The organism is Georgenia sunbinii, from assembly GCF_036421875.1.
Taxonomy (GTDB): domain Bacteria; phylum Actinomycetota; class Actinomycetes; order Actinomycetales; family Actinomycetaceae; genus Georgenia_B; species Georgenia_B sunbinii.
Genome location: NZ_JAZGOL010000002.1, coordinates 400344 through 627617 on the forward strand (window position 1 = coordinate 400344; position 227274 = coordinate 627617).

Here is a 227274-nt window from a genome sequence, read left to right on the forward strand (position 1 = left end):
TCAGCGACGTCGACCGGCAGCCCGCCCTGCTGCAGCGAGCTCGCCCGCCGCGCGACCTGCCGGGGGACCGGCGGGATCTTCGCGGTCATGTCGGTCTCGATGAACCCCGGCGCGACGGCGTTCGCGGTGCCTCCGACCGCCGCCATCACCGGCGCCAGGGCCCGTGACATCCCGATGATGCCGGCCTTGGCGGTGGCATAGTTCGTCTGGCCGCGGTTGCCGGCGATGCCGGACGTCGAGGCCAGCGAGATGATCCGCGACCCGGCGCCGAGCTCGGCGGCGAAGGTCTCGTTCATCCGCAGCGGAGCGAGGATGTTGACCGCGAGGAGGTCGTCCCACCGGTCCGGGGTCATGTTCGCGAGCAGCTTGTCACGCAGGATCCCGGCGTTGTGGACGACGACGTCGAGCCCGCCGTGGCGAGACCGGGCGTGCGCGAGGATCCGGGCGGCGGCGTCGTCAGCCGTGATGTCGAGCTGTAGCGCGGTGCCACGGACCTCGTTCATCACCCGGCTCAACGCCTGGCCGGCCGCCGGGACGTCCACCCCGACGACGGTGGCGCCGTCGCGGGCGAGCACCCGGCTGACCGCCGCACCGATGCCGCGGGCGGCGCCGGTGACGACCGCGACCTGCCCGGCCAGCGGCCGGGTCCAGTCCGTCGGCAGCCGGCCGTCGCCGGTGGCGACGTGGAGCAGTTGCCCGTCGACGAAGGCGGACCGCGCGGAGAGCAGGAACCGCAGCGCGCCCTGCGCCGACGGCGCCTGGACCGACACCTCGTCGGCAAGCACGACGCCGTTGCCCGTGGCGCCGGCCCGCAGCTCCTTGGCCAGCGACCGCAGGAAGCCGTCGACACCGTGGCGGGCGGCCGCGACGGTCGGGTCGGTCGCGCCGTCGGCATCACGGGAGACCGTCACGACGCGGCCGCTGGGCGCCAGACGCCGCAGCACGGCACCGAGCGCCAGCGCGGGGGCGCCGAGACCGGCGGGTGAGGTGAGATCGGTGAGGACGACGACGACGGCGCCCCAGCGCTTGTCCTTGGCCAGCTCCGGGGCACGACGGACGTCGAGGTCCCAGCCGAGCAGGCCACGGGCGACGTCGTCGGCCGCTGACCGGGAGCCGGCGTCGCTGAGCACGAGGACCGGGCCGGCCAGCAGCGGGTCGTCGACCGCCGTCGGGTCGGTACGGCGCAGTCGTGCCGGCTGCGGCAGGCCGAGCTTCTTGGCCGCCGACCGGCCCCAGCCGCGCGAGACGAGGTCGAGGTAGTTGTCGCTCATCGCGCCTCCAGAATCATCGCGGTGGCCTGGCCACCGGCGGCGCAGACCGAGATGAGGCCGCGCGCCGGGCTGCCGGTCGTCTCACGCTTCTGGGCGAGCAACTTGGCCAGCGTGGCGACGATCCGGCCGCCGGTGGCCCCGAACGGGTGGCCGGCAGCGAGGGACGAGCCGGTGACGTTGAGCCGGTCGGGGTCTACCGCGCCGAGCGGCTCACGGTCGAGGCGCTCGCGGCAGAACTCGACGTCCTGCCACGCCGCGAGCGTGGTGAGCACGGTGCTGGCGAAGGCCTCGTGGATCTCGACGAGGTCGAAGTCCGCCAGCGTGAGCCCGTGGCGGTCGAGCAGGCGGGGGACGGCGTAGCAGCCGCCCATGAGCAGCCCCTCGGCGCCCTGGGTGAAGTCCACCGCCGCGGTCTGCACGTCGACGACATGCGCGAGCACCGGCAGTCCGCGCTCGGCCGCCCACTCGTCGCTGGCGAGCAGCACGGTGGACGCGCCGTCGGACAGCGGGGTGGAGTTGCCGGCAGTCATCGTGGCGTCCTCGCTGCCCGGTGCCCGGAACACGGTCTTGAGCTTGCCGAGCTTGTCCATCGAGGTGTCGGCCCGCAGCGACTCGTCACGGGTGACGCCCCGGTAGGGGGTGAGGAGGTCGTCGAAGAAGTGCCGGTCGTAGGCGGCCGCGAGGCGGTGGTGGGACCGCAGCGCGAGCTCGTCCTGCGCCTCGCGCGAGACGTCCCAGCGGGCGGTGGTGATGGCCTGGTGCTGGCCCATGCTCAGCCCGGTCCGCGGCTCGGCGGTGTCCGGGGCGACCGGCTTGAGGTCCGCCGGCCGGACCGCGGCCAGCGCCTTGAGCCGGTCCGGCAGCGTCTTCGCGCGCGACGCCTTGAGGATGGCCGCACGCAGCCGTTCGGAGACGACGATGGGGGCGTCGGACGCCGAGTCCACGCCGCCACCGATGCCGACCTCGGCCTGCCCGAGGGCGATCTTGTTGGCGATCCCGGTGATCGCCTCGAGGCCGGTTGCGCAGGCACGCTGGACGTCGTAGGCCGGGGTGTGAGGGTCGAGCGAGGAACCGAGCACCACCTCGCGGGTGAGGTTGAAGTCCTTGGAGTGCTTGAGCACAGCGCCGGCACTGACGTCGTCGAGACGCTCACCGGCCAGCCCGAAGCGGGCGACGAGCCCCTCGAGCGCGGCGGTGAGGAGATCGATGTTCGACGAGGCCGAGTAGCTGCCGCCGGCTCGGGCGAACGGGATCCGGTTGCCGCCGATGACGGCGGCAGCGCGAACGGGTGGCGTGGTGGGTTCGGTCACGAATCGTCCTTCGGTCGTCCCGGGGGACCTGCGTCCCTGGCATCGTGAGACCGACAGTACCTGATACTGTCAGTTCTGTGATGCCGAGCACGTCTGCCGCGGGGACGAACCCGCCCGTCGCCCCGCCGCCGGAGGATGCCACCGTCGACCCGGACGCCCGGGTCGACGGCCGCCATGCCCGCTGGGATGCCCACCGCAGCTCGCGGCGTGCCGAGCTGGTCAGGGCCGCCCGGCGGGCGGTCCACCACCTCGGCCCCGAGCTGTCGATGGACGAGCTCGCCGCCGAGATGGGGACCTCGAAGTCGATCATCTACCGCTACTTCACCGACAAGTCCGGCCTCCAGGCCGCGGTCGGCGGCGCGGTGATCGACGGCCTGCGGTCGGCCATCGCCGAAGCCACCGCCGGGCTCACCCGGCCGCGTGAGCAGATCGCCGCGATGATCGAGGTCTACCTCGGCGTCGTGGAGACCTCCGCGCACGTCTACGCCTTCGTCACCCAGCCCGAGGCCACAGCCACCGCGGGCGCGCTGCGCGGCTTCATCGCCGAGACCGAGGACATCGTGGCCGACGCGCTGCTCCCGGTCCTCGGCCCGACCGGCCTCGACGACGGCGACCGTGCCCTCGCCGCGCTGTGGGCCTCCGGCGTCGTCGGGCTGGCCCGGGCGAGCGTCGAGCGGTGGATCGCCGCCCGGGTCGACGCGGCGCCGACCGACCACGCCGCTGACGGCCCGCCGGAGACCGACGCCGGCCACGGCATCGAGGACGTCATCGCCGGCCTCGACCGGGCCGAGCTCGCCGCCCACCTCACCGACTGGGCGTGGGAGGGCGCTGCTGGGATCGCCCGCCGGGTACGTACCGGCCGGGAGAGCAGCGTCGCGCCGGCCCCGCACCAGTCCCCGCCCCCCGCGCCCGACACCGAGCACCGATCGGAGCACCTCGCATGACCACGACCACCGCCCCCGTACCGCAGCACGACGACGACGCCGCGTCCCTCGACCGTGACCGCAGCGCCCGTTCGGTCCCGCCCGAGATCGGCGCGGCCGACGGCACGCTGCCCCAGCTCGCGGTCCGCACCGCGGTCTCCGCGATGAGCCCGGCCTCGGCGGCCGCCACGCGCCGCGACGACGTCGAAAGGATCGACGGCGGGACGGTCGGTGACCTGCTCGACGGCCGGTGGCGCGAGCAGCGCCGCGCCGCCCGCGACCTCGCCCTCGACCCCGAGCTGCGGCAGGTGCTCGACCAGACGGTCGACGAGCACCGCGAGACAGTCTTCCAGCAGCTCAGCACGCTCGTCGAGAAGGGTGACGTGCTGCGCGGCTTCCCGAGCGAGGTCGGCGGCGGCGGTGACCCGGGCGGGAACCTCGCCGGCTTCGAGGAGCTCTTCCTCATCGACCCGTCGCTGCAGATCAAGGGCGGCGTGCAGTGGGGGCTGTTCGGCTCCGCGGTGCTGCAGCTCGGCACCCCCGAGCAGCACCGGCGGTGGCTGCCGGACATCATGAACCTCGTCGTGCCCGGATGCTTCGCGATGACCGAGACCGGCCACGGCTCCGACGTCTCGTCCATCGGCACGACGGCGACCTACGACGCGGCGACCGACGAGTTCGTCATCCACACCCCGGTGGCGTCGGCGCGCAAGGAGTACATCGGCAACGCCGCCGTCCACGGCATGGCCGCCGTCGTCTTCGCCCAGCTCGTCACCGATGCCGGCCGCCACGGCGTCCACGCCCTCTACGTGCCGATCCGCCGGGTGGCCGGCGACGGCACGCGCGAGTTCCTGCCCGGGGTGTCGGGCCACGACGACGGGCCCAAGGGGGGTCTCAACGGCGTCGACAACGGGCAGCTGTGGTTCAACCACGTCCGGGTGCCGCGGACCAGCCTGCTCGGCCGCTACGGCAGCGTCGCGCCGGACGGCACCTACACCTCGCCGATCGCCAGCCCCGGCCGCCGGTTCTTCACGATGCTCGGCACCCTCGTCCAGGGCCGGGTCTCGCTCGGGGGTGCCGCCGTCGGCGTGAGCAAGGCGGCACTGTCGGTCGCGGTGCGCTACGGCGACCAACGACGCCAGTTCACCGGTGCAGACGAGCACGAAGAGGTCGTGCTGCTGGACTACCAGCGCCACCAGCGCCGGCTGCTGCCGCTGCTCGCGCGCACCTACGCCGCCGGTTTCGCCCAGCAGCAGCTGCTCGAGCGCTACCACGAGGTGTTCTCCGGGGAGCACGACGACGACGCTTCCCGCCAGGACCTCGAGACGATGGCGGCCGCCCTCAAGCCGACGACCACCTGGCTCGCGCTCGACGCCCTCCAGGAGAGCCGCGAGGCGTGCGGCGGGGCCGGGTACATGACCGAGAACCGGCTGGTGTCCTGGCGCCGGGACTTCGACGTCTACGTCACCTTCGAGGGTGACAACAACGTCCTGCTCCAGCTCGTCGGCAAGCGGCTGCTCACCGACTACGGCAAGGCGATGGCGAAGATCGACGTCGCCGGCGCCGCGCGCTACGTCGCCGCCCGTGCGGCGGACATGACCTTGCACCGCACGCCGCTGCGCCGCGCCGCCCAGTCCATCCACGACTCCGGCTCGATGGCACGCTCCGCCGGTCAGCTGCGCGACGCCGACACCCAGCGCGAGCTGCTCGAGGACCGCGTCGAGACGATGGTCGCGGAGATCGCCGGCGAGCTCCGCGGCGTCAAGGACGCCCCGGCGGCCCAGGCCGCGGTGGTGTTCAACGCTCACCAGAACGACCTCATCGGGGCGGCCCAGGCCCATGCCGAGCTGCTCCAGTGGGAGGCGTTCACCGCGGCTCTCGCCACCCTCCCCGAGGGCCGTACCCGCACCGTCCTCACCTGGCTGCGGGACCTGTACGGGCTGGAGCGGATCGAGCACAACCTCGCGTGGTACCTCACCAACGGCCGGATCACCGCGCAGCGTGCCCGGGCGGTCACTGGCTACATCAACCGGCTCCTCGACCGTCTGCGGCCGCACGCCGTCGATCTCGTCGACGCCTTCGGCTACACCGACGAGCACCTGCGCGCGCCGATCGCCAGCGGAGCCGAGGCTGTCCGGCAGCGCGACGCCGCCGAGCACGCCCGCCAGGAGCGCGCCGTCCCCACCCGCTGACCACCCTCCCCCGCGACCGCGACCGCGACCGCGACCGCGCCCGCGCCCGCACCCACCCCACCGACAGCAGACTTGTCCCCGACAGCAGACTTGTCTGCGACAGCAGAGTTGTCTGCGACAGCCGACTTATCCCCGAACGATGCCCAGCAGCTAGCTGCGGACAATCCTGCTCCCGGCGTTGGGAGTGGGCGTGGACAATCCCGCTCTCGGCGTGGGGTGGGCGTTGGGTGGGCGTGGACAATCCTGCTCTCGGCGTGTTGGGCGGGTGGTGGGAGTGGGACGCGATAGGCCGTGCGGCGCACCGGCGGTACCCTGAACGCCGTGCTGCCTTCTGCTTCCCGCCCCGGGGGTCCCATGTCCGACGCTCATCAGCCCGACACCGTCGCGAACGCGGCCGCCACCCCCGAGGTGGCGCTGCCCTACCGCGAGCTCGGGCTCCAGGAGAACGAGTACGACCAGATCGTCGCTCTCCTCGGCCGGCGTCCCACCGCCGCCGAGCTCGCGATGTACTCGGTCATGTGGTCCGAGCACTGCTCTTACAAGTCCTCCAAGAACCACCTGCGCCAGTTCGGCGAGAAGACCACCGAGGCGATGAAGCGCCACCTGCTCGTCGGGATCGGCGAGAACGCCGGCGTGGTCGACATCGGTGACGGCTGGGCGGTGACCTTCAAGGTCGAGTCGCACAACAGCCCGAGCTTCGTCGAGCCCTACCAGGGGGCGGCCACCGGCGTCGGCGGCATCGTGCGCGACATCATCTCGATGGGCGCCCGACCCGTGGCCGTCATGGATCAGCTGCGCTTCGGCGCCATCGACCACCCCGACACCGCGCGCGTCGTCCACGGCGTGGTCGCCGGGATCGCCGGGTACGGCAACAGCCTCGGGCTGCCGAACATCGGCGGCGAGGTCGACTTCGACTCCTCCTTCCAGGGCAACCCGCTCGTCAACGCCCTTGCCGTCGGCGTGCTGCGTCATGAGGACATCCACCTCGCCAACGCCTCCGGCGTCGGGAACAAGGTCGTGCTGTTCGGTGCCCGCACCGGCGGCGACGGTATCGGCGGTGCCTCGATCCTCTCCAGCCAGACCTTCGAGGAGGGCGGGGTCACCAAGCGGCCCGCCGTCCAGGTCGGCGACCCCTTCATGGAGAAGCTGCTCATCGAGTGCTGCCTCGAGCTGTACGCCGCCGAGGTCGTCGAGGGCATCCAGGACCTCGGTGCGGCGGGCATCTCCTGCGCCACCTCCGAGCTGGCCTCCAACGGCGACGGCGGCATGTACGTCGAGCTCGACAAGGTGCTGCTGCGCGAGGAGCTCAATGCCGGCGAGATCCTCATGTCGGAGTCGCAGGAGCGGATGATGGCCGTGGTCCGGCCCGACCAGCTCGACACCTTCCTCGAGATCGCCCGCAAGTGGGACGTCGAGAGCTCGGTCATCGGTGAGGTCACCGAGACCGGTCGGCTGGTCATCGACCACTTCGGCGAGCGGATCGTCGACGTCGACCCGCGCACCGTCGCCCACGACGGCCCGGTCTACGACCGCCCGTACGCGCGGCCCACCTGGCAGGACGCGCTCAACGCCGACACCGCCGAGCAGCTGGCGCGGCCGAGCACGCCGGATGACCTGCGGGCCCAGCTCCTCGCGCTCGTGTCCGCCCCCAGCCAGGCCAGCAAGTCCTGGATCACCGACCAGTACGACCGCTACGTCCAGGGCAACACCGCGCTCGCGCAGCCCGACGACGCCGGCGTGGTCCGCGTCGACGAGGCCACCGGCCTCGGGGTGGCGATCAGCACCGACGCCAACCACCGCTTCACCAAGCTCGACCCGGCGACCGGGGCCAAGCAGGCGCTCGCCGAGGCCTACCGCAACGTCGCCACCGTCGGCGCGCGGCCGCGGGCGGTGACCGACTGCCTGAACTTCGGCTCGCCGGAGGACCCGGACGCGATGTGGCAGCTCGTCGAGGCGATCACCGGGCTGGCCGACGCCTGCCAGGTGCTGGAGATCCCGGTCACCGGTGGCAATGTCTCGCTGTACAACGGCACCGGCGAGCCGGGCCGGATCGACTCGTCGATCAACCCGACGCCCGTCGTCGGCGTGCTCGGCGTGATGGACGACGTCACGCTCGCGACGCCGTCGGGCTGGCTCGCGGCCGGCCACTCGATCTTCCTGCTCGGCACGACGGCCACCGAGCTGTCCGGTTCCGCGTGGGCCGACGTCGTGCACGACCACCTCGGGGGGATGCCGCCGGCGGTCGATCTTGCCGCCGAGCGCCAGCTCGCCGAGGTGCTCATCCATGGTGCCCGCGACGAGATCGTCGAGTCCGCGCACGACCTCTCCACCGGTGGGCTCGCCCAGTCGCTGGTCGACAGCTGCCTGCGGTTCGGGATCGGCGCCACCGTCGACCTCGCGGCGCTGTGCGAGCGCGACGGCGTCGACCTCGCCACCGCGCTGTTCTCCGAGTCGGGTGCCCGTGCGCTCGTCGCGGTCCCGCGCAGCCAGGAGGTGCGCCTGCAGGACCTGTGCACCGCGCGCGGTGTCCCGGCGCTGAAGATCGGCACCACCGACGACGCCGGGACGACGCTCGACATCGCCGGTGTCGGTGCGCTGCCGCTGCCCGAGCTGCGCCACGTCGTGGACACGACGCTGCCGCAGCGCTTCGCGTGAATTACGCTGTCCCGCCGCATCCGTCGGCGGTGGTCACCACCGACGAGCGGGCACGCGATTTCGTCCCTCGACTGTCAAGGAGTGGCCACCAGGTGGAAGACCAGCTCGAGCACGCATATGAGGAGATCCTGCGCCGGAACCCGGGGGAGGGGGAGTTCCACCAGGCCGTCCAGGAGGTCTTCGAGTCGCTCGGTCCGGTGCTGCGCAAGCACCCGCGGTACGTCGACGCCGCGGTGCTCGAGCGGCTCTGCGAGCCGGAGCGCCAGATCATCTTCCGGGTGCCGTGGGTCGACGACGCCGGCCGGGTGCGCATCAACCGTGGCTTCCGGGTGGAGTTCAACTCTGCGCTCGGCCCCTTCAAGGGTGGGCTGCGTTTCCACCCGTCGGTCTACCTGGGGATCGTCAAGTTCCTCGGCTTCGAGCAGATCTTCAAGAACTCGCTCAGCGGGCTGCCGATCGGTGGCGGCAAGGGCGGCTCGGACTTCGACCCCCGGGGCCGCAGCGCCCAGGAGGTCATGCGGTTCTGCCAGTCCTTCATGACCGAGCTCTACCGCCACCTCGGTGAGTACACCGACGTCCCCGCCGGTGACATCGGCGTCGGGCAGCGCGAGATCGGCTACATGTTCGGCCAGTACAAGCGGATCACCAACCGCTACGAGTCCGGCACGTTCACCGGTAAGGGCGTGAGCTGGGGCGGCTCCCTCGTGCGCACCGAGGCCACCGGCTACGGCACCGTGATGTTCGCCGAGGAGATGCTCGCCACCCGCGGGCAGAGCTTCGACGGTCGTACGGTCACGGTCTCCGGCTCCGGGAACGTCGCGATCTACGCCATCGAGAAGATCAACCAGTTCGGCGGCAAGGTCATCGCCTTCTCCGACTCCTCGGGCTACGTCATTGATGAGGCCGGGGTGGACCTCGAGCTGGTCAAGGACGTCAAGCTGAACCACCGTGGTCGCGCCAATGACTATGTCGAGCGCCGTCCGGGGTCGCGGCTGGTGACCGACTCGTCGATCTGGCAGGTCCCGACCGACGTCGCGCTGCCCTGCGCGACCCAGAACGAGCTCAACGTGGACGACGCCCGTGCGCTGCTGAAGAACGATGTCATCGCCGTCGCCGAGGGCGCGAACATGCCGACGACGCCGGAGGCGGTGCGGCTCTTCCAGGACGCCGGCACGCTGTTCGCCCCCGGCAAGGCGGCCAACGCCGGCGGGGTGGCGACGTCCGCGCTGGAGATGCAGCAGAACGCCAGCCGGGACTCGTGGAGCTTCGAGTACACCGAGGAGCGGCTCGCCAGCATCATGAGCGACATCCACGCCCGCTGCGCCGCCACGGCGGAGGAGTACGGCCGCCCGGGGGACTACGTCATCGGCGCGAACATCGCCGGCTTCACCAAGGTGGCGGACGCGATGCTCGCTCAGGGGATCATCTGATCGACCCGTTCGCAGGGCCGTGCTGGTGACCGACGTGTGGCCGGATCCGGAAGGGCGGGCAGGGATGTGACGACGACGGTGCCCACCCTCGAGGTCGCGGTGCAGGACGACGCCGGGGCCGCCGTCGCGCTCGCCGCCGGCGCGGACCGGGTCGAGCTGTGCGCGGCACTCGAGCTCGGCGGGCTCACCCCGAGCATCGCGATGGTTGAGGCCGTGGTCGCCACCGGCATCCCGGTGCACGTGCTCGTGCGGCCCAGGACCGGTGGCTTCCGCTACTCGGCCACCGAGGTGACGCTGATGGTGCGGGACATCGAGGCGATCGTGGACACCGGCGCCGCGGGCGTCGTCGTCGGTGCGCTCACCGCCGAGGACCTGCTCGACCGGCACGCGCTCGCGGCGCTGCGTGACGCCGCCGAGGGACGCGAGGTCACCGTGCACCGCTGCGTCGACGTGCTGGCGGACCCGGCTGCCGGCGTCGAGACGCTCGCCAGGCTGCGGGTGTCACGCGTCCTCAGCTCCGGCGGCGCCCGGACCGCACCGGCCGGTACCGCCATGCTGCGGCGCATGGTCGAGGCAGCTGACGGCCGGCTCGAGGTCATGGCCGGTGGCGGGGTGCGGGCCGAGCACATCCCCGACCTCGTCGCCACCGGCGTGGCCGCGCTCCACCTCTCGGCGCGGACCCCGGTCGATGACGCCGGCCCGGCTGGTCCCGGCGGTGGGCGTGGGGGTTATGACGTCACGTCCCCGGAGCTGGTCGCCGCGGCTGTCGCCGCGCTCCGCGCCGGCTGACGCCGAGCGGGCCGCCGGACGTCGCCGGCGAAGCCTTCCGCTTGTCGGGCCTGGCCGCTAGTGTGACGGGTCCCACACGCGTCGCCTGCTCCGAGGACCCACCATGCGCCCTGATCCCGCCTTCCGGAGCCGGCGAGCCGCCCGCCGCTCCGTCGCCGCTGCCGCCTCGCTCGGGCTGGTGCTTGTCGGTCTGGCTGCGGTGCCAGCCGGCGCCGACGTCGATGACGACGGCAACGTCGTCGTGGACCTTGTCGGCATCAACGACTTCCACGGCCGGATCTCGACCCGCGACAGCAACGGCGCGGTCGCGCTGGCCTCCGCGGTCGAGGACGCACGCGCGGCGAACGAGGACACCCTGTTCGTCTCCGCGGGCGACAATTTTGGCGCCTCGACCTTCGTCTCGATGATCAACGACGAGGTGCCCACGATCCAGGCGCTGGCCGCGATGGGGCTGGACGCCTCGGCTCTCGGCAACCACGAGTTCGACCAGGGCACCGACATCCTCCACCAGCGCATCGACGGCCGGCCCGGGGAGCCGGACGCCGACCCGCCGGTCCCCGGGTGGCAGCCGGCCGGCTTCCCCTACCTGGCCGCGAACGTCACCCGCGACGGTGTCCAGGAGTTCGACGCGACCACCGTCGTGGAGACCGTCAACGGGGTGGCGGTCGGCTTCATCGGGGCGCTGACGCCGACGATGCCCTCGCTGGTGACGCCCTCGGGGATCGAGGGGCTCGACTTCGGCAACATGGCCGACGCCGTCGAGGAGGCGGCAGCGGACCTCGAGGGCGAGGCGGACCTCGTCGTCGTCCTCGCGCACGACGGCGCGCCCACCGCCGCCATCGAGGACATCACCGGCCCGACGACGCCGTTCGGTGAGCTCGTCAACGGCGCCGTCGCCAACCCGGACATCGACGCGGTGTTCTCCGGACACACGCACGTCGCCTACGAGGCGCTCATCGACCGGGACAGCGCCGCACCGCTGCCGGTGATCCAGACCGGGTCGTTCAGCGAGGCGCTCGGGAGCATCACGCTCACCTGGGACCCGGACGCCAGCAGCGTGATCGCTGCGGCGACCGACCTCATCAGCCTGGAGGAGTACCCGGTGCTCGAGGACAACGAGGTGGTCGACGCCGTCGCCGCGATCGTCGCGGAGGCCGAGGAGGCCGCCGACGTGCTGGGACAGGTGCCGGTCGGCACCATCTCCCGTGACCTCAACCGGGCGCAGCAGTCCGACGGCAGCGAGAACCGCGGCGGGGAGTCGACGATCGGCAACCTCATCGCCGACGCCCAGCTGTGGGCGCTGGAGCAGCAGTTCCCTGACGACCCGGCGCAGATCGCGTTCATGAACCCGGGCGGGATCCGCGCGGACGTCACGGGCGACGACGACGGCGTGGTCACCTTCCAGCAGGTCGCTACCGCCCAGCCCTTCGGCAACACGCTGGTGACGCTGGACCTCACCGGCGCGCAGGTGGTGCAGATCCTCGAGGAGCAGTGGCAGCCGGAGGGCTCCAGCCGCCCGTTCCTCAAGCTCGGTGTCAGCGAGGGACTGTTCTACCTGTACGACCCAGAAGCGCCAGCCGGCGAGCGGATCAGCCAGGTGAGCCTCGACGGCGCCCCGCTCGACGCGGGAGCGACCTACCGGGTCGTCACCAACTCGTTCCTCGCCGCCGGCGGCGACAGCTTCACCACCTTCACCGAGGGGCAGAACGTCGCCGACAGCGGGCTCGTGGACCTCGTGGCGTTCGTCGACTACTTCGCCGCCCACGAGCCCGTCGAGGCACCCGCCGTGCAGCGGGCGATCGGCGTGCACTGGGTCTCGGCCCAGGAGACGGCCTACAGCCCGGGCGACGAGATCGCCGTCGACCTGTCGTCGCTGTCCTTCAGCACCGACGAGCCGAAGCCGGCAGAGCTGACGCTCGCGCTGATCAACCCGGGCAGCGACGAGGTCATCGACCTCGGCGCCGTCGACGTGGACAACGCCATCGTGGACACCACCGACGAGGTGGGGCGGGCCCAGCTGAGGGTCACCGTCCCGCAGGTGGAGGGGCTCGGTGACCCAGCGGTGTGGCAGCTGCAGGCGACCGACGAGGTCAACGGCTACTACGTGTGGTTCGACGTCTACCTGGCCGCTGAGGCCGCACCCACCCCGACCCCCACCCCGGAACCGACGACGCCCGCGCCCACCACACCGCCCGCCCCGACCCCGGCGCCGACGGCGGCCGACGACCTGCCGTCGACCGGCGCCGAGACCAACGCCCCCCTCCTCGGCGGCGCGCTGCTCGTCGCGCTCGGTGCGGCGCTCGTCACCGCCACGCGGCGACGCCGGGTCCTGGCCGAGTAGCCGCCGCGCACCCCGCCGCGGCTACGGTGGCGGGGTGGCACGACGACGGATCGACCCCGGTGAGGGCATCGCCGCACTGCGGCAGTGGTTGACGGCGCAGGACGGGGACGGCGACCAGCCCTGCCCGGTGCCGGTGGTGCGGACCGCGGTGCGCTTCACCCTCGAGGAGCTCGCGGTGGGCTCGCCGGGCAACAGCGTCGAGGTCCGGGTGCCGCCCCACGGCGCCACCCAGGCGATCGCCGGGCCACGGCACACCCGCGGGACGCCGCCGAACGTCGTCGAGACCGACCCGGTCACCTGGCTCCGGCTGGCCACCGGCCGGCTCGGCTGGGACGACGCCGTCAGCGAGGGACGGGTCAGTGCCTCCGGTATCCGGGCCGACCTGTCGAGCGTGCTCCCGCTCATCACCCGGTGACGGCGCCCGCGGCGACGCGCCAGGGGCTCGCGGCGCCCGGGTTAGGTTAAGACGGTGAGCAGCACCAGCCCGGACCCCGCCGCCGACCAGGCGCCCCAGCCCGACCACAATCTTGACCAGCCCGCCCCCGCGGCGGACGAGCCGACGACCGCCGAGCCGGAAGGGTCCGCCTCGGACGAGCCGGTCCGTCGGGTCGTCGACGTCGCTGACCCGACCCGGCGCCGCCGTGCCCCGCGCTACGGACGGTTCGCCGTCGTCGGGTTTCTCCTCGGGGCGGTGGCCTCGCTCGTCCTCACGCTGGTCAGCGTCTCCGACGACGGCATCACCGGCCGGAACCTGTTCTTCCTGCTGCTGCTCAGCCTCGGCAGCGCGGGTATCGTGCTCGGGCTCGTCACCGCACTGTGGGCCGACCGGCGCTCGCTGCGCAAGCGCCGCTGACGACCACCCGCTGGTGCGGGTGAACGACAGACGGTGCGGTGTGGGACGATATGGGACGTGGTACGCGCAGACGGACGGCTCAGCCATGACCTTCTCCCAGGGGAGAGGGGCCCGCAGGACGAGTGCGGCGTGTTCGGGGTCTGGGCCCCCGGCGAGGACGTCGCGCGACTGACGTACTTCGGGATCTACGCCCTGCAGCACCGCGGCCAGGAGTCAGCCGGGATCGCGGTCAGCAACCGCGAGCAGATCCTCGTCTACAAGGACATGGGGCTGGTGTCCCAGGTGTTCGACGACCGCACCTTGTCGATGCTCACGGGCGAGATCGCGGTCGGCCACACTCGCTACGCGACCACCGGCGCCAGCTCCTGGGAGAACGCCCAGCCCACCCTCGGGCCGGCTGGCTCCGGCACCGTCGCGCTCGCCCACAACGGCAACCTCACCAACACCCGCCAGCTCATGGCGCAGGTCCGCGAGAGGTCCGGCACCGACCTCACCGGCGAGCTCGGCCGGGGCAGCTCGACCGACACCGCCGTGATCACCGCGCTGCTCGCCAGCCTTCCCGACGCACCCGCAAACTCGCTCGAGCAGGCCGCGCTGGAGGTGCTCCCGACCTTGGAGGGGGCGTTCTCGCTGGTCTTCATGGACGAGGACACCCTGTACGCGGCGCGAGACGAGCGCGGCTTCCGGCCGCTGGTGCTCGGCCGGCTGCCGCGCGGCTGGGCAGTGGCCTCGGAGACCGCGGCGCTGGACATCGTCGGCGCGACCTTCGTGCGGGAGGTCGAGCCCGGGGAGCTCGTCGTCATCGACGCCGACGGGCTGCGCTCCCACCGGTTCGCCGCAGCCAAGCCGCGCGGCTGCGTGTTCGAGTACGTCTACCTCGCCCGGCCCGACACCACCATCGCCGGCCGGTCGGTCAACGCCGCCCGCACCGAGATGGGGCGCGCCCTCGCCCGCGAGCACCCGGTCGACGCGGACCTCGTCATCCCCACCCCGGAGTCCGGCACCCCGGCGGCGATCGGCTACGCCCAGGAGTCCGGGCTGCCCTTCGCGCAAGGACTGGTGAAGAACTCCTACGTGGGCCGCACCTTCATCCAGCCCACCGACACCATCCGCCAGCTCGGCATCCGGCTCAAGCTCAACCCGCTGCGCGAGGTCATCGCCGGCAAGCGCCTCGTCGTCGTCGACGACTCGATCGTGCGCGGCAACACCCAGCGGGCGCTGGTGCGGATGCTGCGCGAGGCCGGCGCGGCCGAGATCCACGTCCGGATCTCCTCCCCGCCGGTGAAGTGGCCCTGCTTCTTCGGCATCGACTTCGCCACCCGGGCCGAGCTCATCGCCAACGGGCTGACCATCGACGAGATCCGCGACCACCTCGGTGCGGACTCCCTCGGCTACATCTCCACCGAGGGCATGGTCGAGGCCACCGCGATCCCGGCCGAGCGGCTGTGCACCGCCTGCTTCACCGGCGACTACCCCATCGACGTCGGCGCCGAGCGGCTGCACGCCGGCGATCGCGCCGCCGGGGACCACACCTACAACATCCTGCCCCCGCGCAGGGCCAGCAGCCCCTCGACGACCGGAGCGCCGTGAGCAACGACAGCCGTACCCCCATCGACTACGCCGCCGCGGGAGTCGACACCGCCGCCGGCGACCTCGCCGTCGAGCTCATGAAGGGCGCGCTGAAGGCGACCCAGGGCGGGGACGTCGTCGGCGGCGCCGGCGGCTTCGCCGGGCTGTACGACGTCTCCGCGCTGCGCGACTACCGCCGGCCGCTGCTCGCGACCTCCACCGACGGCGTGGGCACCAAGGTCGCGATCGCCCAGGCGATGGACGTGCACGACACCATCGGCCACGACCTCGTCGGGATGGTCGTCGACGACATCGTCGTCGTTGGCGCCCGGCCGCTGTTCATGACCGACTACATCGCCTGCGGACAGGTCGTGCCCGAGCGGATCGCGGCGATCGTCCGCGGCATCGCCGAGGCGTGCGCGCTCACCGGCACCGCACTCATCGGCGGGGAGACCGCCGAGCACCCCGGGCTGCTGGGGCCGCAGGACTACGACGTCGCGGGCGCCGTCACCGGGGTCGTCGAGGCCGATCGTGTCCTGGGCCCCGAGCGTGTGCGGCAGGGCGACGTCCTCGTGGCGATGGCCTCCTCGGGCTTGCACGCCAACGGCTACTCGCTGGTACGGCGGGTGCTGGAGGTCAGCGGGTGGCAGCTCGACCGGGAGGTGCCCGAGCTCGGCCGCACTCTTGGTGAGGAGCTCCTCGAGCCCACCCGCCTGTACACGCGGCCGTGCCTCGACCTCATCGAGACGGTTGACGTCCACGCGCTCAGCCACGTCACCGGCGGCGGGCTGGCCGCGAACCTTGCCCGAGTGCTGCCGGCCGGCCTGGTAGCCGACATCGAGCGTGGCTCGTGGCAGGTGCCGCCGATCTTCGACCTCATCGGTCGCCTCGGGCCGGTCGAGTGGGCCGACCTCGAGCAGACGCTCAACCTCGGCGTGGGGATGGTCGCCGTCGTCGCCCCGGACGACGCCGCCGCGCTGGTGGCAGGCAGCATCGCCGCCGGGATCCCGGCGTGGGAGCTCGGCTCGGTCCGGGCAGCGGCGGACGACGCCGTTGCCGACCTGGTGACCGGGACGAAGGGGATGCGTGGCGGCGCCGTGCGCATGCACGGGAGCTACCGCAGCTGAGCCGGCGACGGCGGGAGCCGTGGGGCTCCTGCCGGGCTGCCCCGCGGTCGGGACCTCGCCGAGTGCCACCGGGGCCTCGAGGGCCCGGCCGGGCGGGTGCGCAAGAACCCGCGACGGGCCTGGTAGCCCGCCGCGAGAACTGCGGTCAGCTGTGCCGACTCAGCGCGAGTCCGATCCCCACCCGTCGTCGGGTTCGGCGGAGGGGATCTCATACTCACGACCCTCGCGGTCGCGTTCGTGAGACGTGAGCTCCTTTTCCAGGGCTCGGTAGTCGGTCTCCGGGCTGTAGTACTTCAGCTGGCGAGCGACCTTCGTCTGCTTGGCCTTCTGACGGCCGCGCCCCATGGCGTCGACCCCCTCCAACGTAGAAGCGGGGCGGGCACTGTGTTACCAGTGCGGCCCCGTGCATATGGTCATGGTTCGTACCCTCAACGTTACATGGTCGAGGGCCTTCGGAGCCATCTGGTGGCGGCGACGCAGGTCACTCCGGGTGTCGGCAGCGGTCCGTTGGCCGTTCAGGGCGCTCCCCGGTGGGGTGAGACGGAGGCGCGAGGCGCCGTCGGCGGGCGAGGACCGACTGGGACTATCGTCCGTATTTCACCCGGTTCGCCATGGTTACGGTGAGATCTCACGGGCAGGCCACGAGATACCTCGAGGCCGCGCCGACCGCTTCCGCGGGGCAGGCTGCCCCGACGTCAGGGACTGAGGTTTGAGATGGGCACCACGCAACATGACGACACGCTGCTGACGCCGGGTGAGGTGGCGGCGAAGTTCCGCGTGGACCCCAAGACGGTCACCCGCTGGGCGAACTCCGGCAAGCTCACCGCGCTGCGGACGCTGGGCGGGCACCGGCGCTACCGCAGCTCAGAGGTCGAGGCGCTGCTCGGTGGCGTGCCCCGACCGGCCGGCCGCGACGCCTGAGTCGGCGGCCGCGGCCAGGTCCGGGCGGACGTTCCGGCTCAGCGAGCGCGGCGCGCGAGGATGGTGACGGCGGCCGCGACGATGGCGAGGCCTGCCCCGACCGTCCCGATCGCCTTCGGGTCACCCTGCTTGACCTCCTCGAGCAGCGACCTGGCCTTGGCGCCGGCGCCTTCGGCCGCGTGCTGCGCTGAGTCCTTGCTGCGGTCGAGGGCGGCCTTGAGGTTGTCCTTGGCCCCCTGGATCTGCACGCGCGGGTCGATCATCGTGCTCAGCTGGTCGACGGACCTGGCCAGCTCCTCGCGGGTACGTTCGAGGTCGGTCTCGATCTGCTGCGTGCTGCGCTTGTCGTCGGCGGTCATGAGCGGAGCCCTTCCTTCACGGCGTTGAGGTCGGCCTTGAGGTTCGCCTTGGCGGCCTCTGCCGACGGCGCTTCACCTGCCTGCAGTCGATTCTTGCCGATGAGGGCGAGGATCCCGGCTACCAGGAGCAGGGCGACCCCGACGATGATCGCCGAGAGCCATGCTGGCAGCGCGACGGCCAAGCCGAGGACGGCGGCGGCGATGAGCGTGCCGAGCGCGAAGAAGGCAAGCAGTCCAGCGCCGGCGAAGAGGCCGGCACCGACGCCGACGTTCTTCAGCTTCTCGGTGAGCTGGAGCTGGACGAGCTGGATCTCGCCACGCAGGATCCGTGAGAACTGGTCGGAGATCCGCGCCACGAGCTCACCGACGGTCGCCTTGGGCTCCTCTCGATTGCTGCGGTCCTGTGATGCCTGGGGGCTCACGCGATTCCTCTTCTCCGCGCGTGACGCGCTGTTGACCTACTGCTGTACGGCCCATGATTGCCGTCATCGTCCGCGGGTGCACGTTTTTCCTGCTCGGACGCCCAGTGCCGGCGGCGAACCCGAGGTAACGATTCGGTGAATTCTCGATGTCTCGCAATGTGAGACGTTGACGGAGGGTGACGTAGGCCTCATCATGAGAGGCGCTGTTCCCTCCGCCCCCATTCGGCGTTCTGCCCGACAGATTCCGGCTCTCTCCAGCCGGCGAAGGAGTACATGTGAGTAGCCACGTTCCCCCGGGACGACGTCGAGGGAGGGTGGCTGGGCTCGCTGTCGCGAGCCTCGTTCTCTCTCCCCTCGTTGCCCTCGCTCCCGCCGCCTCGGCAGTCACGACCGACGGCGACGTCTTCATCAGTGAGATTCACTACGACAACGACGGCACGGATATCGGTGAGTCCATCGAGGTCCAGGCGCCGGTCGGTACTGACCTCAGCGGCTGGCAGATCGTCCTCTACAACGGCAACAACGGGTCGCCGTACGACACCAAGACCCTCAGTGGGGTCGTCGACGACACCGGCGTCGTCGTGCAGGTGTACCCCGAGAACGGGATCCAGAACGGGTCTCCCGACGGCGTCGCTCTCGTCGACGCCGAAGGATCCGTCGTCGAGTACCTCTCCTACGAGGGCACCTTCGCAGCGGTCGGCGGTCCCGCGGCCGGGCTGACCAGTACGGACATCGGCGTCGAGCAGTCCAGCTCCACCCCGGTCGGCCAGTCGCTCCAGCGCATCGATGGCAGCTGGGTTGGTCCGGTCGCGAGCTCGTTCGGGACGATCAACACCGGCGGCGACCCGGGCCCCGACCCGGACCCGGACCCGGACCCCGAGCCGGGTGAGGTGGTCCCGATCGCCGAGATCCAGGGGAGCGGCGACACCACCCCCCTGAACAACCAGACGGTGACCACGCGCGGCGTCGTCACCGGCGCCTACGCCGAGGGCGGCTTCAACGGCGCCTTCATCCAGACCGAGGGCACCGGGGGTGACCTCGAGGGCCATGACGCCTCGCACGGCATCTTCGTCTTCGGTGGCGGCACGCAGCTCGCCGCCGATGTCGCGGTCGGGGACTTCGTCGAGGTGACCGGTACCGCTGGTGAGTACTTCGGCCTCACCCAGATCGCCGCGGCGTCCTTCACCGTGCTCGACGAGGAGCACGACGACGTCGTCCCGGCCCAGATCGAGCTTCCGGCGGTCGACGAGCGCGAGGCCTTCGAGTCCATGCTGCTCGCCCCGCAGGGCGACTTCACGGTCACCGACACCTACCACACCAACAGGTTCGGCTGGGTCGGCCTGGCCGCCGGGGACACCCCGCTCGTCCAGCCGACCGACGTCGTGCGTCCCGGCACCGCGGAGTACACCGAGCTCGTCGCGGCGAACGCCGACCGCGAGATCCGGATGGACGACGGCTCCAGCCACGACTGGACGAACTTCGACTTCGACGACCACACCACCCCGGTCGCCTACCTCGACCCGGCCGACCCCGTGCGGGTCGACGCGCCGGTCGAGTTCACCGGCCCGGTGATCCTCGACTTCCGTCGCACCATCGCCAACCAGGACTCCACCTGGAACCTCCAGCCGCAGAGCCGCCTCACCGGCGCGAACGCGGCCGAGGTCCAGCCGATCAGCTGGGACAGCACCCGGCCGGCGGCAGCGGCCGACGTCGGCGGGGACGTCACGCTGGCCACCTTCAACGTGCTCAACTACTTCACTAGCCTCGGCACCGAGGAGGCCGGTTGCCAGTTCTACGGTGACCGCGAGGGGGACCCGACGACGGCGCGCAACTGCGACGTCCGCGGCGCCTTCGACACCGAAAATCTCGAGCGGCAGACCGAGAAGATCGTCTCGGCGATCACCGCCCTGGACGCCGACGTCGTCGCGCTCCAGGAGATCGAGAACTCGATCAGCTTCGTCGAGGGCAACGCGCCAGAGGACCGCGACCACGCCCTGGCCGGCCTCGTCGACGCGCTGAACACCGACGCCGGCGAGGGCACCTGGGCCTACGTCGAGTCGGCGCCGGACTTCCCGGCCGACGAGGACGTCATCCGCAACGCCTTCATCTACCAGACCGACGCCATCGCGCCGGTCGGGGACACCGAGATCCTTATCGGCAGCGACGCGTTCTCCAACGCCCGTGAGCCGATGGCCCAGGAGTTCGCCCCCGTCGACGAGTCCGGCGACGTGATCGTGGACGCCGACACCTTCGTCGCCATCAACAACCACTTCAAGTCCAAGGGCTCGGGCTCGGGCGAGAACGCCGACCAGGGCGACGGTCAGGGAGCCTCGAACCCCGACCGCATCCGGCAGGCGACCGCGCTCACCGAGTTCGCCGACGACGTCGCGGCCACCGCCGGCACCGAGCTGGTCTTCCTCGTGGGTGACTTCAACTCCTACACCCAGGAAGACCCGATGATGGTCTTCGACGAGGCGGACTACACCAACCTCGGTCAGACGTTGACCGAGAAGTCGACCTACTCCTTCGGCTCGATGGTCGGCTCCCTCGACCACGTCCTCGGCAGCGAGGCGGCCACCGCCGCGGTGACCGGGGCGGACATCTGGAACATCAACGCCTACGAGTCGATCGCCTTCGAGTACAGCCGGTACAACTACAACGTCACCGACTTCCACGACGACTCGCCGTACCGCTCCAGCGACCACGACCCGATCATCGTCGGGATCGACCTGCTGGCCGACGAGCCGGAGCCGACGACCGTCGACATCAACCTGCTGGGGATCAACGACTTCCACGGCCGGCTGTTCGACTACGACACCAACGAGGCCGGTGAGGTGACCGGCAACGACACGCTCGCCTTCGCCGGCACCATCGAGGAGCTGCGCGCCGAGGAGGGCGAGGAGAACACCATCTTCTTCTCCTCCGGCGACAACATCGGTGCTTCGCTGTTCACGTCCTCCCTCCAGGAGGACGAACCGACTGTCCGCATCCTCAACGCGCTGGACATGGCGGCCTCCACGGTCGGCAACCACGAGTTCGACGGCGGTTTCACCAACCTCACCGGCCAGGTGAGCGACTGGGCCGACTTCGAGCACCTCGGTGCCAACGTCTACCTCGAGAACGGTGAGCCGGCACTGCCGGAGTACGCCACGGTCGAGGTCGAGGGCCTGACGGTCGCCATCATCGGCGCCGTCACCCAGGAGACTCCGAGCCTCGTCAGGCCCGGCGGGATCGCGGAGCTGACCTTCGGCGACCCCGTCGAGGCGGTCAACCGTGTCGCGACTGAGCTGACTGACGGTGACCCGGAGAACGGTGAGGCCGACGTCATCGTCGCCAGCTACCACGAGGGCGCCGGCTTCGACGAGAACGCCTCCACGCTGGAGGAGGAGGTCGCCTCGAGCGAGACCTTCGCCGGCATCGTCAACGGCACCAGCAGCGCGGTCGACGCCATCTTCAACGGCCACACCCACAAGGTGTACGCCTGGGACGGCCCGATCCCGGGCAGCGACGGTGAGTTCCGGCCGGTCGTCCAGGGTGAGAGCTACGGGGAGTTCGTCTCCCAGGTGGTGCTCACCGTGGACGCCGAGACCGGTGACGTCATCGACTACGGCCGCCGCAACGTGGGCGTGTCGCAGACGCCGATGACCGAGCTGGTCGAGACCTACCCGCGCGTCGCCGAGGTCAAGACGATCCTCGACGCGGCGCTCGAGCAGGCCGAGATCGAGGGCGGCGTCGTCGTCGGCGAGATCACCGCCGACATCACGACGGCGTTCAGCGCGGCCGATGCCCGCGACGACCGCGGCAGCGAGTCGACGCTCGGCAACCTCGTCGGAAACGCGCTGCGCGACACGCTGAGCGAGGAGAGCCTGGGCAGCGCGCAGATCGGCGTCGTCAACCCCGGCGGGCTGCGGGCCGACCTGCTCTACGCGGCCGGCGGGGACGAGGAGGACGGTGAGGTGACCTTCGCGGAGGCCAACGCCGTGCTGCCGTTCCTCAACGACCTGTGGACGGTGACCCTCACCGGTGCGCAGTTCACCGAGATGCTCGAGCAGCAGTGGCAGCCCGAGACCTCCTCGCGGACCTTCCTGCACCTGGGACTGTCGGACAACGTGTCCTACACCTACGACCCGGACGCTGAGCGCGGCTCCCACATCACCTCGGTGATGATCGACGGCGCCCCGCTCGACCCGGCGGCCGAGTACCGGATCGGGACGTTCTCCTTCCTCGCCGAGGGCGGGGACAACTTCACGGTGTTCCAGAGCGCGACCGACGTGCAGCCGACCGGTCTCATCGACCGCGACGCCTGGATGACGTACATCGAGGAGAGCTCGCCGCTGTCGCCGGACTTCGCCCGTCGTGCCGCGATCGTGGACCCGCTGCCGAGCGAGCTGGTCGCCGGCGAGGAGATCTCCTTCGAGGTCAGCAAGCTCGACCTCACCTCGCTGGGGAGCCCCGACAACACCGAGCTTGCCATCTACCTCACGTCCGGTGAGCGTGGCGAGGCGGTGCACACCGCACCGGTGTCCGACGGCTCGGCGACGGTGACCTTCACCGTCCCGGCCGACCTCGAAGGGGAGTACAGCCTCGAGCTGGTGGCCGCACCCAGCGGCACGACGATCGAGCTCCCGGTCTCCATCGAGGCCGGCGAGCCGGCCCCGCCCGCCCAGCGGTACGGGTTCTTCCTGTCCGACGACTGGTCCGGGAGGGCGCACCACGCCTTCCAGTACGGGCGGGCCGCGGACGAGGTGCTCATCGGTGACTGGAACGGCGACGGGACCGACTCGATCACGGTGCGCCGTGGAGACCGGTTCTTCGTCAGCAACGCCCCGCAGGGCGGCCCGGCGGAGCAGGTCTTCACCTACGGCCGGCCCGACGACGTCGTGCTGGTCGGTGACTGGGACGGCGACGGCGTGGACACGCTGGCGGTCCGTCGTGGCGACACCTACCACGTGAAGAACTCGCTGCGCGGCGGGGACGCCGACGTGGTCTTCACGTACGGCCGGCCTGGCGACGACGTGATGGTCGGTGACTGGGACGGCAACGGGACCGACACCTTCGCGGTGCGCCGTAGCGCGACCTACCACGTGAAGAACTCGCTACGTGGCGGGGACGCCGACAGCGTCTTCACCTACGGCCGCCCGGACGACGTCACCCTCGCCGGTGACTGGGACAGCAACGGCAGCGACACCTTCGCTGTCCGTCGGGGCCGGGAGTACCACGTGAGGAACTCGCTGGCCGGTGGGCCGGCGGACTTCGGGCTGCTCTTCGGCCACGCGACCGACGAGGTCTACGTCGGTGACTGGAACGGCGACGGCAAGGACACGCTGGGAGTGCGTCGCACCCCGCAGAACGCGTCCTGACCCGCTCCACCTGAGGGGCCGAGCTCCGCACCATCCCTGGTGCGGAGCTCGGCCCGTGAGTGGGTAGCCTTGCTGCGGGGTGCAACCGCGCGCCGCAGCAAGGGGCGAGGAGACCGGTGAACCACACGCGTCGAGTACGGCGAGCAGAGCAACGACACCGTGGCGACGTCGGTGCGGTGCTGCACGCGTACGGCGACATCCCGGGTACCGGGACGCGAGTGGGATTCGTCGTCTCGTGGGCGGTGATGTCGGCGATCACTTTCATCAATCCGGGGGAGACCGCTGCCCTCGCGGTGGCCCCGACGATCGCGTTCGCGCTGATCGGACTGGTGATCTGGCTGCTGCTGAGCAGCGAGCGGCTGCTCGTCTGCGAGCGCGGTCTGGTCGTCGGGTCGGTGGGGGTGGGGCTGCGGCCCTACGTCATCCGCTACGAGCAGATCGCTCCCGGAACCTTGGTCCCGCTGACCGGGGCTCACCGGTACAGCAAGCAGACCGGCACCGCCGGCGACGTGAGCCGCACCAAGCGGGCGTACTGGTGGACGCGAAGCGCGATCCACTTCATGGGCCCTCTGCACTTCTTGTCGCGCAGCGGCCAAGCGGCCGCTGCTGCGAGGCCGGTGGGCGCCTACGCCGCGGGCAGCGTGGGGCCGTGGCTTGTCGGCACCGGACGGACGCCTCCGCAGGACGTGGTGGCGCAGATCGCGCGCGCCGCGAGCGGGGTAGGCGTCGGAGCGCTTGCGGTCGCGGCGAGCGAGCCGGTCCGGGAGCTGAGCGGCAACCCGGCCGACGTGTCGAGGCAGCTGCCCGGTCACCGGGGATAAGAAAACCCCCGCCGTAGCGGGGGCTTCTCGTGGTGGCTCCGACCGGCGTCGATCCGGTGACCTTTCGATTTTCAGTCGAACGCTCTACCAACTGAGCTACAGAGCCTGGTAAGAGAAGGCCCGGTCATTTCTGACCGGGCCTTCCGCTCGCGACCCCGACGGGACTTGAACCCGCGACCTCCGCCGTGACAGGGCGGCGCGCTAACCAACTGCGCTACGGGGCCTCGTGGTGAGGCTTCCTGCTTGCCATACTATCCGTACCCCCAACGGGATTCGAACCCGTGCTACCGCCGTGAAAGGGCGGGGTCCTAGGCCGCTAGACGATGGGGGCCCGTTCTGCTGGACGCCCGTGACGCCGAGACGCCCCAAGACCTGGATCAGCATACGGTGAAAGACGGCGCAGTAGCAAAACGGCTGGGTGTGGCGTGCGGCACGTCGGGTGGGCGCCGGCGCGAGGTTGCCTCGGTGGCGACTCACGGCACGACCAGCACGCTGGAGGAGGCGAGGTCGACGCCGACGTCGAGCAGGCCCGGCAGCAGGCTGAGGGCCAGCGCGCGGACCGTCGCGGAGCCCTCGCCCAGGTCGCCGACCTCCGGCTGCTCGTTGATGGTGATCGTCACGAGCTGGCTCAGTACGCCGTCGAGCACCGGCTCGAGCGGCTCCAGCACCACGTCGACGACGCCGGTGAGCGCGTTCGCCAGGACGTCGGCCTGGGTGGTCAGTGCGGTGTCGAGGACCGGCCCGAGGGCGGCGGTCACCGAGGCGAGCAGCGGCTCGACGACGAGGTTGATCAGGTCGCCGGCCGGGACCGTGACACCAACGAGAGTGATATCGGCGATGGTGCCGTAACTAGGCGCGGGGGCACCCTCCAGACCGGCGAAGCCGGCCAAGGTCCCATGCAGGCTGATGTCCAGATCGGTGCCGGCGAGCCCCAGGAGCAGCCGGAGCCGGCCACCTGCGCTCACGGTCAACTCGGTCTCGTGCAGCGTGGTCAGCACCGTCTCGTTGATCGAGTCGAGCAGGGCGCCGAGCGCGGCGGCGACGCCCGTGACGATGGCCTCGATCGTCTCGTCGGTGAGCACCGACGTGTTCGGGTCCAGCCCGTTGAGGTCCTCCCCCTCGGTGCCCTTGAGCAGCTTGGCGATGTCGACACCGATCGTGCCCTGCGAGAGGTCGATGGTGACTAGCTCGCCCGGCGAGGAGATCGGCGTGGTGGGCACATCGCCCAGCGGCGGCAGTGTCACGTCGAGCGTGGCGGTCGGCCGGTCCAGCTCTACCGTCGCGAGCAGCGGGATGGTGACCGCCGGCAGGTCGATGAGACCCAGCGCGTCGTCCACCAGGCCACCGCTACCGACGAGCCCCCTGAGGGACTCCTCGACCAGCGTGCCGGTCGCCTCGTAGGTGGTGGCGAGCGTGTCGGACAGCGTGCCCAGCAGCGGGCTGGAGACGTTGAGCTCCGCGCCGGCCAGGAGGTACTGGAGGTCGAGGTCCTCGCCGTCGGCGTCGGCACGGGAGGCGAGGGCGCCGACCTCGAGGGAGACGGCGCGGACGACCTCGTTGGTCAGGCCTTCGACCTGCAGCTGGCTCAGGAGCGCGCCGAGGTCGAGACGGGCGAAGTCGGTGCTCGAGCCGGCGTCGAGGCCGATGGAGCCGTCGGAGTCGTCCACGGTGCCGGACGCAGCTGTCGAGGTCGTCTGGGCAGGGGACGTGGCGTATCCCTTGAGGAGGCCCGCGCCCGCAGCGTTGCCGAGGTTGAGGAGTCCCTCGACGTTGTCATCACCGATGAGCGGCAGCTCGATGCCCGGCAGGTCGAGGCCGACCAGCTGCTGGAGCACGTCGGCGTCGATCTCGGCGGTGTTCGCGCCCGGGGAGTCGATGCTGTTGGAGTCGGTGCGGATGGCGTCGGCGACGTCGAGGCTGAGGCCGTCGACGTCGATGAGCTGGGCCCGGGCCAGGGACTGCACCCACTGCCCCGTCGTGACCGTCCCCTCGGCGTACGCCTGGTCGGTCCACTGGGCGTCGGTGGGGGCGGTGGCCTGGCCCAGGCCGACCGCGGCCACGAGCGTGGCGGCGAGCAGGGCCGCCGGGCGGCGGCGCGCGGTGAGGCGGCGGCGCCAGCCGGTGGTGCGGCGTCGGGCACCGCTCTGCTGGTGACGGGCGGATGCGTCGGGCCTGCTCATGAGCTGCTCCCCATCTCTTCCTGCCGCCGGCGCGAGAGACGCCGTGCGCCGGCCAGGCCGGCACCGACGAGCACCGAAGCGGCCGCCAGGAGTGCGGGCGCGAGCAGGGGAGCACCCGAGGTGGTCAGCCGGCCCGGCGGCTCCACGGCGTCCGGTGCGGATGTGCTCGCAGGCGGAGTGTCGGCAGGGGCCGATGGCTCGTCGTCCGGCGCCGGAGCGTCGCTCCCCTGGGCGTGAGCGTCGACGGCGACGCGGAGCTCACGCCCCTGCGCGGAACGCAGGGCGTCCTCCGGGACCGTCGCCGTCACCAGCAGCCAGCCGCTGGAAAGACCATCGACCTGCAGCGGAGCGTCCGGCAGGTTTGCTGCCGGCGTCGCTGGCAGCAGCGCCGTGCCGCCCTCGCACCGAGCGTCGGGTGCGTCGCACCAGCTCATGCTCAAGGTCATCCCGCCCTCGACGTCCGTCAGTGACCCGTCGGCGTCGATGCGCAGGGCGATGTCGCCCGGGGTGGGGGGATCGACCAGGTCCACGCCCACGCGCCACTGTGCGCTGTCGCCCGGGGACAGCAGGAGCTGCCCAGGGTCGGCGTCAAGCCGCAGGTAGTCGCCCTGCTCGGGCGCCGGTGGACCAGTGGGGACCGTCTCCGCGTGGGCGACGGTCGGTACGAGCGACAGCCCCCCGAGCACCGTGATCGCCCACAGGGTGCGGCGGTGCGTGCCCCCTGGCCGTGTCAAGCGTCCCCCCGTCATGCGGTCTCCTTATTCCTCTCGCGCCCGTGGCCAGAGCCACCAGGTGACGCACCCGGCCACGACGACCGCCGTCGCGCCGAGCGCGTAGGGGTGCTGAAGCTTGGCGACGATCCGGCCGAGCTCCGGCACCGACCACATCATCTGCCGGACCGTCTCGACCTGGTACGTCTCGGCGTCCGGGGCCGGGTTGGCGTCACCCTGCAGGGTGAGCGTCGCCGGCGTGGTGGCCTCGATGCCGACGACTCGGTGCGTCACTGGCAGGCGGCCGGTGCGGTCAACCGTGACGACGTCGCCGACCGCGATCTCGTCGGTCGGTACCTCACGGACCACCGCGAGGCTGCCGGTCGGGATCGTCGGTTGCATCGAACCGGTGCGGAACATGATCAGGGTGATGCCGCCCGCCCAGGCCAGCGCCACGAGCAGGAGGCAGGCCGCCCCGGCGACCGCCGCCAGTGTGAGGAGGCGGTCGCCGAGGGTCGGTCTGGCCGGCCGCACCGACGTGCGGTGACGCCGCTGGCCGGGTGCGGCGGCAGTCATCGCGCTCAGGCGTTGTCGACCGACTCGGCGGCGAGGCGCCACAGGGCGGTCGTGGTCAGACCCTGCAGGTCGGGGCTGTCGGCACTCTCGGGGAGGGTGACGGCAAAGCACAGGTTCGACGGGTCGACACCCTCAGCGCCGAGGCTGATGGCCCCGGTCTCTGAGCCAGTGGCGAGGCCGGCGTTCGTCACCAGCGCCGTGCCGGCGGCGTCGGCGTCGCAGGTGGCGTCCGCGGCAAGCTCGGTGACCGTGTAGGTGAGCGCGTCGAACAGGCCCCCGGTGCCCGCGTCGTCAGCCGACGCGGGCTCGAGGGTCACAGTGCCCGCCACGGAGGTCTCGTCGGTCTGGAGGTCGAGCGGTGCGTAGACGGTGTCACCGGGCTGCAGAGCGTCGGCGAAGTCGACGGTGAACGCGAGGGTGCTGGCGTCTGCCCCGGCGTCCTGGTCGGCCTCGACCCAGCCGGCCTCCTCGGTGGTCTGCACCTGGATGTTGAACTCGCTGGTCCCGAACTGGGCGTCGACGTACGCCTGGTCGGTCCAGGAGGCCAGCGTGACCGCGGCACCGATGCCGAGCACCAGTCCTCCGGCGAGAGCGGCCTTGACCTTCTTGGAGCGGGCGGTGGTTGCCGTGGTCGTGCTCATGTCGTCCCCCAGTAGCAAGTGATCGATCGAACGTTGTCGATTCAATTGTCTCATCAACTGTTGGCAGAAGGTAGGGGTCGGAGGGGTGACGACCAACACCTGACGACCAACACCTGACGACGTGGCCTCTCGGATGAGGGACGATGGCCCTATGGTGGAGATGTCCCGTGAGGAGTTCGAGGATGCGGTCAGCGACGGGCTGGACCTCGTGCCCACCGAGCTCACCGACAAGATGGACAACGTCGTCGTCCTCGTTGAGGACGAGCCGCCTGCCGACGCGGGCGACCCTGACCTTCTCGGCCTCTACGAGGGTACCCCCCTGACCGAGCGTGACTCCTGGTGGGCGGCCGGCTCGCTGCCCGACCGCATCACGATCTTCCGCGGGCCCACGCTGCGGATGTGCGAGGACCGGGAGGAGGTCGTCGACGAGGTCGCGGTGACCGTCATCCACGAGATCGCCCACCACTTCGGCATCGACGACGAGCGGCTGCACGAGCTCGGCTGGGCGTAGAACGCGGGACGCGCCGGCGCGAGCCTTGCGAGGCCGGCACCTCCTCGATGTCAATGACTCTTGACATGAATGTCAAGGATTCCTAACATTGCCCTCGTGAGTTCCCGACAGGTGTCAGACGCGACGCATCCCGTGCGGCTGCGCCGGCGCGAGCGGCGGCTGACGCAGGCCGAGCTCGCGCAGGCGGTGGGCGTCAGCCGGCAGACGGTGATCGCCGTCGAGCGGGGCGACTATGCGCCGTCGGTGTACCTCGCGCTGCGCATCGCCAAGGTGCTCGGCGCCACCGTGGAGGACCTCTTCGCCGAGGCCGACGAATCTCAGGAGGCAGGACGATGAATCCCAAGTATGGACGACGGGCCACCAGCACGGCCGGCCGGTTCATGGACCTGGACGGCCCCGCTTACGGCGACGAGCGTGAGAGGGCGGTGTTCACCGAGGCGGCGACCTTCGGCTTCACGCTCGGCATCTACGCGAACCTCGTCGTCGCTCTCGTCTCGGCGGTGCTGGGGTCGCTCGTAGTCCCGACCGTCGTCCTTGCGCTCCTGGCGGTCCCCACCTGGGCCGCGCTCTGGTACGCGCGACGTCATGACGTCGAGGTCGACGAGATCGCGGACCGGGCGGGGCTCAAGGATCGGGTCATGACGTTCGCGGTGGTCTTCGGCGGGTTGATCGTCACCGTCGGGGCCATGGCGTTCACGGTCTTCACCGGCCACGGCCTGGTCCGGTTGCCGTCGCTCGACGTCGTCGGGCCCGATGCCACCGGGTTCATGGCAAGCCTGGTCGAAGGTGCTGTCATCGGTGGCCTGGGGGGCAGCGTCGTGTGCCTCGTCGTGCTGCTCGTCTCCGCGAGGAAGCGCACGCGCCGGGCCACCGCCGGCTCCGGTGCCGACGACGAGGACTGAGAGGACGAGGATGTCAGGCGACCGTGAGGACGAAGCCGTGGGGTGGGAGTGGAGCGCCACGGCCAAGCCACCGCCGCCCGTGCGCCTGCCCGGGGACGAGCGCGAGCAGGCGGTGCTCTTGGAGGCGACAGCGCGGGGCAACCGCGTGCTGCTCGACGCGATGCTGTGCCTGGCCATCGTCGCGGCGTGGTTCGGCGGCTGGCTGGTGCCCGCTGCGCTGCTCGCGATCATCTCGATCGCCGGCCGGGTGATCGAGGACTATGCGCAGTCGAACGACGTCGACTATCGCCGGCTGACCGAGCAGCCTCGGCCAGAGACCTGGTCTGTGCGCCGCGTGCTCCGGTTCTTCGCCGTGGTGCTCGTGCTGGCGGGGATGTCCTACACCGGGTACTCGGGCCACGGCCTGCTGCCTGACATCCAGGTCGTCGGTACCGGCCCGGAGGCATCGTCATTGGTCCGTAGCGCTGCCGGGGGCCTGCCGTTGGGGGCTGGCGCCTGGATCATCGGGATGGAGGTGGTGATGGCCATCAAGCGCCGCCGCCGCTCGCGGTCGAGGCCGGACGGCGGCGGTCGCGACACCTGATCTGTGCGTGGGCCGATCGCCACAGCGGTCGATCGCTACGCGGGCCGGGCCTCCCTCGGTCTCAGCCGGGCTGCTCGTCGGGAATCTCGCCGCTGGGGCGGTCGTCACCCGAGCTCATCACCGTCCCTGAGCTGACGTCGACGCTCACCGGGCCGTGCTTGCCGCGCCCCTCGAAGCTCGGCAGGACGGTGTCGCCCGCGTCGTCGTACGGCGAGGTGAGCAGCGTGGCGGTGGCCCAGCCGCGGGTGAGGAGATCGTGGTCCGAGCCGGGCTCGTCGCGAGCGGTGACGCTCGAGTAGGTGAGTGAGACGTAGCCCTGGCCCTTCTCCTTCACCCGGGCTTGGACCGCACCGAAGCTCGCCAGGTGCGCAGCCCGGAGCCCGCGAAGCTGACCCGCCGGGACATCGGGCACGTTGACGTTGAGGACACGCTCGTCGTCGTCGGGCTGCTCGACGAGCCACTCGAAGGCGGTAGCGGTGACGAGCTTGGCGGTGGCCCAGTGCTGCGGGTTCGCCGCAGCGATGGACACTGCCATCGCGCCGATGCCCTGGGTGGCTGCCGACAGTGCCGCCCCGACCGTGCCGGAGTGGAGCGTCGCCCGCCCGGTGTTGGCACCGAGGTTGACCCCGGAGAGCACGAGGTCGGGCCGCTGCCCGAACGCGCCGTAGGCGGCGAGGAAGGTGATGAGCGCGGGGGCGGCCTTGACGCCGACGGCGCTGGCGGCCGCGGGCAGGCCCGGCGGTCGCTCGTCGACCAGCGCGAGCCGCCCGTCGACCTCCTGGGAGGTCAGCGCTGCACTGGCGCCCGAGTACTGCCGGTGGGGTGCGACCACGGCGACCTCGTGGCCGGCCTCCAGCGCGACCTCGGCCAGCACGGTCAGTCCGGCGGACGCGATGCCGTCGTCGTTCGTGATGAGCACCCGCATCTCACACCTCCTGCTTCGTGCCGGCTGCCGGTGGTGGGGTGGTTGCCGCGGCGCGGTCGTCGTTGCTGAGCTCCGTGACGGTGATCTGGTCTGCGAAGCGTTCGATCTGCTCGCGCCGCCCCGTGCCCAGACCGCGGCGCGTGACGTTGAGCGCACCGGCGGCCGCGCCGAGCCGGGCGGCGTCGGCGACGCTCGAACCGCGCGCCAGCGCGACCGCGACGCCAGCCGTGAGCGAGTCCCCGGCGCCGCGGTGGTCCAGCGGCGTCACCACCGGGCCTCGCAGGATGTGGGTGGCGCCCTCGGTGATGACGAGGGTGGGCTCCCCGGCACGGGAGATGATCGCCGCGCCGACGCTGCCGGACACCAGCCGGTTGCCGGCCGCCTCGAGCGCGGCGAGGGAGTCGTCGTCGGCCAGGCCGCTGGCCTGGATCTCCTCGTGGCTCATCTTCAGCACGGCCGGTCCCTCCGCCGCGGCGGCGAGGGCCGCCTCGCCGGACAGGTCGGCAACGATCAACTTGCCGGCACTGCGCACGTCGCGCACGATCCGTGAGAAGAAGCTCGCCGGGAGGACATCCGCGGGCTCCGCGCCGGTGATGACGACGACGTCGCTCTCCAGCGCCTCGACGAGCACCGTGCCGTAGAGGTCGTCGAGCTCGTGCCGGCTGAGCGGGCGCGGGGTCATGTAGGCGAGTGTCGCTCGGTCCCCGCCACGCTGGTCGTGGATGTAGGCGCCGTTGCCCGCGTTGTACGGCACCGACCGGACGGTGAACTGCTCCGACGCCAGCATCGGCAGCAGGACAGTGCCGACCTCGCCACCGAACGGGCCGCAGATCGTCACCTCGGCGCCGAGGGACTGCGCCATCCGGGCCACCCACAGCCCCTGCCCGCCGGGGTGGAGGTGGACCTCCGCGTCGGCGTCGCTGCCCTCGACCTCGACCATGAGGAGCGGCGTGGGGCCGAGCACGCACAGGCGGGGCCGGGACGGCGCGGAGGCTGGCGTTGCCATGCTCGGGAGCCTACGGCCGTGGAGGACAACGCGCAGCATCAGGTGCACACTTGAGCGATGGACGAAGCCAACGGCGTCGCAGCCGCCGACCGGCGCCGGCCGTCGCCCGCTCCGCCGGTGCGGATCCTCGAGGGGCAGTCGGGCAGCGAGGCTGCTGCCCGCGCGATGCGCGCCTACCTCGACGAGCTTGCCGACCGGCTGGAGTCCGCGGACGACCCGGAGCTCTCCCACGCCGCCGACCCGCTGGACGTCACGCCGCCCCGTGGCGACTTCATCCTCGCGCTCGAGGTGGCGACCGCCGAGCTGGCCGGGTTCGGGGCCGTCCACGTGCTCGCGCCCGGCGTCGTCGAGATCAAGCGGATGTGGCTGCGGCCCGACGTCCGCGGCCGTGGCCTCGGCAAGTTCCTGCTGAAGCAGCTGGAGAACCGTGCCCGGGCGCTGGGCGGGCACCGGGTGATCCTCGCCGTCAACGAGTCCCTCGTCGAGGCCCTCGGGCTCTACGTCGCGGCGGGCTACGAGCCGGTCGAGGCCTTCGAGGACAACCCCTACACGACCCACTTCTTCGGCAAGCAGCTCGTCTCGCAGAGAAAAGATGACGAAAGCGGTCGGTAAGGCGCACTATGGATCCATGACTGCGAACCAGCAGCCGATCGACCTCGGTCGCCCGGCAGCGTTGAGTGAGGACGAGTGGCGGGAGCGGTTGTCTCCCAAGGAATATCACGTGCTGCGGGAGGCCGGGACGGAACGCCCGGGAACCGGGGAGCTGCTGCACGAGGACCGCGAAGGCGTCTACCGGTGCCGCGGTTGCGGTGCCGAGCTGTTCCGCTCCAGCACCAAGTTCGACGCCCACTGCGGGTGGCCGAGCTTCTTCGCGCCGGAGAACTCCGACGCCGTGACGCTCATCGACGACCGGAGCCTGGGGATGGTCCGGACCGAGGTGCGCTGCGCCCGCTGCGACTCCCACCTCGGTCACGTCTTCCCCGACGCACCGCAGACCCCGACCGGCGACCGCTACTGCATGAACTCGGTCGCGCTCACCTTCGAGACCGGCTGAGCGCACCCCCGTGCGGGTGGTCACCGCCAACCTCCAGCACGGGCACCCCGTGGCCGGTGGTGCAGACTCGCACGGGCAGCTGGCGGCGGCGCTCGCACCGCTCGACGGCGACGTCGTCGCGCTGCAGGAGGTCGACGTCGGTCAGGCCCGTAGCGGCCGGATCGACCAGGCCGCGGTCGCCGCTGGTGCGCTCGGCACGCGGTGGTGGCGGTTCGCCGCCGAGTTCGCCGGGCAGGAGCGCGGCGTCCGACGGCGGGCAGTGCCCTCGCACGTCCCGGGGCGTCCCGGGTACGGCGTCGCGCTGCTGAGCCGGTGGCCGGTGGTGTCGTGGCACGTGCGTCCGCTGCGCCCGGGACCCACCCGGTGGCCCGCGTTGCGCGCGGCCGGCTGGCAGCAGCACCTGCGCTACCCGCGGCTCGACCCGCCACGGACCGTGCTCGCCGCCGTCGTCGACGGCCCCGCGGGAAGGGTGACGGTAGCGTGCACCCACCTGAGCGTCGACCGGCCCACCGCCCGCCGGCAGCTTGCCGAGGCGGCGTGGGCGTTGCGCACCCTGCCCGGACCGCACCTGCTCGTCGGCGACCTCAACCTCGAGGCCGACGACGTCGCCGCCGTCACCGGGATGACACCGCTGGCGCGGGTCGACACCTTCACGGCAGCACGGCCGCGCCGGCAGCTCGACCACGTCCTCAGCGGTCCGGGTCTGCGCGCATCGGGGCCGCCGGTGACGACGCGGCTGGCGATCTCCGACCACCTCGCGCTCGCCGTCGACGTCGTCGGTCAGGAGTCGCACGGCGGCCCGCGCCGTCGGTGACAGCGCGGGCCGGTGCGTACGTGGCGTTACCGGCGGTTGGTGGTCTTCCCGCGGGTGAGCCCCAGGTAGATGCTGATGAGGATGACCGCCATGACGATCGAGATGATCCAGCGGAGCCAGTCGACGCCGCCGGTGTCGTCGACACCGAGCAGGCCGGCGATCCAGTAGCCGAGGGCGGCGCCGCCGGCTCCCAGGATGATCGTCCAGAGGATGCCGAGGTTCTGGTCACCCTTCATGAACAGCCGCGCCAAAGCGCCGATGATGGCGCCGAAGATGATGAGACCGATGAGCTCGCCCATGGTGGGTCCTCTCGTCAATGGCACCGGGCGGTGCCGGGGAAGTAACGGACCGCATCGTGGCACGGCCGCCACCCGGCCGCACCCGGAAGCGGCTCAGCGACCGCCGCCCCCGCCACCGCCTCCGCCGCCGCCTGACGACCCACCGCCACCGCCGCTGGACCCCGATCCGCCGGAGGAACCCGGCGTCGAGCTGAGCGTGCTGCTGGCGGTCGAGGAGAACGACGACATTGCGGCGCCCATGTTGCTGAACGACCGGGAGTTGAAACCGTGGGTCCCGACGTACCATGTCGGTTCGGTGACCCGGTAGCCCTGCTGCCGGAGCTGTTCGAAGATGCCGGCCCACCGCTCGGCGACGTCGAAGACCATCGCGTAGGGCAGGTAGCGGGAGAAGATGTCCTCCCCCTCCTCAAAGCGCAGCTGGTGCCCCTCGGCGGTGCCGAGGTAGAGCTCGAAGCCTCGTCCCTGCTCGTACAGCGCGCGGCCGGCCGCGTTGCGCTGCCGGCGGGCCTTGCGGGTGAGTGCCGTGGCGAGACCGAATGCGACGGCGAGCCCTCCGACGGCGCCGATGACGATCCCCACCGACCCGGCGCCGATACTGATGACCACCCCCTGACCGACGAGCATCCAGACGAAGACGAGCAACACCACGCGGAACGGCCGGCTGGTGCGGCCATCGCGTTGGATCGGCTTGACGAAGAGACTGCGCGCGTCGATGTCGTCCGCCAGCTTGCCCTGGACCTGCTTGAGCGTGAGGGCGAAGCTGTTGCGCAGCGACGACAACCTCACGCGGCGGCGCCCCCGGAAGAGGCTCTGCAGCAGCAGCTCCTCGTAGATGCGCAGCGTATCGGTCGGTGCGGTCTCCGGCGTGGCGACGAGGTCCCAGTCGGTGCGCTTGAGTAGCCCGGCCGCGGGGGTCTCCTCGATGCGGAGGTAGCCGCGGGCCGCGAGGTCGATGATCGTCGCCGACATCTGCTGCGCGTTGGTGTGCTTGTCGTGGATCGCCCCCACCTCGGCAGGCCGGAGGCCGTCGGGCGGAGTGAAGCGCACCGCGACCGGCGGCTCGCTCGACAGCTGGGCCACCTCGGGGGTGGCGCCGGCCGGCGGGAGCAGCCCGGGTGGCAACCCGACGAAGTGGAGGTCGCGGCCCTTGCGCCGGCGCCAGTAGCCGAAGCCGATCGGTGCGGCGATTCCGAGCGGGAGCAGCCAGGGAGTGTTGCCGAGCAAGAAGTCCGCGATCGGGTCGGTGACCCGGCCGAGGGCGGTGTCGCCGAACGGACCGCTGGACGCTGGTTCGAGGATCGGTGTGATCTCACCGAAGGTCCCGACCGGGAAGGCGGCCATGATCGTCATGCCCTCGCCCGGGTCGAGCCGGCCGGTGCTCGCGGTCACCTGGGTGCCGGTGGCGCTGAGGGTGTCGCACTCGTTGTCGGTGCCGCGCGGGCCCTGGTAGCAGGCGTGGTCACCGATGGTCGCCGGGCCGGTGACGGTGACGGTGGCGGCCTCGATGGGGATGTCCCAGTCCAGCCCGGTGGCGTTCCAGTAGAGCTCTTCCTGGTCCTCGACGCCGTCCTGGTCCCGGATCGCGTTGAGCGAGCCCTCGACGGTGTAGTGAAGGACGTAGGTCTGGCGTCCGCTGCGCCGGTCGGACGAGCCGTCCGCCGCGCCGACGTCGGCGCGGACCCGGGCGCCCTCGGTGCGGGGCCAGACCCCGGCGGGCGCCCCGCTGGGGCTGCTCGCCCGGAAGTCGTCGTAGCGGTAGACGCGGTCCATGTCCGGCTCGGGGTCGTACTCGAAGCGCGAGTCGAGGACCCGGGTGAAGCCCAGGCCCTCCCGGCTGCCGAAGTCCCACTCGTAGGTCTCGACGACGTCGAGCATGCCGTCGGGCCGGACGGTGATCTCGATGTCGAGGTCACGGATGACGTCGTTGCTCGCTGCGTTGGCTCCCGACGGTACGAGCACGAGGAGGGCGGTCACGGCGAGCGCTGTGATGATGCGCGATCCACGGTTCACGGTTCGCACCGTACCGCGAGGGCTGGGGCACGCCGGCCTCGGCGGCCGGGGACCGGTCCCCATCCCTCGCGGCACGGAGGCTCAGGCGCTCACGGTGCTCAGCAGCCGGCGGACCTCCTCGGGGGTCGTCGCGGCACGGAGCCGGTCGACCTGCTCGGCGTCGAGGAACACTTCGGCGATCTTGGCGAGCACCTGCAGGTGGTCGTCGCCGGCGCCGGCGATGCCGATGACGAACTCGGTCGGGTTGCCGTTCCAGTCCACCCCGCCGGGGTAGCGGACGAAGGAGATCGCGGTGCGCCGGATCGCGCCCTTGGCCTCGTTCGTGCCGTGGGGGATGGCCAGACCGCTGCCCATGTGGGTGGAGACCGACGTCTCGCGCTCGTGCATCGACGCCACGTAGGCGTCGGTCACCGCGCCGACGGCGACGAGCAGCCGGCCGGCCTCGTCGATGGCCTGGTCGCGGCCGGTGGCGGTGCCCGCCAGCACGATCGACTCCGGCGCGAGCAGGTCCGGGCCCGGTTCCGCCGGCGGCGGCGCGGCCACCGGCGCGGTCGTCGTGGGCCCGGCCGTCCCGGCCGCCGGCTGCCCGCCGTCGGCGGTCTGCTGGAGCAGCTCGACCACCTCGTCATACCGCGGACTGCCCATGAAGTCGTCCACCGACACGTGGATCGCGGAGGGCGTGCGCTGCCGCGCCCGCTCGGTGAGGTCCTCGTGGGTGACGACGAGGTCGACGTCGTCGGTGAGGTTGGTGATCGCCTTGTTCACCACGGTGACGTCGGCGAACCCGGCGGCACGGATCTTGCGGCGCAGCACCGAGGCGCCCATCGCCGAGGACCCCATGCCGGCGTCGCAGGCGAACACGATGGCGTCGATGGTGCCGGTGCGAGTGGCGACGCCACCGTCGCCGGTGAGCGCACCGGCGACGCTCGAGCGCTTGCCCTTCATCTGCTCCATGCTCGCGGTGGCCCCGGCGAGGTCGCCGTCGTCGGACTTGCCCAGCTTGAGCAGCGGCGCGGCCATCGCGAAGGTCACCGCGGTGGCGAGCACGACCGACAGGACGACACCGAGGAGGCTCTCGGGCGGGGCCTGGAGCAGCACCGCGATGATCGAGCCGGGGGCGGCCGGCGCCCGCAACCCGGAGTCGAAGACGAGGTTGGTGGCGACGCCGGTCATGCCGCCGGCGATGAGCGCGAGGATGAGCCGCGGCTTCATGAGGACGTAGGGGAAGTAGATCTCGTGGATGCCGCCGACGAAATGGATGACCGCCGCGCCGGAGGCGGAGGCTTTGGCCATCCCGCGGCCGAAGACCATGAAAGCGAGCAGCAGGCCGAGGCCCGGCCCGGGGTTGGCCTCGATGAGGAAGAGGATCGACTCGCCGTCGACGACCGCCTCGGTGGTGCCGAGCGGGGTGAAGACGCCGTGGTTGATCGCGTTGTTGAGGAACAGCACCTTCGCCGGCTCGACGAGGATCGAGGTCAACGGCAGCAGGCTGTTGTCGACGAGGAAGTCGACGACGCGCTCGGCCGCGGCGGAGAACGCCGAGACGAACGGGCCAGCGACGACGAACCCGACGATCGCCAGGATCATGCCCCAGATACCGGCGGAGAAGTTGTTGACCAGCATCTCGAAGCCGGGCCGGATGCGGTCCTGCCACAGCGCGTCCAGCCGCTTCATCGACCAGCCGCCGAGCGGTCCCATGACCATCGCGCCGAGGAACATCGGCACGTCCGCGCCGGTGATCGCGCCCATGGTGGCGATGGCGCCGACGACGCCGCCACGCAGGTTGTCGTCGTACATCATCCGGCCGCCGGAGTAGCCGATGAGGATGGGCAGCAGGTAGGTGATCATCGGGCCGACGATCCCGCCGCCCTCGGCGCCGACGCCCCAGCCGCCGAGGTGCTCGACGAATCCGTAGCCGCCCTCGTAGCCGAGGACCTTGTCGCCGATCAGGGTGATCCAGCCGACCTCGATGAACAGGGCGGTGATGAGACCCCAGGCGATGAACGCGCCGATGTTGGGCAGCACCATGGTGGACAGCGCTGTGCCGAACTTCTGGACGGCGACGCGCAGGCCTCCCCGAGGCGGCTTCTCACCTTCCTCTGCCGGCCTCGCGGTAGTGGGTGCGGACATCTCTCCTCCTTGAGATCAGTGACGTGCCTCACGACTGTGGCCCTAGTTAACCGCATGACCGGGTAAGAAGCCAAGCATTCCCAACCTTCCACCTGCCCGGGTCTGTGGCTATGATCGGGAGGGTGGCACCGGACCCGCCGGCGTCATGACGGTCGACGACTGGGAGGACCGATGAAGGCCCTGCGTTTCTACGCACCCGAGGACGTGCGTCTGGAGGATCGGCCGGAGCCGGAGTGCGGACCGGACGAGGTCAAGCTCCGGGTGCGCAACTGCTCCACCTGCGGCACCGACGTGAAGATCTTCCACAACGGCCACCAGAACCTCAGCCCGCCACGGACCATCGGCCACGAGATCGCCGGGGAAGTGGTCGAGGTCGGGGCCGACGTGGCGAGCGCCTACGGGCAGGACTGGCAGGTAGGGGATCGCGTGCAGGTGATCGCGGCCGTCCCGTGCGGCGAGTGCCACGAGTGCCGCAAGGGGTGGATGGCGGTGTGCCAGAACCAGACGTCGGTCGGCTACCAGTACGAGGGCGGCTTCGCCGAGTACATGATCGTCCCGCGTGAGGTGCTCCAGGTCGACGGCCTCAACCGTGTCCCGGACAACGTCGGGTTCGACGAGGCCTCGGCTGCCGAGCCGCTCGCCTGCGCGATCAACGCCCAAGACCTGCTCGGGATCGAGCCGGGGGACGTCGTCGTCGTCTTCGGTGCCGGTCCCATCGGCTGCATGCACATCCGCGTCGCGCGAGGCGTGCACCAGGCCGGCGAGATCTACCTCGTCGACGTCAACGCCGACCGGCTGCAGATGTCGGCCGCGGTCGCCGCACCGGACGAGGTCATCGACGGCTCGCAGGTGGACGTCGTCGAGCGGGTGATGGAGCTGACCGGTGGCCGCGGCGCCGACGTGATCATCACCGCGACGGCGGCCAAGGTCGCCCAGGAGCAGGCGGTCGCGATGGCGGCGCGCAACGGCCGGATCTCGTTCTTCGGCGGCCTGCCGAAGACCGACCCCGTCATCGCGCTGGACTCCAACGTCGTGCACTACCGCCAGCTGCACATCCACGGCGCCAACGGCTCGGCGCCGGAGCACAACAAGCGGGCGCTGGAGTACATCTCGAGCGGCCAGGTGCCGGTGAAGGACCTCATCACCCACCACGTCCCGCTAACGGATGTGCTGAGCGCCTTCGACCTGGTCCGCAGCGGCACCGCGATCAAGGTGACCGTCGAGCCCTGACCCACGGGGCGGCGGGGGACCGTACCATCGGCCGGTGGCGGTTCGGCGGGGGAGCCACCGCCGACGAGCGCAGACGGCGCCGGCCGGGCAGACCGAGGGGACCATGGTGTACGCGGAAGAACGCCAGCAGGCGGCGGCGCAGCTCGTGATGGCTCGCGGGCGGGTGTCGGTCACCGAGCTCGCCGAGGAGTTCGCCGTCACCACCGAGACGGTGCGCCGGGACCTCAACGCGCTCGAGCGGATGCGGCTGGTGCGCCGCGTCCACGGCGGGGCGGTGCCGGCGGCGTCGCTGTCGGCGATGGAGAGCGGCCTCGACGAGCGTGACCTCACCCGGTCCCGGGAGAAGGAGCGGATCGGGCTCGCCGCCAAGCGGCTGCTGCCCGGCGACGGCGGCACGGTCGCGATCGACGCCGGCAGCACCACCGCGCGGCTGGTCGGCTTCCTCGCGCCGGAGCTGCGCCTGACGGCATTCACCCACGGGGTGCCGATCGCGGCCATGCTCGCGGCGCTGCCGGCGATCGAGCTGCACCTGCTGCCCGGCCGGGTCCGCGCCCGGACGCAGGCGGCGGTCGGCTCCGTCACCACTGAGGCGCTGGAACGGCTGCGGGTCGACGTCGTCTTCCTCGGCACCAACGGGATGAGCGCCGAGCACGGCTTCTCCACCCCGGACCCCGAGGAGGCGGCCGTCAAGCGTGCCCTGGTGCGCGCCGCCCGCAAGGTCGTCGTGCTCGCCGACTCCTCGAAGTTCGGCCAGGACACCACGGTGAGCTTCGCGGCGCTCGAGGACGTGGATGTGCTGGTGACTGACGCGCAGAGCCCCTCGGTGCCGCTGAGCACGTTCACCCGGCGAGGTGTCGAGGTCGTGGTGGCGTGACGTGCGGTGGGCCCCGTGGGGCTCGAACCCACAACCCACGGATTAAAAGTCCGTTGCTCTACCCATTGAGCTAGAGGCCCTGGACGCCCGACCTCGGCCCGCTGGCCGGTCCGGGGTGTCCAGGGACCAGGGTACGGGCCGCGGGCCGGACCTCGGAACGGCTTCGGGTTGCGTGGTGACCGAGCGCGGGTGACGGTAGAGAGGCACCGGCAGCACGGCGTCCACCGCGACACCGAGCTGCCGCACCTAGCGAGGGAGAACTCATGCTGACCCTGACGAGTAGCGCCAAGGCCGCGATCACCGAGATCACCTCCGAGTCGGGCCTGCCCGAGAGTGGTGGCGTACGGATCTCGATGACCAGCGACAACGAGCAGATCGAGATGGCACTCTCGCCGAGACCGGAGTCCGGCGACGAGATCATCGACGACGACGGCGCTCGCGTGTTCGTTGACGGCGTCGCCTCACCGGTGCTCGCCCGGCACACGTTGGACGCCCAGAACGGGCCGGACGGCGTCGGTTTCGCGCTCCAACGCACGACGGCGTGACCGCCGACCCTCCACCAGGAACGCACTGCCCGGGCCGCCATGATCGGCCCGGGCAGTGCTCGTCCCGGCGGGGAACCCTGGCGCTACTCACTGCGCCGGCGGGACCGATGGGGAAGAATCGAGCCACGCGCCGTGATCGTCGATCGAGGGAGAGCGACCATGAATTACCGCAGCCGCCCGAGACGTCCGGCGAGCCTGGACGACAAGGACGCCGAGCTCATCTGGGGTGACTCGGACCCGGCGCTGACGTCGGAGGCCGCCCATGCCACCGCCAATGCGGTGCTGCTCGGCCCCAGCAGACTGTCGGAGGACGCGGAGCTCGCTGGCCGCGTCGTGGCGATCATCGACGCGGAGGGGCTGGACGAGATCGCCGCGCTGTGGGCGCGCAGCCCCGCCACCACGCTGCCCGGAGCCATGTGGCGCCTCTACCTCGTGCGCGCCTGGCTGCAGCGCGACCCCGAGACGATCACGATGCGCTTCCGGGAGGGGGCCGCGACCGTGGCGCCCGACGATGCCGCCGAGCTGCCGCAGCCGGCCACCGTCGATGAGCGGCTCGCCGCGCTGTTCAACGGCGAGTCCGAGGACGAGCTCGCTGTCCTCCTCGACGGTGCGGCCGACCTTCTCCGGGTCCTTGCCGCGGGAGCGGGCGGGCAAGCGGGGTGGCTCACCCACGACGACGACGCCGCACGGCCAGTGACCGGGCGCACGAGCGCGCTCTCGGTGACCGCCGACGAGCTCGCCCACGCGGCCGTCCTCGCGCGCGGCGGCCGGCTCGACTGACGCGTCCGGACCGCCGCGGCGGGTACCGCGAGCTCGGCCGCGGCGGTACCCGCCAGCTTTAGCAGTGGCGGTACCGCGGGGCTCCGCTGCGGCGCCGGCGCCGCAGCGCCCACGCCAGTGCCAGGACGGTGACCGCGCCGAGCGCCTGGCCGCCGAGGATCACCCGGGTGAGGTCCATCGCCGGCTGCCACGTCACCTGGCCGTCGCGGATCTGGTAGACGCCCACCGGCTTCGCGCGAACCCCGAAGCCGCCGCCACCGCCGGTACCGCCCTCCGGTTCGCCGCCGGCGCCGGTGGGGATCCCGGTGCCGTAACCCATCCCGCCGCCACCGATCACCTTGGCGACCGGGACGAGGAACGCGCCGTCGTGCTCGTACGCCTCGCCGAACACGCGCCGGACATGGAGCGCGTCGCCGGCGGCCTCGATCGGTCGCACGGCGTCGTTCTGGTTTGCTGCGGTCATCGCTGCCTCCTCGGTTGTGCTGGGGCCCCAGGAGAGCACGGCCGGCAGCCGCGCCGCATCAGCCTGGAGACCGAGAAACCTCGCGCCCAGCGGTCGAGATGCGGTGGACTGTCGTGGCATGGTGACCCCTGGGCCCGGTCCCGGGGAGGACGAGCCCGACGACGCAGCAAGGCAGGAGGACCCGTGGAACGACGTCCCAGGCGCCCGGCCATGCTCGACGCGCAGACCGCCGAGCGCATCGTCGGCGACATCGATCCGGCACTGCGCTCGCAGGCCGCCCACGCGACGGCCGACGTCATCGTGCGTCGCGGCCGGGACGGCAGCGACGACCCGGAGCTCGTCGCCCGTCTCGTCGGGCTGGTCGACGTCGAAGGTCTGGAGGCGGTGGCCGAGCTGTGGTCGCAGAGCCCGCCCCGGACGCTGCCCGGCTCACTGTGGCGCCTCTACCTCATCCGCGAGTGGGTGCGCGCGGACCCGGCGGTCGTCGCCGACCGGTTCCGGCTCGGGCGGTCGCACGCCGACGTCGCCGGCGTCATCGCCGGCGTGGTCGAGCCGCCCGGTCCGGCGGACGTGTCCCGGCTGGCCGACGCGGTCCTCGCCGGTGTCTACGAGGGCGAGCTCGACGTCGCCCTCGACCGGGCGGCCGCGTTCGTCCGGGTGGTGGCCACCGGAGCAGCGTTCGACGCCGACTGGATCGCCGAGTCCGACGACGCCCTCGCCGACCGCGTCACCCGACGCGCCAGCGCGCTGCTCGGCACCGCCGCCGACCTCGAGGGCGCCGCGGAGCTGTGGCGAGCGGGCAGGCTGGACTGATGACCACCGACCCCGCACCGATCGCCGGCCGCGACCTCGCCGGCCCCGCCATGCCCGACCGGGTGCTCGCGCTGCTCGACGCCGTCACGGCCGCCGACGGCGTCGCGCCCGTCGGCGAGGTCGGGCTCCTCGCGATCCGGCACCGCACCGCCGAAGCCCGGCACCGCTGGCTCGCCGTCGACGGTGAGCTCGTCGGCTACGCCCAGATCGACCCCACCGGCAGCGCCGAGCTGTGCGTCGCCCCTGACCACCGCCGTCGCGGCCTGGGGGGCGCGCTGCTCGACACCCTCCTCGACGAGGAGCCGCAGCTGAGCGTCTGGTCCCACGGCGACCTGCCGGCGGCACGGGCGCTCGCCGACCGCGTCGGGCTACGCATCACCCGCGAGCTGTGGCAGATGAGCCTGGCGCTGCCCGCCGCCGGCCGCCCGTCGCGGAGCACCCCGGCCGACGCGGCGGCGCGCACCTTCGTCGTCGGGCAGGACGAGGACCGGTGGGTGGCGCTGAACTCCCGGGCGTTCGCCGACCATCCCGAGCAGGGACGCCTGACCGCCGACGACGTCCGTCAGCGCGAGGCCGAGGACTGGTTCGACCCGACGCTGCTGTGGCTCGGGCACGAGGCGGGCCGGCCCGACGCGCTGCTCGCCTCGATGTGGGTCAAGGCCGTCCCCGGTGAGGACGACGGCGAGATCTACGCGCTCGGCGTCGACCCGGCCGCGCAGGGCCGCGGCCTCGGGGGGTGGCTCACCGACCTCGCGCTCGACGAGATGGCTCGCCGCGGCCTGACCCGGGCGACGCTGTACGTCGAGGGCGACAACACCGCGGCGATCCGCACCTACCGACGTGCCGGTTTCGACCGCTCCGCCGTGGACATTCACTATTCACGATGAGGTGACACGATAGATGGCATGGCCGACCCGAACGTCAGCACCACGGAGCCGCTGAGCGGCGCGATGGGGGAGGAAGACGTCCCCGCAGCCCTGAACGGCACGCCTGCGCTGCCGTCGAGCACGACCGACGGCGCGATGACCGATGGTGCCGTGGGGGACGACGCCGTCGAGCCGGATGCGACCGACGGTGCGCAGGCCGGGCTGCCGGAGCTGCCGGTCGACCGCTTCGCCGACCGGGAGATCAGCTGGCTCGACTTCAACCAGCGGGTGCTCGAGCAGGCGCAGGACACCGCGGTGCCGCTCCTCGAGCGTGCCTGGTTCCTCGCGATCTTCGCTTCGAACCTCGACGAGTTCTTCATGGTGCGGGTCGCCGGCCTCAAACGGCGGATCGCCACCGGCCTGGCGGTCACCGGCGTGTCCGGGGTCTCACCGCGCCGGGTGCTGGAGGCGATCAGCAGCCGCGCCCGTGAGCTGCAGCTCGAGCACGCCCGCACCTTCGCCGGAGATCTCCAGCCAGCGCTCGCCGCCGAGGGCATCCACATCCTGCACTGGGACCAGCTCGCCGAGAGCGAGCAGCAGCGGCTGCACAAGTTCTTCCGCAAGCAGATCTTCCCGGTGCTCACCCCCCTCGCGGTCGACCCGGCCCATCCCTTCCCGTACATCTCCGGGCTCTCGCTCAACCTCGCGGTCGTCGTGCGCAACCCGATCTCCGGCAAGGAGCACTTCGCCCGGGTCAAGGTGCCCCCGCTGCTGCCGCGGTTCATCGCCGTCGACGCCTCCGGCAAGCCGCACCGCCCCGAGAACGCCCCGGAGCACGCGGAGCGCACCTCCTTCGTGCCGCTCGAGGAGATCATCGGCGAGCACCTCGACTACCTGTTCCCCGGGATGGAGATCGTCGAGCACCACACCTTCCGGGTCACCCGTAACGAGGACCTCGAGGTGGAGGAGGACGACGCCGAGAACCTCCTCAAGGCGCTGGAGCGGGAGCTGCTGCGGCGCCGCTTCGGCCCGGCGGTCCGGCTCGAGCTCGCGCAGGGCATCAGCGCGCACGTGCGCGAGCTCCTCGTCCGGGAGCTCGGCGTGCACGAGAACGACGTGTTCGAGCTGCCCTCGCTGCTGGACCTCACCGGTCTCAACGTCATCCACGCGATGGACCGGGCGGAGCTGAAGTTCCCCCGGTTCGTCTCGGTGACCGCGCAGCAGCTCGCCGAGGTGGAGAGCGCCAACCCGACCGACTTCTTCGAGGCGATCCGGGACCGCGACGTCCTGCTCCACCACCCGTACGACTCCTTCTCGACCTCGGTGCAGCAGTTCCTCGCGCAGGCCGCGGCCGACCCGGACGTGCTAGCGATCAAGCAGACGCTCTACCGCACCTCCGGTGACTCGCCGATCGTCGACGCACTCATCGATGCCGCCGAGGCCGGCAAGCAGGTGCTGGCGATCGTCGAGATCAAGGCGCGGTTCGACGAGGAAGCCAACATCTCCTGGGCGCGCAAGCTCGAGCGTGCCGGGGTGCACGTCGTCTACGGGATCGTCGGCCTCAAGACCCACTGCAAGCTGTCCCTCGTGGTCCGCAAGGAGCAGGACGGGCTGCGGCGCTACTGCCACATCGGCACCGGCAACTACAACCCGAAGACCGCCCGGGGCTACGAGGACCTCGGGCTGCTCACCTGCGACCCCGAGGTCGGCCAGGACCTCACCCGGCTGTTCAACCAGCTCTCCGGGTACGCGCCGCGCTCCCGGTTCCGCCGGCTGCTCGTGGCGCCGCGCGCGCTCCGTTCGGGTCTGATCGACCGCATCGAGGGCGAGATCGCCCGCCACCGTGCCGGGGAGCCGGCATGGATCAAGTTCAAGGTGAACTCGATCGTCGACGAGGAGACCATCGACGCGCTCTACCGGGCCAGCCAGGCCGGCGTGCCGGTCGACCTCGTCGTGCGCGGCATCTGCGCGCTACGGGCCGGCGTGCCGGGGCTGAGCGAGAACATCCGCGTACGGTCCATCCTCGGCCGGTTCCTCGAGCACGCGCGGCTGTTCGCCTTCGCCGGCGGCGCGGACGGGCCGGACGTGTGGATCGGCAGCGCCGACCTCATGCACCGCAACCTCGACCGGCGCGTCGAGGTGCTGGTGAAGATCGTCGACCCCGGGCAGGTGGACGACCTCGTCACGTTGCTCGACCAGCTGATGTCGCCCACCGTGACGTCGTGGCACCTGCAGCCCGATGGCAGCTGGCTGCGGCACCTCGTGGACGAGGACGGCGAACGTCTCGACGACATCCAGGAGCTCCTCATCGCCCGTGCCCGCCGACGCGTGGCAGCGACGCGATGAGCGCCGCGACCCCGACATTGGCGGCGGGGGCACTGGTGTGGCGGATCAACAGCAAGAAGAAGCTCGAGGTGCTGCTCGTCCACCGGCCGGCCTATGACGACTGGTCCTGGCCCAAGGGCAAGGTCGACCCCGGTGAGAGCCTGGCCGCGTGCGCGATCCGGGAGATCGCCGAGGAGACCGGCGTCGAGGTCATCCTCGGGCAGCCGCTGTCGAAGGTCAGCTATCGCAACGGCGGCGGGCGACGCAAGGAAGCGCACTACTGGGCGGCCGTCCCGGCCCCCGAGGGGGACGCCTCGCTCGCCGCACGGTCCGCCGTCACCCCGGCCAGCACGCGGGAGATCGACGAGGTGCGCTGGGTCGAGGCCGGCGCCGCCAAGAAGTTGCTCACCTACCCGCACGACCGCGAGCCGCTCGGGATGCTCATCGATCAATGGCGCGACGAACGGCTCAAGACCTGGGCGATGATCGTCGTCCGGCACGCCCGGGCCCGCAAGCGCACGGTGTGGCGCGGTGGGGAGTCCACCCGACCGCTCACCGGTGGCGGTGGGGTGCAGGCCCGTGGCCTCGTCCCGCTGCTGGCCGCCTACGGTGTGACGCGGGTGGTCTCCAGCCCGTGGCAGCGGTGCATGGACACCGTCCGGCCCTATGCCGACGCGATCGGGACCACGATCGAGGAAGAGCCGGGGATCACCGAGGACGCGCACCGGGAGAAGCCCAAGCGTGCCCGCAACCTCGCCCGCGACGAGCTCAAGGAACGCGCGCCGGCGGTGGCGATCTGCACGCATCGGCCGGTGCTGCCGACCTTCATGGATGAGGTGGCCCGCAGCACGCCGCACCGGATCCTCAAGGCGGTCCCTGAACGTGACCCCTGGCTGCAGACCTCGGAGATCCTCGTCGTCCACGTCGGGAGACGGCCCGGTCGCGGTGCCGTCGTCGTGGCCATCGAGAAGCACCGGGCGCCGTCGCACGCCTCTGCGCAGCCCAAGGTCGACGCGCTTCTCAGCTGAGCCCCAGCGCAGCTGCGTCGCGACGTGATGCAACTGACAGCGGCTGTTCATCCAGCGTTCACCCGCTGCCCACCGCCAGGTCACTTCGACTTCCTACCGTCAGGGACGGCTACCGGGGATCCCGGGCCCTCCACACGAAGGATGGTATGAACGTGAAGCTTGCAGGAAGTCGCCGCATGGCGGGAGTCGCCGCTGTCAGCGTGCTCGCACTCACCCTCGCGGCCTGTGGTTCCGACAGCACCGAGACCGACGACGAGGCCACCAGCGCCGACGACGCCGGCGCACAGACCGAGGACGCCGCTGACGACGCGGGCGCCGAGCTCAGCGGCTCGCTCGCCGGATCCGGCGCGAGCTCGCAGGAGGCTGCTGTCCAGGGATGGATCGCCGGCTTCATGGAGCAGAACCCGGCCGTCACCGTCTCCTACGACCCGACCGGCTCGGGCACCGGTCGTGAGCAGTTCCTCAACGGCACCGTGCTGTTCGCGGGCTCGGACTCCGCGATGGACGAGGAGGAGCTGGCCGCCGGTGTCGACCGCTGCTTCGGCGGCGAGGTCATCGAGATGCCGCTGTACATCAGCCCCATCGCGGTGGTCTACAACCTGCCCGGTGTCGAGGCCGAGAACATCAACATGGACCCCGCGACCATCGCGGGCATCTTCATGGGCGAGGTCACCAGCTGGAACGACCCGGCCATCGCCGACGCCAACCCGGACGTCGAGCTGCCCGACCTGGACATCATCCCGGTCAACCGCTCCGACGACTCGGGCACCACCGAGAACTTCACCGAGTACCTCGACGCCGTCGCGGCGGACGTCTGGACCCACGGGCCGGTCGAGACCTGGCCGATCAGCGGCACCCAGTCCGGTGCCCAGACCTCCGGCATGATCGACGTCGTCAGCGGCGCCGAGGGTGCCATCGGTTACGCCGACGCCTCGCGCGCCGGTGACCTCGGCACCGTGGCAGTCGGTGTCGGCGACGACTACGTGCCGTTCTCCCCGGACGCCGCGGCCGCCATCATCGACGCGTCGCCCGACACGGCGGACGCCACCGACCTGCGTCTGACGATGGACCTGGCGCGCGACACGACCGAGGCGGGTACCTACCCGATCGTCCTCGTCTCCTACTCGATCGCCTGCTCCACCTACGACAACGAGGCCGACGCCGCGAACGTCGCCGGCTACTTCGAGTACGTCATCAGCCCCGAGGGCCAGGACCGGGCAGCCCAGCCCGACGTCGCCGGCTCCGCTCCGATCTCCGACACCCTGCGCGAGCGCGCGCAGGGCGCCATCGACCAGATCACGGTGGCCGGCTGACCGGCTAGCCTGACGGGCGGGTCGGTGTGCGCCGATGGCGCGTGCCGGCCCGCCCGCCCGCATGTGTAGAACCCGATCAGTTATCTGCCGGAGGTTTCGTGGCTAGCCACACATCACCGCCCGCTCGCCAACCACGTCCGGTGGTTCGCGCGGGACGCGCGCCCGGCCGGTTGGGAAACCGGGTCTTCGCGGGGCTCTCGACCGGTGCCGGCGTCGTGATCCTCATCACGCTCGCGGCCGTGGCGATCTTCCTGCTCATCCGGGCGTGGCCGGCGCTGGTCGCCCAGCACGAGGCGTTCGACGACATCGGGTTCATGCGCGGCGCCAACCTGTGGGAGTACGTCGCGCCGCTGCTGTTCGGCACCGTGCTCTCCTCGGTCATCGCACTGGTCGTGGCCGTGCCGCTGAGCATCGGCATCGCGCTGTTCATCTCGCACTACGCGCCCCGCCGGCTGGCCCAGGGGCTCGGGTACCTCGTCGACCTGCTCGCCGCGATCCCGTCGGTGATCTTCGGGCTGTGGGGGATCCAGTGGTTGCAGCCGGTCCTCCACCCGCTGTTCACCTGGCTGAGCGAGAACCTCGGCTGGATCCCGCTGTTCTCCGACTACCAGGCCCCGGCTCGAAACCTCATGACCGCCGGTCTCGTGCTCGCCATCATGATCCTGCCGATCATCACCGCCACGATCCGCGAAGTCTTCCTGCAGACCCCCCGGCTCCACGAGGAGGCGTCGCTCGCGCTCGGCGCGACCCGCTGGGAGATGATCCGCCAGGCGGTGCTGCCGTTCGGCCGCTCGGGCATCATCAGCGCCGCCATGCTCGGCATGGGACGTGCGCTCGGTGAGACGATGGCGGTGCTCATGGTTCTCTCACCCGGCTTCGCCATCAACTTCTTCGTGCTGCAGCCCGGCCAGCACCAGTCCATCGCCGCGAACATCGCCAACCAGTTCCCGGAGGCCAGCGGCCTGGGGGTCGACGTCCTCATCGCGACCGGCCTCATGCTGTTCGTGCTGACCTTCGGGGTCAACCTGGTCGCCCGCTGGGTCATCGCCCGCCGCGCCGAGTTCTCGGGAGCCAACTGATGTCCACGACCACGCCCGAGCGGTTCATCCGCTCCACCCAGCGACTGCCCAAGGGCACCTCCTGGGCGGTGCTCGCTGGTTCGCTGGTGCTGGCGGCCGCCGTCCAGCTCCTCGGTGACGGTCCGACCTTCGCCGGCGTCGGGTTCATCGGCGCGATCATCTACACCATCGCGATCACCGCGATCTCCTGGCAGGTCGAGGGGGCCCGCTGGGCCAAGGACCGGTTGGCGACGACGCTGGTCACCCTCGCCTTCGCGCTCGCCATGGTGCCGCTCGTCTCGCTCATCTGGACGGTGGTCGGCGACGGCATCGAGGCGATGAGCTGGGAGTTCCTCACCACCGACATGGTCGGCATCTTCGGCCAGATGACCGAGGGCGGCGCCTACCACGCGATCATCGGCACGCTCTACGTCACCGGGATCGCCTCGATCATCTCGATCCCGCTGGGCATCTTCACCGCCGTCTACCTCGTGGAGTACGGCTCGGGCCGGCTCAAGCGGGCGATCACCCTCCTCGTCGACGTCATGACGGGCATCCCGTCGATCGTCGCCGGGCTGTTCGCCTTCACGATGTTCCTCGTGATCTTCGGACCGGCCTACAAGTCCGCGCTCATCGGCGGTATCGCGCTCGCGGTCCTCATGACCCCGGTCGTCGTGCGGTCGGTGGAGGAGATGCTGCGCCTGGTGCCCAACGAGCTGCGGGAGGCCGCCTACGCGCTCGGCGTGCCGAAGTGGTTGACGATCGTCAAGGTCGTGCTCCGCACCGCGATCGCCGGCATCACGACCGGTGTGATGATCTCCATCGCCCGGGTGATCGGGGAGACGGCACCGCTGCTCGTCACCGTCGGTATCGTCAATGCCACCAACTACGACGCGTTCGACGGACGCATCGCCACGCTGCCGGTATACGTCTACCGCCAGTACGCGCAGGGCGGTGCCAGCGAGAACCGGGCGTGGGCCGGTGCGCTCACCCTCATCGCCATCGTCATGGTGCTCAACCTCGTCGCCCGGCTGGTGAGCCGGTACTTCTCACCGAAGGGCGCCCGCTGATGCGCCGACCGAACCCCCGCCCCGCACGGACCCGAAGGAGCGCGCATGTCTAAGCGCATCGACATCAAGGACCTCAACGTCTACTACGGCGACTTCAAAGCCGTCGAGGGCGTCGACATGGTCATCCAGCCGCGCAGCGTCACCGCGCTGATCGGCCCCTCGGGTTGCGGCAAGTCCACGTTCCTGCGGACGCTCAACCGGATGCACGAGGTCATCCCGGGTGCTTACGTCGAGGGCACGGCGCTGATGGACGGCCAGGACCTCTACGGCGAGGACGTCGACCCGGTCGAGGTCCGCCGTCAGGTCGGCATGGTGTTCCAGCGCCCGAACCCGTTCCCGACGATGTCCATCGCCGACAACGTCCTCGCCGGCGTCCGGCTGAACAACCGGCGGATGTCGAAGTCTGACCAGGAGTCGCTGATCGAGCGCGCGCTACGCGGCGCCAACCTCTGGGAGGAGGTCAAGGACCGCCTCGACCGTCCCGGCTCGTCGATCTCCGGCGGGCAGCAGCAGCGGCTGTGCATCGCCCGTGCGATCGCCGTCGAGCCGCAGGTCCTCCTCATGGACGAGCCCTGCTCGGCGCTCGACCCGATCTCCACCCTCGCCATCGAGGACCTCATCAGCGAGCTGAAGGAGTCCTACACGATCGTCATCGTCACCCACAACATGCAGCAGGCGGCGCGGGTGTCGGACACGACGGGCTTCTTCAACATCGCGGGCACCGGCAAGCCGGGCCGGCTCATCGAGATGGACACCACCGAGCGGATGTTCTCCGCGCCGTCCAACGAGGCGACCGAGGCCTACATCTCCGGCCGCTTCGGCTGACCGGTCGCGGCAGCCGAGCCGCACGTGAAACGGGTGAGGACCGCCAGGCTGGCGGTCCTCACCCGTTGGGTTGTCCTGGCCCGGCAGCAGCCGGGAGGGCGACGCAGGTCAGATGGCGGCGCCCTCGAGGGACTCGGTCATCGGCTCCTCGGCGAGGATGATGCACAGCGTGGTGCGGTCGTCCGCGCTGTCCCAGGTGTCCTCCGTCGGGTAGAGCGCGGAGAAGTACAGCGCCGACTCCTCGTAGGGGATGCCGACGAAGTCGCCGAAGGCGTCGCGGCACGCGACGTCGGACTCCTCCTGGACAGTCTCGAGGCCGGGGTACTCGTCGCCGCTGAAGGTGTGCTCGGCGAAGATCTCCGCGTCGTGCTCCGTGCTGCACTCCAGCGCCTCGACCGAGCTGACCTCGGTGCCCTCGAGGTCAGTGGTGTTGAGGCAGTCGCCGACCGCCAGGTCGAGGACGGAGTTGGCGGTGCAGCCGCTGAGGGCGAGCGCGGTGCCAGCGGCAACGGCGAGCAGGAGGGCAGAACGACGCATATTCGTGGGGCTCCAGTGCAGAGGTGGGACGTGGCCCGGGGGTGAGACCCGTCCGGGCGTTGAGCGACGCCGGGCCGCGAAGCGCCAGTCGGCGCGAAGGCCGCTCGTGGCGGCTTGTGTTGGAGCCCGGGGCTTCCACGACCCGACGTCGTGGCACCAGTCTAGAACATTGACGCCGTCCCCGTCGCGTCAGGTGGACGACGGATCGGCGGAGAACCGGTAGCCCACCCCGCGGACGGTGCCGATGAGGTGGTCGTGCTCCGGGCCGAGCTTGGCCCGCAACCGCCGGACGTGGACGTCGACGGTCCGGGTGCCGCCGTAGTACTCGTAGCCCCACACCTCCTGCAGCAGCTGGCCGCGGGTGAAGACCCGGTCGGGGTGGCGCACGAGGTGCTTGAGCAGCTCGAACTCCTTGAAGGTGAGGTCGAGCGCACGGCCGTGGACCCGTGCGATGTAGCCCCCGGTGTCGATGAGGATCTCGCCGGCCTCGACGAGCTCGGCACCGGCGTCGGAGTCGCTGCGGCCCGGCCCGGTGAGCAGTCGCAGCCGCGCCTCGACCTCGGCGGGGCCGGCGGTGTCGAGGATGAAGTCGTCCAGCCCCCAGGTGCCGGTGACGGCGGTGAGGCCACCCTCGGAGCACACCGCGAGCAACGGGACGGGCAGCGAGGTCGCTGCCGCCAGGCGGCACAGCGAGCGGGCGGTGGCCAGGTCCCGCCGCGCGTCGACGACGACGACGTCCGACTCCGCGGGGTCCACCAGCGAGGACGCCGCCAGCGGCGCCACCCGAGCCGGGTGGGACAGCAGGGCGAGCGCTGGTAGGACACCGACGGAACCCATGGGTTCCGCGGTCAGCACGAGCAGTCCGGCCATCGTCATGCCTTTCGTCGGTGGACACTGTATTGGCCACGGGGCTACCCGCCGAAGTTCCGAGGTGTGTCGTGATCTGGGAGACTCCTGCCATGCCGCTTCCCGCCTGCGCCGTTGCGCCCATCGGTGTCCCGTCGCCCCGGCGAGCGGCCTGATGGGCAGCTCGACGCGGGCAGTCATCACTGCAGCGGTCACCGGGATGCTCGCGCTGGCATCGGTCTGGTACTTGCCGATGGTCGTCGTGCTCGGTCTGTCGGTCCTTCTCTTCGCCGCCGGCTGGCCGCGGCTGGTCGGCCTGCCGGCCGTCAACGCGTCGCGAGTCGTCATCGCGCTGACCGCGGCGGCGTCGATCGCCGTCGTCACCCTGGGTGAGGTCGGGGACCTCGTCGTCGTCCTCGGCCTGTCGGTCGCCGCCGCCTTCGTCGCCGAGATGCTGCGCAGCGACGGGCGACCACGGCTGGTGGAGTCCGTCTCCGGAACGTTCACCGGCGGCGCGATCGTCGCCTCCGGCGCTGCCTGGCTCGGGCTGGGCGACGCCCGCGCGGCGCTCGCCGTGGTGCTCACCGCCGCTGCCGCGCTGGCCGCCGGCGCGGCGTGCACCGCGCTGCCGGTACGTCCCCAGCTCGTGGCGACCGCTGCGACCCTGGTCGCCGCGGGCGCCGGCGTCGTCGCCGGTCTGCTGCTGGCGAGCGTCGGCCCGCTCGCCGGCGCGCTCATCGGGCTCGCCGCCGGGATCCTCACCTCCGCGATCCACCTGCTGTTCGGGCGGCTGCCGTCCGTCGAGCGGCCACTACCCGCGCTGGCCGCGTCGATGGTCCCGCTGCTGCTCGCCGGCGCCCCGACGTTCATCGTCGGCAGCACCGTCTTCGGCTGACTGCCTGGCGGCGCTCAGCCCGTCGCGCCGACCGCGTAGCATCAAGACATGTCTGCCACCTTTGCGATTCCCGAGGGGCTGGCCCCCGAGATCTACCCGCTGGCTTGGCTGGTCGGGCCCTGGCGCGGCTACGGCGTGCTCGCCTACCCCGGCATCACCGAGCAGCCGGTCATCCACGAGGTCACCTTCGACCATGACGGTGGCCCCTACCTGCGATGCACGAGCACGATGTGGACCGTCGACGCCGAGCGCTCGAGCTCGGTGCCGAACGAGACCTCCGGCGCCGCCGGGGCCGCACTCCTGCACCCCGGTGGGGTGTGGGCGAGCGAGACCTCCTACTGGCGGGTCCCGCCTGATCAGGACGCGGCAGCGACCGACGGCGCCGCCGGCACCGGCGAGGACACCGGAGCGTCGGGGGACGCCTCCGCCGGGCGCCCGCCACGCTTCGACATCGAGGTTCTCGTCGCCCAGCCCTCCGGGCACGTCTCGGTCTACGTCGGGCAGGTCCGGGGGCCGCGCATCGACCTCGTCTCCGACGCCGTCGTGCGGACCGCCAGCGCGGCCGAGGTGACCGCCGGCAGCCGGATGTACGGGCTCGTCGGCGGGGAGCTCATGTGGGTGGAGTCGCTGGCCGCCTTCGGGCACGAGCTGCAGTCGTACTCCTCGGGCCGGCTCAGCCGGCAGGACCAGCCGTGAGCGCCGCGAGGAGCCCGCTGCTGGCACGCTCGGGCGCGGTGGAGGGCGGCGGGCCGGACGCCGGTGTCGCGCTCCACTACGGCAACCCGGTGGCCGAGCAGCGCGCCCTGCGGGCCGGTGAGGGCGTCGTCGACCTCTCTCAGCTCGGCGTCGTCACGGTGGCCGGACCGGACCGGATCAGCTGGCTCAACACGCTCAGCAGCCAGCTGCTGCTCGACCTGCAGCCGGGCGAGTCGAGCGAGCTGCTGCTCCTCGACCCCAACGGGCGCATCGAGCACGCCGCCGCCGTCGTCGACGACGGCGAGAAGGCCTGGCTGGTCACCGAGGCCGCGAGCGTCGCCGGCCTGGTGGCATGGCTGGAGAAGATGCGCTTCATGCTGCGGGTGGAGGTGGCGGACGAGACCGCGACGACCGCCGTCGTCGGCAGCCACGGCGAGGGCTGGCTGGCGGTCGCCGCGCAGCCCGGCCACCTCCTCACCTGGCGCGACGTGTGGCCCACCACCAAGCCAGGCGCCACCCGTTACGGACCGGCCGACGCCGACCACCCCGGCCGCGAGCTCCACGCCGTGCTCAGCCTCGTCGCGCGCGCCCGGCTCGGTGGCGTCATCGACGCCAGCGGTCACCGGCTCGCCGGGACCTGGGCGTGGGAGGCGCTGCGGGTGGAGGCCTGGCGCCCGAGGCTCGGGCGGGAGGTCGACGACCGCGCGATCCCGCACGAGCTCGACTGGCTGCGCACCGCCGTCCACCTGGACAAGGGCTGCTACCGGGGCCAGGAGACGGTCGCCCGGGTGTTCAACCTCGGCCGCCCGCCGCGGCGGCTCGTCATGCTCCACCTCGACGGCTCGGAGCACATCACGCCGGAGGTCGGTTCCCGGGTGATGCACGGCCAGAAGGACGTCGGCGTGCTCACCACGGTGGTGCGCCACGAGGAGCTCGGGCCGGTCGGGCTGGCGCTGGTGAAGCGGTCGCTGCCGGCCGAGGAGACCCTCGATGTCGACGGCGTCGCTGCCGCCCAGGAGGTCATCGTCCCGGTCGCCGGTGAGGCGCAGGGCCGACCGACGCAGCGGCCCGGGCAGGAGCTGCGCCGCCAGCCTCGGCGCTGAGCCGCGATCCGGTCATGGTGTCGCAGGGGGAGGGATGAGCGCCGAGGAGCGGTCCGAGCGCACCGACCTGCGCCGCTGGGGCGTGCGGATCCGGCTGCGCGCGCGCCAGGGAGCCCGGCGGGTGCAGGCATCCGCGTTCCCGGTGCTCACCGCCGCCATCGCGGCCGGGCTCGCCTGGGGCATCGCCCACTACTGGCTGGGCCACAGCCAGCCGTTCTTCGCGCCGGTCGCCACCTGGGTGTGTCTCGGGTTCAGCTCCGACCGGCAGGTCCGCAAGGTGGCCGAGCTGGCGATCGGCGTGGCGCTCGGCGTCGCCCTCGGTGAGCTGGTCGCCTACTTCACCGGTACCGGGATCCTGCAGATCGTCGTCGTCATCGTCGTGGGGGCGCTCATGGCGCGGTTCATCGACCGCGGCCAGATGCTCACCATCCAGGCCGGCGTGCAGGGCATCGTCATCGTCGCGCTGCCCGCGATCAGCATGACCGACGGCATCACCGGGCGGTGGACGGACGCGCTCATCGGCGGGGCCTGCGCGCTCGTCGTGGCCGTGGCGACGCCCGGCGATGCGCGCCGTCGCGCCCGGCAGCTCGCTGCTGCCAGCCAAGGTGATCTCGCCCGGATGCTCCGCACGCTGGCGTCCGGGCTGCGCCGGGGCGACGCGGAGCTCGTGCGCGACGCGCTTGCCCAGGGCCGTGGCACCCAAGGGGTGCTCGACGAGTGGGCCGAGGTCGTCCGCAACGCGCTGCAGTCCGCGCGGATCTCACCGACCGCCCGGATGTACGTCCCGGAGCTGGCGCGGATGCAGCGAGCGAGCATGCTCAGTGACCGGGCGATGCGCAACGCCCGGGTCATCGCCCGGCGCGGGCTGGTGGCCGTCCAGGACGGCAGTCAGGACGAGGAGATCGCGGCCGCGCTGGAGCGGCTCGCCAACGGCGCCACGATGCTCGGGGCGGCGCTGTCGACCGGTGGCGACGTCGGGTCGGCACGTGGCGAGCTGGTGGCGGCGGTGCCCGCGCTCGACCCCGCGGCGTTCAGCCGTGGTGGCTGGCAGCTGCAGACGCTGGTCATCCTCATGCGCTCGCTCACCGTCGACCTCCTCCAGGCCTCGGGGATGAGCGCGATGGAGGCGTCCCAGGTGCTGGCCGCCGACAGCTGAGCGCTCGACAGCTGCGGCAGCGCAGGCCAGCGACCCGTGGCACGCCGGGAGAACACGCCGTGGGGCGGCCGGTCGGGGCGGGCTTTGCCGCATGATCCAGGCGACACCTAGACTCACCTGGTGTCCGTCATCGGCAACCTTCAGCTCCTCCTCTTCCTCGTGCTGGCGCTCATCGCGTTCGCCGTCGAGGTGTGGGCGCTGGTTCACGCGCTGCGCCGCCCTCCGGCGGCCTTCCTGGCCGCCGGGAAGCGGACGAAGAACTTCTGGGCGATCGTGCTCGCTGCCAATGTCGCGCTCGGCTTCATCGCGATCCCGCTCCCAGGCTTGCCCAATCTGTTCGGCGGCTTCATGGCGATCATCCTCATCGTGCCCGCCGCGATCTACCTCACCGACGTCCGCCCCGCGGTCGGAGGTGCCGGCAGCTCACGGCGCCGAGGTGGCGGCGGCTGGTGAGGTCGGTCCTGCAGCGGGTCGACGGCGCCGCGGTCCACGTCGGCGGTGAGCAGGTCGGGGGCTTCGCCGGCGAGGGGCTCGTCGCGCTGGTCGGCGTCACCCATGACGACGGTTCGGCCGAGGTGGAACGCACGGCGCGCAAGATCGCCGAGCTGCGGATCCTGCGCGACGAGCGCTCGGTGCTCGAGGTTGGCGCACCGGTCCTCGTCATCTCCCAGTTCACCCTCTACGCCGACGTCCGCAAGGGCCGTCGCCCCTCGTGGCACGGCGCCGCGCCGGCTCCGGTCGCCGAGCCGCTGGTCGAGGACGTCGTCGCCGCGCTGCGGAGTCTCGGCGTCCACGTCGAGACCGGCCGCTTCGGTGCCGACATGCGCGTCGAGCTGGTCAACGACGGCCCGGTCACCATCGTCCTCGACGCCTGACCCTCCCTCGCGACAGCCGACTTGTCCTCGACAGCAGGCTTGTCCTCGACAGCAGGCTTGTCACCGACAGCAGGATCGTCCGCGACAGCAGACTTGGCCACGGCATCGGGCACGATGGACTGATGGACATCGAAGCCGTCGCCGGAGACATCACCACCCAGCAGGTGGACGCCGTCGTCAACGCCGCGAACTCCTCCCTGATGGGCGGCGGAGGGGTCGACGGTGCGATCCACCGCGCGGCCGGGCCCGGCCTCCTCGCCGAGTGCATGGAGCTGCGGCGCACCGAGCTGCCCGACGGACTGCCGGTGGGGCGCGCGGTACCGACCGCCGGCCACGACCTGCCCGCACCGTGGGTCATCCACACCGTGGGGCCCAACCGGCACCGCGGGCAGACCGACCCGGCCGAGCTGGCAGCATGCTTCACCTCCGCCCTGGAGGTCGCCGAGACCGTTGCGGCCAGGAGCGTCGCGTTCCCCGCCGTCGGCGCCGGTGTCTACGGCTGGGACGCCACCGAGGTCGCCGAGCTCGCGGTGGCGGCAGTGCGCGAGTTCGCCGAGCGACCCGACCACGGCATCGACCTCGTCCGGTTCGTGCTCTTCGACGAGCAGATCCTCGGCGCGTTCCAGGCCGAGCTCGGGCGCCGCTGAGCTCGCGAGCGCTGCTGCGCCGCGTCCCGGACCGCCTGAGAGACCGGCACCAGCCGCGCCAGCTGCGTCACCTGCTGCGGGCGAGCTCGTCGAGCGTCGCGACGCCCAGCAGCTTCATCGTGCGCACGATCTCGTCTCGCAGGATCGCGGTCATCGCGGCCGCGGCAGTGCGTCGATGGCCGTGCCGATGCTGAGCTGCGGCGGGATCGAGAACCAGCGTGCGGTCGAGCCGCCGCTTGCGAGCGTTGATCTCGGGACGCTTGAACCGCAGCATCGGCCGGAGGCCACGTACACGGTGTCGTTTTGTGTTACCTTCGGCCGAAGATGGTCGTCGTGCACTCGAGTTAATGGGTGCCGATTGCTGGAACTCGGTGGATCGCCGAGAGTGGGCGGGAGCAATGGTGCGAACGACGATAGTGGCGCTGGGGTTCGCGCTGGGTGCTGCAGGAGGTGCAGCGTCCGCGGTCTCGGCCCTCGACCAGTCCGACGAAGTCGAGATCGGCGTCCACATCTCGCCGTTGGACAACGTCACCCCGGCGCCTGCCGCGCCGGAGCCGACCACCGATCCGGCAGGGCTGCCGACCGAGCTGCCCTCGACGGGCGTCGAGCTCTCGCTGCTGCCGTACCTGGCGGGTGCGGCTGTCCTGGTCGGTGGCGCGGTGCTCCTCGTGAGCCGGCGCCGCACGTAACGAAATCAGGCCGCAGGAGCATCTGCCCCTGCGGCCCGGGCAATCAGACGAACGAAGGAGTTCCCGTGATCGATGTCCTTTCCGCGACACCTACCGGCGCAAGCCGGCTGCGCAGACGAGGAGCCACCAAGACCATGAGTGCGCTTGCCTGTGCGGCCCTCCTCAGTCTCGGCGCCACCGCGATCGTCGCCGCCCCCGCCGCGGCGGAGGTGGACGAGGAGGGCTACACGGTTCTTTTCGACGGCACCCAGGAGTCCTTCGAGAACTGGGAGTACGCCGGTGTCGGCGGCTTCCAGCTCGAGGACGATGGCTCGGTCTCCAGCATCGCCGGCGCGCAGGGCGGTTTCGGCACCCTGTGGTACCCCGAGGAGTTCGGGGACTTCTCGCTCAAGCTCGAGTTCCGGGACGACGCACCCGGCGACGCGAACGTCCGTGGCAACAGCGGCGTCCAGGTCCGCTTTCCCGCACTGGACGAGCTGGTCGATGGCTGCAACACCAACGACCTCGCGTGGATGGCCGTGACCTGTGGCCACGAGATTCAGATCAACGACTCCGCCGAGGCGGCAGGTAACGACCCGCGCAAGACCGGGTCGATCTACGGCTTCGCCGACATCGGACTGGACGAGGCCAACGCCACCGCCAAGGGCGAGTGGAACGAGTTCGAGGTCCGCGTCGTCGGCCAGCAGTACACCGTGATCCGCAACGGCGTGGTCATCAACGAGTTCGAGAACGTGCCAGGGCTGCCTTTCCCTGGCCGGCCGGATGACCCGGGCTCGAGCGCTCGTGGCCCCGTCGGGCACATCGGGCTGCAGGCGCACGGCGCGAACCAGGACGTGGTCTCCTTCCGTGACGTCCGTATCAAGGAGCTGCCGCGCAGTGCTGGGGACGTCGACGTGCACGTGGACATCGACGAGCTCGAGGGGCCCGGTCATCTCGCACTGAGCGTCGACGGCTCGACCATGCTGCTCGCTGAGGACGGCTCGGACCCGCTGGTCCGGCAGTTTGCCGGTGGGCTGCCGACGGTCACCGTCACCGATACCCGTTCGGTCGAGGATATTCCCGACGGGACGGCCTGGTACGTCCTGGGCAGTGCCACCGCCTTCCTCGGCAGTGACGGTGAGACCAGCATCGGCGTCGACCACCTGGGGTGGGTCCCGGAGCTCGTCGAGGCAGGCGAGTCGGGCCTCGTGACGGCCGGCGACCCGGTCGTGTCGGTCGTCGATGACCCGCAGAGCCCGGGCCTGGTGGACCAGGAGCTGCTGGGCACCTCGGCCTCGGCGGACGTCGTCGAGGAGGGTGAGTGGAGCGCGGACGCCGAGCTGCTGCTGCGCACGCCGTCGACGGTCGCGCCCGGAAGCTACACTTCGACGCTGACGCTGTCGTTGTTCGAGTAGGACGGAGCGACAGCCCATCGATGTCAGCGGCCGTGGCCGCGGGGAGCTCGTGCCCCGCGGCCACGGCTCTTCGGGAGTAGGCCGATGCACCACACCCCCCGCGCGTCACGGATGAGCCGTCCGGCACCGGCGCGTTGGCTGCCTGCTGCGCTCGCGGCACTCGCCGTCGTGGTCTTCGCTCAGGTGCCTGCCGCAGCCGAGACCGACCCGACGATCACCTGGGCGGTGAGCCCTGCCGCCTCCGACGGGCCGGACGACCGGGCCTGGATGGAGCTGACCCTCGATCCGGGCCAGAGCGTCACCGAGCACCTCGCGGTGACGAACCTCAGCGAGGTGGAGGCCACGTTCTCGCTCAGCGCCGCCGACGGGTACTTCACGTCCACGGGCCGCTTCAACATGCTGCCCTCCTCCGAGCCTTCGACCGCCGCCGGGACGTGGATCGACGTTGCCGAGAGCCTCACCGTCGAGGCGGGCGAGACGGAGGTCGTGCCCTTCACGATCGTCGTCCCCAGCAGCGCCACCCCCGGCGACCACGCGGCTGGTATTGCCGCCTCGGTCTTCACAGAGGGCGAGGACGAGGCGGGTGCCGCCGTCGGCGTCGAGAGCCGCGTGGGCTTCCGGGTCCTCACTCGGGTGACCGGCGACCTCGAGCCCTCGGTCGCCGTCGAGGATCTTGACGTCAGCTACCGGACATCGTGGAACCCGTTCGCCCCGGGCCGGGTGACGGTCGAGCACGAGGTGGTCAACGACGGCAACGCCCGGATACGGGTCGCGGGCGAGATCGTCGTCCAGGACTCCACCTCGCCGCTGCTCTGGGAGGCCGGCGCTGCCGAGCCGCCAGAGCTGCTTCCCGGGGACGCGCGGCCCGTCACCGCTGAGGTGCACGGCGTGTGGCCGCTCTTCCGGGTCGGCGTGGACGTCGTGCTGCGCCCGGAGATGCTCGGCGATGAGGACGGGCCACAGCCGGTCGCCGAGATACGCGAGCACGTCACCGTGTGGGCGGTGCCGTGGTCCCAGCTCGTCCTGCTGCTCGCGCTGGCGACAGCCGTCGTCGTCGTGCGCCGTAGCCGCAGGCAGCGCGAGGCGCGTCTTGCCGCGATGATCGAGGCGGCCAAGGCGGAGGTCCGCCGCGAGCTGGGCGCCGGCGGAACAGACCGGGAGGATCACGCCGCGCATGCCGCCGACGCCGACGCCGACGCTGCCGCCGAGCAGCCGGCCCGGAGCGAGGACGAGACGGTGTCGGACGAGAGGGTCACCGGCCCTCTGGGGTGAAGATCTCCTCGATCCGTGCGTCGAACACCTCGGCGAGGCGGAAGGCCAGTGGCAGGCTCGGGTCGAAGCGGCCCCGCTCGATGGAGATGACCGTCTGGCGGGAGACCCCGAGCAGCTCCGCCAGCCGGGCCTGGGACCAGCCGCGCTCGGCGCGCCGCTCCGCAAGGTCGTTGTCCATCAGGACTCACGCCGCTTGATGACGGTGTAGCGGACGGCGACGTCGATCATCCCGAGGACGACGACGGCGAGCAGCACGGTGGCCCCGGCGACCTCGAGCCCGCTGATGGACAGGGCGGCCAGCGCGACACCGCAGGTACCGAGGACGTCGAGGAAGGCGCCGAACGCCGCCCGCTGCGCCCAGCGAAGCTCGACGTTCTCCTCGACGTGCGGATCCTCCTCGACGACGAGGCTCGAGACGAGCAGCAGCCAGCTCAGCGCGTACAGCGGGCCCACCATCGCGGCGCTGAACACGACGCCGACGAGCCACGGGTCCTCGGCGCGGAACCGCGACGCGAGGAAGCCTGCGGCGGCCGCCAGGCCGATCGCGAGCAGGACGGCGAGGACGTAGCGTGACAGTGGTGCACGGCGAGTGCTCGCCGAGTCGTCCGGAGCGTTGCGGTCGGCGCTCATGAACAGCCTCCTGGTCAAGTGGGCTTTACGTTGCTAGTAAAGCTACCTTGACCAAGGGTGTCAAGTGGACTTGACGGCGGTGCTGAGGTCGTGGCGTCGCCCCGGGCGGGGAGTCACGCCCCTGGCGAACACGGGCAGGTCTGCGGCGGATTGGCCGTTAGCATCGTTGAACGCTGCCAGGCCGGGAGCACCCGGCCACGCTGCCCCGAAGGAGCCGTGATGTTCGAGAGATTTACCGACCGTGCCCGTCGGGTGGTCGTCCTTGCCCAGGAAGAGGCACGGATGCTCAACCACAACTACATCGGGACCGAGCACATCCTGCTCGGCCTCATCCACGAGGGCGAGGGCGTGGCAGCCAAGGCGCTGGAGTCCCTGGACATCTCGCTGGAGGCTGTGCGCCAGCAGGTCACCGAGATCATCGGTGAGGGCCAGCAGGCGCCCGGCGGCCACATCCCGTTCACCCCGCGTGCCAAGAAGGTGCTCGAGCTGTCCCTGCGCGAGGCGCTGCAGCTCGGCCACAACTACATCGGCACCGAGCACATCCTCCTCGGCCTCATCCGTGAGGGCGAGGGCGTCGCCGCCCAGGTGCTGAACAAGCTCGGCGCCGACCTCAACCGGGTCCGGCAGCAGGTCATCCAGCTGCTGTCCGGCTACCAGGGCAAGGAGGCGGTCGCCGCTGGCGGCCCCGCCGAGGGCACCCCGGCCGGCTCCGCCGTGCTCGACCAGTTCGGCCGCAACCTCACCCAGGCGGCCCGCGAGGGCAAGCTCGACCCGGTCATCGGGCGGGCGCTGTCCGTCGAGCGGGTCATGCAGGTCCTGTCGCGCCGCACCAAGAACAACCCGGTGCTCATCGGGGAGCCTGGCGTCGGCAAGACCGCCGTCGTCGAGGGCCTCGCGCAGGACATCGTCCGGGGCGACGTCCCCGAGACGCTGCGCGACAAGCAGCTGTACACGCTGGACCTCGGCTCCCTCGTCGCCGGCTCGCGTTACCGGGGTGACTTCGAGGAGCGGCTGAAGAAGGTACTCAAGGAGATCCGCACCCGCGGTGACATCGTGCTGTTCATCGACGAGATCCACACCCTCGTCGGCGCCGGCGCGGCCGAGGGTGCGATCGACGCCGCGAGCATCCTCAAGCCGATGCTCGCTCGCGGTGAGCTCCAGACCATCGGTGCGACCACCCTCGAGGAGTACCGCAAGCACATCGAGAAGGACGCCGCGCTCGAGCGCCGTTTCCAGCCGATCCTCGTCGACGAGCCCACCGTCGAGCACACCATCGAGATCCTCAAGGGACTGCGGGACCGGTACGAGGCTCACCACCGCGTCTCCATCAACGACGAGGCGCTCGTCGCCGCCGCGACGATGGCCGACCGCTACATCTCCGGCCGGTTCCTGCCGGACAAGGCGATCGACCTCATCGACGAGGCGGGCGCGCGGCTGCGCATCCGCCGGATGACCGCGCCGCCGGAGCTGCGTGAGCTCGACGAGCAGATCGCCGAGGTCCGCCGCGAGAAGGAGTCGGCGATCGACGACCAGGACTTCGAGAAGGCCGCCTCGCTGCGCGATGACGAGAAGAACCTCGCCAACCGCCGCGTCGAGCGCGAGAAGGCCTGGAAGGCCGGCGACCTTGACACCGTCGCCGAGGTCGACGAGGAGCTCATCGCCGAGGTGCTGGCGATGTCGACCGGCATCCCGGTCTTCAAGCTCAGCGAGGAGGAGTCGACCAAGCTGCTCCACATGGAGGACGAGCTGCACAAGCGGATCATCGGTCAGGACGAGGCCATCAAGGCGCTGTCCCAGGCGATCCGCCGCACCCGCGCGGGCCTCAAGGACCCCAAGCGGCCCGGTGGTTCGTTCATCTTCGCCGGCCCCACCGGCGTCGGGAAGACCGAGCTCGCCAAGGCGCTCGCGGAGTTCCTCTTCGGCGACGAGGACGCGCTCATCCAGCTCGACATGAGCGAGTTCTCCGAGAAGCACACCGTCTCGCGGCTGTTCGGGTCCCCGCCCGGGTACGTCGGTTACGAGGAGGGTGGCCAGCTGACCGAGAAGGTCCGCCGTCGGCCGTTCTCGGTGGTGCTCTTCGACGAGGTGGAGAAGGCGCACGCGGACATCTTCAACTCGCTGCTGCAGATCCTCGAGGACGGTCGACTGACCGACTCGCAGGGCCGCATCGTCGACTTCAAGAACACCGTCATCATCATGACGACGAACCTTGGTACCCGGGACATCGCCAAGGGCGTGCAGACCGGGTTCCAGGCCAGCGGTGAGCTGTCCAACGACTACGAGCGGATGAAGTCGAAGGTCAACGACGAGCTCAAGCAGCACTTCCGGCCGGAGTTCCTCAACCGGGTGGACGACACCATCGTCTTCCCGCAGCTCACGCAGGAGCAGATCGTCCAGATCGTCGACCTGATGATCGCCAAGCTCGACGAGCGCATGCGCGAGCAGGGCATGACGATCCGGCTCACCGACGCCGCCAAGCTGCTGCTCGCCGAGCGCGGCTACGACCCGGTGCTCGGTGCCCGGCCGCTGCGCCGCGCGATCCAGCGCGAGATCGAGGACCAGCTGTCGGAGAAGATCCTCTACAGCGAGATCCGCACCGGCCAGACCATCGAGGTCGACGCCGCGGGCGAGGGGCTGCTCGGCGTCTTCACCTTCAAGGGGCTGGACGAGGGCGAGATTACCGTTCCGGAGCCGGTTGCCGCCGGACGCGGCGCGACCATCGAGCAGCGCACCTTGCCGACGGCACCCGCCGGCGGCGGAGCGGGCGGTGGTGGTCAGCTCCAGCCCGGAGCCTGACTTCACCCCACGGCGCACGTGACGGAGCCCGGCAATCCCACCAGGGGTCGCCGGGCTCTGTCGTCCCCGGCGATCGGGGTGCAAAGCCTGCCAGTGCGCGGTTTGACGGCCCCAGGTGCCCGTGTGAGGGGCGGGTTCGGCGCCGGTTATGCGCAGGGCTGACGGCCCACGGCTTGGCGGGAAGGCTTTCGCGCGTTACGGTGGTCAAGAGTTCCGGCACCGGTCCGGAGACAGTTCGGCACGGTAGGGGTTCGGCAACATGGCAACAGGCACCGTTAAGTGGTTCAACGGCGAAAAGGGCTTCGGCTTCATCGCTCCCGACGGCGGAGGGGCGGACGTCTTCGTCCACTACTCCGCGATCGAGTCGAGCGGATACCGTTCGCTGGATGAGGACCAGAAGGTCGAGTTCGACACCACCCAGGGCCCGAAGGGCCCGCAGGCGGAGAACGTCCGCCCGCTCTGACCGCAGGTAGACCACGGTCTACCCGCAGTACGACGGTGATGTGACAGCCCGGCGATCCCCCAGGGGGTCGCCGGGCTTCGTCGTTCCCGGGAGCGTCAGCCGGCTGGCTGGTAGGCCACCATCCAGGTCGGGATCAGGCGGTACATCCGGATGTCTTCGCCCCAGGTGAGCGGCGAGGAGCCGTAGTGGGCGGTCCAGTGCTCGATGGTGGGCCCGAACCAGTGGTCGCCCGGCTGGAGCCGTTCGGCGGTGCCGTGGCTGAAGACCGCGAACGACTCACCATCGACGTGCGCCACGCTCACTGCCGGACGGCGCTCGAGGTGGCGAGCCTTGGCGGCGGCGCCGCTCGTGCCGAACGTCCAGCTGCCGTGCAGGAAGTGACCGTCCACCGCACTGATCCTGGGCTCGCCGCGCGCGGTCACGGTCGCCAGCGAGAGCACCTTCATCCCGGTGAGGCGCCGGACCACCACCGTGGCTGTCGGGGCCGTGGCGCCGTCGATGATCTCGCGCAGGTGGCTGGTGCCGCGGCGGCGCGAGGCGGTGAGCAGCTCGTCGAGCGCGGCCAGCTCCGCGGGCGTCTCGTCCATCCCGGGATCCTCTCTCAGTCCTGCTGGTACCGCTCGACGAAGTTGCGCAGCACCCGGTGCGACTCACTGACGTCGATCGCCCCGACCCGCGTGAGTACCGCGTCGAGCTCGTCGGGCGCGAAGTAGCCGGCGTGCTGGTAGGTCTCGCAGCGGGTGGTCAGCGCGGCGAGGTCCATCTCCGGGTGGAACTGGGTGACGTAGGCGTGCCGGCCCAGGCGATACATCTGCACCGGGCAGCTCCTCGAGGTGGCGAGGAGCGTCGCGCCCGGCGGCAGCACCGTGCAGGCCTCCTTGTGCCCGACGTAGGCGTGGAACGTCGGGGGCAGGCCGGCGAGCAGCGGGTCGTCGGCGCCGTCGGGGGTGATCGTCACCTCGACGCCGCCGGTCTCCTCGGCGTAGGTGCCGTCGACGACGCCGCCGGCGTGCCGGCCCACCACTCCGACGCCGTAGCAGAGGCCGAGGAACGGGACCTCCGCCTGCAGGACGTCGGCGAGCAGGCCGTCCAGCTCGGCCTCGATGCGCAGCTGGTCGTCACTCTTGTGCGCCCGCGGCGTGGAGGCCGTGAACGGGCTGCCACCGAGGATGACGCCGGAGTAGTCGGCGAGCGCCAGCGGGGTGAACTCCGCCGATTCCATCCGGACCCGGTGAAGGGCCGTCGAGGGGAGCCCGGCGAGCCGAAGTATCGAGGCGTACTCGTCGTCGGCGGCGATGTCCTCGCTGCGGGACGCGAGCAGCACGAACGGTTTCACCTGGTGATTCTCCTCGACGCGCGGACTGCCGACAGCGCCCCTACTGTAGTTGAGAGCGCGCCGGACAACGGCGCCACCTCGACGAAGGGAGACCGACCATGGGACTCGGCGACAAGATCAAGAACGCTGCTGAAGAGGCCAAGGGCAAGGCCAAGGAGGTCGTCGGCGACAAGACCGACAACAAGGACCTCGAGGCCGAGGGACACGTCGACCAGACCAAGGCCAACACGAAGCAGGCCGGTGAGCACGTGAAGGACGCGGGCAGTGACGTCAAGGACACCTTCCGCTGACGCACCCGCTCTCGTGACGCCCCGCAGGACGAGCCTGCGGGGCGTTGCTGCGCCCGGATCGCGGTCTCGTCGTGCAAGATCGTCCCCGGTGGCCACACAGACATGGTGGTGAGGCCCGCCCGAGTCAGGTCGGCGGCCGGTGACGAGAGGGACGCGTGCGCGACGAGGCGTGGTTCGACGAGCACTACCGGGCCCACTCCGTCGCCGTGTACCGCTACTTCGTCCGGCGGGCGCCGGGGGCCGACGCCGAGGACCTCGCCGCCGACGTCTTCGCCACCGCGTGGCGCCGCCGTGACGACGTCCCCGCCGAGGCGGTGCTGCCGTGGCTCTACCGCACGGCCGGCTTCGTGCTGGCCAACTACCGCCGCAAGCAGGTGCCGGTGCCGGTCGAGACGTTGCCGGACGTGACCGACGACGATGATCCCGCCCTCGCGGCTGTCGCCGACGACGACGTCCGGCGAGCGTTGCGCGGGCTGTCCGACCGCGACCGGACGATCCTCATGCTCCACGCCTGGGAGGGCCTGGTGGGGGAGTCGCTGGCCGCTGCCCTGGAGATCTCCCGCGGCGGCGCCGACGCCGCACTGTCCCGCGCCCGGTCACGCCTCGCCGCCCTCTGGCAGTCCTGACCCCCACCGCCGACAGCAGACTTGTCGCCGACAGCGGGATTGTCCGCGAGAGCAGACTTGTCCCCGAGAGCAGTCTTGTCGCCGACAGCGGGATTGTCCGCGAGAGCAGACTTGTCCCCGACAGCAGACTTATCGCCGACAGCGGGATTGTCCGCGAGAGCAGACTTGTCCCCGAGAGCAGACTTGTCCCCGACAGCAGACTTGTCGCCGACAGCGGGATTGTCCGCGCCGCAATGGCCGGTGGCTCAGCCCAGCCGCGCCAGCGCAAACTCGACGAGCTCGACCATGTCCGGCTGCGGGTCGGGCAGCTCCCGGGCCGGCCACCAGGCGACATCGAGCGACTCCACAGAGACCGCCGGGACGGCGCCGGCAGGTGCGACCGCGACGAAGCGCACGTCGAGGTGGCTCACCCCGCCGCGCGGGTCGCAGAACGGCACCGCGTGCTCGCTCAGCTGGACCGGCTGTGGATCGAGCACCAGCCCCGGCAGCCCGGACTCCTCGACCGCCTCGCGGAGCGCCGCGCCACCGATGCTGGTGTCCTGCGGCTCGCAGTGGCCGCCGAGCTGGAACCATTGGCGCGCCTTGCGGTGCAGCGTGAGCAGCACCTGGCTGCGGTCCGCCGAGACCACGAGGGTGCTGGCGGTGAGGTGGTCGGGGTAGCACCCGCGGGTCATGCCGTCCGGGCGCTGGAGGAGGTGCGCGACGTACCGGTCGCGGGCGGCGGCCTGCCGGGGTGTCGGCGGCTGCCACGCGGTCAGCAGCGCCAGCGTGGCGGCGTGGAGGGTGGTGTCGGTGGGCACCGCACCAGGGTGCCACTGCCATGGACAGCGCGGCGGATCCGCTCACGGTGGCGGGCCCGGTGCAAGGTCGGGCCGGACCGGGACACAGGAGGAGTAGGGACCAGGGACCGATCAGCTGGAGGCAGTGATGTCCGACGACGAGCGCAGCGACGACACCCGCGCGGACGAGGCCGTCGAGCGGCTGCGGGCGAGCGACCCCGCCGGTTCCGCCGAGCCCGACGCCGGACGGCTCGAGCAGCTGACCACGGAGCGGCGCGGTGACGAGCTCGCCGCCGGCCGCGACCGGCAGCCTCGACGGTGGGCCTCGGTGGCGGCGGTCGCGGCCGGCGCGCTGGTCGTCGGGGGGACCGGCTTCGGTATCGGTGCCGTCACCGCGGGGTCCGACGAGGACGACAGGGACGTCGTTGCCACCGCGGGCTACGAGGGTGCGGACTCCACCGGCCCGGGGGTGGCGCAGCCGGAGCCGTTCGCCGCGGACAACGAGGCGACGCGCTCGATGGCCTCCCCGATGATGCTCTCGATGGGGGCGGACCGGATGACCTTCACCGCCGTCGGGCTGTCCGACGACACCGGCACCGCCGGGGCGTGGGCCTTCGACGGCCCGGCCGCCTACAGGGCCGAGACGGCGGCGCGGGCCGCCGAGCTGCTCGGTGTGCCCGGCGAGCCGGCGGACCGCCACGGCAGCTGGCGCGTGGGCGAGGACGACGGCTCCGGGCCGAGCCTGGAGGTCGGCTCCGACGGTGCGGTCTCGATGCACTACACGGACCCCGACCTCTACCCGCTGATGGATGTCGGCCCGGTCGAGCCGATGCCGCTGCCCGCCCCGGAGGGGGCGGCGTCCAACGGCGCCCGCGGGACGGCCGAGGCGCCCGACGCGCCGGTCGACGACGGCGACGACGCCGCGGGTGCCGGCGCCGCTGACTCGCCGACAACGGTCGCTCCTGACATCGACGACGACACCGCGACGTCGGACGCGGACGCTCTCGCTGGCGTCGAGCCGGGCAGCCCCGGCATGGTGGCGCCGGCCGAGCCGGAGCCGGAGCCGGTGGCGCCAGCCGACCTGGCGGACGAGGCCGCGGTCCTCCATGGCGTGCTGGCCGAGCTCGGCGTCGACGCGGACAGCGCCGAGTACGTCTCCCGGCCGTTCGGCACCGGCGGGGACATAGTGTCGGTCAGCGCCTACCAGCTGCTCGACGGCCGGCGCACCGGGTACGAGTGGGACGCTGCGATCGTCGATGACCGGATCTACACCTTCAGCGGACCGCTGGCACCGCTCGCGGACCTCGGCGAGTACGACGTCGTCAGCCCCGTCGAGGCCGTCCAGCGGCTCGGTGACCCGAGGTTCGGCGGCGCCCCGGTGTGGACCGACGGGATGGAGATCATGCCGCACGTCGAGGAGCCGTCTGGTTGGACCTGGGGGGACCCGCCCGGGGCGCCCCCGGCCGCCGGCGCCGCGCTCCCGTGGGCGGTGACCGACGTCGACATCGTCGCGGCCCACCCGGCCCTCATCCAGCAGTCCACCGACACCGGCAGCATCCTGCTGCTGCCGGCCTACGAGCTGAGCGACGCCAACGGCCGCACCTGGAGCGTGCTCGCCGTGGCCGACCACGAGCTGGCGTTCTAGGGCGTCACACCGAAGTCGTCCCCGGGCGGGTGGAGGGCCCGCCCGGGGACGACGCCCGGCTCACGTCCGCGGCACTGCTCAGTAGACGTAGTCCTCGCCGCTGGCGCGGACCGTGATGTCGCTGATCGACACGCCCCACGGCTGGTTGATGACGTAGACGACGTTCTGGGCGAGCTGCTCGGGGGTGACCGCCCAGTACGCGATGTTGTCCGGGTCGAGCTGCTCCGCGGGCATCTCGCCGGCGTAGTACTTCTCGCTGTTGGCGGCGAACTCGGCCCCGCGGTGGGCCACCAGTCCGGCGGGCGCCTGCTCGTTGACGATGGCACTGGCGAGGTTGGTCCCCGGGATGCCGGTCGGCTTGACGGTGGTGACCTTGATCTTGCCCTTGGCCTCGGCCCGCAGCGAGTCGGAGATGACCTTCACCGCGGCCTTGGTGGCGCTGTAGACGCCGGAGCCCGGGATGCCGTAGTTACCGTAGATCGACGAGATGTTGACGACCTGGCCCTGGCCCTGCTCGATCATCTGGTCGTAGACGGCGGTGATGCCGTTGACGACGCCCTTGATGTTGATGTCGATCGACTTGTCCCAGGCCTGCCACGCGTCCTTGTGGTCCGCGAAGTAGGCAAGCGGCATGATGCCCGCGTTGTTGAGCATGACGTCGATGCGACCGAACTTCTCGACGGCGAACGCGGCGGCGGCGTCCATCTGGGCCTTGTCGGTGACGTCGGCGACCTGATACTCGGCGCTCTGCCCCTTGGCGCGGATCTCGTCGACGACGGCGCGCAGGCTCTCCTCGTTGACGTCGGTGCCGACGACCTTGGCGCCGAGCTCCGCCGTCATCTGTGCGACGAGCTTGCCGAAGCCGCTCCCGGCGCCGGTGATGACGATGACCTTGTCGGCAACATGGTTGGACATGGATTATCACTCCTCAGTGTTCATGCGTTCGTATGTTCTATACGAGACAACACGGTTGAGGCGCAGGTATTCCACAGGTGCCGACGAACGCGGCCGCGGCTAGTCCTCCGGCTGGTCGGCCACGAGGTCGGCGTAGTCGGGATGCCGCTCGATCCAGGCCGCCATGAAGCTGCACTGCGGCCGTGCCCGCAGGCCCTCGGCACGGACGGCATCGAGGGCGGTCCGCGCGAGGGCTGAACCGACGCCACGGTCCTCGGCCGCCGGCTCGACGACGGTGTGCGTGAGGACGACGACGTCCCCGCGGCGCTCGTACTCCGCCACCCCGGCGAGCTCGTCGCCCAGGTGCGCCTCGTACCGGTCTCTGGCAGGAACGTGGTCCACGCGTGGCTCTGTCATCTGCCCAGCCAAGCACAGGATGACGTCCGCGGCGCCGGGAGAGAACACCCGGGTGGGACGGCACGCACCTCGCTACGATGGGAAGGACGCCGCGCAGCGACAGCCGCGGGGCCGAGAGTTGGAGGCGAAGATGCCGACGTTCGTGTACCGGTTCAGCGAGGGTGACAGGGACCAGAAGGACCTGCTCGGTGGCAAGGGGGCGAACCTGGCGGAGATGAGCCGGCTGGGTCTTCCGGTGCCGCCCGGTTTCACCATCACGACCGACGCCTGCCGCGCCTACCTACGAGACGGCCGTGTGCCGCCGGAGCTGCGTGTCGAGGTGACACTGGCGCTGCGGGAGATCGAGGACGCGCTCGGCCGCGGGCTGGGGGACTTCCACGACCCGCTGCTCGTCTCCGTCCGGTCCGGCGCGAAGTTCTCGATGCCGGGGATGATGGACACCGTCCTCAACGTCGGCCTGAACGACGCCTCGGTGCAGGGGCTGACCGAGTTCTCCGGCGACGCGCGCTTCGCGTGGGACTCCTACCGGCGGCTCATCCAGATGTTCGGCAAGACCGTCCTGGACGTCGACGGCGACCTCTTCACCGTGGCCTTCGACGCGCTCAAGGCCGAGCGGGGCGTGCGTGACGATGTCGACCTCACCGCCGAGGACCTGCGCGGCCTGGTCGGGACCTTCAAGCAGATCGTGCGCGACGAGTCCGGCCGTGAGTTCCCCCAGCACCCGCGCGAGCAGCTTGACCTGGCGATCGAGGCGGTGTTCCGCTCGTGGAACACCGAGCGGGCGATCCTCTATCGGCGTCAGGAGGGCATCTCCGGCGCGCTCGGCACCGCGGTCAACGTGCAGACCATGGTGTTCGGCAACCTGGGGCCGACCTCGGGCACCGGGGTGTGCTTCACCCGGGACCCGTCCACCGGCCACTCCGGGGTCTACGGGGACTACCTGGCCAACGCCCAGGGCGAGGACGTCGTCGCTGGGATCCGCGACACCATGCCGCTCGCGGAGCTCGAGCAGCTCGACCCGACGTCCTACGCCGAGCTGCGGCAGGCGATGCGCCGGCTGGAGACCCACTACCGCGACCTGTGCGACATCGAGTTCACCATCGAGCACGGCAAGCTGTGGCTGCTGCAGACCCGGGTGGGCAAGCGGACCGCCGGGGCGGCGTTCCGGGTGGCGACCCAGCTCGTGGACGAGCACCTCATCACGATGGACGAGGCGATCGGCCGGGTCAGCGGCGCTCAGCTGGCCAAGCTGCTCTTCCCGCAGTTCGACGCCGGTGCCACCACGGAGCTGCTCACCACCGCGATGGCCGCGTCCCCGGGGGCGGCGGTCGGCGAGATCGTCTTCGACAACGCCCAGGCCGTCGAGCGCAGCGAGGCCGGCGCGGACGTCATCCTCGTGCGCCGGGAGACCAACCCCGACGACCTCCAGGGCATGATGGCCGCCGTCGGCATCCTCACCTGCCGGGGCGGCAAGACCTCCCACGCGGCCGTCGTCGCCCGCGGGATGGGGACTTGCGCCGTCGTCGGGGCGGGCGAGCTCGACGTCGACGTCGTGGCCCGGGAGGTCCGGGTGGGCGGACGGACGCTGCGGGCGGGCGACGTCATCGCGCTCGACGGCTCGAGCGGCGAGGTGTTCCTCGGTGACGTGCCGGTCGTCGACTCAGCGGTGATGACGTACATCGCCCGTGGGCTCGACGCGGGTGTCGCCGCGGCGCCGGACGAGCAGACCCGCGAGCTGGTCGAGGCGGTCCACCGCATCCTCAGCCACGCCGACGACGTCCGCCGGCTGCGGGTGCGGGCCAACGCCGACACCGTCGAGGACGCCCGCAACGCCCGGGACCGCGGCGCCGAGGGGATCGGGCTGTGCCGCACCGAGCACATGTTCCTCGGTGAGCGCCGCGAGCTCATCGAGCGGGTCGTCCTCGCCGCCGACGACGCCGAGCGAGACGCCGCACTGAGCTCGCTGCTGCCGCTGCAGCGGGCGGACTTTCTCGACCTGCTCCGTGCGATGGACGGCCTGCCGACGACGATCCGGCTCATCGACCCGCCGCTGCACGAGTTCCTGCCCGATCTCACCGAGCTGTCGGTGGAGGTGGCACTGGCGCAGGAGCGCGGCACGGTCGACGAGCACCGGCAGCGACTGCTCGCGGCGGTGCGGCGGATGCACGAGGTCAACCCGATGCTTGGGCTGCGCGGGGTGCGCCTCGGCCTGGTGGTGCCAGGCCTGTTCGCCCTGCAGGTACGAGCGATCGCCCAGGCCACCGCGCAGCTGCGCGCCGAGGGCGGCGATCCGCGGCCGGAGATCATGGTGCCGCTCGTCGGTTCGGTGCGTGAGCTGCACCTGGTCCGCCGGGAGGCGGAAGGCATCCTCGCTGAGGAGGCCGAGACCACCGGGGTGGCCCTTGACCTGCCGATCGGCTGCATGATCGAGCTGCCCCGCGCGGCGCTCACCGCCGACCGGATCGCCGAGGAAGCGGACTTCTTCTCCTTCGGCACCAACGACCTCACCCAGACGACGTGGGGCTTCTCCCGTGACGACGTCGAGGGCACGTTCTTCCGGCAGTACTTCGCCAACGGCGTGCTTCGCATCTCCCCGTTCGAGACCCTCGACCGCGAGGGCGTCGCCGCGCTCGTCCGGATCGGGGTCGACGGCGGGCGGTCGGCCAAGCCGCACCTGCACATCGGGGTGTGCGGCGAGCACGGCGGCGACCCGGAGTCGATCCAGATCTTCCACGAGGCCGGCCTGGACTACGTCTCATGCTCGCCCTACCGGGTGCCGGTCGCGCGGCTGGAGGCCGGTCGGGCGGCGGTGGCGGCGGGGCAGGACACGACGGCGTAGCGGGCGACGACCCGTCACCGGCGCACCGGAGCGGCTATCGTGCCGAGAACGTCTTGCGACGGCCCGAGGGCTCGCTGACCGCAGCCCGTCACGGCCCAGGACGAGCACCGTCCCAGTGTCAACGAGGAGAACACCAATGGCCAGGACCATCATCACCGGCGTCGACGGCAGCGAGTCCGCCGCCCGGGCGGCGCACCGCGCAGCCGAGCTCGCCGACGCCCTCGGCGCCGAGCTCCATGTGCTCTCCGCCTACGGCAAGCTCGAGGTCGAGAAGATCGACACCGGTGCCGAGCAGTTCATCATCGACTCCATGACCGACGCCGAGCGCGTCGCCAGGCGCGTCGTCGATGACCTGCAGGGCGCCTTCCCCGGCCTCGCCGTCACCGCGTCGCCCGCCGAGGGCAAGCCGGGTGACGCTCTGCTCGAGGCCGCGGACCGTCTGGGCGCGGAGCTGATCGTCGTGGGCAACAAGCGGGTGCAGGGGATCGGCCGGGTGCTCGGCAGCGTCGCCCGCGACGTGACCACTCGCGCGACCTGCGACGTGTACGTGGCCCACACGCATCAGCGCTGAGGGCGCCGCGCGGCCCCGGGCCGCAGGACGAGTGACGAGGAGACCACGATGACGAGTCCCGCGATGATCACCCACCACGTGCGGGTCCACCCGAGCAGCGAGGCGCTGCCCCGAGACGAGCAGCTCGCCTGGAAGATCGCGAAGGTCGCCGCCGACCCGGTCGAGGTGCCCGACGCCGTCGTCGACATGGTGGTCAACCGGGTCATCGACAACGCGGCGGTGGCGGCGGCCTCCCTCACCCGCGGGCCGGCGGTCGCCTCCCGGGCGCAGGCGCGAGCTCACCCGTACTCGCCCGGCGCCACGGTCTTCGGCCTCGAGCAGGCCGAGCGGGTGAGCCCGGAGTGGGCGGCGTGGGCCAACGGCGTCGCGGTGCGCGAGCTCGACTTCCACGACACCTTCCTTGCTGCGGACTACTCCCACCCGGCCGACAACATCCCGCCGGTGCTCGCCGTCACCCAACACCTCGCGGCCCGCCGAGGGCTGAGCGGCCGCGACGTCGTGCGGGCGCTGGCCACCGCGTACGAGGTCCAGGTCGACCTCGTGCGCGCCATCAGCCTGCACCAGCACAAGATCGACCACGTCGCGCACCTCGGCCCGTCGGCGGCGGCGGGGATCGGCACGCTGCTGGGGCTCGACGTCGAGACGATCTTCCAGGCGATCGGGCAGGCGCTGCACACCACGACGGCGACCCGGCAGTCCCGCAAGGGCGAGATCTCCACCTGGAAGGCCCACGCCCCGGCGTTCGCCGGGAAGGTCGCCGTCGAGGCGGTCGACCGGGCGATGCGCGGCCAGACCTCCCCGGTGCCGATCTACGAGGGGGAGGACGGCGTCATCGCCTGGCTGCTCGACGGCCCCGACGCCGGCTACGACGTCCCGCTGCCCGCCCCCGGGGCCCCGAAGCTGGCGATCCTCGACACCTACACCAAGGAGCACTCCGCGGAATACCAGTCGCAGGCGCTCATCGACCTCGCCCGCCGGCTGCACCGCGAGCACCCCGAGCTGCGCGACCCGCGCGCGGTGGCGCAGATCGTCATCCACACCTCGCACCACACGCACTACGTCATCGGCTCCGGCGCGAACGACCCGCAGAAGTACGAGCCGACCGCCTCGCGCGAGACGCTCGACCACTCCATCCCGTACATCTTCGCGGTCGCGCTGCAGGACGGGTCCTGGCACCACGTCGACTCCTACGCGCCGGAGCGGGCTGCCCGGCCAGGCACGGTCGAGCTCTGGCGCAAGATCAGCACCGCCGAGGACCCGGAATGGACCCGGCGTTACCACGCCACCGACCCGGCGGAGAAGGCGTTCGGCGGTCGGGTGGAGATCACGCTGACCGACGGGTCGCGCATCGTCGAGGAGATCGCGGTCGCCGACGCGCACCCGCTGGGCGCCCGGCCGTTCGGCCGTGAGCAGTACGTCGCCAAGTTCCGCACCCTCGCCGACGGCGTGCTCGAGCCGGCGGAGATCGAGCGCTTCCTCGACGTCGCGCAGCGGCTGCCCGAGCTCGACGGCGAGCAGCTCGCCGGCCTCACCGTCACCGCGCCCGCCGCGCTCATCGACTCCGTCACCGCGCCCGAGGGGATCTTCTGATGCTTCACGCCGCCACCCCGGCTCACGCGAAGCGGGCCGCGCTGCGTGACCGGCTCGCCGCTGGCGAGCTGCTGCGCTTCCCGGGCGCGTTCAACCCGTTGTCCGCCCGGCTGATCCAGGACAAGGGGTTCGAGGGTGTCTACATCTCCGGGGCGGTGCTCTCGGCGGACCTCGGGCTGCCCGACATCGGGCTGACCACGCTGACCGAGGTGGCGGGCCGCAGCCAGCAGATCGCCCGGATGACCGACCTGCCTGCCCTCGTCGACGCCGACACCGGCTTCGGCGAGCCGATGAACGTCGCGCGCACGGTGCAGGTGCTCGAGGACGCCGGCGTCGCCGGCCTGCACATCGAGGACCAGGTCAACCCCAAACGGTGCGGGCACCTCGACGGCAAGCAGGTGGTCGACACCTCTACGGCGGTGCAGCGGATCCGTGCCGCCGTCGACGCCCGGCGCGACCCGAACCTGCTGGTGATGGCGCGCACCGACATCCGCGCCATCGACGGCCTCGACGCCGCGACCGCCCGTGCCAAGGCGCTGGTCGACGCCGGCGCGGACGCGATCTTCCCCGAAGCGATGCGGGACCTGACCGAGTTCGAGGCGGTGCGCCGGGCCGTCGACGTGCCGGTCCTGGCCAACATGACCGAGTTCGGCAAGTCCGAGCTGCTGACCAGCGCCCAGCTGGCCGACGTCGGAGTCAACATCGTCATCTACCCCGTCTCGCTGCTGCGGCTGGCGATGGGGGCCGCAGAGCGTGGCCTGGACACGCTGCTCGCCGAGGGCACCCTGGCACCGGTGGTCGACCAGATGCAGCACCGGGCCCGGCTGTACGAGCTGCTCGACTACGAGGGGTACAACGCGTTCGACGCCGAGATTTTCACCTACCGCCCGTGACTACCGGCCGGTCCCGAACATCTCGGCGAACTCGGCGGTGAACAGGTCGGCGCCCTTGATCCGGCTCGTCTCCACCGGTCCGAGCAGTCGGCGACCGCCGTCGGGCGTGCCGACCTGCGACGCGCCACCGTTGGGGCCCAGCGGCAGGACGATCTGCTCCAGCGGCGGGACGTAGCTCGCGCTCGGCTCACGGCCGGCGGCCAGGTCGCGGATGTTCTGCACGACGACGGCGGCGTGCGCGCGGGCGGCCGACGCCCGCTTGGGCTCGGGGACGTCGGTGATGTCCCCGACGGCGAAGATGCGGTCGTATCCAACGACGCTCAGCTGGGCCGTCACCGGCAGCAGGCCGTCGTGGTGGAGCACGGCGGCGAGCTCCCGGTCGAGGTACTCCGTCATCGGGCGGGCGCCGTAGCACCGGAACCACATCTGCGCCGTCACGTGGTCCCCGGCCGCGGTGGCCACGGTGAAATCTTGGTACCGACCGACGTCGAACGGCGGGAGGTAACCCAGCGGGCTCCCCGTGACGAGCCGCACCCCGCGGGCGGTAAGTTGCTCACGCACGCTCGCCCGGACCTCGGGAAGGTAGTCGCCGGCCATGAGGATGTCCGGCTCCTGCTCCACGATCGTCACGCCGAGCCCTGGAAAGGCGCTGGTCAGCTCGCCGGCGAGCTCGACGCCCACCGGTCCGCCGCCGACGAGCAGCACGTTCTCGCAACGGGCGAGCTCGGCGCGCATCCGTTCCAGCCGAGCGGTCGCCACGGCAGTGTGGTTCTCGAGGAACTTCGCCGGAAATGGGTAACCGGTGCCGGTGGCCAGCACGAGGACGTCGGCCGTGATCTCCTCCGTCGCCGAGAGGCGCACCCGGCCCGGGGAGACGAGGCGCGCCCAGTCGTGGACGACCCGGCCGTGCTCGAGGAGCGACTCGTACGGGTAGAAGACCCGCTGCTGCCACGCCGGGTCGACGACAGCCCGCAGCGTCGCAGAGGCGTGCACGAACGCATCCTTGGGCTCGACGAGGACGACGTCGACCTCGCCGTCGAGCTCCTTGGCGACGGCGGTCCCGCCGTACCCGCCACCGACGACGACGACACGCATCTGGCTCCCCTTCCGCTACGGGCGACTCATCCGATTATCACCATCGTGGCCGAGAAAAATCGGACAGTGTGGTGAAGGCCGCAGTTTCTGCGCTGCATATTCGCGGTGCCCGACAGGTCGTATGTCTACGAACAATTAGATACGATCGGACGGCGCACCACCGCGCCGACGACCGTGGCAAAGGAGACTCAGTGTTGAGGTTCGGGTACAAGGCATCATCGGAGCAGTTCGGTCCGTCGGAGCTGGTCGACTACGTCGTCCTCGCCGAGCAGGCGGGGTTCGAGTCGGCGTTCATCTCCGACCACTTCCAGCCGTGGCGTCATGACGGTGGGCACGCGCCGGCGGCACTGCCGTGGCTCGGCGCGGTCGGCGCGCGCACCGAACGGATCGTGCTGGGCACCTCGGTGCTCACCCCGACGTTCCGCTACCACCCGGCGATGATCGCGCAGGCGTTCGCCACCCTCGGCTGCCTCTTCCCCGGGCGCGTCATCCTCGGCGTCGGCACCGGCGAGTCGCTCAACGAGAGCGCGCTGGGCCTCGAGTGGCCGGCCGGCAAGGAGCGCCTCGCCCGGCTGCGGGAGGCCGTCGCGCTCATCCGCCGGCTGTGGACCGAGGAGCGGGTGGACTTCGAGGGCACGTACTACCGCACCGAGAAGGCCACCATCTACGACCGGCCGGAGCAGCAGGTGCCGATCTACATCGGCGCCTCCGGCCCGATCGCCACCCGCTATGTCGGCAGCGAGGCGGACGGCTTCATCACCACGTCCGGCAAGGCCCCGGAGCTGTACACCGACAAGCTGTTGCCGGCGCTGCGCGAGGGCACCGAGCGGGCGGGACGTACGGTGGCCGACCTCGACCTCATGATGGAGGTCAAGGTGTCGTTCGACCCGGACCGGCAGCGGGCGCTGGAAGATTGCCGGCACTGGGCGGCGCTGGCGCTCTCGCCCGAGGAGAAGGTCGGTGTCGAGGACCCCATCGAGATGCAGCGGTTGTCCGACGCACTGCCGCTGGAGCGTGCCGCCTCGCGGTGGATCGTCTCGGACGACCCCGACGAGCACGTCGAGAAGATCCGCACCTACATCGACCTCGGCTTCAAGCACCTCGTCTTCCACGCCCCCGGGCCTGACCAGGCGCGCTTCATCGAGCTCTACGGCGAAGAGGTGCTGCCTCGGCTGCGTCGCCTCACCGCGGACCGGTGACCGCCACGGCGGCAGACCTGCTGCGGCTGGACGACGAGCTCAGCACCGCCGAGCTGGCGGTGCGTGCAGCGGTCCGGGAGTTCGTGGACCGGCGGATCCGGCCGAACATCGCCCGCTGGTACGAGGACGCCCGCTTCCCGCGCGAGCTCGTACCGGAGATGGCATCGCTCGGGCTCCTCGGGATGCACCTGGAGGGCCACGGCTGCGCCGGCCGGTCCGCCGTCGAGTACGGCCTGGCGATGCAGGAGCTCGAGGCCGGGGACTCCGGGATCCGGACCTTCGTCTCCGTCCAGGGATCGCTGGCGATGACGGCGATCGCCACCTGGGGGTCGGCCGAGCAGAAGCAGCGGTGGCTGCCGGGCATGGCCGCCGGTGAGCTCATCGGCTGCTTCGGGCTGACCGAGCCCGGGGCCGGCTCCGACCCGTCCCGGATGGCGACCACGGCCACCGTCGACGGCGACTCCTGGGTGCTCCGCGGCGCCAAGCGCTGGATCGGGCTGGCGTCGATCGCGGACGTCGCGGTCATCTGGGCGAGGGCGACGGGCGCCGACGGCGTCACCAGCGTGCGCGGCTTCCTCGTCCCGACCGGCACCCCGGGCTTCACCGCGACGGTGATCGAGCCCAAGCTCTCGATGCGCGCCTCGGTGCAGTGCGACATCGAGCTCGTCGACGTCCGCCTGCCGCTGGACGCGGTGCTGCCGCTGAGCGAGGGCCTGCGCGCGCCCTTCAGCTGCCTCAACGAGGCCCGCTACGGCATCGTCTGGGGCGTGCTCGGTGCCGCCCGCGACAGCTTCGACGCCGCGCTGGCCTATGCGCAGCAGCGGGTCCAGTTCGACAAGCCGCTGGCAGCGTTCCAGCTCACCCAGGACAAGCTGGTGCGGATGGCGCTGGGGATCGCCCAGGGCCAGTTGCTCGCGCTGCGCCTGGGGCGGCTCAAGGACGCCGGCACCCTCGAGCACCACATGATCTCGGTGGGCAAGCTCAACAACTGCCGGGTGGCGATCGACGTCGCACGGGAGGCCCGCACCATCCTCGGCGGCAACGGCATCACGCTCGACCACTCACCGCTGCGCCACGCCGCCAACCTGGAGTCGGTGCGCACCTACGAGGGCACCGACGAGGTCCACACCCTTGTCCTCGGCCAGCGCATCACCGGCCACGCCGCCTTCCGCTGACCCAGCGCCCGGGCCGCGTGGACGCCCGCGCGCCCGCCCCACCCGCACGTGCCTCCCCATGCGCGCGCCTCCCCCCTCCCGCGCGCCCCGCGCCCCGCGCGCCGCGCGCCGCGCCCGCGCGCCGCGCGCCCTGCGCCCCGCGCGTGAGGATCGGGGGTTGGGATCATGGATCGGGGGGTCCACCGCGGCCGGCTGAGCCGAACCCCCGGTCCACCGGCGGCCCGGGGGCGCGGGTGGTGTCTCAGCCGGTGTGGACCTGGGCCAGCAGCTCGTCGGGGCTGATCCCCAGTTCGGCGGCGGCCGCGTCGCGGGACGCGGCGCTCTGGCGGCCGTAGAGCTCGAACGGGTCGTTGAGCTCGCGCCCGATGGCACCGGACATCCAGTCGGCGTCGCGGGCCACGCCCTCTTGGCTGACGTCCTTGGCGCCGTCGTCGGTGAGGTTGGACTGGAAGATGCCCGCCGCCGAGCGCGGCAGGAAGTCCTCGTAGACGATCGGCTCGGGCACCGCGGTGCCGCCGGCGACGGCGTAGGTGAAGTAGCCCAGGCCGCGCGCGGCGAGCTCCGCCTCGGTGGTCGGGAAGTCGCGGCGCCACACCTCGCGGTTGATCTCCTGGCGCGCCGCGGCGTCCAGGCCTGCCGAGCGCTCGTCCACCTCGGCCACCGCCCGGTCGTAGATGGCGCGCCCCTCGCGGGTGAGCGCGATGCCGCGCGCCTCGACCTCACCGAACCGCACCCGCAGCGAGGACGTCTCCACCGTGCCGTCGGGCATCCGGAACGCCCGCGGCTCGGCCAGCGCCCGGAAGGACGTCTGGCGCAGCAGCACGTCGGGCCCCTCCCACCGCGGCGGGCCTTGGATGTCGTCGATCATGGTGATGCCGCGGTCCTCCATCCGGGTGTAGAGGTCGTCGATGTCCAGCACCCGGGGGGTGAGGTGGTTGATGTGGGTGCTCGGCACCCCACCGATGTCCGCGGCGACGGCGGACACCGCTTCGAGCTCGTCGTACCAGGCCCGGTCGACCGGCTCGCGGGACAGCTCGAACGCGGCGGTGGCCAGCTGTAGGAACCGTTCGGCGTCCGCGGCGGGCAGCCCGCCGTCGGCCTCGGCCCGCTCGGCGATCGCGATGAGCTCGGGCGGGAAGATCTCGCGGGCGTCGAGGAAGCTCTCCAGCCGTCGCTGGAGGTCGGCGGAGAAGAACCGCCGGTCCGAGGGCGTGAGCATGGAGGTGAAGACCCGGAACGGGTTGCGGGCCAGCTCATCGGCGTCGAGCGGCCGGAACGCGGTCGAGATGACCGGTATGGCGGCGCTGGTGGCTGCCTCGCGCAGGTCGTAGAAGCCCACCGGGAACATCCCCATCGCGCCGAAGATCTTGGCCACCTGGGCCATCTCGCGCGGGGTGCCGAGCCGGATCGCGCCGTGACGCTCGGCGGTGACCCGGTCGATGCTGCCGAGCCGCTCGGCGTCGGTGCCGATCCGGGCCACGACGTCGGCGTTGACCGCGTGGGACACCTCGAGGAGGCTCGTGTAGGCAGGCACCTCCGTGCCGTACATGTCGGAAAGGCTGCGCGCGAACGCAGCGCGGAGCTGCCAGGGGAGGACGTCGGTCATCGGTCGCCTTCTTTCGGTGTGTCGGACGGGTGTGCGGCTAGACGAGGGCGGGGGACAGTGCGCGCCAGGTGGCGGCCTGCCGGGGTGGCGGGGTCTGCTCGCTGCGGCCGTCGACGAGGGGCACCCCATCGACCATGACCGTCGCGATGCCGGGCAGGTCGCCCAGCGCGAAGCACTCGAGCGCGTCGGCGCCGTCGGACCCAGTGATGGGCCCGAGCAGCACGAGGTCCGCCGGGCGGCCGGGGGCCAGCACCCCGACGTCGAGGCCGTGCGCCCGGGCGGTGGAGCCGGTGGCCGCGGCGACGGCGTCGGCGGGGTCCACCCCGCACATCGAGGCAAGCATGCAGATGTTGCGCAGCATGCCGCGGGGGATGACGCCGGTCCCACCAGGGGTGTCGGTCCCCAGCGTGAGTCGGGAGAGTGCGTCGCGGGCGATCAGCTCCTCGGCGACGAGTGCGGTGGCCCGGTAGTTCATCGAGCTGCACACCTCGAGCGCGGTCTCCGGGAGGTGCTCGACGACCTGCCGGATGTCGGCGTCGGGCATCGGGATGGGACCGCCGGAGATGTGCCCGACGATGTCCGGGCCGATCGCGGCGACGATGTCGAAGCCGGCGACCCGGCTGGAGCCCGACCGTGACACCCCGCCGGAATGCATCTTGACCGTGATGCCCCGCTCGCGGCACCACTGCAGGTACTGCACGGCCTCGCCGGAGTCGAGCAGGTTCCAGTCGTAGAAGATGAACTTCGCCTGGGTGACCCCCTCGGCAGCGAGTCGGTCGAAGTGCTCCTCGGTCATCCCCGGGACGAGCAAGATCGTGCCGGCGACGGCCTTGACGCCCGACGGGCGCATCCGGGCGGTGGTGTGCCGCGACACGGTGGCGATCGCCATCACCAGCTCGGGGGTGAGGGCGGTGAAGTCGAGGCCGGGGATGTGCAGCTCGCCCGCCGAGACCATCGACGTCGTGCCGCCGTGGAGGTAGTTGTGGTACCAGCCGATGGCGTTCTGGGCGGGCGTCCACTCACCGAAGGTCGGGTGGACGTGGCCGTCGACGAGCCCGGGGATGGCGGTGAGGCCGCCGGCGTCGAGCACCCGGTCGGGAGAGGTGACGTCGACGCCGATGCCAGCGACCACCCCGTCCTCGATGAGCAGGTTGGTGTCCCGCACCGCCGGCGTGCCGAGCTCGCCGGTCACCAGGGTGCCGATGGATTCGATGAGGATCTTCATGTCTGGTCTCTTCCGTGATCGTTCATGGAGCGGTGCGGCCACATGACCGACCTGTCGGGTACGTGGTCACGCCGATCGGCGCAGGGACCGGCCGAGGGACCAGCCGAACATCACGCCGGCGAGCGCGACCGCGGCGATCGGCGCGACGGGACGCGACCACCGGCGGGTGCCGCCAGCAGGTGCGGCGGGGGTCGCCGGCCGCGCCGGTGCCCCGCCCGGTGCGGCGGTGCGCGACTCGACGAGAGCGCTCATCCGCTTGGCTACCTGCTTGACGATCCGGCCGGAGACCTGCGTGATCAGCCCCGAACCGAACTGGGCGACCTTGCCGCCGAGCTGCATGGTGGTGGCGATGGTGATCGTGGTGCCCACCGGTGAGGGGTCGGCCGAGACGACCATCGTCGCCTCCACGGTGCCCTGACCGGCGGCGTCCTCGGCGCGGATCTGCACCCGCATGCGATGGCTGACGTCGTCACGCTCGACGACGGTGGCGGTCCCACCCATCCCCATGGAGATCGGGCCGACCTTGATCGATACCCGGCCGTGGTAGCTGTCGCCGTCGCGGGACTCGATGACTGCACCGGGCAGGCAGCTGGCGACCTGTTCCATGTCGCCCACGGTCTGCCAGGCCGTCGCCGGCTCGGCCGCCACGTCGAACGTGTTGATGAGTTCCATGCTGCGCCTTCTGATATTCGTACGAACACGAATGAGTCGCGTGTCCGGCGTCTGCTCGACGTCGAGGGGTCCGGTGGAGCGGCGCGCGGCCGATCCGTGTCCGTCAAGGTACCGCAGGTCGCGGAATATGGGAACACCAGCGCGGTGCGTCGGCGGTTCCGTCACTCGGCACGTTGCATCCATCCGGGTGAGATGCCAGGGTGCTGGTTGTACGTGCACCGACAGGTTGCTCGGGCGGCTCGCCTCGGCTACCGTCCGGAGCCGGCCTAACAGACCACAAAGGGGTAGCGACTGTGCTGAGCAAGGGGATCGGGCTCTTTCCGACGGAGCCCATCGACGTCATGCGTTCGTACGTGCAGCTGTGCGAAGAGCTGGACTACGACAGTGTGTGGTTCGGCGACTCGCAGAACATCTGGCGGGAGTCCGGGCTCGCGATGGGCGCGGCCGCCGTCGGTACCGAGAAGATCCACTTCGGCACCGGGGTGACCAACGCATCCACCCGCCACCTGTCGGTGCTCGCCTCGTTCTGGGCGTCGCTGAACGAGTACACCGGCGGCCGGGCGCGGCTGGGCATCGGTACCGGCGACTCGTCGCTGCGCACCATGGGTCTCAAGCCGCAGAAGCTTGCCGAGCTGGAGAAGAGCGTCGCTGACCTCCGCACCCTCTTCCGGGGCGGCGAGGTCGCGGAGGAGACCAGCGGCGCCGCGTTCCGGCTCAGCTGGATGACCGAACCGCAGGAGGTGCCGATCTACATCGCCGCCTCCGCGCCGAAGATCCTCAAGATGTCCGGCCGGATCGCCGACGGCGTCGTCGTCCTCGTCGGGACCGCTCCGGAGTTCATCGAGGCGGCACTGAAGACGATCGAGTCCGGCGCCAAGGAGGCCGGCAAGTCGCTGTCCGACGTGCACATCGTGCTCTGGACGCCGACCGCCATCAACGAGGACAGCACCGAGGCCCGCGACCTCGTGCGCGCCCACGTCTCCCGGGTGGCGATCCGCCCCCTGCCGGCGCCGATCGACCCGTCGCTGCAGGCGGCGGTGGACCGGATCAAGGAGACCTACAACTACTACGAGCACATGGACACCGAGGCGGCCCACGCCGACCTCGTGCCGGACGAGCTCGTCGACCTCTTCGCCCTCGCCGGCACTCCCGACGAGTGCGCCGAGCGACTCCGGGCGATCAAGGGCCTCGGCGTCGACCAGGTCTCCATCGTGCCATTCGTGCGCCCTGGGCAGAGCAAGGAGCCCACGATCCGCACGTTCTCCGAGATCATGGACAGCCTCTGATGGCTGCCGCCGCGGAGTCGAGCTTTCCGCCGCCGGGCAGTGCGGTGGCCGGGGCGCCACCGCCGCTGCGGCGGCAGGCCGCCGTGCCGGCCGTTGACGCCCCGGCCCCGGGACCGCCCGCCAGGCCTGGTGGCGCGGCGGTGGCGGTCGCCCCGGCGCCGCCAAGCGGCCGTGACGAGCGCCTGCCGGCCGCGCTGGCGGCGGCCGGCCTGGTGGGCGCCGCGGTGGGCCTCTGGCTGGAGCGGCGGTGGTGGCGATGACCTCCGACCCGACGATCTCCGAGGCGGTCGCCACCGCCGGGGCCCCCACGCCGCGCGCCGCCTACTCCCAGGCGCTCCGGCGCGGACCGTTTCTCTTCCTCTCCGGGCAGGTGGGGACCGACCCGCGCACCGGGCAGCTGGTGAGCGCGGACGTCGGTGACCAGACCCGCCAGACCCTCGCCAACCTCGAGGCCGTCCTCACCGCTGCGGGCGGGTCGTGGTCCGACGTCGTCTCGATGCGGGTGTACCTCGTCGACCAGGCGGACTACCGGGCGATGAACGCGGTGTACGACGCCGTGGTGGTCGCCCCGTACCCGGCGCGGACGACGATCTACTGCGGCCTCAACCCGGGCAACCGGGTGGAGATTGACGCCGTCGCCATGCGACCCGAGCAGGGACGTTCGACGACCGACCAATAGTTGTTTGGAGGCGTACCATCTTCCTTCGGCGCTCGCTGCCATCCGCGGCCAGCCGTCAACCCGCGTCCGTCGCGGCGAATGCCAGAGTATAGATAGAGGATTCCGGCACCAAGGGCATCCTTGACAAACGCTCGAACATCCCCAAGTCTTCTCCGGAAGTACTTTCGACACATACAGTCTCGGACGCCCATCGACGGGCTGTTCACTGGAGGAAATCGCAATGACGCGCATGTCACGCTTGAAGTCTGTCGCCACCATCGGCGCGCTCGGCGCCCTCGTCGTCTCGCTGGCGGCCTGCTCGGCCGAGGACGCCGGTGCCGAGGAGACCGACACCCTGACCATCTCCGCTACCGGTGTCGACAGCCTGCCGTTCATGGCGATGCTCCAGGCGGGCATCGACAAGGGCTGGTTCGAGGAGGAGGGCGTGGAGGTCTCGCTCTACTCGGCCAGCGGTGGCGGCAACACGCTGCGGGTGGTCACCAGCGGCGACGCCGACATGGCGATCTCGGGCAACACCTCCATCGTGCTGGCCAGCCAGCAGGCGGACTCCAACCTCACGATCATCGCGCCGTGGTTCCAGGTCAACGACTTCTCGTGGATCGCGCCCGCGGGCACTGAGCTCACCGAGGGCTCGGTCCTCGGCTTCAGCTCGGCCGGCTCCTCCACCGAGCTCATCACCAAGAACATCGAGGCCGAGCTCGACGGCATCACGACACAGGCCGTCGGCGGCACCGGTGACAACTGGACCGCCGCCCGTGCCGGCCAGATCACCGCCGGCTGGGCGATGCAGCCGTTCATCGCCGACAAGGTGATGAACGACGGTGCCGAGGTCGTGCTCAACTCGCGCGACATCATCGGCGACATGCCGGCCGACCTGGTGGCCGTCAATGACGACTACGCCGAGACCAACCCGGAGAACCTTCGGGCATTCTTCCGCGCCGTCGAGCGGCTCAACGCGTGGATCGTCAGCGACCCGGGGGGGGGGGCCGCCCACCCGGCACCCCCGCTCCGTGTGTCCCGGCGGCCGCGGCCGCCGACCTGGCACCCCTGCTCAGTGTGTCCGAGGAGGTCATGGTCGAGGCCCTGGCGCAGACCCCGGACCTCGACCAGGCCTACTCCCTCACGGTCGACGCCGACACGCTGGACAACCTCTCCGAGCTCATGGTCACCGCCGGGCAGATCGGAGAGCCGATCGACTGGGCGACGGCGCTCGACCAGCAGTACCTCCCCGAGGGCGCCCAGACCGACCTGTAACGACCACTGAACGATCGGAAGGCCGACAAGACATGACTGATGCCGGAATCAAGATCACCGATGTTGGGGTGAAGTTCCCCTCCTCCCGCGGAACCGTCACCGCCGTCGAGAACGTCACGCAGGACATCCCGGAGTCGAGCTTCGTCTCGATCGTGGGGCCGAGCGGTTGCGGGAAGTCCACCCTGCTGTCGGTGATCGCCGGACTTCAGAAGCCCACGTCCGGCGGGGTGAGCATCCACGGCCGCCCGGTCACCGGGCCCGACCGCAACATCGGGTTCGTCTTCCAGGAGGACTCGACCCTGCCGTGGCGCGACGTCGCGGAGAACGTCAGCTTCGCCATGCAGATGGGTGGGGTGCGCCGCGAGGAGCAGAAGCGCCGGGCGCAGCAGGCGATCGACCTCGTCGGCCTCACCGGCTTCGAGCACGCCTACCCGGCGACGCTGTCGGGCGGCATGCGCCAGCGCGTCGCGCTGGCCCGGACGCTGGCGCTGGAGCCGAACGTCGTGCTCATGGACGAGCCATTCGCCGCGCTGGACCAGCAGACCCGCATCTTCCTCGGCGCCGAGGTCCGCCAGATCTGGGCCCGTACCCACCAGACCATCGTCTTCGTCACGCACGACATCAGCGAGGCCATCCTGCTGTCCCAGCAGGTCTGGGTGATGTCCTACCGGCCGGGCACCATCATCGACGTCATCGACGTCGACCTGCCCGCGGAGCGTGACGCCTCCATCGTCTCGACGCACGAGTTCAACGAGCTCCACAACCGGATCTGGTCCTCGCTGCAGGAAGAGTCGATGCGCGGCTTCCAGCAGGAGGAGAAGTCGGCATGAGTGCGAGCACCGCGGCGCCGCCGCGTCAACGCATCGATCCACGCAACCCCAAGGTCAGCGTGGTCGGCACGGCGGTCGTCGTCATCCTCGTCGGCCTCCTGCTCGAGGTCGGTGCACGCGCCGAGTGGTGGAGCGTCGTCCCGCCGGTGACGACGATGTTCGAGGGCGTCATCGGCCTCCTCGACGATCCGCAGTTCTGGGACGACGCCGCGCGGACCGGCCTGGAGGTCGCCGTCTCGCTGGTGTTCGGCGCGCTCTTCGGGCTGCTCGCGGGGATCCTGTTCTGGAAGGTGCCCGGCGTCGGGCGCGCCTTCGAGCCGTACCTGGTCGCGCTGTACGCGGTGCCGCTGGCGCTGTTCTACCCGTTCATGATCGTGCTCGTCGGCATCAATGTGTGGTCGGTGATCATCCTCGCCACCTTGATGGCAGCGATCCCGATGGCGCTGAACACCAATGTCGGCCTGTCGACGATGCGCCCCGTCTACACCAAGCTGGGCAAGTCGCTGGGCCTCAACCAGCGCCAGATGATGTTCTCCGTCGCGCTGCCGGCCGCGGGTCCCTACCTCGTCGCCGGCCTGCGGATGTCCCTCGTCTACGCCCTCATCGGCTGCGTGGCGATGGAGTTCGTCACCGCCCAGGCCGGCCTGGGGTACCGCATCCGGTACCTCTACGAGATCTTCGACGACAACGCCATGTACTCCTACATCGTCGTGGTCCTGCTGATCTCGACCGCCCTGACTGTCCTGCTCGGCGTGGTCGAGCGGCTGATCCTCCGAGGACGGATTAAGTGATGAGCACTCCTGACGTCGCCGTGACCCGCTCGCGCAGCTGGTCCTTCCCCCGACTCACCCTCCCCCGCAGCGGCATGCTTGGGCCGGCGGTGCTCGCCGTCGCCGTGGTGGCGGTGTGGCAGCTGTCCTCCGGGCTGGTGTTCGTCATCCCGTCGCCGGCCGACACCATCGCCGAGCTGGGCGCGAGCCTCTCCGACGCGGCCTACCGGATCGACCTCGCCAGGACGGCGGTGGCCACCCTCCAGGCCTTCGCCATGGGCGCCGGCATCGGGTTCGTGCTCGGGCTGGTCATCGGGTTCTCGGACTGGGCCAAGGCCCTGTTCGAGCCGCTGCTCATCGCCTTCAACGGCATCCCGAAGATCGTGCTCTACCCGGTGCTCCTGCAGCTGTTCAGCCTCAGCGGCGGCAAGGTCGCGATGGGGGTGCTGTTCGCGCTCTTCCCGGTGTTCGTCAACGTCGCCACCGGGGTGCGCGAGCTGCCGCGGGTGTACTGGAAGCTGGCGCTGTCCACGCAGGCCTCGCGCATGCAGCAGCTCATCCACATCGTTCTCCCGGGAATCCGCAAGCCGCTGCTCACCGGCGTGCGGCTGTCGGTGAGCCTGGCGATGTCCGGCGTGGTGCTGTCGGAGTTCTTCGCGACCGACCGCGGCCTCGGCCGCGTGGTCCTGCAGGCCTTCAGCCATGCGGAATACGCCACGATGGTCGCGACCCTGCTGCTGCTCGTCGCCACCTCGTTCATCATCTCCGTCGCGCTGTGGAACCTGGAGAAGAAGGTCCGGTGACCACAGACGGCTCCCCGCTCGTCGGCCGCTCCGTGCGCCGTCGGGAGGACCTGCGCTTCCTCACCGGCCAGGGCCGGTACCTCGCGGACGGGACGGCCGGCGCCCACCAGGTGGCGTTCGTCCGGTCCCGGGAGGCCGCGGCGCGCATCCACGGCATCGACGTGGCGGCGGCGCTGACCGTTCCCGGGGTCGTCGCGGTGCTCACCGTGGCGGACCTCGGGCTGGCGATGAACCGGATCGAGGTCCTCACCCGGCCCTCGCCGGAGTTCTCCGAGGCAGCGGGCTTCGAGATGTTCCCGCAGGAGATCCCGGTGCTCGCCGACGGGTACGTGACGTACGTCGGCCAGCCGATCGCGGTGGTCGTCGCGCGGGACCGCTACAGCGCCGAGGACGGCGTCGAGCGGGTGCGGGTGAGCTACGAGCCGGTGCCGGCGGTGGTCGACGCCGAGGAGGCGTTGCAGCCCGGCAGCCCCACGGTCCACTCCGGCATGTCGGACAACGAGGCCGGCCGGCTGGCGATCGAGTTCGGTCCTGGCGAGCTGCCGGCGGACGCCGTCACCGTCGAGGGCCGGTACCGGATGGGCCGGCACGGCGCGGTCCCGATGGAGACGCGGGGCGTCCACGCCCGGTACGACCCCCAGCGGGAGCGGATCGAGCTGCGGACCTCCACCCAGATCCCGCACATGGTGCGACAGGCGGTCTGCGGCGCGCTGGGCGTAGGTGTCGACGCGATCCACGTCGCCGTGCCCGACGTCGGCGGCGGCTTCGGCTCCAAGGCCAACGTGTACGCCGAGGAGGTCGCGCTCGCCGCGGTCGCCCGGCGCACCGGCACCGAGGTGGTGTGGGTCGAGGACCGGCAGGAGAACCTCACGGCTGCCGCCCAGGGCCGCGACCAGGTCCACGACACCCGGCTGAGCGTCGATCCCGAGGGCCGCATCCTGCGGTGGGAGGACGACTTCGTCGTCAACATCGGTTCCGGCAGCCTGTGGGTCGGCGGCATCGTGGCGAACACCGGGATCCACCTGCTCGGCCCCTACCGGGTGCCGGCGGCGCGGATCACCGGCCGGGCGGCGATGACCAACAAGTGCATCGTCGCGCAGTACCGCGGCGCCGGCCGGCCGGAGGCGGCCTTCGCGCTCGAGCGCAGCCTCGACGCCGCCGCCACCGCACTGGGGATCACGCCGGAGGAGATCCGGCGGCGCAACCTCCTCCGCGCCGAGGACATGCCCTACGAGCGCCCGCTGCCCTACCGTGACGGCGTCCCCGTCGCCTACGACGGCGGCGACTACCTCGCCTGCCTCGAGGCCGTCCTGGAGATGCTGCCCCGCTCGCGCACCGCGACCTACGCCGCTGCGCACCCCGAGCTCGAGATCGGCTACGGGGTGGGCAGCTACATCGAGGCCACCGGTCGTGGCCCCTGGGAGGCGGCGCGGATCCGGCTGGACCCCACCGGGCGGTTCGTCGTGGTCACCGGCGCCGCCTCGGCGGGGATGTCCCACGAGACCTCGTTCGCGCAGGTCGCGGCCGACTCCCTCGAGGTCGCGTTCGACCAGGTGAGCTACGCGCGGGCGGACACCGACCTCGTCGAGTTCGGTGTCGGCTCCTTCGCCAGCCGGTCGGCGGTCCTCGCCGGGTCCGCCGTGCACCTCGCCGGCCAGGAGCTCGTCGCCCGGGCGAGCGCCGTCGTGGCCGAGCTCGCCGGCGTGCCCGTCGACGACGTCGCCTACCGGGCGGGGACCTTCACCGCTGCCGCGGCGTCGATGACGTGGCCGGAGCTGGCGGCAGCACTTGCGCCCGGCGGCGCGGGGGAGAACCTCGCCGCCCGGCTGGACGTCATGCACGTCTACCGGCCGCGGACCGTCACCTGGACGATGGGCGTCCACGCGGCGATCGTCGGGGTCGAGCCGACGAGCGGCGTCGTGCGGGTGCTCGACTACGCCGTCGCCCACGAGGGCGGCGCGGAGATCAATCCGATCGTCGTCGCCGGCCAGATCGCCGGCGGTGTGGCGCAGGGCATCGGCGGCGCGCTGACCGAGGAGTTCGCCTACGCCGCCGACGGGCAGCCGCTGTCCACCACCTTCCTCTCGTACCAGGTCCCGGGCATCCACGCCGTGCCCCGCGTGCAGATCCGGCACCTCGCGGTCGACACCCCGGAGAACCCCATCGGCGTCCGAGGCGCGGGGGAGAGCGGCACCATCGCCGCCTACCCGACTCTCGCCGCCGCCGTGGACGACGCCGTCGGCGCCGGCTGCCACGTCCGGACCACGCCCGTGTCGGCGGCCGAGGTCCGCCGTGCCCTACGCGCGAGGAGCACGACATGAAGCCCGCCCCCTTCCGGTACCTGCGCGCGGACTCGGTCACGGCGGCGCTCGAGGCGCTGCGGGAGCCCGACGCCAAGGCGCTCGCCGGCGGACAGAACCTGCTGACGCTGATGAACATGCGCCTGGCCCGGCCGAGCCTCGTCGTCGACCTCGGCAACCTGCGTGAGCTCGCCCGGTCCTTCGACGACGACGGTCAGGTCCACCTGGGCGCCATGCTCACCCACCGTGAGCTCATCGAGCACCCGACGCTCGCCGAGCGTCACCCCGTCGTCGGGCAGATGGCCTCGCAGATCGGCCACGTGGCGATCCGCAACCGCGGCACCCTCGGTGGCGCGCTGGCCCACGCCGACCCGGCCGGTGAGCTGCCCGCCGCGATGGTGCTCCTCGGCGCGACCTTCCACGCCGAGTCCCACGAGCGCGGCCGGCGGACCATCGCCGCCGAGGAGTTCTTCGAGGGGCACTACGAGACGGCGCTCGAGCCCGACGAGCTGCTCACCTGGATCACGGTGCCCGACCGGGCGCCGCGGACCGGCTGGGGCTTCGTCGAGCACGCGGCCAGCCCCGGCGAGTACGCGATCGCCGGCGCCGGGGCGCACGTCACGGTGGCGGACGACGGCGCCGTGACGCAACTGCGCGCGGCGATGCTCAGCGTCGGCGAGACCCCGGTGCTCATCGAGCCGCCCGCCACCGAGCTGCCCCGGCTGCCCGAGACGGCCGGCTGGGAGCCCTGGGCCCGGGCGGCGACCGCCGATCTCGAGCCCGGTGCCGACGACGTCGACTACGTCCGGGACGTGGCGGCCGGAGTACTCGCGCAGGCGGTGGCACAGGCCCGTGCCCGGGCAACGGACGAGCTGAAGGAGTGGTCATGACCGAGCTGTCGAACGGTACCGAGGTCGAGGTCGTCACGACCGTCAACGGCGCGAAGGTCCAGCAGGCGGTGCCCGCGCGGCTCAGCCTCGCCGACTTCCTCCGCGACCGGCTCGGGCTCACTGGCACCCATCTCGGCTGCGAGCAGGGCGTCTGCGGCGCCTGCACGATCCTCGTGGACGGCAGCTCGGTGCGCTCGTGCCTCATGCTCGCCGCGCAGGCCGACGGCCGGGAGGTCACCACGATCGAGGGCCTCGACGACGACGAGCACGCGGTGCGGCTGCGTGAGTCGCTCAGCCGCCACCACGGCCTGCAGTGCGGGTTCTGCACTCCGGGCGTGGTCGTCGCGGCCTGCGAGCTGCTCGGCAGCTGCTCCCGGGCGCCATCGGAGGCGGACGTGCGCTCGGCGCTGTCGGGCAACCTGTGCCGCTGCACCGGGTACAGCGGCATCGTCGATGCCGTGATGGAAGCGGGACAGAGCACGGACCGTTGAGCGGTGTGGCAACGCCTCCGCAGCGGCCTGGCGCGGGCCGGGGCCGCGGCCGGGCGGCGCGCCCCGTTCCGGGCGGTGCAGGCGGACACCTGGACGATGAGTGCCGTCCTCGGTCTCGCGGTCGGCGGGGCGCTGCTCCTCGGGCTGCGGACCGGTGCGACCGACCCGGCCGGCCGGTTCGTGCTGGCGATGATCCTCGTGGCGCTGCCGAGCATCCCCACGGCACCGTCCGCGGCGGCCCGGACACTGCTCACCAGGACCGGCGCGGTGGTGGCTGCGTCGCTCCTCGCCTCGGCGACCGGGGGCGACGAGCGGGCGGTGGCGCTGGGCATCGTCGCGGCAGCGGCGGTGGGCTTCACGGTGCCGCTCATCGGGTCGACGGCGGCACTCGCGCTGCTCATGCTCGGCCTGCGGGTGGCCACCGTCCCCGGCTCGACGCCGGTCCCGGGCCTGTGGGAGCTGGCCGGTGCCGGCGTCGTCGCCGTGGCGACGGTACTCACCCGGCTCGGCCGGCCGGGGCCGATCGTGCCCGTGCTGCCGCCGTCGCCCGACGCGGAGCGTGCGTGGACGCTGCGCCGGGTGGTGGCCGTCGCCCTCGCCGTGCTGCTGGCTGCAGCGTCCCCGCTGGGCGTCTACGGCGGCCACTGGCTGATCACCGCGGTGCTGCTGTCGGTCCGGCCGACCCCGGCCGCGACCCGGCTGCGGCTCGCCCAGCGGCTGCTCGGCAACACCGTCGCGGCAGTGCTGGTCGCGGTCCTCATGGGGGTGGGGGCCGGCGCGGTGACGCTCGCCGGCGTCGTCGCGGTACTCACGGTGCTCGCGTTCGCGCTGCGCCCGGTGAGCTACCTGTGGTGGGCGGTGACCGCGCCGCCGGTGCTGCTCATCGTCGGGGACTTCCCGGCGACGCACAACTGGTACGAGGGGATGGTGCGGGTGGCCCTCAACGTCGTTGGTGCGGTCATCGTGCTGCTCGTCTGCCACCCGCCGCCGGCCCGGCCCCGGCGGGGGCTGTGATGTGACCGTGCCTATCGCCAGGTATATAGGCACCGACTGTGAAAAAGTGTTGTCCAGCGAACGAGAGAGCAAGCCATGACCGGCACCGAGATCCGCGAGGGGGGCGTCATCGCCGACGACGTCCGCGACTACGACCTGCAGTCGAACATCGGCTACCTGCTGCGGCGCGCCCACCAGGTGGGTTCGGCGGCGTTCCTGCACGCCGATGACACCGCGTTGTCGGTGATCCAGTTCGCCACCCTCGCCAGCCTCATCACGTCCGGGCCCGACTCGCAGAACAGCCTGGGCCGCAGTGTCGGCTCGGACGCCGCGACGATGACCGGGATCGTCCAGCGCCTCAGCCGCCGCGGCCTTGTCGAGATCCACGCGGACCCTCTTGACCGGCGGATGAAGACGATCTCGATCACCGCCGAGGGGCGCGCGGTCTACGAGCGTGGGGCGCGGGCCTCGCTCGCGTCGAGCGAGGAGCTCCTCGCGCCGTTCAGCCCCGGCGAGCGGATCATGCTCATCGAGATGCTGCAGCGGATCATCTCTGCCGAGGACCGCGCGCCTGCCAAGCCGTGACCGGCGCTGAGCGGGCCGTCAGGCGAGAGCCGTGCGGCCGGCCGCCGGTCCTCAGGCGACGACCGCGACCGGCTCGTCGCGGTGGATGGCGCCGTGCAGCGTGCTGAGCGGCAGCCCGCTGCCGCCCCACCGCTGCGCGACGATCTCCGCGACGATCGACAGCGCGGTCTCCTCGGGGGTGCGGCCACCGAGGTCGAGCCCGATCGGTGAGGACAGCCGGGCAAGGGCGGTGCCGGTGACGCCGCGCTCCCGCAGCCGGGCGTCGCGGTCGGCGTGCGCGCCGCGGCTACCCATGACGCCGATGTAGGCAGCGGGGGTCTGCAGCGCCGCCTCGATGAGGGGTACGTCGAACTTCGGGTCGTGGGTGAGGACGCACAGCACCGTCCGCTCGTCGACCGTCGTCTCCCGCAGGTACTCGTGCGGCCACCGCACGACCAGCTCGTCGACGTCGGGGAACCGCTGGCGGGTGGTGAAGACCGGCCGCGCGTCGCAGACCGTGACGTGGAAGCCGACGATGCTGCCCAGCCGGGCGAGTGCGGACGCGAAGTCGATCGCGCCGAAGATGATCATCCGGGCCGGCGGCGCGAACGACTCCACGAACACCGTGACGTCCTCCAGCCGCCCCTCGCCGTGCCGGCCGAGCCGCACGACCTGGTTGCGGCCATGCTCGAGCAGGCCCTCGGCGGCAGCGGCGACGGCGTCCTCCAGTGCTGGCGCGCCGATGCCGTGGGACCGCCTTCCGTCGCGCAGCAGCAGGTGCCGGCCGACGAGGCGGGGGTCGACCGATGCGACCACCGTCGCCACCGCCGCCGGCAAGCGGTTATCGATGGCCGTGGCGACCTGGGCGACATGCGCCGGGTCGACCAGCCGGACGAAGACCTCGATGGTGCCGCCGCAGGTGAGCCCCACCTCGAAGGCATCGTCGTCGCTCACCCCGTAGCGGGCGGTGCGGGGCGGGGCACCGGCCAGCACCTCCTGGCAGATCTCGTACACCGCTGCCTCGACGCAGCCGCCGGAGACGCTGCCCACCACGTCACCGTCGGCGGTGACCGCCATCGCGGCGCCGGGGCCGCGCGGGGCCGAGCGCCACGTCTCCACCACGGTGGCCAGCGCGAACGGCTCGCGCCACGAGCGGACAGCGTCGAGGATGTCCCGCACAGATAACTCCAGTGTCGTCCGAAGGTCGTTCGATGTGATGTGATACCCAGGTCTCGATCATCGCTGACACCTCACGAGATGTCGAGCGACGAACGGACCGATCGACGGCAAAGATGTTCGTGTACATATGACATGGCCGGCCCGTGGCTCGGGCGGTGCACCGCGGCAGCAGGAGGTGGCATGGTCGACGTCGACACCACGGGAGTCGTGCTCGCCGCCGGCGCCGGCACGCGGTACGGCATGCCGAAGATTCTCGTCCCGGCCTGGCTGGACCGCGCCGTCACCGCGCTGCGGGACGGCGGCTGCGCGCCGGTCGCGGTCGTCACCGGCGCCGCCCGGCCGCCGCTGCCCGACGACACCGAGGAGATCCACTGCCCCGACTGGGAGCGCGGCATCGGTGCCTCGCTGCGGGCGGCGCTCATCGCGCTGCAGCCGTGGCCGCAGCGGCTCGTGGTGCACGTCGTCGACTGCCCGGACATCGGCCGGGCCGTCGTGCGGCGGGTGCTCGACGACGTCGGCGAGGACCTCGGGCGGTCGGTGTTCGACGGACGGCCCGGCCACCCCGTCGTACTGCCACGGCGCCACCTCGCGCCACTGCTGGCCGAGCTGGCCGACGACGACGGCGCCGGCCGCTACCTGCGCGCGCACACCCACACCACCGTCGAGTGCGGCGACCTCGCGACCGGGGCCGACATCGACGTGGCACCGCCACCAACGACCGCGGCGACTCCGGCCGGAGATTTGATGGAAGGATCAGACCTGTGACGACGACCGACCCGCGCCCCGCACCGCTGCCCGCCGCCGACGAGCGGGCCGCCCGGCCCGAGCTCGTCGCCGCGCTGCGCTCCGCCGTCGACGGGGATGTCCACGACGACGACCTCAACCGCGGCCAGTACTCGACCGACGCCTCGAACTACCGGGTGGTGCCCGACGTCGTCGTCGTGCCGCGCGACGTCGACGGCGCGCGCGCCGCCATCGACACGGCACGAAGGCTCGGTGCCCCGCTGACCTCCCGCGGCGGCGGCACCTCGATCGCCGGGAACTCCGTCGGCACCGGTGTCATCGTCGACTTCTCCCGCCACGTCAACCGCATCCTGGAGATCGACCCGGAGGCTCGCACCGCGCGGGTAGAGCCCGGCGTCATCATGAGCGACCTGCAGCGGGCCGCTGCTCCGCACGGGCTGCGGTTCGGGCCCGACCCCTCCACCCTGAACCGGGCCACCTTCGGCGGGATGATCGGCAACAACGCCTGCGGGCCGCGCGCCGTCGCATTCGGACGTACCTCCGACAACGTCATCTCCCTCGACGTCGTCGACGGCCAGGGCCGCGAGTACACCGCTGGCGCCGGCAAGGGCGCGCTCGACGTCGTCCCCGGCCTCGGGGAGCTCGTCCGGGCCGACCTCGCCACCATCCGTACCGAGCTCGGGCGGTTCAAGCGGCAGGTCTCGGGCTACAGCCTCGAGCACCTGCTGCCGGAGAACGGCACCGACCTCGCCAAGATGCTCGTCGGCACCGAGGGCACGCTGGCCACCACCCTCGGGGCGACCGTCAACCTCGTGGAGATCCCCGGTGCGCCGGTGCTCGTCGCCCTGGGGTACCCGGACATGGCCAGCGCCGCCGACGTCGTCCCGGGGCTCCTTGCGCACCAGCCGATCGCCATCGAGGGCATCGACGCCCGGCTCGTCGACGTCGTCCGCCGCCACATCGGCCCCGCCGCGGTGCCCGAGCTGCCGGCGGGCAACGGCTGGCTGCTCGTCGAGGTCGGCGGCAGCGACGCGGCCGAGGCGCTGGCCCGGGCCGAGTCGCTGGCCAAGGACGCCGGCACCGACGCGGTGATGATCAGGTCCGCCGGCCCCGAGGCCAGCGCGCTGTGGCGGATCCGGGCCGACGGCGCCGGGCTCGGCGGGCGCACGCCGTCGGGCGCGCAGGGCTGGCCCGGGTGGGAGGACGCCGCGGTGCCGCCGGAGAAGCTCGGCGCCTACCTGCGCGACTTCGAGGCGCTGATGGCCGGCCACGGCGTCGACGGCCTGCTCTACGGCCACTTCGGCGACGGCTGCATGCACGTGCGCATCGACCTGCCGCTCGACACCCCCGCCGGGGTCCCCGCCGCCCGTCGCTTCCTCGAGGAGTCGGCGGACCTCGTGGCCTCCTACGGCGGCTCGCTCTCCGGCGAGCACGGTGACGGTCGCGCCCGCAGCGAGCTGCTCGACCGGATGTACACGCCTGCGGCGATCGACCTCTTCGGCAAGGTCAAGGGCCTGTTCGACCCGCAGGAGAGCCTCAACCCGGGCATCCTCGTCCGGCCGGTGTCGATGACCGACGACCTCCGCCGCCCGTACGCTAAGAAGCTGCTGCCGATCGCCGGCGGCTTCTCGTTCCACAAGGACGGCGGCGACTTCACCACCGCGGTCCACCGCTGCACCGGCGTCGGCAAGTGCCGCGCGGACAGCTCCGACTCCGGCGGCTTCATGTGCCCGTCCTACCAAGCCACCCGCGACGAGACGGACGTCACCCGTGGGCGCTCGCGGATCCTCCAGGAGTTGACCAACGGCTCGCTGATCCACGATGTCCGCAGCCCCGCCGTCCATGACTCCCTCGACCTGTGCCTCTCGTGCAAGGCCTGCGGGCGTGACTGCCCGGCGGGGGTGGACATGGCCACGCTCAAGGCCGAGGTCCTCCACCGCAGCTACAAGGGCCGGCTGCGCCCGATGAACCACTACGCGCTCGGCTGGCTGCCGCGCTGGGCGAACCTCATCACCCGGGTGCCGGCGATCACCCGGCTGGTCAATGCGGTGCTCGCGGTGCGGCCGGTCGCCAAGCTGGTGATGACCGGCGGCGGGATGGACACCCGCCGGCAGATGGTGCGGTTCAGCACCGAGCGGTTCTCCCGCTGGGTGCGCTCGCGCTCAGGGGTCACCGTCGGCGATGCGCCGGCGGCACCGGTCACCGACCGTACCGTGGTGCTGTGGGCCGACAGCTTCTCTGAGTCGCTCGACGGCAACGGCGCGCAGGCGATGGTGAGCGTGCTGCAGGAGGCCGGCTACGTCGTCGTCGTCCCGCAGGACCGTGCCTGCTGCGGCCTCACCTGGATCTCTACCGGCCAGCTCGACGGCGCGCGCCGCCAGCTCGAGCAGACGATGTCGGTGCTCGCCCCGTACGTCGAGGCCGGGATCCCGATCATCGGGGTGGAGCCCTCCTGCACCGGGGTGCTGCGCTCGGACCTCGTCGACCTGTTCCCCGACGACCCGCGCGCGACCGCGATCGCCGAGGGCACCTACACGCTGGCCGAGCTGCTCACCGCACCGGAGCCGCTGGGCCCGGGCGAGCGCTGGCAGCCGCCGTCGCTCGAGGGCGTCGAGGTGGTGGCGCAGCCGCACTGCCACCACTACTCCGTCATGGGCTGGGACGCCGACGCCGCGCTGCTCGCCAAGTCCGGGGCCACCGTCAACCAGCTGGCCGGCTGCTGCGGGCTCGCCGGGAACTTCGGGATGGAGAAGGGGCACTACGACGTCTCGGTGAAGGTCGCGGAGAACGCGCTGCTGCCGGCGCTGCGCGAGGCCGGTCCGCAGGCGGTCTACCTCGCCGACGGGTACTCCTGCCGCACCCAGGCGGAGCAGCTCGTGGGGCGCGGCGGTGTGCACCTCGCCCAGCTCCTCAGCGGGGACCGCTGACCCGCCGACGATCGTGAGAGAATGTGGCTTCCCCGCACGACAGGAAGTCAGGTCGGAGCCGAATGCCGCTTTTCGAGTTCGAGGCCGGTCGTCTGGTGCCCGCGCAGGCGGGGCACACCCTGGACGAGCCCGTCGAGCCGGCCGTGCTCGACGCCGTGCGCGGTCAGCTCCTCGAGCTCGTCGGTGCCCCGGTGTTCCCGGTCGCCTGGCGGCAGGAGGATGGTGCGTCGTGGCTGACCGCGGTCACCGCCGACGGCCGGCCGGTGACGCTGGAGGTCGTCGACCGGCTCGACGGCGTGACGCTGGTGGCGGCGCTGGCGCGGCTCGGCCGGGCCGCGGAGACGTCGTGGGCGGAGCTCGCCGAGATGTACCCGCGCGGGATGGCCGCGTTCCGGCGTGACTGGAACGGCTTCCGGGAGTCGCAGCCGCCGCACCGGCCCGAAGCTGCCCGGCTGCACGTCGTCGCCGCGACGATCGACGACGACGTCCGGTCCGCCGTCAGTGCCCTCGCCGGCTCCGGGGTGACCGTCCACGAGCTCGTCGCCCGGGTGATGTCGAGCGGCCGGCTGTTCCTCGACGTCACCGAGGTGCGGACGGCCCCTCCCCGGCTGCCGTGGCTGGAGCCCGGCCGCCGCGCCGCTGCGCTGCCCGCCGTTCCCCGCCCGCCGCAGCCGGACGTCGGGCCGGCTGCTGAGCCGGCGCCTCCCGTCGGACCGGCGCTTCCCGTCGGACCGGCGCTTCCCGTCGGACCGGAGCTTGCCGACGACGCTGCGCCGTCCGCTGAGCCGGCGCCCGCCGACCCCTCAGCGACGACCGACCTGCGGGCGATCGGCCGCAGCCTCGACGCTGCGGCGGTGATCGTCTGGGACCGCCACGGCGTGCGTCACGAGGCGACCCTCACCCCGGGCGGCCGCATCGAGCTGGCCGACGAGCGCAGCTTCGGCGACCCCGGGCAGGCCGCGGCCGCGCTCGGCGCTCCCGGCGACGGCGACGCCTGGGCGGGCTGGCGGTTCGGGGAGCACGGCCCCAGCCTCCACGAGGCACGGGTCGAGCTGCTGGCCCACCACGACCGGCGTCGGCGCGCGACCTCCCACCGCCCGGGGCTCAGGCGTCGGGCACGGCGTAGGCGCGAAGCCACCGACTGAGCTCGCGGTAGGCCTGGGACCGCACCGGAGCGGTCGACAGCGTGACGTCGTGAACGGCGTCGCGGACCCGCACGATCGTCACCAGCGGCCCGAGCCCCAGCGCCCGGCGGGCGGTGAGGTCGACGTCGATGACGGTGTCGGCGCGGCGCATCTCCGGCGACCACCGGGCCGCCAGCACGGACGCGTCGGACACCAGCACGAGCACCGGACAGGTGATCTCCAGGCCCTCGGCGACCTGGCGGTGGCCGTCGAGGATCGCCGCCAGCCAGCCGGGCCGGACCGCCCCGGACGTCACCCGCCACGCCCACTCGATCGGCCAGCCGGTGACCGCCGGGTCGGCCTCCTGCTCCGGTGACAGCCGGCCGACCTCGTCGACGGCGCCCCGCAGCGTACGGCTGTAGAACCCGAGGTCCCGCAGCGGCAGCACCGCCTTGGGCTGGAACCGGGCCAGGCCGTCGATCACCGGCTGCGACATGGTCCGCAACCAGGACCCCTGGATGTCCAGCCAGGGCGCGTTGAGGACGAGCGCGGAGAGCGCGCCGGGGTGCCGGTGCGCCCACACCGAGGCGACGAGCCCGCCGGTCGAGTGCCCCATGAGGACGACGTCGTGCAGCTCGGGATGGTCCTGCCGCATGAGGTCGCGGGCGCCGTGGATGTCCTCGTCGTAGGTCGACAGCGACTCGACGTAGCCGCGGAGGTTGCCCGGCCGCAGGCTGCGGCCGTAGCGGCGCAGGTCGAGGGCGTAGAACGCGCCGCCCAGCGCGCTCAGCTGTCGGGCGAGCTCGCGCTGGTGGAAGTAGTCGTTCCAGCCGTGCAGGTAGAGCACGGTGAACCGCGGCTCCGGCGAGCTGAGCGCGTCGGGGTCGTCACCCGGGAGGTGGCGTACGAGGGTGGCGACGACGGGGCCGTCGTCGTCGGGCAGCAGCTCGATCGTCCTCGCCTCGAAGCCGGCACCGAGGACGTCGGGCCCCCAGCGGTCGGTCGGCGCCGCGGCGAAGCCCGCCAGCGCGGCGTCCGGGTCGAACGGCTGCTCGCCGTCGACCGCTGCTGGTACGTCAGTGCCGTCGTCGGTCGGCGGGCCGGTCGTGGCATCGAGCGGTGAGATGGGGTCGGGCACCAGCCCATCGTGGCCGGTACGTCCTCGTGACGCCAGGCGTCCGGCGCCGGCGGCACGGTGGTCGGCGCGGCTCAGTGCCGGGAGACCTGCTTGAGGAAGCCGCCGAGGTGCCGGGTGACCTGGTCGTGCTCGATGAGGAAGCCGTCGTGGCCGTAGGGGGAGCGCAGGTAGCGCACAGGTCCGGCGCCGCTGACGCCGGCGGCGATCCGCTCGGACTCTGCGGGCAGGAACAGCCGGTCGGACTCCACCGCGATCACCAGCGTGTCCGCCCGGATCTCGGCGAGCGCCGCCTCCACCCCGCCGCGGTCGCGCCCGAGGTCGTGGGTGAGCATCGAGGAGGTGAGGGCGAGGTAGCTGTTGGCGTCGAACCGCAGCGCGAGCTTGTTGCCGTGGTGATCGAGGTAGGACTGCACGGCGAACCGGCCGCCGAGCATCGGGTCCTCGGCGTGCTGGTGGAGCCGGCCGAACCGGGCCTCGAGCTCCTCGGCGCTGCGGTAAGTGGTGTGCGCGATCTGGCGCGCGAGCGCGAGCCCGGCGTGCGGACCCTGCCCGTCGGGAGCGTCGTAGTAGTCCCCGCCGCGGAAGTTGGGGTCCAGCCGGATGGCCGCCTGCTGCGGGTGGGCCCAGGCGATCTGGTCGGCCGAGGTCTGCGCGTTGGAGGCGATGACGGCGATCGACCGCACCCGGTCGGGGGCCATCACTGCCCACTCGAGGACCCGGTGTCCCCCCATGGAGGCGCCGACGATGTGCGCCCAGCGGCCGATGCCGAGCCGGTCGCTCAGCTCGATCTCGGCGGCGACCTGGTCCCGGACGGTGACAGTGGGGAACCGGCTGCCCCACGGGGTGCCGTCGGGCGCGGGAGAGGACGGCCCGGTCGAGCCCTGGCAGCCGCCGAGCACGTTGACCGCGACGACGAACCAGCGGTCGGTGTCGACCGCCAGGCCGGGGCCGACGATCCTCGACCACCAGCCGGCGTCCGGGTGGCCGGGCCCGGCAGTGCCGGTGACGTGGGTGTCACCGGTGAGGGCGTGGCAGATGAGCAGCGCGTTGTCGCCGGCGGCGTTGAGCTCGCCCCAGGTCTCGTAGGCGAGCCGGACGTGCGGCAGCCGGCCGCCTGCCTCGAGCGGCAGTGCACCGAGGTCGACGAACCGGCGGTTGCCGGCGCCGCCCTCGGGGTGCCACGCTCCGCTCGTCGGGATCTGACCCGGGTCGACCCGCGCCCGGACGCGGTGCCCGACGCCGGGCACCGCGGTCCAGCTGCGCTGCTCAGGGCTCACGCTGCGGTCCCACCTCCGCCGGCCGTCACCGCGGCGGCGGCCGCGAGGCCGGTGGTGATGTCGGCGACGATGTCGTCGATGTGCTCGAGCCCGACGGCGAGCCGCACGAGGCCCGGGCTCACGCCCGCACCGGCGAGCGCGGCGTCGTCGAGCTGGGAGTGCGTCGTCGACGCCGGGTGGATGACCAGCGACCGCACGTCACCGATGTTGGCGACGTTCGAGTGCAGGGTGAGTGCGTCGACGAAGGCGATTCCGGCGTCGTAGCCGCCGGCGAGCTCGAAGGTGAGCACCGCGCCCGGGCCCTTGGGGGCGTACTTGCGGGCGCGCTCGTGCCACGGTGAGGAGGGCAGGCCCGGGTAGCCGACCGTCGTCACCTGGTCCTGGGACTCGAGGAACTCCGCGACCTGCTGCGCGTTGGCGATGTGGCGGTCCATCCGCAGCGACAGCGTCTCGACGCCCTGGCCGATGAGGAAGGCGTTGAACGGCGAGATCGCCGGACCCATGTCGCGCAGCAGCTGCACCCGCGCCTTGAGGATGTACGCCGGGGCGCCGAGGTCCTTGAACACCAGGCCGTTGTAGCTCGGGTCCGGGGTGTTGAAGCCCGGGAACTTCTCTGGGTCGGCAGACCAGTCGAAGCGGCCGCCGTCGACGATGATGCCCGCGATCGACGTCCCGTGGCCGCCGAGGTACTTCGTCGCGGAGTGGATGACGATGTCCGCGCCGTACTCGAAGGGGCGGATGAGGTAGGGCGTCGCCACGGTGTTGTCGATGACGAGCGGGACGCCGTTCTCGTGAGCGATCGCCGCCACGGTCTCGATGTCGAAGACGTTGAGCTTGGGGTTGGGGATCGACTCGCCGAAGAACAGCTTGGTGTTCGGCTGGACGGCGTCGCGCCAGGCCTGCGGCTCGTCGGCGTCGCTGACGAAGGTCGTCGTGATGCCGAACTTCGGCAGGGTGTGCCGCAGCAGGTTGTAGGTGCCGCCGTAGAGGTTGGGGCTGGCGACCACGTGGTCACCGGCCTCGGCGATGTTGAGGATCGCCAGCAGCTCGGCGGACTGGCCCGAGGCCAGCAGCAGACCGCCGACCCCGCCCTCGAGCTCGGCGATCCGCGTCTCGACCGCCTCCTGGGTGGGGTTGGTGATCCGGGTGTAGATCGGCCCCAGCTCAGCGAGCGCGAACCGGTCCGCGGCCTGCTTGGCGTCCTTGAACACGAAGGAGGTGGTCTGGTAGATCGGTAGCGCGCGGGCGCCGGTGTCGCCGTCGGGCTGCTGGCCCGCATGGATCTGCTTCGTCTCGAAGGACCAGCTGGTCTCGTTCGTCATCATCTACTCCTGCTCAGGCGAGAGGGCGAGCCGGCCTCAACCGTACCGACCTCGGGGGAGGGGGCGTGCGCATCGTGAGCCCGGTGCCCGGACCGGCCGACGGTGCTGGCGGCGGCTGAGGCGCGTGCGAGGGTGCGCAGGTCAGCGGCACATTCGCAGGATCATGCTTGGAGCGTAGGAAGCGGCCGGCGCGCTTAGAAGGGCCGTCTCGCCTGCCGGGACGCAACTTCTCGCGCCATCCACCATGCGGACGGGCGCCGGAGCGACTTGCCCCCGCACACCTGCTGTGGCAGATGGTTCTGCTGTGACTGGTGTGGCAGGTGTTTCCTTTGGGGACGTTCGGCGCTACCGTGTCCGTGGCTGGCCTGCGCTCCGCGCCGGACCCAGCGACCCGTGTTCGTGAGGTGAGGAGAGCTCGTGCGTCGGACCGATCGGCGACGCGCCCTCGCGCTCGCAGCCGTCCTGGCACTCTCCGGCGGGCTCGTCATCACCTCGGCCGCCGCGGACCCGGCGCCACCGGGCGAGGACGAGATCTCCCGGGCGCGTGACGCCGAGGACCGCACCACTGCCCGGATCGCCGAGCTGGAGATCGCGCTGGCCGAGCTCAGTGCCCGCCACCAGGACCTCGCGCTCGCCGCCCAGCAGGCCAACGAGCTCTACCTGCAGGCCGAGGAGGAGCTGGTCGCGTCGACCGCGGCCGCCGCCGAGGCGCGCGAGGCTGCCGCCACGGCCGCCGCCGAGGTCGAGACCCAGCGGGGCGAGCTCGGCCGGATCGCGATGGGCGCCTACCGCTCGAGCCCCGGTGCGCTCGGCCCGATCGAGCCGCTGCTCTCCGCCGACAGCTTCGAGGACGCGATGCGCCGCGCGACGATGGTCGACCGGCTCGGCAGCCGAGCCGACGACGCGCTGCAGCGGTTCCAGGCGGTGGAGCAGGTCTCGGCGACCTTCGAGAGCCGGGCGCGGGAGGCCGAGGCGGCCCAGCAGCGTGCTACGGATGAGGTCGCGGCCACCGCCCAGGCAGCGAGCTCCGCCGCAGACAGTGCCGCGGCGCAGGTCGCGCTGTCGGTCGACCGGCGCGAGTCGCTGGTCCAGCAGCTTGCCGACGAGCGCGGCACGACGGCAGCGCTCGAGCGTGAGCGGCAGGACGCGCTCGACGCCGAGCGTCAGCGCCGCGAGGAGCAGCTGGCGAGGGACGCCGCACGACGAGAGGTCCGGGCGCAGGTGACCGCCTCCCGGTCGGTCGAGCGGCCGGCGACGCCACCAGCTGACGCCCCGACCGTGGCAGCGCCGCCGCCGGCGCCCAGTGCCACGACGCCGCCGTCGGCGCCCGACAGGCCGGCCCCCGCGCCGAGCACACCGGCACCTCCCGCGCCGCCAGCGCCGGCTCCCGCTCCGGCACCGGCGCCCTCACAGCCGGCACCTGCGCCGGCTCCGGCGCCCGACCCCGCGCCGCCGTCCTCGTCCCAGGGCGCCCGCGCCGCGCTGGACTGGGCCCGGACGCAGCTCGGCAAGCCCTACATCTGGGCGGCCGCGGGTCCGAACGGCTACGACTGCTCCGGGCTCACCCAGACCGCCTTCGCCCAGGCCGGCGTGTCAATCCCGCGGACCACCAGGGCGCAATACCAGGCGACCACCCGGGTGCCGGTCGACGACCTGCAGCCGGGCGACCTCATCTTCTACTCCAGCAACGGCGCGGCGTCGGGCATCTACCACGTCGCCTTTTACGCGGGCAACGGCATGCGGCTGCATGCGCCGTCGCCGGGCAAGAGCGTGGAGCTGGTGCCGATGTACTGGGCCAACGTGCTGCCCTACGGCGGCCGGGTCTAGAGGGCGGCGAGGCCGTCCACGAGGGTCCACACGGCGCCCAGGGCCGCGATCGCCGTGATGGAGACTCCGACCACCCGGGCGGACACGCGCCGGGTGACGACGTCACCGAGCGCCACACCCGCCGCCATCACCAGCCCGATCGCCAGCCAGCCCCACCCCAGGTCCGGCCACGCCGTCGGGTTGGCGCCCACCCGGACGAGCACCGTCACGGTGGAGACGGCGATGAAGAACGGCTGCAGCGTCGCGGTGAAGGTCTGATGCTCCCAGCGGGTCAGGGTCCGCAGCACCGCCATCGCGGGGCCGCCGATGCTGGCGAGGGCAGACGTCGCGCCGGAGGCCGCGCTGGCCATCGCCGTGACCTTCGTGCTCCGCTCGACGTGGTGTACGCGCGCGACGATGGAGGAGACGGACAGGGCGAGGAGGATGAGTACCCCGATGAGCACCTGGGCCCATGCCGCTGGGAGCGTCTCAGCCAGGAGCGTGCCCGCCAGGACGCCGACGAGGGCGGAGGGCACCATCGTCCGCAGCATCCGCCACTCCACGTAGCGCCACACCCGCGAGAGCACCATGAGGCTCGCGACCACCCCGAGGATGTTGCCGACCACCACGCCCGCCGCCGGGCCGAGCGCGACGACGATAAACGGTGCGGAGACCAAGGTCAGCCCCATGCCGGTGGCTCGTTGTGCGAGGCCGCCAAGGAGGATCGCGAGGAGGAGCGGTGCGGTCATCGGGCAGGGCGGGGGCAGCAGGAGATGGTCACGCTGTCACCGTATCCACGGCCCTGCTCCACCCCGCCGGGGCAGGCTGTGAGAATGGCTACCTTCCGGCGCGCGCTCGCTTGTCGAGGCCTGATATCTGGTGCCGAGACCGTAGCTCTTGCCGCGCCCTTTCGCCGAGATACCCGATCTCGGAGAAGGCGGGGTTAGCTGAGGGGGCGGGCGGGGGTCGTGGGGGCTACCGGGCGCACGTGATAGTTCTGGTCGATCGCTCGCTGGTAGGAGCGCAGGATCTCCGCCTCGGCCTCCTCGCGGCCGACCCAGTGGGCGCCCTCGACGGACTTGCCGGGCTCGAGGTCCTTGTAGACCTCGAAGAAGTGCTGGATCTCCAGCCGGTGGAACTCGCTGACGTCGTCGATGTCGGTACGCCACGAGGCGCGCTGGTCACCGGTCGGCACGCACAGCACCTTGTCGTCGCCACCGGCCTCGTCGCGCATCCGGAACATGCCGAGCGCGCGGCACCGGATGAGGCAGCCAGGGAAGGTCGGCTCCTCGAGGAGCACGAGCGCGTCCAGGGGGTCACCGTCCTCGCCGAGGGTGTCCTCGATGAACCCGTAGTCGTCCGGGTACCGGGTGGAGGTGAACAGCATGCGGTCGAGCCGGATGCGCCCGGTCTCGTGGTCGAGCTCGTACTTGTTGCGCTGCCCCTTGGGGATCTCGATCGTGACGTCGAAGTCCACGCCATGCCCTTCCGTCGTCGCGGCACTGCCGGCCGCGGGTGCCATACCGTCCGATGGTGCCACGGTTGGACGCCACCTCGGATGCTGGGGACTATTGTGGCGCACGACCTGCCCGACCGTGGTCCGGCAGCCACGACGAGCCGAAGGAGCGAGCCCTGGCGCGCAGCCCCGCCCGTCACCGGCGCCTGGCGGCGACGGTGGCCTCGCTGCTCCTCCTGGCCGGCGGGTACGCCGTGGCGGACGCGCTCGACGTGGTCCCCGGGCCGGTGACGACCGCGCCGGCGGTCCCCGAGCCCGCCCCCTTCCCGGCGATCAGCGCGTCGCCGGCTGCCCGGCACCTGGCCACGCTCGACCCGGCCGTGCCGCAACCGTCGGCCGCGGCACTCACCGAGATCGCCGAGCGCCTCGTGTCGGACCCGCGCACCGGCGGCACGGTGGGCGTGGTCGTGGCGGACGCCCTCACCGGAGAGACGCTCGTCGACATCGACGGCACCACGCCACGGACCCCGGCGTCCTCCCTCAAGCTGCTCGTCGCGCTCGCGGCGCTCGACGCCTACGGCCCGGACCACGAGCTGCGGACCAGCGTCGTCGCCGGCGAGCCCGGGCAGGTCGTGCTCGTCGGAGGCGGGGACATCCTGCTCGCCGCCGGCGGGTCGGACGACGCGCCGGGCACCCTGCACCGGGCCTCGCTCGACGAGCTCGCCGAGCAGACCGCGGCCGCCCTCGAGGACGACGGCGCGGTGAGCGTGGTGGTCGACGACTCGTTGTTCAGCGGGCCGGGGTACGCACCCGGCTGGGGCGGCATCGACTTCGACTTCGTCATGCCCATCGGCCCCCTCGCGGTCGATGGCGGTCTCGCGGCGGCCGGCGGGTACGTCGGCGACCCGGCGCTCGCCGCTGGGCAGGCCTTCGCGCAGGCGCTGGCCGGCGCCGGGGTGGAGGTCACCGGTGAGGTCGGCCGGGGCGTCGCGCCGGCCGACGGGACCGAGCTGGCCGCGGTGACCTCGGCACCGCTGGCCGACGTCGTCGGTCACATGCTCGCGGTGTCGGACAATTCGGTGGCCGAGGTGCTCGGCCGGCTCGTCGCGCTCGCCGACGACGAGGAACCGAGCTTCGCCGGAGCGACCCGGGCGGTGGCAGACCGGCTCGCCGCGCTGGGCATCGAGACCGACGGGCTGGTCCTCGCCGACCTCTCCGGCCTGCTCATCGAGAACCAGGTGCCCGCGCAGACCCTCGCGCAGGTGGTGAGCACCGCGCTCGACCCCGAGCACCCCGAGCTTCACGGCGCGGTCGCCGGCCTGCCCGTCGCCGCCCTCGAGGGCACGCTGCGCGACCGGATGGCCGGGGCCGCCGCGGGCGTGCTGCGCGCCAAGACCGGGACCCTCACCACCGTCGCCAGCCTCACCGGGCTGGTGCTCGACGCCGACGGTCGGCTGCTGGTCTTCGCGGTGCTCGCCGACGAGCTCGAGCTCGGTGGCGTCGGCCCGGCCCGGGCCGCGATCGACGACTGGGCCGACGAGCTCGCCGCCTGCGGCTGCCGCTGACCGCGTGCCCGCCAGCGGGCGTCGCGTACCTTGAGGCCATGAGCGCACCGATCAACTGGCAGGCCGCCGAGCGACGAGCGGCGTCGTTGGCCCGGCCCGGGCCGCGGGCCGGGCGGGCCGAGCTCGACGGGCTGGTCCGGGTGCTGCGGCAGGCCGCCGGACAGGCGCCGGCGCACGTCGCCTCGATCACGGGTCTCGACGACGCCGCCGCCCGGGCCGCGCAGCGACCGGTCTACGTGGTCGACCGCGCCCGCTGGGCGGAGGCGAACATCGCGATGTTCGCCCACCTCACCGGCGGCCTGCTGCCCGAGGCGAAGCTGCCAGGTGCTGCCCGCCTCGGCGGGGAGGAGCTGGGCATCATGCTCTCCTTCCTCTCGAGCAAGGTCCTGGGCCAGTACGACCCCTTCACGCCGGCGGACGCGGTCCCAGGTCAGGGCGTCGACGACCCCGCCGGCCGGCTGCTGCTCGTGGCGCCCAACGTGCTCCACGTCGAGCGCGAGCTCGACCTCGACGCCCTCGACTTCCGCACCTGGGTGTGCCTCCACGAGCAGACCCACGCGGTGCAGTTCGCCGCCGCGCCGTGGCTCGCCGACCACCTCTCCTCGCGGATGCGGTCGATGATCACCACGGTGTCCGAGCCGGAGAGCGGTGCGCAGCGGATCAGCAGCACGCTGCGGGCCGTCGTCGAGGCGCTCTCCACCCGCGACGGGGCGACCTCCCTCGCCGGCCCGCTCGTCGACGGCTTCCTCTCCGAGGCGGAGCGGGAGCAGCTCGGCGAGATGGTCGCGGTGATGTCGCTGCTCGAGGGGCACGCCGACGTCGTCATGGACGCCGTCGGCCCCCGGGTGCTGCCCTCGGTCACCCGGATCCGGCGGCAGTTCGAGAAGCGCCGCGACGGCACCGGGCTGCTCGACATCATGCTGCGGCGCCTCTCGGGGATGGACGCCAAGATCGCGCAGTACCGCGACGGCGCCGGCTTCGTCCGCGGGGTGGTCGACCTCGTCGGGCACGACGGGCTCAACGCGGTCTGGACCGCTGCACCGCTGCTGCCCACCGCCGCGGAGATCGCCGACCCGGCCCGCTGGGTGCAGCGGGTCCACGGCTGAGCGGTGGCCGGCCCGGCACCGGCCGTCGCGGCCGCTCGGCAGGCGGTGCGGGTGGCGCTGGCGGACCTCCCGCCGGGCGCGCTGGTCCTCGTGGCGTGCTCCGGCGGCGCTGACTCCCTCGCGCTCGCCGCGGCGACGGCGTTCGTCGCGCCACGCTCCGGCCTGCGCGCCGGCGCGGTGAGCATCGACCACGACCTCCAGCAAGCCAGCGCCCGGACCGCCGAGCTGGCCGCCGAGAGCTGCCGCCGGCTGGGGCTCGCCCCCGCCGTGGTCCGCACCGTGCGGGTCCCCGCCACCGGCGCCGGCGGCCCCGAGGCGGCCGCGCGCACCGCCCGCTACGCCGAGCTGTCGGCCGCGGCGCAGGAGCACGGCGCTGACGCCGTGCTGCTCGGGCACACCCTCGACGACCAGGCCGAGACGGTCGTCCTCGGGCTCGCCCGCGGCTCCGGCGGGCGCTCGCTGGCGGGGATGGCACCGGTCACCGGGCGGTGGCGCCGGCCCCTCCTCGGGCTGCGTCGCGAGCAGACCGAGGCCTGCTGCCGCGCGCTGGGGCTCGACTGGGCCACCGACCCCACCAACCGGCCCGACGGGCCGTGGCGCCGCGCCGACGGCGGGCCGCTTCGCCGCTCCGCCGTGCGGCACGAGGTGCTGCCGGCGATGGCCCGCGCGCTGGGCCCCGGCGTCCCCGAGGCGCTGGCCCGCACCGCCGACCGGCTGCGGGAGGACGAGGACTACCTCGCCGCGGCCGCCGCCGAGCTCGGCGCCCGCGTCGGGCTCCCCCTCCCCGCGCCGAGAGCTGGATTAGCGCCGGGGACAATCCAGCTCTCGGCGGAGGGTGGTGGGGGTGCATCGGCATCCGGCACGGTCGACCTCGACGCCGTCGCGCTGGCAGCCGCTCACCGGGCGCTGCGCGGCCGGGTGCTGCACCGCGCCGCGGTGGTGGCCGGCTGCCCGCCCGGCGCGCTGGCCACATCGCACGTCGAGGCGCTCGACGCGCTCGTGGCGGACTACCGCGGCCAGGGGCCCGCGATGCTGCCGGGCGGTGTCAGGGCGCGCCGGGAGTGTGGCAGGCTGATCGTCGGCTGACGTCTGCGGGCGGTGGCCGGGACACCCAGGGGACCGAACGAGCAGGAGTGCTGGTGGACGCCAACGACATGGGAGCAGACCTCGAGAAGGTGCTGCTCACCACGGAGCAGATCCAGGACCGGCTCGACGAGCTCGCCACCGAGATCGACCGTGACTACGCCGGGCAGGAGATCCTCCTCGTGGGCGTGCTCCGCGGCGCCGTCATGGTGATGGCCGACCTCTCGCGCCGGCTGCACGCCTCGGTGGAGATGGACTGGATGGCGGTGTCCTCCTACGGCTCGGGCACCCGCTCGTCCGGTGTCGTGCGGATCCTCAAGGACCTGGACACCGACCTCCACGGCCGCCACGTGCTCATCGTCGAGGACATCGTCGACTCCGGCCTCACGCTCTCCTGGCTGCTGTCCAACCTGCGCAGCCGCGGCCCGGAGTCGGTGGAGATCGCCACGCTGCTGCGCAAGCCGGCAGCCGCCAAGGTCGAGGTCGACGTCAAGTACGTCGGTTTCGACATCCCGCCGGAGTTCGTCGTCGGCTACGGCCTGGACTTCGCCGAGAAGTACCGCCACCTGCCGTTCGTCGGCACGCTGGCCCCGCACGTCTACGGCAGCTGACCGCGCCGTCCGGCGGGCGCCCGAGCGATACCGCCCTGCGCGAACAGATGCCATTGATCCCAAGCGTGTTGTGTACCGTCGAACGATGACGGCTCGAGCAGGAGGGACCCGGCGGCTGCGCCGAATTCGATGAACGCCAAGAAGATTTTGCGCGGCCCGCTCGTGTGGGTGCTGGTTGTCCTGCTCCTCGCCTACCTCGGTGCCGGCCTGCTCGGCGGCGACAATCCCGAGGACATCGACACCTCCGACGGCCTCGCGCTGCTCGCCGGCGAGACCGTGGAGCAGGTCGAGGTCGACGACTCCACCCAGCGCGTCGAGCTGGTGCTCAGCGAGGACTTCGAGGAGGCCGGCGATCGCGTCGCCTTCTACTACGCCACGCCGCAGGGCGAGACGGTGATGCAGGCCATCGCCGACTCGGACCCGGCGGACGGCTACAACTCCGAGGTGCCCCAGCCGTCGGTGTTCGGCTCGCTGCTCGCCTTCCTGCTGCCGATGGTCATCATCCTCGGGCTGTTCTGGTTCCTCATGTCCCGCATGCAGGGCGGCGGCGGCATGATGAAGTTCGGCAAGTCCAAGGCCAAGATGGTCACCAAGGAGACCCCGCAGGTCACCTTCGTCGACGTCGCCGGCGCGGACGAGGCCGTCGAGGAGCTGCAGGAGATCAAGGAGTTCCTCGCCGGACCGGAGAAGTTCCTCGCCGTCGGCGCGAAGATCCCCAAGGGCGTCCTGCTCTACGGCCCCCCGGGCACTGGTAAGACGCTGCTCGCCCGCGCCGTCGCCGGTGAGGCCGGCGTGCCGTTCTACTCGATCTCCGGGTCGGACTTCGTCGAGATGTTCGTCGGCGTCGGCGCCTCCCGGGTGCGTGACCTGTTCGAGCAGGCCAAGACCAACTCGCCGGCGATCATCTTCGTCGACGAGATCGACGCCGTCGGCCGCCACCGCGGCGCCGGCATGGGGGGCGGGCACGACGAGCGCGAGCAGACGCTCAACCAGCTGCTCGTCGAGATGGACGGCTTCGACGCCACGACGAACGTCATCCTCATCGCCGCCACCAACCGGCCCGACATCCTCGACCCGGCGCTGCTGCGCCCGGGGCGGTTCGACCGGCAGATCACCGTCGACGCCCCCGACCTCGTCGGGCGTGCGGCAATTCTGCGGGTGCACGCCAAGGGCAAGCCGATGGTGCCGGAGATCGACCTCGACATGGTCGCCAAGCGCACTCCCGGCTTCACCGGTGCCGACCTCGCCAACGTGCTCAACGAGGCCGCGCTGCTCACCGCACGCTCCGACGCGCACCTCATCGACGACCGTGCGCTGGACGAGGCGATCGACCGCGTCATCGCCGGGCCGCAGAAGCGCACCCGGCTGATGAACGAGAAGGAAAAGAAGATCACCGCCTACCACGAGGGCGGGCACGCACTGACCGCGGCGGCGCTGCGGTACACCAGCCCGGTGACCAAGGTGACGATCCTGCCGCGCGGCCGCGCGCTGGGCTACACGATGGTCATGCCCTCCGAGGACAAGTACTCCACCAGCCGCAACGAGCTGCTCGACCAGCTCGTGTACGCCATCGGCGGCCGGGTCGCCGAGGAGATCATCTTCCACGACCCCACCACCGGCGCGTCCAGCGACATCGACAAGGCCAGCTCGCTGGCCCGCAAGATGGTCACCCAGTACGGCATGAGCGAGCGGATCGGCGCCGTCAAGCTCGGCACCGACGCCGGCGAGCCGTTCCTCGGCCGCGACATGGGTCACCAGCGCGACTACTCCGAGGACATCGCCCGGATCGTCGATGAGGAGGTCCGCACCCTCATCGACGCCGCTCACGACGAGGCGTGGGAGATCATCAACGAGTACCGCGACGTCCTCGACCACCTCGTGCTGGACCTGCTCGAGCACGAGACGCTCAACGAGAAGGAGCTGGCCCGGATATTCGAGCCGATCGTTAAGCGCGAGCCGCGCGACGTCTGGCTGTCCGCCGAGCGTCGCACCGTCTCCTACCGGCCGCCGGTCCGCACGCCCGCCGAGGTCGCCGCCGGCGCTCCGCAGGAGCCGCCGCAGGACGAGATCGCTTCGGTCGGCGAGGGCCCCGGTCTTGGCGAGATCCCGCCGTCCGGGCAGGTCGGCGGGCCCGCCGAGGGGATCTGACGATGACCGAGACGAGCGGCCTGCTCCCCGAGAAGTCCACCGCGCCGGCCGGCCGGTACGACGCCGACGGCGTCCGGCGAGCGGTGCGTGACTTCCTCGTCGCGGTCGGGGNGCCGACCCCGCCGAGGTGCTGCGCACCACCTTCGACCTCGACCACGACGAGCTCATCCTCGTGCGTGACATCGAGGTGTACTCCACCTGTGAGCACCACCTCGTGCCGTTCCACGGGGTCGCGCACGTCGCCTACATCCCCGGCGACAGCGGACGGGTCACCGGGCTGAGCAAGATCGCCCGGCTCGTGGAGGTGTTCGCCCGCCGCCCGCAGGTCCAGGAGCGGCTGACCACGCAGATCGCCGACGCGCTCGTCTCGGAGCTGGCGCCGCGCGGAGTCATGGTCGTCATCGAGTGCGAGCACCTGTGCATGTCGATGCGCGGAGTGCGCAAGACCGGCGCTCGCACGATCACCTCCGCGGTCCGCGGCCAGCTGCGTGACGCCGCGACCCGGGCAGAGGCGATGAGTCTCATCGCGCCCCAACGTTGACATGCCGGCCCCTCGTGAGGAGCTCGCGCCCCGCGCGGTGACCGATCGTGGCGCGGCGCTCGCACGGCTCGACTCGCAGCGCCGCTGCCTGGTCATGGGCGTCGTCAACGTCACGCCGGACTCCTTCTCCGACGGCGGCCGCTGGCTGTCCCCGGACGCCGCCGTCGCCCACGCCCACCGGCTCGTCGCCGAGGGCGCCGACATCCTCGACGTCGGCGGTGAGTCGACGCGGCCCGGGTCGCGCCGGGTGCCGGCCGACGTCGAGATCGACCGGGTGCTGCCCGTCGTGCGGGCGCTGGCGGGCAGCGGCACGCCGCTGAGCGTCGACACCGTGCACGCCGAGACCGCGCAGGCCTGCCTGGCGGCGGGCGCCGCCATCATCAACGACGTCTCCGGCGGGCTCGCCGACCCGGAGATGGCCACGGTGGTCGCCGCCCACGGCGCGCCCTACGTGCTCGGGCACTGGCGCGGGGACCCCGCCACCATGAACGACCTCGCCGTGTACGACGACGTCGCCGCGGAGGTGCGCGGCGAGCTCACCACCCGGATCGCCGCGATGACGACGGCGGGGCTCGACCCCGCGCTCGTCGTCGTCGACCCCGGGCTCGGCTTCGCCAAGGACCGGCAGGACGACTGGCAGGTGCTGGCCGCGCTCGACGACCTGCTGGCGATGGGCCACCGGGTGCTCGTCGGGGCGTCCCGCAAACGGTTCCTCGGTCGGCTGCTCGCCGGTCCCGACGGCAGTCCCGCCCCGCCGCCCGAGCGGGACCGGGCGACCGCCGCTGTCTCGGCGATCGTCGCGGCCGCCGGCGTCTGGGGCGTGCGGGTCCACGACGTCCCCGGCTCGGCCGACGCCGTCCGGGTCGCCGCAGCGGTGGCCGAGGCACGGAGGCAACGATGAGCGACGACCGCACCGGGCTCGACCGGATCACCGTCACCCGGATCAGCGCCTTCGGGTACCACGGCGTGCTCGCCGAGGAGCGTGAGGCAGGCCAGCAGTTCGGCGTCGACGTCACCCTCCACCTCGACGTCGCCGCGGCCGCGGCCGGCGACGACCTCACGAGGACCGTCAACTACGCCGACGTGGCGTCCGACGTCGTCGCGGTCATCACCGGGCCGCCGGTCGACCTCATCGAGACGGTGGCGGTGGCCATCGCCGACCGTGCCCTCGCGTACGACGGGGTCGTCGCCGTCGACGTCACGGTTCACAAGCCCTACGCGCCGATCCCGGTCCCGTTCGACGACGTCACGGTGCAGGTGCACCGGCGGGCCTGGCAGGACCGCACCCGTGAGGTCGTCGTCGCGCTCGGCGCCAACCTCGGCGACGCGCGGCAGACGCTGCACAGCGCCGTCACCGAGCTCGACCGCCACGCCCGGGTGGTGGTGACCGCGGTGTCGCCGCTGCTGCGCAGCACCGCGGTGGTGCTGCCCGGCAGCCCGCCGCAGCCGGACTACCTCAACGCGGTGGCCGCGCTCAGCACCGACCTGCCGCCGCGTGAGCTGCTCGCGCTGTGCCAGGGCATCGAGCTCGGTCACGGCCGGCGGCGCACCACCCGGTGGGCGCCGCGCACCCTCGACATCGACATCATCGCCAGCGGGGACCTGCGCCGCGACGACGACGACCTCGTCATCCCGCACCCGCGGGCGCACGAGCGGCCGTTCGTGCTCGCGCCCTGGCTGCGGCTGGACCCGGCAGCGGTGCTGCCCGGGCACGGCCCGGTGGCTGGGCTGCTGGCAGCCTCCGGGGAGGGCCTCGAGTGGCTGGCCGGGACCTGGTGGTCGCGGGAGGCCGAGGGCTGATGCAGCGGACGAGCTGGTCCACGCTGCCGATCGTCGCCGTCGGCGCCGGCGGCGCGTCCTACCTGCTGCTCGAGGCGCTGCGCTCGCGCGGCACCCTCGTGCCGGTGTCCGGGTACAGCTGGGCGGCGATCGCCGTCATCGCGGTGGGCGTGCTGCTGCTCGGCCGGTCGGTGCGACGGCTGACCGAGGGCAAGCGGACCCGTCTCGACGTCATCCGGGCCGCCCGGGTGGCGATGCTCGCCAAGGCGTGCGCGCTCGCCGGGTCGGCGCTCGTCGGGTACTTCGCGGCCCAGGCGCTCATCGCGCTGGCCAACATCACCGCACCGGCGCTGCGGGCCCACGCGCTCGCCGCCGGGGCGGCCGCGCTCGCCTGCGTGGTGCTGGTCGTCGTCGGCGTCGTCGTCGAGTCGTGGTGCCGGCTGCCCCCGGGTGACGACGCCGAGCCGGCCTGACCCGTCCCGACAATCGTCCGTCGAACGGGCTGGGGTTGGGTGGTGTGGCACCCTGAACCAATGACCGCACCACAACAACCCGCCCAGGCACGCTCGCCGTTCGAGCCGGTGGGCCTCGAGTTCACCCCGGTCTCCCGAGGACTGATCCGAGCCCGGCTGGTCCCGGCACTCTTCTGGCTGGTACTGCCGCTCGTGGCGGTCATCGTGCTCGCCGTCGTCGTCACCGGCTGGTGGTGGTGGCTCATCGCTGGGCTGTTCCTGGCGCTGATCGGCTGGACGTGCTGGCTCATCCCGCGGCAGGTGCGCGCCATGGGGTACGCCGAGCGCGAGGACGACCTGTTCATCCGCAAGGGCATCTTGTTCCGCGAGCTCACCGTGGTGCCGTACGGCCGGATGCAGTACGTCGACGTCAAGGCTGGCCCCATCGACCGCTGGGCCAAGGTCGCGACCGTGCAGCTCCACACCGCCTCGGCGTCCACCGACGCATCGATCGCCGGCCTGCCGACGCACGAGGCGTCGCGGCTGCGTGACCGCCTCACCGAGCGCGGCGAGGCCAGGCTGGCCGGCCTGTGAGCGAGCAGACCCCCGCGCCCGAGGAGAACGTCGAGTGGCGCCGGATGCACGTCATCACCCCGGTGCTCAACGCCTGGAAGGTGATCGTCGCGCTGTTCGCGGTGGTGCTCTTCCAGAACATCGATACCATCGCCGAGCTGCGGGACAGCGACGTCGACTGGACGCTCGTGCTGCTGTTCGGCGGCGGTGGGTTCCTGCTCCTGCTGCTGGTGCTCGCCGGCTACTCGGCGCTCTCCTGGCGGATGATGCGCTACGCCGTCGGGCGTGACGCGGTCTTCCTCCACAGCGGCATCCTCTTCCGGCAGCAGCGCCACGCCCGGCTCAACCGGATCCAGGCGATCGACGTCGTCCAGCCGCTGCTGGCGAGGCTGTTCGGGCTGGCCAAGCTGAAGATCGAGACCGCCGGCGGCGCCGGGTCCTCGGTTGACCTCGCATTCCTCAAGGAGGACACCGCGCACCAGCTGCGGCGCGAGGTCCTCGCCCGCGCGGCCGGGACCTACGTCGAGAGCACGACGAGCGGCGGCTCGCTGCCGGCCACCGGCAGTGCCACCCCCGGCGCGACCGAGCCGGCGGCGCCGAGCCCGGTGCTCACCGACAGCCCGGAACGTGAGCTGCTGACCGTCCCGCCGGGTCGCCTGGTGGCCTCGCTGCTGCTCTCCGGCTCGATGATCACCTTCCTCGTCGTCGTCCTCGGGCTGGCCGTCATCTCCATCGGGATCGGCTCCGGCGCGCCCATGATCGGTGGGCTGCCCGCCCTCCTCGGCTGGGGCACGGTGCTGTGGGCGCAGTTCTCCACCGGCTTCGGGTTCCGGGCGGCCATCTCCGCCGACGGCGTCCGGCTGCGGCACGGGCTGCTCGAGCAGCGCACCCAGACGGTGCCCCCGGGCCGGGTGCACGCGGTGGCACTCGAGCAGCCGCTGCTGTGGCGACGTCGCGGCTGGTGGCGCGTGCGCGTGAACATTGCCGGGTACGGCGAGACGACCGAGAGCGCGACCGGCAACGTCCTGCTGCCCGTCGGGCCTCGCGGCGATGCCCTCACCGCGCTGTGGCTGGTGCTGCCCGACCTCGGGGTCACCGATCCGCAGACGGTCATCGACGGGGCGCTCGAGGGCACCGGAGAGAGTGGCGGCTTCACCACCAGCCCGCGCCGGGCACGCTGGCTGGACCCGATCTCCTGGCGGCGCAACGGCATCCTGCTCACCGACCGGGCCACCCTCATCCGGCGTGGCCGGCTGTCGCGCTCGCTGGCCATCGTGCCGCACGAGCGGTCCCAGTCGCTGGCCATCAGCCAGGGGCCGGTCCAGCGCCAGGCCGTCCTCGCCAGCCTCACGCTCGCGCTCGTCTCCGGGCCGGTCGCGGCGCGGGCGGTGCACCTGGACCAGATGACCGCGCTGGCCAAGCTCGGCGACCAGTCCGAGCACTCCAAGGCCTCCCGGCAGCGGGAGTCGCCCGAGGAGTGGCTGCGCCGCGTCGGTCTCGAGCCGGCCCACGACGCCACCCCGGCGGCGCCGTCCGGTGCGCCGGCCGCTCCGGCCCCGCCGTCGGGTACGCCGGTGTCGCCTGGTGCGCCGGCGGGTGCTCCGGCCGCCCCGGCCCCGCCGTCGGGTGCGCCGGTGTCGCCTGGTGCGCCGACGGGTGCGCCGGCCGCTCCGGCCCCGCCGTCGGGTGCGCCGGTGGTATCGCCGCCGTCCGCTGCGCCTGCCCCGGACGCCCCGCCGCCACCGCCGTCCGCTGCGTCGGCGCAGCACGCACCGCCCCCGCCGTCGGGGCGACCGATGGTTACAGGTGACGTCGTCCCGCCGCCGCCAACCGCGCCTGCGCACCCGGCGCCGCCCCCGCCGACTACGTCACCGTCCGCCTCGCCGCCGCCCGCCCCGCCGGCGTCCGCGCCGGAGGAGGGGTGAGGCTGCCGGATAATGATCCGGTGACCACGCCTTCGGATCCTGTCACCCGGCCCGGCCGACTCGGGGTCGGGCTCATCGGCGCCGGCCGCGTGGGGGCGGTGCTCGCCAGCGCGCTGCGCGCCGCCGGTCACGCGATCGTCGGGGTCAGCGCGGTGTCGCAGGCCAGCCGGGACCGGGTGGAGGTCATGCTCCCCGGGGTGCCGGTGCTTGAGGTGCCGCAGATCGTCGAGCGCGCCGAGCTCGTCCTGCTCACCGTGCCCGACGACGTGCTGCCCGGTCTCGTCGCCGGGCTCGCGGAGACCGGTGCCTGGCAGCCGGGACAGATCGTCGTCCACACCGCCGGCCGGTTCGGCACCGCGGTGCTCGCCCCCGCGCAGCAGGCCGGCGCCATCCCGATCGCCCTGCACCCGGCGATGACCTTCACCGGCACCAGCGTCGACCTCTCGCGGCTGGTCGGCTGCCCGTTCGCGGTCACTGCGCCGGCGCCGGTGCTGCCGATCGGGCAGGCGCTCGTCGTCGAGATCGGTGGCGAGCCGGTCCCGCTCCACGAGGCCGACCGGCCTCGGTACCACGCGGCCCTCGCGCACGGCGCCAACCACCTCGTCACCCTCGTCGCGCAGGCCGCCCGGGTGCTGCGCACCGCCGGTATCGCCGAGCCCGGGCTCTACCTCGACCCGCTGCTGACCGCCGCGCTCGACGGCGCCGTCCGCGACGGCACCCTCAGCCTCACCGGACCGGTGGTCCGCGGCGACGTCGGCACCGTGCGCGACCACTTGGCCGAGCTCGACGCGCTGGCTGCCCGCGAGCCAGAGCACGTCGACGTCGCGGCCACCTACCGTGCGCTCGCGCGTGCGACGGCGCAACGAGCGCTGTTCGACGGTCGGATCAACGAGTCGGCGGCCCAGGCGCTGCTCGACGCGCTGGCCCCGGCCGCCGGCGCCGCGACGACGGCCGGCACGGCGGAGCAGAGCGCCGTCGACGACAACCCCGCTGTCGGTGACAATCCTGCTGTCGGTGACAATCCTGCTCTCGGTGACAATCCTGCTGTCGGCGAGGAGGGGGCCGGTGCCGGTGCCGGGGCTGGGGCTGGGCCGCTGCTGGTGCGCACCAGGGTCGAGCTCGGCGTCGCCCTTGGTGACCGGCCCGGGCGGCGCTCCGTCGTCATGACGATGGGTGCGCTGCACGAGGGGCACCTCGACCTCGTGCGGGAGGCCCGGCGCCGCGGCGACGTCGTCGTCGTGACGATCTTCGTCAACCCGCTGCAGTTCGCCGCCGGGGAGGACCTCGACGCCTACCCACGAGACCTCCAGGCCGACCTTGCGCGGCTGAGCGAGGTGGGGGCGGACATCGTGTTCGCGCCGGAACCAGCCACCGTCTACCCCGACGGCGAGCCGCAGGTGCGCGTCGACCCGGGCCCGGTCGGGTCCGTCCTCGAGGGGGCCACCCGTCCCGGCCACTTCGGCGGGGTGCTGACCGTGGTCGCCAAGCTGCTCCACCTCGTGGCACCGGACATCGCGGTCTTCGGGCAGAAGGACGCCCAGCAGCTGGCCCTCGTGCGGGCGATGGTGCGCGACCTGGACATCGCCGTCGAGATCGTCGGGGTGCCTACCCACCGGGAGACCGACGGCCTCGCGCTGAGCAGCCGCAACGCGTACCTGTCGCCGGCCGAGCGGGAGCAGGCGCTCGCGCTGTCCGCAGCGCTGCGCGCCGGCCGGGATGCTGCCTCCGACGGTCCCGACGGCGTGCTCGCCGCGGCCCGGGCCGTGCTCGACACGGCGCCAGGTGCCCGGGTGGACTACCTCACGCTCGTCGACCCGATGACCTTCTCGCCCGGCGTGGCCACCGGCAACGGTGAGATGCTCCTGGTTGTGGCCGCCCAGGTCGGGGCCACCCGCCTCATCGACAACATGCCCGTCCACCCGGCCCCGAAGGAGATCCGTCAGCCGTGACCACCCCCGCCTCGCTGCAGCGCCCGATGCTGGTCGGCAAGATCCACCGCGCCACCGTGACCGCGGCCGAGCTCCACTACGTGGGCTCGGTGACGATCGACGGTGACCTGCTCGACGCGGCGAACCTGCTGCCAGGCCAGCAGGTCGACATCGTCGACGTCACCAACGGGGCGCGCCTGACGACGTACGCGATCCCCGGCGAGCGCGGCGCGGGCGAGGTCTGCATCAACGGCGCGGCAGCACACCACGTGCATCCCGGTGACGTCGTCATCATCATCGGCTACGGCATGCTCAGCGACGCCGACGCCCGCCGCTACCGCCCCGCGGTGGTGTTCGTCGACGGCGAGAACCGGATGGTCGACCTCGGCGACGACCCCGGGCAGGTGCCCGACAGCGTCCCAGACCCGGTGCTGCGCAGCAGCGGTGTCACGCTGGCCGAGCACCGCAGCAGCGCCGAGCTGCTCTGACATGATCGGCGTCCTCCACGGCTTCAGCGCCGTTGCCGTGGTCATCGCCGTCGGGGCCGTCCTCGCCCACATCGGGTTCCTCAACTACGCGAGCCAGGCGATGCTCGCCAAGCTCGCGTTCTTCGTCGCGAGCCCGGCACTCATGCTCACCGTGCTCTCCGAGGCGGACGTCGGCGGGGTGTTCTCCGGCAACCTCATCGCCTCCGCCGGCGCGGTGGCGGTCGCGATCGCGGTCTACCTCCTGCTGTCGCGGTGGGTCGCGCGACGGCCGACGGCCGAGACCGTCATCGGTGCGTTGTGCTCCTCGTACGTCAACGCCGGCAACCTCGGCATCCCGATCGCCGCCTATGTCCTCGGCGACGCCGCCTACGTCGCGCCGATCATGCTGCTGCAGCTGGTGCTCATCCAGCCGGTGGCGCTGGCCGTCCTCGACCGGACGACGGCCGCCGCCGGCACCCCGACCGGCGCGCTGCTGCGACGCAGCGCGAGCAACCCGCTGCTCATCGGCGCGCTCGTCGGGCTGGTGCTCGCGCTCACCGGGTTCCGGCTGCCGACGATGGTCCAGGCGCCCATCGACCTGCTCGCCGCGATGGCGGTGCCCACGATGCTGCTCGCCTACGGCGTCTCGCTGAGGCTCGGTCCCAAGCTCGGCGGCGGCACGTCGGTGGGGGAGCTCGCGCTCATCGTCGGGCTCAAGATGGTGCTCCAGCCGGGTGTCGCGTACGTCCTCGGGCGGTTCGTGCTCGGCCTGGACGACGTCTCGCTGTTCGCCGTCACCGTCATGGCGGCGCTGCCGACCGCGCAGAACGTCTTCGTCTTCGCCAGCCGCTACGAGCGCGGCGTGACGCTGGCCCGGGACACCATCTTCGTCTCCACCATCGCCTCCGTGCCGGTGATCACCATCATCACCGCACTGCTGCACTGACGGTCGCCGGCGAGGCGCCGCCTCAGCGCCGGCGCAGCAGCTCGCGGATGCGCGACTCCGCCTCGTCGACGGTGACCTTGCGGGCACCGCGCTGCTCCAGGGCGGCGATCATCGCCGGCTCGTGGCGTGCCAGGCTCAGCCCACGGCGCAGCAGCGTCAGCGGTGGTTTGCGTGCCTCGCCGAGGTCGCGCAGCAGCCGGAACCAGAACGTCTGGATCCGCGGCCGCCACAGGCACAGCGCGTCAGCGAGGATGTCCTCCTCCCGGGCGGCGTCGATGAGCTCGGCAGCGAAGATGCCCTCGGCGAGCACGATCGGTGACCCGCCGGCGTCGAAGGCGGTCGTCGTCGTCCGGCGGTTGGTGGGGATGTCGTAGAGCGGGACGTCGGCGTGGCCGGTGCGGGCGATGTCGAGCAGGGCGGCCAGCGCGGCCTCCCGGTCCCAGCTGCGGGGGTCGTCCCAGTCGACGATGCCGTGGCGCCGGGGCAGCCCCGGGTGGTCGCCGTCGCGGTAGAAGTCGTCGAGCGCCACGACGGGCAGCCCCAGCCGGCCGGTGAGCGAGGTCTTGCCCGACCCCGACGGGCCGGTGAGCAGCACGATGCGCGTCGAGGCACGGCGGGCTCCCGCGGGGAGCTCGAACAGGCCACGGGTGCCGGCGCCCGGCACGGCGGCCGGGGCGCCGTGGTCATCGGCGGCTGCAGCTGCGGACATCGGCTCTCCTCATCGCACCGCCCGACCGGCAGCGCTCCGCACGAGGGTAGCCGCCGGAGCCGCCGAATCTCTCGGGCGGCACGAGGCTGGATAGGATCGGCGGGTGACTGAGACGACCCGCGACGCGACCGATCCCGACCGGCTGGACGAGCACGACCAGGAGCAGCCCGAACAGGTCCGGGTCCGTGCCGAGAAGCGGGAGCGGCTCATCGCCGCCGGCATCGACCCGTACCCGGTGACGCTGCCCATCACGGCCACGATCGCGGCGGTCCGCGCGGACCACGCCGAGCTTGCCGCCGGGGAGGAGACCGACGTCGTCGTCGGCGTCGCCGGCCGGGTGATGTACCTGCGCAACACCGGCAAGCTGTGCTTCGTCACCCTGCAGGACGGCGCCGGCAACCAGCTCCAGGCGATGCTCTCGCGTGCCGAGGTGGGCGAGGAGGCGCTCGCCGCCTTCAAGACCGACGTCGACCTCGGGGACCACCTGTTCGTCCACGGCCGCGTCATCGCCTCGCGGCGTGGCGAGCTGAGCGTGTTCGCCGACTCTTACCTGCTCGCCGCCAAGGCGCTGCGGCCGCTGCCGAAGACCTACGAGAACGAGGCCGGCGAGCAGGTGGCGCTGTCGGAGGAGGGCCGCGTGCGCCGTCGTCATCTCGACCTCATCATGCGCCCGGCGGCCCGCGAGATGGTGCGCACCAGGGCGGCGGTCGTGAGGTCGCTGCGCCGTCAGCTCGACGAGCGGAAGTTCATCGAGATCGAGACGCCGATGCTCCAGGTGCAGCCCGGCGGGGCGGCCGCCCGGCCGTTCGTCACCCACATGAACGCCTACGACACCGAGCTGTACCTGCGGATCGCGCCGGAGCTCTTCCTCAAGCGGGCCGTCGTCGGTGGCCTCGACCGGGTCTTCGAGATCAACCGTAACTTCCGCAACGAGGGCGCAGACTCCACGCACTCCCCGGAGTTCGCCATGCTCGAGGCCTACGAGGCCTACGGCTCCTACGACACTATGGCCGAGCTCACCCGGGCCCTCGTCCAGCGCGCCGCGCAGGATGCGTTCGGCTCGACCACCGTGCGGCTGGCCGACGGCAGCGACTACGACCTCGGCGGGCAGTGGGCCGAGCTCTCGCTGTTCGGCTCCCTCAGCGAGGCGCTCGGCGAGGAGATCAGCCCGCAGACGCCGATGGCGCGGCTGCTGGCGCACGCGGAGCGGCTGGAGATCGCCGTCGCACCGCACGACACCCACGGCAAGGTCGTCGAGGAGCTGTGGGAGCACCTCGTCGGCGACGACCTCTACGCGCCGACCTTCGTGCGTGACTTCCCGGTCGACACCTCACCGCTCACCCGCGCCCACCGCTCGGTGCCCGGCGTGGTGGAGAAGTGGGACCTCTATGTGCGCGGCTTCGAGCTGGCGACGGCGTACTCCGAGCTGGTCGACCCGGTCGTGCAGCGCGAGCGCTTCGAGGAGCAGGCGCGGATCGCCGCCGCGGGGGACCCGGAGGCGATGGTGCTCGACGAGGACTTCCTGCAGGCCATGGAGCAGGGCATGCCGCCCGCCGGTGGCATGGGGATGGGGCTCGACCGGCTGCTCATGGCCCTCACCGGGCTCGGCATCCGGGAGACGATCACCTTCCCGCTCGTCAAGCGGGCGTGACGTCCTCGCCGGCGGGCGTGGGCTGAGCGGCCGGCCGGCGCCGCGCACGCCGGACCAGCACGACGACGGCGAGCGGGACCCCCACGAGGACCAGCCACGGCAGCAGCGTGCCGACGACGACGAGCAGGCCGCTGGCGAACCCGACGAGCGCCCGCCAGCCGTCCTGCAGCCCGCCGAGGAACCCGTCGGTCTCCAGCTGGGCGGCCTCCTTCTCCTCCACGAGTGACACCTGCAGGGTGGACATCGCCACTTGGTCGGAGAGGGCGGAGCGCTGCGACTGCAGCGACTCGAGCTCGCCCTGGCGCTCGCTCAGCGCGCTCTCCGCGGCGAGCAGCGCCTCGCTGGTGTCGGCCTCGACCATCAGCCCCAGCAGCCGCTCGGTGGACGCCTGCAGCGCGGTGATCCGGGCGTCGAGGTCCTGGCCCTCGCGGGTGACGTCCTGCGCGCTGATCGACACGTCGCTGACCTCACCGACCTGCTCGAGGTCGGTGATGAGAGCGTTGAGCGCGCCGGACGGGACGCGCAGCGTGAGATGGGCGCTCGCCGGCCGCTGCTCGGTGGCTGTCCGCTGCGAGCGCTCCTCGACCCGGCCATCGGCGGCGGTGAGGAGCTCGACGACGTCGTCGACCGCGTCGACTGGGTCGGCGACGACCATGGTGAGCGACCCGGTGGTGATGACCTCGCGGTTGTCGGCGGCCGCCTGGGCGCCGGACTCCGCGGAGTCACCGTCCGCGCCCGCGTCCTCGGCCGAGGACATCTGCGGGTCGGCGCCCCCGGAGTCGCTCGCACCGCCCGAGCAGGCCACGAGACCCAGGGCGACGAGCACGAGCAGGAGGACCTGACGGAGGCTTCGCATGGCTGCACTGTAAGTCGCTGACCAGCGCGGACGAAACCGCGGTGCCCGAAATGAGACCCGACCGGGACTTGATCGAGACCTGGAGGATGCGCGCCGAGGTGGACGGCATAGTGTGGGCACGACGAATGAGGAGAAATGTCAGCAATTGTTGCCGCGTACGGACCCTTCGACGACGAGGTGGGACTGCGCATGCTGGACCGGATGGCGCATCGCGGTCCCGACGGGCTCGGGACCCGCCGGGTGGGTGAGGCCTGGCTGGGCACCCAGTACCTGGCGATCATCGACCCGCACACCGGCGCCCAGCCACTGGCGGGGAGCACGCAAGACATCTGGCTGGTCGGTGACGGCGAGATCTACAACCACCAGCGCATCCGCGAGCACCTCGGTCAGGACCGTTTCAGCACCGACTCCGACCTCGAGGCCGCCCTCCAGCTCTACAAGGACCGCGGCGTGGCCGCCTTCGAACGGCTCTGGGGAACGTTCGCACTGGTCATCGCCGCCGGCGACGGACGATTCGCCGCCGTGCGGGACGTCCTGGGTATCGCACCGCTGTACTGGGCCCGCCGAGGCGAGACGGTGCTGTTCGCCTCGGAGCTCAAGGCCTTCGACGAGGGCTGGCGGGACGCCGTCGAGCCGTTCCCGCCGGGCCACGCGTGGACGCCGCAGGACGGGCTCGTCGCCGGCCCGGCGTTCCCGGGCGCCTCACCGGTGCTGCTCAAGAGCCGCGCGCCGCACGAGGAACCGCCCATGTGGGTGTTCGACGCGCTGCGCGAGACCCTCGTGCGCGCCGTGGAACGGAGCCTGACGGCAACGGCCCCGGTGGGGATCCTGCTGTCCGGCGGGGTGGACTCCAGCATCATCACGGCCATCGCCGCACGGCTCGCCCGGGAGCGCGGGCAGCGGCTGCCGAGCTTCGCCGTCGGGATGGCCGGCAGCAGCGACCTTGCGGCCGCACGGCTCGTCGCCGAGTACGCCGGGACCGACCACCACGAGCTCGTCTACACCGCCGAGGACGCCATCGCGCTGGTGCCGCAGGTCGTCGCGGAGCTCGAGTCCTTCGACCCCACGCTGGTCCACAGCGCGGTGCCGCACCACCTCGTGGCGCGTCTCGCGAGCGAGCACGTCAAGGTCGTGCTCGCCGGTGAGGGGGCCGACGAGCTGTTCGCCGGCTACTCCCACTACGGCCGGCACGACGACGGCGAAGCGCTGCACGAGGACCTGATCGCCACCCTCGAGGGCATGCACATCGGCGGGCTGCAGCGTGTCGACCGGGTGGCCGGCGCCCACGGCATCGAGGCCCGGGTGCCGTTCCTCGACCTGGACTTCGTCGAGCTCGCGCTCGCGCTGCCCCCGGCCTGGAAGCTCACCGGTCCGGACAAGCCGGCCAAGTGGCTGCTGCGGCGTGCCTTCGACGGCTGGTTGCCCGATGAGGTGCTGTGGCGCCGCAAGGAGCAGTTCGGTGAGGGCACCGGCATGAACGACGTCCTGCGGGACCACTTCGAGGCCACCGTGACCGAGGCCGAGCTCGCCCGCGAGGCGGACGTGCTCGATCCGCCCCTGCGGACGCGGGAGGAGCTGGCCTACTTCCGGATGTTCGCCGCGGCGTTCCCGGGCATCGACGCCGCTCGGACCGTGGGGCGCTTCGCCGAGGCATGACGCTCGGGACGCTCCTAGCCGCTGACCGGACGCGTCCACTCCGCCAGCCGCCGAGCGACGTCGTCGTAGGACAGGGACCCGGTTGCGACGTCGATCACGAGGTCGTAGGCGGGATCTTCGGGGGCGTCGAGCTCGACCCCGTTGAGGCCGTAGAAGACCACCGTCGCAAGCCAGCCCAGCCGATTGTTGCCATCGACCGACGGAGGGTTGCCGGCGATCGACTCCAGCAGGACGGCGGCCTTCGTGTGCAGGTCGGGGTAGGCATCATCGCCGAAGAGGGCGCTGGCCGGGCGATGCGCAGCGGCGTCGAGCAGCCCGCGATCGCGCACGCAGAGCCCACCGATCTCCTCGCACAGGAAGAGAAGATCCTCCAGGCTCAGGTAGGTCGTCATTTCGCGAGGCGGTCGAGCAGCGGGCCGTAGCGTTCGACCGCCGCTCGGGCAAGGCCGCGCACCGCTGCTTCGTGGCCACGGCGTGCCCACGTCTCCTCGATAGCCCGCACCGCCGCCTCGTTCTTGCTCACACCCTGACTGCGCGCGAGCTCTGCGAGGCGACGGTCCTGCTCCTCGGTGATCCGCAAGTTCAGTGCCATGCCATCAACGGTACCACCGTGGTACTGCAACCTCCCTGGTGGCGCGCTTCCGGACCCCAGGCGGAGGTGGGGTGGGCGTCAGCCGATGAGGCCCTGCTCGGTCAGCCACTCCTCGGCGACGTCGCGCGGCACCTCGCCGTCGTTGTCCACACGGCCGTTGAGCTCGGTAATGACCTCGTCGGTCAGTGCCTCGCTGATCGGGGCGAGGATGTCGGCGATGGCCGGGTACTCGTCCAGCGTCTCCTGGCGGAGCGTCGCGGCACCCGCGTACTGCACGAAGAAGTCCTGGTCGTCCTCGAGGACGAGGAGGTCGTTCGACACGATCCGCGCGTCGGTGGAGAACACCTCGCCGAACTCGCACGACTCGCCGACCTGGGTGTAGATGAGGTTGAGGTCGAGCTCGACGATCTCGGTGAACTCGAAGCCGTAAGCCTCCTCGAGGCCGGGCAGGCCGTCGTCACGGTTGATGAACTCGCTCGCCGCGCAGATCGCTCCTTGGTCGGGGTTGGCGGTGACGAACTCTGCGACGTCGGAGGTCGTGACGAGGCCGTTCTCCTCGGCGAAGGAGTTCGACGTAGCGAGCCGGTAGGTGTTCTCGAAGTTCGCCGGCTCCAGCCAGGCGATCCCGTTCTCGGCATCAGCCTCGGCCACGGCCGCGTACAGGTCCTCGGGGATGTCCTCGGTGGTGTTGCCCAGGATGTTCACCCAGCCGGTGCCGGTGTAGTCCCAGTAGATGTCGATCTCCTCGGTCTCCAGCGCCTCGCGCACCGTGGCGCTGCCGGAGATGCCGGTCTGATCGACTGTCTCGGCGCCGGCGTCCTCCAGCGCGACCATGGTGATCTGCGCGAGGACGTCGGACTCGGTGAACTCCTTGGAGCCGACGATGATGGAGGCGCCGGCGAGCTCGCCGTCCCCGTCGCCGTTCCCGCCGCCGTCGTCGCTGCCGCAGCCGGCGACAGCGAGGAGCATCGCGAGGCCTCCGGCGGTCGCGATCGTCCGTGTGGTTCTCATCGTGGTTCTCCTTCGTTGTGGTGGGCCCGCCCGGAGGTAGCCCTCGATGCGTTCGGTTCGTGGGTCGGGGTGCGCCGCGTGAGCGGGACCGCTGCGGTGCGTCGCCTCCTCACAGGCCGCGGGGGCGCAGGAAGTCCTCGGCGATGCTCGCGAGGTAGTCGATGAACAGGGCGAGCACGGCGGTCAGCGCCGCGCCGACGAGCTGGACGGTGAAGCGGTTTGTCGACAGCCCGGCGACGATGATGTCGCCGAGCCCGCCGGCGTTGATGTAGGTGACCAGGGTGGCGGTGCCGACGTTGATGACCAGTGCGGTGCGGATGCCGGCGAGGATGACGGGCACCGCCAGCGGCAGCTCGAGGCGTCGCAGCACGGTGGCCTTCGACATCCCCATGCCCTTGCCGGCCTCGAGGACCGCCCGGTCGACCTGCTCCAGCCCCACCATGGTGTTGAGCAGCACCGGCACGATCGCGTACAGCACGAGCCCGACGATCGCGGCCTTGAACCCGAGGAAGAGGAACGCCACGGCCAGCAGCACGAGGATCGCGATGGTCGGCACCGCTTGGCCCAGGGTGAGCAGCGTGATGAGGTACGGCCGGATCCGGCGGGTGAACGGACGGGTGAGCATGATCCCGAGCGGCACCGCGATGACGAGCGTGACGACGGTGGAGACGGCGGCGAGCTGGATGTGCTGCCACGTCGCTGTCCACAGCCGGGCCGCGTTGAGCGACCGCGCCTCGATCGAGTCGAGCTCCTGGCTCGAGACGTACAGGTAGAGCGCGAGGCAGACGGCGGCGAGCACCGCCGGCATGGTGAGGTAGCCGCCCAGGGTGCGGTGCGCCGTCGTCGGGGCCGGGGCCGAGGGCGGCGCCGGGAAGACGGGACCCGGAGCCTGCACGCTCATGGGCTCTCACCCAGCCCGGCGCGTGCCTGGGTCACCGCGCTCGCCCGCATCGTCCGGATCGCGTCGGTGATCTGCTCGATGTCGACGACGCCCTGGAACACGCCGTCGTCGCCGACGACGATCGTCACGCTGTACCGGGCGGTGATGAGCTCGTTGAGCGCGTCGCTCAGCGTCGCGCGGGGCTCGACGGTCACGCCTGCGGGCAGGCCGATCCGGTCGAGCGGCCGGCCATCGGCCCGGCGCAGGTCGTCCGCGCCCACCCAACGCACCGGGCGGCCGCCGTCGTCGAGCACGAGCAGGGCGCTCTCTGTGGCGCCGCGCAGCACCTCGAGCGCGTCCACCGGGGTGGTGCCGACGGGGACCGTCGGCCAGGGGCGCAGCTCGATGTCGGCGACGTGGCTGAGGTTGAGTCGCTTGAGAGACGCCCCGCGGCCGATGAAGTCCGAGACGAAGTCGTCGGCCGGCGCGGTGAGGATCTGCTCCGGGGTGTCGTACTGGGCGACGTGCGAGCCGTCGCGCAGGATCGCGATGCGGTCGCCCATCTTGATCGCCTCGTCGATGTCGTGGGTGACGAACACGATGGTCTTCTTCACCTCGGCCTGCAGCCGGAGGAACTCGTTCTGCAGCCGGTCGCGGGTGATGGGGTCGATGGCCCCGAAGGGCTCGTCCATGAGGAGGACCGCGGGATCGGCGCCGAGCGCCCGGGCGACGCCGATGCGCTGCTGCTGACCGCCGGAGAGCTGCTTGGGGTAGCGGTCGCGGTACTCCTCGGGCGGCATGTTGACCAGGTTCAGCAGCTCGTCCACCCGCGCCGAGGTTCGCTTCGCGTCCCAGCCGAGCAGCTTGGGGACGGTCGCGACGTTCTCGCCGATCGTCATGTGCGGGAACAGGCCGACCTGCTGGATGACGTAACCGATGCGCCGTCGCAGCCGGTCCGCGTCCGTCGTCGTCACGTCCTCGCCGCCCAGGATGATGCGACCGGACGTGGGCTCGATGATCCGGTTGATCATCTTCATCGTCGTCGTCTTGCCGCACCCGGAGGGCCCGACGAGGACGACGATCTCGCCCCGCTGGATCTCGAGGGTGAGGTCGTCGACGGCGTTCTCACGCTGGCCGGGGTACCGCTTGGTGAGGTTCTCCAGCCGGATCATCGTGGCGTCGTCTGTCATCTGATCCCCTTGGACGTGGTGAGCCGGCGGACGGCGTGGAACAGCAGGTCGAAGATGATGGCCAGCACGATGACGCCGAGCGTGCCCGCGAGGACGAGGTTGACGGCCACCGGTGTCCCGACGCGCGCGAGCCCGGTGAAGATGAGCTCGCCGTACCCCGGGCCGTTGACGATGGAGCCGATCGCCGCGATGCCGAGGAGCACGAGCGTGGTGACCCGGATCCCGGTGATGACCACCGGCCAGGCCAGCGGCAGCTCGATGCGCAGGAGGCGCTGGCGGCGATTGAGTCCCATGCCCTTGGCCGCCTCGACGATCGCCGGGTCGACGCCGCGCAACCCGGTGATGGTGTTGCGCACCACGGGCAGCAGGCCGTACATCGTCAGCGCCACGACCACGGGCCGAGCACCGAGCCCGAGCGGTCCGAGGAGCAGGATGAACAGCGCGAAGGACGGGATCGTGAGGAAGGCGCCGGTGATGGCGAGCACCACCTCGCGCGGTCGTTCGCGCTGGTAGGTGGCGATCCCGAGGATCATGCCGATGACCGACGCGAGGAGGACCGAGACGCCGACGACGGCGGCGTGCCCGAGTCCGAGCTCGAGCATGTCGTCGCTGCGGGCGATGAGGAACTCGACGAAATTCATCCATCTCCTTCCCGATCCGCGGTGGTCAGCTCGCTGTGGTCCCGGCGGTCACCCTGGTGAGTCTACTGGCGGACCCGCCCGGCGATCTCCCGAACGTACTGATCGACGCGGGAATAGGCGTCGCGGGTCAGTGCCCGCCACAGCTCGACGGCGAGCCGGGGGTCGTCGTTCTCGAGGGTCTCGATGGCGTCGGGGTCGAGCACCATGACCGTCACTGGGCCCTCGGCCTTGGCAGTGGTCTCCTGCCGGTCGTCGGTGCCTAGCGCGAGCTCTCCGAAGGTCATCCCGGCGCTGAGGGCGCTCAGCCGCACCCGGTTCCCGTCGAGGTCGGTGCCGATCGTGATGATCGTGCCGGAGACGATGAAGAAGACACCACCGAAGCGTTGGCCGACCCGCCGGACGATGTCGCCGTCGGCGTAGTGCCTCCGCTCCATCCGGGCCACCAGGGCGGCGGCGCCGGCGTCGCCCAGGGAGGCGAGGAGCGGTGAGTCGACCGTCGGGACGGCGTGCGGCCGGGACTCCGGGGTGGCGTAGCGCCCCAGCAGCAGGTCCTCGCAGTACGCGATGGCCGCGCGACGCGTCGTGACGCTCGCGGTGACGCCGTTGACGAAGGCGTCGGCGAGCATGTCGTCCGGGTCGACGACGACGAGCACGCGGCCCGCCGCGTCGAACTGCTCAGCGATCGTGGCCAGCATGTCCGTCGCGAGCCGGCCGATCTCGTCGAGCCGCCGCACGTCGAGGACGACGACCTCGACGTCGTCGGCCAGTCCGCTGAGCTCGCGCACGGCCGACTCGGTGCCGGCGAAGAAGAGGTCCCCGGCGAGCTCGACGACGACGGCGCGGTGGCCGTGGGTACGGAGCACCTCTGCGGTCTCGTCGGTGCGGCGGATGTCCGAGGGCTCGCGGTCGATCGTGTACGTCGCGCGGATCGCCGAGCGCCCCGCGCGGGCGGCTCGGACGAAGTGCATCTCCATGTCCTTGGAGACCCGGCGGCAGGTGGCCACACCGCGGACGCTGCTGCCGTGCGCGTCCAGCGGCGGGGAGAACACCGCCAGGCCCGCCTGGCCGGGGAGCACCGCGATCGTCCCGCCGCCGACGCCGGACTTCGCCGGCATCCCGACGTTGCTCACCCAGTCCCCGGCGTCGTCGTACATGCCCGACGTCATCATCACCGACAGCACCCGTTCGACGGCGTCGATGCCCAGCGCCTCGGTGCCGGTGAGCGGGTTGGTGCCGCCGTTGGCCAGCGTCGCCGCCATGATGGCCAGGTCGCGGCCGGTGACCTGGACGGTGCACTGCCGCAGATAGGTCTCCAGCACCTTCGTGGGGCTGCCCTCGATCACGCCGAAGGAGCTGAGGAGGTAGGCCAGGGCGTGGTTGCGGTCGCTGGTGCGGCGCTCAGCCGCGTAGCTGCGAGCCTTGCTCCGCAGCGGACGGCCCGCGATGTCGGAGTACAGCTCGGTGATGCGCTCGATCGCCGACCGGCCGCCCGAGCCCTTGATGAGCGAGACCACCGCGAGCGCGCCGGCGTTGATCATCGCGTTGGCGGGGCGGCCGGTGTCCGGCGCCAGCGAGATCTCGTTGAAGGGGTCCCCGGACGGCTCGACGTCGACCTTCTCGTCCACCGCGTCAGGCCCGAGGTCCGCCAGCGCGAGGCCGTAGCTGAACGGCTTGGACAGCGACTGCAGGGAGAACTCCTTGCGGGTGGTGCCCACCTCGTACACGTAGCCGTCGACCGTGGCCAGCGCGATGCCGAAGTCGTCCGGATCGACTGTGGTCCCGGCCGGACCGATGAGGTACGGGCTGCCCTCGCGAAGCTCGGAGATCTCCGTGTGCACTCGGCGCAGGTAGGCGGTGATCGGGGAGTCCATGGTCCGGAGCCTAATGACTCGGGATCGTGAGAGCCCTGCCCACGGCTTCGGGCTACCGCCGTCGTCGTCCTACGGCGGTGTCGCAGCCAGGGCATACGCTCGAGCCATGGCCACCTCGCTCCTCTCCGACGACCTCCTCGACCGCATCCGCGCCCGCGCCGCCGGGTACGACCGCGAGAACTCGTTCTTCGACGAGGACCTGGCCGAGCTGAAGGCGGCCGGCTACCTCACCGCCATGGTGCCCACCGAGCTCGGCGGCGCCGGCCTCACGCTCGAGGAGATGACCCGCGAGCAGATGCGGCTCGCCGGTGCGGCGCCGGCCACCGCCCTGGCCGTCAACATGCACCACGTGTGGATGGGCGTGGCCCGCACCGTCCGCGCTCGCGGGGACAGCTCGTGCGACTTCATCCTCGAGGAGGCCGCCGCCGGGGAGGTCTTCGCCTTCGGCGTCTCCGAGGCCGGCAACGACCTCGTCCTGTTCGGCTCCGCGAGCGACGCGGCGCCCGACGGCGCGGGTGGCTACACCTTCAGCGGCACCAAGATCTTCACCTCGCTGTCGCCCGGCTGGACCCGCATGGGGACGTTCGGCACCGACCGCACCGGCGACGACGGCCCGCACAACGTCTGGGGCTTCATCACCCGGGACGGCGGGGGAGTGGAGGTCAAGGACGACTGGGACGCGATGGGGATGCGGGCGTCGCAGTCCGCGACCACGGTGCTGAGCGCGGCGCCGGCCCCGGCGGACCGCATCGTCCGCCGCATCGCGCCCGGCCCCACGATGGACCCGTTCATCTTCGGCATCTTCGCCAGCTTCGAGATCCTGCTCGCCTCGGTCTACACCGGCATCGCGCAGCGGGCGATCGATGTCGCCGTCGAGACGGTGCACAAGCGCCGTTCGCTGGCCAACGACGGCGCCCCGTATGCCCACGACCCGGCGATCCGCTGGCGGCTGGCCGACGCCGCGATCCAGCTCGACGGCATCTACCCGCAGATCGCGCAGATCGCCCGCGACGCCGACGATCAGGTGGACCGCGGTGCCCGCTGGCTGCCGCAGCTCTCGGCCGTCAAGACCCGCGCGACGGAGGTCGCCAAGGACGTCGTCGACAAGGCGGTGCGGGTCTCGGGCGGGTCCTCGTACTTCAACCGCTCGGAGCTGTCGCGGCTCTACCGCGACGTGCTCGCCGGGATCTTCCACCCGAGCGACGACGAGTCCGTCCACGGCGCCTGGGCCAACGTGCTGCTCGGGCCGGTCTCCGACCAGCCGTCCACCGACGGCTGACCGCAGCCGGCCCCCGGCAGCAGCCCTCGGGGTCGGCCCGCGGCGCCGGCCGTCCTCGAGACGTTCCTCAGCGCGGGGTCTGCTGGTGGCTGACCATCCGCCAGCCCGCCGGCCGGCGGACGTAGACGCTGGCCACCAAGGCCGAGTACGGCGTGCCCGCGCGCCGGGCGGTCACCGCGTAGCTGACCACGGCGAGGTCCGGCGTCGGCTGCAGCACGTCGAGGTCGGTCAGCTCGTGGGTGTCCCACGGTGGTCCCCCCATCGACGCGACGACCTCCTCCCGGTCGCTCAGGCGCAGCCCGCCGGGCAACAGCATCCGCACCCGGGAATCGAGCACCTCGCGGTAGAAGGCCGTCGCTTGCGGCCCGCCGGTCGACAGCGCCTGCCAGCCCTGGCGTTCGAGCTCCTCCGGAGTCGTCATCGCCCATCCCCTCTCGTTGCCGGCACGCTACCGGACGGCGTCGGCGCGAAGCCCCGGCGACGGGCACCGGCAGGTCCTAGGCTTGGGCCATGGGATCACTGTCGGACGAGCAGGCGGCGAAGGTCGTGGCGCTGGCGATGGACCTCGCCCGTGAGGGCCACACCGAGGAGCTGCTGGAGTTCCTCGACCACGGGCTGCCGGTCGACGCGCAGGACGGCGAGGGGAACTCGCTGCTCATGCTCGCCGCCTACCGCGGCCACCCCGCGACGGCGCGGGCGCTGATCGACCGCGGAGCCGATGTCGACCTCCGCAACGCCCGCGACCAGTCGCCCATCGCCGGTGCGCTGTTCAAGGGGGAGGAGGAGGTCGTCGGGATGCTGCGCCAGGCGGGTGCCGACCTCGACGCCGGCACACCGAGCGCCCGTGTCACCGCGGAGATGTTCGGCCGCGCACACTTGCTCGACTAGAGCCGACGAGAGCGCACCCGCCCGATCGCTCCGACAACCTCAGCGACGCAGAAAGCGGGCGTTGTACTGCAGGCAGTTCGAGTCGACGGTGAGGAAGGCGGCGTCCTCAGCGATCGCCTGCGCGATGAGCATGCGGTCGAACGGATCACGGTGCAGCAGCGGCAGGGTGTCCAGTACTCGGGCATGGCGCTCGGTGAAGGCGAGATGGTCGAAGCCGATCTCTGCGACGTGGTCGGCGAACCCGTCCGGGACATCGAGCTTGCCGTCGGCGCGATTCACGGCGATCTCGGCGAGCGACATGGCCGAGACGAGTTTGATGTTTGCCGGATCCGAGATGGCTTCCCGGAACCCCTCGGGCAGGGGAGCGTCAGCGCGGACCCAGAGCAAGACGTGGGTGTCGAGGAGAAGCCTCACGCTCCGTACCAGTCCTGCTCGTCCTGCTCGGTCCACTCGTCGAATTCATCGGACATACGGATCTGACCCGCAAGGTCACCGAACACCACATGGCGCGGAGAAGGGGAGGCCGGCCCGAGATGTGCCACGGGCTTTCCATTGCGCGCGATCACGATCACCTCACCGCCCTCTGCTCGCGCCAGGATGCGACTGAAGGAGGACTTCGCCTCGTACACGTTCACCGTTTCCACGACTACGATCCTAGGGGAGTTGGCCAGGCCTGGCCAGGTCCGCCTGACGTAGGTGTGGCGACGTGTTGCGGACAATCCAGCTGTCGGTGACAAGTCAGCTGTCGGTGACAAGTCGGCTGTCGGTGACAAGTCGGCTGTCGCGGGTGTGGGGGCGGCGGAGCGGCGCGCCATGGGGCGGGCCCAGAACGACGTGAAGGGTTCGTCAGTCCAGGACTGACGAACCCTTCACGGTGTGCGGTGTGCGATGTGAAACTCAGATGGGCTGGTTGTCCGGGTTCGGCTCGGTGTCGTCGAGCGTGCCGGCGGCCAGCGCCTCGATGGCGCGGCGCACACCCTCGCCGTAGGCCGGGTCGGCCTGCGTCGCGTTGTAGATGTGGCGCTCGACGGTGGCCTCGGAGGCGCCGTTGATCGCGCGCGCCGTGTTGGCGAACAGCCGCTGCTGCTCCGCCGGGGTCATCAGCCGGAAGAGGTCGCCGGGCTGCTCGTAGTAGTTCGAGTCGTCCTCGCGGTAGTCGAACCGGTCGGCGTAGTCGCCGGTCGCCAGGCCCGGCTCGGCGAAGGCCGGCTGGGCGCTGAAGCGGTCGTAGCTGTTGGGCGTGTACCCGGGCGTGCCGCCCTGGTTGCCGTCCACCCGGCCCTGGCCGTCACGGTGGTAGGTGTTGACCACCTTCGCGCCGCGCGGGTAGTTCACCGGGATCTGGTGGTGGTTGATACCCACCCGGTAGCGGGCGGCGTCGCCGTAGGAGAACAGCCGGCCCTGGAGCATCCGGTCCGGGGAGAAGCTGATGCCGGGCACGACGTTCCCCGGGGTGAAGGCGGCCTGCTCGACGTCGGCGAAGTAGTTCTCCGGGTTGCGGTTGAGCTCGAACTCGCCGACCTCGATGAGCGGGTAGTCCTTCTTCGACCAGACCTTGGTGAGGTCGAACGGGTGGAAGCGGTAGCCGGCCGCCTCGGCCTCGGGCATCACCTGGATGAACAAGGTCCACTTCGGGTTGTCGCCCCGCTCGATGGCCTCGAACAGGTCGCGCTGGGAGGACTCGCGGTCCTCTGCCACGACCTTGGCGGCCTCGGCGTCGGTGAGGTTCTTGATGCCCTGCTGGGTGCGGAAGTGGAACTTCACCCAGGAACGCTCGTTCTGCTCGTTGATGAACGAGTAGGTGTGCGAGCCGAAGCCGTGCATGTGGCGGTAGCCGTCCGGGATGCCGCGGTCGGACATCACGATCGTCACCTGGTGCAGCGCCTCGGGCAGGTTGGTCCAGAAGTCCCAGTTGTTCTCGGCCGACCGCAGGTTGGTGCGGGGGTCACGCTTGACCGCCCGGTTGAGGTCGGGGAAGTGGTGCGGGTCGCGGTGGAAGAACACCGGGGTGTTGTTCCCGACCATGTCCCAGTTGCCTTCCTCGGTGTAGAAGCGCAGGGAGAAGCCGCGGATGTCACGCTCGGCGTCGGCGGCGCCGCGCTCACCGGCCACCGTGGAGAACCGCGCGAACATCTCGGTCTGCTTGCCGACCTCGGAGAAGATCGCCGCCTTGGAGAACTTCGTGATGTCCTGCGTCACGGTGAAGGTGCCGAAGGCGCCCGAGCCCTTGGCGTGCATCCGCCGCTCCGGGATGACCTCGCGGCTGAAGTGCGCGAGCTTCTCCAGGAACCAGACGTCCTGCAGCAGCATCGGGCCCCGTGGGCCCGCCGTGATGGCGTTGTCGTTCTCGGCAACCGGCGCACCTGCGGCGGTCGTCAGGGGCTTCGTGTTGTCCACGGTCATTCCTTCGCTCCTTGGTTGTGAAATTCGTAGATCAGTGGGTGGTGGCGCACGTGGGGCAGCTGCCCCAGAAGATGACCTCGGCGGTGTCGATGACGAAGCCGTGGTCGTCGCTGGCCGTGAGGCACGGGGAGTGCCCGACGGCGCAGGCCACGTCGCTCACCGCGCCGCAGCTGCGGCACACGAGGTGGTGGTGGTTGTCGCCACGGGCGATCTCGTACCTGCCGGGGGAACCCTCCGGCTCGATGCGCCGCAGGATGCTGGCCGAGGTCAGTGCGTTGAGGACGTCGTAGACGGCCTGCGTGGAGACTGTCCCCAGCCGCTCGTGCACCGCGGCACGGATGACGTCTGCCGTCGCGTGCGGCTGGTCGGCCACCTCCGCGAGCACCGCGAGCCGCGGTGCGGTCACCCGAAGGTTCGCGGCGCGCAGCAGCTTGGCAGGATCGGTGGGCATGCCCCTACCCTACCACTAACTGGAACGCGTCTAGAAACGGACCGTCTCCAGTGTCTGCTCGAGGCGCGCCGAGGGGCGGACGAGGCGGCGGGCGCCACTCCGTGCCAGGATCAGCAGGATGAGCGCGACCAGCGGGGCACGCCCCGATTCTGCCGCAGGACCCTCGATCGTCGTGCGACCGGCGGTGCCGGCGGACGTCCGGCGGATCTACCAGCTCGTCGAGCCCTACGCGGCCGAGCGCATCCTCATCGCCAAGGAGCTCATCGCCTACTTCGAGTCGATCCAGGAGTTCCTCGTCGCGGAGCTGCCCGACGACGACGGGACGTGGCGGGTGGTCGGGTGCGGGGCGCTGCACGTGCTGTGGGACGACATCGCCGAGGTCCGCACGATCGCCGTCGACGAGAGCTTTCTGCGCCGCGGGGTGGGCCGCCACGTCCTCGAGGCGCTCATCGGGCGCGCGAGGCTGCTCGGGCTCAAGCGGCTGTTCTGCCTGACCTTCGAGGTCGACTTCTTCCGGCAGATGGGCTTCGAGGTGATCGACGGGACTCCGGTCGGCACCGACGTCTACGCCCAGATGCTGCGGTCCCACGACGACGGCGTCGCGGAGTTCCTCGACCTCGCGCGGGTCAAGCCCAACACCTTGGGCAACTCCCGGATGCTGCTCGAGCTCTGACGGAGCCCCGCGGTCACGAGGACAGCCGGCCGCCGAGCACCCGCAGGGCGACCGCCAGCTGGGCCGTCACCGCGGCGAGCGCCAGCGAGAGCACCGCCGTCGACGGGTAGGCGATCACCCAGGCGGCGGCCGCAGCGACGCACCAGCCGACCACCACGCGCGCCAGCAGTCCGAGCCGGCGCCGGGTGGTGCGCAGCAGCACGTCGGTCGGCTGCCCGACCAGCGAGCCTCGCAGCGCCACCGCGCTGAGCCCGGCGCCGACGAGCGCGAGCAGCTGCCCGCCGCCGAGCAGCGTCACCGTCGGCCAGCTGACCGCCGATGCCGGAGAAGCGAGCGCGACGATCGCCATCGCGATGACGCCGAGCCCCAGGCACGCGACACCGCAGCCGACGAGGGTGTCGCGCAGCGCGCGTACCGCCCGGGCGAGCCGGACGTCGTCAGGGATCGGTGCGGCGTTCTCCACCCCGCCAGCCTAGGCCTCGTAGCATGGGCAGTAGTGTCCCACCCTGATGAGCCAGCCGCCGAGCCGCCGCAGGACCCGCGCTCGAACCGGGGGAGCCGGCCGCTGCGAGGGGTGCGGTGGTACATCCGGCCGCCGAGCAGGTGGCAGGTGGCGGTGCGGGCGGCGAGCGCCATCGGCGTGCCCGTCATCGTCATGACGCTGCTGGGCAACCAGCCGTACGGCCTGCTCATGGGCACCGGGGCGTTCACCGTGCTCTACGGCGCCGGCCGCGCCCGGCGCACCAGGCTGAGGCTGCTGAGCGCGGTGGCGGCGTCGCTCGTCGCCTGCTGCGCGCTCGGTGCCGCGTTCAGCGGCTGGCCGCTGCTCGGGCTGCTGCTCATCGTCGTGGTCGCGATGGTGGCGACGGTCGCCTGCCACGCGCTGCGGGTCGGCCCGCCGGGTGCCTTCTTCTTCGTGCTGCTCGCCGGTCTCGGCGGATACTTGCCGCACCACGGGGTGGCGCCGGCGACGCTGGTGTCCGCGACGGCCATCGGTGCCGCGTTCGCCGTCGTCGTCGCGATGGCCGACGTCATCGTGCGCCCCCGGGGACCGCAGGAGGACGCCGTCGCCCGGGCGCGCGCCGCCGTGGCGCGGTTCCGCGGCGCAGACCCGACCGGTGCGGACGCCGAGGGGCTCAGCGAAGCAGCGACCGAGGCGCTGCACGACGGCTGGGCAGCACTGGCCGACGGCGGGGACGGCGCCTCCCTGCACCCGCGGTCGGTCGCGCTCGTCACCGAGCTGCGAGCGGTGCAGCGCGACTACTCCGGCCACCTGCTGCCCGGTGACCGGTCCGACCCGGAGCTCGCCGCGGAGTCGACCGAGGCGCCGCTGGGCCGGCCGTCAGCACGCCGGATGCTGCGCCACGCGCTGCGCTGGCCGAGCAACGCGCTGCAGGCCGCGGTTCGCGTCGGGGTCGGGGTGACGATCGCCGGGGCGGTCGCGTGGCTCATCGACGTCGACCACGCGTACTGGGCGATGGCCGCGACGATGCTCGTGCTCCACACCGGCCTCGACCGCAAGCGCACCGCGGTGCGCTCCGCCCACCGGCTCGTGGGCACCGTGATCGGGCTCGGCGGGTTCCTCGCCGTGCACGCGCTCACCGGGGCCAGCGAGTGGCTCATCGTGCCGGTCGTCATCGCGCTGCAGGGCCTCGTCGAGCTGTTCGTCGTGCGGAACTACGCCGTCGCCGTCGTCTTCATCACCCCGCTCGCGCTCACCGTCGGCACCGCGGGGACGCGGCTGGCGGTCACCTCGATCGCCACCGAGCGGCTCGTCGACACCGTCATCGGAGTGCTCATCGGTGCCGCGGTGCCGTGGTTCGTCGGACGCCGCGGCGCGCCACCGCTGCTGCGGGCCTGCCTTGGGCGGGTGCTGGCGGCCGGCGCCGTCGTCGTCGACCACCTCGGCGCCGGCAGCCAGGCGGCCCGGCAGGGGCGCGACGCCCGTCAGGACCTCGGCCTGGCGATGCAGGAGATGTCCGCGGCGGCCCGCCGGGCGATGCAGGACGACCCTCGTGACGTGGCGCCGCTGCTCGACCTCCGGGAGGCCACCGCGTGGCTCGGCCTCACCGTGCTGGCGCGCAGCGCCACCCAGACCGGTGTGGCGTCCGGGGTCGAGGGGGCCGCGTGGGCGTGCCGGCTGATGGCCCGCCAGCTGCACGAGGGGCGGGTGCCGCCGGCGGACTCGGTGCGGCTCACCCGCGCCGCCATCGGCGACCGTCCCCGGCTCAGCTGAGGGGCCGACCCGGCGCACGACTGACCCGGAGCTATGCCGGCAGGCAGTACCTCGGGTCCTCGGCGTCGCCGGTGCCGGCGACGAGGCCGTCGGCGAGCAGCGAGTCCAGCGCGCGGCGCGGCTGCTGCGGGTCAGCGGCGGCCGCCGCCAGCGGACCGAGCAGCGTCGCGGCGTCGACGTCCCTGCCAGGGGCGAGCTCACCCAGCCGCGCCATGATCGTGCCGCGCACCTGCCGGTCGGTCCCGGTCCACGGCTGGGTGCGACGGCGGGCCGCGTGCGGGTCGGACGGGTAGCCGGCGGCCCGCCAGCGGCAGTGACCGGCGAGCGGGCACTGCGCGCAGCGGGGGCTACGGGCGGTGCACACCAGCGCGCCGAGCTCCATCACGCCCATGTTCCAGCGGGTGGCGGCCGCGGGCTGCGCGGGCAGCAGACCGGCGGCCCGCTCCTCCTCCGCGCGGCCGAGGTGCGGGGCGGGCAGCGCCTGACCGCCGACGACCCGCTCGAGCACCCGGCGGACGTTGGTGTCCAGCACGACGGCGCGGCGGCCGTGGCTGAAGCTGGCGACCGCCGCGGCGGTGTAGGGGCCGACCCCTGGCAGGCTGCGCAGCTCCTCGACCGACGTCGGCACCTGCCCAGCGAACCGGACGGCGAGCTCGGCGGCGCACTCGCGCAGCCGCAGCGCCCGCCGCGGGTAGCCCAGCCGCTGCCACGCGCGGAGCACGTCGCCAGGGCTGGCCGCGGCCAGCGCGGCCGGCGTGGGCCACCGGTCGAGCCACTGCCGCCACACCGGTGCCACCCGGGCGACCGGGGTCTGCTGGGACATCACCTCGCTGACGAGCACGCCCCACGCCGTCGTCCCGGGCTCGCGCCAGGGCAGGTCGCGGGCGTGCTCGGCGAACCACTCGGTCACCGGCTGCTGCAACGACGTGGGCATGGTCCTAGTGTGCCGCGACCCGGCGTGCCGGGCGGACCCGGTGCCAGCTTCGGCCTACCGTCGCAGGATGAGCAGCACCGGGCACACCTCACGAGGCGGGCGTCCGACGCCGGCGGTCTACCGGCGGCGCCGGGTTGTCGCGCTGGTCGTCCTCGCGCTGCTGATCGCCGGCATCGTCTGGGCGGTCATGGCCGTCGCGTCCCGGCTGGGCGGCGAGGCGACGGCAGAGCCGGCTGCCGAGGCCACCGAGGCGGCTGCTGCGGATGGCGAGGCAGGAGGCGCAGGCGACGAGTCGGCGGGTGCGGGCGACGAGTCACCGGCCGCCTGCCGGTCCGCGGACGTCGACGTCGAGCTGGGCCTCGACCCGCCGGCGCCGACCGCCGGCAGCGGCGTCGACCTCGACCTGCGGCTGCTGAACTCCGGCGACGAGCCGTGCCTGCTGGACGCCGGGCCGGCGTCCCTGGTGGCGACGGTGACCTCCGGCAACGACACGGTGTGGACCACCGCGCACTGCGCCGACGACGCCGAGGAGCAGCTGCTCCTCGACGCCGGCACCGAGCACGCCGCGACGGTCAGCTGGCCCGGGACCCGGTCAGCGACCGGCTGCGGCGACGACCAGCCGGCGGCCGGCCCCGGCTCCTACCGCGTGACGGTCGGCCTCGGCGGAGAGACGACGGCCGCCGACGAGTCGGCCACCTTCACCATCGGTCCGGCGGCGGAGCCGTCGGGCGAGCCCGAGGACGATCAGGCCTAGCGGTCCGGCGCAACGGCTCAGACGTAGCGCTCGAGGATCGAGGACTCCGCGAGCCGGGACAGCCCCTCGCGGACGCTGCGCGCCCGCTGCGGACCGATCCCGTCGACCTGCTGGAGGTCGTCGGTGCTCGCGGCGAGCAGCTTCTGCAGCGGGCCGGCGTGCTCGACCAGTGATGTGACGACGGTTGCCGGCAGCCGAGGGATCCGCGACAGCATGCGGTAGCCGCGCGGGCTGAGCGGGTCGTCGAGGGACTCGCCGTCGGGGCCGCCGACGCCGAGCGCCCGGGCGATCGCGGCCATCTCGATGAGCTCGGTGGCGGAGAGCTCGCCGAGCCTGGCGAGGACGCCGGCGACGTTGTCGGCGGCACGCGCGGTGTAGTCGCGGATGATGAACTCGCGGTCCGGGGCGATGCCGCCCATGAGCTCGTCGAGCTGCAGCGACAGCAGCCGGCCGTCGGCGCCGAGCTCGACGACGTAGCCGTCGATCTCGGTGGAGATCCGCGAGACCATCTCCAGCCGCTGGACCACGGTGGTGACGTCCCGGACCGTCACGAGGTCCTCGATCTCCAGCGCGGCGAGCGTGCCGGAGACCTCGTCCAGACGCAGCTTGTACCGCTCGAGGGTCGACAGTGCCTGGTGGGCCCGGGAGAGGATTGCCCCGGAGTCCTCGACGACGTGCCGCACGCCGCTGACGTACAGCGCGACGATCCGCATCGACTGGCTGACGGTGACGACGGGGTGCCCGGTCTGCTTGGCTGCCCGCTCCGCGGTGCGGTGGCGCATCCCTGACTCGCGGGTCTCGATGGAGGTGTCCGGCATGAGCTGGACGTTGGCGCGGCGGATCCGGCGGTTGGGGAAGTCGACGATGACGGCGCCGTCCATCTTGGCGAGCTCGCGAAGCCGCGGCGCGGTGAACTCGACGTCGAGGTCGAAGCCGCCTGAGCAGAGGCTCTCGACGAGGTCGTCGTAGCCGAGCACGATGAGCGCCCCGGTCCGTCCCCGCAGGATGCGCTCCAGCCCGTCGCGCAGCGCGGTGCCCGGGGCCACCGCTTGCAGCGTCGCGCGCAGCAGTTCATCGGGCTCTTCGGGCACAGGGCCTCCTCGGGCGTCGGGAGGCGGTGCTCGCCCCCGCCTCATCTTAGGGTCAGGAGCTGGGCCCGCGGAGCGCCGCCAGCCATGCTTCGCCGACGTTCTGGACCGGCCGCACCTCGAGCCCGGCGACCGGCTGGAGGTCGTCGGCGCCGTGCTGGGGCACCAGCGCGAGCCGGAAGCCGAGCCTGGCGGCCTCCGCCAGCCGGCGCTGGACCCCGACCGTGGCGCGGACGTCGCCGGTGAGCCCGACCTCGCCGATCGCGACGACCCGCGCCGCGGTCGGCTTGTCCTCGACGGCACTGGCGACCGCCAGCGCGACGGCGAGGTCGACCGACGGTTCCACGGCGCGCGCCCCGCCGACCGTCGAGACGTAGACGTCGTGCTTCGCCAGCCCGATCCCGGCGCGGGACTGCAGCACGGCGAGGGTCATCGCGTTGCGGGAGGAGTCGAGGCCGGAGGTGGTGCGCCGCGGGTTGCTCAGCGCGCTGAGCGCGACGAGCGCCTGGATCTCGATCGGCATCGGCCGCCGGCCCTCGAGCGTGATGGTCACGCAGGTGCCGGCCACCGGCAGCCGGGACTCCGAGAGAAACAGGCCGGAGGGGTCGGCCAGGCCGTCGATGCCGGTCTCGGTCAGCTCGAAGCAGCCGACCTCGTCGGTCGGCCCGTAGCGGTTCTTGGTCGCTCGCAGCAGCCGCAGCCGGGAGTAGCGGTCGCCGTCGAACTGGCACACGACGTCGACGAGGTGCTCGAGCACCCGGGGGCCGGCCAGCGAGCCGTCCTTGGTCACGTGCCCGACGAGCAGCACCGGCACATGACGACGCTTGGCCTCGGCGATGAGCGAGGCGGCCACCGCCCGGACCTGGGCGACGCCGCCGGCCGCGCCGTCGATGTCGGAGGAGGAGATGGTCTGCACGGAGTCGACGACGACGAGCGACGGTTCGGCCGCGGCGATGTGCCCGATGACGGTGGCGAGGTCGTTCTCCGCGGTGAGCAGCAGCCCCGGCGCCAGCGCCCCGATGCGTTCGGCGCGTAGCCGTACCTGGCTCGCGGATTCCTCGCCGGTGACGTAGAGGACGGTGCCGGTGCCCTGCTCCGCGGCGCGCGCTGCGACGTCGAGCAGCAGGGTGGACTTGCCGGCGCCCGGCTCCCCGGCGAGCAGCACAACGGCGCCGGGCACGATCCCGCCGCCGAGCACCCGGTCCAGCTCGCTGACCCCGGTGGGGCGGGCGCGAGCGGTCTCGACGTCGACCTCGTTGATCGGCTGCGCCGCCAGGGCGGGACGGACGCTGGCGACGGCGCGCGGGGCCGGGCCGCCCGCCTCCTCGACCGTGCCCCACGCCTGGCACTCCCCGCAGCGCCCCACCCACTTCGCCGTGGTCCAGCCGCACTCCGCGCAGCGGTAGGCGGGGCGGTTCTGCCGGGCGGAGCGGGCGGACGTGGTCGACATGCCGTTCACGTTACGACGGCGCGGTGACATCGACGGTCGCCGCGCCCGCCGGCGGCCCGGCTCGCCGTCCGGCGGTTCGGCTCGCCGTGAGCCTGCCCTCCCCGCCGTGGTCCGCGGGGTGCCTGCTCTCGCCGCCGTGGCCCGCCGGGTGCATCGGGGGTTTCGCTCCGTCGACGGTGTGCGGCCCCCCGGATGACGATCGCAAACCCCGTACCACCCGGGGCACGGGCCTACGGGCCGCCACCCGGGGCGCGGGCGGTGGATGAGGGCCGAGGTCAGCGGTCGGTGGCGTCGATCTGCAGCGCGAGGGTGTGGCTGGCGCCGGCCGCGAGCTCGATGAGGTCGGTGCCGGAGTTGAAGGCGTCCGGCGGGCAGGTCATCGGCTCGACCGCCGCGCCGCGCCGGCCGACCTCCTCACCGCTGTAGATCTGCAACCAGGGCGCGTCGGCGTGCAGCCGCACCGTGAGGCCGGTGCCCGGGTGCGCCAGGCTGACGAGCCAGCCGTCGGTGGGCAGGTCGGTGAAGGCGTGGTCGAGCTGCACTGAGCCCAGCGGTGCGGTGCCCGGCAGGGCGAACACGGTGCCGGCCACCGGCACCGTCTCGACCGGCCGGAGCCTGGCATCGACGGTGAGCACGGTCTGGGCCGGCGACCGCAGGACGCACTCGTCGACCGGGCGCAGGTCGCAGGTGAGGTACGGGTGGGTGGACGCGCCGTAGGGCGCGGTGGCAGCGCCGATGTTCGTCGTCGTGATGGCCACGCTGAGCCCGTCGTCGGCGGTCAGCCGGTACGTCACCCGGCTGCGCAGGTGGAACGGGTAGCCGTAGCGGGGGGCGATCTCGACCTCGAGCGTCACGTGCTCGGCAGACTGCTCGACGACGTCCCACACCTCCCAGCACGCGAGGCCGTGCAGCGCGGCATTTGTCGGGTGCTCGTTGATCGGCACCCGGTGTGTCTCGCCGCGGTAGACGTAGGTGCCGTCGGTGATCCGGTTGGGCCACGGCACGAGGGTCTTGCCGAGGTAGCCGACCGGCAGCTCGGCCGGGTCGTGGCCGACGACGATCTCGTGGCCGCGCCAGGTCAGCCGCGCCAGACCGGCGCCGACGGGCACGATCGTCGCGGCGTAGTCGCCCGCGGCGAGCTCGACGGCGGGGGCCGGGGGAGTCGCGGCGCTCATCGCGGTCCTCCTGAGGACTCCCGGACCACGAGCTCCGGACGGGTGAGGATCTCACCGGGGGAGTCGCCGTCGATGGCCGCGAGCAGCACCTCGATCGCCTTGTGCCCGACCTCCTGGAACGGCTGCCGGACGGTCGTGAGGGGTGGGTGGTAGAAGTCGCTGCCGGAGACGTCGTCGTAGCCCACGATCGCCACGTCCTGCGGGATGCGGACCCCGGCCTCGTGGAAGGCACGCATCATGCCCAGGGCGAGCTGGTCGTTGGCGGCGAAGACCGCGGTGGGCAACGTGGGCCGTCGGAGCAGCTGCTGCCCGGCCTGGTAGCCCTGGCTGGCGTCCCAGCCCCCGGGGACGAGCGCCGGGACAGGCAGCCCGGCGTCGGTGAGCTCGGCGTGCCAGCCCGAGACGCGTGCGCGGGCGTCGAACCAGTTGTCGGGGCCGGCGACGTGCACGATCTCCCTGTGACCGAGATCGATGAGGTGGCGGGTGGCGTCGCGGGCACCGCGCTCGTGGTCCACCGCGACGACATGGACCGGAGGGGCGGCCGCCAGCCCGGCGGCGATGACGACGACGGGGAGCGAACCGGTCAGCCCCCGGGTCGCCTCGGCGATCTCGGCCGTGGGCGCCACGACGACGAGGCCCTCGACCGCGAGGTTGAGGAAGAAGTCCATGGTGTCGTGCGGGCTGGCCGCGGCGTCCTCGGTGCCGGCCGAGATGGTCGCGTAACCGGCGGCCCGAGCGGCGTCCTGGATCGCCATCGTGGTGTGGCTGGGGCCGAAGCGCATGACCGACGGGTTGACGACGCCGATGAGGCGGGTGCGGTTGGTGGCCAGCGCCCGCGCTGCGAGGTTGCGGCGGTAGCCGAGCTCCTCGATCGCGAGCAGGACGCGCTCGCGGGTCGCGGGGCGCACCAGCTCAGGGGTGTTGAGGACGCGAGAGACGGTCTGGTGGGATACGCCGGCACGCGCCGCGACATCCGACATCACCGGCAATCGTTTGGCCCGTACCCCGCGTAGCTCGGCCATCTCGTTCTCCCGTTCCTCTTGCGTCCACCGTGCGGATGCCCAGTGTGGCAACGCTATCGGGCGGCCATGTCACAAGCCGATCACGATCGCCCGAACAACTTGACGCTCCCTGATGTTAGCGTTAACGTCAAACCGACGGAGTTTGACCACGGCCCCGCTCAGTGGGTGCCGAGCGGATCGCAAAGGAGCGTACGTAATGAGCTTGAAGAGGTCTCGACACATGCTGGCCGCGTCGACCGTACTGGTTGCGGCGCTCACGCTTGCTGCCTGCGGCGGCGGCGACGGCGACGGCGGCGGGGACGCCACCAACGACGCCGGCGACGGCAACGGTGCGGGTGAGCTGGTGACGGTCGGCTTCGTCGCCGTCGGGCCTGAGGGCGCGTGGCGGCAGGCGAACGAGCAGAACATCCAGGACACGTTCACCGAGGACGCCGGGTACGACCTCAAGTTCGCTCCGGCGACCAACCTCGACCAGGCCTCCCAGATATCCGCCTTCACGTCGTTCGTCGACGAGGGCGTGGACGTCATCCTGCTCTCCGCGACGGAGGGGTCGGGCTGGGAGGACTCGCTGCGGCGTGCGCAGGAGGCGGAGATCCCCGTCATCCTCATCGACCGCGGCATCGAGCCGGACGACACGGACCTGTACGTCAGCCGGATCGCCCCGGACAACCTCGAGGTCTCTTCAGGGGTGGCGGAGTGGGCCATCTCGGAGTTCCCGGAGGGTGCGCGGTACTTCGTCCTCGAGGGTCCCGCCGGCGTCTCGGTCGTCAACGAGCGCAACGAGGGCTGGGACGCCGTCATCGGGGGCGAGAGCCAGTTCGAGAAGGTCGGCGCGCAGACCGCCAACTGGTCGACCGAGGAGGCTCGCGGCGTCTTCGAGACGGTGCTGCAGTCGGAGAACAACGAGATCGACATGGTCTTCGCGCAGAACGACGAGATGGGCCTCGGGGCCGCCCTCGCTGCCGAGGCCGCCGGCCTCGAGCCCGGCGTGGACGTGAAGATCGCCACCATCGATGGCACCCAGAACGCCCTCGAGGCGCTCGCCGAGGGACGACTCAGCTTCGTGGCCGAGTACAACCCGCTGTTCGGCGAGACGGCCATGGAGGTCGTCGAGTCCGTCCTGGCCGGCGAGGAGGTCGAGTCCTACATCATCGTGCCGAGCCTGACCTTCGACTCGCCGGAGGCGGCGCAGGAGGCGCTGCCGGACCGCAAGTTCTGACCGCCGGCTGCGGCGCGGGGGAGCGGCACCGCCCCTCCCGCGCCGCAGCGGCTGCCCCCGCCTGAAGCCGGACCACTACCGTGACGGAAACGCCGATGTCTGAAGCCGTACCCATCGTCGAGATGCAGCGCATCTCGATCGAGTTCCCCGGAGTGAAGGCGCTCGACGAAGTCGACTTCCAGCTGTTCCCCGGCGAGATCCACTCACTGATGGGGGAGAACGGAGCCGGCAAGTCGACGCTGATCAAGGCCCTCACCGGCGTCTACCAGATCGACTCGGGAGCCATTACCGTGGCCGGCGATCGCAAGCACTTCGCCGGCACGTCCGACGCCGAGAGGGCCGGCATCGCGACCGTCTACCAAGAGGTCAACCTCTGCGCGAACCTCTCCATCGGTGAGAACGTCATGCTCGGTCATGAGGTACGTGGCCGGTTCGGCGTCAACTGGAAGCAGACCAACCGGGTCGCCGTCGAGACGCTGAGCAGGCTCGGCCTCCAAGGGCTCGACCCGACCAAGCCGCTGGCGAGCCTCTCGCTCGCCGTGCAGCAGCTCGTCGCGATCGCCCGCGCCATGGTCATCGAACCCAGGGTCCTCGTCCTCGACGAGCCCACCTCGAGCCTGGACGCCAACGAGGTCGCGAGCCTGTTCGTCATCCTGCGGCGGCTGCGCGACGAGGGCGTGGCGATCCTGTTCGTCTCACACTTCCTCGAGCAGGTGTACGCGATCAGCGACCGGCTCACCGTCCTGCGCGACGGCCGGTTCGTCGGCGAGTACCCGGCCGACCTGCCACAGTCCGTCCTCATCTCCAAGATGATCGGCAAGGAGCTGGAGGCGTTCCGGTCCCTCGACACCGCCGCCCAGAAGAGTGCCACCCACCGGCACGACGCCACGGTCCTCGCGGCCGAGGGCCTGGGGCGCAAGGGGGCGATCATGCCGACCGACATCAGCCTGCAGCGGGGGGCCATCGTCGGCCTCGCCGGCCTGCTCGGTTCGGGCCGCACCGAGCTGGCGCGGCTGCTCTACGGCGCCGACAAGGCCGACTCCGGCACCGTCACGCTGCGCGGTAAGAAGACGGCCCTCAGCTCACCGGTCACGGCGCTGGAGCACCGGATCGCGTTCTCGACCGAGAACCGCGGCCGCGAAGGAATCATCGGTGACCTCACCGTGCGGGAGAACCTCGTGCTCGCCGTGCAGGCCAAGCGCGGCTGGATGCGGCCGATGCCCCGCAAGGAGCAGGACCGCATCGTCGCCAAGTACATCAACGAGCTGGGCGTCCGGCCCGCGGACCCCGAGCGGCTCATCAAGAACCTGTCCGGCGGTAACCAGCAGAAGGTGCTGCTCGGCCGGTGGCTGGCCACCAACCCGGAGATCCTCATCCTCGACGAGCCCACCCGCGGCATCGACATCGGGGCGAAGGCGGACATCCAGGAGACGATCCTCAACCTCGCCGAGGACGGTGTGGCGATCCTGTTCATCTCCTCCGAGCTCGACGAGGTGGTGCGCATCTGCGAGCGCATCCTCGTGCTCAAGGACCGCAACAAGATCGCCGAGATCGAGAACGGTCCCGACGTGACGTCCCAGACCATCGTGGGCCTCATCGCCGACCACGGTGCGGACCTGAAAGAGGTGGTGTCGTGAACGAGCCTCGGTCGCGGATCCGCGGTGTGATCCAGCACCTGGCGGAAGCCCGCTACATCTGGGCGGTCATCGCGATCGTCATCCTGCTCGGGGTCAACGTGCTGCGCGACCCCGGCTACCTGGCGATCTCGATGAACCCGGTGACGGAGAACCTGGCGGGCAACCTCCTCGACATCCTCCGGACGGCCGCGCCGATCCTGATGATCTCGGTGGGGATGTGCCTGGTCATCTCCACCAGCGGCATCGACCTGTCGGTCGGGTCGGTGATGGCGGTCTCCGGCGCGGTGTCCATGGAGTTCCTCAGCTCCGCGGGCGGCGACGGCGTGCTGTCGAACGCGTTCACCGCGGTGGCGCTGGCACTGCTGGTGAGTACCGTGCTCGGCGTCGCCAACGGCCTGCTCGTCGCCGTCGTCGGGCTCCAGCCGTTCATCACGACCCTGATCATGATGCTGGCCGGCCGCGGCATCGCGAAGGTCATCACCTCGGGTCAGAACACCACCGCCCGGAACGAGGCGTTCCGCTGGATAGCCAACGGTCACGTCCTCGGCTTCCCGGTGGTCATCCTGCTCGCGCTGGGCGTGGTCCTGATGGTCGGGTTCGTCGTGCGTCGCACCGCGCTGGGTCTGATGATCGAGTCCATCGGCATCAACGCCGAAGCCAGCCGCATGGTGGGGATCAAGCCCCGCGGGCTGCTCATCACGGTGTACGCGGCCAGCGGTCTGCTGGCGGGCATCGCCGGACTGTTCACGGTGTCCACCGTGATGACCGTCGACGTGTCGCAGACCGGCAACCAGATGGAGATGGACGCCATCCTGGCCGTGGTGATCGGCGGTACCGCACTCGCCGGCGGCAAGTTCTCGCTCGCCGGAGCGACCGCGGGGGCGTTCCTCATCGCGACGCTGAACAAGACGGTGGTGTTCCTTGGCGTGCCGTCGTCGGCCACCCCCGCCTTCAAGGCGGCCGTCATCATCATCGTCTGCTTGATCCAGTCCGAGCGGGTGCGCGGGTACGTCTCCTCACGACGCCGTCCCCGACCGGCCCGGGCGAAGGAAAAGGTGTCCTGACATGTCGACCGAACCCACCTCCGCAGTGGTGGACACCGTGGAGAACCAGGACACCCAGCGCCGCCGTTGGGGGGCGCTGCGCGCGAAGCTCGTGCAGATCAACCCGTCGGCGATGCCGACCGCCGCGGCCCTGCTGCTGTTCGCGGTCATGCTCGGCTACGGCGAGCTCAGCTACGGCGGGATCTTCCAGTACAACACGCTGTCGAACCTCCTCATCAACAACGCGCACCTGATCATCATCGCCGTCGGGATGACGTTCGTGATCCTCACCGGCGGGATCGACCTGTCGGTCGGCGCGGTCATCGCGTTCTCCAGCGTCGCCGGGGTGATGCTCGCCGGAGCCGGCTGGAACCCCTGGCTCGTCGTGGTCACGATGGTCCTCATCGGGCTGCTGTTCGGCACGGTGGCCGGCGTGCTCGTGGAGTACTTCAACGTCCAGCCGTTCATCGCGACGCTGGCGACGATGTTCTTGGCGCGGGGCCTCGCCTCGATGCTCAGCACCACCCCGGAGCGGCTGGACGACGGCTCACCGATCCGGCTGCTCGCGCAGCGGATCGTGATCATCGACGGCCCCGGGGTCAACGACCTGGTGATCACCCTCGGCGGGATCATCGCCTTTGCGGTGCTCGCCGGCGGGTTCTTCGTCCTCCACCGCACACGTCGGGGCCGCACGGCCTACGCGATCGGCGGGTCGGAGCACGCCGCCTCGCTGATGGGCCTGCCGGTACGGTCCACCCGGCTGATGGTCTACATGATCAGCGGTGGTCTCGCGGGGGTGGCCGCGGTGGTCTACACCTCGCGCCTGGGCATCGCGCAGAACATCACCGGAGTCGGCTGGGAGCTCGACGCCATCGCCGCGGTGGTTATCGGCGGGACCCTCCTCACCGGTGGCGCCGGCTTCGTGCTGGGCTCGGCGGTCGGCGCGCTCGTGCTGGGGCTGATGAACCTGCTCATCGTCCGTGACGGTGGCATCAACCCGGAGATGACCACGGTGATCACCGGCGCGATCCTGCTGATCTTTGTCCTCCTGCAGCGCGCGGTCACGATGAGACGGTCCGATCTGTAGGCGCGCACGTCGGTCGACGGGGGCAAGGACCAACGCAACGAAGTAGACAGGAGCGCGGTGTGAGACTGAGTGAGCAGACCCTGCAGGTGCAGCGGGCGGTGGCCGAGACCCGGCAACGGGTGAGCGACCTGCATGCCGAGCTGCCCCGCAACGAGCTGGTGGTGTGGACCGCCGGCAACGTGTCCGAGCGGGTGCCCGGCGTCGACCTGTTCGTCATCAAGCCTTCCGGGGTCGCCTACGACGAGCTGTCACCCGACGTCATGGTCGTGTGCACGCTCGACGGCGACAAGATCGCTGACGACGGCACGCCCGCGACGCTCGTGCCGTCGTCAGACACCGCTGCGCACGCCTACGTCTACCGGCACCGTCCCGACGTCGGCGGCGTGGTCCACACCCACTCGACCTACGCCACCGCGTGGGCCGCTCGCGGGGAGGAGATCCCCTGCGTGCTGACGATGATGGCCGACGAGTTCGGCGGACCGGTCCCGCTGGGACCGTTCGCGATCATCGGCGACGACTCGATCGGGCGAGGGATCGTGGACACCCTCGCGGGGAGCAGGTCCCCCGCCGTCCTCATGCAGAACCACGGACCGTTCACCGTCGGCACGGACGCCCGTGCTGCGGTCAAGGCCGCCGTCATGGTCGAGGAGGTCGCCCGCACGGTGCACATCGCCCGGCAGCTGGGCGAACCGGTGGCCATCGAGCAGCGGCACATCGACTCGCTCTACGACCGCTACCAGAACGTCTACGGACAGGGCGCGCCCGCGCCCGGAGATGAAGGAGCACGATGAAGAACCCCTTCGAGCGACGGGAGATCTGGTTCCTCACGGGGACCCAGGACCTCTACGGCGACGACGTGCTCGCTCAGGTGGCGGAGCAGTCCCAGACCATCGCCGGGCTGCTCGACGACGTGTCCGACATCCCGGTACGGATCGTGTGGAACCCGGTCCTCAAGGAGCGCGACGGGATCCGGCGGATGGCGCTGGCGGCCAACGCGGACGACGCGTGCGTCGGTGTCATCACCTGGATGCACACGTTCTCCCCGGCCAAGGCATGGATCCTCGGCCTCGACGCCCTCCGTAAGCCGATGCTGCACCTGCACACGCAGGCGAACGTGGCGCTGCCGTGGGCCGAGCTCGACATGGACTTCATGAACCTCAACCAGGCCGCGCACGGCGACCGCGAGTTCGGGTACATCGCCACCCGGATGGGGGTGCCGCGCAAGACCGTCGTCGGTCATGCCAGCCACCCGGTGGTGCAGGCCAAGGTCGCCACGTGGGCTCGGGCGGCCACCGGCTGGGCGGCCGCCCACGAGCTGAAGGTGGCGCGCTTCGGGGACAATATGCGTGACGTCGCCGTCACCGAGGGGGACAAGACCGAGGCCGAGATCCGGCTGGGGGTGTCGACCAACACGTGGGGCGTCAACGAGCTCGTCGAGCGGGTGGACGCCGCGAGCGACACGGACGTCGACGCGCTCGTCGCCGAGTACGACGCGACCTACGACGTCGCTCCCGAGCTCGGTCCCGACGGCGAGCGGCGCGAGTCGTTGCGGTACGGCGCCCGCATCGAGCTCGGCCTGCGGGCCTTCCTCGAGGACGGCGGCTTCGGTGCGTTCACGACGAACTTCCAGGACCTTGGTGGCCTGCGCCAGCTGCCCGGGCTCGCCGTCCAGCGGCTGATGGCCGACGGCTACGGCTTCGGCGCCGAGGGTGACTGGAAGACCGCGGTACTCGTGCGGCTCGCCAAGGTCATGGGGTACGGGCTGCCCGGTGGTGCCTCATTGATGGAGGACTACACCTACGAGCTGACCCCGGGCAAGGAGAAGATCCTCGGGGCGCACATGCTCGAGGTCTGCCCCTCGCTCACCCGCGAGCGTCCCCGGCTGGAGATCCACCCGCTGGGGATCGGCGACCGCGAGGACCCGGTGCGGCTGGTGTTCGACGCCGACCGTGGTCCCGCCGTCGTCGTCGCACTATCCGATATGCGCGACCGGTTCCGGATCACCGCGAATGCCGTCGACGTCGTCGGGCCGGACGCCGAGCTGCCGAAGCTGCCGGTGGCCCGGGCGGTGTGGCAGCCTCAGCCGTCGCTCGCCACCTCGGCGGAGTGCTGGTTGGTGGCCGGGGCGGCCCACCACACCGTGATGACCACCCAGCTGGGCGTGGAGGTCTTCGAGGACTTCGCCGACATCGCGGCGATGGAGCTGGCCGTCATCGACGCCGATACCAGCACCCGGGCTTTCGCCCGCGAGCTGCGCTGGAACCAGGCGTACTACCGGTTCGCCGAAGGCTTCTGACCGCTGCCGGCCCTGTTCGACGGGGTCGGCAGGGGCCTTGTCCAGTACCAGTGTTGCGGCCTGCGCCGGAGGGGCCGCAACACTGTCCTGAGCCCGCCCGGCGAAGGCTCCTTGACGCCGGGGTGCCCGACTCGCAGCATCCGAGCACGCGCCGGACCGGTGCGCACGTTAACATCGGCGCTCAGCCGCCAAAAGGGGAAGCGTTTGCCGCGCCAATTTGATTGACGGTAACCCAAAAGGCGGCCTAAACTGGGCGATCAGCGTGACCGGCGACACGATCCCGTTGCCGATGCTCCGAAGATGGGGCCGCGCGACCGTCGGTGTACCCCGCCGCTGCTTTCACGCCTCGGATCACCAGTCGGCCCGATGGCGCATCGAACACGACTTCAAGGAGGAACCGTGCTCAGACCATCGACGGGACGCCACTGGGCGACCCGGGCCGGGGGAGCGCTGCTTGCCGGCGTTCTCACGCTCCCGCTCGTTGCGAGCGGGGCCAGTGCCCAGACAGAACCACCACCCGAGGAGGACGCGGCGTTCAGCGCCCTCGTCTTCAGCAAGACTGCCGCCTTCCGGCACGGCTCGATCCCCGCGGGCATCGCGGCGATCGAGCAGCTCGGCGAGACCCACGGCTTCGACGTCACCGCGACCGAGGACGCCACCGACTTCAACACCGCGAACCTTGCTGACTACGACGTCGTCGTGTGGCTCTCCACCACCGGCGACGTGCTCAACAACGAGCAGCAGGCCGCCTTCGAGCAGTACATCCAGAACGGTGGCGGCTACGCCGGCATCCACGCCGCGAGCGACACCGAGTACGACTGGGCCTGGTACGGCGACCTCGTCGGTGCCTACTTCTCCGGTCACCCGCCGGGCACCCCTGACGGCACCGTCGTCGTCGAGGACCCCGCCCACCCCTCCACCGAGCACCTGCCCGCACGCTGGGACCGCACCGACGAGTGGTACTCGTTCCGCGACAACCCGCGCGGTGACGTCCACGTGCTCGCCTCGCTGGACGAGAGCACCTACAACGCCGGCAGCAACGCGATGGGTAACGACCACCCCATCGCCTGGTGCCACGACTACGACGGTGGCCGCTCCTGGTACACCGGCGGCGGTCACACCGACGCATCCTTCGTCGAGCCGGCGTTCGTCGAGCACATCCTCAAGGGGCTGCAGACCGCGGCCGGCGTCGTCGATGCCGACTGTGCCGCCTCGTTGGACGAGAGCTTCGACAAGGTCGCTCTTGACCTCAACACCCAGAACCCGATGGACCTGGCGCCGACGCCTGATGGCCGGACCATCTTCCTCGAGCGTGACGGTCGCGTGCAGATCGTTGCGCCCAACGGTGGCACGACCACCGCGGGCACGATCCCGGTGACCCAGGTTCAGGAGTTCGGCCTGCTGGGCCTTGAGCTCGACCCGGACTTCGCCGACAACGGCTGGATCTACCTCTACTACTCCCCGGAGGGTTCGGCGACGGATCACGTCTCCCGGTTCACCCTCGAGGGCGACACGCTGGACTTGGCGAGCGAGAAGGTGCTTCTCGAGGTCGACGTGCAGCGTGCCGAGTGCTGCCACGCGGGTGGTGCTCTGCAGTTCGATGGTCAGGGAAACCTGTACATCGCGACCGGTGACAACACCAACCCGTTCGCTTCGGACGGCTACAGCCCGATCGACGAGCGCGAGGGGCGTGCGGCCTGGGATGCCCAGCGCACCTCTGGCAACACGAACTCGCTGAGCGGCAAGGTGCTGCGGATTACCCCGCAGGACGACGGTACCGCCACGATCCCCGAGGGCAACCTGTTCGAGCAGGGCACCGAGCTGACGCGGCCCGAGATCTTCGCGATGGGTTTCCGTAACCCGTTCAAGATCGGCCTCGACCCGCGCACCGACACGCTGCTGGTCGCCGACTACGGGCCGGACGCCGGCAGCAACAACGCCAACCGGGGGCCGGCCGCGACGGTGGAGTGGAACGCGCTGACCGAGCCGGGCAACTACGGCTGGCCGCTGTGCGTGGGCGACAACGAGCCGTACATCGAGTACGACTTCGCGACGAGCACGAGCGGCGAGGCTTACGACTGTGCGGGTGGGCCGACGAACAACTCGCCGAACAACACCGGCCTCGAGCAGCTGCCGCCCGCGATCCCGGCGACCATCTGGTACCGGAACAACGGTTCGCAGTCCAACGCTCCGGAGATCGGCCGCGGTGGCGCACCGATGGCCGGCAGCGTGTACGTCTATGACGAGGAGTCTGACTCCGACCGCAAGTGGCCGGCCTACTGGGACGGCAAGGCGATGTTCGCGGAGTGGAACACCGGCCAGCTGTTCTCCTTCCAGATGTCGGACGACACCAGTGAGGTCGTCGACATCAACCGGATCCTGTCGACGATGTCCTTCGCCCGTCCGCACGCCCTGGAGTGGGGCGATGACGGCGCGCTGTACATGATCGAGTGGGGCTCGGGCTTCGGCGGCAACAACGCCGACTCCGGCGTCTACCGGATCGACTACATCTCCGGCACCCGGGCGCCCGTCGCCCGCGCCGAGGCTGACGTCACGTCCGGCCCGGTGCCGCTGTCGGTCAACTTCAGCTCGGCCGGCTCGCGTGACCCGGACGGCGGCGAGGTGACCTTCGCCTGGGACTTCGGTGACGGCAGCACCTCGACCGACGCCAACCCGGCCCACACCTACACCACCGCGGGCAACTACACGGCCACCCTTACGGTGACCAAGGACGGCGGGCCGTCGGCGTCGGCCACCGTGCCGATCACGGCCGGCAACACCGCTCCGACGATCACCGTCGAGACGCCGCCCAACGGTGGCTTCTTCAACTTCGGTGACGTCATCGAGTACTCGGTCACGGTGACCGACCCCGAGGACGGCGAGATCGACTGCGAGAACGTCATCGTCCCGCCGGCGCTCGGCCACGCCGAGCACACCCACCCCTATGACCAGTACTTCGGGTGTGAGGGTGCGATCCCGCTCCACGGGGACACCGGCCACATCGGCGCGAACATCTTCGGCGTCATCACGGTGACCTACACCGATGAGGGTGCCGAGGGCGTTGCTCCGCTCACCACGCAGGAAGTCATCATCCTGCAGCCCAAGCGCAAGGAGGCGGAGTACTTCTCCGAGACTGGGCGGCTGCCCGGCTCGACGAACAGCGGTGATGCAGGCGTCCAGACCGAGGACACCGAGGACGTCGGCGGCGGCCAGAACATCGGCTTCGCCGAGGTCGACGACTGGTTCTCCTTCGACCCGACCAACCTCACGGGTATCGACAGCATCCGCGTGCGCGGGGCGTCGGAGCCCGGTGGCATCGTCGACATCCGCACCGGCGCGCCCGACGGGCCGTCGATCGGATCGGTGACCGTGCCGGCCGGCGGCTGGCAGACGTGGGGCAACTACGACCTCGAGCTGCCCGACGACGTCACGACCGAGTCCGGTCCGCTGTACTTCGTGACCACCGCGGGCCAGGCCAACATCAACTGGGTCGAGTTCATCGGCCAGGGCGTGACGGACAACGCCAGCCCGGTCGTGGAGGTCACCACGTCCGAGACTTCCGGGCCGGCGCCGCTGACGGTGGACTTCACCGCCACGGCGACCGACGCGGACGGCGACACCCCGCTGACCTACGCGTGGGACTTCGGTGACGGTGAGACTGCCGACACGGCCGAGGCCTCGCACACGTACACGGCAGCGGGGGACTACACCGCCACTGTCACGGTGACCGACGCACGAGGTGCGACGGCCTCTGAGTCCGTGGGGATCTCCGTCACGGCGGTCGAGGCCAAGTGCTTCGCCGGTCGCTCGGACGACTTCACCGGTGACGCTCTCGACACCGAACGGTGGGACAGCTCGATCCGGGTCAACCAGGACCTGCGGGTCGAGGACGGCTCGCTGATCATCCCGACCGCATCGTTCGACATCTACAGCTCGGACAACACCGCTGTGCCGAACATCGTGCTGCAGGACCTGCCCGATGGACCGTTCACGGCCACCACCAAGGTGACCCTGCCCGGCTCGACGGCTTACCAGCAGGCCGGCCTGGTCATCTATGGCGACCAGGACAACTACGCGAAGATGGTCTTCTCCGGTCGGAGCACCTCCGGTCCGAACGACGCCACGCGCGTGTTCCAGCTGATCCGTGAGGAGAACGGCACGCCGAACGAGGTTGCCGCCTCCCTCAGCCCCGCTGTGGGTGCGGACTACCCGAGCACGGTCTGGGTGCGTTTCACCAGCGATGGCTCGAGCCTGAACGCGTCGTACAGCGCCGATGGCGTCGAGTTCACCGACATGCCCGAGACGAAGTCGCTCGCGGGCATCACGAACCCGAAGATCGGTCTGCTGTCGCTGCAGGGCAACGGGCGCACGCAGGCTCCGGTCGACGCCGCGTTCGACTACTTCACCATCACCCCGGATGACACCGCGGTGGTCGGCCCGGACGACGAGTTCGACGGCACGGCGCTGGACGCCTGCCGCTGGGACGTCGTGCGGCCCGACGCAGATCACCTGCGCGTGCGTGACGGCAAGCTCGAGCTCGATGCCACCACCGGTGACATCTACGGCACGGACAACGGCACGCCGAGCAACTTCGTGCTCCAGCAGCTCGAGGGTGACTGGACGGTGGAGACCCTGGTCGACGGCTCGGCGCTGACCCGCCAGTACGAGCAGGGTGGGCTCATCGCCTACGTCGACGACGACAACTACGTCAAGCTCGACATCTCCGCCCGGAACAACCCGGGGAGCACGCTCCAGCTCGGGCTCGAGATGCTGGGCGAGGTCGACGGATCCGTCACGACGCCGAGCGACCCGACGACCGTCCAGCAGGCCGTGTGGCACCTGCGTCTGGAGAAGTCCGGTGACACCTTCACCGGTTCCTACTCCGCCGACGGCACCGAGTGGACGACCTTCGGTACGGTGACCAACGCCGCTGTCGCGGCCAGCGGCAAGGTCGGGCTCTTCGCCCTCGGCACTGCCTCGGAGGACAACCAGACGGTCACCTTCGACCACTTCCGAGTGGTCGGGGACGAGCCGGAGCCGACCGGACCGGAGATCTCGGTCGAGGCCGACACGCGCTGCGTCGTCGGCAAGGTCGTCGAGGTCGTTCGGGTGACCAACGAGTCGCAGACGCCGATCGAGGTCGTCATCGAGACGGCCCACGGGTCGAAGACGGTGACGGTGGCGCCGGACAAGACGACGGCGGCCTCGTTCAGCACTCGGCTGGGCTCGGTGCCCGCCGGCGAGGTGACAGTGACGGCGTCCGCGGACGGAGAGGTCACCACGGTGATCGAATCGTACGCGGCGCGCACGTGCTGATCCACGCACGTTGCTGACCGGCTTCATGCCGCCAGCGGCATGACGAAGGGGGCGGGTCGGAACTTCCGGCCCGCCCCCGGGCCCCGGGTCTACCAGGGGATTTCTCGGTCCGAACACGCTGGTGGAGATCTTCTTGTGCACGCTAACATCGGCTGCTAGCATCGAAATCCGACGTGCGAATGCGGAATTCCGCTCGGTGCACATATGCGCAAGACACTGGTGTTGAGCACGTCCGAGACATCGCCGACAGGCGCCATGGAAGGAGTCGGACGGCAGATGGGCACATTCGGGCCCAATGGGGGGCTCGGCCGACGAGGCTGGGAATAATACGTAGCAAGACGCTGGTGGCAGTTGTCGCCACGGCGCAGGACGGCGGCCGGAAAGACCGGTCGCTCGGACGTTCGGCCGGATATATGCCGGCCGGGAGCTGGAGAGAGACATGAACAAGAAGGGTCTGCTTACCCGTACCGGTATCGGTGCCACGGGAGCGATGCTGCTCATGAGCGGCGCCGGCATGGCCGTCGCCGACGAGGTCAACGGCGAGGACGTCGCGGTAAACGTCGAGATCGCCGCGGTGGAGCCGGTCGGTGCGCTGACCATGAGCGTCGCGGCCGACTCGACGACGCTGACCGAGGTGGACTCCGGCGACGAGGCTGTTCGTCAGTTCGACGGCACGCTGCCCACCGTGACGGTGAGCGACGACCGCGAAGAGGTCCCCGAGGGCGTCTTCTGGTACGTCACCGGCCAGTCCTCGGCCTTCACCGCGGACGGGCTGCCCGACATCGGTCCGGACCAGCTGGGCTGGACACCGAACCTCATGACCGACGACGGTGTTGTCTCAGAGGGTGAGGAGGTCCTCACCTCCCTCGACGAGGGTGACGACGCGGTCGGCCTGGTGGGCGAGGAGCTGCTTGCCCTCGCGTTCGACTCGGCCGAGGCGCAGGACACCACTGGTGCGTGGGACGCCGACGCCGCGCTGTTCCTCAAGACCCCCGCCGACGTGGCGCCAGGCAGCTATGCCGCCACGCTCACGCTGACCCTCTGGGAGGATGCGTTCTGATCGGTCGCTCGATCGAGTGACCGTCATCGGGTCGGGGGGGGGGGGGGGGGGGGGGGGGGGGGGGGGGGGGGGGGGGGGGGGGGGGGGGGGGGGGGGGGGGGGGGGGGGGGGGGGGGGGGGGGGGGGGGGGGGGGGGGGGGGGGGGGGGGGGGGGGGGGGGGGGGGGGGGGGGGGGGGGGGGGGGGGGGGGGGGGGGGGGGGGGGGGGGGTGGTTTTGTTGTTGTTTTTCCCCCCCCCCGACCCTGACTCTTGGGACCACCATGCTTCCTCTGACCTGGTACCGCGCCGTTCGCTGCTGGCCGGCCGTGCTGCTGGCCTGCGCCCTCGCTGCTCTTGCGACCTTTGCCCTTGCGGCACCGGCGGGAGCCGCCGCGGACGAGCCGCCGCCGGTTCGGTGGTCGACGACGCCGGCGGACGAGTCGGGCCCCGACGGCCGGCGGGTCGTCGAGCACACCCTCGACCCGGGCGAGACGATCGAGGAGCACCTTGCGGTGCGAAACGTCAGCGAGGACGACGTGACCTTCACGCTCGCGGCTGCAGACGGCTTCTACACCCGCACCGGACGCTTCGACATGCTTGCCTCCGGCGAGGAGTCGGTCGGTGCCGGAACCTGGATCACGCTGCCCGAGTCGGTCACCGTCGCCGCCGGCGAGACCGAGGTGGTGGACTTCTCCATCACTGTGCCGTCGAGCACCGAGCCCGGCGACCATGCCGCGGGCATCACGGCGTCGGTGCACTCGGTGCAGTCGGCGGAGGACGGCACAAGCGTCGGGGTGGAGAGCCGGATCGGCTTCCGGGTGACCACCCGGGTCACTGGTGAGCTCACCCCCTCCGCGGTCGTGGAGAACCTCTCAGGGACGTATGCGGGTTCGTGGAACGCCTTCCGTCCCGGTCGGGTGAGCGTGTCCTTCGACGTGGTCAATGAGGGCAATACCCGGCTGTTCGTCGACGGCGACATCGGGGTGGGCGGCCGCATCGTGGGGGTCGTGGTCGGTGACAACCGCCAGGAGATCCTGCCCGGTGACGTCCGCGAGATTGCGGTCGACGTCGACCAGGTCTGGCCGCTCTTCATGGTTCCCGTGGAGCTGACGATCGTGCCCGAGATGGTCGCGTTGGATGGTTCCACCGCCACTCTCGACCCCATCGTCATCGAGACCGTCGTGTGGGCGGTGCCGTGGCCGCAACTACTCCTGCTGGTCGGCCTGGTGCTGGTCCTCGGTGCGATCTTCTGGGGGCGGCGGAGGTCTCGCCGGCGACTCCAGCAGATGCTCGCCGAGGCCCGCGACGAGGGGCGCCGGACGGCGGTAGAGAACGCGCACTGATCGTTCTGAGTCTGTTGCCCGAAGGGTTTGCCCCTTGCGGTCGGACGCCGTGCGTCATAGCCTGTGCTCCAAAGTGTGAGCGATCACATAGGTCTGCTGCCTCCTCGGTGGAGGAGCGGATCACGCCGGCACCGGCGTCGGCGTGCGGAATGGTCGCGCAACGCGATCGGAGCAGTCATGACTCGACGTAGAGACGGTATGAGACAACGGCGAACAGTAGCCGCTGTGGCGGCCGCGGCACTGGGTGCGGGCTTGCTTGCAGCGGTGCCGGGCGCAGCAGCTGCCGAGCTACCGACAACAGGCCTCGTGCTGCACTATCCCCTCACGGGGACGGGCGGCTCGACGGCGCACGACGAGTCGGGCAACGAGCGGCACGGCGAGATCGTGGGCGGCGCCGAGCTCGCCGCCGGGGGTGTGACCCTGGACGGCGGCGACGACCACGTCGTGCTGCCCGACAACGTCATCGCGGACCTGGACGCCATCACGGTCTCCGTGGACGTGCTCCTCGAGCCGCCGCACAGCGGCAACTACTTCCTGTTCAACCTCGGCAACACCGCCGTGGGGACCCCGCAGCAGGGCAGTGGCTACCTGTTCGTGTCCGACACCCCGAACGTCGCCCGCGGCACCATCTCCTCCGGCGCCTGGGGCGCGGAGCAGAACGTCACCGGGAGCGACAAGTTTGCCCGGGGCGTGTGGCAGCACGTGACCTACACCCTCGCCGACGGCACCGGCAGCCTGTACATCGACGGCGAGCGCGTCGGGCAGAACACGAACATCACGATCACGCCCGGGGACATCGGCGACGGCGTCACGACGGCCAACTACATCGGCCGCTCCGCCTACGACGCCGACGGCCGAGTCGACGGCAGCATCAAGGACTTCCGGATCTACGACCGCGCCTTGGAGGCCGACGAGATCGGCGCCCTTGTCGACGCCAACGCGGAGGCCTCGCTCGCGCTCGACGCTGACGGTCTTGCCCTCGAGGGGCTGGACGCAGTCACCGGCAACGTCGACCTGCCCTCCGCCAGCCCCGGAGGTTCTGTTGTCACGTGGGCGACGTCCGCCCCGTCGGTCGTCACCGACGCCGGCGTCGTGACCCGGCCGGCCGCAGGTGAGGAGCCGGCGACCGCCGTCCTCACCGCGACACTGAGCCAGCGCGGCCTGACGACGGAGCAGACCTTCCCCGTCACGGTGCTCCCGATGCCCGTGGACGAGCAGCGAGCGCAGGCGGCGGCCGACGCGCTGGTCGTCCACGACGTCGAGGACGTCCGCGGCAACCTGTACCTGCCGTCGAGCGGGCCCGACAGTGCGACGGTCACCTGGGTGACCTCCGACGGGGACGTCATCACCGCCTCCGGCGAGGTCAGCCGGCCGGCAGCGGGTGAGGCCGCCGTCGAGGTGGCACTGGCCGCCACGGTGACGGTGGGCGCGAGCAGCGTGACCCGCGTCTTCGACGCCACCGTCCCGGCGCTGCCCGCGGACGAGGACTACGAGGGCTACCTCTTCTCCTACTTCCTCGGCGAGGGCCTCGAGCACGGCGAGCAGGTCTACTTCTCGCTCAGCGCGGGTAATGACCCGCTCGCGTACAACACCCTCAACGACGGCGCGCCCGTCATGGCCTCCACCAGCGGCGAGGAGGGGCTGCGCGACCCGTTCATCATCCGCTCTCCCGAGGGCGACAAGTTCTACCAGATCGCCACCGACCTGCGGATGTGGAACCAGTCGAGCGGTAGCTGGGACCAGGTGCAGCGGCAGGGCAGCCGCAACGTGGTGCTGTGGGAGTCCACCGACCTGGTCAACTGGTCGCAGAGCTGGGTCGCCGAGGTAGCGCCGGACAACGCGGGCAATGCCTGGGCGCCGGAGATCTTCTACGACGACAGCATCGGTGAGTACGTCGTCTTCTGGGCATCCAAGCTCTACGCCGAGGACGACCCGAACCACACCGGTGCGGCTCACAACCGGATGATGTACTCCACCACGAGGGACTTCCGGAACTTTAGCGAGCCGGAGGTACTCATCGACACCGGGTACTCCGTCATCGACACCACGATGATCGAGCACGACGACGACGTGTACCGCTTCTCCAAGAACGAGGCGGACCGCTCCAGCACCAACCCCGGCGGCAAGCACGTCTTCCAGGAGGTGGGCTCCGGTCCACTTACCGACGACTTCACGCTGGTCAAGGACGCCGTCGGCTCCGGTGACATCAACCAGGGCGAGGGCCCGCTGGTGTTCAAGTCGAACACCGAGGAGCGCTGGTACCTGTTCATCGACGAGTACGGCGGACGCGGCTACGTGCCGTTCACGACCACCGACCTCGCCAGCGGCGAGTGGACCATGATCGGCTCGCCCGACTACTCCTTCTCCCAGCGTTACCGTCATGGCACCGTCCTGCCGGTCACCGGTGCCGAGTGGGACGCGCTGAACAACGCCTACGGGGAGGGCAGGGTCACCGACGAGGACGTGGTCGCGGCTGACGCAGCCGCTCTGACGATCCCGAACCTCGACGACGTCCGCGGCAACATCACGCTGCCGACAGCGGGGGAGCAGGAGACAGCCATCACCTGGGCGTCGAGCACCCCGGCCGTCATCTCGGCCGACGGCATCGTCAACCGCCCCGCCCACGGCGAGGAGCCGGTCAGCGTCACGCTGACCGCCACCGTCACCAAGGGGGCGGCGGCCGAGTCCCGGACCTTCGAAGCGGTGGTGATCCCGCTGCCGCAGCAGGAGGAGTACGAAGCGTACTTCTTCCCGCACTTCAAGGGGGAGAGCACCGCGGACGGCGAGCAGATCTACTTCGCCGCCAGCCGCGGGAACGACGCGCTGGACTGGGTCTCGCTGAACGACGACGAGATGGTGCTGGAGTCCACGATGGGCGAGGAGGGGCTGCGCGACCCGTTCATCATCCGCTCCGCGGAGGGTGACCGGTTCTACCTCATCGCCACCGACCTCAAGACCTACCGCCCCGGGCAGGGGCCGGACTTCGCCCGCGCCCAGCAGTCGGGGTCCCGCTCGCTGATGATCTGGGAGTCCACCGACCTGGTGAACTGGGGCGAGCAGCGCGAGGTGGAGGTGAACACCCCCTACGCGGGGAACACCTGGGCGCCCGAGGCGCACTACGTCGAAGACCTGGGGATGTACGCCGTCTACTGGGCATCGAACCTCTACGACACCACCGAGGTCGAGGGCCGGCGTACCCAGGACAGCTACAACCGGATGATGATCTCCTTCACGCGGGACTTCGTCACCTTCGCCGACCCCGAGGTGTGGATCGATATCTATCGACAGCCCGGCCGCGGGATGATCGACTCGACCGTGGTGGAGCACGACGGGATGTACTACCGGTTCACCAAGGACGAGCGCAACGACATCATGGAGGTGCTGCTCGAGAAGTCCCCGGACCTGCTGACCTACCAGGAGGGAGGGGTCGGGACATCGTGGGAGCTCATCACCGAGCGGATCGGCTCCGGTGACCCGCTGCGGCACGCCGAAGGCCCGACGGCGTTCAAGGCCAACCCCGGGGACGCCAATATCGAGCCGGGTCAGGACACCTGGTTCCTGTTCCAGGACTGGCCGCCCTACGGCGGTGGCGACGGGTACGTCGCGTTCTCGTCCACCGACCTGGACGACCCGGACAGCTGGACCCACGAGCCGGGTCTCAACCTCAGCGCCCGGCACGGCACCGTGCTGCCCATCACGCGCGCCGAGCAGGAGCGACTGCTGCAGGCCTACCAGCCCGACGCGCTCGTGGCGTCGGCCGGCGTGGTCGAGGTCGCCACGCAGGCCGGCGCCGCCCCGCAGCTGCCGGCGACGGTGGACGTCACCTACGCCGACAGCTCGACGGGTGAGATGCCGGTGACGTGGGACGAGGTCGACCCGCAGTCCTACGCCACGGCCGGTGAGTTCGAGGTCGCGGGAGACCTCGGCGAAGGCGTCTGGATCGAGGCCCGCGCCGTCGTCACCGTGACCGCCGCCGGACCCGAGGTCCAGCTGGAGTTCGACACCCGGTGCGTGGTGGGCAGGGTCGTCGTGGCCACCCGCGTGGTGAACGAGGGCGCCACGCCGATCGAGGCGGTGATCTCCTCCGACTACGGGACGAGGACGGTGACGGTGGCGGCCGAACGGGCCACCTCGGTCGCGTTCAGCGCTCGTCTCGGTCAGGTGCCCGCCGGCGAGGTCAGCGTGACCGTGACCGCGGACGGACTGGTGCCCACCACGGTGAGTGCCCCGTACGAGGCGCGGTCGTGCGGCTGACGCCCGGCGACTACGGGCGTCGCGCCGGACCACACCTGACTGATATTGGAATTGGTCATCAAAGGCTGGCATCGTCGTCACGTGAGCGATAACATCACGGTGGGTGATTGTCGGGCGGGAATTCATCGAAGGATGTGGAATGCGTAAAACGATTGTGCTGACGCTGCGGGCGCTGATGCTCGTCGCGCTGTTCGTGACTGTCCCGTTCGCGGCGCACGCTCAGGAGGACGAGCCGGGGGCGGACGTCGGCGTCGAGGTCGAGATCACTCCGACCGCCACCGAGGAGCCGACCGGGCCTACTGCGGACCCGACGGCGGATCCCACGGATCCCACCGTTCCTCCCATGCAGGACGCCACGACACCCGCCGCGGACGGCGAGCTCGGGCAGACCGGCTTCGCCGGGCTTCCCGTTCTGATCGCCGCCGCCGGGCTCATCGTCGTGGGCGGTGGAGTGCTCCTCTACCGCCGTCGCCGCACCACCTGACCGTCGTCGCCGAGCCTGCCAGCACCCCGCCGGTCCGCCACCGCGGGTCGCCAGGGTGCTGCCGTGCGTCGAGTGCGGGGAGCCCAGTCAGAGCGACTCGACGGCCGCGGACTGGACAGCCAGACCCGTCCGGTAGCGGCCGAGGAAGTCCGCGTAGCCGGCGACGTCCAGAGCGTCAGGATCGACCGTGGTGACGTCAGCCCCCGCGAAGACCTGCTCGTCGAGGTAGTCGACCAGGCCGGTCGCGGTGGCTGTGGTGAGGTAGGAGGCGAGCACCGCGATGCCCCAGGCGCCGCCCTCGGACGCCGTGCCGCCGACGGTGACGGGCACGTCCAGGGCCCCGGCGAGGAGCCGTTGGGCCACCCCGGGAGTGCGGAAGATCCCGCCGTGGGCAAGCATCTTGGCGATCGTGACGCCCTCACCGTGCAGGACCTCCATGCCCAGGCTCAGCGTGCCGAAGATGCCGTAGACCTGGGCCCGGACGAAGTTCGCCAGGGTGAGGTCGCTGTCGGGGGTACGCACCACCAGTGGGCGGCCCTCGGTCAGCCCGGTGATCGGTTCCCCGGCGAGGTAGTTGTACGCAAGGAGGCCGCCGGCGTCGGCCCGCCCGTCGAGCGCCTCGCCCAGCAGCGTCTCGTAGACGGTGTCAGAGCTGAGCGGCACGCCCGCAGCGGCGGCGAACCGGGTGAACATGGCGACCCAGGCGGCGAGCTCGCTCGCGCCGTTGTTGCAGTGCACCATCGCCACCGGGTCGCCGCTGGGGGTGGTCACCAGGTCGAGCTCGTGGTGCTTGTGCTGCAGGGGGCGGTCCAGGACGACCATCGCGAATATGCTCGTCCCCGCGCTGACGTTGCCGGTGCGTGGTGAGACCGAGTTGGTGGCGACCATGCCGGTGCCGGCGTCTCCCTCCGGGGGGCATAGCGGCGCGCCTGGCTGCAGCGTCCCCGTCGGGTCGAGCAGCGCCGCGCCCTCGGGGGTGAGCAGGCCGGCAGCCTCCCCGGCCACCAGCACCTCGGGGAGCAGGTCGGCCACTCGCGCGGTGGGGGCGCGGCCGGCAACCCGGGCGTCGAGCTGCTCAAGCATGCTGCCGTCGTACGTGGCGGTGGCGGAGTCGATCGGGAACATGCCCGAGGCGTCGCCCACGCCCAGCACGCGCCGGCCGGTGAGGCGCCAGTGGACGTACCCGGCGAGCGTGGTGCAGAAACGGATCTGGGGGACGTGGGGTTCCGCGTCGAGCACCGCCTGGTACAGGTGCGCGATCGACCACCGCAGCGGGATATTGACCCCGAACAGCTCCGACAGCTCTCCGGCCGCCGGCCCCGTGGAGGTGTTGCGCCACGTGCGGAACGGCACGAGCAGCTCGTCCTCGGCATCGAACGCCAGGTACCCGTGCATCATCGCCGAGACGCCGAGCGCACCGACGGTGCGCAGCTGCACGCCGTAGCTCTGCTCGACGTCGGAGACCAGGGCGGCGTAGGCAGCCCGCAGTCCCGACCACACGGCGTCGAGCGAGTAGGTCCACGTCCGGTCGACGAACTCGTTCTCCCACTCGTGGGACCCGACCGCCAGCACCGTGGCCGGGTCCGGGCCGACGAGGCAGGCCTTGATCCGGGTCGACCCCAGCTCGATACCCAGCGACGTGCGGCCGCCGAGGATCGCCTCACGGGCCGCGCTGTCGGTACTGGCCGGCGAGTCGGGCATGCCACGGTTCGTCACAGGGTCCTCCGTTGGGTCGCATCGAGCGGGCGCCCCCATGTTAACGCTCACGCGTCGTCTTGTGGAGATGGGTGCACGGGATTCTTCCGACCTTTCGAAGCCTGGCCGCGGCGCGATGTGAGCGATAACGTCGAGGCGTGAGAGCTCGCCCACACCTGGGATGAGAACCCGTCGATGGAGACACATCATGACCAGAAGACACCTCAGAACGCGACGCGCCACCTCGTTGCTGGCTGCGACTGCTCTGCTCGGCTCAGGACTTCTCGCCAACGCGGCGGCGGCGCCGCCCGGTGCGAGCTCGCCCCCGGCGTCCTACACCACCACCGACCAAGGGGACGGCACGTACACCGTGCCACTCCTCAACTCCGACGTCCCGGACGTCAGTGTCGAGCGGGTGCCCGCCGCGGAGAACGACGAGGGCCGCGACATCTACTACATGATCAGCACGACGATGCACCTGAGCCCGGGCGCACCGATCATGAAGTCCTACGACCTCGTGAACTGGGAGATCGTCAACTACGTCTATGACCGCATCTCCATCGCCGACCCGGCGTCGCTGCGAAACGGGCAGAACTCCTACGGCGCCGGCCAGTGGGCCTCGTCGTTGCGATACCACGACGGCACGTTCTACGTCGTGTTCAACACGAACAACCTGGGTGGGGCCATTCTCTACCGCACCACCGACATCGAGAACGGTGCGTGGGAGAGGCTCCCGCTGGGCCGCGGCCTGCACGATCCGTCGCTGTTCTTCGACGAGGCGGACGGCGGGACGCCGTACATCTTCTACGGCTCGGTCAGCGCCGTCCGACTCAACGACGACCTCACCGAGATCGTCGCCGACTACCCCAACATCTTCTCGGCGAGCGACTACCCCGGGGCGCCGTTCATCGGCGGACTCCTCGAAGGGGCCCAGGTGTTCTACATCGACGGCGAGTACTACATCGCCACGATCACCTGGCCATCCGGGCAGGGCCGTCAGGTGGTGCTCTTCCGTTCCCCCGAGCTCCTCGGCCGGTACACCTCCGACAGCGGGGAGAACACCTACGAGGCGCGCAGCGGACTCAACTCCGACGGCTTCGCCCAGGGCAGTCTCGTCGAGGTCGTCGACGACGCCGGCGAGTCCGCCTGGCACGGGTTCTTCTTCCGCGACACCTACCCCCTCGGCCGGATCCCGGCGCTGATCCCCGCGACTTGGCAGGACGGGTGGCCCACCTTCGGGGACGACGGCGTTGTCACACGCGGCAGCACCTTCGACAAGCTCATCGAGCTCAACCCCGCGGAGGAGCTGCTTGCACGGCAGCAGAGCATCGTCGTCTCCGACGACTTCGCCAACGACGCGCCTCACCGTCCTTACATGGACGAGGAGTGGGACATCCCCGGGCCGCCGGCCCACGACGGTTCCCTGCTGGGTCTCGAGCTCATCGACAACGGTGGTTTCGAGAACGGCATCGAGGCCTGGTCGATCAACGACACGGCCGAGATGACCCCGACCACCGACGCCGCATCCGGACAGGGCGCAGTGCATGTCACCGGACGCACGACCACCGGTTCGGGACCGTTGCAGGACGTCACCGGCAAGGTGCAGCACGGCATCACCTACGACATCTCCGCCGCGGTGAAGTACGACGGTCCCGACTCTCCCAGCACGAAGCAGTTCTTCATCACGGCCCATTACGGTGGCTCGACCTACACCAACCTCGGCACCGGGACGGTGGCCAACGGCGAGTGGGGCGAGATCGCTGGCAGCTTCACGGTGCCCGAGGGGCAGAGCCTGCAGACCATGCGGATCTTCGTGGAGACGCCCTGGACGTCCGACCCCGCGGCTGATCCCGATGTCCACCTCATGGACTTCACGGTCGACGAGGTCTCCCTGGTGGGCCGGGAGCTGCCCGAGCAACCGCACGAGGACGAGATCGCACCCAACGGCTCTCGCCTGGCGGACCAGTGGCAGTGGAACCACAGCCCGGACAACCGGTACTGGTCGCTGACCGACCGCGACGGCTGGCTGCGGCTGACGAACGGCAAGGTCGTCACCGGTGATTACGTCTATACCAAGCACTCGACGCGCGACGACCTCACCTACTTCGAGGAGGCTCGCAACACACTCTCCCAGCGCACCTTCGGACCAACCGCGTCCGCAGAGACGAGGATCGACGTCTCCGGCATGAGGGACGGCGACGTCGCGGGGTTGGCCGCCTACTCTCGTAGCTTCGCTTACGCGGCCGTCAAGCGCGTGGACGGCGCCAACGTCCTCGGCGTGGTCCAGCGGCTCCAGCCGTTCAGCGCGCGGATCGACCACGAAGCGGTCGAGGAATTCGTCCCTGGCACGACGGTAGACCTCGGCGCGGCGACTGAGGTGTCGATCAAGGCCGACGCCGACTTCGCCACGAACGACGGCCAGCTGTGGCTGCGGTTCTACTACAGCCTGGACGGCGAGAACTGGTCCCAGCTCGGCTCCTCGCGGGCGGGTCCGTTGGTCATGGACTGGAGCCTGTCGCACTTCATGGGCTACCGCTTCGGGCTGTTCAGCTATGCGACCCAGGAGGTTGGCGGTCGCGTCGACTTCGACCACTTCCTGCTCAGCGACACGCTCACCGCCGCGGGCGAGCCGCTCGACGCCGGTGTACTCGACGCCGCGATCGATCAGGCCGCGATGCTGAGGGAGTCGGACTACCCCGCTGAGGGGTGGCATGGCATGCAGGAGGCGCTCGCCGCGGCGCTGCAGGCGCGAGCCGGCACGCTGTCCACCCAGAACCAGATCGACGCGCCGCAGCGGGCGCTGAGCCTCGAGCTCGCCCGCCTGGGCGTCCTGGCTGAGGCCGCGCCGAGCCTGGACGTGGACGTCGTCGGCGGTACCCGCTGTGTGGCCGGCCGGGCCGTGGTGACCGTGCGGGTCACCAACCAGGAGCCGGTCGCGGTGTCGGTCGACCTCGAGTCCGACTGGGGGAGGAAGTCCTTCCCGGCGGTCGCGCCGGGTAAGAGTGCCGTCCATGCGTTCACGACGCGGCAGGCCGACCTGCCCGCCGGCTCCGCCACGGCGGAGGTCATTGCCGAGGGCGTCAGCGCGGTGAACGAGGCGCAGCACGGTCCGGCGTCGTGCTCGTGAGGATGTGACGACGAGCTGAGCTCCACGCGAAAGGGCGCCCCCGGCCGGGGGCGCCCTTTCGGCTTCTAGCTACGTGTGACTAGCTGCAGGAGCGGGCCTCGTACGGCGCCTCCACCTGCAGGGTGGTCTCCTGGTCGATCGTGGCGGAGACGTCGACCGTCACCGTTCCGGCCGGGACCGAGGGCGCCCGAGTGGTGAAGGCGTGGGTGAAGTTCTTCCCCTCCGCCAGCCCGGCGACCGACCTCGACGCCCAGGACGAGGTGGCCGTGAGGTTTACCGGCACCTCGGCACCGTTGGTCGCACGTACCGTCACGGCGACCCGCCCGACGACACAACGGGTGTCGGCGGTCACCGTGACACCGTCGAGCGGTGAGCCGCTCTCGACGGGGGCCGTGTCCTGGGAGTCCAGCAGGATCTCGAAGCCCAGGAACTCCGCGGTGACGTGCTCCCCGAGCTCCAGCGAGCCCGGAAGCGCCACCTCGGCGACGCCGTCCTCGAGGTGGACGGTCTCGGACCAGTCCCCAGCGGTGAACCGCACCTGTCCGCCCGTCTCGAACCCGTCCGCCGCCTCGACCGTGGCCGTTGCGACGAGGCTCTGCGAGTCGACTGCCAGCTGCGTGGTGGTGGCGACGTCAGTGTTGGGGATGCCGCGGATGTCGTTCCACTCCCGCAGGGTGATCGGGATGACGGTGCCGTGGCGAGGCCGCGGCACTCCCGCGTTGGTCATCGTGATCGGCTCGGCGTCCCAGGTCGGTGCCTCGATGTCCTCGCTGCACGCGGCCTGGTAGCCACCGCCGTTGGTGTACCGGTCACCCCAGAGGTAGAACTCCCCGGGGCACGCGGTGTCACCGGGGTTCGCCTGGAAGATGACCGGACCCTCGTAGCCCGCGTTCGCGTCCCAGGTGGTGCGCCCGAGGGCCGGGGCGAGCAGCTCCCAGTTGTTGATGTTGCTGTCGAGGAAGTCGGTGTGCTTCTCGGAGAACAGGTCCGACCCGGCGTTGCCCGCCTCGTTCTTCGTCACTCGGTAGTAGTCGTCACCCACCTTGATCGCAGTGGTGTCGATCCGCGACAGCGGGGCGGGGTCCTGCCACACCTGGGGCTCGGAGAACGTCTGGAAGTCGCGGGTGGTGTTGTACCACATCTGCGCGTTGCCCTGGCCGGTGCGGTTGACGGGGTCGTTCCACAGGGACTGGGCCCAGAACACCGCGTAGGCGCCGATCTCCTCGACCCAGAGCGACTCGGGCGCGAACGCGTTACCCGCGTCGTCCGGCGCGACCTTCACGTGACGCTGCGGGGTCCAGTTGACGAGGTCGTTGGACTCGAACACCTCGATGTACTGGGTGTCATTGATGTTGTAGCCGCCCTGGTCGTACCAGTTGAGGTCGGTGGCGATCATGTAGAAGGTGTCGCCGTCGGGGGACCGGACGATGTGCGGGTCGCGCAGGCCCTGGTCACCCAGCTGGGAGATCAGGGACGGGCGACCGCCGGTCAGGCCCGTCCAGTCCAGCGCGGTGTTCCCGTTGGACGTGGCGAACATGATCTGCTCGCCATCGGCCAGGTGCTCGCCCTTGAAGTAGCCGAGGAAGTATCGCTCGTTCTCCTCCACGCGGGGCAGCGCCGTGACCGTGATGTCGAACGTCTTGGTCTGCGACGCCTCCCCCTTGGCGACGGTGGCCGTGAGTGTCACCGGCGCGTCGGGGTGGCCGTAGGCCGGGCGGGTGACCTCACCGGTCGGGCTGACGAGGCCGGGGGCGCTCGACTCCCACGTGATGGTCGAGCCGAACTCTCCCTCGGCCGGCAGCGTGATGTTGCCGCGGACGTCGTCAGTGTCGTAGAGGTCGAGGTCGTAGGCGTCCCGGTCGACCGCGGGCGAGTCCTCGAACTGCGCCTTCACGATGACCTCGATGTCCCGCGTGACGACCTCGGTCCCCTTGCGGACGGTGGCCGTCAGCGTCGCCGTGGCGTCGGGTGCACCGACGGCGGGACGGGTGATCCGGCCGGTGACGTCGACCTTCCGGGCGTTCGGCGGCGGCGTGTAGACGTCGACGACGGACGGGTCGGAGGACGTCCACGTGAGAGTCGAGCCGGCAGCCGCGCCGATCTTGGGCAGGGTGATGTCGTGGACGATCGCGGTCGTGAGGCCCAGGTCGATGGCGGCCGCGTCGTCGACGGCACCGGTGGTGATCGTCTCGGCCGCCAGCGCGGCCACCTCGTCGGTGCTCACGGCGCGGTCGTAGACGCGGAAGTCGCTCAGCGTGCCACGGAAGGAGTAGTCCCCCGACGCCTGCGAGCGAGCCAGGAAGTTGCAGTTCGTCCCGGCGGTGGCATTCACCGACGGCGGCGTGGTGAGGTTGGTGATCTGCGCCTGCTGGTTGCCGTCGATGTACACGGTGCCCGTCCAACTGGTGCCGTTCTCGTTGCGGGACTGGGTGTACGTGACGTGCTGCCAGGTTCCCTCGGGCAGCCGGACGCCGTTCTGCTGCAGGGTCTGGTTTCCGACGCCGACGCGGAAGCGTGCGCCTGGGCGGGTGGACGTGTTCGAGGCGAACATGGCGCCCTGAAGGCCGGTGTCGGCGTCGCACGTTCCTGCCTTGCTGCCGAAGCTCCACATCTGGTGGAGACCGACGTTGGCCGGGTCGACCCAGACGTCGTAGTCGACCGTCAGGTCCGTCATCCCTGCCGTGAGGTCGTCGGGAAGCTCGACGTAGGCGCCGTCGAGGGCGCCGGCGTACTCGTCCGGGTTGAACCGGACGCCCTCACCGGTGAGGGCCGCCTTTTCGGCGTTGACGAGAGTGGCGGTGGCGGCTGATCCCGCGCTCCCGGAGTTCGCCAGGGTGGTGCCCGAGGTCTCGTCGAGCTTGAAGTGGTGCACCAGTCCGTCGGCCGGCGGGGCCGGCGTTTCACCGGCCGCTGGTAGCGCGACGAAGAGGCCCACACACATGGTGAGGGCTGCTCCGGCGCCAAGCAGCCGGGTTGGCGTCGACCTTGACGCCGCTAGGTGTCGAGTCATGGGTTTCCTGCTCCTTTGTCAGTGAAATGAACCGTCATGCCACGAAATGCGAGTACGCCACCTCCTTCGGGGGCGCGAGGCGCACGGTGGCCCGGCCCGCGGGTGGCCCGGCCCGCGGGCCGGGCCACCGTGCGGACCAGCTAGCCGCAGGAGTGCGCCCCGAACGGTGCCTCGGCGACCGTGGTGACGGTCTGGCCGTCGACCGTCCCGGTGAGCGTCACCGAGATGGACCCAGCCGGCACCTCGACCTGCCTGGTGGTGAACGCGTGGGTGGCGCGAGCCCCGGGTGTCACGTCCGTGAACGACTTGGTGGCGTAGGGCGAGACCAGGTCCACGGACACCGGCACGTCCTCGTTGTTGACGGCGCGCGCGGTCACGACCGTGCGGCCGACGACGCACCGGGCGGCGGTCTCGATGTCGACGTCGAGCACCGGCGCGGCGTCGCCTGCTGCGAAGGCCCAGGTGTCGAGCTCGAAGAGGTCGCCGCTACCACCGGAGAAGGTGAAGAAGACGTCCGTCGTGCCCGTGGCGCCGGTGAGCTCGGCCGACACCTCGGTCCACTCACCGGTGGTCCCTTCGACGTCGATCGTGCCGAGCACCGGGCCGTCCGCCGCACCGGAGCGCACCTGGATCTGGCCACCCTCCTGGAGGGGACGCACCGTCGCGGTCACCGTGGCGGCGCCGTCGTCGCCGAAGGCCACGGACGACAGTGCCGTCCAGTCGCCGTCGTCGATGTCGCGCACGACGAGGTTGGGAGCAGCCTCGCCGAACTCGGCGGAGGAGCGCTCGGTCTCCGCCGTGGCGATCCCCTTGTTCCAGCCGAAGGTCTCCGCCTCGAACACCCGGTAGGGGTTGAAGTCCTGGACCTGCTCCACGCCCGCGTAGCTGCCCTCGACCTGCACGACCGTGCCGTCCTCGTTGAAGGTCAGCTCCTCGATGTGCGGGCTGCGGTATCCCTGAGTGTTGTTGCCGTTGATGCGCTTGTTGAGCGTCGGCGCGTGGTGCGTGAAGTAGAACTTGTCGTTGAACTCGAACACCGACTGGTGGTTGTTCCCACCGGTGCCTGCTCCGAAGAACTCCGACTGGTTGGGGAACATGACGCCCGCGTAGGTGTCCTTGTCCCACGACATCGGGTCGTCGGAGATCATGTAGCCGATCTGGCCGCCGGCCGGGTAGCCGGGCTCTGGCGTCTGGTTGCCGCCGAAGTCGGACCCGCCGAAGTGCGAGGAGTAGGACAGGTAGTACAGCTCGTCACGCTTGAACACCTGCGCCGCCTCGAAGGCCACCGGTGCGTCGACCACCGCGGCCGAGCCCGAGACGGAGACCATGTCCTCGCCGAGCCGGATGGCCCGGATGTTCTTCGGGTTGTTGAAGCGCTCCGCGGACGGCATGCTCGCCGCCGCCGGGCCGCCGCCGTAGTAGAGATAACCCTCACCGTCGTCGTCCACGAACGGGGCCGGGTCGAAGGGCCAGGCGACTCCCTGCGTCCCCGGCGTGCTGCCACTGATGAGCACGCTCGAACGCTCGCTCTGCCACGGCCCCAGCGGGGACTCTCCGGTGATGACGTTGCTCGAGCCGCCACCGTTGGCGTAGTAAAGGAAGAACTTCTCTTCGCCGTCCACGACCTGTTTCGCCATTCCAGGTGCCCAGGAGTTGTTGGTGAACGGCGCCACGCCGTTCGGTCCGGCCACCGGGACCTCACCGTGGTCGGTCCAGTTCACCAGGTCCTCGGAGGAGACGACCGTGATCTGGTTGATGTCTCCGTAGTTGATCTGCGGCGAGATGCCGGTGACCGGGTCGGGAGCGTAGCCCTGGGTGTCGTTGGTCATGTACATGTACACGCGACCGTCGTGCGCGAACCCGTAGCCGTCGGCCCCGAACTTGTGCGAGATGATCGGGTTGTGGTCGCCGGGCTCCTTGCCCGCGACCTCGATCGTGCGTGACGCGGGCGGCGGGGGCGGTGCTCCGACCAGCGAGACGTCGTCGACCGTGAAGTCCATCAGGTGGACGTCCGGGGCGGTGCTGGGGTCCGAGGTCCACGGGGTCTCGACGAAGATTCGCGCGGTCGAGGCGCTCTGGTCGGCCGGGATGGTGAAGGTGGACTCGATCAGTCCCCACTCGCCTCGCTGCGGCGTTACCGAGCCGAGGTTCGTGTAGCTCCCCCCGCCGTAGTGCATGGTGATGAAGAACTGCTTGGTCGGGGGACTGTCTGGGTTGTCGTACTTGACCCGGGCCGAGACCTCGTAGGTCTGGCCGGCCTGCACCTTGCCGCTGAGGTCCTGCATCGGCCCCGACCCGGTGGTCGCGCGTTCCGACACGTGGACCGCGGCCTCACCGCTGAAGGCGTCGTCGGTGATCTCCAGGGTGACGCTGTCGGTGGGGTTCCCGTTGTTCGGGAACCAGCCGGCCAGCCCGTCCTCGAAACTGCCGTTGACGATGAGCTCCTCGTCATCGCCGTCCTCGGCCTGGACCGGCGTTGCGGCCAGCCCTGCCGTCAGCAGGATGCCGACGGTGGCTAGGGCGCCCAGAGCGCGGGGTCTGACCTTTCGTAGCTGCCTCACGGTGTTTCTCCTGTCGTCGTGGTGGGTTGAGTCAGGTGTCTCGGGCCGTGCCGCGCCGGAGCGCGGTCCAGTTCGACGGCGGACGGCGGTCGACCGGCCCGCGCACCAGGGCGGCACAAAGGTCCTCGTAGGTGTGAACGTTCACATCGAGGCTCCTTCGCCAGGGTGAGAATGTCCGATCCGGAGCTTCTGGGAAGCCGCGGACGTGCGATGTCCGTGGGACGTCGGGAACTCTTGGAGGTTAGCGTTCACATTCGTGGACTGTCAAGGTTTCGGGTGCGGCGGTGGACACCCGGGGCGCCCGGCCCGTCGCCGTTGAGGTGCACTGGAACCAGGCCTGCTGCCGCCTAGCCGAAGGACTTTGACGGCCCCGCTCAGCCGGTGGCGGCGCCGGCCTCGATCCAGGCGGCCGGGGCGTCGAGCACCGTCTCCAGGGCACGCAGCGCCCCGCCGGTGGAGGCGGCGGCGATGGTGGCATTCGCGGGGCGCACCGAGACTGGGGCGAAGCTGGCGGAGATCACCCGGCGCTCCAGCTGCTCGGTGATCCCCGGCTCGAGCAGCGGGAAGAGCGGGACGTACCCGGTGCCCAGCGCGACGCTCGCGACGTCGATGAGGTTGACGGCGCCGGCGAGCGCGATGCCCAGCGCCCAGGCCGCGCGGTCGACGGCGGCGCGCGCGCCGGCGTCACGCTCGGCGGCTGCCGCCAGCTCGGTCGCCGTCGTGTCGCTGGGCAGGCCGGCGGCCGCCGCGATCGCCGCGATCCCCGCGTACCGCTCGAGGCAGCCGCGCGAGCCGCAGTGGCAGTCGGGGCCGTCCGGCTCGATCGTCACGTGGCCGAGCTCGCCGGCCCAGCCGCGCTGACCGCCGGCCACCCGGCCGCGTTCGACGACCGCCGAGCCGACCCCGATCCCACCGGAGAGGTAGAGGAAGGTGTCCTCGCCGGCGGGGCACCCGGGGCGGGCCATCGACTGCGCGAAGCCGGCGAGATCGGCCTCGTTGGCGACGTGCAGGCTGGTGTTGCCGGGCAGCACCGCGGGGCCGAGGTGGTCCGCGGGGGCGAGGTCGCGCCAGCCGAGGTTCGGCGCGAGGAGGAGCCGGCCGGCGGCCGTGTCCACCAGGCCCGGCAGGGCGAGGCAGGTGCCGGCCATCGTGAGGCCGGCAGCGGCGGCCTCGGCCAGCAGGCGCCGGCCGAGCGCGCCGAGCAGCGGGAGCACCTCGCCGGGGTCGGAGTCCTCGAAGTTGCCGGCGACCAGGCTCTCGGCGACCACGGTGCCGGCGAGGTCGACGACCCTGCCGGCGACGTAGTCGACGTTGACCTCCAGCCCCATGCCGGCGATGGAGCCGACCGCCGGGGCGAGCGGGACGGCCGGCCGGCCGCGGCGACGGTCGTCGGGCAGCGCCAGCTCGGTGATGAGCCGCGCGGCGAGCAGCTCCTCGGTGAGCCGGGAGACCGTGGACCGGGTCAGTCCGGTGAGCGCGGCGACGCCGGCCCGGGAGATCGGCGCCTCGCTGGCGAAGATGGTGCGGGCGACTACGCCGAGGTTGTGCGAACGTAGGGAGGCCTGCCGCGCCGGTGAGGACTCGACGTCGTCTCTCGGCGAGGCGCCGCCCAGTGCTCCCACGTATGACATGAGGCTTGACCTTACCGTGTCAGATCGTTAAGTTGTACAGAGCAACTAATACTCGACGAGGAGACCCTCATGTCACGCAAGCCTGTTCCCGAAGATCGCTTCTCTTTCGGCCTCTGGACGGTCGGCTGGACCGCCCAGGACCAGTTCGGCGGAGCCTCCCGGCCCGCCCTCGACCCGTGGGAGTACGTCGGCAAGCTCGCTGAGCTGGGCGCGTGGGGCGTGACCTTCCACGACGACGACGTCGTGCCGTTCGGGACCGACGACGCCGAGCGTGACCGCATCCTCGGCCGGTTCAAGCAGGCCGTAGACGAGGCCGGCCTGACCGTCGAGATGGTCACCACCAACACCTTCGGCCACCCGGTCTTCAAGGACGGCGCCTTCACCTCCAACGACCGGGGTATGCGCCGCTTCGCGCTGCGCAAGGTGCTGCGCAACGTCGACCTCGCCGCCGAGCTCGGCGCCGAGACCTTCGTCATGTGGGGCGGGCGTGAGGGGAGCGAGTACGACGGCGCCAAGGACGTCAACGCCGCGCTCGACCGCTACCGCGAGGGTATCGACACCGTCGCTGCCTACATCAAGGACAAGAACTACGGGCTGAAGATCGCCCTCGAGCCCAAGCCGAACGAGCCGCGCGGGGACATCTTCCTGCCCACCGTCGGCCACGCGCTGGGCTTCATCGCCGAGCTCGAGCACGGCGACATCGTCGGTCTCAACCCGGAGACCGGCCATGAGCAGATGGCCGGCCTCAACTACACCCACGGGCTCGCCCAGGCGCTGTGGGCCGAGAAGCTGTTCCACATCGACCTCAACGGCCAGCGGTCCATCAAGTACGACCAGGACCTCGTCTTCGGCCACGGCGACCTGCTGTCGGCGTTCTTCACGGTGGACCTGCTGGAGAACGGCTTCCCGTCCGGCGGCCCGCGCTACACCGGCCCCAAGCACTTCGACTACAAGCCCTCGCGCACCGAGTACATGGACGGGGTCTGGGAGTCGGCCGCCGCCAACATGGCCACCTACCTGCTGCTCGCCGAGAAGGCCCGCGCCTACCGCGAGGACCCCGAGGTCCAGGCGGCGTTCGAGGCCTCCGGCGTGCTCGAGCTCGCCCAGCCGACGCTGGCTGCGGGTGAGACGGTCGCTGACCTTCTCGCCGACCGCTCCTCCTTCGAGGACTACGACGCCGACGTCGCCGCGCAGCGCGACTTCGGCTTCGTGCGCCTCAACCAGCTCGCGATCAACCACCTCATCGGCTAGGAGCACATGATGGGCAGCCTCGTCGCGGGGATCGACTCCTCGACCCAGTCCTGCAAGGTCGTCGTCCGGGACGCCGGCACCGGAGCGTTGCGGCGCTTCGGGCAGGCCAGCCACCCGGCCGGCACGGAGGTCGACCCCGCGGCGTGGTGGGACGCCCTGCAGGTGGCCGTCGGCGCCGCCGGCGGGCTGGCGGACGTGGCGGCGGTGGCCGTCGGTGGGCAGCAGCACGGCATGGTCGCGCTGGACGCCGACGGCGAGGTGATCAGGCCGGCGCTGCTGTGGAACGACACCCGCAGCGCCGGCGCCGCCGAGGACCTGGTGGCCGCCCTCGGCCGGGCGGAGACCGGCGACGAGGCCGACGGGCCGGCGGCGTGGGCGGCGGCGATCGGCTCGGTCCCGGTGGCCTCGCTCACGGTGACCAAGCTGCGCTGGCTCGCCGACCACGAGCCGGAGAACGCAGCTCGTATCGCCGCGGTGGCGCTGCCGCACGACTGGCTCACCTGGCGTCTCAGTGGCGCCACCAGCCTGGACACGCTCGTCACCGACCGGTCGGACGCCTCCGGGACCGGGTACTTCGACACCGCCCGTGGGCAGTACCGCCGCGAGCTGCTCGCGCTCGCGCTGCGCCGCGACGACGTCGACTCGATCGTGCTGCCCCGGGTGCTCGGGCCCGCCGAGCAGGCGGGCACCGGCGACCGGGCCGCGGGCCTGGGGCACCTCGTGCTCGGCCCCGGGGCGGGCGACAACGCCGCCGCGGCGCTCGGGCTCGGCATGGCCCCCGGCGACGTGACAATCTCGATCGGCACCTCCGGCGTCGTCTCCGCGATCTCCGCGAAGCCGGTGGCGGACCCGAGCGGCCTGGTCACCGGGTTCGCCGACGCCACCGGCGCGTTCCTGCCGCTCGCGGTGACGCTCAACGGCTCGCGGGTGCTCGACGCGGCTGCCGCGATGCTCGGCGTCGACCACGCGGGGCTGGCCGAGCTGGCGCTCGCGGCCCGCCCCGGTGCTGCCGGCCTCACCCTGGTGCCCTATCTCGAGGGCGAGCGCACCCCCAACCTGCCGCACGCGACGGGGTCCTTCATCGGGCTGACGCTGGAGTCGATGAGCCGGGAGAACGTGGCGCGCGCAGCCGTCGAGGGCCTGCTGTGCGGACTTGCCGGTGGCCTGGACGCGATGCGCGGCCAGGGCGTACCGGTCGAGCGGATCCGGCTCATCGGTGGCTCGGCCCGGTCCCGCGCGGTGCAGGAGATCGCGCCGACGGTGTTCGGGACCGACGTCCAGGTGCCGGAGCCCGGCGAGTACGTGGCGGACGGCGCTGCCCGGCAGGCTGCCTGGGTGCTCGACGGCACCGACGAGGCGCCGTCGTGGCAGACCTCGAAGGTGCGCACCATGTCGGCACCGCCCGCCCCAGAGGTCCGCGAGCGCTACGCCGCCCGCACCCACCACGTCGTCCCCCGCCCGTCCTGAGCGCCGAGATACGCGACTTCGGCGTCAGCAGGCGCTGTGGCGAGCCCCTGACGCCGAGATGCCCGATCTCGGCGTCAAGGGGCTAGGGGCGTTCGGCGAACTTTTCCAGGAGGGATGAGTCGCCGCTGACGATGATGGTGTCGCCCGGGTTGATCCGGGTCTGGTCGGTGGCGTACTCGAAGGCCTCGCCGGGTGACTTCACGCCGAGCACCGTCACGCCGTAGCGGCCGCGGATCTTCGACTCCCCGATGGTGAAGCCCTGGGTCTCCCGGGGCGGGCGCATCTTGACGATGGTGAACCCGTCCTCCATCTCGATGTAGTCGAGCATCCGGCCGGAGACCATGTGCGCGACCCGCTGCCCGGCGTCGTGCTCGGGGTAGACCACGTGGTGCGCCCCGATGCGGCGCAGGATCCGGCCGTGCTCGGCCGACGTCGCCTTCGCCCAGATCTGCGGTATCTCCATGTCGACGAGGTTCGCGGTGATGAGCACGCTGGCCTCCAGCGACGTCCCGACGCCGACGACGACCACCGGGAAGTCCTGCGCGCCGAGCTGCTCGAGCGCCTCGGGGTTGGTGGCGTCGGCCTGCACGAGCGGCAGCCGGCTGGCCCACTGGGAGACCAGGTCGGCGTCCTTCTCGACGGCGAGCACCTCACGGTCGAGGTCGTCGAGGGTAACCGCGATCGCGGCACCGAACCGGCCCAGGCCGATGACCAGCACCGACCTCGTGTGGGTGTTGCGCTCCGGCATCTGTCCGCCTCTCTCCTCGGGGCCGCGTGGCCGCCGGCTAAGTGTGGCCCCGTCAGCCGATGGTCGGCGACTCTGCGGGCATCCGGATCACCCGTCGGCGCTGGCGCAGGGCGAGCGCGGCGGCGAGCGTGATGGTGCCCAGCCGGCCGGCGAACATCAGCGCCGCGAGGACGTACTTGCCGCTGTCGGGCAGTGAGTCGATGGCGCCGGTGCTCAGCCCGACGGTCGCGAACGCCGAGATCACCTCGAACAGCACCACCTCGAGGTGCAGGTCGGTCAGCGTGAGGAGCAGCAGGGTCGCGACGCCGACGAGCGTGGCCCCGAGGAAGGCGACGGCGACCGCCAGCCGGATCGTCGACGTCGGCACCCGGCGCCCGAACGCCTCGACGTCCCGGTCGCCGCGGGCCTCGGCGATGATCGCCAGCACGAGCACCGCGAAGGTCGTCACCTTGATCCCGCCCGCCGTCGACGCCGAGCCGCCGCCGACGAACATCAGCGCGTCCTGGACGAACCAGGTGGCGTCGGTCATCTCGCTGACCTCGATCGTCGAGAGGCCGGAGGAGCGCGAGTTCACGCCGCTGAGCAGCGAGGCCAGCACCCGGTCTGCCACCGGCAGCCGTCCGAGCGTGGCGGGGTTAGCCCACTCCAGCAGCCCGACGACGAGCGTCCCGCCGACCGCGAGTGCGCCGTAGGTGACCAGCGTCAGCTTGCTGTGCAGCGTGAGCTTCGTGCGGCGCCGCCACCGTTCGGCGAGGTTGAGGATGACCGGGAAGCCGAGCGCCCCGATCGCGCTGCCGAGGATGATCGGCAGGCACATCCACCAGTCGCCGACGAACGGCGCCAGCCCGCCCTCGAGGACGACGAAGCCGGCGTTGTTGAAGATCGACAGCGCCATGAAGGTGCCGTGCCACAGCGCCGCACCGAAGGACTCGCCGAGCGCGAGGAACCGCGGCACGAGCACGAGCATGAGCACGAGCTCGACGACGAGCGAGGCCGCCACGACCAGCCGGACCAGCGTGCCGACCTCGCCGAGCTTGGTCGTCTTGGTCTCCGACGCCGCGAGCATCCGCTGGGTGAGGCCGATCCGGCGGGACACCGCGAGGCCGAGGATCGAGGCGAGCGTCATGACGCCCAGGCCGCCGATCTTGACACCGACGATGATGACGGCCTGGCCGAACCCGGACCAGTAGGTCGCGGTGGAGACGGTGGTCAGCCCGGTGACGCACACCGCGGAGACGGCCGTGAACAACGCGTCCACGAACGGTGCCCGGACCCCGCTGACCGTCGCGGCCGGCAGTGAAAGAAGCGCCGTGACGACCCCGATGATGCCGGCGAACACGACGAGCGCGAGCCGGGCGGGGGACCGGCGGGCGAGGTGGTCGACGAAGTCGCGGCCGGCGCGCATCACGCGCGGCAGCAGCGAGACAGGTGGCGGCGCGGTCGTCATGAAGACGTCCGGTCGGCGCGGGGCATGGCCACGGGCACACGATGCCAGAGATGACGCCGCGCTACCGTGAGCCATGCCCAACGTCCCCCTCCTGCCGTGGAGCGAGGAGCTCCTCGAGTACAACTTCGGGGCCGGTCACCCGATGGCGCCGATCCGGCTGATGCTCACCCACGCCCTCGTCCGGGACCTGGGGATCCTCGACCGGCTCCACGTCGAGCCGGTGGTGAGCGCGACGACGGCGGAGCTGCTGCGGGCCCACGAGACGCAGTACGTCGCTGCCGTGCGCGCGGCAGGCGCCGGCCGCCCGGCACCGGAGTTCGGCCTCGACGAGGCGGACAACCCGATCTTCGAGGGGATGCACGAGGCGGCCGCCAGGATCGCCGGCTCCACGCTGGCGGCGGCCACCGCGGTGTGGCGCGGGGACGCGCCGCGCGCGCTGAGCCTGGCCGGCGGCATGCACCACGCGATGCCGCGGCGGGCGTCGGGCTTCTGCGTCTACAACGACCTCAGCGTGGCGATCGCCGCGCTGCTCGCCGACGGCGCCACCCGGGTGGCCTACGTCGACCTCGACGCGCACCACGGCGACGGCGTGGAGCGGGCGTTCTGGGACGACGAGCGGGTGCTGACCATCTCGGTGCACCAGCACCCCGGGTCGCTGTTCCCCGGCACCGGGTACGCCCAGGACATCGGCTCGTCCGCCGCTCGTGGCCGAGCCGTCAACGTGCCGCTCGCGCCGGGCACCTCGGGCGGTCCGTGGCTGCGCGTGCTCGACGCCGTCGTCGAGCCGCTGCTGCGCGAGTTCCAGCCGCAGGTCCTCGTCACCCAGCACGGCAGCGACAGTCACCGCCGCGACCCGCTCGCCGAGCTGGACGTCTCGGTGGACGCCCAGCGGCGCGCGGCGCTCCTCATGGCTGAGCTGGCCGACCGGTACGCCGGCGGTCGGTGGGTGGCGACCGGTGGCGGCGGCTACGAGGTCGTCGAGGTCGTGCCTCGGGTGTGGGCGCACCTGGCGGCGGTCGTGGCGGGCGAGCCGATCCCTCCGCAGGCGGCGGTGCCGGAGTCCTGGCGGAGGCTCGTCCACGACCTCGCGGCGGTCGAGGCACCGCTGACGATGACCGACGGCGAGGACGGCAGCTTCGTGCCGTGGTCCGCCGGTTACGACCCGGACGACGACGTCGACCGTGCGATCATGGCGACCCGGAACGCGGTCTTCCCCTGGCACGGCCTGGATCCGCTCGACCGCTGAGGCGCGAGATTCGTTTCCCAAACCGTGACGGAGGCTCTAGAGTTCGTGGCAATGCCCTCACGGGCGGGACGAGACAGGGGCAGGTGGACATGAGCGTGCAGCAGCCGCCGCGGTTCCTCACGGTTGCCGAGGTTGCGGATCTCCTGCGCGTCTCGAAGATGACCGTCTACCGCATGGTGCACGCCGGGGACATCCCCGCGGTGCGCGTGGGCCGTTCTTTCCGGGTTCCCCAGCAGGTGGTCGACGAGCTGTTGACCGCCGGCAGCGGCGACTGGAGCCCGGAGAGCCAGGCCCGCTGAGGCCTTTTGTCACGGTCTGTGGGCGCGAGCCCGCCGTGAGGCGCTAGACTGGGCGATCTGCGTGTAGTCCCGTGCTGCGCGCCTGTTCCGTTCCGGCTCACCAGCACTGCGAGGACCCATGGGCTCTGTCATCAAGAAGCGCCGCAAGCGCATGTCGAAGAAGAAGCACCGCAAGCTGCTTCGCAAGACGCGCCACCAGCGACGTAACAAGAAGTGAGCTCGGCTCACCACTGACATTCCCAGGCCCGGCATCTTGCCGGGCCTGGTGTGTTTCAGCGGCCGCCGACGCGCCGCCAGGCAGCGCGGACGACGGCGGTCGCCGCCCACACCGCGCCGGCCCAGCTCGCTCCTCGCACCCCGGTGCGGACGCCGCGGCCGACGTCGCGGCGACGCCGCCGGAAGTCGCGCACCGGCCAGCCCACGTCCACGGCGTGCAGCCGTAGCCGCGGCTCGGGGTTGATGGCGCACGGGTGTCCCACGCTGGACAGCAGCGGGATGTCGTTGACCGAGTCTCCGTAGGCGTGGCTGGCGGCGAGGTGGATGCCCCGTCGCCGCGCGAGGTCGAGCACCCGGATCTTCTTGCCCTCGCCGTGGAGCATGCTTCCTTCGAGCCGGCCGGTGTAGACGCCGTCCTCGGACTCGGCCGTCGTGCCCAGCGCGCCGGTGACGCCCAGGCGGCGGGCGATGAGGTCGGCGATCTCGGTGGGGGTGGCGGTGATCAGCCAGACCTCGTTCCCCGCCGCCAGGTGCCCGTCGATGAGTGCGCGGGCACCGGGGAAGATCTTGTTCGCCAGGACCTGGTCGTAGACGTCCTCGCCGATCGAGACCACCTCCGCCACCGTGTGGCCGTGCATGATCCGCAGCGCCCGGCCCCGGACGGCGTTGATGCGTCGGACGTCCTCGCCCAGCAGCAGGTACGCCACCGAGTGGGCGCCGAAGAAGGCGATGTCGCGCAGCCCGAAGAAGTCGCGCCGGTAGAGCTCGCGGGCGAGGTGGTAGGCGCTGGCGCCGCGGATGATGGTGTTGTCGACGTCGAAGAACGCCGCTACCGGGGCGGGCTCACCGGAGGGGCCGCCGTCAGGCTCGCGAGTCGCAGGCACGTGGTCAGCCTACGGGCACCGGCGCGCGTGGGGGCGCCGTACGCTGGGCCGATGAGCGAGACTCGAGCGGTGCTCTACGGCCGGGCCGGCTGCCACCTGTGCGACGTCGCCCGGGAGGTCGTCGCCGAGGAGACCCGGCTCGCCGGCACCGGGTTCACCGAGATCGACGTGGACACCGACCCGCAGCTGCAGGCCCGCTACGGCGAGTACGTCCCGGTGGTCACCGTCGATGACGTCACCCAGGGGTACTGGCAGATCGACCGCGCCCGGCTGCGGGCGGCGCTCCGCGGGTGAGGCGCGCCGCCGGGGCCGACTGGCGGCCCGACGTCCGGCCCGGAACGACGACGTCCGCCGTCGGCCACCCGGTGGGCGGCGACGGCGGACGTCGGGAGGAAGGGGGCGATCAGGCCTGCGCCGGCTCCTCGGCGGGGACCATCGCGGAGATCTCGAGCGAGATGCGGATCTTGTCGCCGACGAGCACGCCACCGGCCTCGAGCGCGGCGTTCCAGGTCAGCCCGAACTCCTTGCGGGAGATGTCGGTGGTCGCGGAGAAGCCGACGCGGGTGACGCCGAACGCGTCCACGGCGCCGCCGTTGAACTCGGTCGCGAGCTTGACCGGCTTGGTGACGCCGTTGATGGTCATGTCACCGTTGACGGTGAACTCCTCGCCGGAGCCCTCGACGCCGGTGGTGACGAAGGTCCAGGTCGGCTTGTTCTCGGCGTCCCAGAAGTCGGCGCTGCGGAGGTGGCCGTCGCGGTTCGCGTCGTTGGTGCTGACGGACGCGGACTGGATGGTGACGTCGACCGTGGAGTCGGCGAAGTTCTCGGCGACGACGACCTGGCCGGCGAAGTCGGTGAACTGGCCGCGGACCTTGGAGATGCCGGCGTGCCGGACGGTGAAGCCGACCTCGGAGTGCGAGGAGTCGATGACGTAGGTGCCGGGGGTGGGAGTGCTCATGGGGGTCCTCCAGGAGTTGAACGATCACTTGACTCTTCAACTATAGACCCGGGGGTCCGGTGTCGCAAGTGCGGGTGGAGTGGCGCACGTCATAGCCGCGTGGTGCTGCGGAGCCGTGGCCCGGCCGCGAGGACGTGGTTCGCAGACGCCGGCCAATTTGCGACACTGGGGTCATGTCACGAACCACCGTGCACCTGCTCCGTCACGGCGAGGTCCACAACCCTGGCGGCGTCCTCTACGGCCGGCTGCCGGGGTACCGGCTCTCCGACCGTGGCCGGCTGATGGCCGAACGGGTCGCCCAGGTGCTCCACGACGGCGGGCACGACGTCCGCGCGGTCGTCGCCTCACCGCTGCAGCGCGCGCAGGAGACGGCAGCGCCGACCGCCGCCGCCTTCGGCCTGCCCGTGGACACCGACGAGCGCCTCATCGAGGCCGGCAACTCCTTCGAGGGCACCACGGTGGGCAGCGAGCGCAGCAAGCTCGCCAGCCCGCGCTACTGGCCCCGCTACATCAACCCGGCCCGGCCGAGCTGGGGCGAGCCCTACCGCGAGCAGGTGGCCCGGATGACCGCCGCCGTCGCCGACGTCCGCCGGCGGGTCGACGGTCAGGACGGCGCCGAGGTGCTGCTCGTCAGCCACCAGCTGCCGATCTGGGTCACCCGGCTGTTCCTCGAGCGCCGCCCGCTGTGGCACGACCCGCGCCGGCGTCAGTGCACCCTCGCCTCGCTCACCTCGCTCACCTTCGACGGCTCCCGGCTCGTCGGCCTCGGCTACTGGGAGCCCGCGGCCGACCTGCTCGAGGGGGCCCGCGACCTGCTCCCCGGCGCCTCCGCCGCGCAGGTGCCCCAGCCCGCACCGCCCGCGCAGGAGCCGGCGTGACGGCCCTGACCGCACCCCGGGGCACCGCGCCCGCCGGGGCCCGACGGCGGCTGGTCCGCGCCGCCGCGGCACTGGCCACCGCCGTCCTCGTGCTGGCCGGCTGCGCCGCCACCAGCACGCCCGAGCAGACCGCCGGCTCGGGCTACCAGGCCGGTGACGGCTCGTGGACCACCTGGGAGGGCGAGGAGCGCACCGGGCCGGTCGAGCTCGTCGGCACCACCTTCGACGACGCCGAGATCGACCTCGCCGACTGGCGCGGCGACGTCGTCGTCCTCAACTTCTGGTACGCGGCCTGCCCGCCGTGCCGTGCCGAGGCGCCCGACCTCGCGGCGATCCACGCCGACTACGCCGGCGCCGGGCTGCAGATGCTCGGCGTCAACCCGCGCGACGACGCCGGCACCGCGCAGGCCTTCGAGCGCAGCTTCGAGGTGCCCTACCCGAGCCTCGAGGACCAGGACGCCCGCGCGGTCGCCGCGATGCAGGGGCTGGTCCCCCTCCAGGCGATGCCGACGACGGTCGTCGTCGACGCCGACGGCCGGGTCGCCGGCCGGATCCTCGGCCAGATCGACCCCGGCGTGCTGCGCGGCATGATCGACGACGTCCTCGCCGAGGCCGCCTGATGTCCTGGTCCGAGCTCGGCGAGCTCTTCCGGTCGACGGTGCTCAGCGGACCGATGATCGCCGCGCTGGCGGTCGCGTTCCTCGCCGGCGCCGTCTCCTTCGCCTCCCCCTGCGTGCTGCCGCTCGTGCCGGGCTACCTCGGCTACCTCGGCGGGATGTCCGGCACGCTCGGCCAGGCGCCGGTGCGCCGGGCCCGCAGCGGCGGTGCGTCCCTCGCCGTCAGCGCCGACTCGGCGGCCGCGACCGCCACCCGCGTCGCGGCAGCCCCCGCGCGCGGCCGGACAACGACCGGCACCGGTCGCCTGCTCGCCGGCGTGCTGCTGTTCGTCGCCGGCTTCAGCGCGGTGTTCGTGCTCCTCGGGGTGGTGTTCGGGTGGATGGGCCTCGCCCTGGCGCCCTGGGTGGACGTCATCACCCGGGTGATGGGGGTCGTCGTCATCCTCATGGGGCTGGCCTTCATGGGGTTCGTGCCGTTCCTCCAGCGCGACCGGCGGCTGCACCTGAGCCCGCGTGCGGGCCTGTGGGGAGCTCCCGCGCTCGGCATCGTGTTCGGCCTCGGCTGGGCGCCGTGCATCGGCCCGACGCTGTCGGCGGTGCTCCTGCTCTCCCTCGACGGCGGCAGCGCCGGCCGCGGCGGGATGCTCGCGCTGGCCTACTGCGCCGGTCTCGGGCTGCCGTTCGTCCTCATCGCGCTCGCCTACGCCCGCTCGACGCGCGCCATCGACTTCCTGCGCCGCCACCGGCTGACGATCATGCGGGTCGGCGGCGGGCTCCTCGTCGTCGTCGGGCTGGCGCTGGTCACCGGCCTGTGGGGCGTCTTCACCGGCTGGGTGCAGGGCCTGGTCGCCAACTTCTCGACGGTGGTGTGATGGCCTACCGCCCGGAGGGCCTGCGGACCGGGCTCGACGAGGAGACGCCCGCGCCGCAACCGGTCGGCATCGGCTGGCGCGGCTGGCTGCGCTGGGTGTGGCGGCAGCTGACCTCGATGCGGGTCGCGCTCTTCCTCCTCATGATGCTGGCGCTCGCGGCCCTCCCCGGCGCGTTCTTCCCGCAGCTGCCGCAGGACCCGGCCGCCGTCGCCCAGTACCACCTCGACCAGCCCACGATCGCCCCCTGGCTCCAGCGGCTGGGCCTGTTTGACGTCTACGGCGCGCCATGGTTCGCGGCGGTCTACCTGCTGCTGTTCATCTCGCTCATCGGGTGCATCCTGCCGCGCACGACGGCCCACCTGACGGCGCTCCGCGCGGCGCCGTCGCGGGTGCCGAGGCGGCTGGGGCGCTTCCCGGCCCACGCCGAGGTCACCACCGACGCGTCCCGGCAGGACACTCTCGCCGCGGTGCGCCGCGTGCTCCGGCGCCGGTTCCGGGTCGCCGAGACCCCTGACGGCATCAGCGCCGAGCGCGGCTACCTGCGCGAGACCGGCAACATCGTCTTCCACCTCTCGCTGGTCGGGATCCTCGTCGCGCTGGGTGCCGGGCAGATGCTCAGCTACCGCGGCCAGGCCGTCGTCGTCGAGGACCGCGGCTTCGCCAACGCGCTCGTCGACTACGACTCCTTCACCCCCGGCAGCCGGTTCGAGGTCGACGACCTCCGGCCGTTCTCGCTGCGGCTGGACGAGTTCACGTCGGAGTTCACCTGGGACGCCCAGGCGCGGGACTTCGCGGCCCACGTGACCATCACCGAGTCCGACGGCACCACGAGGGACGACGTCATCCGCGTCAACTACCCGATCGACGTCGAGGGCGCCAACGTCTACCTCACCGGCAACGGCTTCGCCCCGGTGCTCACCGTGCACGACGCCGAAGGTGAGCTGGCCTTCTCCCAGCCGGTGCCCTTCCTGCCCGAGGACGACATGTACACCTCGCGCGGCGTGCTCAAGGTGCCCGACGTCTCGGCGGGGCTCGAGCAGCTGGGGTTCGTCGGCTACCTGCTGCCCAGCGCCGTCATCGACGACGACGGCGACGCGATCCGCTCGGTCCACCCGCAGCCCAACGCCCCGCTGCTCGTGCTCGAGCTCTACACCGGCGACCTCGGTCTCGACGACGGCGTGCCGCAGAACGTCTACCAGCTCGACACCGACCGGATGGACCAGGTGATGGACGGGGACCGGCCGGTGATGATCGCCATCGAGCCCGGCCAGGAGGCCGAGCTGCCGGGCGGGCTCGGCACGCTCGCCTTCGAGGAGCTGCCCCGGTTCGTCGCCGTCGACGTGCGCTACGACCCCTCGCTGACCGCGCTGCTCATCTTCGCGCTTGCCGCCATCGCCGGCCTGACCGGCTCGCTGTTCGTGCCGCGCCGCCGGCTGTGGGTCAAGCTCGGCGAGGACGAGGCAGGACGTACAGTTGTCGAGGTCGCGGCTCTCGCGCGCGGCGAGGACCCCGGTCTGCAGGACGAGGTCGGCCGCGTCGTCGCCGCGGTGGCCACCACCGGCGCGACCCCGACCTCGGGCGACCGAGCTGAGGACGCAGATCCCGCGCCGGCCGTCGCCGGGGCACCCCGAGGGACCGGGGACCGAACAGTGGAGGACGAGGACAGATGAACGATCTCGGTCAGCTGAGCACCGTGTTGATCTACGCGGCGATGGCCGCCTACGCGGTGGCGATGGTCGCCTTCGGGATCGACCTCACCCGGCTGCGTGACGGCGGGCCGACGGACCGGCCGCGCAAGGCCGTCGGCGTCGCGATGACGACGACGACGCTCGGCGCCGCGCTCCACCTCGTCGGTGTCGTGCTGCGGGGCGTGGCTGCCGGCCGGGTGCCGTGGGCCAACATGTACGAGTTCTCGATCGTGTTCACCCTGGTGGCGGTGCTCACCTTCCTCGGCATCCAGCGCTGGCGCGACATGCGGTTCCTCGGCGCGTTCGTCATCACGCCGACCCTCCTCGGGCTCGGCCTGGCCGTGGCGGTGTTCTACCTCGATGCCGACGGCGTGCGCCCGGCGCTCGACAACTACTGGCTGATCATCCACGTCTCGGTGGCGACGCTCGCCGTCGGGATCCTCTCGGTGGCGGCTGCTATCTCGGTCGTTCAGCTGATCAAGGAGCGCGGCGAGATCGCGGCCCGGGCCGAGGCCCCGGCAGGCGCTGACGCGGTCGAGGGCGCCGCCGCGTCCGCCTCGCTCGAGTCCGCCGGGACGACGACGACCACCCGCGTGGCCGCGCCCGTCGGGGGCTCCGGTGGTGGCGGCTTCTGGCGGCGGTTCGCCGCGACGCTGCCGGGCTCGGTGGAGCTCGAGCGGCTCGCCTACCGGCTCAACGCCATTGGCTTCCTGCTGTGGACCTTCACCGTGGTGGCCGGCGCCATCTGGGCCGAGCATGCCTGGGGCCGGCCGTGGGGCTGGGACCCCAAGGAGGTCTGGAGCTTCGTCATCTGGGTGGCCTACGCCGCCTACCTGCACGCTCGGGCGACCCGCGGCTGGGACGGCCGCAAGGCCGCCTACTTCTGCCTCGCCGGCTTCGCGCTGATCCTCGGCAACTACTTCATCGTCAACCTGCTGCTCGACACCGAGCACGGCTACGCCTTCTGACCCACGCCTCCGCCTGGTGCCCAGGGCTGCTGGGGTCAGGGGCGGGCGCTGGGCCCGGGGTTGGCGTGGGGGCCGCTGTCGTGGCCGTCGTCCGGCTCGTCGGGGTCCGCCGAGCCCTCGGTGTCGTCGTCCGCGGCCGCCGGGTCGCTGGTCGGGCCGGCGGGGTCGGGGGCCGGCGCCGGGGGAGTGAGGTCGAGGCTGGCGAGGAAGTCCGGGTCGTCGTCGGGGGCGACCGGCCGCATCCGCGGCGGCCGGCTGGGGCGGGCCGGCCGCTGGTAGCCGGCGGAGCTGCTGCGGTAGACCGTGCCACCCTCGCGCGCGGTCTGCCGGCTCGCCCGGCTGACGACGAGCCAGGTGATCGGTCCGATCGCCGGGAACAGCACGATGAGGAGGAGCCACACCCCCTTGGGGAGCGCCACCGGCATGTCGGAGTCGTCGTTGCGGACGCAGTCGACGAGCGCATAGATCGTCAACGCCAGGATGAGGATGAACGGGAGGTAGCGCATCCCCCCTAGCCTAAGCGTTGCCGCCGCGGCGGGCCCCCACCGCTGCACGCGTAGGCTGACGGGGTGCCCGTCCTCATCTACACGCTGCTCCGGATCGCGATGTTCGTCGCGGTCTACCTGGTCCTCGGCTTCGTAGGGTTCCGCGGCTGGCTGCTCATCGTGGTGGCGGTGGTCGTCGCCGCGCTGCTGTCCTTCCTCCTGCTGCCCCGCCACGCCAACGCCGCGGCCGGGGTGATCGCTGACCGGGTCGGCGACCGGCCCAGTCGCATCGACCAGTCCATCGAGGTGGACCAGGACGTCGAGGACGCCATCCTCGACGGCGAGCCCCGCCGGCCCGACGAGCCCGACCAACCGCGCTCGGCCTGAGCCGCCTGGCCCGGTCGGCGCAGCGTCAGATGAGCAGCCCGACGCCGAGCAGCACCCCGTAGCCGAGCTCGAGCAGGCCGGTGTCCCGCAGCACGACGATGAGGTCGCGGCCGGCGGCGCCACCGACGACGCGACGCGAGAGCCGCACCACCGCCGGGACGAGCAGCAGCGTGAGCAGCGCCCACGGGTGCGCCACCGCCAGGAGCGCGGCGAGCACGAGCGGCACCACGACCATCGCCACGTAGGCCCGCCGGGCAGTGGCGTCGCCCAGCCGCACCGCCAGCGTCCGCTTGCCGACGAGCGAGTCGGTCGGGATGTCACGGATGTTGTTGACCATGAGCAGTGCGCAGGCGATGAGGCCGATCCCCACCGCACCGGCCACCGCCGCCCACGACAGGTGCAGCGCCTGGGTGTAGGTCGTGCCGAGGGTGGCCATCAGCCCGAAGAACAGGAAGACCCCGACCTCCCCGAGGCCGAGATAGCCGTAGGGCGTCCGGCCTCCGGTGTAGAACCAGGCGGCGACGATCGCCACCGCGCCCAGTGCGAGCAGCCACCACTGGCCGGTGACCGCGCACAGCACGAGGCCGAGGACCCCGGCGACGGCGAAGCTCGCCACCGCCGCGATCTTGACGGTGCCCGGCCGAGCGGCGCCGGAGCCGGTGAGCCGCGGGGGTCCGGTGCGGACGTCGTCGGTGCCCCGGACGCCGTCGGAGTAGTCGTTGGCGAAGTTCACCCCCACCTGCAGCGACAGCGCGACCCCGGCGGCGAGCAGCGCGCGCGGCACCGAGCCGGAGCCCAGTGCGTAGGCCGCGCCGGTCCCGACGAGGACCGGCGCGGCGGCCGCCGGCAGGGTGCGGATCCGGGCGCCTTCGACCCAGGCGGCGAGCGTGGCCATGGAACTCCTTGCGAATGACGGAAGCGCTCAGGATATCGGCGTCCCGGGGTCGCGCCGTCACGGCCGCCGGCGCAGCCTCCGTCAGGGCCGCCGGCGCGGGGTCAGGTCAGGCGGTCGGTCCCCGGGGAGCCGGCCGCGAGCCGCTGCCGCGCGAGCTCGGCCACCGCGCGCCGGTCGACCTTGCCGGGGCCGCGCATCGGCAGCTCGGCGACGGCGACGACGGCGCGTGGCGCCTGCGCCCGACCGAGCCGCGCCCCGATCCGGTCCCGCAGCTCGGCCAGCGGCGGCGGCGGACCGGTGACCACGACGGTCACCAACGACCCCCAGTGGTCGTCGGGCACCCCCACGACCACCGCCTGGGCCAGCGCCGGGTCCTCGTGCACCACCCGGGCCACCGCCCCGGCGTCGACGTTGAGGCCGCCGCTGAGGATGACGTCGTCGAGCCGGCCGAGCACGGTGAGGGCGCCGTCGTCGAGCGCGCCACGGTCAGCGGTGCGCAACCACCGCCGGCCGTCGCGGACGGCGAACGCCTGCGCGGTGGCGTCGGCGTCGTCGAGGTAGCCGCGGGCGAGCACCGGCCCCGCCAGCCAGACACGCTGCTCGTCGTCGACCTCGACGTCGACACCGCGCAGCGGCACGCCGTCGTAGACGCAGCCGCCGGAGGTCTCGGTCATGCCGTACGTCGTCACGACGCGCACCCCGGCGGCGCGAGCCTGGTCGAGCAGCGCCGCCGGGGTGCCGGCGCCGCCGACGAGCACCGCGCCGAAGCGGCTGACCGCGGCCAACGTCTCGGGCCCGGCAGCCATCACCCGGGCCAGCTGCGTGGGCACCAGCGAGACGTAGGTGGGCACGTCGTCGCGCATCGAGCGGGCGGCGGCGGCCAGCGCCTCCGGCCGGAACCCGTCGGCGGCGTCGAGCACCACCGGCTCGGTGCCGGCGACGACGGACCGCAGCAGCACCTGCAGGCCGGCAACGTGGTGGGCGGGCAGGCAGGCGAGCCACTGCCCGGGCCCGCCGAGCCGCTCGTGGGTGGCCTCGGCCGAGGCGACCACGGCGGCGGCGTCCAGTGCCACCCGCTGGCCGGTGCCGGTGGTCGACCCGGAGGTCGAGACGACGACGGCGACCTCGGGCGGCACCGTCCCCGCGGCTGGTCGCGGCGGGGACGCCGGGTCCACCGGCAGCACCGCCGGGCCGTCGCCGGTGAGCCGGTCACGGAGCGCCGTCAGCAGCGCGGCGACGTCGTTGGGCCGCGTGCCGCCGGGAACGGCCAGCGGCGTGGATGGGCGTGGCGGGGTCATCACCCCAGGCTAGGCGCCGGCCGCGCTATCGTGTCGGCGGGTGCGGGCGCTCCGTGTCCTGGCGCGAAGGAGACGACGATGCGACGACGCCGACCGCGTACCGGCTGGGCCGCGGTCCTCCTGGGATCGCTGGCACTCGTCGGGTGCACGAGCACCGAGGCGCCCGAGCCCGAGCCGGCGACCACCACCGAGACGCCGTCGCCGACCCCGACCCCGACCCCGGAACCGGTCCGCTGGCCGCTCACCGGCCTCGGGACCGACGCACCCGCGCAGACGCCGGCGCTGGCGGTCAAGGTCGAGAACACCGCGATGGCCCGGCCGCAGGCCGGCCTCGAGGACGCCGACATCGTGTGGGAGGAGATGGTCGAGGGCGGCATCACGCGCTTCAACGCCGTCTTCCACTCCCGGCTGCCCGAGACCGTCGGGCCGATCCGGTCGGTGCGGCCGATGGACGTGGCCATCGTGGCGCCGCTCGGCGGGCCGCAGGTCATCTCCGGCGGGCAGCAGCTCTTCCTCGACGAGCTCACCGCCGCCGGGGTGCAGCTGATCTCCAACGACGCCGGCGACGCCGGCTTCGTCCGCAGCCCTGACCGCCGGGCGCCGCACAACCTCTACGGCACCCCGCAGGTGTTCCTCGAGCAGGCCGAGAGCTCCGAGCCGCCGGCCGAGCAGTTCGAGTTCGCCGTCGACCCAGACGAGGCCACCGCAGTGACGGCTGGGGAGCCGGCAGCGGCGCTGCGGGTGGACTTCCCGGCCGCGTCACCGGGGTGGGCGTGGGACGACGACGCCGGCTGGCTGCGCGACGAGGCCGGGACGCCGTCGCTGTCCGCGGCCGGTGAGCAGCTGTGGGCGACGAACGTTGTCGTGCTGCGGGTCGAGATCGTGGCGTCGGCGGGTCGGGACCAGTCGGGCGACCCCGTCCCGGAGACGGTGCTGACCGGCGACGGCGAGGCACTTGTCGCTACCGGCGGGCAGGTCGTCGAGGCCGGCTGGCGCAAGGAGGCACCGGCGGACCCGGTCACGCTGACCACCGAGGACGGCAGCCCGGTGCTGCTCGCGGCAGGCACCACCTGGGTCGAGCTCGTGCCGGTCGACCGTGGTGGCGTGACGGTCGAGCCGTAGCCGCCGGCCCCGCGCTCGTGCGTGGGGATGAGGGCATGGTCCTCCCATCGGGGGAGGCCGGCGCCGGATATTGGGTGCGCAGGGCTGATGTGGTCGGTGCCGGCTGCGAGGCATCCTTGAGTCATGACCGCGCTGCAGGCTCTGCGCCGGCCTCCTGTGTGGAGCGGGAACCGGGCTGTCGGCGGTGCGGTCGTAGTAACAGCCGTCAGCGATCTAGTCGCAGGGCGGTAGCGAGTACGGGACGGGGGGCCGTACCCGCGGTAGTGGGGTGGAGGCCCGCGCGCTGCGGGGGCGGCCAGGCGGTCGCCCTCGTGGCGCGCGGGATGGAGGGCCCGCAGCGCACGCGGGCGGCCGCCAAAGTCTTGGCCTCGCCGCACGATCTCTCAGCTGGTTGCGACAGCGTCGTCGCGCCTCAGTAGTAGTAGGGGAACCCGCTCCAGTCCGGCTCCCGGCGCTCGAGGAACGCGTCGCGTCCCTCGACCGCTTCGTCGGTCATGTAGGCGAGGCGGGTGGCCTCGCCGGCGAACACCTGCTGGCCCGCGAGCCCGTCGTCGACGAGGTTGAAGGCGTACTTGAGCATCCGGATCGCCTGCGGCGACTTCGTCGCGATGATCCGGGCGTACTCCAGCGCGGCGGTCTCGAGGTCGCCGTGGTCGACGACGTCGTTGACCACGCCCCACCGTTCGGCGTCGTCCGCGGAGTACTCCCGGGCGAGGAAGAAGATCTCCCGGGCCCGCTTGTCGCCGGCCTGCCGCGCCAGCAGCCCCGAGCCGTAACCGGCGTCGAAGGATCCGACGTTGGCGTCGGTCTGCATGAATCGGGCGTGCTGCCGCGAGGCGATGGACAGGTCGCACACGACGTTGAGCGAGTGGCCGCCGCCGGCCGCCCAGCCGCTGACCGCGGCGATGACGACCTTCGGCATCGTCCGGATGAGGCGCTGCACCTCGAGGATGTGCAGCCGGCCGGCGCGGGCCGGGTCGATCTGCTCCCGGCGCTGGTCGCGGTCGGCCAGGGCGTCGGCCTCCGGGCTCTCGTAGCGGTAGCCGTCACGGCCGCGGATCCGCTGGTCCCCGCCGGAGCAGAATGCCCAGCCGCCGTCCTTGGGGCTGGGGCCGTTGCCGGTGAGGATGACCGCGGCGACGGCCGACGTCATCCGGGCATGGTCCAGCGCCCGGTAGAGCTCGTCGACGGTGTGCGGTCGGAAGGCGTTGCGCACCTCGGGCCGGTCGAAGCCGATCCGCACTACCGGCAGGTCCGTCGACCCGCCGGCCGGGTCGGTGGCGACCCCGCGGTGGTAGGTGAGGTCGGTGAAGTCGAACCCGGACACCTGCCGCCAGCGGCTGGGGTCGAAGGGCTGGGCCTGCTCGGCGATGTGCTCGGTCATGGTGGTCACCCTAGTTCGCGACCGCCGGCCGGGGCGGGCACGGGGTGCCCGGTCGGCGCGGCATGATGGGCACCGTCATCCGTCCGTACCGAAAGGGGGCCCGGTGCCCGCGCCGCCCCGGCAGGACCTCGTCGCCGCTGAGCTCGTCGCGGTGATCACCGCTGTCCACGGCGGGGTCCCGCTCGTCCTCACGACCGCCGACGGCCGGCAGCTGCCCGCGGGCCCGCTGCAGGCCGAGCACCGGTCGCTGCAGACGGGGATGCGCTCCTGGGTCGCCCGGCAGACCGGCTACGAGCTCGGCTACATCGAGCAGCTCTACACCTTCGCCGGCTGGGACCGCGGCCCGGTGCCGCTGCTCGAGGTCTCCTACCTCGGGCTCACCGCCCATCCGATCGCCACCGACGGCTGGCGCAGCTGGACGGAGTACTTCCCGTGGGAAGACGGCCGCGAGGGAGGAACCATCGTCGACGACGTCATCGCGCCAGCGCTGGAGCAGTGGGCGGCGGCCGACGGTGTCGCGCAGGCCGAGCGACGCCGGCAGCGGTGCGCCGTCACCTTCGGGCTCGACGGCAACCCCTGGCTGCCGGGCATGACCCTGCAGCGCTACGAGCTGCTCTACGAGGCCGGGCTGGTGCCCGAGGCCCGCGACGGCGAGCCGGGCCCGGTCCCCGGCGCGGCCATGGCCCACGACCACCGCCGCATCCTCGCCACCGGGATCGGCCGGCTGCGCGCGAAGATCCAGTACCGGCCGCTCGCCTTCGAGCTGCTGCCGGCGGAGTTCACCCTCGGCCGGCTGCAGGGCACCGTCGAGGCTGTCGCCGGCCAGCTCGTGCACAAGCAGAACTTCCGGCGGCTGATCGAGCAGCAGGACCTCGTCGAGGAGACCGGCGAGCTGGACGCGACGACCGGCGGTCGTCCTGCCAAGCTGTTCCGGTTCCGGCGCGAGGTCATCGACGAGCGCGACGCCGCGGGCACCAAGCTGCCCATCGCCCGGTCGCGCTGACCACCACCTATCCTGGGGACCGTGCCCGCCTCCGCCCGTCTCGCCGCGCTGCCGGCACCGGCCGTCTACCAGGCGTCGCTGACGACGCGCTTCCGCGGCATCGAGGTTCGCGACGGCGTGCTGCTCCACGGCGCCGCCGGCTGGGGCGAGTTCTCCCCGTTCTGGGACTACGACGACGCCGAGTGCGTGCCGTGGCTGCGCGCCGCGCTCGAGGCCGCCGAGCTCGGCTGGCCGCCGGCCGTCCGCGACAGCGTCCCGGTCAACGCCACCGTCCCCGCCGTCGGGCCGGCACACGCGGTGCAGATCGTCGTCGAGAGCGACGGCTGCCGGACCGCCAAGGTCAAGGTCGCCGAGCCGGGCCAGACCCTCGCCGACGAGCAGGCCCGGCTCGAGGCGGTGCGCGGCGCGCTCGGCCCCGGCGGGCGGATCCGCATCGATGCCAACGGCGCCTGGGACCTCGACACCGCGCTGGCCCGGCTGCCGGTCCTCGACCGCGCCGCCGGCGGCCTGGAGTACGCCGAGCAGCCGTGCGCGAGCGTCGCCGACCTCGCCGCGCTGCGCCGCACCCTCGACATCCCGATCGCCGCCGACGAGTCCATCCGTCGTGCCGCCGACCCCCTCGCGGTGCGACGCGCCGAGGCGGCCGACGTCGTCGTCCTCAAGGTGCAGCCGCTCGGCGGGGTCCGTGCCTGCCTCGCGCTCGCCGAGGAGGTCGGCCTGCCCGTCGTCGTGTCTTCCGCGCTGGAGTCCTCGGTGGGCATCGCCGCCGGGGTCGCGCTCGCGGCCGCGCTGCCCGAGCTGCCCTACGCCTGCGGCCTGGGCACGGTGCGGCTGCTGACGGCCGACACCGCCCCGGCACCCCTCGTGCCCTGCGGCGGCACGCTGCCGGTGACCACCGCGGCGCCCACCCCCGACAGCCTCGCCGCGGTCGCCGCACCGCCCGAGGTCCGCGACCGCTGGCTGCGGCGGCTGCACGACGTCGCCGCCCGTACGGAGGCCACCGCATGACGACGCCCGAACCCCCCGCGACCCTGCTGGCCCGCCGGATGATCACCGAGCTGCGCGCCGGCGGGGTGCGCCACGTGGTCCTCGCACCGGGCTCACGAAGTGCTCCGCTGGCCTACGCGCTCGCCGCGGCCGCCGACGCCGGCTGGCTGCGGCTGCACGTGCGCATCGACGAGCGCGTCGCCGGCTTCGTCGCACTCGGGCTGGCCCGTGCCGCCCGCGAGCCGGTCGCGGTCGTCACCACCTCCGGCACCGCCGTCGCCAACCTGCACCCCGCGGTGCTCGAGGCGTCCCACAGCGGCGTCCCGCTCATCCTCGTCACCGCCGACCGGCCGCACGAGATGCGGTCGACCGGCGCCAACCAGACCACCGACCAGGTAGGGATCTTCGGTCGCGCGTGCCGCTGGCAGGCCGACGTCCCCGCCGGCACCGAGCCGGACGCCGTCGCCCAGGTGGTGGTCCGGGCGCTCGCCGCGGCGACCGGGGCGCGCTCCGGCGACCCGGGCCCGGTCCACCTCGACGTCGCGCTGCGTGACCCGCTGGTGCCCGCCGCGTCGTGGCAGCCGGGCCCGCCCCCCGCACCTCGGCTGGTCGCCACCCACCGGCCGCCGCCCGCCGCGGTCGACGTCCCCGCCGGTGGTCGCGTCGTCGTCGTCGCCGGGGACGGCGCCGGCCCGGAGGCCGCGCGGCTCGCCGAGGCGGGCGGCTGGCCGCTGCTCGCCGAGCCGAGCTCCGGTGCCCGGCACGGCGCCGCCGTCGTCGACGCCTACCGCACCGTGCTCGCCCGGCTCGGCGGGCAGGTCGAGCGGGTGCTCGTCCTCGGCCACCCGACGCTGTCGCGACCGGTCAGCGCGCTGCTCGCCCGCGAGGACGTCGAGATCACCGTGGTCGCGCCGACCGGCGCGGTGTGGCCGGACGTCGCGGGCAACGCGCGGCAGGTGGTGGGCGGGATCCGGGTGGTGCCCGGCGCGAGCGACGGCTCCTGGCTGTGGCGCTGGGTCGACGCCGGCCGGGTGGCCGCCGGGGTGATCACGGAGCACGCCGCGGCGACCTTCGACGGGCTGACCGTGGCCCGGCTGGTCGCGGCCGCACCCGCGCCGGAGGTACTCGTCGTCGGCTCGTCGATGGCCATCCGGGACCTCGACCTCGCCGCGCCGGCCTGGCCGTCCCCGTCGCCGGACGTCGTCGCCAACCGCGGGCTCGCCGGGATCGACGGCACGATCGCCACGGCGACCGGGATCGCGCTGGCCCGGCGGATGCCCGTGCGCGCCGTCATCGGCGACCTCACCTTCCTGCATGACGCCGGCGGGCTGCTGCGAGGGGACCTCGAGGAGGAGGTGGACCTGCAGGTCGTCGTGCTCAACGACCACGGCGGCACTATCTTCGCCACCCTCGAGCACGGCGCCCCCGAGCGGGCCGCCACCTTCGAGCGGGTCTTCGGCACCCCGCAGCACGCCGACCTCGGTGCCCTCAGTGCCGGCTACGGCGCGGCGCACCGGCTGGTGCGGACCGCCGTCGAGCTCGAGGTGGCCCTCGCCGAGCCGATCACCGGCCGCAGCGTGGTCGAGGTGGTGCTCGACCACCGCGACGTACGCGAGGTGCGCGCCGCGCTGAGCGAGCGGATCCAGGCGCAGCTGACGGGGGCCGACGGCTGACAGCCGGGGCTGCGGGCCGGCTCGAGGTGGTCGGCATGCGGATCCGGCCACGCTGCCGGCGACACGCGCACGACACGCCGCTGCTGAGGAGGGAATCAGCCGATTCCTCGGCACCGTGCGGCCGGATCCGGACGGGCGTCGGCCGGAATGGGAACGGCCTCCCGTCGCTCGGTGAGCGAGGGAGGCCGTCCGCACTGCCGGTGCTAGCGGATCACAGCCCGTCGGTGACGCACGGCGAGCAGCGAGCCGCCGCCGGCGAGCGCCGTGCCGGCCAGCGCGAGCAGGCCGAACAGCTGGCCCGCGGACAGGCCGGTCTGGCTCAGCGTCGCACGCTCGGGGGTGGCGGCTCCGGAGACCGCACCGGTGGGAGCCGGGTCGTCGGACGTCCCGGGGCCTGCGCCGGCGCCGGCGTCCTCGTCGGCGGTGGTGTCCTCGCCCGCACCGTCCTCGACATCGGGCGTCGGGCCGCCGGGCACGTCGTCGTCCTCACCATCGGTGCCGGCGACCACGCTGACCGCCGCGGACGGGGCCGAGACCGGTGAAGCCCCCACCTCGTTGACCGCGGTGACGGTGGCGGTGTACTCGCCGGCCGGCAGCTCGGTGAAGGTGTGGGACAGCACGTCGCCGGCCAGCTCGACCGGCGCGCCGCCGTTGAGCGACACCTGGTAGCCGGTGATGGCCGAGCCGTTGTCCGCCGGAGCGGTCCACGAGACGGTGACGTCGCTGCCGGCGGCGGCGATGGTGGGCGCCGCCGGAGCGGTCGGCGCGGTGGCGTCGGCGGCGAAGAACGTCTCCACCTGCGCGATGGCCTCGTTGGCGAAGGCGTACTGGGTGGCCAGCTGGTCCGGGTCGGTGGTGTACCCGGGCAGCTCGTTGACGAACCACCACTCGGTCATGTACTCCCGGGGCCCGCCGTCGGCGTTCTCGCCGATCCAGCCGCGGGTGACCGGTGCCGCTGCGCCGTCGGCGACGTTGTCGCGGTCGTACTGCAGCAGGAACGGCACCTGGAGCTTCGGGGCGTTCTCCAGCGGCACGCTGGTGTCCCCGCCCGGGTGGTAAGCGACCTGGTGGTTCGCGTTGGGGCTGTCGAGCTGGTACTGCGTCTCGAGGTTCGGCAGGTAGGTCGAGACCAGGTCGCCGTAGAGGTGGGCCAGCGGGCTGCGGGTGTCACGGATGTGCAGGCCGTTGCCGGAGAGGCCGTCGAGGCGCAGGTCGAAGTTGTAGACCACGGGGACGTCGTGCGCGGCGGCCTGCTGGTTGATCTCCTTGACCACCGCCCGGGTGTTGTGGCACCACGTGCCACCGAAGAAGATGACGTACTCGCCGTCGCTCTGAAGGATGTTGACGAGCTCGGGATAGGTGAGCTGCTGGATGCGGAAGTCGGCGTCCTCCGGGCCGAGGATGTCCCCGCCGTAGTTCGGGTCGCCACGGTAGGCCGAGGCGTGCCGCGAGTTGTACTGGGTGCGGTAGAAGTCGAAGAGGCTGATGGTCGAGACGTCGACCGTGGCGTCGGAGCCCTCACCGGTGGCAACGGAGCCGAAGACGTCGGCGACCTCGGCCCGGTAGGCGTCCACCGCGGCCGGGTCGGAGAGGTCGGTCGCGCTCACCGTGCCGCCGAGGGCGGCAACGATCCGGTCCTCAGCGCCGTCGGCGGTGTGGGAGCGGTCGTAGATGACGAGGTAGGGCGCGGCGTCGGCGTCGGCGAACGACGTCTCGGTGTCCTTGTCGAGGTAGTTGGTCACGAGGTTGGTCCACAGCGCGCCCACCTCCTCGATCGGGGAGGTCCGGATGTCCACGTCCGCGCCGTCGAGCCGCGGGTCGAAGTTGTAGATCGTGTCGACGCCGTAGTCCTGCGCCACCGCGTCGATGTGGTCGATCGTCGCCTGGGTGGTCGGGTCGGCGGGGCCGCCGATGAGGAAGGCGTAGGTGCCGTCGCTGTCGAGCAGGTACTCGAACCGCTCGTAGGTGACCGTCTCGAAGACGCTGCCCTCGCGCAACGAGGGGTAGACGTCGTGGTGGTAGTCGACGGCGTCGGAACCGATGCCGGGCGCGGCGGTGGCCGTGGCGGGCAGGGCGACCGCCAGCCCGATGCCCAGGGCAAGGGTCGCCGCGGTGGCGACCGCGCGCCGGGGTGCTGGTGGAACGTTCATTCGTCAGTTCTCTCTCTGTAGTCGTCTGGCGGGTGCGGGAAGCGGGGCGGTCAGCTCAGGTCGGGAGCCGGCTCACCCCCGCGCCCGCTGCGGCGGGACCGGAGCAGGAGAAGGGCGGCGCCGCCCAGCGCGGCGAGCGCGACGACGATCCCGCCGACGACGGCCGCGGTGTTGACCGACGCCGGTGCCTCGGCGACGACGATGGGAGCGCTGGCGATCTCTTCGCCGTCATCGAGCACGACGACGGTGTGCTCGCCCGGCTCGAGCGAGTCGGGAAGGTCGGTGGTGAGCTCGAAGCTGCCGGCCGCGGTGGTGCTCACGCTGGCGAGCTGGACCGGTACCGAGTGGATCTCCACGGTCAGGTCGCTGGCGTCGCCGGGGAAGTTTGCCCCGGTCACCGTGATGCTGCCGCCCGGGTGGACGTCGCCGGTGACGGTGAGGTCGGCCACGTCGGTGGTCTCCTCGGCATCGGGGGCCTCGGGAGCCTCGGTCGGCTCGTCCGTGGTCTCCTCGTCGGTCGCGTCGTCCACGGTCTCCTCGTCGGTCGGCTCGTCGGCGCCCGTGGTGTCGGCGGTGGCCGGGTCGCTGGTGGACCCGCCGGTCGAGCCGCTGGTGCCGCTGCTGCCGGAGGTGCCGGCGCTGCTGCCGGAGCCGGACCCGCCGGTGCTGCTGCCCGAACCGGAGCCGGAACCGGAGCTGCTGGAACCGGAGCCGCTGGAACCCGAGCTGCTGCCGGACCCCGAGCCGGAGCCGCCGCTGCTGGAGCCGCCGCTGCTGCCCGAACCCGAGCTGCTGCCGGAGCCGCCCGAGCCGGAGCTCGGCGCCTTGGTCGCGCCCGAGCCCCCGGAGCCGCCCGAGCTGGAGCCGCTCGAGCCGCCCGAGCCCCCGGAGCCGCCCGAGCCGCCACCGGTCGACGGGCTGGGCGCCGGCGCCNGGCCTCGGCGCAGGCGGCGGGGTCGAAGTCGAGCGAGCAGATGTCGCAGAGGTCGCCGGTGTCGGCTGACGCGGCGGGGGCCAGCAGCCCCATCGTGGCCAGTGTCAGCACGATCGAGCCGAGGAGCGCGGTGAGGACGCGGCGGGCGCGTCGCGGAGTTGGCGTGTTCATCGCAGGTGGGTCGCTTTCGTCGTCGTCGATGGGTTGGCGATCAGGTCAGTCGACAGAGCACTGGCCGAGCGGGAGCGGGGAGCCGGGGCGCGGTTCGCCCTGGTCGGTGAGAGCGGGGAGCACGGCGGTCGTCGCGCCGGAGCCGAGCTGGCGGCGCAGGTCTGCGCGGCGCGGGGCGGGCACAGCACCGAGGGTCGTGGGAGCGCCGGTCGCCAGGTGCTCGCCGGCGTCGCGCGGCTGCTCGGCGGCGGGCACGACGTCGTCGGGGGACGAGATCCCGCGGAACACGTCGTCGTCCAGGTGGCCCTGGCGGCGGGCGACGATGGTGGCCGCCGTCGCGGCTGCGGACACGTTGGCCATGGTGCTCGCCGTCCCGGCGACGGCGCTGATCGGGACGAGGATGACGAGGATCTCTACCGGCAGGCCCACCGCGGTGAGTACCGCCGTCGCCGTGATGATCGCGGTGCCGGGCACCCCGGCGGTGCCGAGAGAGACGAGCAGGCACAGCACCACGAGGGCGATGTAGTCGCCGACCCCGTAGTCGATGCCGAGCAGGTTGATGCTGAAGACCGCGACGATGATCGGCCAGACCCCCGCGCAGCCCGGCATCCCGATCGTGGTGCCGACCGGTGCGGTGAAGTTCGCGACCTCGCCGGAGACCCCGACCTTGCGGGTGAGCGCGCTGATGGTCAGCGGCAGGGTGCCGACGCTCGACTGCGTGGTGAAGGCGGTGAACTGCGCGGGGGCGAGCTTCTGGAAGAACGGGATCGGGTTGACCCGGCCCCACACCCGCAGCAGCGCACCGTTGACGACGTAGGCGTTGACGAACGACAGCACCATGGTCAGCACGAGGAGCCCCGCGAGGGCGAGCACCGTCTCCAGCCGGCCGGCGGCCTTCGACACGGTGACCGTGACGAGCGCGAGGACGGCGTACGGGGTGGCGGAGATGACGAAGCCCACCGCCCGGAACAGGATGCGCCGGGTGGCGTCGACGAGGTCCTTGAACGGGCGTACCGAGTCGCCGTCCTTGCTCGCTACCAGCACGTAGGAGACGGCGATGAGCAGGGCGAACAGGATGATCGGGATGATGTTGTTCGACTCGACGTCACCGACGACGTTCGACGGGAAGAACCCGATGATCACCTGGTCCAGCGGCACGAGCAGGTCGGTGAGCAATGCGCCGTCCACGCTGTCCAGGTCGAGCTCGACGCCCTTGCCGATCCCGAGGGCGAGTGCGACCCCCAGGGTGAGGAGGATGGCGATGAAGTTCGTCAGCAGCAGCCAGAACACCGAGCTGGTGCCGATGGTGCGCAGCTTGGTGACGCTGCCGAGCGAGGTCACGCTGGAGAGGATCGAGACGATGATCAGCGGTGCCACCAGGGCGGTGATGACCTGGACGTACACGGTGCCGATCGGCTCCACGTAGTCGACGGCGCCGCGCATGAGCAGACCGACGCCGGCGCCGGCGACCAGCGCGACGAAGGTCCGGGTCGCGAAGCCGATCCCGGCCCGCCGCAGCACGTGCAGGGCGACGAAGAGGACGAGCGTCACGCCGAGCGTGAGTGCGTCTGGCCAGCTGATGTTCGCCATCGAGGGGCTCCTAGGCAGGGGCAGTGAGGGCAGAGCGGTCGGATCCGGGGAACGCGCGAGAGCGCGGGGGATCAACGACAGCAGTGCATGCGACAGCGCAGCATCGCCGAGGGCAGCACGACGTCGGCCGGCGCGACGGCCGACCGCATCTGCTCGATCCCTGATGGCGACATGGGGAGAGGTCTACCGCTGCCGGCGGGGTCGGTGCGGGACGCCTCAGCAGATTCTCAGATCGTGAGACGAGCGGTGGTGCGGTGCTCGCAGGCTGGGCGGACGGGGGCCGCCACGAGCCCGGGACCGCTCAGCGGCCGGTGACCGCTCAGCGGCCGGTGACCTCGCGACGGTCGTCCGGCAGCCGGCGGGTGCGGCCGGTGCGGTCGAGGTGGGCGAGCAGCGGGAGCACCACCCGCCGGCTGGAGCCGAGCCGCTGCCGGGCCTCGCTGACGTTGAACGGCTGCGGCAGCTCGGCGAGCAGACCGGCAGCAGCGTCGTCGGCGCCGGCGAGCAGGACGACGCCGGCGGCAGGGCGCAGCACCAGCCCGGCGCGTACTGCCGCGGTCTGGACCTCGCCGTCCAGCCCCAGCTCGGCCAGCCGGGGCGTCGCGGGCGCCGCGAACGGCCGACCGTCGAGATCGTCGCGCAGCGCCGCCACGGCGGCGCTCACCGGTGCGGGGACAGCCGCGACGTGCCTCGGCGACACCCGGCCGGCGTCGAGCTGCAGCGACGGCGGAGCCACCGCGGCCACCAGGGCGGGGCTCGGCAGTCCGACCCGCGTCGCGAGCGCGTCCAGCGTGAGGGGCGGCTCGAGCGGTGCGGCCCGCGCCTGCTCCTCGACCGCGGCCGTGATCTCGCGCGCGGCCGTCGCGGCCCGGTGGGGACTCAGCAGCCAGCCGTCGGCGGTGACGATGCCGGCCGGGGGCGCGGCGGGGACCTCGACGCCGAGGCGGGCGAGGAGGTCGCTCGAGGCCGTGCCGCGCCGCGCCATCTCGGGGACGAGGCGGGCGGCGCCGTCGTGGTCGGCGAGTACCGCCGCGCGGGTCTGTGCCGCCCCTCGCCGGCGCAGCGGCGGTGGCGCCGGGTCGAGCACGGTGGCTGCCCACAACCGGCGGGTGCCGGGGTCGCGCAGCAGCGCACGGTCCCCGATCCGCAGCGGCACCGGGCGGTCGAGGGTGAGCCGTGCCAGTCCGGGTGCCAGCGGCCGGTAGTGGGTCGGCAGGGTCGCCGAGCCGACGTGGAGCATCGGTCGCTGCGGCGGCTGGGGGCCCGGCGGCTGGGTGCCCGTCGGCATGGCCGCGCCGGGCACGGGTGACGTGCCGGGTGGCAGTGCGGCCGTGCCGAGCGGCACTTCCGACACCCGCACGTCGAGGACCTCGGTGTGGTGCCAGGCCCCGGGAGCCACCAGCGCGTCACCACGCTCGACCGGCGGCTCGCCCACGATGTTGAGCGCCACCCGCGCCGTCCCGTCGGTGGCGGCGACCGGTTCGCCCAGCGACTGCACCCCGCGGACCCGGTAGGTACCGGCGGCGGTGGCCAGCCGGTCACCGACCGCGACCCGACCGGCGGGCAGCGTGCCGGTGACGACGCTGCCGGCACCGGTCATCGTGAAGCTGCGGTCCACCCACAGCCGCACCGCGGCGCCGGGGTCCGGTACTGGCAGCTGCCCGAGCATCTCGGTCAGCGCCTCGCGCAGCTCGGTCAGCCCCTCACCGGTGCGCGCGCTGACGGCGACCGCGCGGACGCCGTGCAGCGAGGTCCGGCCGAGCTCGGCCAGCGCGCGCTCGCGGGCCGGCGCGGGGTCGGCGAGGTCGGCGCGGGTCACCGCCAGCACCGCGTGCGCGACGCCGAGGCCGTCGAGCGCGGCGAGGTGCTCGGCGGCCTGCGGCATCCAGGGGTCGTCCGCGGCGACGACGAACAGCACGGCCGGCACCGGGCCGAGGCCGGCGAGCGTCGTCGTGATGAACCGCTCGTGGCCCGGTACGTCGACGAAGGCGACGTGCCCGACGTCGGGCCAGGACGTCCACACGTAGCCGAGCTCGATCGACAGCCCGCGGCGCTGCTCCTCGGCGAGCCGGTCCGGGCGGCCGCCGGTGAGCGCCGCCACCAGAGCGGACTTCCCGTGGTCCACGTGCCCGGCGGTGGCCACGACGTGCATCAGCCGGCTCCGCCTTCCCGCCCGGGCTCGCCGTCCCGCCCGGGCTCATCGGCTTCCCCCGGCTCGGCGGCGAGCGACGCCTGACGGACCGCGGCGACGAGGACGTCGTCCTGGTCCGGCGCGACCGCCAGCAGGTCGAGCAGCAGCCGGCCACGGTGGGCGCGCCCGACCATCGGCGTCCGCCCGGCCCGCAGCGGCCCGGCCAGCGCCGCCGGCACCGCCACCGCGGCGCTGCTCAGCTCGACCCCCGGTGCGCCGCCGCCGCCGACCGCGGCCGTCGTCGCTACCGCCTCGGCGGCGGTCCCCGGAGGCAGCTCCGCGGCGATCCGGACCGCACGCCGCATGAGCTCGGCGGGGTCGGTGGCCAGCGCGGCCGGCACCGGGGCGAGCGGCCCGGTGAGGGTCGCCTCGAGGGCGGCGAGGGTGAGCTTGTCGATGCGCAGCGCGCGGGCGAACGGGTGGCGCCGCAGCGACTCGACCAGTGCGCCGTCGCCGAGCAGCAGGCCGCACTGCGGCCCGCCGAGCAGCTTGTCGCCCGAGGCGGTGACGAGCGCGGCGCCGTCGCGCAGCGCCCGGGAGGCCGACGGCTCGTCGGGCAGCCGGCGGTGCGGCGCGAGCAGCCCGGAGCCGATGTCGACCACGACCGGCACCGGCAGCCCGGCGAGCTCGGCCACCGGCACGCTCGACGTGAACCCGGTGACCTGGAAGTTCGACGGGTGGACCTTGAGCACGAGGGCGACGTCGTCGTCGATCGCGGCCTCGTAGTCGGCCAGCCGCACCCGGTTGGTCGTGCCGACCTCGCGCAGCCGCGCGCCGACCGACTCGAGCAGCTCGGGGATGCGGAAGCCGTCGCCGATCTCGACGAGCTCACCGCGGGCGACGACGATGGTCCGGCCGGCCGCCATCGCGAGCGCGACCAGCGCCAGCGCCGCCGCGCCGTTGTTGACGACGTGGACACCGCCGGCGTCCGGCACGGCACGCGCCAGCGACTGCAGCGCACCGCGGCCGCGCGGCCCCCGCCGCCCGGTGGCGAGGTCGAGCTCGACGTCGGTGGTGCCCGCCGCCACCGTCAGCGCCTCCGTCGCGGCGGCCGACAGCGGCGCCCGCCCGAGGTTGGTGTGCACGAGCACCCCGCTCGCGTTGATCACCGGACGCATCGACGTGGCGGCCGCGGGCAGCGCCGCGGCGGCCACCGCGGCGACGTCCGCCGGCGCGACGAGCCCCTGCCGGCACCGCTCGATGGTGGCCCGGGCGACGTCGCGCACGAGGTCGGGGCCGAGCCGCTCGGTGCCGGCCCGCAGCGCCGGGTCCGCGAGGACCTCGTCGGTGCGCGGTGTCGCCCGCCGCGGATCGGTCACGGCGGGCTCCTTCGCTCGGCGGCTGAGTTGGCGGAGGCGGACGGGAATCGAACCCGCCTGGCCGAGATGCTCGACCCCAACGGTGTTGAAGACCGCGCCCGTCACCAGACGAGGTACGCCTCCGCCGGTCAGCCTAGCCACGGGCCGCCGGTCGCGCAGGGACCCGGCTGCCCGTGCCGGCACGGCGGCTGTCGACGGCGACGACACGGCGACCTAAGGTAGGCGAGGTGACCGCCGCCACATATCCCGAGCTCCGGCTGACCCAGCACGCGTCCGGCGGCGGGTGCGCGTGCAAGGTGCCACCGGGTGAGCTGGAGCGGGTGCTCGGCGGGCTGCCGCTGTCGGTGGGGGAGAACATCCTCGTCGGCCTGGAGAACGGCGACGACGCGGCCGCGGTCCGGATCGACGGCAACCGCGCGATCATCGTCACCGCCGACTTCTTCACCCCCGTCGTCGACGACCCGTACGACTTCGGCCGGATCGCGGCGACCAACGCGCTGTCGGACGTCTACGCGATGGGCGGCACCCCGCTCGTCGCCGTCAACCTGCTCTCCTGGCCGCGCGACCGCATCCCGTTCGACGTCGCCGCCGAGGTGCTGCGCGGCGGCGCTGACGTGGTCCACACGGCCGGCGCGGTGCTCGGCGGCGGGCACAGCGTCGACGACCCGGAGCCCAAGTACGGCCAGGCGGTCACCGGGATCGCCGACGCCGACCGGCTGCTGCGCAACGATGCCGGCCGGGCCGGCCTCCCGCTCACCCTCACCAAGCCGCTCGGCCTCGGCGTCCTTAACAACCGGCACAAGGCCACCGGGGAACGTTTCGAGCACGCCGTCGCCACGATGACCACCCTCAACCGGGACGCGTCGCGGGCGGCGCTGGACGCCGGGCTCACCTGCGCCACCGACGTCACCGGCTTCGGGCTGCTCGGCCACCTGTACAAGCTCGCCCGCGCCAGCGGCGTCAGCGCCGTCATCGACGCGGCGACGGTGCCCTACCTCGACGGCGCGCGCAGCTCGCTGGCCGAGGGGTTCGTCCCCGGGGGCAGCCGCCGGAACCTCGACTGGGTCCGCCCGCACCTGGACTCCGAGGTCGACGACGGCGAGCTCGTGCTGCTCGCCGACGCGCAGACCTCGGGCGGGCTGCTCGTCGTCGGCGAGATCCCCGGCCACCCGGTCATCGGGGAGCTGGTGCCCGCCGAGGACTGGACCATCCGCGTGCGGCGGTGACCGCGCGCTCGGTACCGTAGGTCCCGCCGCCCGAAGGAGGTCGACATGGTCCGCAAGACGTTCCTCAGCTGGCCCGTCGTGCGCCAGCTGCGCGGCGACGACCCCCTCGGCCGCGGCTCGGCCGCCCGTTCCCGGCACACCGAGGAGCTCACCCCGCGGACCGCCACCGCCGACCGCGTCGCGAAGAGCGTATGCCCCTACTGCGCCGTCGGCTGCGGTCAGCGGGTCTACGTCAAGGACGAGCAGGTCATCCAGATCGAGGGCGACCCGGACAGCCCGATCTCCCGCGGCCGGCTGTGCCCCAAGGGGGCGGCGAGCAAGAGCCTGGTCACCGGTCCGGAACGGCTCGCGAAGGTCCGTTACCGACGCCCGTACGGCAGCGAGTGGGAGGAGCTCGACCTCGGCACCGCGATGGAGATGATCGCCGACCGGGTGCTCGCCGCCCGCGACGCCACCTGGCAGGACACCGACGCCGAGGGCCGCCACGTGCGTCGCACCCTCGGCATCGCCGGGCTCGGCGGCGCCACCCTCGACAACGAGGAGAACTACCTCATCAAGAAGCTGTTCACCGCCATGGGCGCGGTGCAGATCGAGAACCAGGCCCGTATTTGACACTCCGCGACGGTCCCCGGTCTGGGGACCAGCTTCGGCCGGGGCGGTGCCACCGGCTTCCAGCAGGACCTGGCCAACGCCGACTGCATCGTCATCCAGGGCTCGAACATGGCCGAGGCGCACCCGGTCGGCTTCCAGTGGGTGATGGCGGCCAAGGCCCGGGGGGCCAAGGTCATCCACGTCGACCCGCGGTTCACCCGCACGAGCGCGCTCGCGGACACCTTCGTGCCGATCCGGGTGGGCACCGACATCGTCTTCCTCGGCGCGATCATCAACCACGTGCTGACCAACGAGCTCGACTTCCGGGAGTACGTGCTGGCCTACACCAACGCCTCGACGATCCTCTCCGAGGAGTACGTCGACACCGACGACCTCGACGGCCTGTTCTCCGGCTTCGACCAAGACACCCGGACCTACGACACCGGGTCGTGGCAGTACACCGGCCGCGAGGGCAGCGGCGAGGACGAGCACGAGGAGTCCGAGGAACGGGCGACGGCGTCCGGCATGCAGCACGAGGCGCACGGCATGCCGGTGATGGCCGACCCGCAGCGCGACGAGACGCTCCAGCACCCCCGCACCGTGTACCAGGTCCTCAAGCGGCACTTCGCGCGGTACACCCCGCAGCTGGTCGCCGAGACCTGCGGCATCTCCGAGGAGCAGTTCCTCGAGGTGGCCCAGGCGTGGGCGGCCGCCTCCGGCCGGGAGCGGACGACGGCGCTGGTCTACAGCGTCGGCTGGACGCAGCACAGCGTCGGCGCGCAGTACATCCGCACCGGCGCCATCCTCCAGCTGCTGCTGGGCAACATGGGCCGGCCGGGCGGCGGCATCATGGCGCTGCGCGGCCACGCGAGCATCCAGGGCTCCACCGACATCCCCACGCTGTTCAACCTGCTGCCGGGCTACCTCGAGATGCCCGACGCCACCCAGCACCCGGACCGGCAGAGCTGGGTGGCGTCGATGAGCATGCCCGGCGCCAAGGGCTTCTGGGGCAACGCCGAGGCCTACGCCACGAGCCTGCTCAAGGCCTACTGGGGCGAGGCCGCCACCCCCGAGAACGACTACTGCTACGACTACGTCCCCAAGATCACCGGCGACCACGGCACCTACCGCACCGTGCTCGACATGATCGAGGGCACGGTCAAGGGCTACTTCCTGCTCGGCCAGAACCCCGCCGTCGGCTCGGCGCACGGCCGCGCGCAGCGGCTGGGGATGGCCAACCTCGACTGGCTGGTCGTGCGCGACCTGTACGAGATCGAGAGCGCGAGCTTCTGGAAGGACGCCTCGGAGATCGAGACCGGGGAGATCGTCACCGAGGAGTGCGCCACCGAGGTTTTCCTGCTGCCCGCCGCCTCGCACGTGGAGAAGGAGGGCACCTTCACCCAGACCCAGCGGATGCTGCAGTGGCGGGAGAAGGCGGTCGACCCCACCGGGGACCGCCGCTCGGAGCTGTGGTTCTTCTACCACTTGGGCCGGATGCTGCGCGAGCGGCTGGCGGGCTCCGACCGCGAGCGGGACCGGCCGCTGCTCGACCTCGCCTGGGACTACCCGCTCCACGGCGAGCACGACGAGCCCAGCGCGGAGGCCGTCCTCAAGGAGATCAACGGCTACGACCTCGAGACCGGCCGGCTGCTGTCCTCCTTCGCCGAGATGAGGGCCGACGGCACCACCGCTGGTGGCTGCTGGATCTACACCGGCGTGTTCGCCGACGGCGTCAACCAGGCCGCCCGCCGCAAACCCGGCAGCGAGCAGAGCTGGGTGGCGCCGGAGTGGGGCTGGGTGTGGCCGGCCAACCGCCGGATCCTCTACAACCGGGCCTCGGCCGACCCCGACGGCAAGCCGTGGAGCGAGCGCAAGGCCTACGTGTGGTGGGACGAGGACGCCGAGGAGTGGACCGGGCACGACGTCCCGGACTTCCCGAAGAACCTCCCGCCGTCGTTCCGGCACGAGGCGGGCACCGAGGGGGCCGACGCGCTTGACGGCACCGACGCGTTCATCATGCAGGGCGACGGCCGCGGCGCGCTGTTCGTGCCGCAGGGGCTCATCGACGGGCCGCTGCCCACCCACTACGAACCGGTGGAGTCCCCGTTCCGCAACGCGCTCTACGGGCAGCAGGCCAACCCCACCCGGATCGAGTACCGCGACCCGATCAACCCGATGAACCCGAGCCCGCCCGACGACGACGCCTCCTTCCCCTTCGTGTTCACCACCAGCCGGCTCACCGAGCACCACACCGCCGGGGCGATGAGCCGCACGCTGGCCTACCTCGCCGAGCTGCAGCCGGAGATGTTCATCGAGGTCTCCCCGGCGCTGGCGCGCGAACGGGGCCTGGAGCACCTCGGCTGGTGCCACGTCATCACCGCGCGCGCCGCCGTCGAGGGCCGGGTGGTGGTCACCGACCGGCTGCGGCCGCTGCGGGTCGCCGGCCGGGTCGTCCACCAGGTGTGGCTGCCCTACCACTGGGGCAGCAGGGGCCTGACCACGGGCGACTCCGCCAACGACCTGTTCGGCATCACGCTCGACCCCAACGTCCTCATCCAGGAGACCAAGGCCGGCACCTGCGACGTGCAGCCCGGCCGCCGGCCGCGGGGCCCGGCGCTGCTCGACTACGTCGCGAGGTACCGCCGACGGTCCGGGGCCGACGTCCCCGCCGCGATCGTCACCGCTGCCCCGGAGGCGATCCGCCGGGCCGCCCCACCCCCGAGCGAAGGAGACGACGATGGCCGGTAGGGACAGTCTCTTCGGCCCGATCGACCCCGCCGTCGACGCCGGCTACACCGACCCGCCGCCGCGCAAGGGGTTCTTCACCGACACCAGCGTGTGCATCGGCTGCAAGGCCTGCGAGGTGGCCTGCAAGGAGTGGAACCTCATCCCCGGTGGCGAGGACCTTGACCTGCTCGGGATGTCCTTCGACAACACCGGCGAGCTCGGCGCGAGCACCTGGCGCCACGTCGCGTTCATCGAGCAGCGGCAGCGGCCCGCTGTCGACCTCGGGATGCCGGGCGGCGGGCGGCTGCCGACCTTGCCGGCCACCGGTCCCGCATCGTCGGCACCGGGCGACGCCGGTGGCTGCGGTGGAAGCTGCGGCTGCGGCCCGACGGCAGCGCCGGAGGCGGGGACCGGCGACGTCGACGTCCTCGCCGCCCTCGGCGAGGGCGGCAGCGCCGAGGCCACCTCGGCCACCGGCTGCGCGAGCGGCCCGGCGATGGCCGACGAGGACGGTGCGCTGCCCGACTTCCGCTGGCTGATGTCCTCCGACGTGTGCAAGCACTGCACCCACGCAGCCTGCCTGGATGTGTGCCCCACCGGCTCGTTGTTCCGGACCGAGTTCGGGACCGTCGTCGTCCAGCCGGACATCTGCAACGGCTGCGGCTACTGCGTCCCGGCCTGCCCCTACGGGGTGATCGAGCGCCGCCGCGGTCCCGAGGGGGCGCTCAACGTCGGTATCGCCCAGAAGTGCACGCTCTGCTACGACCGGATCGGCGACGGGCTGCAGCCGGCATGCGCGCAGGCGTGCCCCACCCAGTCGATCCAGTACGGCGACGTCGACGAGCTGCGCGAGCGTGCCGAGCAGCGCCGAGCGACCCTGGTCGAGCAGGGTGTCGCCGAGGCCCGCCTCTACGGTCACGACCCGCACGACGGCGTGGGCGGGGCGGGTGCCTTCTTCCTCCTCCTCGACGAGCCGGAGGTCTACGGACTGCCGCCGGACCCCGTCGTCACCACCCGTGACCTGCCGCGAATGTTCGCCCGGGCGGCGGTCGCCGCCGGCGCCCTGCTCGCCGGTACCGCCGTCGCCTTCCTGGGGAAGCGATGAGCCGGCCGGACCAGCCTGCCGCCCCCCGTCGTCGGCCCCGGACCCGCCGTGACCGCACCGATCCGCAGCCGGTGCCCGACGCCGAGTTCACCTCCTACTACGGCCGCCCGGTGGTCAAGGAGTCGCCGTGGGAGATCGACATCCCGATCTACATCTTCGCCGGTGGGGTCGCCGCGGGGTCCTCTCTGCTGGCCGCCGGCGGCCAGCTCAGCGGGCGCCCCGCGCTGCGCCGTGCGGGCCGGCTCACCGCCGCCGCCGGACTGAGCGTGAGCCTCGTCGCGCTCATCCACGACCTCGGCCGGCCTGCCCGCTTCCTCAACATGATGCGAGTCGTGCGGCTCACCTCGCCGATGTCGGTCGGGACCTGGTTGCTCAGCCTCTACGGCGCTCCTGCCGGGGTGGCCGCGCTCGACGAGATCGTCCGTCTCACCCCGCTGCCTGCCACGGCCGGTCCGGTGCGGCTGATGCGTGCCGTCGGTCGACCGGCCGGGGTCCTCGCGGCGCTCACCGCGCCGCCGGTGGCCGCCTACACCGCCGTGCTGCTCGCCGACACCGCCACCCCCTCGTGGCACGAGGCCTACCGCGAGCTGCCGTTCGTCTTCACCGCCTCCGCAGCCGCTGCCTCGGGCGGCCTGGCGATGGTCGTCGTGCCCATCGCCCAGGCCGGCCCGGCCAGGCGGCTGGCGATCGGGGGCGCGGTCGTCGAGCTCCTCGCCGAGCAGCTGATGGAACGGTCGATGGGGATCACCGCGGAGCCGCTGCACGAGGGCACCGGTGGCCGCTACATGCGCGCCGCCAAGGTACTCACCGCCGTCGGCGCGGCGGGCGCCGTCGTCAGCGGCCGCCGACGATGGGCCGCGGTGCTCAGCGGGGCGGCGCTGCTCGCCGGGTCGTTCTGCACCCGGATGGCGGTCTTCGAGGCCGGCCAGGCCTCTGCCCGCGACCCGAAGTACACCGTCGTCCCGCAGCGCGAGCGGCTCGCGCGGGGCGAGCCGGTGCGCTACCGGCAGGCATGAGGAGCCGGAACCAGGAGCCGTCCCTCACCGCCCCTAGGATCGACCCAGTCCTGACGCCGACGAGAGGCTGACGCCCCGTGGACATCGTGATGAGCGCGGTCACCATCGTGCTGCTCGGCTTCATCACTCGCCGGCTCCTCGGCGTGCCGGTGGGCTGGCCCCGCACGATCCTCGTCAGTCTCTCGGTCATCGGCATCACTACTGCCGTGGCCGGCCGCCTGGGCCGCGACCTCGGCTGGCTCGACGCCCAGGGCGGGCTGGCAGCCGACGCCGACCTGCTGACGGTGGCACTGGTCAACACCCTCCTCATGGCCTGGTCGGTCGCCGTCGGGATCGGGATCCTCGTCATCCTCGAGGCGATGGTGCCCACGGGCAGCCTGCCCCGGCCGGTCGCCGTCCTGCGGGACCTCCCGGCGCGCTACCGACGCTCGCGCCGCTACGCCACGATCGTCGGGATCGCAGTGCGGCACGGCCTGGGCGGGTTCCTGCGCGCGCGCGGCCGCTCCGGCCTCGGTGACGACGCTCCACGGGTCGCGCGCTCGCTGCGCCTGGCGCTGAGTGACGGCGGGGTCACCTTCGTCAAACTCGGTCAGATGCTCTCCACCCGGCCCGACGTCGTCGGCCCGGCCTTCGCGGCCGAGCTCGGCAAGCTCACCTCGCAGGTCGCCCCGCAGGCGTGGGCGGCCGTCGAGCAGACGCTGCGCGCCGAGCTCGGTGTCGACCCGGCCGAGGCCTTCGCCGAGATCGACGCCGTGCCGCTGGCCGCCGCATCGATCGGCCAGGTGCACACGGCACGGCTGCCGGACGGTTCGGCGGTGGTGGTCAAGGTGCAGCGGGCCGACGCCCGGGCGCAGGTCGCCGCGGACCTCGACATCATGCGGCGCCTCGCGCGGCAGCTGGAGCGCAGCACCGGCTGGGGAAGGGCCTTGCGGGTGAGCGCGCTCGCCGACGGCTTCGCCGCCAGTCTCGACGCCGAGCTCGACTTCCGGACCGAGGCGGACAACGCCGACGCGGTGCGCCGCACCACGCCGTCGCCGTTCGGGGCCGCGGTGCGGGTGCCCCAGGTGTACCGGGAGCTGTCCGGGCCGCGGGTGCTGGTGATGGAGCGGGCCCGCGGCCGCGAGCTCGGCCGTGCCGGCACCGTGCTGGCCGGGTTGCCGGCTGAGCGGCGTCGCCAGCTCGCCCGGGACCTGCTCGCCACGGTGCTCCACCAGATCCTCGACAGCGGCGTCTTCCACGCCGACCTGCACGCGGGCAACGTCCTGCTCGACGACGACGGCGGCCTCACGCTGCTCGACTTCGGCTCGGTGGGCCGGCTCGACAAGGGTGCGCGCACCGCACTGGGACGGCTGGTCCTCGCCGTCGACCGGGAGGACCCCGTGGCGGCGACGGACGCACTCATCGACGCCCTCGATCGGCCCCGTCACCTCGACGACCGGCAGCTCGAGCGGGAGCTCGGCTCGCTCATCGTCCGCTACGGGCACGGACCCAGCGGCTCGGCCGCCCTGTTCACCGACCTCATGGCCGTCGTCGTCCGCCACGGGTTCTCGGTGCCCGCGCAGATCGCTGCCGCCTTCCGTGCCCTCGCCGCGCTCGAGGGCACGCTGCGGGTGCTCGACCCGGACCTCGACCTCCTCGAGGTCTCCCGGGAGGTGGGCGAGGAGGTCTTCGGCGACCGTCTGGCACCCGGCGCGGTGCGGGCCGGCCTGGAGGAGCAGCTGCTGCGCGTGCTGCCGGTCCTCGAGCGGCTGCCGCGCCGGATCGACGCGATCGCCGACGCCGCGCAGCACGGCGAGCTGAGTGTTCGCGTCCGGGTGCTCGCCGATCCCGAGGACCGGTCGTTCCTCACCGGCATCGTCAGCCAGCTCGTCATGACACTGCTCGCCGGCGCAGCGGCGGTCTGCGCCATCCTCCTCGTGCTCGCCGACGGCGGACCGGAGCTGACCGACGGCGTCCGGCTGCTGCCGCTGCTGGGCGTCACGCTGTTCCTCTTCGCCTTCGTCCTCGCTGCCCGTGCCCTCGTCCTCGCGTTCCGCCACACCGGGGAACGGCAGTGGGGCGCTCGCGGACGCTCTGCCTAGGTGACATCACACCTAGGCGGGCGGGATCTCGATCCGGTCGGGGTGGCTGTAGACGTTCGCGCCGTCGCCGCGGCTGAAGCCGACCAGCGTGATGCCGGCCTCCTCGGCAAGGTCGACGGCGAGCGCCGACGGCGCGCTCACCGCGGTCAGCACCGAGATGCCCGCCATCCGGGCCTTCTGCACCAGCTCGAAGGACGCCCGGCCGGAGACCTGCAGGACACCGCGCCGCTGCGGCAGGGCGCGCTCCCGCAGCGCCCAGCCGACCACCTTGTCCACCGCGTTGTGCCGGCCGACGTCCTCCCGCAGGCATCGAAGGTCCGCACGGCCGGCGTCGTCGAGCTCGAACAGCGCGGCGGCGTGCACCCCGCCGGTGGCGTCGAACAGCGACTGGTCGGCGCGTAGCCGGTCGGTCATCGCGAGCAGCTCGGCGAGCGGCACCCGCAGCCCGTCCTCGACCGGCACCCGCGAGGTGCGGGTGACCGCCTCGATCGACGCGGTGCCGCAGATCCCGCAGGAGCTGGAGGTGTAGACGTGGCGCCGGTGCTCCTCGTGCGGGGCGGCGACGCCGGGAGACAGCCGGACGTCGACGACGTTGTAGCTGCGGCTGCCGTCGGGGTTGACGCCGGGGCCGTACCCGACCGAGGCCACCTGGTCCGGCCGCCACACCACCCCCTCGGAGACCAGGAAGCCCATCGCGAGGTCGAAGTCGTCGCCGGGGGTGCGCATCGTGACGGTCCACGGCACGCCCTCGACCCGTAGCTCCATCGGCTCCTCGCCGGCGAGCACGTCGGCGCGCCGGTCGCGTGAGCCGTCGGCGCGCAGCCGGGTCACCGGGCGGCGGAGGGAACGTCGCACAGGCACTCCTCGCGTGTGGTCGGGGGGATGACGTCCCGCGATCGTAGCGACGGTAGACCGGGCGGTGGCGCAGCACCCAGTGAACTCCCAGGTAGCCCCCAGCGTCGCGTCAGGTCGAGCGGGTGTTCTAGGAACCTCAGCTCTCGAGGAGGACATCATGGACGAGACCACCAGCCGGGGCCGCACCACGGACTCCGAACGGATCGCTCAGGAACAGGCCGAGGTCGCGGCCGTGCTCGGCCGTGCCCGGCAGGGCCGCGTCGACGCGGCCGCCGCCCTCGGCGACGCCGCCCCGGCCCCGACAGCAGACTTGTCGCCGACAGCAGACTTGTCCCCGACAGCAGACTTGTCCGCGAGAGCAGACTTGTCGCCGAGAGCAGACTTGTCGCCGACAGCGGGCTTGTCCGCGACGGCGCACGCGTCCCCGGTGGTCGCCGAGCCTCCCGCCAGCCACTGGCCCGCCCCCGTCGGCGCACCGGTCACGGCACCGGCGTACGGAGCCTCCTGGCCGGCGGCTCCCGGTGACCACGGCCCCCAGGAGTCGACCTTCGGGCAACCCGGCTGGCAGCCGCCCGCCGGGCCGCCCCCCGCCGGGCCGCCCCCCGCCGGGCCGCCCCCCGCCGGGCCGCCCCCCGCCCCGCCGGCGAACCCGGTGGGACCCGGCAAGCGACGCCGGCCGCTCGGCTGGGCGGCGATCTCCGGCACTGCCGCGGCCGCCGCACTGCTCGCCAGCGTCGGCACCGCGGCCGCCACCGGAGCGTTCGACGAGCCGGCGGTCCCGACCGCGGGCATCGAACAGACGCAGACCGCCCAGACCGTGCCGGTCAACGCCACCGCTCAGCAGCCGGACTGGCAGGCGGTGGCCGACGCCGTGCGTGAGTCCGTCGTCGCCATCGAGGTACGGACCGCCGGCGGACAGGGCGCGGGCTCGGGCGTCGTCCTCGACGCGGACGGGCACATCCTCACCAACAGTCACGTCGTCAACGGTGGGCAGGAGGTCGCGGTCAGCCTCAGCGACGGCCGTATGTACCAGGCCGAGATCGTTGGCCAGGACGAGACGACCGACCTTGCGGTCCTGGCCCTCGTCGACCCGCCCGACGACCTGGTCCCGGCGACTTTCGGCACCTCCAGCGACCTTGTGGTCGGTGAGCCGGTCGCTGCGGTCGGCAACCCGCTGGGCCTCGACTCGACGGTCACCACCGGGATCATCTCGGCCCTCGACCGCCCGGTTGCCACCCAGAGCGAGAGCGCCTCGGTCGTGACCAACGCGATCCAGGTCGACGCCGCGATCAACCCGGGCAACTCCGGCGGGCCGCTGTTCAACCCGCAGGGCGAGGTCATCGGGATCAACTCCTCGATCGCCACGCTCTCCGGCGGCTCCGCCTCGGGCAGCATCGGTCTCGGCTTCGCGATCCCGGTCGACCAGGCCTCCGACGTCGCGGCCCAGCTGGTGGCGGACGGTACCGCCGAGCACGCGTTCCTCGGCGTGGGGCTGGGGGACACCACGACCACCGCCGACGGCGTCACTCGTCGGGGAGCCGAGGTGCGCCAGGTGGAGCAGGGGTCCCCGGCAGCCGATGCGGGGCTGCGCACCGGTGACGTCATCACCGCGATCGACGGCCGCACCGCCGACGGCGCGGCCTCGCTCACCGGCTACGTCCGGCAGCACGGCACCGGCGACGACGTCGTCCTCACCGTCGTGCGTGACGGTGCCGCCACCGAGGTGACCGCGACGCTCGCCGCCCGCGAAGAGTCGCTGGGCTAAGGCGGCGGCACCGCCCCCGCCGCCCGCCCGCCGCCACCTGCCGGTTGGGTCGCTCATTAGGGGCTTAGATCGATCCCTGTGACGTGTCATAAGCACCCAGAAGATCTACCTAACCGGGTGGGGCGGGCCGCCGGGGTGAGCGGGCTCACCGGGGTGGGCGGGTCGCCGGGACGGCGGGGTCAGCGGGGGGCGAGGGCACTGCGCATGGGGCGGAGCTTGGCTTCGGACTCGGCGACCTCGGCTGCCGGGTCCGAGGCTGCGACGATGCCGCAGCCGGCGAACAGCCGGATGGTGCGCGGCCCGGTGATCTCCCCGGAGCGCAGCGCGATGCCCCACTCGCCGTCGCCGTCGGCGCCCATCCAGCCGACCGGGCCGGCGTACCGTGCCCGGTCCATCCGCTCGGCCTCGAAGAGGACGTCGACCGCCCGGGCGGTGGGCGTGCCACCAACGGCTGCGGTGGGGTGCAGCGCCGCGGCGAGAGCCAGCGAGGTGGGGCTCCCGGCCGTGGCCGGGTCGATGACCCCGGTGACGTCACTGGCGAGGTGCATGACGTTGGGCAGGTGCAGCACGAACGGCGCGTCGGGCACGTTGAAGCTCGAGCAGTACGGCTCGAGGGCCTCGGCCACCGAGCGGACGGCGAGCTCGTGCTCCCCGAGGTCCTTGGAGGAACGGGCCAGCTCGGCCGCGTGGTGAAGATCGGCGGCATCGTCACCGGTGCGCTGGATGGTCCCGGCGAGGACCCGGCAGGCGACGAGGCCCTGGTCGCGCCGCACGAGCAGCTCAGGGGTGGCCCCCACCAGCCGGTCGACGTTGAAGGTCCAGCAGGTGGGGTATTCCTCGGTGAGGTTGCGCAGCAGGTGCCGGACGTCGAGATCGTGCGCGGTGGTGGCGACGACGTCGCGCGCCATCACCACCTTCTCCACCTCGCCGGACCGGATGACGTCGATCACCTCGGCCACCGCCTCGCGCCACTGTGCTCGGCCGAGCGCGCCGTCGGTGAAGTCGACGTTGCCCGGCTGGGTCACCTCGGTGACGGCGCTACGGACGTCGTCGAGACCGGGGGAGGGGCCGAGCTCGGGCGGGGTGACGATGGTCAGCCAGGCACGTCCGTCGCGGCGTCCGACGATCACCCGCGGGACGACCAGCGTGCCGCCGGCCGCGGAGCGCCGGGAGAAGGCGAAGGAGCCGAAGGCGACCGGACCGGTGCCCGGCAGCCGCACGTCGTCGCGCACGACGAACCGTGCCGTGGTCCGACGCCACCACGCGTCGGCGTCGATCATCCGTGACGCGCCCGCGGTGTCGATCCGAGCGGCGACGCCCCAGCCGACGAGGCCGTCGCCGCGCCGCACCCAGCTCGTCGTCGTCGTCGGGTCGGCGTCCGGGAGGAGGTCGAGGAGGTCGCCGGGGTCGTCGATCGGCACGGTGCGCACCAGGAGCTGGTCGGCGCCGCGGTCATCGGCAGGTGCGGTGGACATCGGCGCCAGTCTAAGCGAGCAGGCGGCGCCGACCACGCGCTGTGCCGGCGGTCCGTCGTTGCTCAGGCACTGGGCCGGGTGGCGCGGTGCAGGGCGACGATGCCGCCCGAGAGGTTGCGGTAGCCCACCGACCGCCAGCCGGCCTCGGAGACCAGGCCGGCGAGGCCCAGCTGGTCGGGCCAGTCGGTGATCGACTCGGCGAGGTAGGAGTAGGCGTCGGTGTTCGACGAGACCAGGCGTGCCACCCGGGGCAGCACGTGACGCAGGTACCAGTTGTAGGTGCCCCGGAACGGCCCGAAGGTCGGGCGGGAGAACTCGCAGATGACCAGCCGGCCGCCGGGCCGGGTCACCCGCAGCATCTCGCGCAGCGCGAGCGAGGTGTCGGCGACGTTGCGCAGCCCGAACGAGATCGTCACGACGTCGAAGGTGGCGTCGGCGAACGGCAGCGCCATGGCGTCGCCCGCGACGAAGCTGAGGTCGGGGCGACGGCGCTTGCCGACCCCGACCATGCCGGTGGAGAAGTCGCACGGGACGACCTCGATCCCGGCGTCGGCGTGCTCCTCGCTGGAGGTGCCGGTGCCGGCGGCGAGGTCGAGCACCCGCATCCCTGGCTCGGCGGCCACCGCCCGACGGGTCGCCACCCGCCACGCCCGGTCCTGCCACAGGGAGAGGACGTCGTTCGTGACGTCGTAGCGGTGCGCCACGGCGTCGAACATCCCCGCCACCTCGCGCGGCTGCTTGTCCAGGTTCGCTCGACTCATATCCCTATCCTCCCAGCCCCGGCACGCGCCGCCGGTCACGAGCGCCACGGCGCCACCAGTTAGGGCACCCTTAGGGGAAGTTGTCCCACGACGTTTGTACACTCGCTGCGCGGTCTTGACCCGCTGAAGGTCCCCACCGCCATCACCTGCCAGAGGAGAGCCGACGTGCGCGCTGCCACCGATGACGCGGACGTCATCGTCGTCGGCGCAGGCCCGGCCGGCGCCGCGACGGCGCACTACCTCGCGCAGAACGGCCTCGACGTGCTCCTGCTGGAGAAGGCCACCTTCCCGCGGGACAAGGTCTGTGGTGACGGGCTCACCCCCCGCGCGGTCGCCGAGATGATCCGGATGGGCGTGCCCACCCCGGAGTCGGACGGCTGGATCCGCAACTGGGGGCTGCGCACCTACGGCGGCGGCCACCGCATCGAGATCCCGTGGCCCGAGCTGGCCGAGATGCCGTCCTACGGCCTGGCCCGCTCCCGGATGAACCTCGACGAGACGCTCGCGCGGCACGCCGTCGCCAGCGGGGCGCGACTCGTCGAGGGCACCGCGGTCACCGGCCCGATCCGTCACGAGCGGTCGGGGCGCATCCTCGGCGTCACCGCCCGAGAGGTCGACGCCGCGGGCAAGCGCACCGGCGTCGAGCGCTCCTACCGGGCCCGGATCGTCGTCGACGCCGGCGGCGTCTCCGCGCGTCTGGCCACGACGATGGGCATCGAGAAGAACGACAGCCGCCCCATGGGCGTCGCGATCCGTACCTACTTCACGACCCCCCGGCACGACGACCCGATGATGGAGTCGCACCTCGAGCTGTGGGACGGCGAGCCCGGCAAGTCGAACCTGCAGCCCGGCTACGGCTGGATCTTCGCGCTCGGTGACGGCACCGCGAACGTCGGCCTGGGCTCCCTCAGCTCCACCGCCAAGCCCACCAAGCTCGACTACAAGGGCCTGTTCGCGCAGTGGATGCGCAATGCCCCGCCGGAGTGGGAGTTCACCCCGGAGAACCAGATCGGCAAGCTGCGCAGCGCCGCGCTGCCGATGGCGTTCAACCGCAAGCCGCACTACACCCAGGGACTGCTGCTCGTCGGGGACTCCGGCGGCATGGTCTCGCCGTTCAACGGTGAGGGCATCGCCTACGCGATGCAGTCCGGCCGGATCGCGGCAGACGTCGTCTCCCAGGCGCTGGCGCGGACCACGCCGTTCAGCATGGAGAAGACGCTCGTCACCTACCCGAAGATCCTCAGCAGCGAGCTCGGCGGTTACTTCACGCTCGGCCAGGGCTTCGCCCGGATCATCGAGCGCCCGGAGATCATGCGGGCCTGCGTCAAGTACGGCCTGCCCCGCCCGGTCCTCATGCGCTTCGTCATGAAGCTGCTCTCCGACGGCTTCGACCATCGGGACGGGGACTGGATGGATAGGCTCATCAGTGCACTGAGCAAGGCGGTGCCGACGTCATGACGCGGCAGAGCGGACATCTCAGGCAGTGTGTCGCACCTGACACGCGGCAGTCGGCACGGTCGGTCCCGCCGGCGGGACCGTGTGAAGCAGTATGGGAGGCATCATGAGCAACCCCTTCGTCCCGATCCTCATCATGGCGGCGGTCGCTGCCCTGCTGGCGATCGGCGGCATCGCGGCGAGCGCGGTCATCGGACCCAAGCGGTACAACCGGGTGAAGGTCTCGAACTACGAGTGCGGCGTCGAGGCGACGCC

Annotated in this window: 201 protein-coding genes, 5 tRNA genes and 1 pseudogene (2 of these 207 running past the window's edge); 127 read left to right on the forward strand and 80 right to left on the reverse strand. The window is 71.9% G+C overall.

The window, feature by feature from the left end:
- Together V2J52_RS06210 and V2J52_RS06215 are read right to left on the reverse strand one after the other, a co-directional pair.
- On the reverse strand, window positions 1-1271 hold the 5' portion of the coding sequence (locus V2J52_RS06210) for a 3-oxoacyl-ACP reductase (RefSeq protein ID WP_331226811.1). Its footprint begins 88 nt before the window's first position; only the first 1271 of its 1359 coding nucleotides appear in the window; its start codon is at window positions 1269-1271; its stop codon lies beyond the left edge, outside the window.
- Window positions 1268-2581, reverse strand: a complete 1314-nt coding sequence (locus V2J52_RS06215; RefSeq protein WP_331226812.1) for an acetyl-CoA C-acetyltransferase — start codon at window positions 2579-2581, stop codon at window positions 1268-1270. The genes V2J52_RS06210 and V2J52_RS06215 overlap by 4 nt, the downstream gene beginning before the upstream one ends.
- Before the next feature lie 80 nt (window positions 2582-2661).
- Between V2J52_RS06215 and V2J52_RS06220 the strand changes: the two genes are divergently transcribed.
- The 10 genes from V2J52_RS06220 (at window position 2662) to purM (ending at window position 16460) form a co-directional block, all read left to right on the forward strand.
- The gene (locus V2J52_RS06220; protein WP_331226813.1) at window positions 2662-3525 is read left to right on the forward strand and encodes a TetR/AcrR family transcriptional regulator; all 864 of its coding nucleotides are present in this window, start codon (window positions 2662-2664) and stop codon (window positions 3523-3525) included.
- Window positions 3526-3668: 143 nt separating this feature from the next.
- Window positions 3669-5696, forward strand: coding sequence for an acyl-CoA dehydrogenase family protein (locus tag V2J52_RS06225; protein ID WP_434056391.1), 2028 nt, complete (start codon window positions 3669-3671; stop codon window positions 5694-5696).
- 354 nt (window positions 5697-6050) lie between these two features.
- Window positions 6051-8351, forward strand: a complete 2301-nt coding sequence (gene purL / locus V2J52_RS06230) for a phosphoribosylformylglycinamidine synthase subunit PurL (protein ID WP_331226815.1) — start codon at window positions 6051-6053, stop codon at window positions 8349-8351.
- Between the two features lie 92 nt (window positions 8352-8443).
- Window positions 8444-9781, forward strand: a complete 1338-nt coding sequence (gdhA, locus tag V2J52_RS06235; protein ID WP_331226816.1) for an NADP-specific glutamate dehydrogenase — start codon at window positions 8444-8446, stop codon at window positions 9779-9781.
- Between the two features lie 78 nt (window positions 9782-9859).
- Window positions 9860-10570 (forward strand): copper homeostasis protein CutC, encoded by a 711-nt coding sequence (locus V2J52_RS06240; RefSeq protein WP_331226817.1) that lies wholly within the window; start codon window positions 9860-9862, stop codon window positions 10568-10570.
- Between the two features lie 103 nt (window positions 10571-10673).
- Entirely contained in the window at window positions 10674-12911 is a 2238-nt protein-coding gene (locus V2J52_RS06245) for a bifunctional metallophosphatase/5'-nucleotidase (protein WP_331226818.1), read from the forward strand.
- Window positions 12912-12945: 34 nt separating this feature from the next.
- Window positions 12946-13326 carry a sterol carrier family protein gene (locus tag V2J52_RS06250; protein WP_331226819.1) on the forward strand — a complete coding sequence of 127 codons (381 nt, stop codon included), beginning with the start codon at window positions 12946-12948 and terminating at the stop codon, window positions 13324-13326.
- A gap of 54 nt (window positions 13327-13380) precedes the next feature.
- Complete coding sequence (locus tag V2J52_RS06255) at window positions 13381-13764, forward strand: hypothetical protein (protein WP_331226820.1); 384 nt, start codon at window positions 13381-13383, stop codon at window positions 13762-13764.
- Between the two features lie 57 nt (window positions 13765-13821).
- Window positions 13822-15354 (forward strand): amidophosphoribosyltransferase, encoded by a 1533-nt coding sequence (gene purF / locus V2J52_RS06260; protein ID WP_331226821.1) that lies wholly within the window; start codon window positions 13822-13824, stop codon window positions 15352-15354.
- The gene (purM, locus tag V2J52_RS06265) at window positions 15351-16460 is read left to right on the forward strand and encodes a phosphoribosylformylglycinamidine cyclo-ligase (protein ID WP_331226822.1); all 1110 of its coding nucleotides are present in this window, start codon (window positions 15351-15353) and stop codon (window positions 16458-16460) included. The genes purF and purM overlap by 4 nt, the downstream gene beginning before the upstream one ends.
- Before the next feature lie 159 nt (window positions 16461-16619).
- Here the strand turns inward: purM and V2J52_RS06270 are convergent, their stop codons facing one another.
- Window positions 16620-16805, reverse strand: a complete 186-nt coding sequence (locus tag V2J52_RS06270; protein WP_331227122.1) for a DUF3073 domain-containing protein — start codon at window positions 16803-16805, stop codon at window positions 16620-16622.
- Window positions 16806-17174: 369 nt separating this feature from the next.
- Here V2J52_RS06270 and V2J52_RS06275 point away from each other — a divergent pair, with 369 nt between their 5' ends.
- A complete protein-coding gene (locus tag V2J52_RS06275; RefSeq protein ID WP_331226823.1) occupies window positions 17175-17381 on the forward strand; it encodes a BldC family transcriptional regulator in 207 nt (68 codons plus the stop codon).
- A gap of 38 nt (window positions 17382-17419) precedes the next feature.
- Here the strand turns inward: V2J52_RS06275 and V2J52_RS06280 are convergent, their stop codons facing one another.
- Entirely contained in the window at window positions 17420-17740 is a 321-nt protein-coding gene (locus V2J52_RS06280) for a DUF3618 domain-containing protein (protein ID WP_331226824.1), read from the reverse strand.
- Entirely contained in the window at window positions 17737-18162 is a 426-nt protein-coding gene (locus V2J52_RS06285; protein WP_331226825.1) for a phage holin family protein, read from the reverse strand. The genes V2J52_RS06280 and V2J52_RS06285 overlap by 4 nt, the downstream gene beginning before the upstream one ends.
- 314 nt (window positions 18163-18476) lie before the next feature.
- Between V2J52_RS06285 and V2J52_RS06290 the strand changes: the two genes are divergently transcribed.
- Together V2J52_RS06290 and V2J52_RS06295 are read left to right on the forward strand one after the other, a co-directional pair.
- The gene (locus V2J52_RS06290) at window positions 18477-23522 is read left to right on the forward strand and encodes an ExeM/NucH family extracellular endonuclease (protein WP_331226826.1); all 5046 of its coding nucleotides are present in this window, start codon (window positions 18477-18479) and stop codon (window positions 23520-23522) included.
- A gap of 116 nt (window positions 23523-23638) precedes the next feature.
- Window positions 23639-24343 carry a hypothetical protein gene (locus tag V2J52_RS06295; protein WP_331226827.1) on the forward strand — a complete coding sequence of 235 codons (705 nt, stop codon included), beginning with the start codon at window positions 23639-23641 and terminating at the stop codon, window positions 24341-24343.
- Window positions 24344-24373: 30 nt separating this feature from the next.
- On the opposite strand, the gene V2J52_RS06300 is transcribed toward V2J52_RS06295, so the two are convergent.
- From V2J52_RS06300 to V2J52_RS06330, 7 genes are all read right to left on the reverse strand, one after another.
- A tRNA-Phe gene (locus tag V2J52_RS06300) sits at window positions 24374-24449 on the reverse strand.
- Window positions 24450-24493: 44 nt separating this feature from the next.
- Window positions 24494-24567: transfer RNA gene (locus tag V2J52_RS06305), tRNA-Asp, on the reverse strand.
- Between the two features lie 34 nt (window positions 24568-24601).
- Window positions 24602-24674, reverse strand: a tRNA-Glu gene (locus tag V2J52_RS06310).
- A gap of 142 nt (window positions 24675-24816) precedes the next feature.
- Complete coding sequence (locus V2J52_RS06315; RefSeq protein ID WP_331226828.1) at window positions 24817-26523, reverse strand: choice-of-anchor G family protein; 1707 nt, start codon at window positions 26521-26523, stop codon at window positions 24817-24819.
- Window positions 26520-27272: a hypothetical protein gene (locus V2J52_RS06320; RefSeq protein WP_331226829.1), complete on the reverse strand. Its 753-nt coding sequence runs from the start codon at window positions 27270-27272 to the stop codon at window positions 26520-26522. Before V2J52_RS06320 ends, V2J52_RS06315 begins: the two co-directional genes overlap by 4 nt.
- A gap of 9 nt (window positions 27273-27281) precedes the next feature.
- Window positions 27282-27809 (reverse strand): signal peptidase I, encoded by a 528-nt coding sequence (locus tag V2J52_RS06325; protein ID WP_331226830.1) that lies wholly within the window; start codon window positions 27807-27809, stop codon window positions 27282-27284.
- 5 nt (window positions 27810-27814) lie between these two features.
- Window positions 27815-28450, reverse strand: a complete 636-nt coding sequence (locus V2J52_RS06330) for a SipW-dependent-type signal peptide-containing protein (RefSeq protein WP_331226831.1) — start codon at window positions 28448-28450, stop codon at window positions 27815-27817.
- A 151-nt stretch (window positions 28451-28601) separates the two neighbouring features.
- Between V2J52_RS06330 and V2J52_RS06335 the strand changes: the two genes are divergently transcribed.
- The 4 genes from V2J52_RS06335 (at window position 28602) to V2J52_RS06350 (ending at window position 30446) form a co-directional block, all read left to right on the forward strand.
- Window positions 28602-28961, forward strand: a complete 360-nt coding sequence (locus tag V2J52_RS06335) for a metallopeptidase family protein (protein ID WP_331226832.1) — start codon at window positions 28602-28604, stop codon at window positions 28959-28961.
- Between the two features lie 69 nt (window positions 28962-29030).
- The gene (locus tag V2J52_RS06340; RefSeq protein WP_491062171.1) at window positions 29031-29297 is read left to right on the forward strand and encodes a helix-turn-helix transcriptional regulator; all 267 of its coding nucleotides are present in this window, start codon (window positions 29031-29033) and stop codon (window positions 29295-29297) included.
- The gene (locus V2J52_RS06345) at window positions 29294-29863 is read left to right on the forward strand and encodes a hypothetical protein (protein WP_331226834.1); all 570 of its coding nucleotides are present in this window, start codon (window positions 29294-29296) and stop codon (window positions 29861-29863) included. Before V2J52_RS06340 ends, V2J52_RS06345 begins: the two co-directional genes overlap by 4 nt.
- 10 nt (window positions 29864-29873) lie before the next feature.
- Entirely contained in the window at window positions 29874-30446 is a 573-nt protein-coding gene (locus V2J52_RS06350; protein ID WP_331226835.1) for a hypothetical protein, read from the forward strand.
- Between the two features lie 61 nt (window positions 30447-30507).
- Here V2J52_RS06350 and surE read toward each other — a convergent pair whose 3' ends face one another.
- On the reverse strand, window positions 30508-31371 hold the full coding sequence (gene surE, locus V2J52_RS06355) for a 5'/3'-nucleotidase SurE (protein ID WP_331226836.1): 864 nt from the start codon (window positions 31369-31371) through the stop codon (window positions 30508-30510).
- 1 nt (window position 31372) lies between these two features.
- Window positions 31373-32377 carry a PfkB family carbohydrate kinase gene (locus tag V2J52_RS06360; protein ID WP_331226837.1) on the reverse strand — a complete coding sequence of 335 codons (1005 nt, stop codon included), beginning with the start codon at window positions 32375-32377 and terminating at the stop codon, window positions 31373-31375.
- Window positions 32378-32434: 57 nt separating this feature from the next.
- Here V2J52_RS06360 and V2J52_RS06365 point away from each other — a divergent pair, with 57 nt between their 5' ends.
- Genes V2J52_RS06365 through V2J52_RS06375 form a run of 3 tightly spaced genes read left to right on the forward strand, consistent with a single transcriptional unit; the run spans window position 32435 to window position 34245 of the window.
- Window positions 32435-32989 (forward strand): GNAT family N-acetyltransferase, encoded by a 555-nt coding sequence (locus tag V2J52_RS06365; RefSeq protein ID WP_331226838.1) that lies wholly within the window; start codon window positions 32435-32437, stop codon window positions 32987-32989.
- 16 nt (window positions 32990-33005) lie between these two features.
- Window positions 33006-33431: a peptide-methionine (R)-S-oxide reductase MsrB gene (gene msrB / locus V2J52_RS06370; protein WP_331226839.1), complete on the forward strand. Its 426-nt coding sequence runs from the start codon at window positions 33006-33008 to the stop codon at window positions 33429-33431.
- A gap of 10 nt (window positions 33432-33441) precedes the next feature.
- On the forward strand, window positions 33442-34245 hold the full coding sequence (locus tag V2J52_RS06375; RefSeq protein ID WP_331226840.1) for an endonuclease/exonuclease/phosphatase family protein: 804 nt from the start codon (window positions 33442-33444) through the stop codon (window positions 34243-34245).
- 26 nt (window positions 34246-34271) lie between these two features.
- Here V2J52_RS06375 and V2J52_RS06380 read toward each other — a convergent pair whose 3' ends face one another.
- The 3 genes from V2J52_RS06380 to V2J52_RS06390 all read right to left on the reverse strand — a co-directional run bounded on the left by V2J52_RS06380 (window position 34272) and on the right by V2J52_RS06390 (window position 38684).
- Window positions 34272-34544, reverse strand: a complete 273-nt coding sequence (locus V2J52_RS06380) for a GlsB/YeaQ/YmgE family stress response membrane protein (protein ID WP_331226841.1) — start codon at window positions 34542-34544, stop codon at window positions 34272-34274.
- A gap of 93 nt (window positions 34545-34637) precedes the next feature.
- On the reverse strand, window positions 34638-36554 hold the full coding sequence (locus tag V2J52_RS06385; protein ID WP_331226842.1) for a DUF2207 domain-containing protein: 1917 nt from the start codon (window positions 36552-36554) through the stop codon (window positions 34638-34640).
- A gap of 81 nt (window positions 36555-36635) precedes the next feature.
- The gene (locus V2J52_RS06390; RefSeq protein ID WP_331226843.1) at window positions 36636-38684 is read right to left on the reverse strand and encodes a PTS mannitol transporter subunit IICBA; all 2049 of its coding nucleotides are present in this window, start codon (window positions 38682-38684) and stop codon (window positions 36636-36638) included.
- Between the two features lie 171 nt (window positions 38685-38855).
- Here V2J52_RS06390 and V2J52_RS06395 point away from each other — a divergent pair, with 171 nt between their 5' ends.
- Both V2J52_RS06395 and V2J52_RS06400 read left to right on the forward strand, forming a co-directional pair.
- A complete protein-coding gene (locus V2J52_RS06395; protein WP_331226844.1) occupies window positions 38856-39914 on the forward strand; it encodes a zinc-dependent dehydrogenase in 1059 nt (352 codons plus the stop codon).
- A gap of 106 nt (window positions 39915-40020) precedes the next feature.
- On the forward strand, window positions 40021-40788 hold the full coding sequence (locus V2J52_RS06400) for a DeoR/GlpR family DNA-binding transcription regulator (protein WP_331227123.1): 768 nt from the start codon (window positions 40021-40023) through the stop codon (window positions 40786-40788).
- A gap of 7 nt (window positions 40789-40795) precedes the next feature.
- On the opposite strand, the gene V2J52_RS06405 is transcribed toward V2J52_RS06400, so the two are convergent.
- Window positions 40796-40868 (reverse strand) — tRNA-Lys (locus V2J52_RS06405).
- Between the two features lie 183 nt (window positions 40869-41051).
- Here V2J52_RS06405 and V2J52_RS06410 point away from each other — a divergent pair.
- The gene (locus V2J52_RS06410) at window positions 41052-41333 is read left to right on the forward strand and encodes a Fe-S cluster assembly protein HesB (RefSeq protein ID WP_331226845.1); all 282 of its coding nucleotides are present in this window, start codon (window positions 41052-41054) and stop codon (window positions 41331-41333) included.
- 159 nt (window positions 41334-41492) lie between these two features.
- A complete protein-coding gene (locus V2J52_RS06415) occupies window positions 41493-42113 on the forward strand; it encodes a hypothetical protein (protein WP_331226846.1) in 621 nt (206 codons plus the stop codon).
- Between the two features lie 58 nt (window positions 42114-42171).
- Here V2J52_RS06415 and V2J52_RS06420 read toward each other — a convergent pair whose 3' ends face one another.
- Window positions 42172-42576, reverse strand: coding sequence for a spore germination protein GerW family protein (locus V2J52_RS06420; protein ID WP_331226847.1), 405 nt, complete (start codon window positions 42574-42576; stop codon window positions 42172-42174).
- A 183-nt stretch (window positions 42577-42759) separates the two neighbouring features.
- Between V2J52_RS06420 and V2J52_RS06425 the strand changes: the two genes are divergently transcribed.
- From V2J52_RS06425 to pstB, 8 genes are all read left to right on the forward strand, one after another.
- Window positions 42760-43389: a hypothetical protein gene (locus tag V2J52_RS06425; protein ID WP_331226848.1), complete on the forward strand. Its 630-nt coding sequence runs from the start codon at window positions 42760-42762 to the stop codon at window positions 43387-43389.
- Complete coding sequence (gene mshD, locus V2J52_RS06430; RefSeq protein WP_331226849.1) at window positions 43389-44276, forward strand: mycothiol synthase; 888 nt, start codon at window positions 43389-43391, stop codon at window positions 44274-44276. The genes V2J52_RS06425 and mshD overlap by 1 nt, the downstream gene beginning before the upstream one ends.
- Before the next feature lie 18 nt (window positions 44277-44294).
- Complete coding sequence (locus V2J52_RS06435) at window positions 44295-46601, forward strand: RNA degradosome polyphosphate kinase (protein ID WP_491062172.1); 2307 nt, start codon at window positions 44295-44297, stop codon at window positions 46599-46601.
- Window positions 46598-47608 (forward strand): NUDIX hydrolase, encoded by a 1011-nt coding sequence (locus V2J52_RS06440; protein WP_331226850.1) that lies wholly within the window; start codon window positions 46598-46600, stop codon window positions 47606-47608. Before V2J52_RS06435 ends, V2J52_RS06440 begins: the two co-directional genes overlap by 4 nt.
- 176 nt (window positions 47609-47784) lie before the next feature.
- A complete protein-coding gene (gene pstS, locus V2J52_RS06445; RefSeq protein ID WP_331226851.1) occupies window positions 47785-48921 on the forward strand; it encodes a phosphate ABC transporter substrate-binding protein PstS in 1137 nt (378 codons plus the stop codon).
- Window positions 48922-49019: 98 nt separating this feature from the next.
- Window positions 49020-50000: a phosphate ABC transporter permease subunit PstC gene (pstC, locus tag V2J52_RS06450; RefSeq protein ID WP_434056382.1), complete on the forward strand. Its 981-nt coding sequence runs from the start codon at window positions 49020-49022 to the stop codon at window positions 49998-50000.
- Window positions 50000-51049: a phosphate ABC transporter permease PstA gene (pstA, locus tag V2J52_RS06455; RefSeq protein ID WP_331226853.1), complete on the forward strand. Its 1050-nt coding sequence runs from the start codon at window positions 50000-50002 to the stop codon at window positions 51047-51049. The genes pstC and pstA overlap by 1 nt, the downstream gene beginning before the upstream one ends.
- A gap of 45 nt (window positions 51050-51094) precedes the next feature.
- Window positions 51095-51874: a phosphate ABC transporter ATP-binding protein PstB gene (gene pstB, locus V2J52_RS06460; protein ID WP_331226854.1), complete on the forward strand. Its 780-nt coding sequence runs from the start codon at window positions 51095-51097 to the stop codon at window positions 51872-51874.
- Between the two features lie 108 nt (window positions 51875-51982).
- Here pstB and V2J52_RS06465 read toward each other — a convergent pair whose 3' ends face one another.
- Window positions 51983-52411, reverse strand: a complete 429-nt coding sequence (locus V2J52_RS06465) for a septum formation family protein (RefSeq protein ID WP_331226855.1) — start codon at window positions 52409-52411, stop codon at window positions 51983-51985.
- 189 nt (window positions 52412-52600) lie between these two features.
- The gene (locus V2J52_RS06470) at window positions 52601-53281 is read right to left on the reverse strand and encodes a response regulator transcription factor (protein ID WP_331227125.1); all 681 of its coding nucleotides are present in this window, start codon (window positions 53279-53281) and stop codon (window positions 52601-52603) included.
- Between the two features lie 151 nt (window positions 53282-53432).
- On the opposite strand from V2J52_RS06470, the gene V2J52_RS06475 reads away from it, so the two are divergent.
- The 7 genes from V2J52_RS06475 to V2J52_RS06505 all read left to right on the forward strand — a co-directional run bounded on the left by V2J52_RS06475 (window position 53433) and on the right by V2J52_RS06505 (window position 58629).
- Window positions 53433-54152 carry a hypothetical protein gene (locus V2J52_RS06475; protein ID WP_331226856.1) on the forward strand — a complete coding sequence of 240 codons (720 nt, stop codon included), beginning with the start codon at window positions 53433-53435 and terminating at the stop codon, window positions 54150-54152.
- 48 nt (window positions 54153-54200) lie between these two features.
- Complete coding sequence (locus tag V2J52_RS06480) at window positions 54201-54848, forward strand: heme-binding beta-barrel domain-containing protein (RefSeq protein WP_331226857.1); 648 nt, start codon at window positions 54201-54203, stop codon at window positions 54846-54848.
- Window positions 54845-55951 carry a CAF17-like 4Fe-4S cluster assembly/insertion protein YgfZ gene (gene ygfZ, locus V2J52_RS06485; protein WP_331226858.1) on the forward strand — a complete coding sequence of 369 codons (1107 nt, stop codon included), beginning with the start codon at window positions 54845-54847 and terminating at the stop codon, window positions 55949-55951. The genes V2J52_RS06480 and ygfZ overlap by 4 nt, the downstream gene beginning before the upstream one ends.
- Before the next feature lie 34 nt (window positions 55952-55985).
- Window positions 55986-57107, forward strand: a complete 1122-nt coding sequence (locus tag V2J52_RS06490) for an FUSC family protein (protein WP_331226859.1) — start codon at window positions 55986-55988, stop codon at window positions 57105-57107.
- Between the two features lie 120 nt (window positions 57108-57227).
- Entirely contained in the window at window positions 57228-57560 is a 333-nt protein-coding gene (locus tag V2J52_RS06495) for a DUF2516 family protein (RefSeq protein WP_331226860.1), read from the forward strand.
- Complete coding sequence (gene dtd, locus V2J52_RS06500) at window positions 57557-57982, forward strand: D-aminoacyl-tRNA deacylase (protein ID WP_331226861.1); 426 nt, start codon at window positions 57557-57559, stop codon at window positions 57980-57982. Before V2J52_RS06495 ends, dtd begins: the two co-directional genes overlap by 4 nt.
- Window positions 57983-58104: 122 nt before the next feature.
- The gene (locus V2J52_RS06505) at window positions 58105-58629 is read left to right on the forward strand and encodes an O-acetyl-ADP-ribose deacetylase (protein WP_331226862.1); all 525 of its coding nucleotides are present in this window, start codon (window positions 58105-58107) and stop codon (window positions 58627-58629) included.
- A 67-nt stretch (window positions 58630-58696) separates the two neighbouring features.
- Here V2J52_RS06505 and V2J52_RS06510 read toward each other — a convergent pair whose 3' ends face one another.
- Window positions 58697-58903, reverse strand: a complete 207-nt coding sequence (locus V2J52_RS06510) for a hypothetical protein (RefSeq protein WP_331226863.1) — start codon at window positions 58901-58903, stop codon at window positions 58697-58699.
- A 127-nt stretch (window positions 58904-59030) separates the two neighbouring features.
- Here V2J52_RS06510 and V2J52_RS06515 point away from each other — a divergent pair, with 127 nt between their 5' ends.
- From V2J52_RS06515 to V2J52_RS06525, 3 genes are all read left to right on the forward strand, one after another.
- Window positions 59031-59318: an LPXTG cell wall anchor domain-containing protein gene (locus V2J52_RS06515; RefSeq protein ID WP_331226864.1), complete on the forward strand. Its 288-nt coding sequence runs from the start codon at window positions 59031-59033 to the stop codon at window positions 59316-59318.
- Window positions 59319-59452: 134 nt separating this feature from the next.
- Window positions 59453-60712, forward strand: a complete 1260-nt coding sequence (locus V2J52_RS06520) for a 3-keto-disaccharide hydrolase (RefSeq protein WP_331226865.1) — start codon at window positions 59453-59455, stop codon at window positions 60710-60712.
- A gap of 84 nt (window positions 60713-60796) precedes the next feature.
- Window positions 60797-61984, forward strand: coding sequence for a WxL protein peptidoglycan domain-containing protein (locus V2J52_RS06525; protein ID WP_331226866.1), 1188 nt, complete (start codon window positions 60797-60799; stop codon window positions 61982-61984).
- On the opposite strand, the gene V2J52_RS06530 is transcribed toward V2J52_RS06525, so the two are convergent.
- Window positions 61965-62162: a helix-turn-helix transcriptional regulator gene (locus V2J52_RS06530; protein WP_331226867.1), complete on the reverse strand. Its 198-nt coding sequence runs from the start codon at window positions 62160-62162 to the stop codon at window positions 61965-61967. The genes V2J52_RS06525 and V2J52_RS06530 overlap by 20 nt on opposite strands.
- Window positions 62162-62614: a hypothetical protein gene (locus V2J52_RS06535; protein WP_331226868.1), complete on the reverse strand. Its 453-nt coding sequence runs from the start codon at window positions 62612-62614 to the stop codon at window positions 62162-62164. The genes V2J52_RS06530 and V2J52_RS06535 overlap by 1 nt, the downstream gene beginning before the upstream one ends.
- Before the next feature lie 219 nt (window positions 62615-62833).
- Between V2J52_RS06535 and V2J52_RS06540 the strand changes: the two genes are divergently transcribed.
- Together V2J52_RS06540 and V2J52_RS06545 are read left to right on the forward strand one after the other, a co-directional pair.
- Window positions 62834-65410: an ATP-dependent Clp protease ATP-binding subunit gene (locus V2J52_RS06540; protein ID WP_331226869.1), complete on the forward strand. Its 2577-nt coding sequence runs from the start codon at window positions 62834-62836 to the stop codon at window positions 65408-65410.
- 259 nt (window positions 65411-65669) lie between these two features.
- Entirely contained in the window at window positions 65670-65873 is a 204-nt protein-coding gene (locus V2J52_RS06545; protein ID WP_331226870.1) for a cold-shock protein, read from the forward strand.
- A 95-nt stretch (window positions 65874-65968) separates the two neighbouring features.
- Here the strand turns inward: V2J52_RS06545 and V2J52_RS06550 are convergent, their stop codons facing one another.
- A complete protein-coding gene (locus V2J52_RS06550) occupies window positions 65969-66460 on the reverse strand; it encodes a pyridoxamine 5'-phosphate oxidase family protein (RefSeq protein WP_331226871.1) in 492 nt (163 codons plus the stop codon).
- Window positions 66461-66474: 14 nt separating this feature from the next.
- On the reverse strand, window positions 66475-67209 hold the full coding sequence (locus V2J52_RS06555; RefSeq protein ID WP_331226872.1) for a glutamine amidotransferase: 735 nt from the start codon (window positions 67207-67209) through the stop codon (window positions 66475-66477).
- Window positions 67210-67307: 98 nt separating this feature from the next.
- Between V2J52_RS06555 and V2J52_RS06560 the strand changes: the two genes are divergently transcribed.
- Together V2J52_RS06560 and V2J52_RS06565 are read left to right on the forward strand one after the other, a co-directional pair.
- A complete protein-coding gene (locus V2J52_RS06560) occupies window positions 67308-67499 on the forward strand; it encodes a CsbD family protein (RefSeq protein ID WP_331226873.1) in 192 nt (63 codons plus the stop codon).
- A 155-nt stretch (window positions 67500-67654) separates the two neighbouring features.
- The gene (locus V2J52_RS06565) at window positions 67655-68125 is read left to right on the forward strand and encodes an RNA polymerase sigma factor (RefSeq protein ID WP_331226874.1); all 471 of its coding nucleotides are present in this window, start codon (window positions 67655-67657) and stop codon (window positions 68123-68125) included.
- 245 nt (window positions 68126-68370) lie between these two features.
- Here V2J52_RS06565 and V2J52_RS06570 read toward each other — a convergent pair whose 3' ends face one another.
- A complete protein-coding gene (locus tag V2J52_RS06570) occupies window positions 68371-68925 on the reverse strand; it encodes an NUDIX hydrolase (protein ID WP_331226875.1) in 555 nt (184 codons plus the stop codon).
- Window positions 68926-69052: 127 nt separating this feature from the next.
- On the opposite strand from V2J52_RS06570, the gene V2J52_RS06575 reads away from it, so the two are divergent.
- Window positions 69053-70549 (forward strand): hypothetical protein, encoded by a 1497-nt coding sequence (locus tag V2J52_RS06575; protein ID WP_331226876.1) that lies wholly within the window; start codon window positions 69053-69055, stop codon window positions 70547-70549.
- Window positions 70550-70627: 78 nt separating this feature from the next.
- Here the strand turns inward: V2J52_RS06575 and V2J52_RS06580 are convergent, their stop codons facing one another.
- Window positions 70628-71464, reverse strand: coding sequence for an SDR family oxidoreductase (locus tag V2J52_RS06580; protein ID WP_331226877.1), 837 nt, complete (start codon window positions 71462-71464; stop codon window positions 70628-70630).
- Window positions 71465-71563: 99 nt separating this feature from the next.
- Entirely contained in the window at window positions 71564-71860 is a 297-nt protein-coding gene (locus V2J52_RS06585) for a GNAT family N-acetyltransferase (RefSeq protein WP_331226878.1), read from the reverse strand.
- 130 nt (window positions 71861-71990) lie between these two features.
- Here V2J52_RS06585 and ppdK point away from each other — a divergent pair, with 130 nt between their 5' ends.
- The 4 genes from ppdK (at window position 71991) to prpB (ending at window position 77753) form a co-directional block, all read left to right on the forward strand.
- Window positions 71991-74699: a pyruvate, phosphate dikinase gene (ppdK, locus tag V2J52_RS06590; protein ID WP_331226879.1), complete on the forward strand. Its 2709-nt coding sequence runs from the start codon at window positions 71991-71993 to the stop codon at window positions 74697-74699.
- A 136-nt stretch (window positions 74700-74835) separates the two neighbouring features.
- Entirely contained in the window at window positions 74836-75270 is a 435-nt protein-coding gene (locus tag V2J52_RS06595; RefSeq protein ID WP_331226880.1) for a universal stress protein, read from the forward strand.
- Between the two features lie 63 nt (window positions 75271-75333).
- Window positions 75334-76860 carry an MmgE/PrpD family protein gene (locus V2J52_RS06600; RefSeq protein ID WP_331227126.1) on the forward strand — a complete coding sequence of 509 codons (1527 nt, stop codon included), beginning with the start codon at window positions 75334-75336 and terminating at the stop codon, window positions 76858-76860.
- Entirely contained in the window at window positions 76860-77753 is an 894-nt protein-coding gene (gene prpB, locus V2J52_RS06605; RefSeq protein WP_331226881.1) for a methylisocitrate lyase, read from the forward strand. Before V2J52_RS06600 ends, prpB begins: the two co-directional genes overlap by 1 nt.
- On the opposite strand, the gene V2J52_RS06610 is transcribed toward prpB, so the two are convergent.
- On the reverse strand, window positions 77754-78848 hold the full coding sequence (locus V2J52_RS06610) for an FAD-dependent oxidoreductase (protein ID WP_331226882.1): 1095 nt from the start codon (window positions 78846-78848) through the stop codon (window positions 77754-77756).
- A gap of 191 nt (window positions 78849-79039) precedes the next feature.
- Between V2J52_RS06610 and fgd the strand changes: the two genes are divergently transcribed.
- The gene (gene fgd, locus V2J52_RS06615; RefSeq protein ID WP_331226883.1) at window positions 79040-80047 is read left to right on the forward strand and encodes a glucose-6-phosphate dehydrogenase (coenzyme-F420); all 1008 of its coding nucleotides are present in this window, start codon (window positions 79040-79042) and stop codon (window positions 80045-80047) included.
- Complete coding sequence (locus tag V2J52_RS06620; protein ID WP_331226884.1) at window positions 80044-81222, forward strand: acyl-CoA dehydrogenase family protein; 1179 nt, start codon at window positions 80044-80046, stop codon at window positions 81220-81222. Before fgd ends, V2J52_RS06620 begins: the two co-directional genes overlap by 4 nt.
- 241 nt (window positions 81223-81463) lie before the next feature.
- Here V2J52_RS06620 and hglS read toward each other — a convergent pair whose 3' ends face one another.
- The 3 genes from hglS to V2J52_RS06635 all read right to left on the reverse strand — a co-directional run bounded on the left by hglS (window position 81464) and on the right by V2J52_RS06635 (window position 84725).
- Window positions 81464-82828: a 2-oxoadipate dioxygenase/decarboxylase gene (gene hglS, locus V2J52_RS06625; RefSeq protein WP_331226885.1), complete on the reverse strand. Its 1365-nt coding sequence runs from the start codon at window positions 82826-82828 to the stop codon at window positions 81464-81466.
- Window positions 82829-82865: 37 nt separating this feature from the next.
- Window positions 82866-84053, reverse strand: coding sequence for an amidohydrolase family protein (locus tag V2J52_RS06630; RefSeq protein WP_331226886.1), 1188 nt, complete (start codon window positions 84051-84053; stop codon window positions 82866-82868).
- 66 nt (window positions 84054-84119) lie between these two features.
- Window positions 84120-84725, reverse strand: a complete 606-nt coding sequence (locus tag V2J52_RS06635; protein ID WP_331226887.1) for an SRPBCC family protein — start codon at window positions 84723-84725, stop codon at window positions 84120-84122.
- 293 nt (window positions 84726-85018) lie between these two features.
- Here V2J52_RS06635 and V2J52_RS06640 point away from each other — a divergent pair, with 293 nt between their 5' ends.
- The 12 genes from V2J52_RS06640 to V2J52_RS06695 all read left to right on the forward strand — a co-directional run bounded on the left by V2J52_RS06640 (window position 85019) and on the right by V2J52_RS06695 (window position 95606).
- Window positions 85019-86011, forward strand: coding sequence for an LLM class flavin-dependent oxidoreductase (locus V2J52_RS06640; RefSeq protein ID WP_331226888.1), 993 nt, complete (start codon window positions 85019-85021; stop codon window positions 86009-86011).
- Window positions 86011-86271 (forward strand): hypothetical protein, encoded by a 261-nt coding sequence (locus V2J52_RS06645; protein ID WP_331226889.1) that lies wholly within the window; start codon window positions 86011-86013, stop codon window positions 86269-86271. The genes V2J52_RS06640 and V2J52_RS06645 overlap by 1 nt, the downstream gene beginning before the upstream one ends.
- The gene (locus V2J52_RS06650; RefSeq protein WP_331226890.1) at window positions 86268-86690 is read left to right on the forward strand and encodes a RidA family protein; all 423 of its coding nucleotides are present in this window, start codon (window positions 86268-86270) and stop codon (window positions 86688-86690) included. Before V2J52_RS06645 ends, V2J52_RS06650 begins: the two co-directional genes overlap by 4 nt.
- A 220-nt stretch (window positions 86691-86910) precedes the next feature.
- Window positions 86911-87954, forward strand: a complete 1044-nt coding sequence (locus V2J52_RS06655; RefSeq protein ID WP_331226891.1) for an ABC transporter substrate-binding protein — start codon at window positions 86911-86913, stop codon at window positions 87952-87954.
- 22 nt (window positions 87955-87976) lie between these two features.
- Window positions 87977-88774, forward strand: coding sequence for an ABC transporter ATP-binding protein (locus V2J52_RS06660; protein ID WP_331226892.1), 798 nt, complete (start codon window positions 87977-87979; stop codon window positions 88772-88774).
- Window positions 88771-89565: an ABC transporter permease gene (locus V2J52_RS06665; RefSeq protein ID WP_331226893.1), complete on the forward strand. Its 795-nt coding sequence runs from the start codon at window positions 88771-88773 to the stop codon at window positions 89563-89565. Before V2J52_RS06660 ends, V2J52_RS06665 begins: the two co-directional genes overlap by 4 nt.
- Complete coding sequence (locus V2J52_RS06670; protein ID WP_331226894.1) at window positions 89565-90347, forward strand: ABC transporter permease; 783 nt, start codon at window positions 89565-89567, stop codon at window positions 90345-90347. Before V2J52_RS06665 ends, V2J52_RS06670 begins: the two co-directional genes overlap by 1 nt.
- Complete coding sequence (locus tag V2J52_RS06675) at window positions 90344-92668, forward strand: xanthine dehydrogenase family protein molybdopterin-binding subunit (protein WP_331226895.1); 2325 nt, start codon at window positions 90344-90346, stop codon at window positions 92666-92668. Before V2J52_RS06670 ends, V2J52_RS06675 begins: the two co-directional genes overlap by 4 nt.
- A complete protein-coding gene (locus tag V2J52_RS06680) occupies window positions 92665-93537 on the forward strand; it encodes an FAD binding domain-containing protein (protein ID WP_331226896.1) in 873 nt (290 codons plus the stop codon). Before V2J52_RS06675 ends, V2J52_RS06680 begins: the two co-directional genes overlap by 4 nt.
- Entirely contained in the window at window positions 93534-94028 is a 495-nt protein-coding gene (locus tag V2J52_RS06685; RefSeq protein ID WP_331226897.1) for a (2Fe-2S)-binding protein, read from the forward strand. Before V2J52_RS06680 ends, V2J52_RS06685 begins: the two co-directional genes overlap by 4 nt.
- A 3-nt stretch (window positions 94029-94031) precedes the next feature.
- The gene (locus tag V2J52_RS06690) at window positions 94032-95042 is read left to right on the forward strand and encodes an FUSC family protein (protein ID WP_331226898.1); all 1011 of its coding nucleotides are present in this window, start codon (window positions 94032-94034) and stop codon (window positions 95040-95042) included.
- A 75-nt stretch (window positions 95043-95117) separates the two neighbouring features.
- Window positions 95118-95606, forward strand: coding sequence for a MarR family winged helix-turn-helix transcriptional regulator (locus tag V2J52_RS06695; protein ID WP_331226899.1), 489 nt, complete (start codon window positions 95118-95120; stop codon window positions 95604-95606).
- A 51-nt stretch (window positions 95607-95657) separates the two neighbouring features.
- Here V2J52_RS06695 and V2J52_RS06700 read toward each other — a convergent pair whose 3' ends face one another.
- Entirely contained in the window at window positions 95658-96764 is a 1107-nt protein-coding gene (locus tag V2J52_RS06700; protein WP_331226900.1) for an XdhC family protein, read from the reverse strand.
- 180 nt (window positions 96765-96944) lie between these two features.
- Between V2J52_RS06700 and V2J52_RS06705 the strand changes: the two genes are divergently transcribed.
- The 3 genes from V2J52_RS06705 (at window position 96945) to V2J52_RS06715 (ending at window position 101580) form a co-directional block, all read left to right on the forward strand.
- Window positions 96945-97529, forward strand: a complete 585-nt coding sequence (locus tag V2J52_RS06705; RefSeq protein ID WP_331226901.1) for a nucleotidyltransferase family protein — start codon at window positions 96945-96947, stop codon at window positions 97527-97529.
- Window positions 97526-100435, forward strand: coding sequence for an FAD-binding and (Fe-S)-binding domain-containing protein (locus V2J52_RS06710; RefSeq protein ID WP_434056383.1), 2910 nt, complete (start codon window positions 97526-97528; stop codon window positions 100433-100435). The genes V2J52_RS06705 and V2J52_RS06710 overlap by 4 nt, the downstream gene beginning before the upstream one ends.
- Window positions 100436-100497: 62 nt before the next feature.
- A complete protein-coding gene (locus V2J52_RS06715; RefSeq protein ID WP_331226902.1) occupies window positions 100498-101580 on the forward strand; it encodes a restriction system modified-DNA reader domain-containing protein in 1083 nt (360 codons plus the stop codon).
- On the opposite strand, the gene V2J52_RS06720 is transcribed toward V2J52_RS06715, so the two are convergent.
- The 3 genes from V2J52_RS06720 to V2J52_RS06730 form a co-directional block, all read right to left on the reverse strand.
- The gene (locus V2J52_RS06720) at window positions 101540-102697 is read right to left on the reverse strand and encodes an alpha/beta hydrolase (protein ID WP_331226903.1); all 1158 of its coding nucleotides are present in this window, start codon (window positions 102695-102697) and stop codon (window positions 101540-101542) included. The genes V2J52_RS06715 and V2J52_RS06720 overlap by 41 nt on opposite strands.
- Window positions 102698-102768: 71 nt before the next feature.
- Entirely contained in the window at window positions 102769-103974 is a 1206-nt protein-coding gene (metX, locus tag V2J52_RS06725; protein ID WP_434056384.1) for a homoserine O-acetyltransferase MetX, read from the reverse strand.
- A complete protein-coding gene (locus V2J52_RS06730; protein ID WP_331226904.1) occupies window positions 103971-105296 on the reverse strand; it encodes a bifunctional o-acetylhomoserine/o-acetylserine sulfhydrylase in 1326 nt (441 codons plus the stop codon). The genes metX and V2J52_RS06730 overlap by 4 nt, the downstream gene beginning before the upstream one ends.
- A gap of 417 nt (window positions 105297-105713) precedes the next feature.
- Here V2J52_RS06730 and V2J52_RS06735 point away from each other — a divergent pair, with 417 nt between their 5' ends.
- Window positions 105714-107123, forward strand: a complete 1410-nt coding sequence (locus V2J52_RS06735) for a C40 family peptidase (RefSeq protein ID WP_331226905.1) — start codon at window positions 105714-105716, stop codon at window positions 107121-107123.
- On the opposite strand, the gene V2J52_RS06740 is transcribed toward V2J52_RS06735, so the two are convergent.
- Together V2J52_RS06740 and V2J52_RS06745 are read right to left on the reverse strand one after the other, a co-directional pair.
- Window positions 107120-107851, reverse strand: coding sequence for a sulfite exporter TauE/SafE family protein (locus tag V2J52_RS06740; RefSeq protein ID WP_331226906.1), 732 nt, complete (start codon window positions 107849-107851; stop codon window positions 107120-107122). The genes V2J52_RS06735 and V2J52_RS06740 overlap by 4 nt on opposite strands.
- A gap of 194 nt (window positions 107852-108045) precedes the next feature.
- On the reverse strand, window positions 108046-108579 hold the full coding sequence (locus tag V2J52_RS06745) for an inorganic diphosphatase (protein WP_331227129.1): 534 nt from the start codon (window positions 108577-108579) through the stop codon (window positions 108046-108048).
- Between the two features lie 56 nt (window positions 108580-108635).
- On the opposite strand from V2J52_RS06745, the gene dacB reads away from it, so the two are divergent.
- From dacB to V2J52_RS06820, 14 genes and pseudogenes are all read left to right on the forward strand, one after another.
- On the forward strand, window positions 108636-110123 hold the full coding sequence (dacB, locus tag V2J52_RS06750) for a D-alanyl-D-alanine carboxypeptidase/D-alanyl-D-alanine endopeptidase (protein WP_331226907.1): 1488 nt from the start codon (window positions 108636-108638) through the stop codon (window positions 110121-110123).
- A 38-nt stretch (window positions 110124-110161) separates the two neighbouring features.
- Window positions 110162-111229 (forward strand): zinc-dependent metalloprotease, encoded by a 1068-nt coding sequence (locus V2J52_RS06755; protein ID WP_331226908.1) that lies wholly within the window; start codon window positions 110162-110164, stop codon window positions 111227-111229.
- 3 nt (window positions 111230-111232) lie between these two features.
- Window positions 111233-112315 carry a tRNA lysidine(34) synthetase TilS gene (tilS, locus tag V2J52_RS06760; protein ID WP_331226909.1) on the forward strand — a complete coding sequence of 361 codons (1083 nt, stop codon included), beginning with the start codon at window positions 111233-111235 and terminating at the stop codon, window positions 112313-112315.
- Window positions 112316-112368: 53 nt separating this feature from the next.
- Window positions 112369-112923, forward strand: coding sequence for a hypoxanthine phosphoribosyltransferase (hpt, locus tag V2J52_RS06765; RefSeq protein WP_331226910.1), 555 nt, complete (start codon window positions 112369-112371; stop codon window positions 112921-112923).
- Between the two features lie 129 nt (window positions 112924-113052).
- Window positions 113053-115071 carry an ATP-dependent zinc metalloprotease FtsH gene (ftsH, locus tag V2J52_RS06770; RefSeq protein ID WP_331226911.1) on the forward strand — a complete coding sequence of 673 codons (2019 nt, stop codon included), beginning with the start codon at window positions 113053-113055 and terminating at the stop codon, window positions 115069-115071.
- A gap of 115 nt (window positions 115072-115186) precedes the next feature.
- Window positions 115187-115612 (forward strand): annotated as a pseudogene (gene folE, locus V2J52_RS06775) (GTP cyclohydrolase I FolE); the annotation flags it as partial.
- 94 nt (window positions 115613-115706) lie between these two features.
- On the forward strand, window positions 115707-116513 hold the full coding sequence (gene folP / locus V2J52_RS06780; RefSeq protein ID WP_331227130.1) for a dihydropteroate synthase: 807 nt from the start codon (window positions 115707-115709) through the stop codon (window positions 116511-116513).
- Window positions 116510-117412 (forward strand): 2-amino-4-hydroxy-6-hydroxymethyldihydropteridine diphosphokinase, encoded by a 903-nt coding sequence (gene folK / locus V2J52_RS06785; protein WP_331226912.1) that lies wholly within the window; start codon window positions 116510-116512, stop codon window positions 117410-117412. Before folP ends, folK begins: the two co-directional genes overlap by 4 nt.
- Window positions 117412-117864, forward strand: coding sequence for a DUF3180 domain-containing protein (locus V2J52_RS06790; RefSeq protein ID WP_331226913.1), 453 nt, complete (start codon window positions 117412-117414; stop codon window positions 117862-117864). The genes folK and V2J52_RS06790 overlap by 1 nt, the downstream gene beginning before the upstream one ends.
- A gap of 60 nt (window positions 117865-117924) precedes the next feature.
- On the forward strand, window positions 117925-118437 hold the full coding sequence (locus V2J52_RS06795; RefSeq protein WP_331226914.1) for a PH domain-containing protein: 513 nt from the start codon (window positions 117925-117927) through the stop codon (window positions 118435-118437).
- Window positions 118434-120341: a PH domain-containing protein gene (locus tag V2J52_RS06800; protein ID WP_331226915.1), complete on the forward strand. Its 1908-nt coding sequence runs from the start codon at window positions 118434-118436 to the stop codon at window positions 120339-120341. Before V2J52_RS06795 ends, V2J52_RS06800 begins: the two co-directional genes overlap by 4 nt.
- 20 nt (window positions 120342-120361) lie before the next feature.
- The gene (gene panC / locus V2J52_RS17020) at window positions 120362-122290 is read left to right on the forward strand and encodes a pantoate--beta-alanine ligase (protein WP_434056386.1); all 1929 of its coding nucleotides are present in this window, start codon (window positions 120362-120364) and stop codon (window positions 122288-122290) included.
- Between the two features lie 26 nt (window positions 122291-122316).
- A complete protein-coding gene (panD, locus tag V2J52_RS06815; protein ID WP_331227132.1) occupies window positions 122317-122757 on the forward strand; it encodes an aspartate 1-decarboxylase in 441 nt (146 codons plus the stop codon).
- A 1-nt stretch (window position 122758) separates the two neighbouring features.
- The gene (locus V2J52_RS06820; protein ID WP_331226916.1) at window positions 122759-123682 is read left to right on the forward strand and encodes an AEC family transporter; all 924 of its coding nucleotides are present in this window, start codon (window positions 122759-122761) and stop codon (window positions 123680-123682) included.
- Window positions 123683-123704: 22 nt separating this feature from the next.
- Here V2J52_RS06820 and V2J52_RS06825 read toward each other — a convergent pair whose 3' ends face one another.
- Window positions 123705-124391 carry a uridine kinase family protein gene (locus tag V2J52_RS06825; protein ID WP_331226917.1) on the reverse strand — a complete coding sequence of 229 codons (687 nt, stop codon included), beginning with the start codon at window positions 124389-124391 and terminating at the stop codon, window positions 123705-123707.
- A 103-nt stretch (window positions 124392-124494) separates the two neighbouring features.
- Between V2J52_RS06825 and lysS the strand changes: the two genes are divergently transcribed.
- Window positions 124495-126042 carry a lysine--tRNA ligase gene (gene lysS, locus V2J52_RS06830; RefSeq protein ID WP_331226918.1) on the forward strand — a complete coding sequence of 516 codons (1548 nt, stop codon included), beginning with the start codon at window positions 124495-124497 and terminating at the stop codon, window positions 126040-126042.
- On the opposite strand, the gene V2J52_RS06835 is transcribed toward lysS, so the two are convergent.
- Window positions 126029-126898 (reverse strand): DUF4349 domain-containing protein, encoded by an 870-nt coding sequence (locus V2J52_RS06835; protein ID WP_331226919.1) that lies wholly within the window; start codon window positions 126896-126898, stop codon window positions 126029-126031. The two genes, lysS and V2J52_RS06835, sit on opposite strands and share 14 nt — an antisense overlap.
- Window positions 126899-127033: 135 nt before the next feature.
- On the opposite strand from V2J52_RS06835, the gene asnB reads away from it, so the two are divergent.
- Window positions 127034-128554: an asparagine synthase (glutamine-hydrolyzing) gene (gene asnB, locus V2J52_RS06840; RefSeq protein WP_331226920.1), complete on the forward strand. Its 1521-nt coding sequence runs from the start codon at window positions 127034-127036 to the stop codon at window positions 128552-128554.
- Window positions 128555-128568: 14 nt separating this feature from the next.
- Here the strand turns inward: asnB and V2J52_RS06845 are convergent, their stop codons facing one another.
- The 7 genes from V2J52_RS06845 to glsA all read right to left on the reverse strand — a co-directional run bounded on the left by V2J52_RS06845 (window position 128569) and on the right by glsA (window position 134739).
- Window positions 128569-128946 (reverse strand): type II toxin-antitoxin system death-on-curing family toxin, encoded by a 378-nt coding sequence (locus V2J52_RS06845; RefSeq protein ID WP_331226921.1) that lies wholly within the window; start codon window positions 128944-128946, stop codon window positions 128569-128571.
- Window positions 128943-129146 carry a toxin-antitoxin system HicB family antitoxin gene (locus V2J52_RS06850; protein ID WP_331226922.1) on the reverse strand — a complete coding sequence of 68 codons (204 nt, stop codon included), beginning with the start codon at window positions 129144-129146 and terminating at the stop codon, window positions 128943-128945. Before V2J52_RS06850 ends, V2J52_RS06845 begins: the two co-directional genes overlap by 4 nt.
- A gap of 78 nt (window positions 129147-129224) precedes the next feature.
- Window positions 129225-130157 (reverse strand): glycine betaine ABC transporter substrate-binding protein, encoded by a 933-nt coding sequence (locus V2J52_RS06855; RefSeq protein WP_331226923.1) that lies wholly within the window; start codon window positions 130155-130157, stop codon window positions 129225-129227.
- A gap of 109 nt (window positions 130158-130266) precedes the next feature.
- The gene (locus V2J52_RS06860) at window positions 130267-131058 is read right to left on the reverse strand and encodes an ABC transporter permease (RefSeq protein ID WP_331226924.1); all 792 of its coding nucleotides are present in this window, start codon (window positions 131056-131058) and stop codon (window positions 130267-130269) included.
- Window positions 131055-132227: a betaine/proline/choline family ABC transporter ATP-binding protein gene (locus tag V2J52_RS06865; RefSeq protein WP_331226925.1), complete on the reverse strand. Its 1173-nt coding sequence runs from the start codon at window positions 132225-132227 to the stop codon at window positions 131055-131057. The genes V2J52_RS06860 and V2J52_RS06865 overlap by 4 nt, the downstream gene beginning before the upstream one ends.
- Complete coding sequence (locus tag V2J52_RS06870; RefSeq protein WP_331226926.1) at window positions 132224-132868, reverse strand: ABC transporter permease; 645 nt, start codon at window positions 132866-132868, stop codon at window positions 132224-132226. The genes V2J52_RS06865 and V2J52_RS06870 overlap by 4 nt, the downstream gene beginning before the upstream one ends.
- A gap of 62 nt (window positions 132869-132930) precedes the next feature.
- Window positions 132931-134739 carry a glutaminase A gene (gene glsA, locus V2J52_RS06875; protein ID WP_331226927.1) on the reverse strand — a complete coding sequence of 603 codons (1809 nt, stop codon included), beginning with the start codon at window positions 134737-134739 and terminating at the stop codon, window positions 132931-132933.
- 106 nt (window positions 134740-134845) lie between these two features.
- Between glsA and V2J52_RS06880 the strand changes: the two genes are divergently transcribed.
- Window positions 134846-136018: an acyl-CoA dehydrogenase family protein gene (locus V2J52_RS06880; protein ID WP_331226928.1), complete on the forward strand. Its 1173-nt coding sequence runs from the start codon at window positions 134846-134848 to the stop codon at window positions 136016-136018.
- Between the two features lie 67 nt (window positions 136019-136085).
- On the opposite strand, the gene V2J52_RS06885 is transcribed toward V2J52_RS06880, so the two are convergent.
- Window positions 136086-136439 (reverse strand): nuclear transport factor 2 family protein, encoded by a 354-nt coding sequence (locus tag V2J52_RS06885; RefSeq protein WP_331226929.1) that lies wholly within the window; start codon window positions 136437-136439, stop codon window positions 136086-136088.
- Window positions 136440-136528: 89 nt separating this feature from the next.
- Between V2J52_RS06885 and V2J52_RS06890 the strand changes: the two genes are divergently transcribed.
- Window positions 136529-136906 (forward strand): ankyrin repeat domain-containing protein, encoded by a 378-nt coding sequence (locus tag V2J52_RS06890; RefSeq protein WP_331226930.1) that lies wholly within the window; start codon window positions 136529-136531, stop codon window positions 136904-136906.
- Window positions 136907-136945: 39 nt separating this feature from the next.
- Here V2J52_RS06890 and V2J52_RS06895 read toward each other — a convergent pair whose 3' ends face one another.
- Window positions 136946-137320, reverse strand: a complete 375-nt coding sequence (locus V2J52_RS06895) for a type II toxin-antitoxin system VapC family toxin (protein WP_331226931.1) — start codon at window positions 137318-137320, stop codon at window positions 136946-136948.
- Window positions 137317-137550 carry a type II toxin-antitoxin system Phd/YefM family antitoxin gene (locus V2J52_RS06900; RefSeq protein WP_331226932.1) on the reverse strand — a complete coding sequence of 78 codons (234 nt, stop codon included), beginning with the start codon at window positions 137548-137550 and terminating at the stop codon, window positions 137317-137319. The genes V2J52_RS06895 and V2J52_RS06900 overlap by 4 nt, the downstream gene beginning before the upstream one ends.
- Window positions 137551-137612: 62 nt before the next feature.
- On the opposite strand from V2J52_RS06900, the gene V2J52_RS06905 reads away from it, so the two are divergent.
- Window positions 137613-137744 carry a hypothetical protein gene (locus V2J52_RS06905; RefSeq protein ID WP_331226933.1) on the forward strand — a complete coding sequence of 44 codons (132 nt, stop codon included), beginning with the start codon at window positions 137613-137615 and terminating at the stop codon, window positions 137742-137744.
- 59 nt (window positions 137745-137803) lie between these two features.
- Here the strand turns inward: V2J52_RS06905 and V2J52_RS06910 are convergent, their stop codons facing one another.
- Together V2J52_RS06910 and V2J52_RS06915 are read right to left on the reverse strand one after the other, a co-directional pair.
- Window positions 137804-139309: a catalase gene (locus tag V2J52_RS06910; RefSeq protein ID WP_331226934.1), complete on the reverse strand. Its 1506-nt coding sequence runs from the start codon at window positions 139307-139309 to the stop codon at window positions 137804-137806.
- A 31-nt stretch (window positions 139310-139340) separates the two neighbouring features.
- On the reverse strand, window positions 139341-139760 hold the full coding sequence (locus V2J52_RS06915; protein ID WP_331226935.1) for a Fur family transcriptional regulator: 420 nt from the start codon (window positions 139758-139760) through the stop codon (window positions 139341-139343).
- A gap of 118 nt (window positions 139761-139878) precedes the next feature.
- Between V2J52_RS06915 and V2J52_RS06920 the strand changes: the two genes are divergently transcribed.
- Window positions 139879-140433: an amino-acid N-acetyltransferase gene (locus V2J52_RS06920; protein WP_331226936.1), complete on the forward strand. Its 555-nt coding sequence runs from the start codon at window positions 139879-139881 to the stop codon at window positions 140431-140433.
- Window positions 140434-140446: 13 nt separating this feature from the next.
- Here the strand turns inward: V2J52_RS06920 and V2J52_RS06925 are convergent, their stop codons facing one another.
- Complete coding sequence (locus tag V2J52_RS06925; RefSeq protein WP_331226937.1) at window positions 140447-140896, reverse strand: hypothetical protein; 450 nt, start codon at window positions 140894-140896, stop codon at window positions 140447-140449.
- A 33-nt stretch (window positions 140897-140929) separates the two neighbouring features.
- Here V2J52_RS06925 and V2J52_RS06930 point away from each other — a divergent pair, with 33 nt between their 5' ends.
- Window positions 140930-142669 carry an FUSC family protein gene (locus V2J52_RS06930; protein WP_331226938.1) on the forward strand — a complete coding sequence of 580 codons (1740 nt, stop codon included), beginning with the start codon at window positions 140930-140932 and terminating at the stop codon, window positions 142667-142669.
- A gap of 31 nt (window positions 142670-142700) precedes the next feature.
- Here the strand turns inward: V2J52_RS06930 and V2J52_RS06935 are convergent, their stop codons facing one another.
- Window positions 142701-143603, reverse strand: coding sequence for an HhH-GPD family protein (locus V2J52_RS06935; RefSeq protein ID WP_331226939.1), 903 nt, complete (start codon window positions 143601-143603; stop codon window positions 142701-142703).
- A 67-nt stretch (window positions 143604-143670) separates the two neighbouring features.
- Here V2J52_RS06935 and V2J52_RS06940 point away from each other — a divergent pair, with 67 nt between their 5' ends.
- Window positions 143671-144357: a hypothetical protein gene (locus V2J52_RS06940; RefSeq protein ID WP_331226940.1), complete on the forward strand. Its 687-nt coding sequence runs from the start codon at window positions 143671-143673 to the stop codon at window positions 144355-144357.
- 17 nt (window positions 144358-144374) lie between these two features.
- Here the strand turns inward: V2J52_RS06940 and disA are convergent, their stop codons facing one another.
- The 4 genes from disA to V2J52_RS06960 all read right to left on the reverse strand — a co-directional run bounded on the left by disA (window position 144375) and on the right by V2J52_RS06960 (window position 149050).
- Window positions 144375-145493, reverse strand: coding sequence for a DNA integrity scanning diadenylate cyclase DisA (gene disA / locus V2J52_RS06945; protein ID WP_434056387.1), 1119 nt, complete (start codon window positions 145491-145493; stop codon window positions 144375-144377).
- Window positions 145494-145500: 7 nt separating this feature from the next.
- Window positions 145501-146895, reverse strand: a complete 1395-nt coding sequence (gene radA, locus V2J52_RS06950) for a DNA repair protein RadA (RefSeq protein WP_331226942.1) — start codon at window positions 146893-146895, stop codon at window positions 145501-145503.
- A 275-nt stretch (window positions 146896-147170) separates the two neighbouring features.
- A complete protein-coding gene (locus V2J52_RS06955; RefSeq protein ID WP_331226943.1) occupies window positions 147171-148070 on the reverse strand; it encodes an aldose-1-epimerase in 900 nt (299 codons plus the stop codon).
- Window positions 148067-149050 (reverse strand): LacI family DNA-binding transcriptional regulator, encoded by a 984-nt coding sequence (locus V2J52_RS06960; protein WP_331226944.1) that lies wholly within the window; start codon window positions 149048-149050, stop codon window positions 148067-148069. The genes V2J52_RS06955 and V2J52_RS06960 overlap by 4 nt, the downstream gene beginning before the upstream one ends.
- Before the next feature lie 238 nt (window positions 149051-149288).
- Here V2J52_RS06960 and V2J52_RS06965 point away from each other — a divergent pair, with 238 nt between their 5' ends.
- From V2J52_RS06965 to V2J52_RS07015, 11 genes are all read left to right on the forward strand, one after another.
- Window positions 149289-150311, forward strand: a complete 1023-nt coding sequence (locus tag V2J52_RS06965; RefSeq protein ID WP_331226945.1) for a substrate-binding domain-containing protein — start codon at window positions 149289-149291, stop codon at window positions 150309-150311.
- A 95-nt stretch (window positions 150312-150406) separates the two neighbouring features.
- Window positions 150407-151948, forward strand: coding sequence for a sugar ABC transporter ATP-binding protein (locus V2J52_RS06970; RefSeq protein ID WP_331226946.1), 1542 nt, complete (start codon window positions 150407-150409; stop codon window positions 151946-151948).
- Window positions 151945-153012, forward strand: coding sequence for an ABC transporter permease (locus tag V2J52_RS06975; RefSeq protein ID WP_331226947.1), 1068 nt, complete (start codon window positions 151945-151947; stop codon window positions 153010-153012). The genes V2J52_RS06970 and V2J52_RS06975 overlap by 4 nt, the downstream gene beginning before the upstream one ends.
- 1 nt (window position 153013) lies before the next feature.
- Window positions 153014-154078 carry an ABC transporter permease subunit gene (locus V2J52_RS06980; RefSeq protein ID WP_331226948.1) on the forward strand — a complete coding sequence of 355 codons (1065 nt, stop codon included), beginning with the start codon at window positions 153014-153016 and terminating at the stop codon, window positions 154076-154078.
- Between the two features lie 59 nt (window positions 154079-154137).
- The gene (locus V2J52_RS06985; RefSeq protein ID WP_491062173.1) at window positions 154138-154869 is read left to right on the forward strand and encodes an L-ribulose-5-phosphate 4-epimerase; all 732 of its coding nucleotides are present in this window, start codon (window positions 154138-154140) and stop codon (window positions 154867-154869) included.
- Window positions 154866-156374, forward strand: coding sequence for an L-arabinose isomerase (gene araA, locus V2J52_RS06990; RefSeq protein WP_331226949.1), 1509 nt, complete (start codon window positions 154866-154868; stop codon window positions 156372-156374). The genes V2J52_RS06985 and araA overlap by 4 nt, the downstream gene beginning before the upstream one ends.
- Window positions 156375-156773: 399 nt before the next feature.
- Window positions 156774-161690 (forward strand): ThuA domain-containing protein, encoded by a 4917-nt coding sequence (locus tag V2J52_RS06995; RefSeq protein WP_331226950.1) that lies wholly within the window; start codon window positions 156774-156776, stop codon window positions 161688-161690.
- A gap of 439 nt (window positions 161691-162129) precedes the next feature.
- Window positions 162130-162750, forward strand: coding sequence for a hypothetical protein (locus V2J52_RS07000; protein ID WP_331226951.1), 621 nt, complete (start codon window positions 162130-162132; stop codon window positions 162748-162750).
- A gap of 260 nt (window positions 162751-163010) precedes the next feature.
- Window positions 163011-164072 (forward strand): hypothetical protein, encoded by a 1062-nt coding sequence (locus V2J52_RS07005; protein ID WP_331226952.1) that lies wholly within the window; start codon window positions 163011-163013, stop codon window positions 164070-164072.
- Between the two features lie 306 nt (window positions 164073-164378).
- Window positions 164379-168326, forward strand: coding sequence for an immunoglobulin-like domain-containing protein (locus V2J52_RS07010; protein WP_331226953.1), 3948 nt, complete (start codon window positions 164379-164381; stop codon window positions 168324-168326).
- A 139-nt stretch (window positions 168327-168465) separates the two neighbouring features.
- Entirely contained in the window at window positions 168466-168810 is a 345-nt protein-coding gene (locus V2J52_RS07015) for an LPXTG cell wall anchor domain-containing protein (RefSeq protein ID WP_331226954.1), read from the forward strand.
- Window positions 168811-168897: 87 nt separating this feature from the next.
- Here V2J52_RS07015 and V2J52_RS07020 read toward each other — a convergent pair whose 3' ends face one another.
- Window positions 168898-170511, reverse strand: coding sequence for a xylulokinase (locus tag V2J52_RS07020; RefSeq protein ID WP_331227134.1), 1614 nt, complete (start codon window positions 170509-170511; stop codon window positions 168898-168900).
- A gap of 202 nt (window positions 170512-170713) precedes the next feature.
- On the opposite strand from V2J52_RS07020, the gene V2J52_RS07025 reads away from it, so the two are divergent.
- Window positions 170714-173632, forward strand: coding sequence for a beta-xylosidase family glycoside hydrolase (locus V2J52_RS07025; protein WP_331226955.1), 2919 nt, complete (start codon window positions 170714-170716; stop codon window positions 173630-173632).
- A gap of 79 nt (window positions 173633-173711) precedes the next feature.
- Here V2J52_RS07025 and V2J52_RS07030 read toward each other — a convergent pair whose 3' ends face one another.
- The 3 genes from V2J52_RS07030 to V2J52_RS07040 form a co-directional block, all read right to left on the reverse strand.
- A complete protein-coding gene (locus V2J52_RS07030) occupies window positions 173712-176573 on the reverse strand; it encodes an immunoglobulin-like domain-containing protein (protein ID WP_331226956.1) in 2862 nt (953 codons plus the stop codon).
- 209 nt (window positions 176574-176782) lie between these two features.
- Window positions 176783-179203: a family 43 glycosylhydrolase gene (locus V2J52_RS07035; RefSeq protein ID WP_331226957.1), complete on the reverse strand. Its 2421-nt coding sequence runs from the start codon at window positions 179201-179203 to the stop codon at window positions 176783-176785.
- Between the two features lie 374 nt (window positions 179204-179577).
- The gene (locus tag V2J52_RS07040) at window positions 179578-180834 is read right to left on the reverse strand and encodes an ROK family transcriptional regulator (RefSeq protein ID WP_331226958.1); all 1257 of its coding nucleotides are present in this window, start codon (window positions 180832-180834) and stop codon (window positions 179578-179580) included.
- Between the two features lie 69 nt (window positions 180835-180903).
- On the opposite strand from V2J52_RS07040, the gene xylA reads away from it, so the two are divergent.
- A complete protein-coding gene (gene xylA, locus V2J52_RS07045) occupies window positions 180904-182085 on the forward strand; it encodes a xylose isomerase (protein ID WP_331226959.1) in 1182 nt (393 codons plus the stop codon).
- A 9-nt stretch (window positions 182086-182094) separates the two neighbouring features.
- The gene (xylB, locus tag V2J52_RS07050) at window positions 182095-183552 is read left to right on the forward strand and encodes a xylulokinase (protein ID WP_331226960.1); all 1458 of its coding nucleotides are present in this window, start codon (window positions 182095-182097) and stop codon (window positions 183550-183552) included.
- 82 nt (window positions 183553-183634) lie between these two features.
- Here the strand turns inward: xylB and V2J52_RS07055 are convergent, their stop codons facing one another.
- Together V2J52_RS07055 and V2J52_RS07060 are read right to left on the reverse strand one after the other, a co-directional pair.
- Window positions 183635-184300, reverse strand: coding sequence for a potassium channel family protein (locus V2J52_RS07055; RefSeq protein ID WP_331226961.1), 666 nt, complete (start codon window positions 184298-184300; stop codon window positions 183635-183637).
- 52 nt (window positions 184301-184352) lie between these two features.
- The gene (locus tag V2J52_RS07060; RefSeq protein WP_331226962.1) at window positions 184353-185747 is read right to left on the reverse strand and encodes a TrkH family potassium uptake protein; all 1395 of its coding nucleotides are present in this window, start codon (window positions 185745-185747) and stop codon (window positions 184353-184355) included.
- A gap of 73 nt (window positions 185748-185820) precedes the next feature.
- Between V2J52_RS07060 and V2J52_RS07065 the strand changes: the two genes are divergently transcribed.
- The 3 genes from V2J52_RS07065 (at window position 185821) to V2J52_RS07075 (ending at window position 187509) form a co-directional block, all read left to right on the forward strand.
- Window positions 185821-186993, forward strand: coding sequence for an acetoin utilization protein AcuC (locus V2J52_RS07065; RefSeq protein WP_331226963.1), 1173 nt, complete (start codon window positions 185821-185823; stop codon window positions 186991-186993).
- An 89-nt stretch (window positions 186994-187082) separates the two neighbouring features.
- Window positions 187083-187292, forward strand: a complete 210-nt coding sequence (locus V2J52_RS07070; protein WP_331226964.1) for a helix-turn-helix domain-containing protein — start codon at window positions 187083-187085, stop codon at window positions 187290-187292.
- 118 nt (window positions 187293-187410) lie between these two features.
- Window positions 187411-187509 carry a 30S ribosomal protein bS22 gene (locus V2J52_RS07075; protein WP_005504750.1) on the forward strand — a complete coding sequence of 33 codons (99 nt, stop codon included), beginning with the start codon at window positions 187411-187413 and terminating at the stop codon, window positions 187507-187509.
- Window positions 187510-187564: 55 nt separating this feature from the next.
- Here V2J52_RS07075 and V2J52_RS07080 read toward each other — a convergent pair whose 3' ends face one another.
- Complete coding sequence (locus V2J52_RS07080; RefSeq protein ID WP_331226965.1) at window positions 187565-188392, reverse strand: HAD family hydrolase; 828 nt, start codon at window positions 188390-188392, stop codon at window positions 187565-187567.
- Window positions 188393-188443: 51 nt separating this feature from the next.
- Here V2J52_RS07080 and V2J52_RS07085 point away from each other — a divergent pair, with 51 nt between their 5' ends.
- Window positions 188444-188686, forward strand: coding sequence for a glutaredoxin family protein (locus tag V2J52_RS07085; protein WP_331226966.1), 243 nt, complete (start codon window positions 188444-188446; stop codon window positions 188684-188686).
- A gap of 109 nt (window positions 188687-188795) precedes the next feature.
- Here V2J52_RS07085 and V2J52_RS07090 read toward each other — a convergent pair whose 3' ends face one another.
- Window positions 188796-189350: a YceI family protein gene (locus V2J52_RS07090; protein ID WP_331226967.1), complete on the reverse strand. Its 555-nt coding sequence runs from the start codon at window positions 189348-189350 to the stop codon at window positions 188796-188798.
- 173 nt (window positions 189351-189523) lie between these two features.
- On the opposite strand from V2J52_RS07090, the gene V2J52_RS07095 reads away from it, so the two are divergent.
- From V2J52_RS07095 to ccsB, 5 genes are read left to right on the forward strand one after another with little or no spacing between them, the layout of a single operon-like run.
- Entirely contained in the window at window positions 189524-190228 is a 705-nt protein-coding gene (locus tag V2J52_RS07095; protein ID WP_331226968.1) for a histidine phosphatase family protein, read from the forward strand.
- Window positions 190225-190848, forward strand: coding sequence for a TlpA family protein disulfide reductase (locus tag V2J52_RS07100; protein WP_331226969.1), 624 nt, complete (start codon window positions 190225-190227; stop codon window positions 190846-190848). The genes V2J52_RS07095 and V2J52_RS07100 overlap by 4 nt, the downstream gene beginning before the upstream one ends.
- A gap of 53 nt (window positions 190849-190901) precedes the next feature.
- Window positions 190902-191717, forward strand: a complete 816-nt coding sequence (locus V2J52_RS07105) for a cytochrome c biogenesis CcdA family protein (protein ID WP_434056393.1) — start codon at window positions 190902-190904, stop codon at window positions 191715-191717.
- Window positions 191717-193387, forward strand: a complete 1671-nt coding sequence (resB, locus tag V2J52_RS07110) for a cytochrome c biogenesis protein ResB (protein ID WP_331226971.1) — start codon at window positions 191717-191719, stop codon at window positions 193385-193387. Before V2J52_RS07105 ends, resB begins: the two co-directional genes overlap by 1 nt.
- Window positions 193384-194373 carry a c-type cytochrome biogenesis protein CcsB gene (gene ccsB, locus V2J52_RS07115; RefSeq protein ID WP_331226972.1) on the forward strand — a complete coding sequence of 330 codons (990 nt, stop codon included), beginning with the start codon at window positions 193384-193386 and terminating at the stop codon, window positions 194371-194373. Before resB ends, ccsB begins: the two co-directional genes overlap by 4 nt.
- 35 nt (window positions 194374-194408) lie before the next feature.
- Here the strand turns inward: ccsB and V2J52_RS07120 are convergent, their stop codons facing one another.
- Window positions 194409-194879, reverse strand: coding sequence for a PLD nuclease N-terminal domain-containing protein (locus tag V2J52_RS07120; protein ID WP_331226973.1), 471 nt, complete (start codon window positions 194877-194879; stop codon window positions 194409-194411).
- A 63-nt stretch (window positions 194880-194942) separates the two neighbouring features.
- Here V2J52_RS07120 and V2J52_RS07125 point away from each other — a divergent pair, with 63 nt between their 5' ends.
- Window positions 194943-195245, forward strand: a complete 303-nt coding sequence (locus V2J52_RS07125) for a DUF4229 domain-containing protein (protein ID WP_331226974.1) — start codon at window positions 194943-194945, stop codon at window positions 195243-195245.
- 25 nt (window positions 195246-195270) lie between these two features.
- Here the strand turns inward: V2J52_RS07125 and V2J52_RS07130 are convergent, their stop codons facing one another.
- Both V2J52_RS07130 and menE read right to left on the reverse strand, forming a co-directional pair.
- Window positions 195271-196140, reverse strand: a complete 870-nt coding sequence (locus V2J52_RS07130) for a 1,4-dihydroxy-2-naphthoate polyprenyltransferase (RefSeq protein WP_331226975.1) — start codon at window positions 196138-196140, stop codon at window positions 195271-195273.
- A 101-nt stretch (window positions 196141-196241) separates the two neighbouring features.
- Window positions 196242-197438 (reverse strand): o-succinylbenzoate--CoA ligase, encoded by a 1197-nt coding sequence (menE, locus tag V2J52_RS07135; RefSeq protein WP_331226976.1) that lies wholly within the window; start codon window positions 197436-197438, stop codon window positions 196242-196244.
- Window positions 197439-197516: 78 nt separating this feature from the next.
- On the opposite strand from menE, the gene V2J52_RS07140 reads away from it, so the two are divergent.
- On the forward strand, window positions 197517-198560 hold the full coding sequence (locus V2J52_RS07140; protein ID WP_331226977.1) for a DUF3048 domain-containing protein: 1044 nt from the start codon (window positions 197517-197519) through the stop codon (window positions 198558-198560).
- Window positions 198561-198972: 412 nt separating this feature from the next.
- Here the strand turns inward: V2J52_RS07140 and V2J52_RS07145 are convergent, their stop codons facing one another.
- Window positions 198973-199944 carry a 1,4-dihydroxy-2-naphthoyl-CoA synthase gene (locus V2J52_RS07145; protein WP_331226978.1) on the reverse strand — a complete coding sequence of 324 codons (972 nt, stop codon included), beginning with the start codon at window positions 199942-199944 and terminating at the stop codon, window positions 198973-198975.
- 103 nt (window positions 199945-200047) lie between these two features.
- On the opposite strand from V2J52_RS07145, the gene V2J52_RS07150 reads away from it, so the two are divergent.
- The 3 genes from V2J52_RS07150 to menD are packed head-to-tail and all read left to right on the forward strand — an operon-like array spanning window position 200048 to window position 203607.
- Window positions 200048-200947 (forward strand): NUDIX hydrolase, encoded by a 900-nt coding sequence (locus tag V2J52_RS07150; RefSeq protein ID WP_331226979.1) that lies wholly within the window; start codon window positions 200048-200050, stop codon window positions 200945-200947.
- 21 nt (window positions 200948-200968) lie between these two features.
- Window positions 200969-201955, forward strand: a complete 987-nt coding sequence (locus V2J52_RS07155; RefSeq protein ID WP_331226980.1) for an o-succinylbenzoate synthase — start codon at window positions 200969-200971, stop codon at window positions 201953-201955.
- A complete protein-coding gene (gene menD, locus V2J52_RS07160; RefSeq protein ID WP_331226981.1) occupies window positions 201952-203607 on the forward strand; it encodes a 2-succinyl-5-enolpyruvyl-6-hydroxy-3-cyclohexene-1-carboxylic-acid synthase in 1656 nt (551 codons plus the stop codon). The genes V2J52_RS07155 and menD overlap by 4 nt, the downstream gene beginning before the upstream one ends.
- A 203-nt stretch (window positions 203608-203810) precedes the next feature.
- Here the strand turns inward: menD and V2J52_RS07165 are convergent, their stop codons facing one another.
- From V2J52_RS07165 to V2J52_RS07190, 6 genes are all read right to left on the reverse strand, one after another.
- Window positions 203811-205757 carry a fibronectin type III domain-containing protein gene (locus tag V2J52_RS07165; protein ID WP_331226982.1) on the reverse strand — a complete coding sequence of 649 codons (1947 nt, stop codon included), beginning with the start codon at window positions 205755-205757 and terminating at the stop codon, window positions 203811-203813.
- Window positions 205758-205807: 50 nt separating this feature from the next.
- Window positions 205808-206287, reverse strand: coding sequence for an IPT/TIG domain-containing protein (locus V2J52_RS07170; RefSeq protein WP_331226983.1), 480 nt, complete (start codon window positions 206285-206287; stop codon window positions 205808-205810).
- A gap of 620 nt (window positions 206288-206907) precedes the next feature.
- Window positions 206908-208452: a dicarboxylate/amino acid:cation symporter gene (locus tag V2J52_RS07175; protein ID WP_331226984.1), complete on the reverse strand. Its 1545-nt coding sequence runs from the start codon at window positions 208450-208452 to the stop codon at window positions 206908-206910.
- 319 nt (window positions 208453-208771) lie between these two features.
- The gene (locus V2J52_RS07180; protein WP_331226985.1) at window positions 208772-210604 is read right to left on the reverse strand and encodes a SelB domain-containing protein; all 1833 of its coding nucleotides are present in this window, start codon (window positions 210602-210604) and stop codon (window positions 208772-208774) included.
- Complete coding sequence (selA, locus tag V2J52_RS07185; RefSeq protein WP_331226986.1) at window positions 210604-211962, reverse strand: L-seryl-tRNA(Sec) selenium transferase; 1359 nt, start codon at window positions 211960-211962, stop codon at window positions 210604-210606. Before selA ends, V2J52_RS07180 begins: the two co-directional genes overlap by 1 nt.
- A gap of 28 nt (window positions 211963-211990) precedes the next feature.
- Window positions 211991-212085, reverse strand: a tRNA-Sec gene (locus V2J52_RS07190).
- A 104-nt stretch (window positions 212086-212189) separates the two neighbouring features.
- On the opposite strand from V2J52_RS07190, the gene selD reads away from it, so the two are divergent.
- From selD to V2J52_RS07215, 5 genes are all read left to right on the forward strand, one after another.
- Window positions 212190-213188: a selenide, water dikinase SelD gene (gene selD / locus V2J52_RS07195; protein ID WP_331226987.1), complete on the forward strand. Its 999-nt coding sequence runs from the start codon at window positions 212190-212192 to the stop codon at window positions 213186-213188.
- 45 nt (window positions 213189-213233) lie between these two features.
- Window positions 213234-216527 (forward strand): formate dehydrogenase, encoded by a 3294-nt coding sequence (gene fdh, locus V2J52_RS07200; RefSeq protein WP_331226988.1) that lies wholly within the window; start codon window positions 213234-213236, stop codon window positions 216525-216527.
- The gene (locus V2J52_RS07205) at window positions 216517-217611 is read left to right on the forward strand and encodes a 4Fe-4S dicluster domain-containing protein (RefSeq protein ID WP_331226989.1); all 1095 of its coding nucleotides are present in this window, start codon (window positions 216517-216519) and stop codon (window positions 217609-217611) included. The genes fdh and V2J52_RS07205 overlap by 11 nt, the downstream gene beginning before the upstream one ends.
- On the forward strand, window positions 217608-218627 hold the full coding sequence (gene nrfD, locus V2J52_RS07210; RefSeq protein WP_331226990.1) for an NrfD/PsrC family molybdoenzyme membrane anchor subunit: 1020 nt from the start codon (window positions 217608-217610) through the stop codon (window positions 218625-218627). Before V2J52_RS07205 ends, nrfD begins: the two co-directional genes overlap by 4 nt.
- An 89-nt stretch (window positions 218628-218716) precedes the next feature.
- Window positions 218717-220708 (forward strand): ABC1 kinase family protein, encoded by a 1992-nt coding sequence (locus V2J52_RS07215; RefSeq protein ID WP_331226991.1) that lies wholly within the window; start codon window positions 218717-218719, stop codon window positions 220706-220708.
- Window positions 220709-220720: 12 nt separating this feature from the next.
- Here the strand turns inward: V2J52_RS07215 and fdhD are convergent, their stop codons facing one another.
- On the reverse strand, window positions 220721-221563 hold the full coding sequence (fdhD, locus tag V2J52_RS07220; protein WP_331226992.1) for a formate dehydrogenase accessory sulfurtransferase FdhD: 843 nt from the start codon (window positions 221561-221563) through the stop codon (window positions 220721-220723).
- 157 nt (window positions 221564-221720) lie between these two features.
- On the opposite strand from fdhD, the gene V2J52_RS07225 reads away from it, so the two are divergent.
- Window positions 221721-223328, forward strand: a complete 1608-nt coding sequence (locus V2J52_RS07225) for a S1C family serine protease (RefSeq protein ID WP_331226993.1) — start codon at window positions 221721-221723, stop codon at window positions 223326-223328.
- A 179-nt stretch (window positions 223329-223507) separates the two neighbouring features.
- On the opposite strand, the gene V2J52_RS07230 is transcribed toward V2J52_RS07225, so the two are convergent.
- The gene (locus V2J52_RS07230) at window positions 223508-224803 is read right to left on the reverse strand and encodes an isochorismate synthase (protein ID WP_331226994.1); all 1296 of its coding nucleotides are present in this window, start codon (window positions 224801-224803) and stop codon (window positions 223508-223510) included.
- 62 nt (window positions 224804-224865) lie between these two features.
- A complete protein-coding gene (locus V2J52_RS07235; protein WP_331226995.1) occupies window positions 224866-225564 on the reverse strand; it encodes a demethylmenaquinone methyltransferase in 699 nt (232 codons plus the stop codon).
- Between the two features lie 165 nt (window positions 225565-225729).
- Here V2J52_RS07235 and V2J52_RS07240 point away from each other — a divergent pair, with 165 nt between their 5' ends.
- Together V2J52_RS07240 and V2J52_RS07245 are read left to right on the forward strand one after the other, a co-directional pair.
- Window positions 225730-227022, forward strand: a complete 1293-nt coding sequence (locus V2J52_RS07240) for a geranylgeranyl reductase family protein (RefSeq protein WP_331226996.1) — start codon at window positions 225730-225732, stop codon at window positions 227020-227022.
- Window positions 227023-227125: 103 nt separating this feature from the next.
- Window positions 227126-227274 carry the beginning of an NADH-quinone oxidoreductase subunit A gene (locus tag V2J52_RS07245; protein WP_331226997.1) on the forward strand. 214 nt of this gene lie beyond the right edge of the window, so only the first 149 of its 363 coding nucleotides appear in the window; the start codon lies at window positions 227126-227128; its stop codon lies off the right edge, out of view.

What these genes read in the sequence shown, in the direction of transcription:
- V2J52_RS06220 (WP_331226813.1), top strand. Translation starts at nt 2,662, where the DNA reads ATGCCGAGCACGTCTGCCGCGGGGACGAACCCGCCCGTCGCCCCGCCG.
- V2J52_RS06225 (WP_434056391.1), top strand. Translation starts at nt 3,669, where the DNA reads ATGAGCCCGGCCTCGGCGGCCGCCACGCGCCGCGACGACGTCGAAAGG.
- purL (WP_331226815.1), top strand. Translation starts at nt 6,051, where the DNA reads ATGTCCGACGCTCATCAGCCCGACACCGTCGCGAACGCGGCCGCCACC.
- V2J52_RS06245 (WP_331226818.1), top strand. Translation starts at nt 10,674, where the DNA reads ATGCGCCCTGATCCCGCCTTCCGGAGCCGGCGAGCCGCCCGCCGCTCC.
- V2J52_RS06270 (WP_331227122.1), bottom strand. Translation starts at nt 16,805, where the DNA reads ATGGGGCGCGGCCGTCAGAAGGCCAAGCAGACGAAGGTCGCTCGCCAG.
- V2J52_RS06275 (WP_331226823.1), top strand. Translation starts at nt 17,175, where the DNA reads ATGGGCACCACGCAACATGACGACACGCTGCTGACGCCGGGTGAGGTG.
- V2J52_RS06280 (WP_331226824.1), bottom strand. Translation starts at nt 17,740, where the DNA reads ATGACCGCCGACGACAAGCGCAGCACGCAGCAGATCGAGACCGACCTC.
- V2J52_RS06315 (WP_331226828.1), bottom strand. Translation starts at nt 26,523, where the DNA reads ATGAGCAGGCCCGACGCATCCGCCCGTCACCAGCAGAGCGGTGCCCGA.
- V2J52_RS06320 (WP_331226829.1), bottom strand. Translation starts at nt 27,272, where the DNA reads ATGACGGGGGGACGCTTGACACGGCCAGGGGGCACGCACCGCCGCACC.
- V2J52_RS06325 (WP_331226830.1), bottom strand. Translation starts at nt 27,809, where the DNA reads ATGACTGCCGCCGCACCCGGCCAGCGGCGTCACCGCACGTCGGTGCGG.
- V2J52_RS06330 (WP_331226831.1), bottom strand. Translation starts at nt 28,450, where the DNA reads ATGAGCACGACCACGGCAACCACCGCCCGCTCCAAGAAGGTCAAGGCC.
- V2J52_RS06335 (WP_331226832.1), top strand. Translation starts at nt 28,602, where the DNA reads ATGGTGGAGATGTCCCGTGAGGAGTTCGAGGATGCGGTCAGCGACGGG.
- V2J52_RS06340 (WP_491062171.1), top strand. Translation starts at nt 29,031, where the DNA reads ATGTCAAGGATTCCTAACATTGCCCTCGTGAGTTCCCGACAGGTGTCA.
- V2J52_RS06345 (WP_331226834.1), top strand. Translation starts at nt 29,294, where the DNA reads ATGAATCCCAAGTATGGACGACGGGCCACCAGCACGGCCGGCCGGTTC.
- V2J52_RS06350 (WP_331226835.1), top strand. Translation starts at nt 29,874, where the DNA reads ATGTCAGGCGACCGTGAGGACGAAGCCGTGGGGTGGGAGTGGAGCGCC.
- surE (WP_331226836.1), bottom strand. Translation starts at nt 31,371, where the DNA reads ATGCGGGTGCTCATCACGAACGACGACGGCATCGCGTCCGCCGGACTG.
- V2J52_RS06360 (WP_331226837.1), bottom strand. Translation starts at nt 32,377, where the DNA reads ATGGCAACGCCAGCCTCCGCGCCGTCCCGGCCCCGCCTGTGCGTGCTC.
- V2J52_RS06365 (WP_331226838.1), top strand. Translation starts at nt 32,435, where the DNA reads ATGGACGAAGCCAACGGCGTCGCAGCCGCCGACCGGCGCCGGCCGTCG.
- msrB (WP_331226839.1), top strand. Translation starts at nt 33,006, where the DNA reads ATGACTGCGAACCAGCAGCCGATCGACCTCGGTCGCCCGGCAGCGTTG.
- V2J52_RS06380 (WP_331226841.1), bottom strand. Translation starts at nt 34,544, where the DNA reads ATGGGCGAGCTCATCGGTCTCATCATCTTCGGCGCCATCATCGGCGCT.
- V2J52_RS06390 (WP_331226843.1), bottom strand. Translation starts at nt 38,684, where the DNA reads ATGTCCGCACCCACTACCGCGAGGCCGGCAGAGGAAGGTGAGAAGCCG.
- V2J52_RS06395 (WP_331226844.1), top strand. Translation starts at nt 38,856, where the DNA reads ATGAAGGCCCTGCGTTTCTACGCACCCGAGGACGTGCGTCTGGAGGAT.
- V2J52_RS06410 (WP_331226845.1), top strand. Translation starts at nt 41,052, where the DNA reads ATGCTGACCCTGACGAGTAGCGCCAAGGCCGCGATCACCGAGATCACC.
- V2J52_RS06415 (WP_331226846.1), top strand. Translation starts at nt 41,493, where the DNA reads ATGAATTACCGCAGCCGCCCGAGACGTCCGGCGAGCCTGGACGACAAG.
- V2J52_RS06420 (WP_331226847.1), bottom strand. Translation starts at nt 42,576, where the DNA reads ATGACCGCAGCAAACCAGAACGACGCCGTGCGACCGATCGAGGCCGCC.
- mshD (WP_331226849.1), top strand. Translation starts at nt 43,389, where the DNA reads ATGACCACCGACCCCGCACCGATCGCCGGCCGCGACCTCGCCGGCCCC.
- V2J52_RS06435 (WP_491062172.1), top strand. Translation starts at nt 44,295, where the DNA reads ATGGCCGACCCGAACGTCAGCACCACGGAGCCGCTGAGCGGCGCGATG.
- V2J52_RS06440 (WP_331226850.1), top strand. Translation starts at nt 46,598, where the DNA reads ATGAGCGCCGCGACCCCGACATTGGCGGCGGGGGCACTGGTGTGGCGG.
- pstS (WP_331226851.1), top strand. Translation starts at nt 47,785, where the DNA reads ATGGCGGGAGTCGCCGCTGTCAGCGTGCTCGCACTCACCCTCGCGGCC.
- pstA (WP_331226853.1), top strand. Translation starts at nt 50,000, where the DNA reads ATGTCCACGACCACGCCCGAGCGGTTCATCCGCTCCACCCAGCGACTG.
- pstB (WP_331226854.1), top strand. Translation starts at nt 51,095, where the DNA reads ATGTCTAAGCGCATCGACATCAAGGACCTCAACGTCTACTACGGCGAC.
- V2J52_RS06465 (WP_331226855.1), bottom strand. Translation starts at nt 52,411, where the DNA reads ATGCGTCGTTCTGCCCTCCTGCTCGCCGTTGCCGCTGGCACCGCGCTC.
- V2J52_RS06470 (WP_331227125.1), bottom strand. Translation starts at nt 53,281, where the DNA reads ATGGCCGGACTGCTCGTGCTGACCGCGGAACCCATGGGTTCCGTCGGT.
- V2J52_RS06475 (WP_331226856.1), top strand. Translation starts at nt 53,433, where the DNA reads ATGGGCAGCTCGACGCGGGCAGTCATCACTGCAGCGGTCACCGGGATG.
- V2J52_RS06480 (WP_331226857.1), top strand. Translation starts at nt 54,201, where the DNA reads ATGTCTGCCACCTTTGCGATTCCCGAGGGGCTGGCCCCCGAGATCTAC.
- V2J52_RS06490 (WP_331226859.1), top strand. Translation starts at nt 55,986, where the DNA reads ATGAGCGCCGAGGAGCGGTCCGAGCGCACCGACCTGCGCCGCTGGGGC.
- V2J52_RS06505 (WP_331226862.1), top strand. Translation starts at nt 58,105, where the DNA reads ATGGACATCGAAGCCGTCGCCGGAGACATCACCACCCAGCAGGTGGAC.
- V2J52_RS06510 (WP_331226863.1), bottom strand. Translation starts at nt 58,903, where the DNA reads ATGCTGCGGTTCAAGCGTCCCGAGATCAACGCTCGCAAGCGGCGGCTC.
- V2J52_RS06520 (WP_331226865.1), top strand. Translation starts at nt 59,453, where the DNA reads ATGAGTGCGCTTGCCTGTGCGGCCCTCCTCAGTCTCGGCGCCACCGCG.
- V2J52_RS06525 (WP_331226866.1), top strand. Translation starts at nt 60,797, where the DNA reads ATGCACCACACCCCCCGCGCGTCACGGATGAGCCGTCCGGCACCGGCG.
- V2J52_RS06530 (WP_331226867.1), bottom strand. Translation starts at nt 62,162, where the DNA reads ATGGACAACGACCTTGCGGAGCGGCGCGCCGAGCGCGGCTGGTCCCAG.
- V2J52_RS06535 (WP_331226868.1), bottom strand. Translation starts at nt 62,614, where the DNA reads ATGAGCGCCGACCGCAACGCTCCGGACGACTCGGCGAGCACTCGCCGT.
- V2J52_RS06540 (WP_331226869.1), top strand. Translation starts at nt 62,834, where the DNA reads ATGTTCGAGAGATTTACCGACCGTGCCCGTCGGGTGGTCGTCCTTGCC.
- V2J52_RS06545 (WP_331226870.1), top strand. Translation starts at nt 65,670, where the DNA reads ATGGCAACAGGCACCGTTAAGTGGTTCAACGGCGAAAAGGGCTTCGGC.
- V2J52_RS06550 (WP_331226871.1), bottom strand. Translation starts at nt 66,460, where the DNA reads ATGGACGAGACGCCCGCGGAGCTGGCCGCGCTCGACGAGCTGCTCACC.
- V2J52_RS06560 (WP_331226873.1), top strand. Translation starts at nt 67,308, where the DNA reads ATGGGACTCGGCGACAAGATCAAGAACGCTGCTGAAGAGGCCAAGGGC.
- V2J52_RS06575 (WP_331226876.1), top strand. Translation starts at nt 69,053, where the DNA reads ATGTCCGACGACGAGCGCAGCGACGACACCCGCGCGGACGAGGCCGTC.
- V2J52_RS06580 (WP_331226877.1), bottom strand. Translation starts at nt 71,464, where the DNA reads ATGTCCAACCATGTTGCCGACAAGGTCATCGTCATCACCGGCGCCGGG.
- V2J52_RS06585 (WP_331226878.1), bottom strand. Translation starts at nt 71,860, where the DNA reads ATGACAGAGCCACGCGTGGACCACGTTCCTGCCAGAGACCGGTACGAG.
- ppdK (WP_331226879.1), top strand. Translation starts at nt 71,991, where the DNA reads ATGCCGACGTTCGTGTACCGGTTCAGCGAGGGTGACAGGGACCAGAAG.
- V2J52_RS06595 (WP_331226880.1), top strand. Translation starts at nt 74,836, where the DNA reads ATGGCCAGGACCATCATCACCGGCGTCGACGGCAGCGAGTCCGCCGCC.
- V2J52_RS06600 (WP_331227126.1), top strand. Translation starts at nt 75,334, where the DNA reads ATGATCACCCACCACGTGCGGGTCCACCCGAGCAGCGAGGCGCTGCCC.
- prpB (WP_331226881.1), top strand. Translation starts at nt 76,860, where the DNA reads ATGCTTCACGCCGCCACCCCGGCTCACGCGAAGCGGGCCGCGCTGCGT.
- V2J52_RS06610 (WP_331226882.1), bottom strand. Translation starts at nt 78,848, where the DNA reads ATGCGTGTCGTCGTCGTCGGTGGCGGGTACGGCGGGACCGCCGTCGCC.
- hglS (WP_331226885.1), bottom strand. Translation starts at nt 82,828, where the DNA reads ATGACCGACGTCCTCCCCTGGCAGCTCCGCGCTGCGTTCGCGCGCAGC.
- V2J52_RS06630 (WP_331226886.1), bottom strand. Translation starts at nt 84,053, where the DNA reads ATGAAGATCCTCATCGAATCCATCGGCACCCTGGTGACCGGCGAGCTC.
- V2J52_RS06635 (WP_331226887.1), bottom strand. Translation starts at nt 84,725, where the DNA reads ATGGAACTCATCAACACGTTCGACGTGGCGGCCGAGCCGGCGACGGCC.
- V2J52_RS06645 (WP_331226889.1), top strand. Translation starts at nt 86,011, where the DNA reads ATGGCTGCCGCCGCGGAGTCGAGCTTTCCGCCGCCGGGCAGTGCGGTG.
- V2J52_RS06650 (WP_331226890.1), top strand. Translation starts at nt 86,268, where the DNA reads ATGACCTCCGACCCGACGATCTCCGAGGCGGTCGCCACCGCCGGGGCC.
- V2J52_RS06655 (WP_331226891.1), top strand. Translation starts at nt 86,911, where the DNA reads ATGACGCGCATGTCACGCTTGAAGTCTGTCGCCACCATCGGCGCGCTC.
- V2J52_RS06660 (WP_331226892.1), top strand. Translation starts at nt 87,977, where the DNA reads ATGACTGATGCCGGAATCAAGATCACCGATGTTGGGGTGAAGTTCCCC.
- V2J52_RS06665 (WP_331226893.1), top strand. Translation starts at nt 88,771, where the DNA reads ATGAGTGCGAGCACCGCGGCGCCGCCGCGTCAACGCATCGATCCACGC.
- V2J52_RS06670 (WP_331226894.1), top strand. Translation starts at nt 89,565, where the DNA reads ATGAGCACTCCTGACGTCGCCGTGACCCGCTCGCGCAGCTGGTCCTTC.
- V2J52_RS06680 (WP_331226896.1), top strand. Translation starts at nt 92,665, where the DNA reads ATGAAGCCCGCCCCCTTCCGGTACCTGCGCGCGGACTCGGTCACGGCG.
- V2J52_RS06685 (WP_331226897.1), top strand. Translation starts at nt 93,534, where the DNA reads ATGACCGAGCTGTCGAACGGTACCGAGGTCGAGGTCGTCACGACCGTC.
- V2J52_RS06695 (WP_331226899.1), top strand. Translation starts at nt 95,118, where the DNA reads ATGACCGGCACCGAGATCCGCGAGGGGGGCGTCATCGCCGACGACGTC.
- V2J52_RS06705 (WP_331226901.1), top strand. Translation starts at nt 96,945, where the DNA reads ATGGTCGACGTCGACACCACGGGAGTCGTGCTCGCCGCCGGCGCCGGC.
- V2J52_RS06715 (WP_331226902.1), top strand. Translation starts at nt 100,498, where the DNA reads ATGCCGCTTTTCGAGTTCGAGGCCGGTCGTCTGGTGCCCGCGCAGGCG.
- V2J52_RS06730 (WP_331226904.1), bottom strand. Translation starts at nt 105,296, where the DNA reads ATGACGAACGAGACCAGCTGGTCCTTCGAGACGAAGCAGATCCATGCG.
- V2J52_RS06740 (WP_331226906.1), bottom strand. Translation starts at nt 107,851, where the DNA reads ATGACCGCACCGCTCCTCCTCGCGATCCTCCTTGGCGGCCTCGCACAA.
- V2J52_RS06755 (WP_331226908.1), top strand. Translation starts at nt 110,162, where the DNA reads ATGAGCGCACCGATCAACTGGCAGGCCGCCGAGCGACGAGCGGCGTCG.
- ftsH (WP_331226911.1), top strand. Translation starts at nt 113,053, where the DNA reads ATGAACGCCAAGAAGATTTTGCGCGGCCCGCTCGTGTGGGTGCTGGTT.
- folP (WP_331227130.1), top strand. Translation starts at nt 115,707, where the DNA reads ATGGGCGTCGTCAACGTCACGCCGGACTCCTTCTCCGACGGCGGCCGC.
- folK (WP_331226912.1), top strand. Translation starts at nt 116,510, where the DNA reads ATGAGCGACGACCGCACCGGGCTCGACCGGATCACCGTCACCCGGATC.
- V2J52_RS06790 (WP_331226913.1), top strand. Translation starts at nt 117,412, where the DNA reads ATGCAGCGGACGAGCTGGTCCACGCTGCCGATCGTCGCCGTCGGCGCC.
- V2J52_RS06795 (WP_331226914.1), top strand. Translation starts at nt 117,925, where the DNA reads ATGACCGCACCACAACAACCCGCCCAGGCACGCTCGCCGTTCGAGCCG.
- panD (WP_331227132.1), top strand. Translation starts at nt 122,317, where the DNA reads ATGCTGGTCGGCAAGATCCACCGCGCCACCGTGACCGCGGCCGAGCTC.
- V2J52_RS06820 (WP_331226916.1), top strand. Translation starts at nt 122,759, where the DNA reads ATGATCGGCGTCCTCCACGGCTTCAGCGCCGTTGCCGTGGTCATCGCC.
- V2J52_RS06825 (WP_331226917.1), bottom strand. Translation starts at nt 124,391, where the DNA reads ATGTCCGCAGCTGCAGCCGCCGATGACCACGGCGCCCCGGCCGCCGTG.
- V2J52_RS06835 (WP_331226919.1), bottom strand. Translation starts at nt 126,898, where the DNA reads ATGCGAAGCCTCCGTCAGGTCCTCCTGCTCGTGCTCGTCGCCCTGGGT.
- asnB (WP_331226920.1), top strand. Translation starts at nt 127,034, where the DNA reads ATGTCAGCAATTGTTGCCGCGTACGGACCCTTCGACGACGAGGTGGGA.
- V2J52_RS06845 (WP_331226921.1), bottom strand. Translation starts at nt 128,946, where the DNA reads ATGACGACCTACCTGAGCCTGGAGGATCTTCTCTTCCTGTGCGAGGAG.
- V2J52_RS06850 (WP_331226922.1), bottom strand. Translation starts at nt 129,146, where the DNA reads ATGGCACTGAACTTGCGGATCACCGAGGAGCAGGACCGTCGCCTCGCA.
- V2J52_RS06855 (WP_331226923.1), bottom strand. Translation starts at nt 130,157, where the DNA reads ATGAGAACCACACGGACGATCGCGACCGCCGGAGGCCTCGCGATGCTC.
- V2J52_RS06860 (WP_331226924.1), bottom strand. Translation starts at nt 131,058, where the DNA reads ATGAGCGTGCAGGCTCCGGGTCCCGTCTTCCCGGCGCCGCCCTCGGCC.
- V2J52_RS06865 (WP_331226925.1), bottom strand. Translation starts at nt 132,227, where the DNA reads ATGACAGACGACGCCACGATGATCCGGCTGGAGAACCTCACCAAGCGG.
- V2J52_RS06870 (WP_331226926.1), bottom strand. Translation starts at nt 132,868, where the DNA reads ATGAATTTCGTCGAGTTCCTCATCGCCCGCAGCGACGACATGCTCGAG.
- glsA (WP_331226927.1), bottom strand. Translation starts at nt 134,739, where the DNA reads ATGGACTCCCCGATCACCGCCTACCTGCGCCGAGTGCACACGGAGATC.
- V2J52_RS06880 (WP_331226928.1), top strand. Translation starts at nt 134,846, where the DNA reads ATGGCCACCTCGCTCCTCTCCGACGACCTCCTCGACCGCATCCGCGCC.
- V2J52_RS06885 (WP_331226929.1), bottom strand. Translation starts at nt 136,439, where the DNA reads ATGACGACTCCGGAGGAGCTCGAACGCCAGGGCTGGCAGGCGCTGTCG.
- V2J52_RS06890 (WP_331226930.1), top strand. Translation starts at nt 136,529, where the DNA reads ATGGGATCACTGTCGGACGAGCAGGCGGCGAAGGTCGTGGCGCTGGCG.
- V2J52_RS06910 (WP_331226934.1), bottom strand. Translation starts at nt 139,309, where the DNA reads ATGACCGTGGACAACACGAAGCCCCTGACGACCGCCGCAGGTGCGCCG.
- V2J52_RS06915 (WP_331226935.1), bottom strand. Translation starts at nt 139,760, where the DNA reads ATGCCCACCGATCCTGCCAAGCTGCTGCGCGCCGCGAACCTTCGGGTG.
- V2J52_RS06920 (WP_331226936.1), top strand. Translation starts at nt 139,879, where the DNA reads ATGAGCGCGACCAGCGGGGCACGCCCCGATTCTGCCGCAGGACCCTCG.
- V2J52_RS06935 (WP_331226939.1), bottom strand. Translation starts at nt 143,603, where the DNA reads ATGCCCACGTCGTTGCAGCAGCCGGTGACCGAGTGGTTCGCCGAGCAC.
- V2J52_RS06940 (WP_331226940.1), top strand. Translation starts at nt 143,671, where the DNA reads ATGAGCAGCACCGGGCACACCTCACGAGGCGGGCGTCCGACGCCGGCG.
- disA (WP_434056387.1), bottom strand. Translation starts at nt 145,493, where the DNA reads ATGAGGCGGGGGCGAGCACCGCCTCCCGACGCCCGAGGAGGCCCTGTG.
- radA (WP_331226942.1), bottom strand. Translation starts at nt 146,895, where the DNA reads ATGTCGACCACGTCCGCCCGCTCCGCCCGGCAGAACCGCCCCGCCTAC.
- V2J52_RS06955 (WP_331226943.1), bottom strand. Translation starts at nt 148,070, where the DNA reads ATGAGCGCCGCGACTCCCCCGGCCCCCGCCGTCGAGCTCGCCGCGGGC.
- V2J52_RS06960 (WP_331226944.1), bottom strand. Translation starts at nt 149,050, where the DNA reads ATGTCGGATGTCGCGGCGCGTGCCGGCGTATCCCACCAGACCGTCTCT.
- V2J52_RS06965 (WP_331226945.1), top strand. Translation starts at nt 149,289, where the DNA reads ATGAGCTTGAAGAGGTCTCGACACATGCTGGCCGCGTCGACCGTACTG.
- V2J52_RS06970 (WP_331226946.1), top strand. Translation starts at nt 150,407, where the DNA reads ATGTCTGAAGCCGTACCCATCGTCGAGATGCAGCGCATCTCGATCGAG.
- V2J52_RS06980 (WP_331226948.1), top strand. Translation starts at nt 153,014, where the DNA reads ATGTCGACCGAACCCACCTCCGCAGTGGTGGACACCGTGGAGAACCAG.
- araA (WP_331226949.1), top strand. Translation starts at nt 154,866, where the DNA reads ATGAAGAACCCCTTCGAGCGACGGGAGATCTGGTTCCTCACGGGGACC.
- V2J52_RS07000 (WP_331226951.1), top strand. Translation starts at nt 162,130, where the DNA reads ATGAACAAGAAGGGTCTGCTTACCCGTACCGGTATCGGTGCCACGGGA.
- V2J52_RS07005 (WP_331226952.1), top strand. Translation starts at nt 163,011, where the DNA reads ATGCTTCCTCTGACCTGGTACCGCGCCGTTCGCTGCTGGCCGGCCGTG.
- V2J52_RS07015 (WP_331226954.1), top strand. Translation starts at nt 168,466, where the DNA reads ATGCGTAAAACGATTGTGCTGACGCTGCGGGCGCTGATGCTCGTCGCG.
- V2J52_RS07020 (WP_331227134.1), bottom strand. Translation starts at nt 170,511, where the DNA reads ATGCCCGACTCGCCGGCCAGTACCGACAGCGCGGCCCGTGAGGCGATC.
- V2J52_RS07025 (WP_331226955.1), top strand. Translation starts at nt 170,714, where the DNA reads ATGACCAGAAGACACCTCAGAACGCGACGCGCCACCTCGTTGCTGGCT.
- V2J52_RS07030 (WP_331226956.1), bottom strand. Translation starts at nt 176,573, where the DNA reads ATGTGTGTGGGCCTCTTCGTCGCGCTACCAGCGGCCGGTGAAACGCCG.
- V2J52_RS07040 (WP_331226958.1), bottom strand. Translation starts at nt 180,834, where the DNA reads ATGTCATACGTGGGAGCACTGGGCGGCGCCTCGCCGAGAGACGACGTC.
- xylA (WP_331226959.1), top strand. Translation starts at nt 180,904, where the DNA reads ATGTCACGCAAGCCTGTTCCCGAAGATCGCTTCTCTTTCGGCCTCTGG.
- xylB (WP_331226960.1), top strand. Translation starts at nt 182,095, where the DNA reads ATGGGCAGCCTCGTCGCGGGGATCGACTCCTCGACCCAGTCCTGCAAG.
- V2J52_RS07055 (WP_331226961.1), bottom strand. Translation starts at nt 184,300, where the DNA reads ATGCCGGAGCGCAACACCCACACGAGGTCGGTGCTGGTCATCGGCCTG.
- V2J52_RS07060 (WP_331226962.1), bottom strand. Translation starts at nt 185,747, where the DNA reads ATGACGACCGCGCCGCCACCTGTCTCGCTGCTGCCGCGCGTGATGCGC.
- V2J52_RS07065 (WP_331226963.1), top strand. Translation starts at nt 185,821, where the DNA reads ATGCCCAACGTCCCCCTCCTGCCGTGGAGCGAGGAGCTCCTCGAGTAC.
- V2J52_RS07070 (WP_331226964.1), top strand. Translation starts at nt 187,083, where the DNA reads ATGAGCGTGCAGCAGCCGCCGCGGTTCCTCACGGTTGCCGAGGTTGCG.
- V2J52_RS07075 (WP_005504750.1), top strand. Translation starts at nt 187,411, where the DNA reads ATGGGCTCTGTCATCAAGAAGCGCCGCAAGCGCATGTCGAAGAAGAAG.
- V2J52_RS07085 (WP_331226966.1), top strand. Translation starts at nt 188,444, where the DNA reads ATGAGCGAGACTCGAGCGGTGCTCTACGGCCGGGCCGGCTGCCACCTG.
- V2J52_RS07090 (WP_331226967.1), bottom strand. Translation starts at nt 189,350, where the DNA reads ATGAGCACTCCCACCCCCGGCACCTACGTCATCGACTCCTCGCACTCC.
- V2J52_RS07095 (WP_331226968.1), top strand. Translation starts at nt 189,524, where the DNA reads ATGTCACGAACCACCGTGCACCTGCTCCGTCACGGCGAGGTCCACAAC.
- V2J52_RS07105 (WP_434056393.1), top strand. Translation starts at nt 190,902, where the DNA reads ATGATCGCCGCGCTGGCGGTCGCGTTCCTCGCCGGCGCCGTCTCCTTC.
- resB (WP_331226971.1), top strand. Translation starts at nt 191,717, where the DNA reads ATGGCCTACCGCCCGGAGGGCCTGCGGACCGGGCTCGACGAGGAGACG.
- ccsB (WP_331226972.1), top strand. Translation starts at nt 193,384, where the DNA reads ATGAACGATCTCGGTCAGCTGAGCACCGTGTTGATCTACGCGGCGATG.
- V2J52_RS07120 (WP_331226973.1), bottom strand. Translation starts at nt 194,879, where the DNA reads ATGCGCTACCTCCCGTTCATCCTCATCCTGGCGTTGACGATCTATGCG.
- V2J52_RS07130 (WP_331226975.1), bottom strand. Translation starts at nt 196,140, where the DNA reads ATGGCCACGCTCGCCGCCTGGGTCGAAGGCGCCCGGATCCGCACCCTG.
- menE (WP_331226976.1), bottom strand. Translation starts at nt 197,438, where the DNA reads ATGACCCCGCCACGCCCATCCACGCCGCTGGCCGTTCCCGGCGGCACG.
- V2J52_RS07140 (WP_331226977.1), top strand. Translation starts at nt 197,517, where the DNA reads ATGCGACGACGCCGACCGCGTACCGGCTGGGCCGCGGTCCTCCTGGGA.
- V2J52_RS07145 (WP_331226978.1), bottom strand. Translation starts at nt 199,944, where the DNA reads ATGACCGAGCACATCGCCGAGCAGGCCCAGCCCTTCGACCCCAGCCGC.
- menD (WP_331226981.1), top strand. Translation starts at nt 201,952, where the DNA reads ATGACGACGCCCGAACCCCCCGCGACCCTGCTGGCCCGCCGGATGATC.
- V2J52_RS07165 (WP_331226982.1), bottom strand. Translation starts at nt 205,757, where the DNA reads ATGAACGTTCCACCAGCACCCCGGCGCGCGGTCGCCACCGCGGCGACC.
- V2J52_RS07175 (WP_331226984.1), bottom strand. Translation starts at nt 208,452, where the DNA reads ATGGCGAACATCAGCTGGCCAGACGCACTCACGCTCGGCGTGACGCTC.
- V2J52_RS07180 (WP_331226985.1), bottom strand. Translation starts at nt 210,604, where the DNA reads ATGCACGTCGTGGCCACCGCCGGGCACGTGGACCACGGGAAGTCCGCT.
- V2J52_RS07205 (WP_331226989.1), top strand. Translation starts at nt 216,517, where the DNA reads ATGGCCGGTAGGGACAGTCTCTTCGGCCCGATCGACCCCGCCGTCGAC.
- nrfD (WP_331226990.1), top strand. Translation starts at nt 217,608, where the DNA reads ATGAGCCGGCCGGACCAGCCTGCCGCCCCCCGTCGTCGGCCCCGGACC.
- V2J52_RS07215 (WP_331226991.1), top strand. Translation starts at nt 218,717, where the DNA reads ATGAGCGCGGTCACCATCGTGCTGCTCGGCTTCATCACTCGCCGGCTC.
- V2J52_RS07225 (WP_331226993.1), top strand. Translation starts at nt 221,721, where the DNA reads ATGGACGAGACCACCAGCCGGGGCCGCACCACGGACTCCGAACGGATC.
- V2J52_RS07230 (WP_331226994.1), bottom strand. Translation starts at nt 224,803, where the DNA reads ATGTCCACCGCACCTGCCGATGACCGCGGCGCCGACCAGCTCCTGGTG.
- V2J52_RS07235 (WP_331226995.1), bottom strand. Translation starts at nt 225,564, where the DNA reads ATGAGTCGAGCGAACCTGGACAAGCAGCCGCGCGAGGTGGCGGGGATG.